The following is a 230,686-nucleotide window of genomic DNA, read 5'->3' as shown; positions in this document are numbered from 1 at the left end:
TTTTGTCTTTTACTTTTTGTTTGGCTATTTCTTTACCAATGAGTTTTTTTAGTTTTTCCTTCTCTTTTTTCGCCAACTTTTTCAGCTTACTTTTTTCCTCCTTCTTTTCATTCTCGTTGTCTTCCGGAACTGGTTTTTTCTCTGTAGTTGCCTCTTTGATGGCTTTAGGAGCGGCATCAGCAGTTGGTTTATCAACTGTTGGCTTTCTAGATTTAACAGGGACCACCTTTTTATTGTCGGCCGAAGCTGCTGGAGTTTTTACCTCTACTTTTTTCTCATCCATGATAGTGTATTCGGTTTAGTTTTAATAATAGGAGTTTTTTTATTGTGCTGTAAATGAATTGATAAACAGGTTATTAGTAAATGTAGTGAATAAAGAAACACGATAATGTTAAGCTTTTGCCTATAGATTTGGTTAATGATATAATCAAAATTGGTAAATATTGATAGGTCTTAAAACTTAAAAAGCCCCTTCAGGGGGCTTTTGTTATTTGTATTTATCATTCAAACCTATATTTTCTAAAATCATAGGTTTGATTTTTTCAATTCTCGAAAGCTTGGTTGGTTCTCTTTTTGCTTCTTCAATGTATTCGTGAAACTCTCGTTGCTTAGCAAGTGAGAATTTTTGAAAGGCTTCCGACAAAGTAACATTACTGTCTAATTCCTGTTGAAATTCTGATGAGGTAACCGTTTTTTTGGTTGTTGGTTTAATCACTTTGCCCGCTTTCTCATTTTCTATTGCTTCTAGAATATAAGCGAATACTTCTTTCTCGTTGATTTCTTCAATAGCATTAAAACGCCATTGCCGCAAAGATTTAGTTACTCCTTCTTGCGCATTGACTAATACTTTTTTTTCATCTTTAAGAAAAACGCCGTTGTAAAACCAAATCCCAAAATAACTTTTAAATCCTCCGATACCAATCACATTTTTACCGTTTAAAACATAAACTGGGCCTCCCCATTTTGTCGTTTCTACCAATTCGGTTTGGGCAATAATTTCTTTTAGGAGATTCAACTCTTCTGTCCAATTATTATTTTTGTCCCAAGTATGCTTTTTAGGTTCGGAAGTGTTCAATTATTTTTTCTTTTTTGATTTACTTTCCTCTAATCCAAAGTTAGGCATTGCAGTCAGTTCCGCTATTTTTACAATAACGTTAACTGCCTTTTGCATGCTTTCAACAGGAACGTATTCGTATTTTCCATGAAAATTATGTCCACCAGCAAAAATATTCGGACAAGGTAATCCCATATATGATAATTGACAGCCATCAGTACCCCCACGAATGGGTTTAATTAATGGTTTAATGTCTAATTCCTTCATCGCTTTTTCGGCAATGTCAACAATATATTTTACAGGAACGACCTTTTCTTTCATATTGTAATACTGATCATTGATCTCAGCTATTGCAATATCTTCACCAAATTGTTTCGCAAATTTCTTATTGATTTTGCGGACAATCTTTTCTACTTTCTCTTTTCGTTTTTCGAATTTAATCTTGTTGTGGTCTCTGATTATTAATTCTACAACAGTTTCTTCGATACTTCCGGTTAGGTGGTGCACATGATAAAAACCTTCATATCCTTTTGTTGTCTCAGGTGTTTCGTCAGAAGGCAATGCCGTAATAAAATCATTGGCAATTAACATAGAGTTAATCATCTTTCCTTTGGCATAACCAGGATGTACACTTTTACCTTTGAAAGTGATTTTAGCTCCAGCCGCATTGAAATTCTCATATTCTAATTCTCCTACTTGACTTCCGTCCATGGTGTAAGCCCAATCAGCGCCAAATTTGGCTACATCAAAATGATGCGCTCCACGACCTATTTCTTCGTCAGGTGTGAAACCAACTCTGATTTTTCCATGTTTGATTTCTGGATTGTTAATTAGGAATTCCATTGCCGTAACAATCTCCGTAATTCCGGCCTTATCATCAGCACCTAATAGAGTAGTTCCGTCAGTAGTTATTAAAGTTTGCCCTTTGTATTGTAATAAATCTTTAAAATAGCTTGGAGATAAAACGATATTTTGTTCCGCATTTAAAACGATGTCTTTACCGTCATAATTTGGGATGATTTGAGGCTTTACATTAGCACCTGTAAAATCAGGAGTAGTGTCAAAATGCGATACAAATCCAATTGTTGGAACTTCGTGATCTACATTGCTTGGTAATGTCGCCATGATATAAGATTTGTCATCTATAGTCACGTCTTGCATTCCTATTTTTTTTAGTTCTTCAACCAATTGATTGGCTAAGACCCATTGTTTTGCTGTACTTGGAGTTGTTTCTGAGTTGGGATCCGATTCCGTATCAACAGTAACGTAACTGATAAAACGGTCTATAATATGTTGCATAAAGTATTTTTATAATGAGGTACAAATATAAGGTTTATTTAGAAAGATGGGTTTAAAAGTCCCATTTAGAGTTAGAATGCCACTAACAATAAGCAATTGTTTTAATGCATCATTTGTGCTGCTTCCGTATTAGAATTCGCTTGGCCGTAATGCATCACTTTTACTTTTATTTTTCCGTTGTTGCGAATAGTAACCAGGAAAAGATAGTCGTACTCTTGGTCTTCGATAGTGGGTATTGGTCTTTTGGCTCCTAAGGCTTCAATCGTTTCTAAGATTGTATTAGAATGGCCTACGACTAAGGCGCATTTCCCTTTGTTTTCCTTGAGGATCATGGCAGCTACAGCTGTTACAATTTTGGCGTCGTATAGTTTAATCTCCTTTTTTTGATTTTCGGCTGTAGGTCTTGCGGTAGACTCAGTGCGCTTGTAGTTTGTACTATAAATTGCGCTTAATGGTTTGTTTTCTAATTTCTCCGCAAGTGCAATGGCTCTTTTATTTCCACTTGCGGTCAGCAACGGATTGTTGTCTTTTGGATCGCTTGTAACTTTTTCGGCATGGCGAACTAAATAAATTCGGGTTGGTTTTTCTGCTTGCGCAAAAAGGCCAACGGTCAGAAATAATAGTAAAAAGCTGCAGTAATTTTTCATGTGTCTGGATGTTAATTTCATTGGCTAATTTAGAAATAAATTAAGGATTCTTTGTTTTGTGCTACTGTTTTCTTGTAAATCAATATTGTTTTCGGGATAGTGAAATTAAATTTTAAGGCTAAAGATTTATTTATCGGCTAGATAGTTCTATTTTTGCAGCACACAACAAAAAAGCTATGTACAAACTACTTATTCGTCCATTATTTTTTCTTTTTGATCCCGAAAAGATACATTATTTCACCTTCTCGTTAGTTCGTTTTACTTCTAGAATACCAGGGTTTTCGGCTATTTATCGTTCTTTATATTTGGTAGAAGACAAGCGACTAGAAACCGAAGTGTTTGGGTTGAAATTCAAGAACCCAGTAGGACTTGCCGCTGGTTTTGATAAAGACGCTAAGTTGTATAAAGAATTGTCTAATTTTGGTTTTGGGTTTATAGAGATAGGGACGCTTACGCCTAAAGGACAGGAAGGAAATCCAAAAAAACGTTTGTTTCGGCTGAAAGCGGATTCAGCGATTATTAACCGAATGGGTTTTAATAATGGAGGCGTTTTAGAAGCTGTAGAACGACTTAAAGAAAATACCGGGGTTTTAATTGGAGGGAATATTGGGAAAAATAAACTAACGCCAAACGAAGATGCCACGTTGGATTATGAAATTTGTTTTGACGCCTTGTTTGATTATGTTGATTATTTTGTGGTGAATGTGAGTTCGCCTAATACACCTAATCTTCGTGCATTGCAAGACAAAGAGCCCTTGACTCAATTGTTGCAAACTCTACAAAATAAGAATTTGGCAAAGCCAAAACAGAAACCCATATTACTTAAAATTGCTCCAGATTTGACTGATGAGCAATTATTGGACATTATAGATATCGTGAAGGAAACTAAAATTGCAGGTGTTATAGCTACTAATACTACTATTTCGCGTGAAGGTTTACAGTCTGAAAATAAAACAGAAATGGGTGGATTGTCAGGAAAGCCATTGACAAGTCGTTCCACTGAAGTGATTCGTTTCCTATCTCAAAAAAGCAACAAAGCCTTTCCTATTATCGGAGTAGGAGGGATTCATTCTGCAGATGATGCAATAGAAAAACTCGAAGCGGGAGCCAGTTTAATACAATTGTACACTGGTTTTATTTATGAAGGACCAGCTTTGGTGAAAGCCATAAATCAAAAAATACTAAGTCGGATGTAGAAGTGATTGGTTTGCAGTATTATCAAAATGCGTAATTCTTCATTGAGAATTACGCATTTTTATTTCCTTTAAAATTTTATATTCATAGTCTTTGCTACTTTCTAAGTTTTCTTATCTTTGAAAACCTATGGAGCCAATAAAAATTATAGAATGTCCTCGTGATGCCATGCAAGGTATTAAGCCATTCATCCCGACCGAAAGAAAAGTCGCATACATTCAATCTTTATTGAGAGTAGGCTTTGATTCGATTGATTTTGGGAGTTTTGTCTCGCCAAAAGCGATTCCACAAATGGTAGATACCACTGCTGTATTGGCACAATTGGATTTGTCGCAAACAACAAGCAAATTACTGGCTATTATAGCTAATACTAGAGGAGCAGAAATGGCTTCTGAGCATGCTGAAATTCAATATTTAGGGTATCCTTTTTCGATATCCGAGAATTTTCAGATGCGTAATACACACAAAACCATTGCAGAATCCCTAGTTACCTTAGAGGAAATTCTGGAAATTGCCGATAAAACCAATAAAGAAGTAGTTGCCTATTTGTCTATGGGTTTTGGAAATCCGTATGGAGATCCTTGGAATGTAGAAATTGTTGGGGATTGGACGGAGAAATTATCCAATATGGGAGTAAAGATCTTGTCGCTTTCAGATACTGTAGGAAGTTCTACCCCAGACGTAATCAGTTATTTGTTTTCTAATTTGATTACCAAATACCCCGAAATTGAGTTTGGAGCCCATTTACATACCACGCCAGATAAATGGTTCGAAAAAATAGATGCAGCTTATCATGCGGGTTGCCGAAGATATGATGGCGCGATTCAAGGTTTTGGAGGCTGTCCAATGGCGAAAGACGATTTAACAGGTAATATGCCGACAGAGAAGTTATTGTCCTACTTTACGGCTAATAAGGAAATTACAAATTTAAACCCATTAAGCTTTGAAAGTGCTTACAATGAGGCTTCTAAGTTGTTTGGCGAGTTTCACTGAAAAATACTAAAGGATGAGATTGTGGTAATAGTATATGAATGTAATAATAAGTTAATAACAACATCGTTATTATTACTATCAATACTTTATTTTTGTTGCTTACACTTTTAGTATGAATCAATACCACTCTGTTAAAACTATAGGATTATTGCTACTTGTGTTGCTCTCTTTTTCATGCAGTAGTAATTTAGATTTTGATCAAGTAAACGATTTTAAATTAGAACCTGTTTTTATTGCAAATCTGACCTATTTTGAAATTCCTGCCAATCAATTTATAGAGAATGGAATGGAGCAGAATATTGCTTTTGATGCGCAAGAATTTGATATGTTCCGGGATTCTTTTTTTCGAAAAAATTTAAGACGAGCCGACTTCTTTTTTGAAATCAACAATACGATTAATAGGTCTTACACCATCGACATTATATTATTAGACGAAAATGACCAACCACTTTATAGGGTTCGTTTTGATGTTCCGGCTTATTCAGGCACTCAAAAATTAGTAACCCGAACAGAAATTTTTGAAAATGCTACCCTCGATTTATTAAAAAGAGCCAAGAGAATGGGGTTTGTTATAATGATGGGTGCCGGTCCTGCTTTAAATGCCAATAGTCCAGGAAGTTTAAAATTGCGTTCAAGTGCAACTGCTTATCTCGTGGTAGAATGAGAAAAGTATTTCTGTTATTCATGGTATTAGTATCTGTTTGTTGTTTGTCTCAAAATAAACAAATTTTATATAATTTTACGGCAGTGCCTCAGTCCTTAATGACCAATCCAGGTGCTGATGTTAGTTATAAATTTTATTTTGGTGTTCCATTACTATCGGGTATTTCTGTGAATGCCGGATCGACTAGCTTTTCGGCCTATGATTTATTTGCTGATAATGGAGTGAATTATAACACAAAACTGCGCGATGTAGTACATCGTTCTTCCCGAAACGACAAGTTGGCTTTCAATGAGCAAATAGAATTATTTAGTGGAGGTTTTAAATTAGGAGATTGGCTTGAAAACAAAGGATATGTTTCGTTTGGAATGTACCAGGAATTTGACTTTATGATGTTTATACCAAAAGATATAGCTATACTTGCTTTAGAAGGAAACAGGGATTATCTGGGTAAATCATTTAATTTAGGGGATTTGAGTTTAAGAACGGAGATGCTTTCAGTGCTGCATGTGGGTTTTCATAAAAATGTAACTGAGAATCTTATTCTTGGGGGAAGGGCCAAAATTTATTCGAGTGCTTTTAATGCGTCTTCTACTAAAAACTCAGGATATGTCTATACTATCCCGGCTACAAATACAGTATATGAGCAAGTTATTTATTCCAATTTGCAAGTGAACACCTCAGGAATTTCAGAGTATATTGCCGAGGGTTATGAAGGTGATGCAGCGGGAGATATTAGGAAAAAGGCACTGTTTGGCGGAGACCTAGGACTAGGGTTTGATTTAGGACTGACGTATTATCCTAAAAAGAACATTCAGTTTACAGCCAGTATTCTTGATGTTGGATTTATAAAACACAGCAAAGATGTGGAAACGTTCACCTATAAGGGTTATTATAAATATGAAGGCATAAATCCGAATTTTAACAGCACGAACGACCCAGCGAATGTTTATCAACAGTTTAATGATGCAATTTCGTTAGACACGATTTACAATGCTTACAAGACTTGGCGGCCTATAAAAATTAACAGTTCATATCAGTATTCATTCAATGATTCGAGAGGAGGAACAGACTGTAATTGCAGTGTATCAGAATCGGAATATAGAAATTCAGTAGGAGCGCAGCTGTTTGTAATGAGTACTCCTAGAGCCCCGATGATGGCATTAACAGGGTATTATAGAAGAAATATTCTCGATAAACTACAAATGAAAGCAACCTATACAGTAGATTCCTATTCGTATAAAAATATAGGATTAGGAATGTCAAGTAAGTTGGGTGCATTCAATGTCTATCTCATGGCTGATAATCTTTTAGAATACAAGGATTTGGCGAAAGCCAATAGTTTGTCCTTTCAATTTGGATTTAATTTTATTTTCAAAGACAGTGATTCGCCGGACTAATCTTTTTTTCAACTGATTGGGATTATTTTAAGTTATTAAAAATTACTTTTAAGGAAGGGTATTGCACAGTAGCGGAATCATTTTCTAATAGTAGTATTGGTTTTTAAATCCGTGTTTTTTTTACTTTTTTAAATCAAAATAATTTGCTATATTTGCACGCAATTCAACTACAAATTGCAACATGATAGCACATAACTCCAAGATTATCGGCGAAGGTTTAACATACGACGATGTATTATTAGTTCCTAACTACTCTAATGTGCTTCCTCGAGAGGTAAGTATCCAAACAAAATTTTCAAGAAATATAACGCTTAATGTTCCTATTGTATCTGCAGCTATGGATACCGTTACTGAAAGTGCTATGGCAATTGCTATGGCTCAAGAAGGTGGAATAGGTGTTTTGCACAAAAATATGACAATCGAGCAACAAGCTGCCAAAGTACGTAAAGTAAAACGTGCGGAGTCAGGTATGATTATTGATCCTGTTACTTTACCGCTTACTTCTACGGTAGCGGATGCTAAAAATGCGATGAAAGAATACGGAATAGGTGGTATTCCAATTATCGATGAAGATCAAAGATTAAAAGGAATTGTAACCAATAGAGATTTGCGTTTTGAGAAAAACAATGCAAGAGCTATTATTGAGGTAATGACAAGTGAAAATTTGGTTACCGTTGCCGAAGGAACTTCATTAGAACAAGCCGAAGTAGTTTTACAAGGTCATAAAATTGAGAAACTTCCTGTTATCAATAAAGAAGGTAAATTAGTGGGATTAATCACTTTTAGAGATATCACTAAATTAACTCAAAAACCAATTGCTAACAAAGATGTTTACGGGCGTTTGCGTGTAGCAGCTGCTATTGGTGTTACTGGTGATGCAGTAGAAAGAGCGTCGGCTTTAGTACATGCAGGTGTTGATGCCATCATCATTGATACGGCTCACGGGCATACTCAAGGTGTAGTAAATACATTAAAAGAAGTAAAAGCGAAGTTCCCTCAAATAGATGTTATTGTAGGTAATATTGCTACTCCAGAAGCAGCAAAATTCCTAGTTGAAAATGGTGCAGACGGTGTGAAGGTTGGGATTGGACCTGGTTCAATATGTACAACACGTATCGTGGCTGGTGTTGGTTTTCCTCAATTTTCTGCAGTTCTTGAAGTTGCAGCAGCATTAAAAGGAACTGGTGTTCCAGTTATCGCTGACGGAGGAATTCGTTACACAGGAGATATTCCTAAAGCAATTGCTGCAGGTGCTGACTGTGTGATGCTAGGATCACTTCTGGCAGGTACTAAAGAATCTCCTGGAGAAACTATTATTTTTGAAGGAAGAAAATTCAAGTCATACCGCGGTATGGGATCTGTGGAAGCGATGGAAGGTGGTTCTAAAGACCGTTATTTCCAAGATGTAGAAGATGATGTTAAGAAATTGGTTCCTGAAGGAATTGTTGGACGTGTGCCTTACAAAGGAGAATTAAACGAAAGTATGCTTCAGTTCATTGGAGGTCTTCGTGCAGGAATGGGATACTGTGGTTCTAAAGATATTCCTACTTTACAGGAAACAGGACGTTTTGTTCGTATCACGGCAAGTGGTATCAACGAAAGTCACCCGCATAATGTAACCATTACAAAAGAGTCTCCTAATTACTCGAGATAATATAAAACTTAAAATATAAAAAAGCTGTCTAAGGTGTTGTAACCTTAGGTAGCTTTTTTTTTTGATATCGCCGGTTTTGAGCTATTCGCTTTTATTTGGTTTCGATTATATTTTTTGTTTTTCCATCATTGTCAATAACTTCAATTTTTCCAGTTCCGTTTTTATCAACATAGATTTTTAATTTAGGTTTACCATTTTCATCATATAAAAATAATCCTGAACTATTCTCTTTATTTCGTCCTACAAAAAGCCTTCTTTTCGAACCTTCTTTATTCCAAAGCGCATCCATTTTTTCGTCACGCTCTTTTTGATTTTCAATTTTTTCGAGTTCGTTAAACTTATTATTCCGTTCTACTATATTAGAGCCAACGGGAAATTCATTTATAATTAAACCTCTTTGAATGGATCCTTTGCCGTTTTCGTAACTTTCATCATTTAGGATTTGAATTACTTGATCATCATGGTAATTGTCCATTGTAAATGACATTCCTGAACTGGTTTTATTGTCTTTAGTTTTTCCTGCAAAAATTAAGCCTCCACATTCATCGCCTTCTTCATTGAAAAAAATCATACCAGCTGGTCTTTTTCTTTTAGGAAAGTCTATTCCATTCATTCTTCCAGAATGCTGTCTCGTTTCATTACTTAAAACCATTCTTAAACTGCCGTCTTCTCCTATTAAGTTAATTTTTTTTGTTGTGATCTCATCAAAAGTCTCTTTTTTATCTTCTTTTCCAAAAGAAGATAATAGTATTACACTAAAAATTAAACTGCTAGCTATTGCATAAACCGTTAAAAAATCGACTCTTTTTTCTAATTTTGATTTCATGTTTTTTGTTAAATTTATAATTTATTGAATTCTCTTTAGACGTTTAAAGTGCGCCACAATCGTACATATTTTCAAATATATGCAACCTTTTTAGTTTAGGGTAGTTAATTAGAAACTTATTCTTGTTAATTTTAGAAACAGTTTTCATGGCCGTTTATAGTTCTCAGCTTGAATTATTAAATAGAAACCGCTACTTTAGTTTTACTGTTTTATAATAGACAAACAAATAGCTTTATAGTTTATAGGTATTGAAACGGTGTTGTCCCAGCTGCGCGTTTTCTTCTAATAGATTCTCGTTTTTACACATGAAACATTTTTTATTTTTAGTGGCTTGCCTACTTTTTTAAGTAAGCCTGTATCTAAATTTCTTCTGAAAACAACAACGTTTTGGCTGATGACATTCGTGACAATTATAAATTTACCGGTTTCGTCAATTGCAAATGTTCGGGGATGTTTTCCTAATGTTGATTGGTAACCAATAAGTTTTATAAATCCATTTGGCGCTATTGTATAAATGGCAATATTATTTTCCTTTCCTCTATTTGAAGCGTACAAAAATTTGCCGTCTGGAGAAATATGAATATCAGAACTTTCAAAACCCTCTTTTAGATTTTCAGAATGAGTTTCGATTCTCTGTATTTTTTTAAGTTCATTTTCTGCGTAACTAAATGTACAAATAGTTCCTGAAATTTCTTCGATGCAATACGCGAATTGTCCATTTGGACTAAAAGTAAAATGTCTTGGTCCACTTCCTAAGTCTGTTTTTATAAAACTCGATTTTTCTGTTTTTAGCGGTTCTTTTTGTAAATTTTCAAAAGGATACACTCTTATTTTGTCTGCACCTAAATCTGTCAGAAAAACACAATCAAATTTTGGAGAGAAAACAGCGGAATGAATATGTGATTTTTCTTGTCTTTTAGGATTTATGCTACCTTCTGTAAATTTAATATTTTGCGCTATTGTATCAATTGTACCATTTTCTAAAATTGGATAGACAGAAACACTTCCATCGGTATAATTCGCGTTTACTAACCATTTCCCTTTTTCGTGTACATTTAAGTAAACGGGGTTTTCTCCACCACTTTTTTGGTTGTTTAGGAAAGTTAGTGCTATTTTTTCTGAATCAAATTTATAGGCAGAAACACTTCCCGCATTTGGAGTTTTACTTTCTGTACAGGCATAAATGTAGTTTCCGTTTGGAGAGATAGTTAGGTACGAAGGGTTTAAAACGTCTTTTACAGAAGTTATTTTCGTGAGTTTTCCATTTATGGTGTCTAATTGATACACATAAATTCCTTCGGTTGTTTTGTCCCAATTATACGAGCCAAAAAACACATACTCTTTTTGAGAGTAAAGATTGATACAAAACAGTAAGCTAACTATTAAACTGAATTTATCTAATTTCATTTATATTTTTTTCTGTGATATCCACAACTAAAGCTTATGCGTTTAATCGCAGAAATGTAATAGAAATTGATCAAACCCAAATTCTACTCTTTAAAAAATTGATTCAACCTTTTTTTATCACCCACTACCCATAAAACATCGTCTTTCTCTAATATTAAGTTAGATTCTGGATTCAGCAAACGTTTTCCACCGCGCTCGATACCCACGACCATGCCGTTTGTTCTTTCTCTTATTTTAGACTGACTGATGCTTTTTCCAACAAATTCCTCTCTTTTTAACTCGAGTTGTTGCAATACAATTTCAGCTTTCTTAACATTTTTAGGTGGGTCAAATTCGTGTTGGTGCAAGTAGTTATCAAATTCTTTTACCTGCGCATCAGAACCGATGACGCAAATTTCATCACCCGGAAAAAGGCGCTCATTCTTAGTAGGGATTTTTACTATAATTTCCCCTCTTTTGATAAAAGCGATATTAATCCCCATTTCTTCTCTAATGCGCAATTCTTCTAGAGTTTTACCGGCAATGTTGGATTCCTTGGCTATTTCAAATGTAGTCATGTGGCCATCCCAAGGCGTCAAACTAGCGTAGCGTCTCTTTATTTTTACTTCGTCTCTCGTATTAAGATTTTTCAAGAAATGACTTTCAATTTTGTGATATTGAAGATGCAATTGCTTCGGAAAAATAAAGTAGATGGTTACCGCCGTTACCAAAGCAAAAACGGCAATTATTGGTGAGAAGAAGATATTCAATAAAAATCCAATATAGAATAAAGCTAATCCCATCCTGAAAAAGATCATCATCATTATTGGCCCCCTGTACTTTCGTTCCTTAAATAATATTTCGACTTCTTTTACGGCAACACGTCTAAGTGCTAATGCCCATAAGAAAGGAGCGATAATTATAATCGTTATTAACGCAGCAATTGGATTCCCAAATCTATAGTTCTCTACCAACGGCAAAACAAATTTAGAGGACAGTAATATGATTGCGGTTATAATTATGGTATGAATTATAATTTGTAACATATAAGCCCTTAGCACGATTTGCCACGTACTTACAGATCGAATTGCCTGTGCGTTTGCACTGTATCGCGCTATTCTTTTTACCCATTTTCGAGGTAGTTTTTTTTCTAAATATTCTGACACAGGTACCGCCATTTTTACCATAAATGGAGTGGTAAAAGTGGTCACTGCAGAAACGGCAACTACAATGGGATATAAGAAATCACTAGTAACATTTAGTGACATTCCCAATGTGGCGATGATAAAGGAAAATTCTCCAATTTGTGCCAATGTCATTCCTATTTGGATCGATTGCTTTAAGGGTTGCCCCGAAATTAAGGCTCCTATAATAGAACTGATAGATTGACCAAAAATAACAACCAAAGTAAGTATCGCAACCGGCCAGGCATGAGTGTACAAAGTATTAGGATCGATAAGCATACCAACCGACACGAAAAATACCGCTGCAAATAGATCTTTTACTGGTTTTACCAGGTGTTCGATATGTTCTGCCTGCGTAGTTTCAGCAATGATAGAACCCATAATAAAGGCCCCTAATGCTGGAGAAAAACCAACATTTGCAGCCAAAATTACCATCATTAAGCATAGTGCCAACGAGATAATTAACATCATTTCATCCGTCAATAAATGTTTAGCTTTTTTTAATAGTGTAGGAATGAAGAAAATACCACCCACAAACCATGCAGTTAGGAAGAAAACTAATTTCAATACAGATTGCAGTAATTCCATTCCAGAAAATTGCTGACTTGCCGCAACAGTCGATAGTAAAACCATCATTAAAATGGCTACAATGTCTTGAACGATAAGCGACCCAATAACGATTCCAGCAAATTTTTGTGATTTAACGCCTAGTTCGTCGAAGGTCTTCAGAATAATTGTGGTGGATGATATAGAGAGGATTACACCAAGAAAAATACTGTCCATTTGGCGCCAACCCATCCATCGTCCTACCAAATAACCAACGATGACCATCGTAATAATTTGGGTCATCGCATTTATAGAGGCGGTTCCACCCACTTTCATCAATTTCTTAAAACTGAATTCGAGTCCCAAACTGAATAGTAAAAAAATCACCCCAATTTCTGCCCAGACTTCAACACTCTTAACATCTGTTACAGATGGAAAGAAATCAAAATGGGTTCCTGCGAGAAAACCGGCTATTAAATACCCCAGAACTAAGGGTTGTTTTAATTTTTTAAATATCAATACCGCAATTCCAGCAGTCATTAGGATTAATCCTAAGTCACTTATTAAAGGTTCTAAATGGTGTGATGCCTCAGCAACTGTTGCTACAGTACTCATATATTATTTTTTTTAGGAGCTGTTTCCAGCCTTCCATTTCAAGCTTTTGTCTAAAAATCTTTTTTATTAGGCATTTGAAGGAGCTTCCGTTGGTCGCTCTACAATTTGCCATAAAAATAGTTTTTATCCTGCAAGGCTTTCCATTGCAGTCTGGGCTATGCTTTTGCCGTTTCTCTTGTCAATCCATTTCAATAAGAGGATTAGCAAAAAAAAAGCTATCGTTTAAAGATAGCTTTTTTTGGAGTTATTTTATTTAAAATAGTAGCTGCTCGATTTATTTTTATGAAATTCAAAAAAATATAAAGTAACAATTTACTATTCTCTTCTATTGCTATTAGATTCCTACGAAATTACTCGGTGTGATTTGCATTAGTTCCGCTCTTACTTCTTCAGTCACATCTAATGTGGCGATAAAACCATGAATCGCTTTTTTATCAATTGCTTCATTTGTTCTAGTCAACCCTTTTAGTGCTTCATAAGGATTAGGGTAGGCCTCACGACGTAAAATGGTTTGAATTGCCTCAGCAACTACAGCCCAGTTTTTCTCTAAATCTTCGTGGAATTTTGGTTCGTTTAACAACAATTTATTCAACCCTTTCAACGTAGCCTCAAATGCAATGATAGTATGACCTATTGGCACACCTACATTTCTTAACACCGTACTGTCAGTTAAATCACGTTGTAATCTAGACAACGGTAATTTAGCCGAAAGGTGTTCAAAAATAGCGTTGGCTATTCCTAAATTCCCTTCAGAGTTTTCAAAGTCAATCGGGTTTACCTTGTGTGGCATCGCCGATGATCCAATTTCTCCCGCTTTAATTTTTTGTTTGAAATATTCCATAGATACATATGTCCAGATATCTCTGTCTAAATCGATGATAATAGTATTGATTCTTTTTAAAGCATCAAAAAATGCAGCAAAATGATCGTAATGTTCGATTTGTGTTGTAGGGAAAGAGTGGTGTAAACCTAAAATGTCCTCTACAAATTTACCTCCAAATTTTCTCCAATCAATTTGTGGATAAGCCACATGATGTGCATTGTAATTTCCTGTTGCACCACCAAATTTAGCAGCGAATGGGATATTAAACAATAAACGCATTTGCTCTTCTAAACGTTCTACAAAAACACCAATTTCTTTACCCAAACGAGTAGGAGAGGCTGGTTGTCCATGTGTACGAGCTAGCATAGGAATGTCCTTCCATTCGACACTTAAATCTTTTAATTTAGAAGTCAAAGTAATTAGCGAAGGCATGTATACTTTTTCGAAAGCCTCTTTGGTAGAAAGAGGAATTGCTGTATTATTAATATCTTGGGAAGTCAATCCAAAATGGATGAACTCTTTGTATTGAGACAAACCTAATTTTTCAAAAGCGTCTTTGATAAAGTACTCTACCGCTTTTACATCGTGGTTGGTTACTTTTTCTGTTTCTTTGATCCAAAGCGCGTCTTCAGTAGAGAAGTTTTTATAGATATTTCTTAAGGTATCAAAAAGATCAGGATTTACACCTGAAAGTTGTGGCAAAGGCACTTCGCACAAAGCAATGAAATATTCAATTTCAACTAATACGCGGTATTTTATTAATGCTTCTTCCGAGAAAAAAGGAGCCAAAGAAAGAGTCTTGTTTCTATATCTTCCGTCAATTGGAGAAATAGCATTCAATTCGTTTAAAGTAGTCATTGTTTTGTTGTTTGTTCGAAAGCCACAAATATAAACCTTTAAAGGCAATTTCGAAAATGATTGTTTTTTTAAATAAGGGCAATAAGAGCCTTTTTTAATAATTTCATTCCTTCAGAAGCGACTTCGGGAATTACTTGGAGTGGATTTCTCAAATTCGGAATTTTTATCGGTTTTGGATCAATGTAGTAAATAGGAATTTTAGAATTTGTAAAATCGATTAATCCCGCTGCTGGATAGACTTGTAAAGAAGTACCAATAACAGCAAAATAATCAGCAGTTTCAGTAATTAAAATCGCTTCTTCAAGAGCAGGAACTTCTTCGCCAAACCAAACAATATGTGGACGCAATTGATTGTTGTTATTATCTAAATCATCAAAATTCAAGTCTTCTGTCCAATCTAAAATGTAATTTGGATTTGCGGTGCTTCGCACTTTTAGTAATTCGCCATGAAGATGCAATACATTTTTACTTCCTGCGCGTTCGTGTAGATCATCTACATTTTGTGTAATTATAAAAACGTCAAAATGAGCTTCTAATTCAGCCAAAATCTGATGCCCTAAATTGGGTTGGACTTCTTTGAGTTGTTTTCGCCTTTGATTATAAAAATCAAGAACCAAAGCTGGATTTTTGTTCCATCCTTCTGGTGTGGCGACATCTTGAACATTATGTCCTTCCCAAAGGCCATCGCTGTCGCGAAAAGTTTTTATACCACTTTCGGCACTGATTCCCGCTCCAGTTAAAACCACTAATTTCTTTTTTATCATTATCATGTTGTTTTGTCACTAATCCACAAATTTACTATAAATCCGTTTTCAAACTGCCGTTAAGTGAATTTGTAAAAATATAATGGACGCAGATGACGCGGATGTAAACGGATTGTCGCAGATTTTTAATCCTATAAAAAAATAAATCTGTGAATCTGTGGCTATTCTTCTTCAACTAATAAATTTGTGAATTTGTGGTTGTTTTCTTTTTACTATTTTTGCCAAAAAAACTTCACAATGATTGATGTCGATTACCTTAATTTCCTTGAAAATATTCTAACAGACAACCGTAAAGAGAAATTCCTCAAAGTATTAAAAAACAGAACCAATCATTTTACCATTGCTGTCGAAGATATTTTCCAGATGCACAATACGAGTGCGGTAATGCGCAGTTGTGAGGTTTTTGGAATTCAGGAATTGAACGTAATAGAACAGCGTTACGGTAAAAGTATTGATAAGGAAATTGCAATGGGTGCCCAGAAATGGGTTGATATTAATACTTTTGACAGTATTACGGATTGTTTGGATACAGTGAAGAACAAAGGTTACCAAATCATTGCGACTACGCCACACGATAATGACTGTTTACTAGAAGATTTTGACATTTCGAAACCGAGTGCCTTATTTTTTGGAACTGAGCGTGATGGATTGTCGGAGGAAATTTTAAAGCGTGCCGATGGATTCCTTAAAATTCCAATGGTAGGTTTTACCGAGAGTTTGAATATCTCTGTTTCGGCAGCAATAATCATTCAAGATTTGACAAATCGACTACGAAAATCAGATATTGACTGGCATTTGTCTGAAGACGAAATTCTAGTAAAACGTTTAGCTTGGGCAAAGAACTCCATTAAAGATATCAAAAGAATTGAAGCGCGTTATTTGGAGGATAATCCAAGATAGTGTAAATGTATTGTAGACTAGTTTTAACTATTAACAGAGTCAGTGCGAGGAACGACACGTTGGCCGCGGAGAAATCAATCTCATGCAGTACTTCAACAAGGGGGGGGAAAGATGTGGATTAAAGAAACCGCGTTAAAAACGCTACGATTTGTTTTCTAATTAAAGAAGGTACTCGTCACAGACGAGCACCAGAGGGGATGTAGAATTAGTGCTTTTGCGTATTATTTTGTTTTAATTTTCAAATCATAACAAGCAATTCTTTTTCCATCGTCATAATCATAGCCTAAATTTGGAACATCTGGCGACCACCAAATTTCTTTTAATCCTAAAGTTCCAACTTTAAGCACATAAGTTGTGGCGACTAATCCTTTTTCCTCATACATTCCGTGAAAAGGATAAGTTATATTTATTCGCCTGCCATTCAATACAGAACTTTGAGTTACAGTTTTTTTATTAAAATCAAATGTATGAAAAGTTAATTCGTCTTTTGTTATAATACTACCATTAGGCATTTCAATATCGTAATTGTCACTACTGTAAGTAAATTTTTTTTGACCTGCGTATTTACTGCTGCTTTCTGACGTGCTATTGTCAGTTTCAAACTCATTCAGATCGGGCGGTTTTTGTTTGTTTTCAGGTTGATTTTCTAAATTTAGATATTTTTTTTGTTCTGTTTCAATCGAAAAATAATTTTTGGTTCCGTAAAAACCTAAAATTAGAAATATAATACCGGCTATAATTAGATGGTTTTTATTCACGACTTTTTTTTGTATTAATGACAACATTTTGCAGTTACTCCTAGTTGCGGAAGAGCGAATTGCGATTTCTCCTCTAAAATAGTTTTTTTTTCGTAGAGTAAATGTTTCGGCTAATAAAATCATGCATTTAGACTATACCGTTGTTATATGCTTGTTCTTTTGGTTGCTTTTTCGTGCAAAGGAGTAGTGTAAATGCTTTATAGACTAGTTTTAACTTAGCGGAGTGATTGACAGGAACGAAATGTTCGCCGCGGCGAAAGCAATCTCATGCAGTATTTTGACAAAGTAAGACATAGCTATTCTCATAATCTTGTCTTTCCGACGAAGGAGGAATCTCACCCAATATTTCAGCTATTTTAAGAAAAAAACTTACTGTTTAGGAAACACTCTAAGCAACTCGCAGAATTTTTGCCATCTTTCGACCTTTGGCTAATTCATCTACTAATTTATCTAACAACCGAACTTGTTGCGTTAACTTATTTTCGATTTCCTCTATCCTATAGCCACAGATTACACCAGTAATTAGATGCGCATTAGGATTTAATGTAGCATCATGAAAGAATTGTTCAAAGGTTACTTTTTCTTCAATGAGTTCTTGCAGTTTTTTTTCATCATAACCAGTTAACCACTCTATTACTTGATGCAACTCTTCTTTGGTTCTGTTTTTCTTCTCCACTTTTGTTACATAATGAGGATATACTGAACCGAATGTCATTTTTGCAATTCGTTCATCGTGATGGCTTGTACTATTCATGCTATGTGTTTCTTTAAATCTAAGTTACAAAAAAATGGCGTAAGCTCATCGCGATGCGCGACGCAATCCCATCAAATATTTCGGCAAAGTAAGGGGAAGATAATGATTTAATAAACTGCGTTAAAAACGCTGCGATTTGTTTTCTTATTAAAGTAGGTACTCGTCGCAGACGATCACTAGAAGGGGTTTGCGCAGCAGCTATACTTTGCGGAGCGGGGTTTTGTTATTTGTGCTACGCAAGCAACGTAATCCTAGCTGTTTGCAATAGATTTTTTTAATTGATTATTCAATTCTTGGATAAATTCTTTTCGTTCAATTAATTCGTTTAATTCGCTTTCGAATGTCCTTATATTACTGATTTTCGGAAAAGATATTTTTCTTTTTGCAATAGAATTAGATATTACAATATTTACATAATTATATGTCAGAATTAGTTTTTGAATGTAATCAGTCTTAATAATCTTTAATCCTAATTTATTAGCTGTTCTTTCATTCAGAATATATGAAGTCCCTTTTATTTTGACAGATGTATTATTGTTCTTTTCACAGGTTTCCATTAAATTCAATATTCCTTCTAAATATTTTTGAAGTATAAATTTAGTTCGCTGTGTACCATTTAAATTTTTATTTATCACAAAAACGTAGTCGAATAGTGAACCTCCATGAATTATTATTTTTCCGTTTTTTTCTTTTTCTGCAATAAAAAGGGTTGAATAATATATCAATTTTCCGTTTTTTTTAAGTTTAGGAGTATCTAAGAAAGGTGCAATTATAGAAAGTGTGATTGTTATTGATATAAGTAGCAGTAAATGCAAACCACTAAGTATTGATAATGCTAACACTATTAGATTAAAAAATAAAGCAACCACTCCAATTTTTATTTGAATTTGGTTTTGTTCTTTCCTCGATTTTAAGTAGTAGTTATGCTGCATTTTATATAATTACAAATTAGTATATACTGCTGATTTTATCAGACATACCACCACAAAATTGGGTAGATATGTCTTATAACGTCAGACTTTATTGATTTCAAATATATAAATTAATCGGTGATAATATTGATGATAGTATATCGATTCAAAATAATTTCATTTTAAACGTTGTCCTTACGGGGAACTGCAATCATGTTCTTTGTATTACAAAATACTTAGTCCCGACAGTATAGTAAATCCTTGTGGGGCTTTCGTTTTTCCCCATAAGATTGTAACGTTTGGCTGGATTAGCTCCTGAAAAAAACAACAAAAAAATCCCCAACTACTTTCGTAATTGGGGATTGTATTATTTATGGCTGTTTTTCAAAACCTGAAAACAGTAACAGAAAAGGAGTTACTATTTTACAACAACCCATTGACCAGTAGCGATTAAGCTTTCGGCTTTTTTGTATTTCATTTCTTGTGTTTGACCGTTAGCCACATTTTGAATAGTAACGGTATCGTTACGATTAATTTTCGGCATTTCTCTTACTATAGTTTCAGTAACTTGTCGTTGTTGCGTTTCACCGGCTTCACGATTTGCACTTTCACTATTTGGAATTTCATCTTTGCTTAATTGCAAATTTTCTTTTGGACGAACTTCTTCTCTAGCTTCTTGAATTTCTGGAGCACTTTGTTGCGGTAAATCCCCTTTGAATAAGAATGAAATTACTTCTTTATTTACACCGTTCAACATAGCGTTGAAAAGGTTAAATGCTTCAAATTTATAGATAAGCAAAGGATCTTTTTGTTCGTGAACGGCAAGCTGAACGGATTGTTTCAACTCATCCATTTTACGCAAGTGCTTTTTCCAAGCTTCATCAACGATCGATAAAGTGATGTTTTTCTCGAAATCAGCAATAAGTTGTTTTCCTTCCGTCTCGTATGCTTTTTTCAAATCAGTAACCACGCTCAATGATTTCACACCGTCAGTAAATGGTACTACGATACGTTCAAACTGGTTGTTTTTATCTTCGTATACATTCTTGATAATAGGAAACGCTTCTCTTGCGCTACGTTCTGTTTTCTCTTGGTAGTATTTTAATGCTTCTTTATATACTTTTCCTGTCAATTCGATGTCAGTCATTTTCATGAAATCAGGCTCACTAACTGGAGATGTGATTGAGAAGTAACGAATCACGTCAAATTCAAAGTTTTTGAAGTTATTCGTTGCTTTTGCGTTTTGGATAATTAGCTCGCAAGTATCGTATAACATGTTAGCGATATCTAGTTTCAAACGCTCTCCAAATAAAGCATGACGACGACGTTTGTAAACTACTTCACGTTGTGCATTCATCACATCATCGTATTCCAACAAACGTTTACGAACACCAAAGTTGTTTTCTTCTACTTTTTTCTGTGCACGTTCGATAGATTTGGTCATCATAGAATGCTGAATCACTTCGCCTTCTTCAAGTCCCATTCTATCCATTACTTTGGCTACTTTTTCAGAACCAAATAAACGCATCAAGTTATCTTCAAGAGACACATAGAATTGTGAACTTCCTGGATCTCCTTGACGACCAGCACGACCTCTTAACTGTCTGTCAACACGACGTGAATCGTGACGTTCTGTACCTACAATCGCAAGTCCACCAGCTGCTTTTACTTCGGCAGATAATTTAATATCGGTTCCACGACCAGCCATATTAGTTGCGATAGTAACCACTCCGGCTTTACCTGCTTCTTCTACGATTTGCGCTTCTTGTTTGTGCATTTTTGCATTCAAGACATTGTGTGCAACACCTCTCATTTTAAGCATACGACTTAGTAATTCAGAAATCTCAACAGAAGTAGTACCAATAAGAACTGGCCTTCCTGCATTTGATAATTGTGTTACATCTTCAATAACCGCATTAAACTTTTCACGAGTCGTTTTATAAATAAAATCCTCTTTGTCTTGTCTTGCCATTGGTCTGTTAGTAGGAATTTCTACTACATCCAATTTGTATATTGTCCATAACTCACCTGCTTCAGTTACAGCAGTACCAGTCATACCGGCAAGTTTGTTGTACATTCTAAAGTAATTCTGTAATGTAACCGTAGCAAAAGTTTGAGTTGCAGCTTCGATTTTTACATTTTCCTTAGCTTCAATCGCTTGGTGTAATCCGTCAGAATAACGACGACCATCCATGATACGACCTGTTTGCTCATCAACAATCATGATTTTGTTGTCCATGATTACATACTCTACATCTTTTTCAAAAAGACTGTATGCTTTTAAAAGTTGAGTCAAAGTGTGAATACGTTCACTTTTTATTCCGAAATCTTGGAATAGTCTTTCTTTTTCCTCTGCTTCAGCATCTTTGTCTAATTTTTTCTTTTCGATAGCGGCAATTTCAGTTCCAATATCTGGAAGAACGAAAAAGTCAGAATCAGTATCTCCTGAAAGGAATTTAATTCCGTTATCAGTTAATTCAACCTGATTGTTTTTTTCTTCAATTACAAAATACAATGCTTCATCAATCTTGTGCATTTCGCGATTGTTGTCTTGCATGTAAGAGTTCTCCGTTTTTTGAAGCAATTGTCTGATTCCTTCTTCACTTAAAAACTTAATTAAAGCTTTGTTTTTAGGTAAACTTCTGTATGCTCTTAAAAGCAAGAATCCACCTTCTTTAGTGTTTCCGTCTTTAAGTAATTTTTTAGCTTCTGATAAAAAACCATTTGCTAATTGACGTTGTAAACTAACTAAGTTTTCAATTTTTGGTTTCAATTCGTTGAATTCATGACGATCTCCTTGTGGTACTGGACCAGATATAATAAGCGGAGTTCTAGCATCATCAATCAATACAGAATCGACCTCATCGACAATCGCATAATTGTGTTTTCTTTGTACCAAGTCATCAGGCGAATGCGTCATGTTATCTCTAAGATAATCAAAACCAAATTCGTTATTTGTACCGTATGTAATATCAGAATTGTATGCTTTTTTTCTTCCTTCAGAACTTGGTTGGTGGTTGTCAATACAATCAACAGTCATACCGTGAAATTCGAATAAAGGCGCTTTCCACGTGCTATCACGTTTAGCCAAATAGTCATTCACTGTTACTAAATGCACTCCGTTTCCAGTTAATGCATTTAAGTATATTGGTAAAGTTGCTACTAATGTTTTTCCTTCACCCGTTTGCATCTCTGCTACTTTTCCTTCGTGAAGTACCATTCCTCCAATTAATTGAACATCATAATGAATCATGTCCCAAGTAATTTCTTTTCCGGCAGCGTTCCATTTGTTTTGCCAGATTGCTTTGTCCCCTTCAAGGCTAACGTAAGCTTTATTTCCAGAAAACTCTCTGTCCATAGCAGTTGCTGTTACAGCAATTTCTGAGTTGTCTTTGAAACGTCTTGCTGTTTCCTTTACCACTGCAAAGGCTTCAGGAAGAATTTCCATTAAGGTTTTCTCAGATAATTCGTAAGCTTCTTTTTCTAAGGCATCGATTTCAAGATAGATGTCTTCTCTTTTATCAATATCTTCAACCGCTTCAACATCAGCTTTAAGCGCTGCTATTTTAGCATCGATTCCAGCACGGTTTAGTTTGATTTTTTCCTTAAAAAAGTAAGTGCGCTCTCTTAACTCGTCATGTGAAAGGGCAATAAGACTAATTTCAAAAGACTTGATTTTGTCAAGATAAGGTTGCAAAGCTTTAACATCTTTCTCGGACTTATCTCCAACAAAGGCTTTAATAATGCTATTTATGAAACTCATAATATGTTTGTATTTCTAATTTATTTAAAGTGTAAATTTAACCAAAAAAAAAGCCTCTTTTGAGACTTTTTCTTTGATTATTTTTTAATATTCATCCTCATTCCAAAGATAATCTTCGTCTGTAGGGTAATCCGGCCAAATTTCTTCCATCGACTCATATATCTCACCTTCGTCTTCAATAGACTGTAGGTTTTCTACCACTTCTAACGGAGCTCCTGCACGTATAGCGTAATCAATAAGTTCGTCTTTGTTAGCAGGCCACGGTGCATCACTTAAATAAGATGCTAATTCTAATGTCCAATACATTTTTTGTCGGTTTAGTTTTGTGCAAAAATAAAAATTTTACCGAAAAAGGCAAGTAAAAATCTATTTATTTTTAAAAAAAGTTAAGAACGTTTTTGTTTTAGTGTTCAGTATTGGGTTTTTTAGTTTTCAGTTTGCAACTGATTACTATTTTTCTGCTAACTGATTACTTACGCGGAATCCATTTAACTTCCTCAGCGTGCAAGTCATGAGACAATTTTCGTGCCAATACAAAAAGGTAGTCAGAAAGTCGGTTCAGGTACTTAATCGCGATTTCAGCGACTGGTTCATTATGGCTTAAATGCACGGCAAGGCGCTCTGCGCGTCGGCATACGCATCGTGCGATATGACAATATGACACAGTAGTATGTCCGCCAGGTAAGACAAAATGAGTCATTTGTGGAAGTGCGTCTTCCATAGTGTCGATTTCATTTTCTAATAACTCGGTATCAGTTTCAGTGATTCCAAGATTTTTAAGACGTAACTCGCCATTTTTCATTACCTCTTTTTCAGGAGGAGTGGCTAGAATAGCACCTACGGTAAACAAGCGATCTTGAATTTCAATTAGAATCGTTTTGTAGTGTGCATCCATATCTTGATCACGAATTAATCCAATATGTGAATTTAATTCGTCTACAGTTCCATAACTTTCAATTCTAATATGGTCTTTAGGAACTCGTGTCCCTCCAAAAAGTGACGTTGTTCCTTTATCACCAGTTTTAGTATATACTTTCATATGCTGTTTATTTGTTTATTCGTGGATTTGCTTGTTTTTTCAAGGAACACCAAATTTACTTTATTAATTCCACTATGGCGTTAACAAATCGTTCTAAGGAACCTTCACTTAGGTTAAAATACAAATCAGGTTCAATGCATTCCACTTCCATGAGATGCAATTCATTGTCTATTACAATTCCGTCGACTCTGGCATATAACAATTTTCCAGTAAATGTATCGACAATTTTTTGCGCTTTGGCTATAAGTTCGGCATCAGGATGTCTTAGTCTGTATGTACCTCCAAACTGTACTTGAATCCTAAAATCACCTGGGACAGGTTTCTTATTGACTGCGTGGGAGAATTTTTTATTAAAGAATACAAAGGATGTTTCGCCTACGGTTTGAATTTCAGGCATAAACTGCTGTATTAGCAATTCTTTTTCGGAAGCGATGCTTTTATATTGGGTATTTATTTTTTCAGATTCGGCTGTTTCAAATACTTCAGTTAGATAAGATCCTGCAGAAAAGGCAGGTTTTATAACCGCTTTTTTCCAATGGGACGGTATAAGTGCTTTTAGATTTAGGTCAGTGGTTTTATCTATAAATAGGGTAGGGAGTATTTTGATTCCTAGCTGTTCCATTTCACGCAAATAAAACTTGTGTTTATTCTGTTTTATGATGGCAATAGGATTGAGTGTTTTAATTCCTGATTTTTCTATTTGGTCAAGCCAAAGGTTGAATTCGGTTTCTTTTTCAAAATAATCCCAGGTATTTCGAAAAACCAAATAGTCAAAATCACTCCAGTTTATACTTGCATCATCCCAAATTACGGCGGTTGCAGTAATATTGTGTTTGGCGAGTTCTGGAATTAAAAGTTGGTCTTGTGGCGTTAATTCAGGTAGCTTTTCGCAGGTTAGTAAGGCTATTTTCATTTTCTAATAGGGTAATGGGTTAGTGGATTCTATTTTGGAAACGATTCACCTAGCCCGGATAGAAGTGAAAATCCGTTTTTATCCTGACTCAGTTCAGGATAAAAAAGATTGTAGCGGATAGCCGGAAAAAGCTCCTAATAAAACTATTTTGTAGTGTCACTTTCAATCATACCATCACGCAAACGGATTATTCTATGGGCGTATGCGGCAACTTCCTCTTCGTGAGTCACTAAAATAACGGTATTACCTTCGGCATGAATGTCATTAAAAAGTTTCATAATCTCTTCGGAGGTTTTACTGTCTAAGTTTCCTGTAGGTTCATCAGCAAGAATGATAGACGGTTTATTTACTAAGGCTCTGGCAATGGCCACACGCTGGCGCTGCCCACCCGATAATTGATTGGGTTGGTGATCCATTCTGTCGCCAAGATTAACTTGTTCTAATACTTCGGAAGCGCGAGCGGTTCGTTCTGATTTAGAATATCCGGCGTAAATCATAGGTAAAGCGACATTGGCCAGTGCCGTGGTACGGGGTAGCAGGTTGAAAGTTTGAAAAACAAAACCAATCTCTTTATTTCTGATTTCGGCTAGTTCATCGTCTTTTTGCTTGCTTACATCTTGCCCGTTAAGAATATATGTTCCAGATGTAGGCGTGTCCAAACAACCTAAAAGATTCATCAAGGTAGACTTTCCAGAACCAGAAGGTCCCATCAGCGCTACATATTCGCCTTTATTAATTTCTAAATCAATACCTTTCAGTACATAAATAATCTCGTTACCAAGGACAAAATCTCTTTTGATATTGGTTATTTTTATTAATGGATTTGACATTGTTATTTGCAATTGATGAATTATGGTTTTTGAATTTTAAAAGTACAAAACACTTTTGAATTATAAGTAAGTTGCTTAAAATACATTTTTGTTACAAAAAAATAGAGGATAGCGTTTTTTATCTTTTAAGCAGTGCCTTTCTATTTATAGAGGGAATTAATGGCATTACTTGGCCCGCTGCTGTGAGATACTACACTATAATATAGAGCGCCTTGACTACTCGCTGTAATAGTAGCCGTTTTATGGACGAATAGTTGGAAAATAGGTGAATGTTATGCTGCTTCGTTGCTCTGGATCTGGTGTTAATTCCAATTTATTTCACAATTTTAGGAATTGTTTATATAATTAACATGTTTATATTGAATGCAATACAATCCGCTGTACATTCGCTTTATAATATTTAATAAATATAAAATCAAACATTATGAAAAGTACAAATTTAGTATTAGGAATGGCAGTTATAGCCTTAGGATTTACATCTTGTAAAGACGAAAAAACAGAAGCAGCAAACAAAACAGTTGAATCTTATGTTGTTTATGTTGACTCATTAGAAAATGTAGCTCCAGAAGATGCTAAAGCAAACTGGTCTGCAATCGAAGCTACTTATGAAGTAAGAAGCAGCCAAGCGGAAACAGCACTTTCAGATTTAAAAGAAAGCGAAGAAGCAAAAGCAAAAATCGAAGCAAGTAGAGCAAAATATGCTGCATTGCAAGCTAGAATGAAAGCAGAGATGGAAGCTTCAGCTCCAAATTCTAAACAACAAATGAGAAATTCATTGTTTGGTGAAGGAAAAATTGGTGACGATATGAATTTTGACTGGGTAAATAAGGATAACATCCTTAGTGTATACAGACAATTTATTCATACTGCTGAAGATAATAAAGACAACTATTCTCGTGAAGACTGGGATGAAGTTAAATTGATGTATGAAGCATTAGATAGTAGAAAAAATACTGTTGAAAAAGAAGGTCTTTCTTCTTCTGATAACAAAGAAATTGCAGGTTTAAAATTCAAATTTGGTCCACTGTTAAAAGTTAACAGAATGGGTGCTAAATCTGAAGAAATGAAAGAAGCTAAGCAATAAGGCTTTACTAATTCATGTTGAAAAAAAGACGGTCAGGGATGGCTGTCTTTTTTTATGGATTAAACTCTTATGGTAAAATGTTCCTTTGGTTGTTCATACCTAAAACAAACAAACCCCCATTGAAACGTATCAATAGTTACTGTAACTTTTGGGTGTTTTTTTATCGTTTCCCAAGCTTCCTCCATTCCTGGAGACCAGTGTATATCATCAAAAACCCATACCGTATCATTAGTTATTGTGGGCAATAAAAGTTCAAAGTAGTCTAATGTTGCCTGCTTCTGATGGTTGCCGTCGAAATAGATTAAGGAAAAGTGCTGCGTTGAAGTATTCGCTTTTTCTAAATAACTACGAAACTCACTTACTACAAATTCTACATTGGTTAAACCAAATTTTTCTAATTGCTCTTGGGCAATTTTTGATGTTTCTGGACAACCTTCAAGTGTCGTTATTTGTGCTTTCGGGTTTCCCAAAGAAATTACAGATGTTGCTAATCCTAATGAAGTGCCTATTTCTAAAACAGCGTCTACTTGAAAATAATTACTAACTCGAAACAATAATTCCCCTCGTTTCTGTGTTATTCCGGCTGTTTTAGCAATCTTGGCGATTTCTCTTTTATTGGATTTAAAGATTTTAGAACCAGCGCCAAAATCAGTAACCTCAATTGTGTTTTTATTTTCTAAAAGTGCCTTTCGATAGTCTTTTAAAAGCTGGTATTCCGGTTTTGGCTTAATGTCGTAAAAACATTTTGTAATCAAAGTGAATACAAAAGGGGAGTGTACGGCATGCTCATTCTTAGAGTGCCAAAGGAATTTTAGATAAGATTTGATTTGGAATAGCATGCTTTAATTAGATATCAGTCAAAAAAAGAAGATTTTTTAAGAGAGTATAAAGGTGTAAATATAGGAGAATTTCTGGGCTAAAAAAAACGGATTTTTTGTACCTCTCATTACTAATTTCGTATGGATAAATTTAAAGGACGCAGAAAATAAGAAACGAACCAAAGAGTATCGAAAAAGGAGAAGTCAGCCTGATCAGGTTTGGCTTTAAAAACGCAGCACAATAGACTGCATAGGCATGATGTATTTTTCTTGGGACAAGGTATAGGACAAGTGAAGTAGTGATTATAAACCAACCTAGTACTGAGAACACTTCTGGATATTTTGAAAAATCTGCATATATTATCAATGCTGCAGCCGGAATCATCCGAATTGTAATTTCGGCGTAATTGATGAAATTTGTACTACCAGCTTTACCTATAATTGCTCTTGCCTTTGATGGGTAAAAAAGCATAAGGAAACCAGCGCTAATTAAAAAACATCCAAACAGGATTACTATCCATTTTGAAAGTAGTACCATAATCGTTTTTGCTTAATTGGGTTACAATGTACTTTCTTTTATTTCTTTTTCCAAAAGTGATAAAAGAAGCTCTTGATTTCTCTGCGAATTTGTATTTAATGCTTCTTGTCTTTTAAATCGAGAAAGTTTGTCTCTGTTTACGGTCGTAGCTTGCATTAGTGCGTATATGAGTAGCGTGAGTAATATTTCTGGGAGGTTGGGTTTTTATATAAAAAAACAAACCCCAACATTTCTAGCATTACTGCTAAAAGTGTTGGGGTTGTACATAATACAAAAGAAGGGCTTTTTTATCCCTCAATCTTTGCGCTCAGTTCAAACCAGCGTTCTTCTCTATCTTCAATTTTATTGTTGATATTTTCGAGTTCTTTTGCTTTTTTTGATATGTCGTTATCTGGTACTTTTCCGTCCGTGAATAATTGCTCGATTGCAATTTTTTGAACTTCTAAATCCTTAATTTCTTTTTCTATTTTCTGATATTCTTTTTGCTCGTTGAAAGTCAAATTCCCTGTAGGGTTGTTTTGTTTCCAGTCTTTCTTCTCCGCTTTGTTTTCCTCTTTTTGAGCCACATCTGTACTGTCTTCGTAGGCTCTAAAATCAGAATAGTTTCCAGGGAAATCTTCGACCACACCATCACCTCTAAAGATAAATAAGTGATCTACAATTTTATCCATGAAATACCTATCGTGAGAAACCACTAGTAAACATCCAGGATAGTCAAGCAAGAAACTTTCTAATACATTTAACGTAACAATGTCCAAATCGTTTGTTGGCTCATCGAGAATCAAGAAGTTAGGATTCTGAATCAAAACAGTACACAAGTACAAACGTTTCAATTCCCCACCGCTCAATCGATCTACAAAATCATATTGTTTTTTGGCATCAAAAAGAAAACGTTCTAATAATTGTGAGGCCGAAATCATTCTTCCCTTCATCAACGGAATAAATTCTCCGTATTCCTTGATCACATCAATTACACGTTGTCCCGGTTTTGGGTTAATCCCGCTTTGAGTATAATAACCTACTTTTATGGTTTCACCAATCACCACTTTTCCACCATCAAGCGGAAGTGATCCGGTCAATAAGTTCAAAAAAGTTGATTTTCCTGTTCCGTTTTTTCCGATGATTCCAATACGCTCTCCCGGTTGAAAGTCGTAACTAAAATTATCCATGATCACATGATCCTTGAATTTTTTGGAGATTTTGTGAAGCTCGATAATCTTGCTTCCCATACGCTCCATGTTGATTTCAAGTTCCACCTTGTTTTCCTTACGGCGACTTTGTGCTTTTTCTTTAATGTCATAGAAGTCATCCTGACGCGATTTAGATTTAGTCGTTCTCGCTTTTGGCTGACGTCGCATCCACTCTAATTCTTTTACGAAAAGGTTTTGAGCCTTGTCCACACTTGAATTTTCGGAAGCAATGCGTTCTTCTTTTTTCTCTAAGTAGTAAGAGTAGTTTCCTTTGTATGAATATAATTTTCCATTATCTAGTTCGATGATTTCGTTACAAACACGCTCTAAAAAGAAACGGTCGTGCGTTACCATAAACAAGGTGATATTTTCTTTGGCAAAATAAGCTTCTAACCATTCGATCATCTCTAAATCCAAGTGATTCGTAGGTTCGTCCAGAATTAATAAGTCAGGACGGTTGATCAAAATAATAGCTAGAGACAAACGTTTTTGCTGTCCACCCGAAAGGTTTTTCACCTTTAGTTTGAAGTCTTCCAACTTTAGTTTGAACAAAATTTGCTTGTATTGGGTTTCAAAATCCCATGCATTGTGTTGATCCATTCCGTCAAAAGCTTTTTGGTAGGCTTCTTCGTCTTCTGGGTTTTCCAATGCTTTTTCGTAGGCTTCAATTACTTTTAACGTTTCATTATCTGAGGCGAAAATACTTTCCTCAATGGTTAGTTCGTCCTGTAGATTGTTGTTTTGAGACAAGAAAGCCATTTTGATTCCTTTTCTCAAAACCACCTGTCCAGTATCTGATTCGTCCAAGCCATTAATGATACTCATTATGGTGGTTTTTCCCGAACCGTTTTTGGCTATAAAGGCAATTTTCTGGTCTTTACTAATCCCAAAAGAGATGTTTTCAAAAAGAGTTCTCTCTCCGTAGGATTTCGAGATATTTTCAACTGATAAGTAATTCATGCGTGTAACTAGATGTATTTGTTATGATTAGGGCTTTTTTTGCTGTATAAAGGCTACTTAAATTGCTAATTATTAGACGCCAAAAAAAAACCACCGTGCAAAGGTAGTTTATTATTTTTAGGTTAAAATTATTTGGAAAGAAGAACTTTCTCTAATTCAGCCACTTTAAGGAGATTCGATCAATCTTGCGAGTCAACGGTCATCGTTTGTGTGATGTTTTTGCCTCTAACTTAAAGCAATTTCAATAAAGCAAGTACAATACCAACTAAACCACCCACAACAGCACCATTCAAGCGAATGTATTGCAAATCATTGCCGACTTTATCTTCAATTTGCTCAACCAATTCTTTATTGTTGAGCTTCATCATGCTGGAGCGAACCATATTTCCTATTTCACTATGGAATTTTACCAACATTTCTGAAATGGTTTGACGTATCCAAATGTTTATTTTTTTCTGAGCCGCTGCATCTTCTTGCAAATCGGCTAACATGCTATTTAGTTTAGAAATCAAAAATTGCATTAGTGGTGTGTCATTATTTTCTAGCTGGGCTGAAAGAGTTTCTTTGGAGCGACGCAATAACGTATGTATTAGTTTTTCCTCTTCCACATGTTGCATAACGCGTTCTTTTAGATTCTGGATTATGGAAGTTGATTTCTCATCGCCCGAAGTTAGTTCTTTAGCAAATTCAAGAATCCAGTTGTCAAATTTGGTTCGAATGGGATGATTCGCATCCGATTTTGCTTCTGAGATTAACTCTTTTGCTTTATCAAGAAGTTCATCTGCGATTAGATTTAAATCAATTCCGCCGCTTTTCTCAGCTATAAATAAGGTGGCTTTTTTGAAAAATCCTTTATCCGAATATTCTTCTGCTGCAGTTTTAAGCTTAGAGAGCAGTAGTTTTTTTGTCTCGGGATTAGTTATAGATTTAGAACTTTCGTCAATAATTAACTCCCAAATTTGATGGTGATCGCCGTTTTTAATGGATTTTTCTAACCAAGTTCCCAGCGGGGAAGCTAGGTCTATACCGCTAATCTGCTCTCTTAGTATTTTTTGTAAGGCATCTGCAAATTTTGGGTTGTCTAATTCATTTGTGAATTTTAATACTATGTTTTGAATTAGACTAATCGCATTTTGTTGGTTTTTGGGTTGTTGGATGAAGTCCAAAATAGTTTTAGCTAAGTCCACTTCGTTTAATTTCTCGGCAATAACGGCCGGGGAAAGCCATTTATTAGTCACTAGATCGACTATTCCTTCGGTTAATTTTTCTCGGTTTTTAGCGATAATGTTCGTGTGCTTGCGGACAAAAGGAATTGGAATTTCATGAAACAAAGCGCTTACTGCAAACCAATCAGCAAATCCACCAATAGTCGCCGCCTCAAAACCTGCCGTGACAATTTTCCATCCCTGATGAGTTAGAATGTCTAAACGTAGCAGCGCTTCAAAAAGCACCAGGCCTCCAAAGGCTACAAGTAAAGAGATCGATCCGAGGTTATTTTTCATGGGGTTTTGTTAGTTTGAAAAAAGTTTTAACAAGTAGAAATGTAAGTAATTATTGTGGAATATTGTTCGCAGAAGCGATTTTTTTTAGATAAAAAAGGGGAGTGATAACTTTGATCTGTAAAAAAACTTTTTATTGTAACAAGAGATTTTTGTTTGTAAAAATGAAAGAGTCGTACTTGGATTATCGGCCTAGATACTCAGACAGATAGGGGCTTAGGTCTAATTGATGCAATTGTTGTGGTATAGCTATAAATGGTTTTCTTGTGAAATTTTCATTGGTTAGATAATATTGCAAACCATTTGGGGTAGTAATACCTTCGATTTGATGAAACGGAAGGGCTATTTTAATTTTTCTTTTATTACCGGAAAAGAAATCTGAATGGTCATAATCATAAAACAAATAGATGAATGGAGACAGTGATTTACTATATCCGCTAAGGACAAGCAGTTTTTTTTCTGTTACAATTGTAGCCGAAGTAATCAGCCCTTTTAGGTTAAAACTGTCTTTCAGTTGGGCACGGTAATTACCAGGAGTTTTAGGGATAGTATATACTGATGTTCTTTTTTGCTTCCATTGTTTTGTAAAAAAATAGATGTTGTCATCTACGACGACAAAGGCTTCACAATCAAAATTAGTCGTGTTTGATTTTAGTTTCGTGAAATCAGTCTGATTGGAATACGAGAATGAAATGGTATCAATTTTTTGAATATTTCCTTCAACCGTGTTCTTTTCAATTCTTAAAATATGCAGGTCTTTTCTGTTTCCCGAGACATTATTTCCAAAGTCGCCAATATAAAAATAGTTGCTGTCTTGCGTAATCTCTTCCCAATCCTTGTTAGATACTTTTTTAAGGGCTATTTTCTTTTGAATCAAACCGCTCGTATCTACACCATAGATGGTAGTGTCAGTATCATCATTAGTCGTCCACAGGATATTATCACTTAATGCTAAACCAGATGTTTCGCGGAGAACAGCTGGCAATTTGACGGAGTACTTCGGTTTTACTTTTGTCGAACGATAGCTGCAGCTTCCATCATTTATAGTCGCTGACGGATTGAAGTTTTTAGACATCGGGTCAGTGCAGCCCGAAATTTGGGCATGTATTTGACTAATCAAAAATAGGGATACTAATAAAAATGCTTTTTTCAATGACTTGGAATAGATTTGTTGCGGTCTTTTGTTTTTCAAAAGTAATTTATTCGCGGGATTAAAATTAGAATTGGGATTGAATCATTAGGTTTTATTTAGACAATTGCTGCTGTATTCTACTTTACCGTTGTGATTTTACATCTTAAAATATATCTTTGAGACATGCAATTGTCAGTAATCATCCTCAACTATAACGTCCGCTATTTCTTAGAATTATGCGTTTTAAGTGTACAAAGTGCTTTAGAGCATATTGAGGGCGAAATAATCGTCGTCGATAACAACTCGGAAGATGATAGTTGCGAAATGATGAAGCAGCGTTTTCCAAATGTAAAACTCATAGAAAACAAAGACAATTTCGGTTTCCCAAAAGGGAATAATATAGGTGTTGCCGCCGCTCAGGGTAAATATATTTGCATCTTGAACCCCGATACCATGGTTGCGGGGGATACTTTTACAAAAGTGTTAGCTTTCGCCGAAAGGCAAGACAACATAGGAATCGTGGGCGTAAAGCTTATCGACGGCGCAGGGAATTTCCTGCCGGAAAGTAAAAGAGGGGTTCCTACGCCTTTTGTCGCCTTTACAAAAATGATGGGGCTGTACAAGCTGTTTCCAAAAGTAAAAGTGCTTGGAAAATACTATGCGCAGCAGCTATCGCAAAATGAAACTGGGAAAGTTGATATTCTGGTGGGCGCTTTTATGCTGATGAAGCGAGATTTGTATCTGGAAATTGGAGGATTTGATGAGAACTGTTTCATGTATTCAGACGACATAGATTTGTCCTATAGAATGCTGTTGAAAGGAAAATCTAATTATTATTATCACGAATCAACAGTGATACACTATAAGGGCGAAAGCACTGTTAAGGATGGGGTTTATGTGAAACGGTTTCAGGAAGCTATGGAGTTTTTCTATAAAAAGCATTTCAAAGTTTCTAAGGTCTTTTCATTTTTTATGCAAGCAGGAATTCTATTTTTTTCTTTAATTAAAATGTTTCAAGGTCAAGCCAAAGAAAAAAAGACAGTAGAGTCTTATATCTTTTATTCTTCTAGTGATGAGTTAATTAACAAAATAGCGCCAAAACTGCAAAAAAAAGTGGTTTTTCACGATTTGAAAACAGAAAAAATGGTAATTTCGTCAAAGATTTCGTTGGGAACTAAGACAGAAATGTTGTTAGATAACAATTGCATTTCTTTTAAAGAGATTATAAATTTTATAGAATCGTTAAAAAACAAGGGGTTATCCTTTAAAGTGTTACCAAAAAACACTGCTTTTTTTATCGGCAGTGATAATTCTAATGAAAGAGGAGCGATTATAAAATTAGAGTGATAAATTACATTAAATGTAATTTATGTTTAAAATATTTAGTAATTTCGCAAACTGAAAACAAAAACGCCTTCTTAGGTTAACAATATGGCAAAATTTGAATTAAAACTTCCTAAAATGGGAGAAAGTGTCGCAGAAGCAACTATTACAAACTGGTTAAAAGAAGTAGGCGACAAAATTGAAGCGGATGAAGCGGTACTTGAAATTGCAACTGATAAGGTTGACAGTGAGGTGCCGAGTGAAGTTTCAGGTATTTTGGTAGAGCAATTATTTGGTAAAGATGATTTAGTTCAAGTGGGTCAAACCATAGCTATTATTGAAACCGAAGGAGGAGAGATGGTTTCAGTTGTTAAAGCAGCTGCCACTTCTGAGGCTGTTGCCGAAGTAACAAAGACTGTTGATGCCGCTAAAGATAGCGTTGCAACACCAGCTGATTTTTCTGATTCTGATAAGTTCTTTTCTCCATTGGTGAAAAACATTGCTTCAGCAGAAGGTGTTTCTGTGGATGAGTTGGAACAGATTAATGGAACAGGAAAAGACGGGAGAGTTACTAAAAATGATATTTTAGAATACATTAAAAATAAAGGAAGCCAAGCGGTTGTTGCTCCAGCAAAAACGGTTGAAGCTCCAAAAGTTGTGCAAGCAGCAGTTCCAGTAGCACAGAAAGCGGCACCTATTTCGGTAAACGGTGGTGATGAGGTTGTTGAAATGGACAGAATGCGTAAGCTTATTGCGGGTTATATGGTCGCTTCAGTACAAACTTCAGCACACGTTCAGTCTTTTATCGAAGTGGATGTGACTAATATTGTGAAGTGGAGAGAAAAACATAAAAATTCTTTCGAAAAGAGAGAAGGGGAGAAGTTGACTTATACTCCAATATTCATGGAAGCGGTGGCTAAAGCATTGAAAGATTTTCCAGGTTTGAATATTTCTGTAGATGGTGATTACATCATCAAAAAGAAAAACATCAATTTGGGTATGGCTGCATCATTGCCTAACGGTAATTTAATTGTTCCTGTGATTAAAAATGCAGACCAATTGAACTTGGTGGGTATGGCGAAAGCGGTAAATGATCTTGGTGGACGTGCTAAAGCAGGAAAATTGAAACCAGACGACACACAAGGTGGAACTTATACGGTTACTAATGTAGGGACATTCGGGAGTGTTTTTGGTACGCCTATTTTGAATCAACCGCAAGTTGGTATATTAGCTCTTGGAGCGATTAGAAAAGTACCGGCAGTTATAGAAACACCAGAAGGTGATTTTATTGGAATTCGTCAAAAAATGTTCCTTTCTCACAGTTACGACCATCGTGTTGTAGATGGAGCGCTAGGAGGTGGTTTTGTAAAACGAGTGGCTGAATACTTAGAAACATTTGATATAAACAGAGATTTGTAATATTGAAATAAATACATAAAAGAGCCCAACAGATTTTTGAAATTTGTTGGGTTTTGTTTTTTAAGAAGAGATTGCCGCATTAAAAAGCTTTGTTTTTTTTGGACGAAATTAATGCTTGATAATTGGTGAAACTCAGCTTTAAAATTTACATTTGTATGATAATAAAAACAAAAAATGGAACTTAAACTTAATAAACCAATTTGCTTTTTTGACCTTGAAACCACTGGAATTGATGTTGGGAAAGACAGAATTGTAGAAATATCAATATTCAAAGTTTTTCCTAACGGAAATAAAGAAAGTAAAACATGGTTAGTGAATCCTACTATTCCTATTCCGGCGCAAACAACGGCTGTCCATGGAATCACGGATGAAAAAGTGGCGAATGAGCCTACTTTTAAGGAGTTGGCTTCACAAGTTCATATCATGATAAAAGACTGTGATTTGGCTGGATTTAATTCTGATCGTTTTGATATTCCTTTGCTGGCAGAAGAATTACTTCGTGCAGGAGTTGATTTTGACATGAAAAATAGTGTCTCTGTTGATGTTCAAACAATTTTTCATAAAAAAGAAGAGCGAACGTTAAGTGCGGCGTTAAAATTTTATTGTGGGCAAAGTTTAGAAAATGCGCATTCAGCGGAAGCGGATACGATGGCGACTTATGAAATATTAAAAGCCCAGTTAGAGCGTTATCCGGATTTACAAAATGACATGAAAGCGTTATCGGAGTTTTCGACAAGAAAGAAAATTGCTGATTTTGCTGGAATGATTGCATTTGATAAAGACGATGAAGAAATTTTTGCTTTTGGAAAACACAAAGGAGTAAAAGTGGATAAAATTTTAGAAACAGAACCAGGCTATTTTAGTTGGATACAAAATGCAGATTTTCCTTTGTATACAAAAAAGGTTTTGACGGCAATTAAACTTAGAAAACTGAATACTAAAAACTAAGTAAATTGATTGGTGAATAGTGAAATAGGCTATTTACTAATTACTAATCACTATAAAGAGATGAAGATAATCTGTATTGGTAGAAATTATGCTAACCACATAGAAGAATTGCAAAATGAACGGCCTACGGAGCCAGTTATTTTTATGAAGCCCGATTCGGCGATTTTATTAAAGCAACATCCTTTTGTCATTCCTGAATTTTCGGAAGATATTCATCATGAAATTGAAATTATTGTTAAAATAAATAAGGTTGGGAAATACATAGAACCAAAGTTTGCTCATAAGTATTATGAGGAGATTAGTGTAGGGATTGATTTTACCGCTAGAGACTTACAAGCTAAGCTAAAAGCGAAAGGATTGCCTTGGGAAAAAGCCAAAGCATTTGACGGTTCTGCTGTAATTGGAGATTTTTTACAAAAAGAGCAATTTAGTTCGTTAGAAAATCTTACTTTTGAGTTAACCAATAACGGTAAAACAGTTCAAATCAGTAATTCTAGCTATATGTTGTGGAAAATTGATGAGCTTATTTCGTATGTTTCTCAGTTTTTTACATTAAAAATAGGAGATATTATTTTTACGGGAACACCTGAAGGGGTTGCTGCTGTAAAATCAGACGACGTTTTGGAGGGATTTTTAGAGGGACAGAAACTATTTAGAATACAAGTAAAATAATGGCTTTAAACTACAACCTTGCAAAAGTGTACGCACTTTCAGATAATGACCCGGAATTTGTAAATGAAATTCTAACGTTGTTCGTTACTGAAGTTCCAGAGGATTTATCTCAAATCAAAGAAGGAATTAAAAAGAAAGATCATAAGCATGCCTATGCTTATGCGCATAAAATTAAACCAACTCTAGACTTACTGGGGTTAAATGTTGCCTTTGAAGAAATTCTTCAAGTGGAAGCGTGGACGAAAATTGAAGGAAAAAGAAAAGATATAGATCATACTTTTAAGAGCATAAAGTCTCAGGTTAAAGATGCAATCAAAGAAATAAAAAAGGATTTTGATCTGTAAAGCACCATCAATCCTTATTTTTTAAACGCTAAAATTCAACATTCAAATTATTTGGATGTTGAATTTTAGGTATAAAGCAAATCCTAAATCCAGATCAAAAAAATGAAAGCAACCATAGTTACTATAGGCGATGAAATTTTAATTGGGCAAATTGTTGATACGAATTCGGCTTTTATAGCCAAATCATTAGATAAAATTGGAGTCGAAATCAGCGAAATGATATCGATTAGCGACGATAAACAGCATATTCTGGATACGTTTTCAACCCTTCAAAACACGGTAGATTTAGTGATTATTACCGGAGGTCTGGGGCCTACAAAAGATGATGTTACTAAAAAGACCTTTTGTGATTATTTTGAAGATGAATTAGTTGTGAATCAATCTGTTTTGGTACATGTTACTGAGATGATCGAAGGTTTCTATAAGCGAACGATTACTCAAATCAACAAAGATCAGGCGCTTGTCCCTTCAAAATGTACTGTTTTGCACAATGCTGTGGGAACTGCTCCAGGAATGTGGATGAAAAAAGAGAACACTGTATTTATTTCGCTGCCTGGAGTTCCTTATGAAATGAAATATCTGGTAGAAAGCGAAATAATTCCTAAGGTGGTGCGAGAGTACAGTCGTCCCTATATTATACATAAAACAATTCTTACTTACGGGCAAGGAGAGAGTCTAGTTTCGGAACGAATTGAAGATTGGGAAAACAGTCTTCCGGAGTTTTTGAGGCTGGCCTATTTACCGAGCCCTGGAAAAGTTCGTTTGCGTCTTTCCGCGCGAGGTACGAACAAAGTACTATTAGAAAATGCATTGGAGCAATATGTTAGTTCTTTAGATGCGATTATAAATGATATAATAGTTGGTTTTGAGGAGGAGGAAACAATCGAGTTCTTAGTGGGAAAGATGTTGAAACAACAACAAAAAACACTGGCTACTGCTGAAAGTTGCACCGGAGGTGCGATTGCATCGATATTAACTTCAATAGCGGGTGCTTCTGCGTATTTCAAGGGTAGTGTCGTTTCGTATGCTACGGAGGCTAAAACAGACGTGCTAGGGATTCCTGAGAGCTTGATAAAAGAGTTTTCTGTAGTAAGCAAAGAAGTTGCTTCGGCGATGGCTTTACGGGTAAAAGAAATTATGAATACTGATTATGCGATTGCGACAACTGGAAACGCTGGTCCGACAAAAGGGGATGAAAATGCCGAAATTGGCACTGTCTTTATCGCTTTGGCAACGCCAAATGAAGTTATTGTCGAAGAATATAATTTTGGCCAACCCCGTGAGAAAGTGATAGATAGAGCGGTGATTAAAAGTTTAGAGTTATTGAAGAAAGAAATTTTTAAAAATGTCCTATAATTTTGTTGGTTTATAGGTTTATTTTTCTTTTCTTTGCACCCTGATTTTGAATAACGATAAAAGATAAGCATAATGTCAAGAGTTTGTGACCTTACAGGTAAAAGAGCGATGGTAGGAAATAACGTTTCTCACGCTATGAATAAAACTAAGAGAAAATTTTCTGTTAACTTAGTGAAAAAGCGTTTTTATCTTCCAGAAGAAGATAGATGGATTACTCTTAGAGTAGCAGCATCTACGGTAAAAACAATTAATAAAAATGGAATTGCTGCAGTTTTGAAAAAAGCTCAAGCACAAGGATTTATTAAATAATCTTTAAATTCTAAAAAAAAAATAGCAAGATGGCAAAGAAAGGTAATAGAATCCAGGTAATTTTAGAATGTACTGAGCACAAAACAAGTGGTGTGGCAGGAACTTCAAGATACATAACAACGAAGAACAAAAAAAATACACCTGATAGATTAGAGATTAAGAAATTTAATCCAGTTTTGAAACGTGTAACTGTTCACAAAGAAATTAAATAATAATTAGAGATTTTAATAAAAGTCTCAAATGGTAACATTTGAAGATTATATTTAAATTTAAATAACATTTGAATCATGGCAAAGAAAACCGTAGCATCGTTACAAACATCTTCTAAGAGATTATCAAAAGCCATCAAAATGGTGAAATCTCCAAAAACTGGCGCTTATACATTCGTAGAATCTATAATGGCACCTGAACTAGTTGATGAATTCTTGAAAAAGAAGTAATTAATAAAAGCATTATATAGAAAAGCTACTTTCATTCGGAAGTAGCTTTTTTATTTTATATCTTTACCGTGCTGAAGAGGGTATTAGTTCATTGTGTCTAATGCTTCATTCCTAACACTGTTAATACAATGAGTTTTTTCAAAAGAATATTTTCATCGGAAAAAAAAGAGACTTTAGATAAAGGTCTTGAAAAATCAAAAACAACTTTCTTTTCTAAGTTAAGTAAAGCTGTTGCAGGAAAGTCTAAAGTTGACGATGCTGTGTTGGATAATTTAGAGGAAATTCTTGTTTCCTCTGATGTAGGAGTTGATACTACTCTTAAAATCATTACCCGTATTGAAAGTCGTGTTGCGGCTGACAAATATCTAGGTATTGAAGAACTCAATAAAATTCTACAAGAAGAAATTTCAGGTCTGCTTTCTGAAACCAATACAGGTGAAGCAACAGAATTTGTAATTCCAAAAGATAAAAAACCATACGTTTTAATGGTAGTAGGTGTAAATGGTGTTGGTAAAACAACCACCATCGGAAAACTTGCGTTCCAATTTAAAAAAGCGGGTTATAAAGTAGTTTTAGGCGCTGGAGATACGTTTCGTGCCGCTGCAATAGATCAATTACAAATTTGGGCTGATAGAGTAGGAGTTCCTATTGTTAGGCAAAACATGGGTTCTGATCCCGCTTCTGTGGCATTTGATACCTTACAGTCAGCGGTGGCTCAAGATGCCGATATTGTAATAATTGATACGGCAGGACGTTTACATAACAAAGTCAACCTCATGAATGAATTGACTAAAGTAAAACGTGTAATGCAAAAAGTCGTTTCTGATGCACCTCACGACGTTTTATTAGTTTTGGATGGCTCAACCGGTCAAAACGCTTTTGAGCAAGCTAAACAATTTACAGCAGCTACAGAGGTAACTTCTCTTGCTGTAACTAAATTAGACGGTACTGCAAAAGGCGGTGTCGTTATTGGTATTTCAGATCAATTTAAAATTCCCGTAAAATATATTGGTGTTGGTGAAGGAATTGAAGACCTGCAAGTATTCAACAAACATGAATTTGTAGATAGTTTTTTTAAATAGAAGAAATGAAAAAGATTAGTCCAATATATCTTTACTTTATAAGTCTAGTTTCTTTTGTTTTAGCAAACATACTTAGAGAAAAAAATGATTTTGCATATGGTGCTTTCCTAGGGATTGGTTTAGTTACTCTTTTATTTGCAATTTATAAAAAATTTGGCACTAGGTAGTTACTGATATAGCGCACTGATTTTTTGCCACAATACATTGTCAAAATCGGATAATGCCAGATTTACATTATCGGCGCCGTCTCCCATTCTTATTACTACCATATTCTTGCTTGGAATAACATAAATTTTCTGGTCGTTTTTTCCTAAAGCCATATACATGTCATTTGGTGCAGACGGAATGATACTTCCCGAGAATTGCAATTGTGATTGCGGTAAGTGGTAGCTGCTTTTTCCATTTAGCCACCATAAATAGCCGTAACTTAGGTTGATGTTTTGTGATGTTGTAGTGGAGGCAATGCAATAGTTCTCATTGAGTATTATCGTGTTTTCCCATTTCCCTTTATTAAGCATTAGTAATCCAAAGCGAGCCATGCTTCTGGTTGTGCTGGCATAAACGGAACTATTACCAGAATCAAACCAAGCGCCATCCATGCCAATCTTATCCCTTAGTTTAGTGTTGAAATAGTTGCTCCAAGTTTGTTTTGTTGCTTTAGCCACAACATCTTGAAGTTTTACATATACATTATGATACGCCCAACGTGTTCCTGCATCTGCTTTATACTGTAAGCTTGCTGGAGTGACATCGTCTCCATTTGCAACATCCTCAATACCGGAAGTCATGGTCAACAAATGTTTATTAGTAATCAAGTTTTCTTTGGTCAAGGGTACGCTAGTCCATCCGGTTCCAATATAGTCTGAAACTTTAGAATTGATGTTTAAATACCCTTCTTGCTCTGCAATTCCCGTTACCGTACTCGTAAGTGTTTTGCCCGCACTTGCCCAATACCAATTAGCGGTTACTGAATGCCCATTAAAGTAGTTTTCCATTACAATTTTACCATCAACAAGAATTAGGAAAGACTTACTGTGTTTGAGTTCTACATAATCTAATAAAGGTTGAACAGCGCCTTGATTCCAATTTAAGCTTGTAATAGATTGTGTTTTCCACTGGGTTCCTGTTAAAGGAGGGAAGTAGTTGGTTACAGAAGGTGCAGGTTTCGTTTCTGTATCTTCTTTGGTGCATCCAAGGCAAAATAGCAGGATTAGTAGACATTGTATCGATTTTGGCATCTTGTACTAATTAGTTATTCTTTGATCAAAAATAATCAAAATAGTTTAATGTGTTTTGCTATTTTTGTTTTCTTTGAATTTAATAAGCTTAGCTTTGTGGCATAATATAACGGATTTACTTATCCAAAAGCCCTAGCCCTGATTGAAGCGGAAATCCTTTTTATTTTTTTTAAAAAAATAAGAAGATTATAGTGGAAAGCAGGATTTAGCTCCTAAAAAAAAATAGATAATTTATATGAAAAATATACTTAGAATTTTAGTGCTCTCTTTGTTTTTTGTGGGTTGTCAACAAAAGATTGAACCTACAGACATCGCCAAGTTAAATGGCTATTGGGAAATAGAAAAAGTTGTTTTTGACGAAGGGGAAGACAAGGATTATAAAATGAATGAAAGTTATGATTATTTTGAGATTACCAATAACAATGAGGGAATCCGAAAAAAAGTAATGCCGCAATTAGACGGTAGTTTTTTAGTGAATGATGCTTATGAGAATGTGGTGGTACGATTTAAAGAAGGTAAAGCATTCTTAGATTATTCTACTCCTTATGCAAAATGGAGTGAAGAATTAATTGCTGTCTCCGATAAGGAGTTAGTGGTGCGAAATGAAGAGAAGAAGGAATATCATTATAAGAAAACAGGACCAATAAATTTGACAAGCGATGGCGAAAAGACTAAATAATCAAAGTACGGTTGGGGATGTTTTAAAGCAAATTATCCAAGTTAACAAATTGCAACCGGGAATGGACCAGATAGACGTTAAGGATGCCTGGAAAAATCTAATGGGGAACGGTGTGAACAGTTATACTAAAAATGTGGTATTGAAAGGAAGTACGCTGTATGTTGAGTTGAGTTCGTCTGTACTTCGTGAAGAGTTGAGTCACGGGAAAAGTAAAATTGTCAAGATGATAAACGAAGAACTGCGTCGTGATGTAGTGAGAGATGTGGTGTTGAGATAAGAATCTTAGATTTCAGATGGTTGTATAAAAAAATCCCGTCTCGCTTTCAGCGGACGGGATTTTTATTTGGATGATTTTTAAATCTTAATTCAAAAATCTGCAATCTTCAACCGAAAATTAAAACTGCTCTCTTCCTGCAAAATGAAAAGCACCTTCGATAGCTGCGTTTTCATCACTGTCAGAACCGTGAACTGCATTTTCTCCAATAGAAGTAGCATATGCTTTACGGATTGTACCTTCAGCAGCATCAGCTGGGTTAGTAGCACCGATTAATGTTCTAAAATCTTCAACAGCGTTGTCTTTTTCTAAAATAGCAGCAACAATAGCTCCTCTTGACATAAATTCTACTAATTCACCGTAGAAAGGTCTTGCAGCGTGTACTGAGTAAAATGCTTGAGCATCTGCTACAGTAAGTTGAGTTAATTTCAAAGAAACAATTTTGAAACCTGCATTTGTAATCATTGCAAGTATGTTTCCGATGTGTCCGTTAGCAACAGCATCAGGCTTAATCATTGTAAATGTTCTATTTGTAGCCATTTTGTTTTGTATTTTTTAGATTTTGTGCAAAAGTAGACTTTTTTTTGAATTGAAATTAGGAAATCAGCAGTTTAGGCTTTTTTATTTGCTAATTAGACTGTTTTTTTACCTTACACTTTGAAAATTAAGTTGTTTTTGTAAAACAGCCACAAAATGAAACTCCATATACAGGAGTAAATTAAAGCGCCGGCTAAGGATGCCGACATGGGATTGTTGAAAGATGGGAGAATCCAAAAACTATAGAGATATTGCTGCAGGTTTATCTGTTCCGATGGAATTTGTGTGTTTTGAAATTGAATCATTCTTAACCCTTGCGGTATGATTTGGGAAAATGAAAAAACAATCATTGGATTTACACCCCAAATCAAGAATAATTTGAATCCATTCCTGATGTTTAAAGTGTCAATTATATAGTAGAAAAAGGTAAAAACGAGTATGCCCAGACCGGCAGTTAATAAAACATATGAACTGGTCCACAGCGATTTGTTTATTGGGAAAATGCTATTCCAAAGCAATCCAAGTAGGAGCAGTACGCTTCCTGTGATTATCATTTTTTTTATAACCTCAAGTTTACTGATGTTGCTATTCAGCAATTGTCCAATTAAAAGCCCAATTATTCCGGTGGCAATTGCGGGTAAGGTGCTTAGAACTCCTTCTGGATCCCATGTTTTTGAATACACCCACAGATGGTCTTTTAACAAGGCATTGTCGATCCAGGCTGCTAAATTAGTGCCTTTTTCAAGGTTTGCTTCGCCAATTTCAGGAACTGGTATTAGTGTCATCAACGCCCAATAGCCTAACAATAACGTTATGACCGTTATGATTTGTGTTTTTTGATTTGTTTTGAGGTACAGTAGAGATATGAAAAAATAAACAATCCCTATGCGTTGCAGTACACCAGGAAGTCTAACTTCCTTATAGGCTTCAATACCACCGAAAGCTAAAAAGAGATATACCGCCAGAATGGTAAGTGCGAGGTACAATTTCATTGTAGAATTGAAATTACCCAAAAGGGCATAGCCTACACCAAATGTTATTGCCAACCTTGCCAGTAATAATGGGATTCCCTCTAATTCGAAAAGTTGGATTTTACCGAAAAAATTAAAAAAGATACCTAAGCAAATTATCCGAAGCGAGCGCGCTAATATTTTAGTAAAAGTGGCAACATCAAAAGTTTTTGATGGTAGAGCAAATGGAATTGCTACCCCCATTATCAAAATGAAAAAAGGAAAAACCAGGTCAGTTGGAGTCCAGCCATTCCAATCCGCATGTTCTAACGGTGGATATATGGCGGACCAATCACCTGGATTATTGACTATGGTCATCATTAAAACCGTAAGTCCTCTAAATACATCCAATGAAATTAAGCGTTCTTTTACCATTGCTTTTCGTTTGATTATAATTAAAAGTACGTACTATTTTTTTTAATGCTTGTATTCTTTTATGAAAGTGTAATTATATTAAAATCTTGTTCTAAAGGTTTCAAGGTATCGATTACTCTGGGAATTAAATTAGCACCCGATTCCAAATAGAATTCTGAAAAATTTGCCTGACGTTCTTGTAAACTTTTATTAGGAAACAATTCGTTTTGTAAATCGGTGATCCGTTCTAAAATACTGCTCAACTTTCTTTTCTGTGCTTTTAACAAACGTTTTTCTAGATTGTCTAGACCTTTTGTTTGTTTTACTTCCTGCGCTTTTATAGCTCCTACGAAGGACTTATCAGTAAGTTTAGTAATCTCATACAATGCTTTGAATTGTTCTTGCAGCTGTTTTTTTAAAGTGGACATATCGATTGGGAATTCCGATAATTGTATTGTTTTAGTATTTACTAAATCGGCTTGTTTAGAAAACAAGTCGTTCCAAGTTAATTCTAATTTGTCTGCCTTTTTAATTTGCTTTTCGGTAGCTAAAAGAACAGAATTACGAACTAATAGCATTGGGAAAGTAACCTTTACCGCGTCAAAAAATGATTTTAATTCCAACCAATAGGCAATTTCTCCGCCTCCGCCAATGTAACACAGATTTGGTAAAATTACTTCCTGATATAGTGGACGCATAATCACGTTAGGGCTGAACATTTCTGGGTTGGTATCTAGTAATGTCAAGATTTCTTCTGGCGAAAATTCAATTTTGGTATTGTTTATTTTGTATTTCCCGTCTTCCAGGATAATGCGTTCCCGCATTTTATCTTCGATATAAAACAAATTGATTTCCCGTGGATTTACCTGTATGTTGTACTTATTTAATTTTTCAGTTGTTTCAAGTACTGCTTTATGGGAAGTTTGGTTTAGCAATTCTTCTTTCGCAAAAGGAATAAAACTACGCTTTAGATCGGTATCATCGGCATCAAGAATTACGAGACCTTGTGCTCCAAAAAGTGAATTCGCTAAATGACGTGTGGCATCCGCTAAATTGTCGTGATTTAGATAGGCATCTTTAAATAAGTTCTTCAAGGTTTCAGCATTCGTACTTGAACCTAATTCCTGGGAATATAGTTCAAAAACATCTGATAAGCCTTGGGTAGACAACCTTCCCACGGGTCCAGTGCTTTCCTTGTTCCACCTGAATTTTTTTCCTTTGAAATTAAAATAATTAATTTCTTCAAAATCATGATCTTCAGTCGCCATCCAATAAATAGGGACAAAGTTATATGCAGGATATTTTGCTTTTAATTCCTGGGTAAGATTAATCGTGGAGATAATTTTATAAAGGAAATATAGAGGGCCAGTAAATAGATTCAATTGATGTCCGGTTGTTACTGTAAAAGTGTTGTTCACTTTCAAAGCTTCAATATTTTGAAGTGTTAAATGAGAGGTTTCAATACCAGCATATTGTTTTTGCAGAACAGAAACTAAAGTGACTCTATTTGAATTGTCGAAATTGGACTGCTTTTCGAGGATTTGTCCCTCAAAGTTTTCAAGTGTAGGGAAGCGATTATATAAAGAGTGTAGATTGTTTTTTTGATCTAAATAATCATTCATCAACGGGGAGAAATACCCTGAGTTTTGATAGCTGATACAGTCGGTAGGCATAGTTTAGTAATTTGTGTAAATGTACTAAATTCAAATTTAATTTTGTCATTAGAAATAATATTTAGATATTTGTCTAAATATATAAATACAAAAAAATGAATGCCATTTTTAAAGCATTAAATGATGTGACCCGGAGGGAGATATTAGAGCTTTTGAAAGTCAAGGATTTATCGGCAGGTGAAATAGCGGATCATTTTAATATTTCAAAACCGAGTATTTCACATCATTTGAACATTTTGAAGCGTGCGGATTTGATCACATTCGAAAAAAGCGGTCAATTCATCATTTATTCTATTAACACAACGGTAATGGAGGATGTATTGCAATGGATATTAACTTTTAAAAAATAAAAATAATGAAACTTACCTTTAAAAAAGAATTGCCTTTAATTGGAATTGTATTGGCACCTTTCATCTATTTGGCTATTATTTGGAATACATTACCAGAGAAAGTACCAACGCATTGGAATTACAAAGGAGAAGTTGATAAATGGGGAGATAAATATTCATTGATAGCCCTATTGTTTTTATTGCCTGTTTTGACTTATGTATTAATGATAGTTGTCCCAAAAATTGACCCGAAAAAGAAAATAGAGCAAATGGGAGGGAAGTACTATCAATTGAAATTTATATTGGTTTTATTTATGTCGATGCTGGCTTTTATTATTTTACATCTAACTCAAAACCCATCTGTTTCAAGTCCGAATTTGATTGCCATTCCGCTAGGAATACTGTTTATTGCGTTAGGGAATTATTTTAAAGTAATCCAACCCAATTATTTTATTGGAATACGAACTCCATGGACATTAGAGAGTAAAGAAGTTTGGAAATTAACTCATATAATGGCAGGTAAATTATGGATTGTTGGCGGCTTATTGATTGTCTTAGGGAGTTTGACTTTAGAAAAAAGCATTTTTATTTATATTCTTATTACAATTATTGCTGTAATCGCGATAGTGCCGGTAGTTTATTCGTATCTGAAATTTAACGAATTAAAGAATTAGCTTTTCATAATATAAAAGAAGGCTGCCTTTGTAGGCAACCTTCTAGAGTCTGTGATTATTTTTTTTTTTTGAAAAGAGTCATTTATTGACATAAGTTACTTGATTCGTTTCTAGCGGTGTATATCACTTTGGAAGCAGCGATTCTAAAGCTGTTTTGTTACTATATGGTCATTTTGGTTTTAATCAGTTTGTTGGTTCCGAGACCAAAAGTAATTCTTTTAGATACTCTCCCCATATTTTTGGATTTGAATGGGTGCCGTGGCCGGTCGTTTTGTCGGTTATGGGCAATAATACATATTTTCCGTTTTTAACTTTCGTGATTTCTTTCTCCATCAACCCGAGTTCAGGAGGGTTCACTTGGTCGTCGGCAGAATTTATTGCTACTAAAGGCGCTTTGATTTTTGACAAGAAAGGCTGTGGATTATAATCTCTCGATGAATCGAAGGCGTAAATTAAATCATTAGCATCTAATCCTGCAGAATACCTTTTTAAAAGGCTTTCCATCATGAGTTCTGCTTGGTCTCTAGTTGGGGCGGCTATTTGCCATTGTAACGGGCTGCTAACCATAAACATCAAAGACAGGATAGCGCCGGACATGCCTAATTTTGGCTGTTGCGTATAATTACCATCTTTCCACTCGGGATCCAATTCCACTAATTTAATCGCCATTTTCCTTTGAATGCGGTTTCTGCCGGCGATTTCTACTGGCAAGCTTGCCAAAGGCATGAGTGCATCCATAAAGTCAGGGTACGTGTAGCCCCACATCCAGGTGTGCATTCCACCCATCGAAGTTCCCATAACCAAACGTAGATGGTCTACTTTTAAATGTTCATTTAATAACTTATAGTTCGCTAAAACCATATCGTCATAGTTGTATTTAGGGAATTTCATCCTTAATCCATCGCTTGGTTTACTCGACTTTCCGTGGCCAATATCGTCTGTTAAAATAATAAAATACTTGGTGGCGTCTAGCAATTGGCCTTTTCCGAATAGATTGCCCCCGAACTGTTTGCTTAGAAAAGCACTTCCGCTTCCAGTGGTGCCATGCATGATTAAAACGGCATTGTTGATTTGGCCTTTCTTATCTTTTGTTGGGTTTCCTACGGTTGTGTAATGTAGCTTCAATTGCTTCAAATGTTCTCCACTTTTAAAAGCAAAGTCACTTATTACATAATCGCCCTCGACAGCTTCTGGAAAGTCTGCCTGGGCATAAGTAGTCTCGGAGGATAAGATTAAAAAAACAAAAAAGGCAAATATATTTTTGATTATCATAGAATTAAAATTTATTGTATTTTCGATTAAGCTTGAGCTCAAGCTCAAGTTTTAGTATTTGTTCCCTATCCAGAGAAGTTAGCGGAATGCGAATACAGTCTGTTTGTAAAGTTTTGCAAGGACAATCAGCTAATACCCTGCTGCCGCACCGTCTTTTCTGCTTTCGGAGGCTCCGAAATATACCTTCCTTACTGCGTCGTACATAATCGCTTGATAACCGCCGTAATAACCGCCGAAACCAACCTTATGTCCCATCTGCATCAGTTTTCTTATTTCTTCAATATCAAAACCGCTTTCAAGGAGTATTTCTCCTTTTCCCAATGAAAGTTCGCCGGTAAAATCAGTTGAGCCAACATGTTCAAACCTTGGGGCGTCACCGGCTTCTTGCAAATTCATTCCAAAATCAATCATATTCATCAATACTTGAACATGACCCTGTGGCTGAAAATCGCCTCCCATAACACCAAAACTCATAAATGGTTGTCCTTTTTTAGTTACAAAACCTGGAATGATAGTATGAAAAGGTCTTTTTCCGGGGGCATATGAGTTTGCGGTTCCTTCTGCAAGGTTGAAACATTCACCCCTGTCCTGAAGCATAAAGCCCAATTGCGGTGGAACCATTCCAGATCCCATACCTCTATAATTGCTTTGAATCAAAGAAACCATATTGCCATCTTTATCAGCGACAGTTAAATAGACCGTACCGCTATTGCTTTCTTTGCCCGCTTGAAACTCGCCTGCACGGTTCGGATCAATTAAAGCCCTTCTTTTAGCAGCATAGTCTTTCGATAATAATTCGCTCACCTGAATTTTCATGTGATCTGAGTCAGCATAGTATTTAGCCCTGTCTTCAAAAACAAGTTTTTTGACTTCGTTTACGATATGCAAATGTTGAGCACTACCAAAAGGTATTTTGCTAAAGTCGTATGCTTCTATGATATTAAGCATTTGTAAAGTGGCGATTCCCTGGCCATTCGGCGGCAGTTCCCAGACGTCATAACCTCGGTAATTTGTTGATACGGGTTGAATCCAGTCTGAACGGTGCGTTGCGAAATCTTCATAAGCTAAAAATCCGCCTTGTTCTTGAATGAATTTAGCTGTTTCTCTGGCAATATCCCCTTTGTAAAAGGCGTCTCTACCTCCTTTGGCAATCTTTTTATAGGTATTGGCTAGAAATTGGTTCCTAATAATATCGCCTTTTTGTGGTAATTTACCATCTACAGTATAGGTTTCCTTTACATTAGGAAACTGTTTCATGTATTTACTTATGCTCATTTGCAGATAATAAGCAATTAATTCGGTGGTAGGAAAACCTTCTTCAGCATATTTTATACTTGGCTGCAGGATGTCCTGCATCGGTAGTTTACCAAACTTGCTATGCAATTCAAACCAACCATCGACGCAACCAGGAACCGATACCGGTAGAGGGCCGCTGGATGGAATTTTGGTGTAATTATTTTTAGTGAAATAATCTAGAGTCAGTGCCTTTGGAGATCGTCCGCTGGCATTCAAACCATAAAGTTTTTGAGTTTTTACATCCCAAACCATAGCAAATAGATCACCTCCAACACCGCTCCCTGTCGGTTCCATTAGACCCAGTGCAGCATTGACCGCAATTGCGGCGTCAACTGCCGTACCTCCTTTTTTTAAAATATCGATACCAACTTGCGTTGCTAATGGTTGGCTTGATGCCACCATTCCATGTTGACTAATAATCTCAGATCTACTGGCAAAGTTCCTACCAGTCAACCTGTCCTGAGCTTGCGTTAATGTGGTAAATAGCAATACTAGAGTAAAAAATAAGTTTTTCATTTGTATTTGTTTTTTTAATTAAAATACATCCCAAAATAATTTGGTTTCACTGATGTCACCACCGATTTTTGCGGAGGCATTACTGTAATTTGTTCCATTAAGTTGTTGTTCACTTGAAGGGTATTTTAATCTGTTGGGGTAGCCTGAAATAGGGTTGGCGGGTAATGTTAGCTTCGGGGAGTCTAATCTGCGAACTTCCAACCATCCTTCGAATGGTCGATTGTATAATGCGATCCATTTCTGGAAACCAATTTTTTGTTTCCAACCGCCTGTAGCTAAAGTATAAGCAACGTCATTTCTAAGTAAATAAGCATCTGCTTCTGCACTAGTACCACCCCAATAAATTATTGAAGCTTTTACCGCATTATTATAATGTGATTCAGCAGTTCCAGTTACTGTATAACCTCTTTCTTTTGCTTCAGCTCTATAAAATTCCATTTCAACATAGTCGATTAACATATTTGGTGCGCTAGGTGAGGCTACACGTGCACTTGGCTTAGACATTTTAGGATAATCATTTGGAGTACCCATTATTCCTCCAACATACTGACCAGTGCTATTAACACCGAAAAACCCTGGTTTTCGTGGATCTGATAAGTTATTTAATACATCCATTAAATCTTTTGCGGCTATGTAATCTGTACGATTTGCTAGAATTAATTGATCATATAATGGATTGTTATTTGGGACAGCGCTATAATATTTAATAAAAGCGTCGTTAGCTATAGAATTAATGGCAAACGGGTTCGCTTTTTCAAAAGCGGCTTTAGCATCTTGGTTGTCTACATCAGCTATCGTCATCGCCATTCGTACTTGAAGCGCGTTGGCAAAAGAAATCCACTTAGCTACAGAACCTTGAAAAAGAATGTCTTCTGAAGCTGTAAAGCCAGGGGCACTAGTACTCAATTTGGTTATATCGACCGCCAGTCTTCGCATCAAGTCCTCATTTATAGTTTTAGCGTCGTCATAGATGGGAAATAATAATTGGCTATCTAAGGACTGAGTATAAGGAATATTACCAAAAGTAGTCACTAAAATATTAAAAGTGTACACCTGCATGATGTCAATCATGGCCAATTGATTTGCTTTCTGAAGTGGGTTTAAAGTGGCGTCATTTGATATTATTCGAGCGCTTTCTTTTAAATCACTTAATACATCACGATACATTCTGGTCCACCAATTATCATTTATTACTCTTGTGATATAGTCAAAATTGGCCTCCTCTTGAATAACTGCCTGAGCCCAATGATTCACAAAATGACGAAAGACATTAACATTAACGCTCGCCGAGGCTAAACCATCTGATAATGTTTTTACTGAATTCGAGAATAAACTTCCAGGAGGAACTACACTTGCACGTTTAGTCTCTTCGTTAAAACTAGAAATGTCGCTTGTACAGGCACTGATTAATAATATGCCTAGTAATAATATTGGAATAATTATTTTTTTCATGATTCTTAGTTTATAATTTTACTTTGATATTTAGGCCAATAGTTCGAACTGTTGGATAGGAGCCACTTTGATATCCTTGAACATTACCTGATGACAAGTTCTCTTCAGGATCAGCATAGGGTACATTTTTATGGATTAGCCACAAATTTCTACCTGTCAATGAAAATTCAATATCATCTACAGATTTGATTTTCGTAATTATTTTTTTAGGTAGTGAATAGGAAACAGCTAATTCTCTTAGCTTAACAAAACTGCCATCATAAACAAAGTCAGATTGCGCCTGGTATGCACTGGTACCTGAAACAATAGTTACTCTTTTAGTATTTGGTTGTCCGTCTGCAGTTACCCCGGCTAAAATTACCCCTCCGCCATTAGCAACTGGATCACGTTTTGGATTCCCAAGATCATTTAGTCCAACGGTCTCGGGTAAAATACCTGACATTGTTCCATAATACATATCTAAAGAAAATAATTGACCTCCTTTTTTCACATCAATCAAGAAGCTTAAAGTCAAGTTTTTGTACCTAAAGCTGTTACTCAAGCCGCCGATCCAATCAGGATTTACATTTCCTATTACATTTGACGTAGTTGAGGTAAATTGATATAATCCGTTTGGTTTAATTAATCTTTCCCCATTTAGCATTTCATATGTTACCGACTGTAGCTCTCCGTAAGGTTTTCCTAGTGAAGCATTTAAAGTTACTCCTCCCTGGAAACTGCCCAATTGCAAGTTCTTGCTGTCATTATAAAGTGATAATACTTTATTCCTGTTTCTAGTAAAATTTACATTTACGTTCCATGAAAAATCGTTGGTTTTCACAGGAGTGGCATATAGTGAAATCTCAACACCTTTATTTTCAATGTCACCAGCATTGATGTATTTACTGGTATAACCGATTGCTGAACTGACGGCCACCGGAATAATTTGGTCTACAGTGTTGGTGTGGTAATAAGAGGCGTCAAAACCAAGCCTGTTGTTGAAAAATGACATTTCTAGACCAATTTCCTTACTGATGGTGTTCTCAGGTTTTAATTCGTTATTGTTTTTAGTGTTGGGTAACGAGAAGAGTAAGGTACTATCAAATGGATTTGGTTTGTCATAAACATCTTGCAGACTTCCCCAGGTGGCATCATTACCAACTGTAGCATAATTAACCCTAACTTTCCCCGACGATAACCACGGTAAGTTTTGCAAATGATGGAAAAACACGTAGCTTCCTGAAACAGCATAATAATTATATGCGTTTGCGTTTTGGGGTAAAGTCGAGGATTTATCTCTACGCAAGGTTCCGTCTAATAAAAGGTAATCTTTATAGCTGACTGTAACTCCACCAAATATTCCGTCAACTGCTTTCGGTTGATAGGATTCAATTGGAGCAGGAATAATACCTTTTGAATTAGAAATAGCATAAAGTTTAGGTACAACTAGTCCTCCTGAGGTTTGAGAAAAGACCGAGGATATCGTGTTTCTTCTCATATTCACACCTGCCAATCCGCTCAACGTAAAATCCTCATTTATTTTTTTGTTTGCTGTGGCTAGTAAATCATAGTTTGTCTCTTTATAATTTCTGTCGAAACGGGAATAAGATGATATCCTGGCGCTTCCAACTGCTATACGTTCCTCTTGGGCTTCAGTATATGTGTCTAAAGAGACTCTAGCCAAAAGGTCAAGCCAGTCAGTCGCTTTGTAAGAAAGAGAAACGTTCCCGATTACTCTGTTTCTAGTATCATTTTGGGAGTTTTCATAAACTACCCAGTAAGGGTTGTCGGTAAAACCGGGTGCCAAGTTTATCAGTTTAGTTGGATCAGCCCAATTCCAAGTTATATTTTTTCTATTTCTGAAGTAAGCTTCTTTCTGTTCTAAAACATCTACATTAGTCTGGTTAAAGTGACGGAAAGTACTGTTCACGTTCCTTCCGCTATCATATCCGGTTCCATATCTCCCTTTTCCATCAACTTGAGAATAATTTACTAAGCCGCCAACTACTAATTTACTGGTTAAGTTATAAGTGGCGCCCAGGTTTACAATATTTTTCAATACGCTACTATTTGGGAGGACCCCTCTTTCATCATTTCTTGTATATCCTATTTTAAAAGAACCCTTATCGGCCACCAATCCATCAATCATTATGTTATGATTAGTAGAAATAGCTGTTTCATAAAAATTTTCTGGTCCGTTTTTAGGAGCAATCCAAGGTTTTGCTTTTTGATAATTAGGGGATGCCGGATCAAATGACTCCCAGTCATATACCATTAAATTCGGGTCGTAACGTGGACCCCAGGAACGAGGAGCAAAAGTTGGAACAACTAGATCTTTAATCCCATCTGCATTGGCATCAAAAAATAAAAAGCCATCCTTATCTTGAGCGATTGAGCGGCCCGCACCGTATTCCTGTTGGTACTTTACGAATGTAGATTTGTCGATAGTTCCTACGGTGACCCCGCTATTTATTGAAACAGAAGTTCCTTTTGTGGGCCTTTTAGTTGTTATCATGATCACTCCATTAGCGGCTCGTGACCCGTAAAGCGCCGAGGCGGCTGCTCCTTTTAAGACATTAATAGACAGGATGTCATCTGGATTAATGTCGGCGGCTGCATTACCATAATCGTATCCACCTGCTCCAGATCTTTGCGATGCTGAATTTGTATTTGAATTATCTACAGGAACACCATCCACTACAAATAGTGCCTGATTGTTACCAGTTAAAGACTTGTTCCCTCTCACAACTACATTTACAGAACCCCCAACAGAATTACCCTGTGTGATTTGTAAACCAGATATTTTTCCAGAAAGTCCAGAAGCTATATTTCCCACGCGAGTTTTGTTGACATCATCGCCCGCTATTTGTTGGGCAGCATAGGGTAATGTGTTTTTTTTACGTTTAATTCCGAAAGCGGTAACTACTACATTATCAAGAGATTGTCCTTCTCCTTTCAAAACAATAGTAAGAAAATTGTTTCGTGCAACCACCTCTTTAGTTACCATGCCGATGTAAGAAATTACTAAAATGGATGAATTGTTTGGTACTTTGATTTCGAAACTACCGTCAATGCCAGTCTGTACTGATACCGAAGTTCCTTTAACGTAGATATTAGCACCTGGTAGCGTAAGTCCGTCTTCGCCCACTACCTTACCTTTGACTGTGATATCAGCCAATGGATTGGAGTTGGATTTAGTCGAATTTTCCAGTGGGATGCCAGAAAATATTTTCATTTCCATTTGAAGTACAATCTGGTTATTTACTTCAACATATTTAATATTAAGTGGATTCAAAATAGTCGAAAGCACACTTGACAACATTTCATCATGAGCGTTATAGCTTACTTTTTGATTCAGCTGACTTATTCTTGAATTGTACGAAAATTTCACATTCGCGGTCTTCTCCAGGATAGTCAAAGCATTATATAAACTCAAGTTTTCAATGCTGAAAGTAACTTTAGTGTCTAATTTCTTTTGACCTTTAACACTATTTGCCATAGTTACAGAGGAAAACACAAAGGCCAGCAGAAATTGAAACAGTGTTATTTTCATGATTCGGTGGAGTAATCGTTGTTTAACAACAGGTTTTTTCATAATTTTGGTTCGTTTTTGATTAGTACTTTTTATCAGGTATTATAGGGACAACACAGATTGCTTTTTACAGAAGGCAATTTGATTTCATTTAAGCGTCGAATGTGTTACAGCACATTTGGCGTTTTTTTATTTTTAAGTTATTATATAGGCATGTTAATTATTAATTGCAACCATCAGAGGTTATGATGATTTGGTTTCCATTCATTTCATAACTGGTATTATTTCCAAGACTTTTACAAATAATTTTTAATTTTTGAGGTAAGGGTTGGTCGTTTAATGACGTAGTTAGGTGGCAATTTTTTAATTTGCTTTCGGGGAAGTCTATGTCAACTAAATAAGCTTGTTCAATTGTTTTAAAGATTTGAGATACAGGGATGTCCGTGAAATCAAAACTCAGCTGTTCAATATTGTTTGTCGCATTAATTAGAGCTTCGTCCTTTGTAATATCAGTAATTTTATTAAAAGTTGAATTTTTACGAACAAATCGTAATGCTTGATTGGGTAACAAGACAATTTCTTCTTTCTTTGAGTTGGGAATTGATTTGTTAGATTGTATTTTTACTTTACCTGTACGAACGAGAACTTCAATGTTAGGCTGATTAACATAGGCTCTTATTCTAAAACTTGTACCTACTACTTTAGTTACAATTTCATTAGCAAAGACAAAAAAAGGTTTTTTCCGATTCTTACTGATTTCGAAAAAGGCTTCTCCAGAAAGATAAACTTTTCGTTCATTTCCAATAAAAATTTTAGGATAGCTCAACTTGCTATCAGGTTGTAATAAAACAGAACTACCATCAGATAAAGTTATTATTTGAGGGTTGTTAGAATTATTTGTTTGCTCTACTAGACCTTCATCATTTACAAGTTCATTGTAAATTTCTGTAGAATTATTGGGAATAAATAAATGGCTATAAGTCCATGAAGCGAGTAAACCAAAAACCAAAACTGCCGCAACAGACCTTAGCCAATTATTATTCCAAAGTTTAATTTCTTTCTTTTGAGTATTTTCATTCTTTTCAATTTTATTCCAAGTTGCTACTAGAGCCGTTTGCAATGCTGAAGAGGATAAATTATTTTCAGGAACCTTCATAGCAAAAATCCAAAGTCTGGCTTCTTCAACCAATTTGGCACGTATTGGATTTTCTAATGTCCATTCTTCCCAGTTCTCTAAATCTACATTTGTGCGTACCCAAGACTGGAATGATTCGTCAGTTAAAAAATCTTCTATTTCTGTATAATTGTTACGTTTTTGCATCTAAAAATAAGGTTACAAATACATAAAGGACAGTTTTAGTATTGTATACTCATTAAATTAAGATTTTTTTTAAATTTATTTAAGATAAATTTATAATATGTCATGTGAGAGCAGTACCAGTAAGGGAATCGTAGTATTCCACTCCTTGCGTAAGTTGAGTAATGCACGGTGCAATAAATTATTGGCCGATTGGTAATTTACATCGAGCATATCTGCAATTTGTTCAACGCTAAGACCTTGGTGATATCTTAGGTATAATGCTTCTTTTTGCCTCGATGGTAACAGATTAATGTATTTATTAAGTTGCTGCACTTTATCGGCAGTATTTTCGTCAATGATTAATTGATGTTCGATTGAGAAGTCAAATAAAAATTGAATAGAATCTGTAGATGTTGTATTTCTAAAAATATGGTCGCGTTCCTGAAGTCTAGCGATACGATTTCTCACACTTGATAATAGGTACGCTTTAACATTAGCATTTTCATTTAAAGAATTTTTATATAACCAGAGATCTGCAAATACATCTTGAATACAATCTTGCACTTTTTCAGCATGAGGTGAAAATGAATTACCGTAACGAATCAAATGTTCGTAATACTTTTCAAAAAGTACTGAAAAAGCTTTTTCATCACCTTTTTTTAGATTACTCCAAAGTGTTGAATCGTCGGTTGTACGGCAGTATGTAGAATTAATTTTCAATATTTACTATGGTTATAGGGTATTAAATTAATGTTAATATCATGTAATTTTACGGAGTTTAATATAGAAAAACAAGCAAAAGTTTTAAAATTATCTTAATTATTTTTTTTTGCTATTTTAAGATGGCTTTAATTATTTTAAAAATAATTTTAGTAGTAAAAGTTATTAATTGTTTTATTCTGGAGAAAAATAGTTTTTGATTGAAAGATTACTTACTTGAGAATCGGGAGTTAAATGTGTGATAACATGAAATTTGTAAAATTCATTAAGAAATCGGTTTTATAAATCACCTTTGTTTTCTAATAAAAGGATTCCTTTTATTAGTACTCCTTTTAGCCAGCGGAATGGTGATGTCAGATCAATGCAAAAATGAACTACAGTTACCGTTAAGTTAGTTCAAGACGATTTAGCAATTGAACTCATTTAAGATTTTATTATGTCTAAATATTTAGGCGCTATTGTACTAGAATTTAAACGTGTATTTACATCTTATTATATTTGCTGCTTCCAAAAATTTGCGTCAATTTTACAGAAATATTTTACCTTCCCTATGAAAGAGAGTTCAAATCCGAAAAAAGAAAATTCACTAAAACATGTTCTTTTTGGTAGTTTAATTGGAACAACAATTGAGTTTTTTGATTTCTATATTTATGCTAATGCGGCAGTGTTGGTATTTCCTCAATTATTTTTTCCTTCTTCAGATAGTACCAATTCCGTTTTGTTATCCTTAGCTACTTTTTCAATAGCCTTTTTATCAAGGCCGTTAGGCTCGGCGGTATTTGGTCATTACGGTGATAAGGTGGGGCGTAAAACGACCTTGGTAATTGCTTTGTTGACCATGGGGATTTCAACGGTAAGTATTGGGTTTTTACCTAGTTATGCGAGCATCGGAATTGCAGCTCCTCTATTATTAATGCTGTGCCGCTTTGGTCAGGGTGTTGGTTTGGGGGGCGAATGGGGTGGAGCTGTATTATTGGCCATCGAGAATGCTCCGCCTAATAAACGTGCCTGGTACGGAATGTTTCCGCAATTGGGAGCGCCAATAGGGTTATTACTTTCAGGTGGAACTTTCTTGATTTTAACAGATACGATGAGCGCAGAAGCTTTTCTTGATTATGGATGGAGAATTCCTTTTATAGCGAGTTCCTTATTAGTAGTAGTTGGTTTTTATATTCGATTAAAAATTACTGAAACTCCCGCTTTTGAAAATGCAAAAATAGAAAAGGAAGAAGTAAAAGTTCCTTTTTTTACTTTATTGAAATTTTATAAAAATCAGTTAATTTTCGGAACATTTGCAGCCATTACGACTTTCTTAGTTTTCTATCTAATGACGGTTTTTACGCTGAGTTGGGCAACATCAGATTTGGGATATTCCAAAAGAGATTTTTTATTAATGCAGTTATTTTCGGTCTTGTTTTTTGCGTTTTTTATTCCAGTTTCAGCTATACTTGCTGATCGCATAGGGCGGAGAAAAATGCTTATCTATGCTACAATTGCTATAGCTATTTTTGGTTTTGTATTTTCTTTCTTCCTAAATTCAGGAAGTTCTTTTCTAGTAACGTTTTTTTTATGCTTGGGAATGACTTTAATGGGTTTTACCTATGGCCCATTAGGAACTTTTCTGTCAGAATTATTTCCAACCAATGTTCGCTATTCGGGGACTTCATTAGCATTTAACATGGCAGGAATTATCGGAGCAGCATTTGCGCCTATGATTGCTATTTGGCTGGCGACACATTACAGTTTGACTTATGTTGGTTTTTATTTAAGTGCAGCTGCTTGCATCTCTTTGTTTTCGCTATTGATGATTAGTAAAGAGGAGCATAAGTTTTAATGAGCTATCGCTGATTATCGTTTCAACGTAAAATGTCCTTTATATATTTTTCCGTCTGCTCTAGTTACAGTAAACCAATAATCTGTTGAAGGAAGTTCATGACCGTTAAAAGTTCCATCCCAAGTCTGATTTTTATTTAATACGGTAATTAATTTGCCATAACGATCAAATAGTTTCACGGATAATCCAACTTCAGTATCTGAAAAATGAATGCTCCAAGTATCATTGTATCCATCACCGTTTGGTGTAAAGAATTTAGGATACATAAGGAGGTAGACTTTATCGGTTACGATTCCGCAGCCGTTTTTATCTTTGACATACGCCGTATAAGCACCGCTAATTAGATTTTGAAATTGATTATTGCTTTGGTAATGTATTCCGTCAATGGAATATTCATAATCGCCAGCACCGCTTACATATATGGTAATCATGTTATTTTTATCTGTCCAATCTAGAGTTTCAATCGAAGTGATCGTTGCAATAGTGGATTTTTTCACGCTAAATTTTTTCGAACTTAAGCAGGATATAGGACCGTAGTTTCTAGTTACTGTTACAGCGTATTCACCTGGGTTTACTATAGAGATTGAAGGAGTTGTCGCTCCTGTTGACCACAAAAAAGAATCTGTAGGTGCACCTGCGTTTATTGAAATAGTATTGTTTGCACAAATGGGTACAATATCTGCAATGGGAATAATTGGTTTAGCAACGACAGTCAGTTTTAATGTGGTAATCGCATAACAAGGCGTATTTGAATTGATGCGAACATAAATTATGTTGGCTCCTAAATTTAATCTGTAGCTCGAAGTGTTTGTAATTTTATTTGCTGATAATTCGTTTTCAGCACTAGCTATAGTGGAATAGTAAGATAACGTATAAGTAGGATTGCTCGAAATTATATTCGATTCATAGTTGTTTAAATTCACAGTTTCGGTGCCATCATTTAAATCGTCACAAAGTAATTCTTCATAATTGCTCGCAGGTAGAGTATTGATCAGTTCAATTGTTACTGCTAAGCGAGTAGTGCTTTCACAGCCATTTTCTGTTTGGGAAGCGTAATAAGTAATTCCATTTTGCAGAGGAGTAGTGGTTGGTAAAAGCAATCCATTAGTTGCGTTATCGTACCACCGTATAGCTGTTCCGGAAAGGATAATAGTAGCTAGGGTAGGGTTTTGACTACTGCAAAATGTTTGCGGACTATTGCCAGTTGGTGATGCGGTATTGACAATGTTAATTAAAACAGGAACGCTTTCGCTTTCACAGCTATTGATTGTTTGGGAAGCGTAATAGGTGGTGCCGTTTTGTAGAATTGTTGTATTTAATAAAAGAGTCCCGTTTGTTTGAGAATCATACCATTTTATGTTTTGTCCCGAAATAATAACAGCGGATAATGTTGCATTTTGTTGAATGCAGAAGGTTTGTGGGGAAGTAGCTATTGGTGAAGGTTGACTAGTAATAGTAACAGTTTGGTTTTGATTAATCGAATTTCCATTTCCATCATCATATTTCCAAACAACGGTGTACGTTCCAGGTAGATTATATGAAAGCGGACTTGTGGTCGTTGCTATAATTGTTCCGGCGCAGGTATCAGTTGCTGTTGGGAATGTTGTAATTGTGGTGTTGCAATCTCCACTTATTACAGGAAGAGTTGCAAGGTTAGGAATAGGAGCTTCAATATCACCAATGATTACATCAACTTTTTTTGTGTCATCACAACCTCCAGTTCCGGTAATACTACAGCTGTATTGACCGCTATTTAAAGCCGTTGCATTGGGGATTGTTGGATTTTGTAATGTAGAGGTGAATCCATTTGGACCAGTCCATAAATAATTTGTTCCACCTGAAGCAATCAATTTTAATTCGTTGCCGATGCAGATTGGGGAATTGCTTTCTACAGTTGGTATATCATAAATACTAGGTTCAAGAAATTTCATTAAGAAATAATTTTCAATTCCAAGAACATTAGATTGATAAGAATCTAAATCAGCAATGCCGTTATTAACTGAAGAAATCCCACTAGCAAAAATACCTTTATTATTGTCTAGTGCTATTTTCATCGGACTGTATGAGCTCCCTCCACCTATATATGTTCCCCAAATAAGGTCTGCTTCTTTGGTGAATTTTGCTATGTATCGTTCAAAATGTTTATTGTATCTATAAGAGCATAAATTGGTTAATTTTGGATAATCAAACCCAAAGTTTGTACCGCTAATAAATATTGAATTATTTTTATAAATGATGGAATAAACATGAGCTTGACCTAAAAAAGTTCCCCAAAGTCTATGTCCATTCTTATTTAATTTTGCAAAAAAACCTTTGTACGAAAATGAATTTGTACTTTCAAAACTTCCTACCGTTGTCATATTAAAATTGCTTGCTGTTTGTCCTCCAAGATAAATGTTATCTTCATCATCAACTTGAACAGCATATATTTCATCAATTTGTTCTCCTCCATAATAAGTAGCCCATATTCTTTCTCCATTTAGTGAAAATTTGTAAATAACTCCATCTGGATGGGTAATTGTATTGTGAAATTCCTGAAAGACTCCAGGTGTAGAAATATTGCTAAAACTACGTGTAGTACCTCCAATTATTAAGTAATTATTTTTGACCACTATGTCATTTAGGTCATCACGATTTTCACCTCCAACATAGGTACTCCAAATTAAATTACCTGAATCTCCAAATTTGGCTAGGTAACCATCTATAGTATTTGAACCAGATGGATCAATGTTCAAATTTGTTTGGAAGTTACTGTTAATAGCAATGCCAGTTGTACTTGTAGTTAGGCCAATAAGGAAGATGTTGTCGTTGTCATCAATATCAATATCATGACCTAAATCTTGGTATTCGCCTCCAAAATAAGTTGCCCAAATTCTAACACCTGCACTATTAAATTTAGCTAAAAATGCATCTGAGGAACCTGATAAATTAGGTTTATAGGATCCTGCAGTACTTATAGAAAATGGACTTTCGGTTGTTCCAGTTATTATGACATTATTCTGGGAATCTATTTTTACACCTTTTATGTCAGTATAATTTTGACCACCGTAATAAGTTCCCCATAATCGATTTCCATCGGGACTAAATTTCTCAATTATCCCATTTAAATAAGCAGAGGAAGGAGAGGATTGGTGAGCTCCTGCTGTAGCATAAGATGGGTTTAAGGAGCTACTGCTTCCAGATACGTATGCATTACCGAATGTGTCAGTACTTATGTCAGAAGGTTTAAGGGTAAAATATATATTTCTTTGGTCACCATAAAAAGTTCCCCAAAGTCTAATGGGAACGGGATCAATAATTAATTTTTTATCTGAGAACTCTTCGTTTGACTCAAAACCATAAACATTGTTCTTAATTTTTTTGTATCCAATAGCAATGTCTTTTTTACCTGTTTTATCTTCTGTCCAGCTCGCTGGTAAGGTTTCATCCATCTCGCCAAAACGAACACTCATTCGGATTTTATTGTCAATTAATTCTGTTTTGGCGCCATTAAATTTGAGCTGGATATCTGATATTTTTCCTTTTGGATGCACTATGAAATTGTATTCAACAGTTTTTAAAGAGTCAGATGGGATGGTGAAAACTACGTCAATATTAGGATAAATATTTTTGTATGTGATTTGTTTGAAGCTATGAACCCCTAGTATTCCTTTGGGATTGTTTGGAATGTTATAATAATTATCAAAATCTTTTGATTCTTGTTCTTTAATGAATTCAACATTAGAATTTGAATTTACAAAATCGATGTCAACTCGATGAAATACATACTCAAAATTATATTCGGGTTCTTTTTTTTCTTTTTCAGGAATCCGATATGTTGTTTTTTTGGAAGTTTGTAAAGGTAGTGCAGTCGTTTTTTTTACTTCATAAATATCATAGGAGAAGCCATTTTTTCTTAATTGTACATTTAATCCATTCGAATTCAACAGGAACTTTACTGCTGGGTTTGGCTTTCCCTTTTGGTCAATAATCTGGCCTTTGTTTTCAATAAAACCAGCTGATTTATTTTTGTATTGCGCAGATGAAGGAACAATAATTAATAAAAAAAGGAAGACTAATATGTGTTTCATTAGATTAATTTGACAATTGTAAATGTAATTAAATATCTACAAATCCTACAAACATTTAATTTAGATAGAGATTCGTTTTTGTAGTCAAATGTGGAATTCGAATTGTGAAGCATCTTTTCGTGGAAAGAACACAAATAACCCTTATTTTTGCAGAAAACTTATTTCTTTTGAAAACCAAATTATTTCTCATCACGCCTCCTTTTACACAATTGAACACACCTTATCCAGCAACTGCTTACATAAAGGGGTTTCTGAATACTAAAGACATTGATTCCGTTCAGGCGGATTTGGGGATTGAAGTGATTTTGAAATTGTTTTCGAAAGTGGGATTGTCGAATTTATTTAAAATTGCAACTTTAGATGAGGCTGTTTCAGATAATTCAAAACGAATTTATGTATTACAAGACGAGTATATCAAAACGATTGATGCGGTAATCCGTTTTCTGCAAGGGAAAAATCCAACCTTGGCGCTTCAAATCTGTCAGGAAGATTATTTGCCTGAAGCTTCCCGTTTTGCACAATTGGAAGAATTAGATTGGGCTTTTGGAAGTATGGGAACACAGGATAAAGCCAAGCATTTGGCTACCTTATATCTTGAAGATATCTCTGATTTTATCGTGGAATGCGTGGATGATAACTTTGGTTTCAGCCGGTATGCAGAGCGATTAGGACGAAGTGCTAATTCTTTTGATGAATTGTATGACGCTTTGCAGCAAGAACTAACTTATATTGATGAGGTATTACTTTCTATTCTAAAAGAACGAATAGAAGCTATTCAACCTACATTATTCTTGATTTCTATTCCCTTTCCGGGGAATTTATACAGTGCTTTTAGATCAGCTCAATGGGTTAAAAAACACCATCCCGAAATTAAAATTTCAGCGGGAGGTGGTTTCCCTAATACAGAACTTCGTTCGCTTTCGGATGCTCGAGTTTTTGAGTTTTTCGATTACATCACATTAGATGATGGCGAAGTGCCTATTGAGGAATTAATAGTCAATATTGAAAACCCGAATCACAACTCCTTCAAAAGAACTTTTCTTTTAGAAGATGGCAAAGTAGTTTACAAAAATAATTCCCTAAAACCAGATTACAAGCAAGCGCAAGTAGGTACACCAGATTATTCTGATTTGCCGTTGGATAAATACATTTCGGTTATCGAGATTGTAAACCCTATGCACCGCATGTGGAGCGACGGACGCTGGAATAAACTCACCATGGCGCATGGATGCTATTGGGGGAAATGTACTTTTTGTGATATTTCTCTGGATTACATTAAAATTTACGAGCCAGTTGCGGCTAGTTTACTTTGCGATCGCATGGAGCAAATGATGGAGCAAACCGGTGAAAATGGATTTCACTATGTGGATGAAGCAGCACCTCCAGCATTGATGAGGGCATTGGCACTGGAAATACTTCGAAGAAAATTATCAGTGACTTGGTGGACAAACATTCGATTCGAAAAAAGTTTCTCTAGAGATTTGTGTTTACTGTTAAAAGCTTCCGGCTGTATTGCCGTTTCTGGCGGACTCGAAGTAGCTTCAGATCGTTTGTTGAAATTGATAGACAAAGGGGTAACGGTGGAGCAAGTAGCCAAAGTTACTCGCAATTTTACCGAAGCAGGGATTATGGTGCATTCTTATCTAATGTATGGTTATCCAACACAAACAGTTCAGGAAACGATAGACAGTCTTGAAATGGTGCGTCAATTGTTTGAAGCAGGAGTATTGCAGTCTGGTTTTTGGCATCAATTTGCCATGACAGCACACAGTCCTGTAGGAATGCATCCAGAGAAATTTGGCGTTGTCAAAGAAACTGAAGTCATCGGAACTTTTGCTAATAACGACATCAACTATATTGATTCAACAGGAATCGACCATGACAAGTTTAGTTTTGGACTCAAAAAATCATTATTCAATTTCATGCATGGAATCTGTTTCGACTATGAATTGCAGGACTGGTTTGAATTTAAAATTCCGAAGACTAAAATTCCGGAAGACTATATTTTTAATGCTTTAGAAGTTGCAGAAGATTTTAAAATTAAATCCACAGCCAAAATTGTTTGGTTGGGAGGGAAGCCTTCTGTTGATCATTTTACCAAATCCAAAAAAGGAAATTCCTGGGAGATGATGACACTGACTTTTCACGATAAGAAAGAAAGTTTCACCATTCAGACGAATAAACAAGAAGGAGAATGGCTTGTGGCAATGTTATTGAAAGTTACTGTTTCAAACACCAAGACCTATTCATTTCTGGAAGTTAAAGCTGATTTTGAAACTAATCTAGAGGACTTTGAACTGTTTTGGTACTCAAAACCAATTAACACTTTAAGGGAGTTTGGGTTGTTGGTTCTTTAGTGGCTATACTAACTTTTTTTATAAAAGAGTTTTGATATAATTCGAAAAATTAAAAGAATGAGTCAAATTTATATTTTTAAAATATAGTCGTGTAACTATATCTTTTTAGCATAAATCTATCTTTTTATCTTACGAAAACGTTTTCTTTTACTTATTTTTACGACCATAAAAATTGCATTAATGAGTGATAGCTATAAAGTAAAAGTAAATGATTCTTTTCAATTTGATTTTGATAAGGAACAAGTTTCACGGCTTGACGCTGTAGATATGGATGTTAAAACGTTTCATGTATTACACGAAAACAAGCCCTACAAAGCGGAGATTCTCTCGGCTGATTTCAATCATAAAACCTATACCGTCAAAGTAAATAACAATAGTTATACTGTTGCTATTTCCAATGATTTAGATCAGCTTATCCATGAACTGGGATTTGAGGTAGGATTGACCAAGCAGGTCAATGCGATCAAAGCACCTATGCCGGGATTGATTTTAGAAATTAGTGTGGTAGTGGGTCAAACAGTAAAGGAAAACGACAGTTTGTTAATTCTGGAAGCCATGAAAATGGAAAATAGTTTTCTTTCTCCACGCGACGGAATTATCAAATCGATATCGGTAGGATTGGGAGATGCTGTGGATAAAGGGCAGTTATTAATTGAATTTGAATAAGCGTATGAAAAAGATATTAGTTGCCAATAGGGGAGAAATTGCCATTAGAGTAATGAAGACTGCCCAGAAAATGGGTATTAAAACAGTGGCTGTTTATTCAACAGTCGATAGAAATGCACCTCATGTCAAATTTGCTGATGAAGCTGTTTGGATTGGGGAATCACCTTCAAACCAGTCTTACTTATTAGGGGATAAAATTATTGAAGTAGCCAAGTCATTGGGCGTGGATGCTATTCATCCAGGATATGGGTTTTTGAGTGAAAATGCTGAATTTGCCGAAAAGGCCGAAAAAAACAATATCATTTTTATTGGGCCTAAATCAAAAGCCATTCATATAATGGGTAATAAGTTGGCCGCAAAAGAAGCTGTGAAAGTCTACAATATTCCAATGGTTCCTGGTCTTGACGAGGCAATTACAGATATTGAAAAAGCCAAGGAAGTTGCTAGTAAAATAGGGTTTCCTATTCTGATAAAAGCTGCCGCTGGAGGTGGAGGTAAAGGAATGCGAGTTGTTGAGAATGCGGAGGAATTTGAATCTCAAATGAAAAGAGCGATTAGCGAGGCTATAAATGCTTTTGGTGATGGTTCCGTTTTTATAGAAAAATATGTTGCTTCTCCTCGTCATATCGAAATACAAATCATGGCTGATAGTTATGGTAATATTTTATATTTATTCGAAAGAGAATGTAGTATTCAGCGTCGCCATCAAAAAGTAGTCGAAGAAGCTCCTTCTTCGGTTTTAACACCTGAGTTACGTAAAGAAATGGGTGAAGCTGCCGTTATGGTGGCTAAATCTTGTGATTATCTGGGAGCTGGAACTGTGGAATTTTTATTGGATGAAAACAATAATTTCTACTTCCTTGAAATGAATACTCGTTTGCAAGTGGAGCATCCAGTAACGGAGTTGATTACAGGTACTGATTTAGTTGAAATGCAAATAAAAGTGGCTCGTGGAGAGGCTTTAACGATAAAACAGGAAGACTTAGTGATTAAAGGTCATGCATTAGAACTACGTGTCTATGCTGAAGATCCTATGAATGATTTTCTTCCAAGTGTTGGACATTTAGATGTCTACCAATTGCCTGTTGGCGAAGGAATTCGCGTTGATAACGGTTTTGAGCAAGGAATGGATATTCCAATCTATTACGACCCGATGCTTGCCAAGCTGATTACGTATGGCGAAACCCGCGAAGAGGCAATCCAACTTATGATCAAAGCAATTGATGGATATTTGGTTGAAGGAGTACAAACTACTTTGCCTTTCGGGAAATTTGTTTGTGAACATGAGGCATTCCGTTCTGGTAATTTTGACACGCACTTTGTGAAAAAATATTATAGTGCAGACATGTTGAAAAACCAATTGGCACAAGAAGCTGAAATTGCCGCTATGATCGCTTTGAAACAATATTTTGAAGATCAAAAAATAGTACGATTACCAAATCAATAAATTATGGAGTCTAAAATAAAAGAATTAAACGATAAAATTGCTCAAGCCCATTTGGGTGGAGGTAAAAACAGAATTGCAAAACAACACCAAAAAAAGAAATTAACAGCAAGAGAGCGTGTTAACTATTTGATGGATGAAGGTTCTTTTGAAGAAATTGGAATATTGGTGACACACCGTACCACTGATTTTGGAATGGAGAAAGAAAAATATTATGGAGACGGTGTGATAACTGGATACGGAACCATTAACGGAAGATTAGTCTACGTTTTTGCTCAAGATTTCACCGTTTTTGGTGGCGCTTTGTCTGAAACACATGCCGAAAAAATCTGTAAAGTGATGGATATGGCAGTGAAAATGGGTGCGCCCATGATCGGACTAAACGATTCAGGTGGTGCTCGTATTCAAGAAGGTGTTCGTTCTTTGGGTGGCTATGCTGATATTTTTTATAGAAACGTACAAGCAAGTGGTGTTATTCCGCAAATATCTGCTATTATGGGCCCCTGCGCCGGTGGAGCGGTATATTCTCCTGCTATGACTGACTTTACCATGATGGTAGAAGATACCAGTTATATGTTTGTGACTGGGCCTAACGTAGTTAAAACGGTTACTAATGAAACCGTAACGTCTGAGGAACTGGGAGGAGCAAGTACACATTCCACTAAGTCTGGTGTGGCACATATTACTTCTGCAAATGATGTAGAATGTCTGGAAGATCTAAAACAATTGTTGAGCTATTTACCGCAAAGTAATAAAGAGACGACTGCAAAGCTGCCTTATGAACTAAATGATGAGGTACGCGAACAACTGGCAAGTATTATTCCTGATAATCCAAACAAGCCTTATGACATGCATAACGTTATTGCTGGGATTATTGATGAGGATTCTTTCTTCGAAGTTCATAAAAATTATGCCGAAAATATTATTGTAGGTTTTGCCAGATTAGGTGGAAGAAGCATTGGTATCGTGGCAAATCAGCCATTGTATTTAGCCGGAGTTTTGGATGTAAATAGTTCGATTAAAGCGGCACGATTTACTCGTTTTTGCGATTGTTTCAATATCCCTTTGTTAGTTTTGGTTGATGTACCTGGTTTCTTACCTGGAACAGATCAAGAGTGGCACGGAATTATTGTTCACGGTGCTAAATTACTTTATGCTTTAAGCGAAGCAACCGTACCTAGAATTACCGTTATTACGCGTAAAGCTTATGGTGGTGCTTATGATGTGATGAACTCGAAACACATTGGTGCCGACATGAATTATGCATGGCCAACTGCTGAAATTGCGGTGATGGGAGCAAAAGGTGCCTCAGAAATTATCTTTAAAAAAGAAATTAACGAAGCGGCAGATCCTGCAGCTAAATTATTAGAAAAAGAAGCAGAATATGCAAAGCTTTTTGCTAATCCATATACTGCAGCGCAAAGAGGTTTTGTGGATGAGGTTATCTTACCCCAAGATACACGCAGAAAATTAATTAAAGCATACAGTATGCTTGAGAATAAAGTTAGTGTTACTCCCAATAGAAAACACGGAAATATTCCGTTATAGTTTTTAATATATATCAGAAAAGCGATTGTTGAATAGAGGAAACTCTATTTAACAATCGCTTTTTTACTTGTAAGAATATATTATGAGTGCTATCGAAAGCACGAAAAAAAAACTAATAAAGCCAGTTTTTTCGACTATGCTATGTCTTTTATAAAATCATCATATTCAGAATAGAAAAGCTCTAAAGCAGTCATTTTCTCATTATAAAAAGCAAATATTTCGTCCCAGTAGTTTCTGTTACTAACACTTACTCCTAGTTTTTCAACCCAAATGCGACTGATTGTTTTTCCGTTTTCAAGAACGTAGTCTCTTTCAAATACTAAATCGGCTATGAATTCTTCAGCCAATATATTTTTTAAAGCTTCCAGCTTATCAAAATAAGCATTTCGGGTTTCATTATTTCGATGCTCAATATCAATTAAAACTTGGGCTTTTTTATTATCTACATAAAATTTAAAAGAGAAGTCTTTGATTTTGGTGTCATATAATACCCATTTTCGGGGAAATTTTTCTGCGAATGTGACCCAGAACTCTCTCTTTAATTTTTGAGTTTCTTCTTTGCTATACATTTTGATTGTTTGATTATTAGAAAATTTGCGCACTATTATTTTCTAGAGTACATTTACTTTAATATGCAAAAATAGACTTTGATTATGGATTTTCAACATTTTTTAGAATATGTTCCTCATTTCGCTCAAGCGAAACTTCCGGCGATGGAGGCGCATCTTAAAATGGCTCCATTTGAAAGAATGGAAAGCTTGAAAAATGCATTCAGCGAAAATAAAGACCCAAGAATGGCTGCTGTTATGATGTTGTTTTACCCAAAGAATGGGATGACGCATTTAGTTTTAATTGTTCGGAATGCCTATGAGGGTGTTCATTCTGGACAAATAGCATTCCCCGGAGGGAAGTGGGAAACAGAAGATGAAGATTTTTCTGCAACCGCATTACGGGAAACGCATGAAGAGGTTGGGATACGCCCTAGTCAAATGGAAATTATTAAGTTATTTACGCCTACCTATATTCCTCCAAGTAACTTTATGGTCTATCCTTATTTAGGAATTTGTAAAGAGGAAGTTTGTTTTGTGCTAGATCCAACTGAAGTTTCTCGTATCATTGAATTGCCCTTATCTGTTTTTCTAAGCGATAAAATTATCATTGAGGCAAAACTGACTACTTCTTATGCCAAAAACATAAGTGTTCCTGCCTTCGATATTGATGGTCATGTTGTTTGGGGCGCTACGGCAATGATGCTTAGCGAGTTAAAAGATGTTTTGAAGTCGGTTTTGGAGGTAGAAAAAAAGTTAGGATAAATTTCGAGCAATCAAGGTTGTTATTTCAGTGGGGCATATACGGATAACATTAGAGTACAAAAAATAATTTCGTAAGTTTGTAAAGCAAATTTAGAAGATAAACATACAATTATATGGGGTTATTTAAGAGAAATCCTTTTGGTCACATCCTTTTCGTAAAGAGATGGTTGATTCGAATTTTCGGAGGGTTTACCCATAGGCGTTATAGAGGCTTCAACGAATTACAGATTGAAGGCTCAGAGATTATTAGAAATTTACCAGACACTAACGTGCTATTTATATCGAATCATCAAACTTACTTTGCTGATGTCGTAGCCATGTTTCATGTATTTAACGCTAGTTTAAAAGGGAGAGAGAACAATATAAAAGATGTATTGTACTTATGGAATCCCAAATTGAATATCTATTATGTGGCCGCCAAAGAAACGATGCAAGCTGGTTTGCTGCCAAGGATAATGGCGTATGCAGGTGCAATTAGCGTAGAGCGAACCTGGCGTGCAAAAGGCAAGGACGTTAGCGATAAAAAAGACGTAAATCCTAATGATACCGAAAATATTAAAATTGCACTTAAAGATGGTTGGGTGATTACATTTCCGCAAGGAACAACTAAATCATTCAAGCCTGTTCGTAAAGGGACAGCGCATATAATTAAAGAACACCGTCCTATAGTGGTTCCTATTGTTATCGATGGTTTCCGTCGTTCATTTGATAAAAAAGGTTTGCGTATGAAAAAGAAGGGAATTTTACAATCCTTTATTATTAAAGAGCCTCTTGAGATTGACTATGACAATGATTCTATTGATGATATCGTGGAAAAAGTAGAATACGCAATCGAGCAACATTCTTCTTTTCTAAAAGTAATTCCAGTCGAAGAAGTCGACGAGCAAGAGAAATTAAATAAGCTTCGTAAATGGGAATATTAATAGGTAAGAAATACCATTTTTTACATAAAATAAAAAGCCAGCAATTATTTAAAATTGCTGGCTTTTTTGTTTGAAAAAAATAAATACCACTACTACAAGTCTATCTTCTTCAGTTCTTTATAATTGGCATGCAACCTTCTCAGTAAAATACCATATAGCAGTCTGTAGAATAACCAAAACAATCCAAATAGCACGATGGTAACTAAGGCCAATATACCAATAGTGATCGCCATTATTTTTGGGTCATGTTCAATTTTTTCTCTCAAAACAGCAGTTTCAGGATTATAAAATAAAGCAATTATAAATCCAACAATTAAACCAAACACAATCATTGCCAGATTGTACCAAACATAGTATTGTACCGTTTTACGGGTTTTCAAAATATCTTTCATCAATTGTTTTGTGGAAGCTATTGTTGAAATTCGAATGTAATTCTTATAAAACAAATAAATAAAGATGACGATTACTCCATAACTTAAATAGGTAAATATCCTTAAATACGAAATGAATCCTTTGTTATTTATCTTTTCAAGATAGTCATCTGCATTAAAAATTAAGCTGAGACAGGTCCATAGCATTACCTCCAAAATACTGATGATTAAAATCCACTTCACAATGGAAGACGATTTTTTATGAATCATTTTGTAAATTTCTATTTCTGATATCTGATCAAAAGAATCCTTGTTCTTTTGCCAGTCTTTTTTTAATAAATCCAGCTCTTTCATATTCCTTAAGGATTTAATATTTTTTTTAGTTTTCCCTTTATTCTATTCATTTTCACTCTAGCATTCACTTCGCTAATCCCTAAAGTTTCCGCTATCTCGCGGTAATCCTTATCCTCGAGGTACATAAAAACCAAAGCTTTCTCAATGTCGTTTAATTGATATACAGCCTTGTACATAAGCTTAATTTGCTCCTCTTCCTCATAATTATACTCTACGTCCTTAATAAAGTGCTGACGGCCCTCATATTCAACGGTAGATAATGATCGTTTGTTTTTTCTGTATAATGTGATTGCCGTGTTCAGCGCTACACGATAGGCCCAAGTAGAAAATTTGCTGTCGCCTCTAAATTTTGGAAATGCTTTCCATAATTGAATCGTCACTTCTTGAAATAAGTCTTTATGTGAATCTTCACAATCAGTATATAACCGACAAATTTTGTGGATTATATTCTGATTTTCCTTCAATTGCGTAACAAAAGAATGTTCTAGATTTTCACTCATAACTCATTAGTGTACTTCAAGTCAATTTTGTTACAAAGTAATACAATTTTTAGGAGCACAACCATTTACTTTAACATTTACGCCTTGTCCCGCTGTACATTCTAATCTCCCTAAAAGGCAAATCGGGAGGATTACCATTTCCATCGGGGCTATTTAAGTATTTCTATTTTTCACAATGACATTTTCTCTCAAATGTTTTAAGGAAGTAATAAGGCAAAATGGAAACATGATATAATTGAGGAGTTGTAAGTACTCCAATTGAAGTATAGAACTAATCATAAAAAAAGCCCTCTATGAAATTTCATAAAGGGCTTTAGATTGGGTGTTTTGTTGACTATTTGTTGCAGTCTGAATAATCTACATTAAAAGTATATTTTTTATCACTTACTTTTTGAATAGCAGGATTGTTTTTGTGGTCTGGCTTGTAAGAAGCACCAGTACCTAAATCAACTCCAATTCCTATTAAGCCCCATGAAATTACAGATAAAATGAAATTACCGGTTCTGAAAGCATTATTAAATGTTTGTGTTTTTGTATCACAACCATCCTCTTTCATTTCTACGTTTAATGCTTTATTTCTAGGAAATAAACCAGTCACTTGACCGTTACCCATTTTTTGACCGTCAACATAGATTTGGGCATTTGGATGATCTTTAGCAACGATTGTTCCTTCGTAACGGCTTCCACCAAACATAACGCCACAGCTATTTAAAAAAAGTAGCATAGATAGTGACAAGGCGATAACTGTAAATCTTTTTTTCATGAATTTGTTTGTTAAATAATTAATATGGAATGCGAAAATAGTAATATAAATAGTACAAACAATAATTTATTATGGATTATTTTAGTACTAAATTGCTGACGCTTTTATTTTCGTGAATTATATTTATAATTTTTAATATGAGCCATTTCTCAAATCTTCCTTAACTTTGTTTTTACATAATACTAGATACAAACATGAATATCCCTAATTCAAATTTGCCGAGAATCGTAATTATTGGTGGTGGTTTTGCAGGAATTGCTCTAGCCAAAGAACTAAAGAATCAAAAAGTACAAGTAGTTCTTTTAGACAAGCATAATTACCACACTTTTCAGCCGCTATTATATCAAGTGGCTACAGGAGGTCTTGAGGCTGGTTCTATTGCCTACCCCATCCGTAAGGTTATTCAGGAATATGATGATTGTTATTTCCGACTCACTTCTGTTCAGGAAATAGATACTAAGAATAAAAAGATCATTGCCGAAATTGGAGAATTAAGCTATGATTATCTTGTTATTGCTACAGGGTCGAAAACCAATTATTTTGGTAATAAAGACATTAAACGATATAGTATGGCGATGAAAACCATACCGCAATCACTAAACATCAGAAGCCTTATCCTAGAGAATTTTGAGCAAGCAGTTTTAACTACTGATGTTGCTGAAAAGAATAGTTTAATCAATTTTGTACTTGTAGGTGGTGGCCCCACGGGAGTAGAGTTGGCTGGTGCTCTCGCCGAGATGAAAAAGGCAATTCTACAAAAGGATTATCCCGATTTAGATATAGCAAAAATGGAAATTAACCTCATTCAGAGCGGCGATAGGATTCTTAATACCATGACGGAAAAGTCATCAATGGCCGCCGAAAAATTCTTAGTCGAACTTGGTGTAAAGATTTGGAAGAATGTTCGTGTGACTAATTATGATGGCCGTACCATAACTACTAATTCTGATTTGGCTTTTGATACGGCCACTGTAATATGGACTGCGGGAGTTCAGGGAGCTTTAGTAGCGGGTCTTGATGCTAATTCTTTAGTGGAAAGAGTAGAACGCATCCGTGTCAATCAGTTCAGCCAAGTGAAAGGTTATGATGATATTTTTGCTGTCGGAGATATCGCTTCTATGGAAACAGAGGAGTATCCAGAAGGACATCCTATGATGGCTCAACCTGCTTTGCAGCAAGGAAAACTACTGGGGGAAAATATTGTGAAATTAATTCAAAATAAAGCCATGGAACCATTCGAATACAATGATAAGGGATCGATGGCAACTATAGGTCGCAATAAAGCTGTAGTAGATTTACCTAATTACCATTTCAGCGGTGTTTTTGCTTGGTTTGTTTGGATGTTTGTTCATTTATTCTCGCTAATAGGATTCAAAAATAAAGCCGTGGTTTTCTTAAACTGGGTTTATAATTATATTCGTTTTGATCGTGAAGGCCGTTTGATCATCAGGCCCTACAAAAAGAAAAGCTTTACTGCTTTTACTAGTGATGAGGTTTGATTATAGTAGGAGTTATTGATAGTTTATAAAGGACAGAGTTGCCCTAATGTATTTACTTAAATACTTGGAAAACAATTTGGAACTAAGAGATGATTCTTAAAAAAACGGATGTGTTAAAGGCTGTAATATCATTCTTACGAGTCTGATAATCAGCGTATATTGACATGTGATATCATTCTTACAATGTACTGATTAACAGTAATTTAACTTATTTTTAGTATTTATAACTTGTTGAAAATGAGATACTTACATTTGAATTATTTCCTACATTTTTGCGCCCTATTTTTTTAAACAGTTTTAAATTAATTTAGACTTTTAAACCAAGTCCTAAAATTAATGAAAAGCATTATTATTTCCAATTTCAAACCCATTCTTGTGGGAAAATTATTCGACCAACAAAAACTTAATCAATACACCAAGTTTCTTTACCACCATTTTCAAAATCTAGCGGTAACGAATGAAGTTGTAGATGATGAGATTCAAATGGTACCGAGTAGTTTTGATGAGATATCAAATCAAGTCGACAAATATTCTATTCCTTCGGAAAGTATTAATAAACGACAAGTTCTTATTTTTGAAGAGGTGGAAGATTTTATTGAAAATAAAATTAATACGACTTCGCCTTCAGATTATCACTTCCCTTCAAGCTTAGCCACAAAAACAGGAGATACATTTGGACCCAAAATAGGAGTTCGAATGGAATGGTTCAAAAATAAGATGGGGTATGTTTTTGACGAGTTTTATTCAGATATTGATAAAGCTCCTGAAAACTTAGTTCACGTGACTTGTTCCGGTTACTCTTCTCCTAGTGTTGCCCAACAGGCCGCAATAAGTAGAGAATGGGAAACGACCCAAGTTACACATTCCTATCAAATGGGTTGTTACGGGGCTTTTCCGGCCATTCGTACGGCGAGTAGCCTCATAAGTGGTAGTACAACTAATGGAAGAGCTGATGTGGTTCATACCGAGTTGCTTTCAGCGCATTTAAATTTAACTGAATTTTCTATAGCAAATACGATGATTTGCTCTCTTTTTGCTGATGGCTTTATTGGGTATTCTTTGTATGAAGAAGATTCTTTCATGAACGATGAGACGATATTAGAGAAAAAAGGTTTGCGAATCTTGGCTTCACATGAAGTTATTATTCCAGATTCATTGGAGGATATGTCTTGGGAAATAGGCGAGTACAATTTTTTAATGACCCTTTCAAAGAGAGTTCCTGTTTTTATCCGTAAAAATATCAAGGGTTTTCTATCGACACTTTGCGCTAAAGTAGGCGTTGATCTTGAAGAGGAAAAATCTAAAATGCATTTCGCCATACATCCAGGTGGACCCAAAATTATTGATTATGTAGTAGATGCAATTGGAATAACTAAAGAACAAGCCAGCTGGTCCTATGATATATTGTATCGTCATGGAAACATGTCGTCAGCCACGGTACCTCATATTTTTAATGAAATCGTCAACGATTCAAATATACCAGCAGGAACTAAAATTGTTGCAATGGCATTTGGACCCGGTCTTACCGCCACAGGATTGCTACTGGAAAAAATATAAGTATCGTCTAGAATACAAACTAATAAACAATTATTCTTCTAGAGATAATTTAGAATGATAAGACTGTGATGAGTTATAAAAAGTAAGCTAGACAATGATATCTCCGGAATTGTTTTTATAACTCATTATTTTTTTTACTGTAATAATTCACCATCAAATTCACAAACTTACTGTAACTCTGGATACCATCTTGCTGTTGATTCAATTTTAAGAATTGATCATAAAATAGATAAAAACCAGTTTCGACAGGTGTTTTATGTTCCTTTCTAAAATTGATGCTTTCCTGGTAGTTTTTTAATATTCCAGGATGAACCGTTTTTAGTAAGTGGTCAAATGATTCCTCGTTGCTATATTCCAAAATTCCTAAGCAGTACCTCAAAGCGTAACTGTAGCCTGAATATTTAATATACAAATTGTCATTTTTTACCGAAGCAAGGAAACCAATAAAATTGCATTCACTTTCGCTGGCAAATCCCATCTGGTGCGCCATTTCATGATTGGCTGTCATCGAGAAGCTATACATCGGGCCTAAATAGTTTACGTTGGCCTCATTCGAAAAAGGATTTAAATAACCACTAAATCCCATGTAAGTTAAGGGTACGCTAAATAATGATTTTTTAGTGCTTAAATTTAGAAAATGAAAGTTTTGATGTTGCTTCGATAAGTTATTGTAACCATTTAAGTTCATTGTAAAAGCCTGCTCTTGAGAATACGGAAAATCCACTTTTACGCTATCTGATTTTGTGATTTGTAGTTGAATTTGGTTCGTTTTTTCAATCAAGTTTTTAGTAAAACGCAACAAGTCAGCATTCGTATACTCTTTTTTAATTTCCATTTTTTCAAAAAGTGGTTTTCGGTAGTAGTTTAATGCCCAAAGCATATGAAACAAAAAATAAAAAACAGAGATAAAACTGAGTAACTGCAGGCTATTGTCTTTCCAATTTAGTTTCCAGGATTTTCTTTTGTTCCAGAACCATTTTGCAGCAACTAAAATTATAACGAAATAAAGACAATCCCCTAACGAAAAAGGAATGCTGCCTAATACTGCTCTTGAAAATTGAGATAGGATCAAATAGATGCCATTACTATAATAACGCTCCACGCTTTCGGGGAAAAACGAAATGATCTGCAGAAGAATTATTTGGACAATAAGGAGAAAAGGAAGAATGAATTTTTGTTTCACTAAGCGAAATTTTATTATGCATTGCTGCTTTTGTGTGAATGGTAAATATAGTAACTTTTTGTTTCATTGAGAGACACTAAGTTTTTTTACCATATAAGTCATATACGTTTTCTTTCACGGCCATTCTTAGACAGAGGGCCGCCATTTGCGAAGTTTTTTAAACAGATAAGTCATATAAGTTTTTGTTTCACAGAGAACCACAAAGTAAACCTAAAGAACCAGTAAATTGCAAATACAAAATCCAAAAAACGGGTCATTGTGAGGAGCGAAGCAATCACATTTGCTGAAATACATTATAGGTATACTTTTCTAGCTTCACTTTGTGATTTTTTTTATCTGATGCCTCGCTATGAATAAGATTGCTAATTTTCTCTCTTGAACATTATCTATTTGCAGTTGCTCGCGTGAAGGGGAGGAGCTAACTACCAAAGTAGTGCGTATCACCTGACAGCACTATAGAAAGGGGCGTATTTAGCCCAAAAATAAGTAAGCGCCTTTTTAGAGTGGTGGCACGCCCCAAAAAAAATAGTAGTTGTTTTTAGATGAGAAATTGGCGCGTAACACTGAAAACGATTTTAAACTTTGTAACTTTGAGCTTTAAAAATGTTAAACTTCAAACAACAATAAATGAGTCAAGAGATAAGAAATTTAGAACCAAAGGCACTTTGGAATAAGTTTGCCGATTTGAATGCCGTTCCTCGTCCTTCAAAAAAAGAAGAAAGAGTGATTGAGTTCATGAAAAACTTTGGTGAAAGCCTAGGTTTAGAGACTTTTGAAGATGATATTCGTAATGTTATTATTCGCAAGCCAGCGACTCCAGGAATGGAAAACCGTAAAGCGATAGTAATGCAGGGGCACTTGGATATGGTGCACCAAAAAAATTCGGATACTGTTTTTGATTTCGATACTCAAGGAATCGATATGTATGTAGACGAAGACTGGGTACGTGCTAGAGGAACTACGCTTGGAGCAGATAATGGATTAGGTGTTGCCGCAATTATGGCAATTTTAGAAAGCACTGATATTGCGCATCCTGCTATTGAAGCTTTGTTTACTATTGACGAAGAGACTGGAATGACGGGTGCTTTGAATCTAAAAGGCGGAATTCTGCAAGGACAAATTCTTTTGAATTTAGATACAGAAGAGGATGACGAAATCGACATTGGCTGTGCTGGTGGAATTGACGTTACTGCTACTGCTGAGTACGATGAAGAGGAAACTCCTGAAGGTTCTGTAGGGTATTCAATTACTGTAAAAGGATTAAATGGTGGGCATTCAGGAATGGATATTCACAAAGGACTGGGGAATGCTAATAAAATTATGAACCGCTTGTTATTTGATGGTTTTGATAATTTTGGATTGCAAATTGCTGAAATTAAAGGAGGAAGCCTTCGTAATGCTATTCCACGTGAAAGTGTGGCGCAAGTAATTATTGCTTCGGTATTTGATGAAGCATTTGTGTTTGATATGCAGCAAGTGGTTAATGATATAAAAGCAGAATTAAAAACGACTGAACCTAACTTAGAGGTGGTTTTTGAGAAACTGGATACTACACCGGCAAAAGTAATGCCTTCTATTGCTCAGTATTATTTTGTGAGAGCGATGTATACTGCTCACAACGGCGTGTATAGAATGAGCGCTGACTTTGCTGATTTAGTAGAAACGTCTAATAATATAGCCAAAGTTGTTTTAGGAGAAGGAAAGCTGTCTGTACAGTGTTTAACGCGTTCGTCTGTAGAGACGGCTAAGTTTGATTTAGCGAATGCTTTGACATCCGCTTTTGAATTAATGGGATGTGAAGTGGAGCTTGCAGGATCGTATCCTGGTTGGACACCAAATGCTGAATCTGAAATTCTAGATGTGTTAGTGCCTATTTATGAGAAACAAACGGGTGAAAAACCAAGCGTTGTTGCCTGTCATGCAGGTTTAGAATGTGGAATTCTGGGAACAAATTATCCAGAGATGGATATGATTTCTTTTGGGCCAACTATTCGTGGAGCGCATTCACCTGATGAAAGAGCGAGTATTTCATCATCTCAAAAATTCTGGAAATTTTTGGTGGAAATTTTAGCAAATATTCCTGTAAAATAACAATTGGATTCAATTATAAAAATTAACCCTCGTTTAGTAATAAACGAGGGTTTGTTATTTAAAAGAATTACTCTCTTTTGGGAGCGTTTTTTTTCTCTCTTTTTTCTTCTTTCTTTTCTTTAGCCGTTTTAAGAGGCTCTTTCTTGGCGGTTTTCTTCGCGTCTTGACTTTTTGCCATGATATCAGTATTTGGATTTTCTTGTTTAATGTAAGTAAATGTATGTAATATTTTGGTTTCTTCTAAATATTATTTTAAAAAACCCCCTATCACGTTAGTAATTGGGGATATATAGTTTTTATGTAAGTGATTCATTAAAATTGAGAATGTAGCTTAATTACCTTTTTTTCAAGATTTTATATTCTTCATAACAGCCGCTAATAGCATCCATTATTTGTAGGTCATTTGCAGTTTTAATAAAGGATTCAGAGTAATTACAGCGCTGCAATATTTCGGGTATTTCTTTTTTATCAATCCCTAGAAGTACCGCAAGGGTCTCTCTATCAAATTTAGATTCTAAAAGATTACGCACTGTATCGTCCTTCCTCATTTCTTTTAATTTTTTTAATTCTTTTGGGTTTTTACCAAAGAAATTATAAAGCATATCTGTGGGGTTGAAAATGGAGCCGAGAACTCTTCCAAATGCATTTGGAGAGTATTCACCAGCTTCATATCCATGTGTTAAGCCAGAAATACTATATCGGTAATTTTCGCTTGTAGGAATTGTTTTTGAATCTACTTCTAGATATCCTGTTAAGTTGAATGGTCTAATTACTACTTCTTCAAGCGCAATAGCACTCTCAGTCAGGAAGATTTTAGCTACTTTGTTTTTGATCCAGTCATTTGTCACTTTAACTCGCAGTGATTGAAATCCTAAAAGGGAAATGTGTAAAGTATCGGTTGGTTGGACATCAATTTCAAAATAACCATTAGAGTCGGTTCGAGCTCCTCTAACTTTATTGATATTGATAATATTTGCATTAATCAATGCCGACTTAGTGTTGTCGTTATAGATAAAACCGGATACTTTTTGGGAGTGAACTATCTCTTGTGCAGTTGCGGTTAAGGATAGTGCTAAAAAAAAGAGAACTATAAAATATTTCATAAACTGATTTAAAACTTTAAAAGTAGTAAAACAGGATTAAATATTTTATAGTTCTCTTATAATTATAAGAAAATTAACAATAGATGTTAGTCTCTTCTTGGTCTTCTTGGTCTAGGTGCGTCACCAAAACTTTCAGAACGTCTAGGAGCTCTGTCTGAAGAACCTTCGCTTCTTGGAGCTGAGCTTCTTCCGCCAAAACCACCTTCTCTTGGAGCTGAGCTTCTTCCGCCGAAACCACCTTCTCTTGGAGCAGAGTTTCTATCGCTTCTAAAACCACCACCACCAGAACCTTCTCTTCTTGGTGCAAAACTACCTTCTCTTCTTGGAGCAGAACTTCTTCCGCCACCAAAACCACCACCAGAACTTCTTCCGTTGTGGTCACGTCTTCCGCCACCATCATTTTTAGAAATTTCAACATTGATACGACGTCCTTCTAATTGTACGTTATTCAATACTTCCATAACTTTATCTGTATGCTCAGGATCTGTGTTAAAGAAAGAGAAACCTTCTTTTACGTCTACTTTGAAAACGTCATCACGACCTAAGTCTAATGTCTCTTTCAAGTAATCTTTTAATGACATCCAATCGAAGTTATCTCTAGAACCTATGTTCACAAAATATCTTGTTGCGCCACCATTATTATCTCTTGGAGCACCATCTCTGTCATCACGTCTTTCAGAACCTGAAGCTTGATTAGAGATGTCTCTAGTTTTCTTGTAATAGTTGATGAAACGGTTGAATTCAACAGAAACCATTTTCTTGATTAACTCTTCTTTCGATAAGTCTTCAAGTACGTTATTAATTGCAGGAAGATAGTTGTCAATTTCATGATCAACTTCTACATCTTTAATCTTATTAGCTAAGTGCAATAATTGGATTTCGCAGATTTCGATTCCTGAAGGAACTGTTTTTTCCTCGAATTTTTGTTTGATGATTCTTTCGATAGAAGAAATCTTACGTAATTCGCTTTTAGTTACAATTACAATAGAAGTACCTAATTTACCAGCACGACCAGTACGACCTGAACGGTGATTGTAAGTTTCTATTTCGTCAGGTAGTTGATAGTTTACTACGTGAGTAATGTTATCAACGTCAATTCCACGTGCTGCAACATCAGTAGCTACAAGCATTTGGATTTGTCTTCCTCTAAAAGATTTCATTACACCATCACGTTGCGCTTGAGATAAATCTCCGTGCAATGCAGCAGCGCTGTATCCATCTTCTACTAATTTCTCAGCAACAGCTTGTGTATCACGTTTTGTTCTACAGAAAACTACAGAAAAGATATCTGGATTAGCATCAGCTAAACGTTTCAAAGCTTCATAACGGTCACGTGCGTTTACAAGGTAAAACTCATGTGAAACCGTAGCAGAACCTGAATTCTTAGCTCCTACAGTAATTTCAATTGGGTCACGCATGAATTGTTTTCCAATTCTAGCAACTTCTGCTGGCATTGTAGCCGAGAATAACCATGTGTTTTTTTCGTCTGGCGTAGTTGATAAGATGTTTACGATATCTTCGTAGAAACCCATGTTCAACATTTCGTCAGCTTCGTCAAGAATACAATAATTAATTTGAGAAATGTTTACCAATCCTCTGTTAATCATATCTTGCATTCTTCCTGGAGTTGCCACAATAATTTGTGCGCCTCTCTTAATTTCTCTTGCTTGGTCTGTTATGCTAGCTCCACCGTAAACTGCTACCACATTAATACCTTTTTCGTATTTAGAGTAGTTTTTAATTTCGTTGGTAATCTGCAAACAAAGTTCGCGTGTTGGAGATAAAATTAATGCTTGTGTATTTCTGTTGTCGGCATCAATTTTCTGAATAACTGGAAATCCAAATGCTGCCGTTTTCCCTGTCCCTGTTTGAGCCAACGCAACCATATCTGTGTCTTTTTCCAATAATAGGGGAATCGCTTTCTCCTGTACTTCGGTCGGATTCTCAAATCCTAGATCTAAAATCGCCTTCAGTAACGATTCACTCAATCCTAATTGTTCAAATTTATTCATATGTGTTTTTAAAATAGGGTGCAAAAGTACTGTTAATATTTGAGATAAACTAATGCTATTTCAAGTTTTGGCGTTTTATTATTATTTGATTATCAGAAAGTTAGATTTTTATTTTTAGATTTAGCGCTCTGAATTTGGATTTGAATAAAGAAATAAGAGTGCGAACAGCAAATTTCCGAATTAAAATCGTTGGATTTTAACACTTATTTTTCATTTTTCAAAAAGCTGATTAGTAGTTGCGTTGCCTTTCCTCTGTGACTGATCTGATTTTTTAATGCAGACGATAGTTCCGCGAAAGTTTCCTTATACCCTACAGGTTGAAAGATAGGATCATAACCGAAACCTTCACTTCCGGCTCTGGCTAAGGATATTTGGCCTTTGGCTATACCTGTAAAGTGATATTGGTTTCCCTTTATATTTAGCGTAATTACCGTTTTGAAATGCGCGTTCCTATTGGATTTATCAGATAAGGCTTCCAGTAGTCTATCCATATTGTCTTCAGAACTGCGTTGTTCACCCGCATACCTGGCAGAGTATACCCCGGGAGCTCCGTTCAGGGCTTCCACTTCGAGTCCTGTGTCATCAGCAAAACAATCGTAGCCATACTTTTCAGTTACATAATTAGCTTTTAATATGGCATTCCCTTCTATAGTGTCAGCAGTTTCTGGAATCTCCTCATGACAACCGATATCTTCCAAGCTTACTATTTCTATACTTGATGGAAGTAGTTGTTGAATTTCCTTTATTTTGTTTTTGTTGTTTGAAGCGAAGACGAGTTTCATTTGTTTTTATTTTGGATGTATCAAAGGTAAGTGTTTTTTGAAATAGGTCTCAGTTATATTGGTTTGCTTAATTGTATGGGATTTCTTTATTTTTTTTAAAGGCGTTAAATCAAAGTTAAAATACTATTTTTCAATGTATTAAGGTGGTGTGTGTCGTATCTTTGAGTATGACTTCGGTTTGTTATTGATTATGGCCATCTGCAAGGAGTAGCGTATTTGATAATCAGTTATATCGAAAGGTATAAGTTGATGATGATAAACCAAAGTCTAAATATTGGAGGTCTGTAAAAAGACCTCCTTTTTTATTGGAGTTAATCGTGAGAATAGGATTCCTCATTAATCTGGTATTTACATAGTAATTTGATATTAGTATAAAAAGAACTCAATTGATGACTATAAATAAATGAATTGTCGACATAATTGACAATTGTGTAAAGCCGTACTGAATTAAAGTTAATTATCGGTTAAGGTGTTGATTTACAATGGTTTTGTTGGAATTATTTGTATCTTTGATATGTGGTTTTGATTAATTACTTGTGTATTTCAATCTTCACATGAGAATGATAACGCAATATTCAGCTATACTATATTATAGGTATGAGTTGATAATGGTAAATCAGAACTAACAATTGGAGGGCTTTAATAGCCCTCCTTTTTTTTAAACATCTAAGTTTGCCTTAGTACTTCGTAACGCTTCCCAAGTTGTCTAGGAAATACAAATCAGAGAGATATGTGAATTCATCCCCATGCATAAAGATACTACCGTCAACCTCTTCATAACTTGATTTCCCTACTGCTGCAAGTAGTTCATTTGCTAGATGTAAGGTGTTTTTGTGGAAACGAAAAATGCGTTCTGACTTATCTGTTACAACCAAGCCTTTCATTAACATTTTATCTTGTGTAGCAACTCCCCGTAGGACAGGTATTGTTATTGATCTCAATGACTGAATGCAGCATAATAAAAACATAAAATCTCTGGCGCTGTTGTGCATATCAGCTCCCATTGCGATTGCTCTAACTATGGAGTAACCTCAGATTATTTTGCCACTGCATATTACGCGTATTTTATCTCGAATATTTAGGCTGATTAATGTTTTGTCAACAAAGGTTAGTGCAGGTTCAAATGGCATTCCTACAGCGTCTGAAAATAGGAGTGGTGCAGCACCTGTTCCACTCTCAGCACTATCAACCGTTATAAAGTCTGGAAAACAATTCTGCAGTATAATTTCTTGGCAAATTAATTCAAATTCGTTTGTCTGACCGAAGTATAGTTTAAAGCCAGTAGGTTTTCCATCAGTATTTCGTTAAATAAAATACTGTTGTATCTATGGCGCAATAGTTTCAAGGGAATATCTAAAATAACCTATAATAGAGAAATTTCTAAGAATGACATGTTTGGTCTGGTTGTTATTTAAAAGCCCAATAAATAATAGTACTAATAAATAGGTAGGAGTAGCCATTGTTAAAGTAGAAATGCGCTGCACTACTAATAACAAAGGCGGCAATTCCATAAACGAAAAATTCCATTCTCATAGCAACGATTTTTGTAAACCTCTAATTTAGTATGAATATAAGTTCTTTCGTATATTTAATTATTATAAAAAATATTCTATAATTGCATAAACGGAAATGAATTAGTAAAACTTAAAATGCAGTTTCTACGTAAATACGATTAATATAAAGAATTAAATACAAGAATGAAAAAATATACCACCGCGAGTAATGCTTTTATGATTTTCTTTTTTATGCTCATTTTTAGCAATACATATTCGCAATATGTATTTCAGGCTGATACATTGCCTGAGGAAATATCTTTACATAAGTATGCGACTATTGCCGATGTGGGGCAGAAAGAATTAAATATTCAATATATAATGAGTCATTATGATGCATTGAATCCTAGAGCATTAAAAACGGCAAACGATGATTTAGGATTTACCCAAAATAATTTTTGGGCAAATTTGACACTTCAAAATCCAACTGATTCAGACTTACATTATTATTTAGAAACTGCATTGCCGATAACGGATCTAGTGGAGTTATATACGATTGACGAAGTTTCTGGTAAAATTTCAAAGGCAGTAAGTGGAGATGTCTTAGCTTTTTCAAAAAGAGCATATGATAATCGCAGGACCATTTTTAAAATTGACATCCAGTCTAAGTCAAACTTAAAATTATTTCTGCATTTAAAAAGTGATGGAGAAGTGCTTAAGATACCGTTGATTTTGCGCACGGCCGATAACTTTATGCAGAAGATTTCTTTTGAACAATTAGTTTTCGGATTTTTTTATGGCATTTTGGCAATTGTGGCTGTAATTTACTTTTTTTTCTTTTATGCTTTGGGGAATTTTACCTTTTTGTATTATAGTTTATATGTTGTTTTTGTAGGTCTCTTGCAATTTGCATTAGATGGTTTTTTCTATGAATTTGTAACTCCTTTTGGCGGGTGGTTTTCAAACCATTCCATACTTTTTATTGCGATAATTGCCGTTTTTTTATCGGGAAAATATAGCGAAGTATTTTTGAAAATAAAAAAGTACAGTAGAACGATTTACATTTTGTTTAATGTTGCTTATGTGTTACTCTTTACATTATTAGCTTGTGTGATTTTATTTCCTTCACTCTTGTTGCTTTGCTATATTTTAGTAAATGTACTTACACTAGTATTCCTGGTCTTGATCGTATATTCTATAATTTACCTGTATTACAAGAGAAAACCGGTAGACTCTTTTTTCTCGGCCGGTATTTTGTTTTTGATTGTTGGATTTAGCGTATTTATATTGCATAATTTCGGACTACTTCCTAGTAGTTTTCTGACTCAAAATAGTTCTAAGTTGGGAACTGGCATGGAAGTTATTTTCCTTTCACTTTCGATGTCTAATTTAATAAGAAGTTTAAAAAACGAAAAAAATGAGCTGAATCGAATTGCTTTGGTTCGCTCAGAGGAGATGAATGATCTAAAAACTTATTTTTTATCCAATATTAGCCACGAGTTGCGAACCCCATTAAATGCAATCATGAATTTAATAGATTCTGTGTCGAATGAAGTAGAAGATGAAAAAATCAGAAAGAATTGCCAAGTCATAAAATATTCGTCCCATAGCTTACTGAGTTCCGTTAATGATATTTTAGATTTTTCTAAAATTGAAAAAAAAGAAATGAAATTAGAGAAAATCACCTTTAGCCCAGGGAAAATTCTAGAGGGTTTAAAAAACAATGCAGAAATACGAGCGAAAGACAAAGGGCTAGACTTTCAATTTTCGATCTCAAATGATATGCCTGCGGTTATTAAAGGAGATGAAACTAGATTAGTACAGGTTGTAAATAACGTGCTTAGTAATGCCATTAAATTTACGTCTGAGGGCTTTGTGAATTTTAATGTGAGTGTTCTGATGAAAGAGGATAATAAGGTACGTTTAATATTGAAGGTTTCTGACTCAGGAGTGGGAATACCAAAAGAAAAAATGGATAGTATTTTTGATTCGTTTTCTCAAAATAATATCGATAATAAAAGAAAATTCGGAGGACTTGGTCTCGGGTTGTTCATTGTTAAAACGTTAGTCGATATGCAAGATGGGACAATCAAAATGGAAAGTAGAGTGGGCGATGGTACAAGTTGTGAAATTTCAATTGATTATGATATTATCGAGTCAAAAAGAATTGAAGTAGTTTCTTCTGAACCGGCTGTTTATGATTTGGGAGGAAAAACTATTCTAGTGGTAGAGGACAATGCGATGAATCAGATGGTCATTAAGATGATCACAAAGAAATGGTTGAACACCACTGTTCTTTATGCTAATAATGGTCAGGAAGGGTTAGATGTATTGAAGGTAAATAAAATTGATATTGTTTTAATGGATCTCCAAATGCCGGTTATGGATGGTTATGAAGCAACAATTGCGATAAGAAATGGTGAAGTAGGAGTAGAAAATGCAAACATTCCTATTATCGCGGTAACTGCTGACGTCATGGAAAGCACAAAATCACGTGTCGCAGAAATAGGAATGAACCATTATTTATCTAAGCCAATTAAAAAAGAAGCTTTATATGATATCGTTAAGGAATTAGCCTAGCTAAAACGCAATCGTACGTAAACATGTTTGATCCCTTTTTTTTCTGAATCTCTTTCGTCAATTTCTAGGATATCGGTCAGGGATTTTAACATCGGAGTTAGCTTTGCGAAACCATAATTACGTGGGTCAAATTCGGGTTTTCTTTTTACTATAAAGTTCCCGACATCACCAAGAAAAGCCCAACCGTCATCATCACAAATGTCTTCTATAGTACTTTCAATAAGTTCTATGGTTTGTGTGTCTATTTTATTAAGTGATGATTTCTCGATAGGTTTTTCAATCGTTTTTTCAACGGGTTTCCCAACTGGTTTTTTAGTATCTGCAGAACGTTTTTTAGCTTTTTTCTGAATAGCACCATCCAAAACTTCGATGTAAATAAATCGGTCACAAGCTACTATAAAAGAATTAGGGGTTTTTTTCTCTCCAATTCCAATAACTTTCATTCCAGATTCTCTTAATCGAATCGCTAATCGCGTAAAGTCAGAATCACTGGAAACGATACAAAATCCATCGACTTTATCAGAATACAATAAGTCCATAGCGTCAATAATCATGGCAGAATCTGAAGAATTTTTCCCTACGGTGTAGCTATATTGTTGAATAGGTGTTATGGCATGTTCTAGTAAAACACCTTTCCATCCATTTGCATTGGGTTTTGTCCAATCGGCATAAATGCGTTTTGTAGTTGGTGTTCCGTATTTGGCAATTTCTTCCATCATTCCTTTTACATTGCTATAGGGAACATTGTCTGCGTCAATTAGAACAGCCAATTTTAATTCTTTTGTATCTTGTGCCATAAATTAAGTCGAATTGAAATATTTATTCAAAGGTACAAAGTTTATTACTGAAAACTAATTTTTGCGGTTCTCAGCATGGCATATAGGGCGTTTTTGCGGCTGAAAAGTTAAGCGCGCGGGACGGGTACTAAAAAAAAATGACATAAAATCCTTTTTTAAGGTTTAAATAATTATTTTTGCAACTTCTTAAAATTAAAATTATTACTTAAATATATTATGGTAAAGGATTTATTCGAAAGAATTCAAAACAATAAAGGACCGTTAGGAAAATGGGCTTCACAAGCTGAAGGATATTTTGTTTTTCCAAAACTAGAAGGAGAATTAGGACCGAGAATGAAATTTCAAGGTAAAGAGGTTTTGAACTGGAGTTTGAACGACTATTTAGGTTTGGCAAATCACCCAGAAGTTCGAAAAGCGGATGCTGATGCTGCGTTAGAATTTGGTGCAGCTGCCCCAATGGGAGCTCGTATGATGAGTGGTCACACTAAATACCATGAGCAATTAGAGAATGAATTGGCTGCTTTTGTAATGAAAGAATCAGCTTATTTATTGAATTTTGGTTACCAAGGAATGGTGTCTATTATTGATGCTTTGGTTACTAGAAATGACGTAATTGTATATGATGTTGATGGACATGCTTGTATTATTGACGGAGTTCGCTTACACAGTGGAAAACGTTTTACATACAAACACAATGACATTGAAAGCATGGAGAAAAACCTGCAACGGGCTACTAAAATAGCTGAAGCTACTGGAGGAGGAATCCTTTTTATTACTGAGGGTGTTTTTGGAATGCGCGGTCAACAAGGTAAATTGAAAGAAATTGTTGCTATGAAGCAAAAATACAATTTCCGTTTATTAGTTGATGATGCACATGGTTTCGGTACTCTTGGTGAAACAGGTGCTGGAGCAGGTGAGGAGCAAGGAGTTCAAGATGATATTGATGTTTACTTCTCTACTTTTGCAAAATCGATGGCTAACATTGGTGCATTTGTAGCAGCTGATAAAGATATTATTGACTATTTGAAATATAATTTACGTTCTCAAATGTTTGCAAAAGCATTGCCTATGATTCAAACTGTAGGTTCATTGAAACGATTAGAGTTATTGCGTAACCACCCAGAATTGAAAAACAAGCTTTGGGAAAATGTTAATGCATTACAAAGCGGTTTAAGAGAAAAAGGATTTAATATTGGAGACACAAATACTTGTGTAACCCCAGTATATCTTGAAGGAAGTGTACCTGAAGCTATGGTGATGGTAAATGACTTGAGAGAAAATTACGGAATTTTCTTGTCGATTGTAATTTATCCAGTTATTCCAAAAGGGATGATTTTATTACGTGTGATTCCTACTGCTCCTCATACATTGTCTGACATTGATGAGACATTAGTTGCTTTTGAAGCAATTCGTGAGAAGTTAGAAAACGGTACTTATAAAGAAATTGCATCAACAACTAAGGTTGATTTAGACGCTTAATACGCTATTTTCATATATTCTCTTCATGGGAATGTTCTAATAAAAACCATTCATATTATGAATGGTTTTTTTTGTTTTTAGGTAATTTTACCAATGTAGTAACCATAAATAAAAAGAATCATGAAAAATGTATATTTATTTTCTACCGTTATAGTATTGGCTCTATCAACCTCTTGTATGGATAATAAAAGAAAGGATGTGAGTGTTCCTCAATTAGAAGTTGAAGCACCAGTGGAAACAGCAGCCAAAGAATGTTATCAAGCTATAATTGAAAAGGATACCATCACACTAACTGTTGATGTTAATAATGTAAATCAATTTGAAGGAGAATTAGATTATTCTTATTATCAAAAAGACAAAAGCTTTGGAACACTTTTGGGAAATGTAAAAGGCGATACTATTTTTGCGGATTATACCTTTCAGTCCGAAGGAAAAACGTCAGTAAGAGAGTTGGTTTTTCTAAAAAAAGACGCGAATACTTTTGTCGAAGGTTATGGTGAAGTTTTAGAAACTAACGGGAAAATGGTATTTAAAGATATAAGTAAAATCAAATTTGACGGAAATATAGTTTTCAAAAAAATTAATTGTAAAGAATAAGTTTTAAGTAAATATAAAATAAAAAAATATCCATTAGTTTACGCTAATGGATATTTTTGTTCTTGTCATAAATTTTAAAACTGATTTCTAAAAACGGAACACTTTTTTTAAAGTTCTTTTCTAAAAGTTTTTCTTCTGCAATGAACTTCTGGATGAAAGTGTTTCCATAGATTATGAACAGCAGTATTGTCAGCAAGTTCCGGAGTACGGAAACAGTTTACCACTCCTTTTTCTTTGAAAGTAAGATAGTATTCATTGAAAATGATTGCCGTTACCGCTTTGTTTTGATAATCTGGATGAACTCCAATCAAATAGAAAATCATGTCCTTACTTTGTTTTTTAGCTTTTAGTAAATGAATAAAACCAAAAGGGAATAATTTTCCTTTTGCCTTTTGTAAAGCTTTAGAAAACGAAGGCATAACAATACTAAAAGCAACAATATTATGGTCTTTGTCTTCTACAAATTTAATATACTCCGGATTGATTAAGCTGATGTATTTTTTCTTGAAGTATTCTTTTTGTATGTCAGTTATGGCTACAAAAGAGGATAAGTTAGCATAGGATTCATTGAATAAATCAAACATTTTATCCACATGAGGCATTACTTCTTTGGTAGTTTTAAAATTAAGTGGACTTAATTGGTATCTTCTTTTTACTAAATCATTGGCCTTTTCGAAAAATTCAGGTTTTACGTTTTCGAAAGGGAATTTACTTTCAATATATTCTTTTTCAGTAACATAACCCAGCTGTTCAAAATGGGTAGCGTAGTAGGGGTGGTTGTACCAGGTAATCATGGTTCCTAATTGGTCAAACCCTTCGGTAAGCACGCCTACTTTATCTAGATTTGAAAAACCCATAGGTCCTTCTACATACTCAAGACCATTATTTCTGCCTAATTCATATACTTTTTCTAAAAGAGCCTTTGTAACTTCAATATCATCAATTACGTCAAACCAGCCAAAACGGACTTTCTTTTTTTGTTGATCATTTACTTCGCTCCAATTGACAATTGCCGAAATTCGTCCAACAACTTCATTGTTTTTATAGGCAAGAAAAAAATAAGCTTCAGCATTCTCGAAAGCCGGATTTTTCGTTTTATCAAAAGATTCTAATTCGTCTGCAATAATAGGAGGAACCCAGAACTCGTTGTCTTTATATAAGGAGAAAGGAAATTTGACATATGCCGCTAATTCACTTTTTGTAATCGCTTCTTTTATAGTAATCATTATCGTTTTTTATTGTGTAGACTCAATTTGGTCTTTACGTTTTTTATTCTTCTTTTCTGCTTTCTTTTCCGCTTTTGATTTGGAGTTATCACCGCTGTCAATGCTCATTCGCACTTCTTTATAATTTGCATCGTAGCGCCAAGAAAATCCTACTCCTCCATAAAGGACTGTTGGAGTATCTTTAAAATTGGTACTTATTGAGGCGTCAATTTGCATGTCTTTGTTTAGAAGGTAGGCTGCACCACCTCTAAGGATAGCGTCGCTGTAAAAATCACTTTTGAATCCTTGGTTTTCAATAAATCCTGACCACTGATCATTAAACCCTTTTGTCAATGTCAATACGTAGCCGTAACTTGGGTAATCAGTTGTGATATAGTCAGCAATGATGTTTGTTACAAAAACCCATGTTCCGTCACCCAAATGATTTTGAGTAATAAGCATGGCCTTTGGGGAAATATCTCCTTTAGGATTAAAATAATATGGATTATCAGAAAAAGATAAATTAGCTCCAGCAAATACAGAAACCGCTGGGATTAATTGATGCCAATTGAAAGAATGGTTGGCTTTCCAACTGTAAATATTAATATTCTTTTCGTAATTTTTAAACGGATCGTAAACTAGATATTTAGCACCGAAAACAGTTTGCTTCAGCGCTGACTTTTTAACACTGCTAAATGGTGTGGTAAAATTTGCGTTTTGGTACTGCAAGTCGGCTATTAATTCTAGTCTTTCTAATAATGCACCGTATCGCAATGTAAGGTCTAATCCGAATCCTTTAGCATCATATTCTAATAAACGGTGGTTTTCTTGGATTCCGTAGATGCCAGTTTCTACTTGAATAACTGATTTTCCAACGGCAAAGGCTGACATAGTTTCGCCGGGTCTGTTTGAATTAATTTGATCCGTATGCTGCCCATACTGAATTATCGGCAACATAAAAATTAAAGCAGCAAGTACTATTTTAAGTTTTGACATATTGTTTTTGGGTTTAAAAGTAATAACGCTGTTCAAATGTACTATATTTTATCATTTATTTAAGAATGATATTTTAATTTTGTCCCGAAATTTCGGGATGGATTTATTAATTTTGCTAAAAAATATTTGATTATGCAAACTGCCTCCTTTACAGGTTTTATAAGAATACTGTTTTACATTCTGGCTTCCTATTACATTTTTAAGTTTTTGGCAAAATTATTTTTGCCTTTATTAGTTAAAAAAGTAGTGCAAAAAGCGGGAGAGAATTTTCAGGAACAACAAAACAAGACTCAAGATACTTCATGGAAGAAAGCACAATCAAGCGATGAGGTAATCTATAATGCCAAAAACGCTACAAAACCACGGGAGACCAAAAAGGTAGGAGATTATGTCGATTACGAAGAAATAGATTAGATTTGCTCTAGTTAAGAGTCTCATATTTTAAAAATAAATCTGCAAATTTGAAAATTATAAATAAGTTTTACCCGCACGCTTTAGCCATTCTTGGCTTTGTCCTTGTCTCTTTAATCTATTTTTATCCTGTTTTGCAAGGAAAACAAATCTACCAGTCTGATATTGCTCAATACACGGGTATGGCCAAAGAGCAAAATGACTTTAGAGCTGCTGAACATGTAGAGCCCTATTGGACAAATAGTGCTTTTGGAGGAATGCCTACGTATCAATTAGGGGCTAAATATCCCTACGATTTTATTGGTGCAATAGACGACGCCTTGCGATTTTTACCACGTCCAGCAGATTATTTGTTTTTATACTTCTTGGGATTTTATGGCTTATTATTAGTTTTAAAAACAGACCCACTAAAAGCCTTTTTTGGTGCTTTAGCTTTTGGGTTCTCTACTTATTTGATTATTATACTTGGTGTAGGACATAATGCTAAAGCGCATGCAATCGCTTATATGCCACTTGTGATCGCTGGTTTTATAATGGTATACCGAAAAAAATATATTGTGGGTGGTTTGCTTACTATGTTTGCGACAGCATTAGAGATCAATGCCAATCACTTTCAAATGACATATTATTTATTGATTTTCTTGCTGATCCTTTCGGGTTATTTTATCTATTTAGATATTAAGGAGAAATCATATAAACCACTTTTAAATTCTCTTGGCGTTCTTGCAATTGCAGGTATATTTGCCATTGGTGCCAATGCTACAAACTTATTGGCAACTTCAGAATATGCTACTTTTAGTACCAGAGGTAAAAGCGAATTAAGCTTTAATCCTGATGGTTCAAAAAGCACTTCTTCAAGCGCTATGACTAGGGATTATATTACTGAATATAGTTATGGTCTGGCAGAAAGTTTCAATTTGATTGCGCCACGACTTTTTGGTGGATCAAACCACGAAGCACTAGGTAAAGACAGTAAAATGTATGAGTTCATGCTTGGGCAAGGAGTTCCTGAAGGACAAGCAGCTGATTACGTAAAGGGAATGCCGACCTATTGGGGAGATCAGCCTATAGTAGCAGCACCAGCTTATATTGGGGTTGTAGTTTTCTTCTTAGGAATTATAGCTTTATTTATTGATGAACGAAAAATTAAGTATGTTTTTCTCTCTGGAGCAATTACGGCGTTATTACTTTCTTGGGGAAAAAATTTCCCAGTACTGACCGATTTCTTTATTGATTATGTGCCTATGTACAATAAGTTTAGAGCCGTCTCTTCGATACAGGTAATTTTAGAATTATGTTTCCCAGTTTTAGCGATTATGGGATTACAGTCGTTTTTTAAATTAGATAAAGAAATGCAATGGAAGGCACTATGGCGTTCAGGAGCCGTAGCTTTAGGTCTCATTGTGGCTTTAGTTTTAAGCAAAAGTATGTTTAGCTTTTCAGGAGCTAATGATGGATATTATCGAGAAAGTTACGGACCGGAATTTGTGGATGCGCTTAAAGGCGATAGAATGAGTTTGTATAGTGCTGATTTGTTGCGTTCTGGTTTTTTTATCCTGCTAGCGGCTGGAGTTCTTTGGCTATTTATAAAGAATAAAATAGCTCAGAATACTGCAATAATCCTTGTGGGATTATTTATGGTTTCCGATTTGTTTTTTGTTGATAAAAATTATGTTTCATCAAAAGATTTTGTCAGTGGAAGAGAAGTTGAAGTTCCTTTTCAGGAAACTCCTTCTGATGCCATGATATTAAAAGATACTAGTCATTACCGCGTTTTTGAAGTAAGTGGTAATTTTTCGAGTGCGCGAGCCTCTTATTTCCATAAATCTATTGGGGGGTATCATGCCGCAAAACCGAGAAAAGTACAGCAGTTGTTTGATTATCAAATCGCTAAAAACAACATGGAAATTTTAAACATGCTGAATGTTAAATACATTATCCAGACCAATAAAGAAGGCAAAGAATTTCCAACTGTAAATCCTAATGCTAATGGAAATGCATGGTTTGTCAATGATGTCAAATTAGTTAATAAAGCTAATGATGAAATGAAATTGCTAAATGAGTTGGACACTAAACGTGCGGCTATTTTTAATATTCATTTGTACGGAGATAAATTTAAGAATGCCCGTTTAAAAAGAAATTTAGATACCTCAGGAACAATCAAAATAGATATATATAAGCCCAACTATATAAAATACACTTCCAACAATAAAAATGAAGGGTTAGCGGTTTTTTCTGAAATCTATTATGAAAATGGATGGAATGCCTACATTGACGGTGTGAAAACGGAGCATTTTCCTGTTGATTATGTATTGAGAGCTTTGATTGTACCTGGAGGGGAACATACTATTGAATTCAAATTTGAACCACAAGTTATAAAAACAGGAAGTACGATTACCTTAATAAGTGCGGTAGGAATGTTATTGCTTTTACTGGGTGGGATTTATTATGAAAGAAAGAATAGATTTAAGAATGTTGATTAACGATTTTTGATTTAAGAAATTTAGAAGCAGTAGTCGTTAGTCTTATAATTCAACATTCATAGATAGTGGAAAACAAAAAAATTTTAATCATAACCTATTATTGGCCACCGGCAGGAGGGCCAGGGGTGCAGCGCTGGCTTAAATTTGTAAAATATTTGCCCGATTTTGGAATTCAACCTATAGTGTATGTTCCGGAGAATCCTACATATCCCATCGTTGATGAAAATTTGATAAAAGAAGTTTCTGATAAGGCAATTGTCTTGAAAAAGGAAATTTTTGAACCCTACCAATTAGCTTCTTTTTTTTCGAAAAATAAAACAAAAAAAATAAGTTCCGGAATTATCCCAAATCAGAAAAAGCAATCCTTTATGGATAAACTTTTTCTTTTAATACGGGGAAATTTGTTTATTCCCGACGCCCGGTTCTTATGGGTTAAACCCTCTGTTTCTTATTTAGAAAAATACATTGTAGAAAATAATATTGACACCATTATTACTTCAGGACCGCCACATAGTTTACACCTTATAGGGTCGCAGTTAAAACAGAAGTTAGATTTAAAATGGTTTGCTGATTTTAGAGATCCTTGGACAACTATTGGCTATCATAAATCGTTGCGATTATCAAATTATGCCACTGAAAAGCATAAGAGGTTAGAGCATAAAGTATTGAATACAGCAGATACTATTATTGTCACGAGCAAGACTACAAAAACCGAATTTCAAGCCATTACGAGTAAGCCTATTGCGGTCATAACAAATGGATATGATGTCGAGAATGTGGAAACACAGGTGTTGGATACAAAATTCAGTTTAGCGCACATTGGTTCTTTTCTTTCTGAGCGGAATCCAATGATTTTATGGGAGAGTTTAGTGGAGTTGATTAATGAGGTCCCAGATTTTAAATCGTATTTGGAGATTAAATTGATAGGCGCCGTAAGTCAGGAAGTTTTAGAGACTATTTCGCAATTTGGATTGGATTCTTATTTAAATAATCTGGGATATGTTTCGCATGGAGAAGCTATTGCTCATCAGCGTAAATCACAAGTATTGTTGTTGATCGAAATTGATTCTCAAGATACTAAGAGCATTATACCGGGTAAATTATTTGAATATATGGTTTCCAATAGACCAATTGTCGCTATAGGGCCTAAGAATTCTGATTTTGCGGAAATAATAACAACTACTAATACAGGGGTGTTTTTTAACTATTCAGAGAAAATGAAGCTAAAAAGTGTAATTTTGGACTTTTACAATGAATTTTTGCAAGGTAAATTACAGGCAAATGGAGTAGGACTGCAACAGTATTCAAGAAAAAATCTAACTAAGGAATTAGCTTATTTAATAAAGTAAGTTTTTAAAATCTAACATATAACTTCTAATCTCCGAATGGGAATAGTATTAAATCAGTCGTTAAAAAACACAATAATAACATATATCGGTTTCGGTATTGGGGCTATAAATACAATTTATTTATATCCCTTTTTTCTTGGTGCAACGTATTATGCATTAACTAATTATGTGCTTTCAGCATCCAGTATCATTATGCCGTTATTGGCTTTTGGAATGCAAAACACCTTGGTTAAGTTCTATTCTCAATGTAAAACAGAGCAGGAGCAATCACAGTTTTTGTCTTTTACCGTACTACTTCCTCTATTGCTAAGTATTCCATTAATTTCAATAGGCATTTTCTTTTATAGCGCTATTTCTGATTTTCTATCTAAGGAAAACCCAATAGTGAAGGATTACTTATGGTTAATACCATTTACTGGTTTATGCATGGCCTATTTCGAAATTTTTTATGCTTGGGCTAGAGTACATATGCACTCTGTCTTTGGGAATTTTATTAAAGAAGTTGGTTTGCGTTCCTTTTCTCTTCTTGCACTGATTGCCGTATATTATAATTGGATTACAGTTATACAATTTGTTTATGTTACTGCAGGGATTTACTTCATTGCCTTCATCGTTACGATGTTGTATGCTTTTTATCTTAAAAAACCGGAGTTTCAGTTTTCAGTTCCTCATAATGTGAAGGATATAATGGTGTATACTTTTTTCATAATTTTGTCAGGTAGTGTAGCCACTTTGCTTTTAGATATTGATAAATTAATGCTGAATCAGTACATTAAAATTGAAAATATAGCCTATTATTCGGTGGCAACTTACATTGCTTTGGTTATTTCAGTTCCCAGTAGGGCGATGCACCAAATAGTGTATCCGATAACCGCAAAATTAATGCATGAGGATAAATTTGAGGATCTAAATGTGTTATATAAGAAGACCTCTATTAATCTTCAAGTTGTGGGTGGTTTTGTTATGTTGTGCATTTTTGTTAACATCAAGCAGTTGTATGAGATGGTTCCTGCGGAGTATGGTGGAGGAATTTTAGTTGTTTTTATGATTGGATTATCAAAGTATTTTGATTTGATATTAGGGAATAATAATGCAATAATTTTCAATACTAAATATTATCGTGCGGTTTTATTTCTCGGAGTGATTTTGGTTTTCCTAACTGTTGGTTTGAATATGATTTTCATCCCAATTTATGGCATTTTAGGTTCTGCGTTTGCGACTTTATTATCAATAACCTTATATAGTTTAGCTAAATTAATGTTTGTGGTTAAAAGACTGCATTTGTATCCTTTTACAAAGCAAACCTTGTATTCGATGGCACTTACGCTCGTTTTATTTTTAATGTTTTATTTTTGGCAATTCCCCTTTACCCCTATCATTGCCATAGCATTGAAATCAATTCTCGTAACTCTTGCCTATGTCTATGTCAACTATAAGTTTGTTATTTCAATTGAGATAAATGAAGTTATTGATAGTGTATTCAAGAAATTGAACATTAAATTGTAATGTCTACACATTAAGGGGGTTACTAATATAATTATTAAAGCTTCTTTAATTTGTTAGTTTATTAGATGATACCAAATCTTTATAACCTAATAGTTAATTGTGTTTTTTACCAATATTAAATCACTTTATGCTTTGTCAGTTTTTTTTGCGCTAAAATTTATTGGTTTCCCTTTCTTGTTATTTAGTTTTATATTATTTATTTTTTTAGTAGTACTATTTTATAGTTGTTGCTGTAAGACAGTAAATTTTACAAACTAATTGAATTATTGTGTAAGAATTATATTGGCTTTAAAAAATACATTTGTAGACGTATACTGAAAATCAGAATTATAGAGGAATATTAGGTCTTAAATATCACTAAAAGTGGGTATTGTGGTAGCCATTCTAAGTTCTTAATTTTGGGTTGTCGTTATTGTTCGAGTAAAAACAATGTTGAAATTAAATCATATGATTATTATGAAGAACCAAGCATTAACTTTGGATGAGAATAAAATTAAGTTCTCAAAAATTATAACCGAAAAAATTAGTAAGGGTTTTGTAATAGAAGAGAGAAATGATAAATTACCTTTTGCTGTTTTATCAAAAAAAGGAATCAAAGTAAACCACAATATTAATTTTGTCTTTTCATGTGCTACATTGGGTCTGTGGTCAATTCCTTGGATGTACAAAAGTTTTATTTCTTCTCGCGAGAAAAGAATATTAGTTGCCATTGATGAAGATGGAAATGCATTTGAAGATAAATGTTTTTAATATATTTGTGTACGATTTAAATCAAAGATAATTTTATACAGCTTTTTTATGAAAAAAATTTTACTTTCTCTAACAGTAATTTTATTCAATTTTTTTATTGCTTCTGCGCAAACAAGTACAACAACATCAATTGATTCTTTATCAATAAATAACGAATTGATTTTACCTAAAAAAAACAATGTTAAAGTCAGTTTAACGAGCCTTGTTTTTAAGAATTTTCAATTTCAATATGAAAGAAGTCTTAGTAAACGTATAGGTTTTGTATTAGGATATAGTTTTATACCAAAAGGAAGTGTTCCTTTTAAAAGTCAAATAAATGATTTAACATCAAGTGATCCTGATACCAAAGATATATTTACCAATGCTGAATTAGGATATACAGCTATTACACCTGAAGTTCGATTTTATTTGGGGAAAGGATATGGGAAAGGATTTTATATAGCCCCTTTTTATAGACATTTACAATACGATATTACCGGGGTGAATTTTACTTATACAACTGATTTAGGCGGTCAAGCTGATATCGATATGGGAGGTAAACTCTCGGCAAATACGTTTGGATTACAATTTGGAGCACAATTCAATTTAGGTAAAAATCTTATTTTAGATTGGTGGATCATCGGACCTCATTATGGTACTTCGAATGGGGATTTTGTAGGTGTGACTGATAGAACATTATCTGCTTTTGAGCAAGCAGAACTTCAAAAAGAGTTAGATAAAATAGAGCTTCCTTTATCTGATGTTAATGCTAAAGCGAATGCAAATGGAGCCACATTAAATATTAGTGGGCCGTGGGGAGGAATTCGTAGCGGTTTAAGTTTAGGATATAGATTCTAGAGAATATAAAAAATAAAGCAGAAAAATCAGTTACGATTTTTCTGCTTTATTTTTTATACTTTTAACGCTGTTTTTAAGTAAGTTCCAGTAATGGATTTTTTGTTTTTTACAATTTCCTCGGGTGTTCCTACAGCCAGTAATTGTCCTCCATTTTCTCCGCCTTCAGGTCCTAAATCAATAATCCAATCTGCACACTTTATAAGGTCTAAATTGTGTTCTATTACCATTATAGAATGTCCTTTTTCGATCAGCGCATCAAAAGAGGCTAAAAGTTTCTTTATATCGTGAAAATGTAATCCAGTCGTAGGTTCGTCAAATACAAACAATGCTTTTTCTTTTGTCGCTCCTTTTACCAGAAAAGAAGCCAGTTTTATTCTTTGGGCTTCACCACCGGAAAGTGTAGAAGAGGATTGTCCTAATTGAACATACCCCAATCCTACATCTTGCAATGGTTTTAATTTCTGTGTGATTTTATGTTGCTGGTTATTTTCAAAAAAAGCAACTGCATCATCAATAGTCATGGTCAGAATATCATTGATGTTTTTTCCAGCAAAGGCAACTTCGAGTACTTCCTTCTTAAATCGTTTGCCGTTGCAGGTTTCGCAAGGTAACTGAACATCGGCCATAAAAACCATTTCTACATTGATGGAACCTTCTCCTTTACAGGTTTCGCATCGACCACCATCTACATTGAAAGAAAAATGTTTTGGGAGATATCCTCTTATTTTTGATAATTTCTCCTTTGCATACAATTCTCTAATGTCATCATAAGCCTTGATGTAGGTTACCGGATTAGAACGGGAGCTTCTCCCTATCGGATTTTGATCTACATACTCAATGTGCTTTATTTGTGAAAAAGAGCCTGATATCTCACTAAACTGACCTGCTTTTTCGCCTGCGTTATCTAGTTTCTTTTGCATCGCAGGAAACAGTATCTTCTTGATTAGCGTACTTTTTCCACTTCCGGATACACCTGTAATTACAGTTAATACGTCTAATGGAAAGGTAACATCAATATTTTGTAGGTTATTTTCTCTCGCTCCTTTTATTTCAATGAAATTTTTGAATTTTCTACGTTTTTTAGGAATTGAAATTTCTAACTCTCCGTTGAGATATTTGGCAGTTAGTGAAGTTGATTTTAAAATTTCGTCAAAGGTACCTTGAGCTACTAATTCTCCACCGAATGAACCTGCTTCAGGACCAATATCGATGATCATGTCGGCAGCTTTCATAATATCTTCATCGTGTTCAACAACGATTACCGTATTGCCTAAATCACGCAATGATATCAAGACTTTTATTAATCGTTCCGTATCTTTTGGGTGTAACCCAATACTCGGCTCGTCCAAAATATACATCGATCCTACTAGACTACTTCCTAGTGAAGTAGCCAAGTTAATACGTTGCGACTCTCCACCTGAAAGTGTAGCGGAATTTCTATTTAAGGTTAAATAATCTAAACCTACTTCAGTTAAAAAAGACAATCTGTTATTAATTTCTAATAGCAAACGTCTTGCAATCTGTTTTTCATAGACATCCAATTCGATTCCTTCGAAAAAAGTCACTAAATGCTTAATTGGCAAATCGACTAAGTCAGAAACGGTTTTTGAATTGATTTTAACATAAGAAGCTTCAATGCGCAAACGCTTTCCTTTGCAGGAATGGCATTTGGTTTTACCGCGGTAACGACTAAGCATGACGCGATTTTGTATTTTATAATTTTTTTCTTCTAGTTCTTTAAAAAACTCATTTAGACCTTGAAAGTACTGGTTTCCTTGCCATATCAACTCTTTTTGCTCGTTAGTTAGCTGATAGAAAGGTTTGTGAATTGGGAAATCAAACTTGTAAGCGTTGTTTACCAGTTCATCACGGAACCAACTCATACTTTCTCCTCGCCAAGGGAAGATTGCATTCTCATATACAGATAAAGAGGTGTTTGGTGTAACAAGTTCAGCATCGATACCTATTATGTTTCCATATCCTTCACATATGGGACAAGCACCGTAAGGATTATTGAAACTAAACAAGTGTACATTTGGCTCAAGAAAAGTAATTCCGTCGAGTTCAAAATTATTAGAATATGAAAACCTTTTATCAGAGTTTAATTCTTGTAAATGACAGATACCTTTTCCTTCGTAGAAAGCGGTTTGTACTGCGTCTGCAAGACGATTATAGAATTCCTCTTCGTCTTTTACTACAATTCGGTCAATGATTAGCAATATATCTTTATTGTCAAGTGTATGCTGATCGATTTCGTCTAAACGAATCATTTGATTGTCGACTAAAATTCGTGCAAACCCTTGGTGTAGTAATGCTTTTAGTTTATCCTCTAGTTTGCGCCCTTCTTCCAGATGAATTGGTGCAAGGAGTAGCCATTTACTCTCTAAGTCAAATTTTTTGACATCAGCAACAACATCGGTAACCGTATTCTTTTTTACTTCTTGACCTGAAATTGGTGAAAAGGTTCTCCCAATTCGGGCAAATAACAATTTCATATAATCATAGATCTCAGTAGAAGTTCCCACTGTAGAACGGGCGTTTGTAGTGTTTACTTTTTGCTCAATTGCGATAGCCGGTGCTATACCTTTGATATATTCTACTTTAGGTTTGTCTAACCTTCCTAGAAATTGCCTGGCATAAGATGATAAACTTTCTACATAACGGCGTTGCCCCTCAGCATATAAAGTATCAAAGGCCAAACTGGATTTTCCGGAACCGGAAAGACCTGTAATAACGACTAATTTGTTGCGTGGAATCACAACATCCACATTCTTTAAATTGTGTACTTGCGCCCCTTTTATAATTATGTTTTTCTTTGGATCTATTTTGGAAAAGTCAACTTGCATAAAAAATAATGTATTTTCACAAAAGTAATCAATTTTGAACAGAGAAAAGGGATTGAACAAATCACAAATTTTAGCTAATTCTATTTTTTTAAATTAGTTTTGGATATCGAATCCTAATTTTTCTTGCAGTGTCGTTTAAAAAATATCTTTCTGACGGTAATTTCCGTTTTTAGTTTTATTTTTGGAATGTAATAAAAACCCCATCCGTTGAAAACAAAATTATATATCCTTTTCTTTTTAGTTGCTTCTTTTGCTTATTCACAGGAGTTGCCTCCAATTGTGAAATACACACCGAATTACTATGGTGCAGGAAATCAAAATTGGATGATTTCTCAGGATCAAAATCATTATATATTCTTCGCAAATAATGAAGGACTTTTGGAATATAATGGTTCTAATTGGAAGCTTTACCCATCTCCTAATGAAACGATAATTCGTTCTGTAAAAGTAATAGACAATAAAATTTATACAGGGAGTTACATGGAGTTTGGTTTTTGGACAAGAAAATCAGATGGACAACTTAAGTACACTTCTTTAAGTCAAGGCATAAAAAATCAAATTCTCGACGACGAACAATTTTGGAATATATTAAATTTAGATCAATGGGTAATATTTCAGTCGTTGAATAGAATATATATCTATGATTCGAAGGCTGGTAATTTTAAAATCATTTCACCTAAGACAGGGGTAAATAAATCGTTTAAAACAAATAATTCTATTTATTTTCAAACGATTGGTGGTAAACTTTTTGAAATTGAAAGCGGTAAAGGACGATTAGTTTCTGAAGAGGCTATTTTGATAAAGAATAGAATAATCAATATTTTCTCTATCAATGAGGGACTTTTAATCCAGACCCAATTAAATGGATTTTATACGCTAATAGGAAGCGATTTGTCTAAATTTTCAACCGAAGCAGATGTGCAGTTGTCAGCAAGCAGTGTTTATAGTAGTCAATTGCTTTCGGATGGTACAATTGCAATTGGTACAGTGTCGAATGGAATTTTTATTATCAATAGTGTCGGTAAAATAATATATCATATAACCCAAAGTCAAGGACTGAGTAATAATACCGCATTATGCTTGTTTGAAGATGCAGATAAAAATCTTTGGGCTGGTCTAGACAATGGTATAAACTGTATTAACCTTCAGTCACCTATTCATAATTTTGTTGATAATACAGGTGTACTGGGAACAGTTTATTGTTCTAAATTGTATAATGGAAAATTATATATTGGAACAAATCAAGGGTTATTCTACAAAAACTATCACAGTAGTGATTCTTTTAAATTAATTTCTGGGACTAAAGGTCAGGTGTGGTCTTTATTTGAATACGACGGAACTTTATTTTGCGGTCATGACTCAGGAACATTTGTTGTAGCAGACGGTACTGCAAAAAACATCTTTCCTTTTTCTGGAACGTGGAAGTTTGAAGCTGTTCCACATAAAAAAGAGTTATTGCTTCAAGGAAATTACTATGGTATTTCAGTACTGGAGAAAATCAATAACCAATGGACTTTTAGAAACAAAATAGCAGGTTTTGACTACTCGTCAAAGTATTTTGAAATTTTAAACACAAATGAAATATATATTAGTCATGAATATAAAGGTGTTTTTAGATTACAATTAGACAATAAATTTTCGAAAGTAAGTTCTTTTACTTCTTATGAAACTCCAAAAAAAGGAAAAAATGCCAGTTTATTAAAATTTAATAATAAAATCTATTATGCTTACAAAGAAGGTGTTTTCAAGTTAAATGATAAAACCAAGCTATTTGAAAAAGATAAATTATTAAGTGCTGTTTTTGAAAAAGACGAATATACATCGGGGAAATTGATTGTAGATGATTCGAATAAAATCTGGTTGTTTTCAAAGAATTATATTCATTATTTTTCTTTGAGTAAAATTAATAACCAGCTAAAGCAAAATGTTATCTCTATTCCTTCGTCGTTGACTAATTCAATGTTGGGGTATGAAAACATAGCGCAGTTGTCAAAGTCCGAATACCTTATAGGAACAACTGATGGTTACTATATCATGAATATTAATGATCTTAGTTTTAAAAACTATACTATTTCAATAGCTAACATAGCTATAAATAAACTGAATGAAACCATTGTTAGTCAGTCTATCAAAGAAAATGGGGAGTTTAAGTACGATGACAATAATATTAGTTTTAGTTATACTGTGCCAGAGTATAATAAATATATTAATGTTGAGTACCAGTTTTTATTAAAAGGATTTCAAGACCAGTGGAGTGAATGGAGTGCCAAGTCTTCGGTAAATTTTAAAAACTTACCGCCGGGTGATTATTCCTTTCAAGTTAAAGCAAAATTTGCGAATGCAACCTTAGATAATACCGCCATATACTCGTTTACGATTCTTAAACCTTGGTATCGAACTAACATTGCGATTTTCATATATCTCGTTTTCATCCTTGTGATGGGGTATTATATTCACAAAGCATATAGAAATTATTATCATAAACAGAAGGAAAAGCTGATTGAAGAAAACAATCTTTTATTAGAGATAAAAGAATTAGAGAATGAACAGCAGATGATGCGAATAAGAAACGAACAGCTTTCTCAGGATGTGGATTCTAAAAGTAGAGAATTAGCAGTATCAACGATGAGTTTAAATAGTAAAAATGAATTGTTAGCTTTTATCAAAGAAGATTTGAAGAAAACAAATGAAAATGAAAGTAGAAGCATAAAATCAGTCATTTCAACGATTAATAAAAATATTTCCAAGGACGATACTTGGAATGTCTTTAAAGAAGCTTTTGACAGTGCAGACAAAGATTTCTTAAAAAAAATAAAACTGGCACATCCTTCTTTAACACCAAATGATCTTAGACTTTGTGCCTATCTAAGATTAAACCTTTCTTCTAAGGAAGTTGCTCCATTATTGAATATTTCTGTACGCAGTGTCGAAATTAAAAGATACCGTTTGAGAAAAAAAATGGAGTTGACTCATGAACAAGGTCTTGTAGAGTATATTTTAGCTGTATAGTTTTACTTATATATAGCTAAAACAATTATACCTTACCAAGACATTCACGTTATAGTTGCTATTAACTTCTCTTTTAATTGAAATGCTTTATTGGTGATTCCTTATTGATTGTGTATGTTTTTCTATCTTATTTTTAGAATTCACAAAAAACATGAATTATGAAATCAAACTACCTATTTCTTTTTAAGTTAATGGTCCTTTTTGGGTTTTCTAAGCGTATAGTATTAGTAATTAAGTAATTGATGCCGCATCTGATTTTATCTATGGTGGTATATATAGCAAGCATATATTAAGTCAAATAGTCATGAAATAACAATAGGTAGTGTTACTTAAGACAACCAATATGATACTATAGATAAACAACTGATTTATTATGTAATTCCCGTTAATAATGGAGATGTGAAAGGGCAACGATTCCAATACAAGTGACGATTTATGCCTAAGCTATTCCTAAAATAGTGGATGGGGTTATATGTCTTAATTCTTTAATCGTTTCTTCTCAGTATTATACTCTTGATGCAAAACTGGATCCAAGTAATTCTTTGCTAGGTATGTAAATCGGTTTTGGTTTAATCAATATTTGTTTGCGTGTAATTGGATCATCTGCTTCACCAAGACGATAAATTCGATAGGTAGAAAATGATTTTACCCTAATATTTCAATTATTATTTTAATATATAATCATTTGATGATTCATTCTGAAATGATGGTTAAAATGTAAAAAGAACCATTTTTATTAGGGCCGTATTGATATTCAAAGCTCATTTTAAACTGTTAATATTTTTTGGTTTTGTGGTGTTTTGGTCGATAGTTCATCGAATAGATTATTTTTTCATTACTGGAATTGTATAGTTGCTAATAAAAAGGGATAATAAAACTATACATTACCACAACATTCACGTTGTAGTAGCTATTTTCCTTTATATCATGTGAGAATGTCTCATTCATAAATCCTTAGTAAACTCGTATGTTTTTATCAAAATGGATAAAAATCTATGTTTTTTTTGCGATGTATGTTTTTTGTAAAGGTAATTTTTAACAGATTATTTTGTTTCTGTCTTATTTTTATAATTCACAAAAAACATAAATTATGAAGTCGAATTATCTATTAATTATTTTTCTATTCCTCTCTACTTTTGGTTTCGCCCAAAGTTTTGATATTGGAGGAACTGTAAAAGAAAACAGTTCTGGTTTATCAATACCAGGAGTAAATGTTCAAATTAAAAACACCAATAAAGGGGTCTCAACTGATTTTGATGGTAAATTTTCTTTAAAAGGAATTCCATCAGGTTCTGTTGTCGTTTTTACTTTTATTGGATATAAATCATTTGAATATAAAGTAACGGCTAGTAATAATAATATGAGTGTCCTTATGCAAGACGATGCTAAAACTTTAGATGAAGTTGTTGTTATTGGTTATGGTAGTCAAAAAAGAAGAGAAATTACCGGTGCTGTATCTGTTGTAGACAGTAAGACACTAGAAATTTTAAAGCCTGTTAAAATTGAACAAGCCTTACAAGGAACAGTTTCGGGTGTGAATGTTACGACACAATCAGGTTCCCCAGGTGCTGCGTTAGATATTAGAATCCGTGGTATCGCTACAAATGGTGAAAATCGTCCGACGACTATTATTGATGGTTATGTTGGAGAATTAGGATTGTTGAATCCTAATGATATTGAGTCAATCACAGTTCTTAAAGATGCTCAAGCCGCAATATACGGTACTATCGGTGCCAATGGAGTTATTTTAATAACGACCAAAACTGGAAAAAAGAATTCGAAATCTAGAATCTCTTATAATACCTATACTGGTTTTCAAGAAACTTCTCGAAAATTAAATTTATTAAATGCTACTGAATATGCTTTGTTACTTAATGAAAGCTACGCAAATGGTGGTAAAGTATTACCTTATAGTAATGTAAGCGGTTTAGGGAAAGGTACTAATTGGCAAAATGAAGTTATCAGTAAAGGTGTTCCTATCATCAATCACGATTTATCTATTTCTGGTGGTTCTGATAAAGTTACGTATGCAGTAAGTGGTTCTCATTTAGACCAAGAAGGAATCGTAGGTCAAAGTAAATCTGGTTTTTTAAGAAATACTGCTAGAGTCTCTTTAAATGCCGATGTAAGTGATAAATTAAAACTGAAAACCAATGTAATTTACACTTATTTTAACCGTAAAACGTTAAGTGAAAATGGATTAGGTTCTGTTTTGTTTAATGCATTAAATATTCCTTCTACATTGAGTCCTTATAATGCGAATGGTGATTTTACAGTAGTACCAAACACAACAGGATTAGGAAATGAAATTATCAATCCATTGGCGCAAGTTGCCAATACGAATAACGATTACAATTTCAAAAAATTAAACGGAAACTTTGGATTAGAATACAAACTAGTAGATGGTTTGGTATTGTCTAGTTCTATGGGATTTAATAGTTCAAATAGTAAATCAAGAGATTTTGCAAAACAAATCAGTTACGGAGGAAAAGTATTTGATGTTGTTAGAAGTTCTGTTAATCAAGGAGCAGTAAATGATAACAATTATTCATTTGATGCTTTTGCTACCTATACTAAGAAAATTGCTGACCACAATTTTGTAACCACAATTGGTAACACTATTTTTAAAGAATGGGGTAGCGGTTTGTATGCTACAGGATATGATGTTCCTAATAATTCATGGGATTATGCTGATATTTCGTTAACCACAGGAATATTAGATGCTAAAACAAATAGCGCTTACTCATACGATGAAAGACGTCTTTCTTATTTTGGAAGAATGCAATACGATTTCAAAGGGAAATACCTTTTGTCAGGGATGATAAGACGTGATGCTTCTACAAAATTTGGTACAGGTAATAAAGTAGGTTACTTTCCTTCTTTTACAGCGGGTTGGGTAATTTCAGATGAAGGCTTTTTTGGTGAAGACAAGAAAATCAATTTCATGAAATTGAGAGCTAGTTATGGTACATTAGGAAATGACCAAATACCAAATAATGGTTATGTTAGTTTATTATCTGGAGAAGCGACCTATGTTTTTGACGGTTCTTTGGTTAATGGTACTGCAACAGGTCAAATTGCAAATCCTGATTTGAAATGGGAAGAGGCAAGAAAATTTGATGTTGGATTGGACTTAAAACTATTCAATGATAAAGTTTCTATTGTAACGGATTATTTTATTGATACTCGTAAGGATCTATTAATTCCTAATATTCCTGTTTCAGGAATTACAGGAAATTATGCTCCAGGAGCTTCTGCGCCTACAGTTAATGCAGGTACAGTTCGTAATTCTGGGCTTGAATTCTCTGTAGATTATAAAAATGAATTTTCGAAAAACTTTAATATGAGTGTAGGGTACAATGTTACTTTCTTGAAAAATGAAGTTTTGGAAGTGAACAACGGTACTGGATTTATTGAAGGTGGCTCTTTTGGAGTTGGACAACCCTCTCCGTCTAGAATGCAAGTAGGATTACCAATTGGGTATTTCTATGGATATAAAACTGATGGTGTTTTTCAAAATCAAGCAGAAATTAATGCGCATCCTTCACAAGTAGCTTTAGGTGCTAACGCTGCTCCTGGTGATATTCGTTTTGTGGATGTAAATAATGATGGTGTTATTAATTCTAGTGATAGAACGAATATTGGAAATCCAATACCAACGGCAACAATGGGATTCAATTTGCAAATGAATTATAAAAATCTTGATTTTGCTGCTTATACTTTCGCTTCTATAGGGAATGATATGGTAAGAAACTATGAAAGAACATTATCTGATGCAAATCGTCTAAATTATGTTTTGGACAGATGGACAGGAGAAGGTACTAGCAATTCTGTTCCAAGAGTAACTACTGGAGCGACTGCTAACAATGTTTTCTCTGATTATTTTGTAGAGGATGCATCGTACTTGAGAATCCAAAACATTCAATTAGGATATACTTTAAATCCTGAAGTATCTGAAATCGTCAAAATAACAAAATTACGTTTATATGCTGGAGTAAATAATTTGTACACCTTCACTAAATACAAAGGTTTTGACCCAGGAGCTTCAAATGGTAACCCAATAGGTGGTGGAATCGATTACGGTTTTTATCCTGTTCCTAGAACCTTTTTGTTAGGTCTAAATATTAATTTCTAATTCAACTTAAGATGAAAAAGTACATATATATATCAATTACAGCAGTAGCACTCTTTTCGTTGCTAACTGTTTCATGTAGCGATGATTTTGTTAATCGCGACCCAGTTTACTCTATTGATTCTGAAAATTATTTCAATTCAAAAACAGATTATGAAAATGCTTTAGTAGCTGCTTATGATCCGCTTCAATCATCGTATGTAAACGTAATGTTAGGGGAGATAGCTTCTGATAATACTTTAGCAGGTGGAGAAAGTCAAACAGATGTTATCGGTTTTCAACAAATTGATGACATGATTCATACCCCAGTAAATAGCAATTTGAGAGATATCTGGAATTGGATGTTTTCAGGTGTAAGCAGAGCCAATTATATTTTAGAATTTCAAAATAAAACGACATTCGAGGGTAAAACACAAATCATTGCTGAAGCTCGTTTTTTAAGAGCTTACTATCAATTCGAATTGGTAAAATGGTTTGGTGGAATTCCATTAAAAGGAGATGCTCGTTTCAAAATTGGAGATGAGAAAACTATTGCCCGCTCTTCAGTGGCAGATGTTTATGCGGCAATTGAAGCTGATTTAGTTTTCGCTTCGGCTAATTTAAATGCCACTGCTTCACAAAAAGGAAGAGCAACTAAAGGAGCTGCACTAGCTTTATTAGGAAAAGCGTATTTATATCAAGATAAATTTGCAAAAGCGGCTACCACTTTTGATAGCGCTATTGGATTACAAAAATACTCTTTAGTAGCAGACTATAATTCAATATTTGAATCTGAAGGTGAAAACGGTCTTGAATCAGTTTTTGAAGTACAATACACAGATGTGGAAGGTGCTGGATTTGGTTGTCTTCAATGTAGTGAAGGAAATGTAGCAGTTGGTTTTAACGGACCTAGAAATTACAGTGGAACTTTATTTACTTCAGGATTTAGTTTTAATGTACCTACATCTAAAATTGTTAATGCTTTTGAAGTAGGTGACAGGCGTAAGGATGTTGCCATTTTAGACATGAAAGATTGGGGATTAAAAACTGGTGCAACTTACGGGAAAGGGTATGAAGACACAGGTTATTTTAATAGAAAATACATTCCAAGAAAAAGAAGTGCCTCAGCAGCAGGAGATTTGAATTTGACTAATCCTAATAATTACAGAGCCATTCGTTATGCTGATGTGTTATTAATGGCGGCTGAAGCTTATAATCGTGGTAAACTTGATGATGCAAAAGCAAGAGGATACTTAAATCAAGTAAGAAGAAGAGCTTTTGGAGATTTAAATCATGATATTTCTTCTTCAGGGGATGCTTTAACTGATTTTATTTTGGCAGAAAGAAGAGTGGAATTAGTAGGTGAAGGACACCGTTTCTTTGATTTAGTTCGTACTGGTAAAGCGGCTAAAGAAATACCTGGATTTACTGCTGGTAAAAACGAATTGTTTCCAATACCAATTGAAGAAATTCAATTTTCTAGTGGAAACTGGAAACAAAATCCTAACTATTAAAAATCAATATCATGAAAAATATAAAATATATAACAAGTCTTGTCGTGGCTGCGCTAGTTTTTAGTTGCTCAACAGAGAATGATCTGATTGATTTAGATACTCTTGGAGCGCCAACTAATATCTCAGCATTGACCACAGTGACTCAGGATAATACCGGAAAAGTAACTTTTTTACCTCGTGGGGAAGGTGTTACACAATATGAAATCTATTTTGGAGATGGAACTACGACTCTAGCTTCTGTAAGTGCGGGAGGAACCGTAGATCATACTTATAAAGAAGGGATTTATGATGCCAAAATTATAGGAACTACTCTAAACGGTAAAAGAACAGAAGTAGTTCAAAGAGTGGTTGTTTCTTTTAAAGCGCCAGAAAAATTAGTTGTCACTATTGAAAATGATTTGTCAGTTTCTAAAAAAGTAAATGTAAAAGCAACGGCGGATTATGCTTTGTTTTACGATGTTTATTTTGGTGAAGCTGGGAAACCAGAGCCAGTAACAGCTAATAATGGAGAGTCACTTTCTTATACTTACCAAAATGCTGGGGTTTATACCATCAGAGTGGTTTCTAAAAGTGCTGCCGTTAAAACTACCGAATTTACTAAGGTGTTTACAGTAACTGTAGTGAATAAGCCTTTCACTTCTGCAGCGACTCCTCCTAATAGACAAGCATCAGATGTGATTTCTATTTACAGTTCAAAATATACAGATGTTGCTGGAACGGATTACTTCCCAGATTGGGGACAAGCGGGTCAAGGTAGTAGCTGGGCAGAATTTGATTTGAACGGTGATAAAATGCTTAATTATATTAAGTTGAGTTACCAAGGAATAGCTTTGGCTGATGGTAAAACTGTTAATGTAACAGGAATGGACTTCATCCACATGGATGTTTGGACTGCAGATTTACAAAAGCTAGAAACGTCTTTGATTAGCAAAACTAATGGGGAAAAACCAGTAGTAAAAAACTTAGTTGCTAATCAATGGAATAGTATTGATATTCCAATTTCAGCCTTTACAAGTCAAGGGTTAACTGTTGCTGATATTTTTCAATTGAAATTTGTAGGTACACCATGGGCAGCAGGAAGTGTGTTTATTGACAATATCTATTTCTATAAAACTCCTACTGCATTAATTGAAATGCCAATTGATTTTGAATCGACTACTTTGACCTATCCATGGGCTGGTTTTGGCGCTGCTGATTTTAGTGGTATCCCAGTTTCTGTAGTGGTAAATCCTGATAAAACAGGAAATAATGTTTCGAATAAAGTGGTTAAAATAGAAAAAACTGCAGGAGCTCAAGTTTGGGCAGGAGCAAGTTTGAATTTAGATTCAAAAGTTGATTTTTCTAAAGGAACTAAAGTAAACGTAAATGTTTGGTCACCTAAAGCAGGAGCAAAAATATTATTGAAAATGGAAGTGTCAACATCTCCAAAAGATGGAAATGGAAATCCAACTGTTTTTGTAGAGGTTGAAGCCACTGCTACTGTTGCTAATTCTTGGCAAGTACTAACCTTTGATCTTACTAGTTTTGCAGCATTTAAAACGACAAATGCCTATGACAGAGTAATATTGTTTCCTGACTTTAATGTAAGTGGTACTGGAACAAGCTATTATTTTGACGACATTAAACAATCCAACTAAAAATATAAAAGATGAAAAAGATATTAATAAATACAATTACCATTTTTACATTGCTATTGATGGTCAATTGTTCCAAAGATGATTATTCTTTTGGGGAATTAACTTCCCCTACTAATTTAACTGTTACCTATGAGTTGATTGGAAAAACAACAGCAATGCCAGATGGTGATGGAACAGGAAAAGTAAAGTTTACCGTAAAAGCAGATGATGCTATTTCTTATAAATTTGTTTTTAGCGACGGTACTACTGAAAATGCACCTAGCGGTGTATTTGAAAAACGATTTACAAAAACAGGTGTTAATACTTATACGGTTATCGTAATTGCTTCAGGAAAAGCTGGAGTAACATCTAATACAACTGTTGATGTTAAGGTGTTAAGTACTTTTAGTGATAATGAAGCAGTTACTTTGTTAACAGGAGGTACCTCAAAAAAATGGTATTTTTCTGCTTCCGAAGTAGGACATTTAGGGGTAGGACCAAACAGTTCAGATGCAACGCAAAACTATTATGGTTTTTGGTACCAAGCAGCCGCTTTTGAAAAAGCAGGAGCAGCAAGTAGTAGTTGTTTGTATGATAATGTATTGACTTTCTCATTAGTTGGAGGTCAATTGAAATTTAACTTAGACAATGGAGGAAAAACTTTCTTTAATGCATCGTACTTAAGTGTAGGTGGTGGATCAGGAAGTGAAGATTCTTGTTTGAATTACACAGTTTCTGGAACTAAATCAGTTTCACTAAGCCCATCTGAGTCGGTTATCTTAAAAAACCCAAATGCGGCTACTCAAACAAGAGGTACATTAATGACTATTGCTGATTCTGGTTTTATGGGGTATTATATTGGACAAAGCACGTATGAAATTTTGTCGATTACTGAAAACAGAATGGTGGTTAGAGGCCTCATGGGTGGAGACGCAGGAGTTGCATGGTATCACACTTTTACAACAACTAAACCAACACAAACAGTTACTGATTATACAAAATTAGTTTGGTTTGATGAGTTTAATACAGATGGAGCGCCTGACGCTACAAAATGGGCTTATGACTTAGGTGCTGGCGGTTGGGGAAATAGCGAATTGCAAACCTATACTAGTAGTGCAGATAATGTTATTGTTTCTGGTGGGAATTTAAAAATCACTGCGAAAAAAGTAGGAAGTGGATATACTTCAACGCGATTAAAATCAGAAGGTAAATACAAGTTCACCTATGGTAAGGTAGAAGTAAGAGCCAAATTGCCTGCAGGTGCAGGAACATGGCCAGCAATCTGGATGTTAGGTTCAGATTACGCTACTAATACTTGGCCAGGTTGTGGAGAAATAGATATTATGGAACACAAAGGAAGTGAGCCTAATGTTATTCATGGAACATTACATTACCCTAATAATTCTGGTGGTAACGGAAATGGAAGTACTAAAACAATTGCTAACGCCTCTACTGAATTTCATGTTTACAAAACTATCTGGAGTCCAGCATCAGTAAAATTATATGTTGATGACGTATTGTTTCACACTGTAGCAAATAGTAGCAGTTTGCCATTCAATAAAGATTTTTTCATGATAATGAACGTAGCCATGGGAGGAACTTTTGGAGGAGCAGTTGACTCTGCCTTTACTCAATCTTCAATGGAGATAGATTACGTAAGAGTGTATCAATAATTAGGTATATATTTATCAGATTGAAAGGCCGGATTTTACCGGCCTTTTAATTTTGATATAAAAAAAAAGGAACCCATGAAAAATAATTTAAAACTTATGTTAACAATCATTACTGCCAGCCTTACGGTTGTTGCTTGTAGTGATAAAATCATGAAACCATCCGTTTCTTATATGAAAGATAATCCTTTAGAAACTAGGGTAGATTCGATTTTAAAGTTGATGACTTTAGAAGAAAAAATAGGACAACTCAACCAGTACAATGGTTTTTGGGAAATTACAGGACCAACTCCAAAAGAAGGGCAAGCCGCCAAAAAATATGCCGACTTGAAAAATGGTTTGGTAGGTTCGATGTTGAATGTCAAAGGAGTAAAAGACGTTAGAGCGTTACAAAAAATTGCGGTGGAAGAAACCCGTTTAGGTATTCCATTAATTTTTGGATTTGATGTGATTCATGGTTACAAAACGATTAGTCCTATTCCATTAGCTGAAGCAGCAAGTTGGGACTTAGTGGAGATTAAAAAATCGGCAGCAGTCGCGGCCGAAGAAGCAGCTTCTGTTGGATTAAACTGGACATTTGCACCCATGGTGGATATTGCTCGTGATGCCCGTTGGGGACGTGTGATGGAAGGAGCAGGAGAAGATCCTTATCTAGGAAGTCAAATCGCAATTGCTCGTGTACAAGGCTTTCAAGGAGACGATCTAAAAGCTAAGAATACAATTTTGGCTTGCGCCAAGCATTTTGCAGGTTACGCTTTCGCCGAATCAGGTCGTGATTACAATACTGTTGATATAGGAGAATCTACTTTGCAAAACATTGTTTTTCCTCCTTTCAAAGCGGCTCTTGATGCAGGAGTGCGAACGTTTATGAATTCGTTTAACGAATTGAATGGAATTCCTGCTACCGGAAATAAATACCTACAAAGACAAATCTTAAAAGACGATTGGAAGTTTGATGGTTTTGTGGTGTCTGACTGGGGCTCTATTAACGAAATGATTGCACACGGTTATGCAAAAGACAGCAAACAAGCTGCAGAGATAGCCATTAATGCAGGTTCTGATATGGATATGGAATCTAGTGCTTATGTAGAACATTTAGCGGAATTAGTAAAAGAAGGAAAAGTAAAAGAAAGTACAATTGATGATGCAGCTCGAAGAATTCTAAAAGTGAAATTTGAGTTGGGTTTATTTGATAATCCGTATTTGTATTGCGACGAGAACTATGAAAAAGAAACAGTAGGGAAACCTGCTTTTCAAGATGCAGTTCTCGAAATGGCGAAAAAGTCAATTGTTCTCTTAAAAAACGAAAAAGAACTTTTACCACTTAAACAATCAGGTCAAAAAATAGTGGTTATAGGAGCATTGGCAAATGATAAAACTAGCCCATTAGGAAGTTGGAGAATAGCTGCCGATGATAATTCTGCGGTTTCATTGTTAGAAGGATTAAAAAAGTATAAAAGTAACAGCTTATCTTATGTAAAAGGAGCTGATGTTGCTGTAGGTCGAACTCAATTTGTTTGGGAAACTAAAATCAACATGACTGATAAAAGCGGACTTGTAGAAGCAATTAATGCTGCTAAAGGTGCAGATGTAGTTATTATGTCTTTAGGAGAACACGGTTTGCAATCTGGAGAAGGCAGAAGTAGAACTGATCTTGGTTTGCCTGGAGTACAACAAGAATTGTTGGAAGAAGTGTATAAAGTGAATCCTAATATTGTTTTGGTTTTAAACAATGGGCGACCATTGGCCATTCCTTGGGCAGATGAGCATATTCCGGCTATTGTTGAGGCTTGGCAACTAGGAACGCAAAGTGGGAATGCTATCGCACAAGTATTGTACGGGGATTACAATCCAAGTGGAAAATTGCCTATGACTTTTCCTAGAAATGTTGGACAAGTACCTATTTATTACAATTATAAAAATACAGGTCGACCTGTGATGAATGAGCCAGAAAGTGTTTTTTGGTCACATTATATAGATGAGAAAAATACGCCTTTGTATCCATTTGGTTATGGTTTGAGTTATTCTAAATTTGAATACTCTAATTTAGAATTAAGTCAAAAATCATTTTCAGACAATGGTCAAATGGAAGTATCTGTAACATTAAAGAATACGGGGAAATACGCAGGAAAAGAAGTAGTTCAGTTATATATCCGTGATTTATTTGCTTCGGTAACACGTCCAGTAAAAGAATTAAAAGGATTTGAAATGATTGAATTACAACCTAATGAATCCAAAAAAGTGTCTTTTATAATGAATAAAAAAACAATTGAGTTCTTTACGGCTAATTCAAAATGGGAAGCTGAAGCAGGTGATTTTAAAGTGTTTGTAGGAGGAAGTTCTGTGGAAACATTAGAAGGGGATTTTCAATATTTAAATAACTAGTAAATGAATAAATTCTTAATATTACTAATGGTATGTTCGATTTCGTTCGCCCAGCCAAAAGGTAAAAAATTAGTTTGGGAAGAAAACTTCAATGGCAAAAACTTAAACAAGGAAATTTGGAACGTAGAACTGGGAGATGGTTGCCCTAATTGTGGTTGGGGGAATAGTGAAAGACAGCTTTACACTAATGAAAATCATAAATTCGTAAAGGGAAACCTTGTAATCACTGCTAAAAAAGAAGAGGGTAAATATACCTCTACTCGAATCACGACCAAAGGGAAAAAAGAATTTCAATATGGTTATTTTGAAGCAAAAGCAAAGCTACCCGTTGGGAATGGCATATGGCCAGCTTTCTGGATGTTAGGATCTAATATTGATAAAGTAGGTTGGCCAAAATGTGGAGAGATTGATATTTTAGAGTATGTAGGGAGAGAGCCCGATATGGTTTTTACTTCTTTACACACACAGGACAGTCACGGAAATACGATCAATACAAAAAAAACAAAGTTTGAAGATATTGAGGACGGTTATCATATTTACGCAATGGATTGGTCTAAAGATAAAATAGATTTTTTTGTCGATGGTAAATTAGTATACACTTTTAATCCAGAGCATAAAACGGAAGCTATCTGGCCTTACAATCAACCTTTTTATTTTATTGTTAATGTAGCAATTGGTGGAAATTTTGGAGGACCGGCTGTGGATGATTCTATTTTTCCGCAAGATTTTTCTGTAGATTATATCAAAGTTTACCAATAAATAAAGGAGACACCGTAAGAAAAGTAGCAAGTAAATTTAAACTTGCTACTTTTTTTGTTTTTAGCGTGTTTTCATCTTTTTGATATTAAATTGTCAGTCTTTAATATATGAAAATTACGGGCAGCAATGGTCTTCAAGTTTTTTCAGCATCCTGCAAAACTGTTTAAATGGAATCTTTAACTCCTTGTTTTTAACACTTTAAAGCTTAGGCTGTTAAATTTTCTTAATTTTATTTGTTTGTTAGCGTAAATATTTGTTAAATTTGAGTATTGAATTAACATTAAACAAAAATTAGCCTATACCATAAAACTACTTTTAGAAAAAATTACTCCAAATTTTAAACAAAAACTAAAAGGTATAACTATGGCTAATATACAACCCCCAGACGCTTTATTGGTACAAAATTATGTAGCAGGTAATGAAGAAGCCCTTTCCATATTAATTAAAAGGCATGAATCAAGAATCTACGGATTTATCTATTCTAAAATTTCCGATAGAGATATTTCAAATGATATTTTTCAAGACACTTTTATTAAAGTAATCAAAACGTTAAAATCTAATTCATATAACGAGGAGGGTAAGTTTTTACCTTGGGTTATGCGAATCTCACACAATCTTATTATTGACCATTTTAGAAAAAATAAGAAAATGCCTTTATTCAGAGAAACAGAGGAGTTTTCCATTTTTTCGATCATGTCAGATGATTCCCCTACAATTGAAAATAAAATCATTTCTGATCAAGTAGAAAGAGACATAAAAAAACTAATTGAAGAGTTGCCTCTTGACCAAAAGGAAGTTTTAGTGATGCGTATGTATCAGGATATGAGTTTTAAAGAAATTTCTGAAATCACAGGGGTTAGTATTAATACGTCCTTAGGTAGAATGCGTTACGCTTTAATGAACTTAAGGAAAGTTATTGACAAACATCAAATAGTTTTAACTAATTAACAATATATAGATATATGCTGCGTTATTAATGAAAACAAATTAATCACAGCATGGCAAAAATCTACTCTAAAAAATCATTAGTCACTAAGACAATGAAACCACGAAAAGAAGTCGTTTCTTTTTTGTTAAATTATTCAAAGGCATTAAGCATGATAGAAATTGATAATCATAGTTTTGAAATTATTTCGAACTAGGACAACAGTTAGTTTCAGTGCTTAAAAATGAAGTTCTATTGAGGAACTTGAATTGATAAATTTCACTAATTTGTATTCCAAATTAGTGAAATTTATTTTTTATAGTACCCATCTAAAACCGTTTTTCTTCCTACCGTTTTAGTGATGATGTCTTTTTCTAAGTCCCAACCTCTTGCAGGAGAATATTGTCTTCCGTACCATATGATTTGCAAGTGCAAATCGTTCCATATTGCCTCTGGAAAAATTCGCTTCGCATCTTTTTCAGTTTGAATCACATTTTTACCATTAGTCAAATTCCACCTATACATTAAGCGGTGAATATGCGTGTCTACCGGGAAAGCCGGAACACCAAAAGCCTGAGACATCACCACACTCGCGGTTTTATGTCCTACCGCAGGCAATTCTTCCAGAAACTCGAAACTTTGAGGCACTTCACCTCCGTGTTTATCAATTAAAATATGGGATAAGCCATGAATTCCTTTCGACTTCATTGGCGAAAGCCCACAAGGGCGTATAATCGCTTTTATCTCCTCTACAGACATTTTTATCATGTCGTACGGATTATCTGCTTTCGCAAAAAGTAATGGCGTAATTTGGTTAACTCGTACGTCTGTGCATTGCGCAGAGAGCAGCACCGCGATCAACAAAGTATATGGGTCCTTATGATCTAAAGGGATGGGAATGGTTGGGTATAATTCTTTTAACGTATTTATAACAAATGTTACCCGTTCTTGCTTAGTCATTTTTGTATTTTTATATCTTGTAAAAATAATATAAATTTTAGGATGTGCCTAATCCAGCTGTTCATTACAAGTCCTCCTTTAAAAATCCTTTTTTCTAAGTCGATAAAGTAGCTTCCTGCCGGTCGCGCTTTATAATCAAGAAAAAACAGTTTTTCAGTCCGGGCTTTCCATTACTATCTGGGGCATTTCATAGAGTATAAACAAAAAAATATGACAACATTAAAAAAAGGAGATAAAGCACCTGATTTTTCAGGATTAGACCAAGACGGTAATTCTCATAAATTAGGAGATTATAAAGGAAAAAAATTAGTTGTTTTCTTTTATCCAAAAGCAAGTACACCAGGTTGCACGGCCGAAGCCTGTGATCTTAGAGATAATTTTGAACGTTTTAAAGCGAATAACTATGAGCTTCTAGGAGTTAGTGCCGATGCACAAGCGCAACAAGCTAAATTCAAAGAAAAATATGATTTCCCGTTTCCGCTATTGGCAGATGAGGATAAATCAGTAATTGAAGCTTTCGGTGTATGGGGGCCTAAAAAGTTTATGGGAAAAGAATACGATGGAATTCACAGAACCACTTTTGTAATTGACGAAAATGGAGTTATCGATGAAGTAATCGAAAAAGTGAAAACTAAAGCTCATGCTGACCAGATTCTAAAGGAGATTTAGAAGTAATCATTTTTACTAAATAAAAAAGCCAAGAAAGTAAAATTTACTTTCTTGGCTTTTTTATTTTATAGACCAAATTGTTTGTCTTAGCAATCGGTATTCAAATTATTTTCGTTCAAAATTTTCGTCGGATTGTATCCAAAAAGGCTATGCTCTTTAATTATTTCAGCAATACCGGAAGGAAGCATTGGTTCCCAGCCTGGTTTTCCGTCGCTAATCATTTTTAAAACCTCTCTTGAGAACACCTCCAAAATTGCAGGATCATAATCATCAATATCAACTACTTTTCCATTGAATTTGAAGAATTTGTACAATTCTTTCATTCTAGGATGTACTTTTAGATTTTCTGAAGTAATGATATCCCCATTCTCATCAAGCATTGGATATAAAAACACCTTCATATCGCGGAAGAATAATTTACCGAAAGCCTCCAAGATTCCTCCACTTAAATGGCGATAGTATTTTTCATCAAAAATATCAACCAGGTTATTTACTCCCATGGCTAATCCCATTCTTGCTTTGGTATAGTTGGCAAAATACTCAACCACTTTATAATATTCTTGGAAATTTGAAATCATTACCGTTTGTCCCAGTGAACAAAGCAATTCAGCTCGGTCCATGAAATCGCGTTCGTCAATTTCACCGTCGGAACGTAAATTTGATAATGTAATTTCAAAAACAACTAGTGTATTTTCTTTCTCAACTTTATTTTCTTCAAGAAACATCTTCAATGATTTCTCATACATGTCCATGTTTACTTTCGTAACAGGACGGAAACTACCTCTTAGTGCAAGAATGTTCTTTTTATACAATATTGCTGCAGGAAGTATGTTTCGGCCTTGAGGATCAAACATAACGGCATCAGTCATTCCGTTTTTTACTAATTGTAAACTCATCAAACGATTGTCTACATCTGCAAAACGAGGACCTGAGAAATTTATGGTATCTATTTCTAGTTGGTCTTTGTCTAAATGATCATATAAATAACGCAATAGTCGTTTAGGGTCATTGTATTTATAGTAAGCACCATAAATTAAGTTCACCCCAAGGATACCAAGTGTTTCTTGTTGTAATCGAGCATCAGTCTCTTTAAAACGAATATGAAGTATAATTTCGTTATAGTCTTCATCAGGCTCAATTTGGTAACGGATACCTACCCATCCGTGGCCTTTAAATTGTTTGGCGAAATCAATTGTAGCAACAGTATTGGCATAACTAAAAAACATTTTATTAGGGTGTTTTTCTCTGCTCAATCGCTTTTCAATTAGCTCACCTTCCATGGTAATCATTCTCTTGAGTCGGTTTTCTGTTACATACCGACCATCTTTTTCTATACCATATATAGAATCACTAAAATCTTTGTCATAGGCTGACATTGCTTTTGCGATAGTTCCGGATGAACCTCCAGATCTAAAAAAATGTCTTACAGTTTCTTGTCCAGCACCAATCTCGGCAAAGGTTCCATATATATTTTCGTTCAAATTTATACGTAGAGCTTTATCTTTTATTGAGGGTATTTGTGCGATGACTTTGTCACCTTTTAGTTTTATTTCTGTATCCATTATATTTTAAATATGGCTAATATGATACAAAGTTAGTTAAATAGGTTTCTAATGAAAGAGAATTAATCCTATTTTTGTAAAAAAATTAAAGAGCAATTGAAAGTATATTTTTTAGGCACCGGGACATCACAAGGAATTCCTGTCATTGGGAGTAATCATCCTGTATGCAAAAGCATTGATTTTAAGGATAAAAGGCTGCGTGTTTCGGTTTGGATTAGTTGGGATGATCATTCCTACGTTATCGATTGCGGTCCTGATTTTAGACAGCAAATGTTGGCGTCTAATTGTCAAAAAGTAGATGGAATTCTATTTACTCATGAACATGCAGACCATACTTCCGGTTTAGATGATATTCGTCCGTTTAATTTTAAACAAGGAGAGATTCCTATTTATGCCCATCATCGGGTGATTAATAACCTTAAGGAACGTTTTGATTATATTTTTAGAACAGAAAATAGATATCCGGGTGCACCTTCGGTAAAAACCATTGCTGTTGTCAATAATGAACCATTTCAAATAGGAAGCAAAGTTGCGATTCCTGTAAATGTAATGCATGGTGATTTACAAGTTTTTGGCTATAGAATTGATGATTTTGCTTATCTTACTGACGTGAAAACAATTGATGAAAGTGAAATTCATAAACTTAAAGGTTTAAAAGTGTTAGTAATAAATGTACTAAGGGAAGAACAGCACTTCTCCCATTTAAACTTAGAAGAAGCCTTGGATTTAATTGCGCTACTAAAACCTGAAAAAACATATTTGACACATATTAGTCATGTCTTTGGTTTTCATGAAGAGGTACAAAAAAAGTTGCCTGAAAATGTTTTCCTTGCTTATGATAATTTAGAAATTACACTATAATAAATAATTAAAATGAAAAAATCGTTTCTGCTCTATGCCTTTATAATACTGGTTCTTATGAATGTTTTTACCTACAGCTTTTATAGTAGTGAGGTCGCTTTTGAACAAAACAGATATGAAAAAACAACTAAAAAATTAAAAGATAGTTTGACTTCAGTTACTGCTAAATTGACTGATGCTAATTATTTTTCTTTAGAAAAAAATGAGAACGCTCAAAATTATTTTGACTCCGATGATGCGGAAAAAATGATTAAGTATGAAGAATTAATTCCTTATGTAACGGAGAAATTATTGGATTATAATTCAAATCCAAAAGGGAATCCTTATGTAGGCCAAGATCAAATAGGGGCTAACAAATTTATCATCAATAAAGTAAAAATTCTAAATCACAGATGGATTATCGCTGATTATAGTGATGGAGAAATTTGGGGTGAAGTGCTTCTCAAATATTTTGTGAATAGTGATGAAAGCATCTCATTTGAAGTAAATCAAACCTTATTGTATCAGAAATAAAAAAAAGGTTCCAAAATTTGGAACCTTTTTTTTATTTGTATTATAACCAATTTTTGAAATCAGCAAAAATCTGTGGCGATATTCCATGACCAATAGGATATTCTTTATAGACTGATTTTATTTCTAATGCATCTAAAAATGGTGTTGTTTTGCGAGCCCAGTTTACTGGGATTACTTGATCAACGACACCATGGGAAGCAAATATACTTAGTTTTGATAGATCATTATTTTTGTAATTATCTTCAAAAATCTCATCATTTATATAGCCGCTCAAAGCAATTACTTTATTGATCTTTTCTGGATGTGATAAGGCAATTGCGTAACTCAATATCGCTCCTTGGCTGAAGCCAAGCAAGGAAACTGCTTTCGGATCAATCGGATAATTAAGAATTAACTCATCGATGAAACCAGCAATTAAATCTCTAGAAGATTTTGCTTGTTCATTATCTGAAAATTTATTTTGGTCTGCATCAAAATTGATGGCATACCAGGCGTAACTACCGTACTGTAAGTCATAAGGTGCTTGTGCAGATATTACATAATACTCAGCAGGAAGTTCATTTGCAAATGAAAATAAATCTTCGGCATTGCTGCCGTATCCGTGAAGTAGAAGTAAAAGTGGGTTTTTGTCTAATTTTATTTTTGGTTCTCTAATGAGATATTGTAAAGATGAATTCATTTTGTTTATGGTTTTAAAAAACTATGTCAAAGTTTTAAACTATGGCATAGTTGAGGAATTTTTAAAATTAATATTTAGGAGATACTTGAAAACCATTTTTGGAATAATGCACCCAATAAAGGCATCGGTTTTGTTTCTCCTTTTATGGCGCTGAAGATACCATATGACCACAGTACTGAAACGAAAATCCACATTGGAGCGGAAATAAGCAGGCTGTCAAAATTACTAATAATTAAGCCTAGTGAGATAAAAGTAAGCGTTATTCCCAGTCCTTGACGGATATGAAATGAAGCAAATGTATTTTTATCTTCTGAGTTCATGGACATGGCAATAAAAACGCCTATACCTAAAATATAGCTGGTAATAGCTGCTGTTTTTCCTTTTTCAATGGTATTATTCATATTGTATGATTATGCTAATATTAATTTTCCTTGGTTTACGATTCCGTACACTTTTCCTTTTGTTTCCGTTCCCAGAAATGCTGAGTTTTTAGATTTTGATAAGATGGCAGCTTTGGAGAAAATACCTTTTCCTTCTGGTGTGAATAAACTCATGTTTGCTTTAGCTCCTTCTGCAATAGGATGACTTTCGATACTAAAAACTGTTTTTCCTGAAGTCAATTTTTCTATTACTTTTTCTAGTGGTAAAACAGTCATCAAAGCACCATAAGCACTTTCCAGTCCGATAGTTCCATTTTTAGCCATATCAAACTCCATTTTCTTATGTTCAATATCCATAGGATTATGGTCTGATGTGATCATATCGATGGTATTGTCTAATACTCCTTTGAGCAATGCTTTTCGGTCTTTCTCGGTACGCAATGGAGGCGAAACTTTAAATCGGGTATCAAAACCTTCCAGTTTTTCATCCGTCATTACTAAATGATGTACGGCGGCGCTACAGCTAACCTGCAGTCCTTTTGATTTGGCATCTTTAATTAATTGAACTGATTTTGCAGTAGAAACAGTTGGGATGTGCAACTTACCTCCAGTATATTCTAATAAAAATAAATTTCTGGCAATTTGTAGTTCTTCAGCTAGATTTGGAATTCCTTTTAACCCTAACCGAGTTGAAACAATACCTTCATTAACCACGCCTTGTCCTTTTATTTTTTCGTCTTGAGGAAATACTATCACTAAGCCATCAAAATCCTGAACATATTGCAACGCTATTTTGAGCAAATTAGCATTGTCTTGACTTTTATTATAATCACCAAAGGCAACCGCTCCGCAGTTAGTCATATCAAATAGTTCCGCCATATCTTTTCCTTCACTTCCTTTTGTCAAAGCACCAATTGGGAAAAGCTGTGTAGCGCTTCCAATTGCTTTATTCTGAACAAAGTTAACTTGGGATTGATTGTCTATAATAGGGAAGGAGTTGGGTTGTAAAGCGATAGCGGTAAAACCACTTTTTGCGGCAACACTTAATCCATTTGCAATGGTTTCTCTATCTTCATAACCCGGTTCTCCCAGTGAAACGCTACTGTCAAACCATCCTTGTGATACGTGGAGATTATCGAGTTTTACTTCTTCGGCTTTATCTGTATTGGGAAGGGAAGTAGCTATTTTTTTTATAATACCATCTACAACTAAAATATCTACTGTCTGATTGTGAAAAGGACTGTTTGAATCGATAATTTTTGCTTCTCGGAGGATAAATTTCATATATAGAGACTGTTTTTTTTAATTCTAGATTCTAAAAACAAATAATTTATTTCATGAATCGTATGATTGCCATTTCAGTGACTAGAAAGAGCAGTGCAAAGATAACAAACCATTTCCAAATTTGATTGTCCAAACGGTTGGTTTGTAAAGTATCAAATGCATTTGCCACGGAATCAATTATTTTATACTCAGAAAGTACGTTTTCATTGACTGCGCTAAGATCACTTTCTGTTCTGTCGTAGTTAAAACTAATGTTTTCTAAAAGTTCTTTTTGGTTGTAGATTCCGTAATTACCCGCTTCTTCTGGATAATCATTAAAAGTTAATTTCACCTTGTCATTTATGATTCGTTGAATCGGTATAAAACTTTCCGCTGAATTGGTAACGGTTAAAACCGCATCTTTCGATAGTGCAACATCAACAAGAAAAGGATTTGTGTTTCCAATCGTAAATGCATTTATACCTTTTGGCTGGTTGTTCATTGCCATTTTATAAAAAGTGGGAACGATAAGAGGAGACTGTTGGAAATTTGAATTTGCAGTATTTATTGGAGCCGAAAAAACATACACGGTAGAAAGTGCATTTGGTAATGCAGTTAAGAAAGTACTTTGATCGTCATTATATAGCGCTGCCGGATTTGTATTGGATATTGTAAAGGAACCGTTTGTTTTCGGATATTGGAAATTAGTAATTCTGTTTTCAAAAACAGCTTTAAACAACGGATGATTGAAATTGATTTTAGTGATCAATTTCTCTACATTTTCAAAAGGTTTAAATTGGATGGCTCCAAAATTTCCGAGAAACTGGTTTAAGTTTACTGATGTATCTTTATCTGAAGGAATAACGACAAGACTACCGCCCTTTTCTACAAAAGATCGTAAAGTAGTTTGTAACGCTTGCGGAATATCATCGAGTTCATTTAATATAATTACATCTTGTTTTTCAATGTTATTGTAATCTAATATGCGAATAGTCGAATTGACAAAATTGAACTCATTATCCGTATAAATCCGACTTAGGAAGTTGCTTTTTTCGGGTTCTCCAATGCTAATAATATTGGTTTTTTTTATTTTGGAAATCGTGAAATATAAAGTATTGTCGTAGGCAAGACCATTATCTGTGATAGAGACATAACCGTGAAATGGTTGTTTTGGAATAGTAAAATTGATGCTCTTCCTTTTAGTTTCAAAGTTAACAGCCGTTTTTGCGACTAGTTTGGTTTGATTGTAAACCGCTATTGGAACCCCTTTGAAATCAGTGCCGTAATGCGACAATTCAACTGTTATATCATAGAAGTCATCAGATATTTCATTAATGTACACACTATCGATTGAAGTGTTATTTTTTTGTTCTGCTCTTGGGATTATAAAATAAGTGACATCATTTTTATCCCTGTTTTTAAGTTGTTTTTCAGTAAGGCCTACTGCATCTGTAATAATAATGATGTCTTTTTTAAATGCGGATTTATGTGCTTTAATTTTTGCCATAATGTGATCCAACTGAAATGGCGAGGCACTGTATTTCAGATTTTGGAGGGAGCTACGAATTGATTTGATATCAGTGTCCCAAAAATTTTCAGAATTAGTCAGTAACGAAAAAGTACTGTTTTCCGGAGTGTCTTCAAGTAATTCCTGAACGGCCCGTTTTAATAATTCTCCTTTTTTTCCCTTGGCCTGCATACTAAATGAATTGTCTAAAATAATATACATCTCATTTGTTGCATTCTCTTTGTCTTTTGCTTCAAAAAAAGGTTGGGCAAAAGCGACTACTATACAAGAAATCAATAATAATCGGCAGCTAAGAAGCAGCCATTTTTTTATTTTAGAACTTTTTCTGGTTTGCACTGATAGCGCTGATAGGAATCGAACATTAGTGAAGTATTCTTTTTTAAAACGGCGAAATTGAAATAAATGAACCAAAATTGGTACGATCAAAAGGAAGAGAAAGTATAAAATTTCAGGATGTTTAAAATGCATTCTTACGTCGAGTTTACTGCATTGGATTAAATTCTCAATGAAGTTGCAACCAAAAATACAAATTTGTTAACAGTTGCAAGACGCTAATGTTTAAATTTTTTATTGCAGACTCAATTTTCTTTTTTATTTATAACAAATCAAATTTTAATGAACTTTATATTTTTTCACAGCTGTAAACAGACTGCGATATATTATGTATTTTAGCTTTTAAATATAATTTACGAAAATGAAAAAACAAATTACTACACTTCTGTTAGCTTTAATGTGCTGCAGTATTCAAGCACAAGACAATAAATTCAATTTGGTTATAGGTACTTATACAAAGGGATGTGAAAGCAAAGGGATTTATGTTTATGATTTTGATGTAAAAACGGGTGATTTCAACTTTAAAAATGCTTCTGAAAACACTGTAAACCCAAGTTATTTAACTGTTTCTGCAGATAGTAAGTTTGTATATTCTGTAAATGAGAATGGTAATGAAAGTAAAGTAAGCTCTTTTGCTTATGCGCCAAGTAGTGGTAAATTAGATTTTATAAATTCACAGAAGTCTATGGGGGCAGATCCTTGTTATATTATTAATGATGATAAAAATGTAATTGTAGCTAATTATTCTGGCGGAAACATTGGAGTTTTTGGTAAAAGTCGCGACGGAAGTATTGGCGAAGCAAAACAAGTAGTTCAACACTACGGTAAAGGAAGTAACGCTAGTAGACAAGAAGGACCGCACGTTCATATGGTTCAATTTTCTCCAGACAAAAAGTTTGTTTTATCGAATGATTTAGGGAATGACAAGGTGTATTCGTATGAGTACAATCCAAATGCAAGTGCAGCAGCGTTAAAAGTAAAAGATAGCTTTGTTGTAGAATCAGGAAGTGGTCCAAGACATTTAACTTTTAGTAAAAATGGGAAGTATGTCTATCTATTACAAGAACTTACTGGAGGTTTGACGGTCTTTTGTTACTCGAAAGGAAACTTGAAAAAAGTGGGTCAAACTACTATTTTAGCCAAAGATTTTAAAGGAAGTTTCACTGGAGCCGACATACATATTTCTCCTGATGGTAAATTTTTATATGCTTCAAACCGTGGGGAAGCGAATACTATTTCAATTTTTAAGATCTTAAAAAACGGAAAATTAGAATCGAAAGGACAGGTTAGTTCGCTGGGTAAAGGGCCAAGAAATTTTGCAATTGATCCAACTGGAAAATTTCTTTTAGTAGCACATCAATATACGAATGACATTGTCATATTTAAAAGAGATAGTACTACTGGCGCACTAACTAACACTGGAAAAAAAATAGAGTTGTGTGCTCCGGTATGTTTGGTTTTTACTGAAAATAATTAGTATTCAATTTTCATAAAAATTTGTGTAAATTTGTGTTTGCTCATAAGAAAAAGGCTAGAAATGAAAATCATTTCTAGCCTTTTTTTGTTTTTAGTCTTTCGACTTATGGATTTTTAAAAGTCCTATTTATTCTTATCTTTCCTTTTCTTGTCTCTCGTTTTTAACATATTACGATTGACAGATCCATGCGTTTTTTTCTTGGTGACACCTGGTCCTCCCAAATTGACTTTCTTATTCTTTTTACTTTTTTCTTGAAAAGCTCCATCGCCATCAAGCGTTTTCTTTTTCATTAAGAACTTAACGACTTGTCTTTCTTTTTCTGGTTCAATTAACTTTGCTGAAACCTCCACCTCTTCAGGGAATGCTTCAATAGGTAATTCCATATTCATTAAGACCTCAATTTCCACTTTTGCTTCTTCTTCTCTAGGAGCAATAAAACTAATTGCTTTTCCAGATTTATCAGCACGCCCAGTTCTACCTATACGGTGCATGTATAATTCTGGCATCGCTGGCATTTCGAAGTTGATAACATGGGTAATATTAGAAATATCTAATCCCCTAGCCATAATATCTGTAGTAATAAGTCCGCGTAGATTTCCTTCTTGGAAAGAAGCCATCGTACTCAAACGGTAATTTTGTGATTTATTAGAGTGAATTACTCCAAATTGATCTGCAAAATCTTCATCGATACGAACATGAAGCATATCTGAAATTTTCTTGTTATTTACGAAAATTAAAACACGACTCATGTCTTCATTTTCTTGTAACAAGTGTTTCAATAGATTTACTTTAGTATTAAAATTAGGTGCATTGTAAGCGACTTGCTGAATGTTTTCTAATGGTGTTCCAGAAGCCGAAAGAGTGACCTCTTGCGGATAATCAAAATAGTCATTTAAAATTGCATCTACTTCATCTGTCATAGTTGCAGAAAACAATATGTTTTGACGTTTTTTAGGCATCATGGCCAAAATCGCTGTCAACTGAGTACGAAACCCTAAATTCAACATTTCGTCAAACTCATCGATAACTAGTTTTTGCATTTCTTCAAAACGGATCACATTGTCTAATGTTAAATCCATTATTCTTCCAGGTGTTCCTACAAGAATGTCGCAACCTTGGTATATCGTTGTTTTTTGGGTATTGATATTAACACCACCAAAAATACCAACGGTACGAACCGACATATATTTGGTCAATTTTTCCACTTCCTCTACTACTTGAACTACAAGTTCACGCGTAGGGACAAGGATTACTATTTTTGGAGTATGTCCAGGAAGAAATTTGTATAATTTTAATAAGGGCAATAAATAGGCAAATGTTTTACCAGTTCCTGTTTGGGCAATTCCCATCATATCACGACCTGACATTATCACAGAAAAAGTTTTTTCCTGAATAGGAGTAGGGGTAGTAAATCCTAGATCGTCTATTGCTTTTTGGACTGATTTTGGAAGATTGAATTGCTCGAAAGTGGTCATAAAACGTATATTTTGTGCAAAGATACAATTTTTGAAAGTAAAGATGCTAATTGGGAGGTAATCTCCTATAATTACACTTTAGCTGCTTCTGTTTTTAATAGCTAAAAATGTTTTTTTTTATTTAAATCGGAGATCCCAAGTCAAAGTAATATTGTAAATCCAAAAGTAATTGCCTTGATCAAAAGTGATCTCTTGATGAGTTACACCAAACTGTGCTCCCCAAGCATTTACTTTATTATTAGATGTAAAATAATACCCCACATTTATTTTTTGAGATTTCAAATCTACAACTGCACCTTCATTTCCGCTGAAATTGAATTGGTTAATTTCAGGGGAAAAACCCATACCAAAAATAGCACCAAAATAATTGTCAGCATCACTCCTGTATTTTCTATACGTAAATGTTCCAGAAGTACTAGTTCCATTATCTCCCGGAGTAATATAGGGGCGAAAAGATAGGTAGCTGTTTCCGGTGTACCAACCTATCGAACCGGTATATATGTTAGTGGTTGTACTGTATTTTAAAGAACGGAATCCCAGTGAGGCTTCTAAACTATGCGGTAATGATTTGTACAATTCCGCACCGTATCTTAAATCGGGAAAAAGAAAAGTGTTGGCAAAACCAATGTTTAAATAAGCATATAGTCCGTTTGCTATTTTAGGGTACAAATCAAATTCGATTTGTGTTCCATTTTCATTAAACCGTCGATTATAATTAAATTTACTAATAATAGTACCGTATTTTGTTTGTCGGCTATAGTTTAGCGTATAGTATTGCATGGGGTCAAAAACTTCAGAGTACAAGTCTACAGCCGCAGTTATACCAATAGTATTTTTTCTAAGCGTTTGGTTTAAATTTGCTTTGAAGCTTAGTGCATTTTCATCCTCTGGATTTTTATCCAATATTGATTCAATACTATTTAAGGCCTCAAGTGGGTTATTCGTACTTTTTTCGGCGGATGCTTTCAAATAAAGAAGTTCAGAATCTTCTGGGAAAAATTTCAATGCTTTTTTTGACATTTCTAAAGCAACAAATGGCGACTCACTCCAAGATTCATTTTTTATAGCAGCAACCCAGTTTGCTTTATTCTTAGGGTCTTTATCTATAACATAGGCAAACTCAGTCCTTGCTTTTTTATAGTCTCCGTCCCAAGAATAGGTAGTAGCCAGGAAAGTTCTGATGTCGTGATAGTCAGGGTATTTTGTTATAATATGCCTAAGTGTATCTTGCGCCTGTTTCCGTTCTTGATTAAAAGCTAGATTTCGAGCAGTTTCAAAAGAGGTATCTGGGTTACCATTATATATTTTCTCTTGTGCTTGCATATGTATTGCAAAACAAAAAGAAAGTATAAAAGACAGTTTGGTCGTTATTTTTGAAATCATTCTTTAAAGGATTTTTTGATTTTAAGGTATTCCGTGTTTTTAGGATATTTTTTTATAATGCTATCCATGATTTTTTCAGCCTTAGGAATTGCATTTGTTCTTTGGTATGCCTGAGCGAGTTTAACACTCAGTTCTGGACTTTTTACTTCATTTTTCAAAGCTAGTTTTGCAATTGTAATCGCTTTACTATTTTGGTCGGACCACCAGTAAACGTCCATTAAGGCTAGGTAGCTATCCTCATAGTATGGAGTTCTTTTTATCACATTCAACAACTCTGTTTCCGCTTTAGGATAATCGCCGTCCCATGCTAATGTTCGCGCTTTTAAAGTACGTACGTCACCATAATTAGGAAGTTCGTTTAGAATGTAATTACACAATAATCGAGCTTTCTTATGCTCTTTGTTAAAGGCAAAATCACGGGCAAGGAAAAAGATTTCATCGTAGCTTAATCCTTTGGTAAGTTTTTTTATTGTAACCATTTCTTGCTCAGAAAACTGGAAAGCAGGCTGAGTATAGATGTTGAGGACATTGGATATAATTTTATTCTTTTTAGTCAGGTATGCATTTAATTTTTTAGCTTCATTTAAAGAGTCTCCAATCGTTTTTAATAGCGCTGCATCATTTATTTTTTCAATGTCGAAATTGGCGTTGATTTTAAACAATTCTCCATCAGAATATAGGTAGTCTTTATAGATATAGTCATTTATACTTCCTTTGTAACGCATTAAAGGAATTTGGTGAATGTTTCTAAATTTTTTGACAGTATCTAGACCTTGGCTCATCCATGTAGTTTTTTCCATTTTGTTTAATTTATAATTATTCATTAAAAATGAAATTAAACTAGGAGTTACATCCCAATGAGAAGAAATAGATTTAAAGCTTTCTGCTTTTTTTAGCATCGGACTGTAGATGTACAAAGGCACATGGAAGCGACATAATTTGTCTTTTTGATTGATAGGAATTAACCTGTGATCTCCCGTAATTATGAATATGGTGTTTTTGTATTCAGGTCTTTTGGCATACGATTGCATAAAGTTCTTGATAGAATTATCAGTATACAAAAGACAGGCAAAAATATCTTTGTACGCTTTAATCTCTCCTTTGTTTATTCCTAAATTAGGATTAGCATTTGCAATGCTATCGACCTTTTTTAGATATACATTTTTTGAAGGGAAATCAAATGGCTCATGATTCGATAAGGTCATGATTATATCTAGGCGCGGCTCTTTTTTGCCATTTAAATCAGAAAGTGTTTTTTTAAATATCTCTGCATCGGGATATCCCCAAGAGAATCCACCTGAATTTTCTTTTGTTTTGGTAAAGCCAGAACCAAATTTATTTACATCAATCACATTATCAATTCCGTTGTATTCTAAGAAATTAATCTTTCGGTCAAAACTGGATTCATCTCCACTATAATAAGAAGTGGTGTATTGGTTTGCTTTTAGAATACTAATCAAAGAAGTGTGGGATGGTAATGGATTAAGCTCTAGAAATCCTTTTTCGCCGTAAGGCAAAGAACCTAACAATGAGGGAACAACTCCAAAAGTTCTTCCGGCATTACTAATGAAATTTTCCCAATAAAGTGATTTTGGAATCATAGAATCTAAGAAAGGTGTAAATCCTCTATAGGTGTTTTGTCCAATGAATTCGCTCCCTAAACCTTCTACGATGATCATTACGATATTTGGTTTTTCTTCGTGAATATCAAAAAACGGACCTAAAACATCTGGTGTAGAACTAAAAGGCTGTACTAAGGGATATTCCTTTTTGTAGAATAAATTATCAGTGTCTGTTAAGCTTTTGTCATTTTGAAAGCGGATAATATCGCTTGTAAAAAAGTACATTTTGTTTTGATAATTCGAAGCCGAAACATCAGGTATAAATAGCTTTAAACCTCCCAAAATTAAAACAAGTACAGCTGCAGTAATGTAAATCCCCTTTTTAGTGGTAAACCTAACGAAGGCACTATTGATACCTAAATAAACCATTGGAAGAAGAACAAAAGGCAAGAAGTAGAGGTAAGATAAAGACTCTGAAGCCGTTACAGTAGTGTACATGTCGTCCATCGAGTAGCCTAAAATGTCAGCTCCCAAGTTGATAAGTGTAGTCAGGCTGTACTTTACTAATGCAAATTGGCCAATTATAATCAAACAAAACAGTACTTTTATCAGTATTTCATCTATAGGCTTCTTAACGAATACAAAAGCAAGGTATAAGGGTAAGAATAACAAACCAATTATTAATCCTGTCCAGAAATCATTTAATAATTTAAATGATAACGTAGTTGTAAGGTCTTGTATTTGAATTCCGCTTGCAGTTTTAGAGTAGATTTCAAATATTGTGATTAGCCAAAAAGTAAATATTAAAGAGAGTGTTAGATAAATATATCTAAAGCCATTTTTAAAAGAAAATGCATTCTTTTTTTTCTCTGTGTTCTCCATATTTTTTAGACTAATTTTTTGTTTGTGTGTTGCTCATTCCTTTTCTTGTCATTGCTCCCCATTTCTTTTTTTTATTGAAATAGTAATCGATATTCCCCATTACTGCGGAATATAGTATAAAAGGATGAATGATAAAAGGCTCTGTGAAAGAAATTATAACCAGTTTTAAACCTGTTCCCTTTTTTTTGTATTGATGATAGGTAAGCTCTTCAGAAATGATGGCTATTATCGAAAATAATACGGTGAATAAATAGGCTACAAGAATGAAAGCAATAGTGTAATCCCATCTGACTTTACCAAAAAAAACAAGAAGGCCAAAATACAACAGACCGAGGATTTCTACTATAGGTGCCAGTCTTTCGAATAAAAACCAATAAGGATAGCTTAGGAGTCCCATAGCGCCGTATTTCCTATTTAAACCAATTTTTCTATGTTTTCTAAGTGTTTCTATAGTACCGCGAGTCCAGCGGTTTCTTTGGGAGATAAATGTTTTATAATTGTCAGGGGCCTCAGTCCAACAAAGAGGATCGGGGATATAGGCAACTTTATATTTCGGTTTGTTTTCCAATTCTTCCATATATCGCCTCATACGAACAATGATTTCCATGTCTTCCCCTACAGTATGAATGTCATAACCTCCCACTTCAATTGCTATCTTTTTATCAAATAATCCAAAAGCACCTGAAATAACGAGCAAGCCATTTAACCTGCTCCACGCCATTCTTCCTAATAAAAATGCTCGCAAATATTCCAGAATTTGTCCTTGTACCATCATGTTTTTAGGAAGGTTAACGTCGATTAACTTTCCTTGTTTAATAATACATGAATTTGCAATTCTGATTACACCGCCTGCGGCGATAACCTTCGTGTCCGTCGTTTCTAAAAAAGGTTTGATTAATTTAAGTAGCGCATCTTCGATTAACAAGCAATCTACATCTATACAAGCAACATATTTGTTCGTGCTGATATTCAAACCCATATTTAACGCATCAGCCTTTCCTCCATTTTCCTTGTCAACAACTATCAACTTTTCAAATGCCGGATTAGTTGATTTGTATATTCCATCCCTTATTGGTTGGGTAGGTATTTGTTCATTAATGAGGAAGTCCACTTTAACCAGGTTATAGGCTTCAATAAGTTTCTCGAGGCTATCATCTTTACTACCGTCATTTACGATAATTACATCGTAATTAGCGTAGTGGCAGGAGAGTAGTGATCTTACATTCTCAATAATATTTAAACTCTCATTATATGCTGGGGCAATAATGGAAATAGAGGGAGAAATGTTAGAGGATAATATTTTGTTATAGTTAACAAAGCTGTTCTTTTTCATGTACTCGATACTCTCTATTACAGATATAATTCCCAGGACAATATAAGAGCCTATAAGCATAAAACCGTATAGAAAAAATAGAAAACGAATAACAAGGATTGTATTTTGCATTTAAAAAAACAATTAATTTGATTCGACAAAATTAATAATTTTTATAAACTGAGGGTCTAAAGACAAATCTTTAAAACTATTAAATTCATCCTGACTTAATTCTTTTAAGATTTTAAGTGCAGAGTATTTAATTTCGAAATTTGGATTTAGGATATTATCCAGTATAAATGGCTTGTCGGCCAATTCGTATGTCTCTTCTATCATTGCGAAAAAAGCGATTTGTTCTTCTAAATCGAGTGTGTTAAAATTAGTTTTTAACTCTATTTTTGCTTCTATAATATCGAGGTGGCTTATAATGTGGATTGCTTCAACTCTTACGTTAACATTTGGATGCTGTAAAAGAGCAATAAGTTCCTCTTTTACGCCGTATTGGTTGTAGATTTTAGCAAGTTTCAATGAAAAGAAAACTACAGATTCATTTGATGACTTTAACCAAGACGAAATATCTGAGATTTCCTGAGTTTTATATAACTGAAGCACTTCCAGTAATTGAATTTGATCCCATTCTGATATTGGAGTTTTTATTTCGTTTAAAAAATCCAGACCTTTAAAATGAAATAAATTAACGAGGTACAATTGCATTTCACTACGCACTTCACTTTTAGGGTGATTTAAATGCTCTTTAACTAAATGTTGGACTTCTTTTACTTCAAAAAGGGTAAGCTCCCTAATTCCCTCAGCAATTAAATTCCATTTTTTATTTTTTAATTTGGATAGGCTGTACTCTTTTAAACCGGTTTGAATGTAGAGCTTATCAATAGACTCAGCCATTTCTCCAGAAATTTCATAGCCTAGTTTCAACATTGTTGCAATTAAGATATCTTTCCTATACGGTTTGCTTGTTCCTTTTTTTAGTTGTTCAATGATTAATTGTTGATCTGAACTAATTTCTTTACTATCATCATCACCGGCATACAAATAGGTGATTATGGCGGTTTCAAATTCTTTTTCTAATTTATTTTTTGACTTTTCATTTCTGCGTAAAGTACTTCTTAAATATTTCAGGTAGATTATGATTGCAATAACTAAGAACAATAGCATAGCAATAAGAAACCAGACAAATTCAATGATTAAATCAGATTTTTCAAAAAGTTCAATTAAATAATTAAAAGCAACCATATTGTTTAACGTAAAATTCGCTGTACACGATTCATTAATTCATTAGGGCTAAACGGTTTACTCATAAAGTCATTAGCGCCTAGTTTGAAGGCTTTAAGTACAACTTCTTCCTGACCAGATGCTGAAAAAACGATTATGGGAGTTTTAGCAAATAATGTATTACGAACGTGACTAATTACTTCTAATCCACTGATAAATGGCATCATAATGTCAGTTAGAATTAATTCAGGACTGTGCTCTTCAATCAATGCGATCGATTCTTTTCCGTTTTCTGCAATCAAAAGCTCGTATCCCTCTTTCTCTAATCGGAACTTAAGTAGTAACGAAAGCATCGAATTATCTTCGGCTAGTAAAATTTTTTTCATGTTAATTTTTGTATAATAAATTCAGGGTAAAATTGATTAACTATTCTACTAATGTATACGTAATGCTTTCGGTTTAGGTTTTTGTTTTTTTTTACAATTATCGATCTCGTTTGTTAAAGTATTCAATTATAATAGTTTAATAATAAAAAACAAAAACAAATTTCAGCATTTGTACAATGCTAAAATAGTGTAATTTGTTTTACGCCAAACGATAAAGTGCCAAATATATCGATTAAACGCATTTAATTGTTATTTATGTAGGAATAAATCTGTTAAAAACAAGGCGAATGATTTCTGATTTTGGTCTTTTTTAAAGAAAAGGCACTTAAAAAACAAAATTAATGTAATAGGGATACGTGTGATTTTTTAACTAAAATCCTTCAAAAACGCCCAAGCCAAAGAGTGCAAAGTCATATTTAACAGGATCGGTAGGGTCAAGTTTTCGCAGTTTAGCGTCTAATTCGGCAACTGCTTTGCCATCATTTTGTTTCCGTGTTAAGAGTCCTAATTTTCGGGCGACATTACCGGAATGCACATCCAAAGGACAGGACAGAATTGCAGGGGGAATACTCTTCCATATTCCCAAGTCAACTCCTTTGTTGTCTTGGCGGCACATCCATCTCAAATACATGTTAATGCGCTTTGCGGCGGAGCCTTTCATAGGGTCTGATACGTGTTTTTGTGTGCGGTACTGATGTGGGATTTCAAAAAAAGTTTTCTTAAACTCAGAGATGCTTTTTTGAATTGATGCTGGCTCTTGATGTTTAGAGAAAACAGCTTCAAGGCCATTGTGGTTGAGATAAATATTCTGAAGACTTTTTATAAAACTGCTAAAATCTTGTCCGTTAAAAGTGCGATGTACAAAAGTCTCTAGTCTTTGTAAATCATCGTCAGAATGAGACATCACGAAGTCAAAAGGGGCATTACCCATCAAATCAATCATGCGATGAGAATTTTTGATAATCATGGTACGATTCCCCCAGGCAATTGTAGCGCTTAGAAAGCCTGCAATTTCGATATCTTCTTTTCGAGTAAAGAGATGAGGTATTTGTACTGGATCACTTTCTATGAAATCGAGTGTGTTGTATTGAAGTACTTTTTCGTCGAGAAAATCTTTAAGTTCTGATTTGTTCATTTTGGGAACTGGATAACGTGGATTAAAACAGATTTACACAAATTGTGGAAAAATTATTAATGATAGCAAATAAGCTTAGCCCAGATAGAAGTGAAAATCCTTTTTATCTCGTTTTTAGGACGAGGTAAAAAGATTGTAGCGGATAGCTGGAAATAGCTCCTAATTACTAATTTGGCCATCAACCATCACGAGTTTTCTGTCGGCCATATTAGCTAGTTCTTCATTGTGGGTTACAATCACAAAAGTTTGACCAAATTCATCACGTAATTTGAAAAATAATTGGTGCAGGTTTTCTGCTGATGCGGTGTCAAGATTACCAGACGGCTCATCTGCAAATATTATAGCGGGTTTGTTTATCAATGCTCGGGCCACTGCTACTCGTTGTTGTTCCCCTCCAGATAGCTCATTAGGTTTGTGGTTAAGCCTATGCGATAACCCAAGAAAATCTAACAATTTTTTTGCTTCAGTTTCAGTTTCTTGTTTGGGTTTATTAGCAATGAATGCGGGAATGCACACGTTTTCTAACGCTGTAAACTCAGGTAGTAATTGATGAAATTGGAATATAAAACCGAGGTTCAAATTTCTAAATTTGGATAAGCTTTTATCATTCATCGTTAGAATATCTTCATTATTGATGCGAAGTTCAATTTCTTTTTCTACTGAAGGCTTGTCCAGCGTCCCAAGGATTTGCAAAAGAGTTGTTTTTCCGGCTCCGGAAGCGCCTACAATAGAAACAATTTCTCCTTTTTTAATATGTAAATCCACTCCTTTTAAAACATGGAGTTGGTCGTAATATTTGTGCAAATTTTTGGCATATATCATAAGAAGCAATTTCTGCAAAGAAACAAAGATTTAAATGAATATTAAATGGCAGACAAAATAATTTTCATGAGACAAACTATAAAATTTAGTTAATAAGAAATAGGGGAGTCTTTTTAATAGCCTAAATTTGAATTATAATGTGTTATTGGGAAAAGGTATATTAGAATTAAGCTGAAAGTAATATCAATTTCACATCAGTCGAAATAAAAATGAGGTTGTTTTACCTTAAATTAAAGAAACTAATACAATGAATATACAAGAAGGAATAGAAGTAGCTACGTTTGCAGGAGGTTGTTTTTGGTGTACAGAAGCTGTATTCTTAGAATTAGAAGGTGTAAACAGCGTTATTTCAGGTTACATTGGCGGAAAGACGATTGATCCAACTTACAAAGAAATATGTGGAGGCGAAACAGGGCATGCAGAAGCAATTGAGATCACTTTTGATCCTGAAAAAATTTCATTTGGAGAACTTTTGGAAATATTTTTTGCCACTCACGATCCTACGACAATAAATCGTCAGGGAAATGATGTAGGCACGCAGTATCGAAGTGAAATTTTTTATCACAGCGAGGAGCAGAAAAAGACAGCTGAAGACTATATTGATTTAATGACAAAAGAGGATACTTTTGGGAAGCGTATTGTAACCAGGATTTCGTCAGCGTCAAAATTTTATGAAGCGGAAGATTATCATCAGAATTATTATAATGATAATAAAACTCAAGGCTACTGTTCGTATATCATTACTCCCAAAATAGAAAAGTTAAAAAAAGTTTATAAAGATAAACTTAAAAAGTAATGGAGAAAGAAGTGATAGAGGTTAATAGAAATACTAAAAATAAAAATCTAGGTTTAGGTATTTTGTTTGATGCAATTGGAATGCTGTCCTTTACGGTACCTATGGTTGGTGAGTTTTCGGATGTTATTTGGGCACCAATAGCAGCTTATTTGATGACGAGAATGTATAAAGGAACGGCAGGGAAAGTAGGGGGAGTTGTAACATTTCTTGAAGAAATATTTCCTTTTACAGATTTTATTCCCTCTTTTACGCTAATGTGGGTATACAATTATATTATAAAAAAAGAGAGCGGGAGTTAGGTTCGTTTATTGCTTAAAAAGGAAACCCAACCCCATTCTTTTAAGCATTTTCTTTTCAAAATCCCAAAAGAATTTAAATTGCCCCAAAAGTGATCCGATTAAGACCAAAAGGACTTGATATAAAGGAAAAATTATAAGCAGCCGAACGGGTGTGTACCAAAATCCAAAATCTTCTTTCATAATTCCCAACCAAAAACAAGCGGGTTTTGATAACCAGGCCGAAGTAGAACCGGTTATCGCAAAGACGATAAATATAATGGCAAGTTGAAAATTGGATTCAATTTTCCAACGTTTTTTTAATTCCTTCATTTTTATTTATAATGATTACAAATATAGTAACATTATCTTGGAGGAACATAGCCAAAAAGTTTTTGTTTAAAGGTATTTTGAAAATAGACCATATAGTTGTAAATTAAATAATTCACCTCATATCCATAATCAACATTTTGATCATAGTTAATGGTCATTTCATAGAGGTTTCGATTGTAACTGAATGGTTGTAGTACTCTTCTGTTCCATTCGCCAACCCACAATATGTTTTTGTTCTCTAAATAAGATTGGGAGTGATAGTTGCGTGGGAAAGATCTTGACGCAAGCCAAGTGCTAAATCCTGCGTCAATTATAATTACTTCATATTCTAGTGCATCATTAGCTATTCGTACTGTATCGTTTGTCATCGAAGAATTTAACTTGTCATATTTCGCGTCAGTATTTTTGACAGAGTTACAACTTAGTACCGTAACCAAAAGAATAAGCAAGACGTAGGATATGTTTTTCATAATGGATAGATTGAATCTTAAAATTACAAAATTAAATTACTGTAAGTTAATTATTTAACATAAAAAAAGCCAGTAATCTCTGAAAACTGGCTTTTTGAAAATATAACTTTTATTACTTCCCAAATAAACTTCCCAGGCTATCACCAAAGCCGCCACCATTCTTTTTAAGTGCTTCCATGGCATCATTCATATCTACTTTGCCATCTGCATTTTGGTCTAAGCCAAATTGGCCTCCATATTTAGAAATGGCTTCCATAATTCCAGCACTATCACCTTTACCAGAGATGGCTGCAATAATATCTGAAATTTCAAAACTAGAGTCATTAGGATCTTTAGCTTTTCCTACAAGTGAGTTCAAAATTTGTGGGATTAAACTAGCCGCTACCCCTGAAGCCGCCGCGCTATTCAATCCAAATTTTTCTCCCAAGTTACCCGTAAGTTGTTCTGTAAGCTTTTGTACTACTGGATTAGATTTATCCTGAGCATTATTTCCTTGGAATAACTCTGCTAATTGGCTTACGTTGCCTTCTGAAACTATTTTTTGTAATCCAGCAACTATTGAAGAGCTGGCTTCATTTATTACTGCTTCATTTTGCTCATTTGGGATAGCATCATTTTTTACTACTGCATCTATTCCAAACTGTTGTGCTAATTGTGTTAATTGATCGAACATTTTTAGATTTTATTAGATTTAACTACAATTTACAAAAAAAAGGGGATTATTAAATAAAATTAATAATCCCCTTTTTGTATTTACTTGAAATAATTACTTCAATAAACTGATAATTTGTGAAGCAAGTTCAGTTCCAATTCTATCTTGAGCTTCTCCAGTTGCAGCTCCAATGTGTGGAGTCAATGAGATTTTAGAATTCATTAGTATAGTCATTTCAGGAGTTGGTTCGTTTTCAAAAACATCCAATCCAGCAAATAAAACTTTTCCGCTGTCTAATGCTTTTACTAATGCTACTTCGTCAATAACACCACCACGAGCACAGTTTACAATACCTACACCATCTTTCATGATAGCTAGTTCTTTTTCTCCAATGATGTAACCATCTTGAGCAGGAACGTGTAAAGTAATGAAGTCAGCGTCTTTAAATAAAGATTCTAATGATTGAGAAACGATTGTTGTTGTGATAGATTGTCCGTCAAAGAATGCTACTTTTACGTCTACTTGCGGGATAAAACTATCTGCAGCAATAACTTTCATACCTAATCCAAGAGCCATTTTTGCAGTAGCTTGACCAATACGACCAATACCTACAATACCAAGAGTCTTTCCTCTTAATTCAACTCCATTAGCGTATGCTTTTTTCAAACCATCAAAGTTTGAATCTCCTTCAAGAGGCATATTTCTATTAGAATCGTGCAAGAAACGTACACCTGAAAATAAATGAGCAAAAACCAATTCAGCTACTGATTCTGATGAAGATGCTGGAGTATTGATCACGTGAATTCCTTTGCTTTTAGCATAATCCACATCAATATTGTCCATTCCTACACCACCACGACCAATGATTTTTAATCCTGGGCAAGCATCAATAATATCTTTACGAACTTTAGTTGCACTTCTTACAAGAACTACGTCAACGTTATTTTCGTTTACGAAGTTAGCTACTTGTTCTTGCGCTACCTTTGTTGTTATTACTTCAAATCCACCTTTTTCTAAAGCTAGAATTCCACTTTTTGAAATTCCGTCATTTGCTAATACTTTCATTTTATTTATATTTTAAGATTGGAAAATTTAAAGATTTAAAGATTCAATCTATTATTTAATGTAGTGAATGATTATAAATTGACAATTCAAATCCTTAAATCATTCAATATTTTAATTTTTAAATTGCTTTTTCTAAAGCTTTCATTACATCAACTAAAACTTGAACGCTTTCTATTGGTAATGCATTATACATAGACGCTCTGTAACCACCTACTGAACGGTGTCCTGGAAGTCCAGATATTCCTGCTGCTTTCCACATAGCATCAAAAGCTTCAGTATGGGCAGTATCATTTAATAAGAAAGTTGCATTCATGTTAGAACGGTCTTCGACAGCTGCAGCTCCTTTAAATAATGGGTTTCTATCTATTTCACCATATAACAATGCCGCTTTAGCGTTGTTTAATTTTTCAACAGCAGCAACTCCTCCAAGGTTTTTCAACCATTGTAAAGTTAATAATGAAGCGTAAACAGGAAAAACAGCTGGTGTATTGTACATACTCTCTGCTTTAATATGTTTTTCATAATCTAATATACTTGGAATTGTTCTACCTGATTTACCTAGAATTTCTTCTTTTACGATCACTAAAGTAGTTCCAGCTGGACCCATATTCTTTTGAGCTCCGGCGTAGATAATGTCAAATTTTGTAAAGTCTAATACTCTAGAAAAAATATCAGAACTCATATCGCATACTATTGGCATGTCTAATGATGGAAATTCTTTTATTTGAGTTCCGAAGATTGTGTTATTACTAGTACAGTGAAAATAATCTGCATCAGCAGGTACGGTGTATCCTTTTGGAATGTGATTGTAATTTTCTTCTTTTGAAGAAGCAACAACAACAGTTTCTCCAAAGAATTTAGCTTCTTTTATCGCTCCGCTAGCCCATGTTCCTGAATCAAGGTAAGCCGCTTTACCGCCTTCTTTCATCAAGTTGTAAGGAACCATTAAAAATTCTAGACTTGCTCCTCCTGCTAGGAAAAGTGCTTGATATCCTTTGCCTTCTAATCCTAATAATTCTAGTGCAAGAGATCTGGCTTCATCCATTACTGCAACAAAATCTTTACTTCTGTGCGATATCTCTAAAATTGATAAACCAGAATCGTTAAAATTCAATATTGCTTGTGCTGATTTTTCAAAAACTTCTTGCGGTAAAATGCATGGTCCTGCGCTGTAGTTGTGTTTTTTCATGGTGTAGTTTATGTCCGAAAAATTAAAACGCAAATTTCGGGAATAGGACTTTAAAAAGCGTTAATTATTTCGGAATTATTAAACATATTTCCACTATGTTGTTAACAAAAACGAAATAGTATCGACGTTATCTGCATAATTCCATAATTTAGGATGTTGTGTTTGTCCAAAATCGATACTGTTTTCAATTAATTTGTCGCTTACTATACATTGGATTTGCTCACTTTCTGATTCTAACCGCGTTTGTAATTCATTGATATCGTCATAGAATTCATAAAACACACTCGAAATAGGAGAGGCGGGGCTTTTATCTTCTTTTAAAGTCAAAAAACCATTATCTAGCAGTTTGAAATTACTCATTAGAAAAACAGCCTTGTTATAATCGTAATTATTTGCATACTTCTCATAATGAATGACATCCTGATATTCGAAAATAGCTTCAAAAAAGGCGTCAAAGGTATATCCTTTTGGCACAAAAAGTTTAGACACATTGCGGCATCCTAAACCAAAATAACGGAAGATATCTTCCCCTAAAGCAACTAGTTGCTCTTTAGTTTCTTTTCCATTTAAAACAGCAACTGAGTTTCTACTTTTTCTAATTATAGAAGGTTTATCTTTAAAATAATATTCAAAATAACGGGCCGTATTGTTACTTCCAGTGGCTATTACAGCATCAAAATTTTCTAATTTACCTTCGACAAAAGTAATTTTATCAGTAAATTTTGGTTCAATCGCTATGATGTATTTAGCCAAAAAAGGAAGAAGATGTTGGTCGTTAGAGGATGTTTTGATCAAAACGTTATGCCCAGAAATTAAAACGGAAAGGAAGTCATGAAAGCCCACTAAAGGGATGTTTCCAGCTAAAATTAAAGCTACATTTTTAGATTCGGTCGTGTCAATACTATAAGCGGAAAGCCATTGATTCAAATTTTCTTCGGTAAGCGCTTTAGCCCAGGATTGAATTGAAAAATATACGTGTTCTGGGGTGTACCAGCCATTATGAGATTGTGATAATTTTATCAGATCAATAAAGGCATCAAAAAACTGATCGTTGTTTAAAACCTCAGGTTTTTTAATCGTATTATCTTCAGAAAATTGGCTTAAGAATTTCCCTAATTCAACAAAAACACTTTTTTTTGTTTCTAATGTCATAATGTTTGCTTATGAATTGTTTTGATTGTAATTTTGCACAAAAATAAGCTTTAATAAGTCGAAAGTCAAAAGTCTTAAAGTCAAATGTGACTTACCAAGGTTTTTTTTAGCTTGAATAACAAATACTATAGTAAAATGGCAATAATAATAACTGACGAATGTATCAATTGTGGGGCCTGTGAACCAGAGTGCCCAAATACAGCAATATATGAAGGTGCAGATGATTGGAGATATAAAGATGGAACTAAATTATCGGGAAAAGTAATTTTGCCGGATGGTACTGAGGTCGATTCTGATGACGCACAAACGCCAATATCTGATGAAGTGTATTACATTGTCCCAGGAAAATGTACAGAATGTAAAGGATTTCATGATGAGCCGCAATGTGCCGCTGTATGTCCTGTAGATTGTTGTATTCCTGATGATAATCATGTTGAAACAGAAGAGACATTATTGAGTAGACAAGCATTTTTGCATAACGAATAGACTCTCTAATTGTAAGAATAGAATAAAAGCAAAAAATCCTGTTCGCCATGGCGAACAGGATTTTTTGCTTTTAGGACTATACCTTGAACGAGTATTTAATTATTTTGTTATAATATAAGTCGTGATGGTTACCGTATCTGTAGCTTCATCATAATTTTCTAAAACTAGATTTCCATCTGCGGTAAAATAGCCATAAGATGTTTTGTCTTTTGCTTTATAGATGTAATTATTATTTGAAGTTTTTCTTAAAACTGCTGCTTTAGTACCATTAGGGGAGAACATTGTGTATCCGCTATTGTCGCTTGCGACTTGATATTTCTTTCCGTCTAATTCATAATAGGCAGATCTATCGACAGAAATTAATTTAGTTACTCCGTTTTCTGTAATTTTTGTGGTAGCAGTTACCTGTACTGGACTTTCTTTTATATCCTTGTTTAAAACTTTGGAGTTCGCATCTTTTAGTTGAATTGTTTGAACTTCTTCTACTTCCTTAGTTTGGATTACTTTTTTATCTCCATCAGAATCTTTTACTGTAGTGATATTAGTTGTAACTTCAGTCTTCACATTTTTTTTCTGCGCCTGGATATTTATAGAAAATAAAAAAGCAGCCATTCCTAACATTATAATTTTCATGATATTTGTTTTTAATGATTTGTATATTACAAATTTAAAAGTATCTGACTTTAAAACTGTTACATAATTTCTACAAAAGATTATATTATTCACTCCGAAATAAAAAATGATAAGGCACTATTGAATTGTTTAGTTTCTCTTTTTTGCTACAATGACATAAGTGTCATAAGCATAGGTTTTTCTATCTATCGTTTTTATGATTTCAAACTTATTTAGATACAAGAACAACTGTATTTCATTTAACGTAAACACACGCACTGTCGAGAAATCAGTGGCAATTAATTCTTTTTCCTGTTCTTGAATTATATAATATTTAGCAGTCCAATCCAACATGAAATTTTCCTGTGAAGTGGTTTCCCAAGTGCTTTCTCTTAGATAGCTAATTCCTTCATGTACTGCTTTATGAATGATAAGAGGGTTTTCATTTGCGTAGGGAATAAATCGATTGGCATCTATGAAATCAAAGATAATGACGCCTTCATTTGTAATGTTATTATGAAGCGAAGCAAAAGTTTCGTTCACATCTTCGTTAGAAATAAGATAACTAGTAGAACGTCCTGTTATAATTATAGAATCTACTTTTTGTTCGAGATGAAAATTCCGCATGTCGCCGAGGATAAAATGACAATCTTGATTTCTTTCTTCTGCGATAGCAATCATACTTTTGCTATAATCTAATCCAATGTAATTTTGATTGTTTTCTTGAAATCGTTTCGCTAAATTTCCAGTACCACTTCCTATTTCCAGTACAGTTTTACAATTGTATTCTTGAATTAATGTGTTGTAGAAGTTATATTCTTCATCATAGTCTACAAAAGTCTGATACATGGCGTCATATATAGTGGCCATTTTTCCATCGTATAAGGTAGCCATATGCTTCTAATTTGAGTTGATTAGTACTAAGAGCGATGTTGTTATAATGAGTTAACTGTTGCTGTTCAGGTTAATAACCTTTAAATTTAGGTAAAATTATGATATAAAAAAAGGGCTATCCAATGGATAGCCCTTTTAAAAATTATTATAAATAATTAGAATTTATAGTTCAATGATAAATTGAACATAGTTCCTAATTGGCTAAAGTGATACCCATCATACGTCATTTGAGAATAACGTTGGTTAAAAGTAATCAAGTTAGATTGATTTTTAACTTGTGCTGGATCATTTAAGAGTGCAGTACCAGCAGCGTTTTCAGCTTTGAATTCCCATTCTGGTAAAACGTTTAACAAGTTATTTACATTTAATGATAGTGTAAGTTTCTCAGTAGCAGAAAATGTAACTCCTAAATCAGTAACGATTTTAGGAATAAATTCTGTTCTTAAGTCAGAGCTTAGACCAGCTTGGTTAAATGTAGTTTTTCCAAAGTAAGTATTGTTAAGAGAAAAACCGAATTTTCCAACTTCATAGTTAGATCCTAAAATCCATTTAGTAACAGGTCTTGAAGTAAACATTAAAGACTCAAGTGTTTGACCGAAGTTATCACTTCTTACTGGAGAAATTCTTTCGTTTTGAAACGTTACGTTTCCAGATAAATTGAATCCTAATTTTCCTTCACCTAATTCGATGTTATTGTAATTTGCAACTACATCTAATCCAGATGTTCTAGAATCGAATGAGTTTTCAAACCAAGCTACATCACCAAATGGAGTGCTTTTAATGTCTCCTAAGATGATTCTGTCTTCTACCTTGATGTTGTAATAATCTACAGTGAAGTTAAAGTTTCTAGATGGTTTAACACCTATTCCAACAGTAACGTTTGTTGATTTTTCAGCATCCAATTTTGGAACACCTATTAATCGAGCTTGAGGAGAAACATTATTAATAATACCACTTACTTGAATCCCTTGTCCAGCAACAAAAGAGTATTGTGATTTTTGAGTATAAATTTGGTGTAACGTTGGTGCTCTGAATCCAGTAGAAACAGATCCTCTAAGTGTTACTTTATCTTCTGCAAATTTATATCTAGAGCTTAACTTCCAAACAGTTGCACCACCAAAATCGCTATAATCTTCATAACGAACTGTACCGTTGATTAAGAAATCTTCAGTTACGTCAAAAGCAAGATCAAAATATCCACCTAAGTTGTAACGGTTCCATTTTCCTGAATTTTCAGGTCTGTTTCCAGCAAATGAATCAGCTCCAATACCTTCCCATGAAGCTTGTTCACCTTCTATAACTTCAAAAGTTTCTGTTCTGATCTCTGAACCAAAACCAATACTTATTTTATCAGATAAAATTTTAGAGATATCTAAGTTACCTACAACATGATTGAAAGATGTTCCTCCAGGTTTGAAAAAGATAGGGCTATTTTCTTGATACACATTAGCTCCGTTTGCGTCTTTGATAGCTGATCTATTGTGCGAGTTATCTACATTATATGTTTGAGTGTTACCACCAACAGTAATACTTGCATCAGTGTTCCAGCCGTTTTGAACCGCTTTGTAACCTAAAGTAGCATTATAGTCATTCAAGTCACCTGTAAAAGTAGGTACATACCCGTTGTAAGATGCTGCTGTTCCGTCTCCAAAGAAATCTTTTAAATAAGGAAAGTCAGACAGTGTTCTCCAGTATGGAGTTCTGTAGTTAGCAAATGAGTTTACTTTTTTGTAAACATAAGCTGCGTTATAATACATTTGAGTATTTTCTGATAAATCAAAACCTCCATTTACCAAGAATTTGGCAGCAGCAGTTTCAGGAGAACCATTAATATTTCCTGCATCTGGCATTTTTGCTAGAAATGATTGTACATCAGCGATATTAGCGCCAAAATCTGCAGCTTCTCCGGCAGCATCAACTGTACCAGGTCTGTTTGCTAAGCTTACTTTAGAGAAATCTAAAGTGTAGTTTATAAACCCTTTGTCTCCAACAGTTGATCCGTTGTTTAAACTAACTCCTAACATTTCACCGTCACCTTCAGAAGTTACTCCACTTCTTAGTGTAACTGATCCACCGTTAGTACTCTTTTTTAAGATGATATTCATTACCCCAGCAATGGCATCAGAACCGTATTGTGCAGATGCACCATCGCGAAGAATCTCTACTCTTTCGATAGCGTCAGTAGGTATAGCTGAGATGTCAGCACCTGTTTCACCACGTCCTGGAGACGTTTGCACATAAAGTAAAGAACTTAAGTTTTTACGTTTTCCGTTGATAAGGATTAAAGTTCTACTCGGTCCCATGTTTCTAATTTCATAAGGATCTAATAAAGAAGTCGCATCATTTACTGGTGTTTGTACCGTGTTAAAAGATGGAATCTTGTATTGTAAAGCTTTGTCAAATGATGCTTGTCCAGTTGAAGCTAAGTCTTTAGCAGAAATTACATCAATAGGAAGTGCAGTAGTTGTGTTACTCCTTTGAGCAGTTCTTGTCCCTGTTACAACGATCTCTTGTAATGCTTGTCCACCTTCTTCAGATAAAACAACATCAATTTTAGAACCAGTAGCAGCTCTTTCTACTTTGGCAAAACCAATGTAGCTAAAAACGATTGTAGCTCCTTCTTTTACTTTTATTTTGTAAGCACCGTCAATATCGGTAGAAACACCGTTATTAGTTCCTTTTTCGACGATGTTAACTCCTGGAAGCGCTGCTCCCGAATTGTCTTTTACTACTCCAGAAATTTCTTTTTGTGCAAAAAGAAAACTGACGTTTAGCAGTAAAAATAATAGTGTGATTTTTTTCATAAATAATTTAATTTGGTTTTTGTTTGGTTTAATTTCGGTTGCAAGATAGTGAATTTTTAACATATATTTAAGGAATCATTAGGATTTGCTATAAAATATGTGTTATTCTTTTTATATTAATAATAATTTATGGCACTGATAATTTGTTGTACACTTTATTGGTAGATGTGTAAAAGTCTAAAATAAATTTTGCAATTACATTAATCTGTGGATTATGCTGTCTACGATTTATTATATATTATATTTGCACACTTTTTAAAATTAAATATTAAACTTGTAGCGATTAAACGTTATATGCAAAAGATACTATCATGAAAGCAGGAATTGTAGGATTACCGAACGTTGGGAAATCAACATTATTTAATTGTTTGTCAAATGCAAAAGCGCAAAGCGCAAATTTTCCTTTTTGTACTATTGAGCCTAATATAGGTGTCGTTAATGTACCAGATACTAGAATTGAGAAACTGGAAGAACTAGTTAAACCGGAACGCGTACAAATGGCAACAGTTGATATTGTTGACATTGCAGGTTTGGTAAAAGGAGCTAGTAAAGGCGAAGGTTTAGGGAATCAATTTCTAGGTAACATTAGAGAGTGTAATGCTATTATCCACGTACTTCGTTGTTTTGATAATGATAATATTGTTCACGTTGACGGGAATGTTAACCCAATTAGGGATAAAGAAACTATTGACATTGAGTTGCAATTGAAAGATCTTGAGAATGTTGAAAAACGTCTAGAGAAAGTAAATCGTGCTGCCAAAACTGGAAATAAAGAAGCGCAAACTGAAAAAGCACTTTTAGACCGAATCAGAGAGACGTTGCTTCAAGCAAAATCAGCAAGAACGGTAACGCCTCAAAACAATGATGAAGAAGTTTTAATGGAAGGTTTTCAATTGATTACGGCAAAACCAGTTTTGTATGTTTGTAATGTAGATGAAAATTCAGCAGTTAGCGGAAATAAATATGTGGATCAAGTTCGCGAGTTGGTAAAAGACGAGGATGCAGAGGTTATTATTCTTTCTGTAGGAGCAGAGGCTGATATTACAGAATTGGAAAGTTATGAAGAGCGTCAAGTTTTTCTTGAAGATATGGGATTAACTGAGCCAGGTGCTTCAGTTTTGATTAGAGCTGCTTATAAATTATTAAAGCAACAGACTTATTTTACAGCAGGTATAAAAGAGGTTAGAGCTTGGACGATAGATGTTGGGTCAACTGCGCCACAGGCAGCAGGAGTGATTCATACTGATTTCGAAAAAGGATTTATTCGTGCCGAAGTAATTTCATATGAGGACTTCGTTCATTACGGTTCAGAAGCAAAATGTAAAGAAGCAGGAAAATTTAAAGTAGAAGGAAAAGAATATATCGTTAAGGATGGAGATGTAATGCATTTTAGATTTAACGTATAGGGAATATACTTATGAATAATGACAAGCTGCTGAAGAAATTCAGCAGCTTTTTTTATTTCTCAAAGTTTTGAATTGAGTAACCTTATGATTTAAGGTTCGATGTTGAATAGGTAGCCTTGTTTTTTAAATTTTGTGGTCCGATTTTTAATTGTAGCGAATTCCTAGAAACTTTTCGTCTTTTAAATAATTAGCTATTAGAAGTTTATTTGAAGGTTGCTTTTTAAAACTTACAATTTTATTCTATTTAGGTATTTATCAAAACTATTTGACTGCTCAAACATTAACAGCCCGTTTCAATATCAATAGCCCAATTACAGCGGATAACGCAGAGGCTATAAGAATACTTAATTTAGCTCCGTTTAATACTTCACCATCAAAAGCTGCACCTGCAACAACAATTGACATAGTAAAACCAACACCAGCTAAACATGCCGCTCCAGTCAATTGCAGCCAACTAATTTCATTTGATAAAGTGGCTAATTTAAATTTAGATGCTAACCAACAGAAGCCTATGACCCCAAGAGGTTTTCCAATACACAAACCTATTATGATACCAAAATTAACTGGGGTAAGCACATTAAAGTATACTCCGACTAATACTATTCCAGTATTGAAAAAAGCAAATAAGGGTAATATCATATAATTAACCCCTTCTTCTAAAGTATGTTCTAATTGTTCTCCAGGTCCAGTCAACCTATTAATAGCTTTAGATATCGATTGTAAAGAACTGTGTCGAATACTTTCTTGACTATTGTCTGAATCTTTGATATTTACTATTTCTTGTTTAAAAATCACGGTAGCTTGAGTTGCAATACCAACTAAGTTTCCTTTTCTCCTAGATGGAATTAATATCGCAGTAATAACACCAGCAAGGGTTGCATGTAGTCCACTTTGATAAATGAAGAACCAAAGAAAAACACCCAAAACGATGTAAATGGTTTTAGAATAAACTTTAGAATAGTTAAGCAATGCCATTATTGCAACAATAACAAGTGCGACAATAAATGCATTGATGTGAAAGCCGTGGCCATAAAACAATGCAATTACAAGAATAGCACCTAAGTCATCAGAAACTGCCAATGCAGAGATAAAAGCCTTTAACGCCCCTGGCACTTTACTTCCTAGCAAAGCCATCAATCCCAATACGAAGGCAATATCAGTGGCCATTGGAACTCCCCAGCCATGAGCGCCATCTTCTTTATAATTGATAAAAAAATACAATAATGCTGGAATTATCATACCTCCAATGGCTCCAATAACTGGCATAGTCGCCTTTTTTCTAGTCGACAATTCTCCAAAAATTATTTCTCTTTTGATTTCTAATCCAATTAACAAAAAGAAAATTGCCATCAATCCATCATTAATCCACGTTTCTAGTGGCAAAAGGAAATTTGAGTCACCTGCCGAAAGACCTAAGTTGAAATGACGCAAATATTCGTATTCTTCACTAAAACCTACATTAGCAAAAATTAGAGCGGCTATCGCAGCAATTAATAGCATTAGCGCAGCAGATGCTCCCCATTTTACAAAACTTTCCATGGCTTGTACAACAGGTCTGTTTTTGATGTATTCAATATATTCTATTAGCGCTTGTTCATCCCAGGCTCCATTGTATAAGGTACCGTTAACAGTAATTGCTGGTACTAACTTTATTTCATTCTGTTTAGCTAGATTTATATTGTTTTTTAATTCTCTAGTTATTTCACGCGAATTATAATCTTCTTTGAATTTTTTAATATCAATACCTAGACTTTCAGCCATATTATATATAGCATCTGGGGTATAATGACCTTCATGATCCAATAATAATTGGTCCATTTCGTGAAGTTTACCATATGATTTAGCAGTCAACGCTGCCTTTGTTGTTAGCTGAAATTCGGGGTTATCAACGTTATTAGAAAAATATTCAAATTTTACTTTAATAGTATCGCCGTAATGCTTGACAACATTGTTTAGGATATGGCGACCATTGCGAGCAATTTTCTTTGTGTAGTCTATAAAGACAACTAGTTCTATTTTGATTTCTTTGTTCATCAATGATTTTTTAAAAGAATTAAGTTATCATAGTATAATATTGATTATTGAGACGTTTGTATGAAGGTATTGGAGATGAAATGTGTTAAGTAGCTAATGTTATGTTATCCGTTTTTGTAACTAATTTACTATTCAGTTCTTGTATTATTTCTGTGCTTTGTAAAAAATTAACCATTAAAACAACCCTAATCTATAGCCTTTTAAATACTTCAAATGATTATTTTAAAAAAGCTCTTTTAGATATTTTAAATCCGATTTAGCAGTATCAATGATTTCTGCAGTTTTACCATTCAACATCATTTTACCCATTGATTGTGCAAACCCTTTTACTTGGTCAAAATTTAGAGAAGGGGGCATAGCCAAGGCATTAGGATCAGTAAAAATGTTGATAATCGCTGGGCCTTTATGATTCAATCCATTAATAAGTGCTAATTCTACATCCTTGGATTCCTTAGCTTCCCATGCTTTGATGTTCATTGCTTCCGCTAATTTTACAAAATCAGGATTAACCATATCAGTTTGCCAATCGATATAACCTTCCACCCGCATTTCAAGCTTTACCATGCCTAAAGAGCGATTGTTAAAAATAATAATTTTAACAGGAATTTGATATTGTTTAATAGTCATCAAATCGCCCAAAAGCATCGAAATTCCACCATCCCCACAAAAAGCAATCACTTGTCGGTCGGGATGCGAGAGTCCCGCTCCTATAGCCATTGGCATAGCATTAGCCATAGATCCATGATTGAACGATCCTGTCAAATAGCGATTTCTACCTGCTTTTAGATAACGCGCAGCCCAAACAGCACTCATTCCAGTATCAACAGTAAATATAGCATCGTCATTGGCTAATTTATCTATTAAATATGCTACATATTCTGGGTGAATGTTTTTTTCAGCTCCCTTTTCGTTCACATAACTATCATATATCACTTCAATATCTTGATGTAATGAACGCATTTTGTCCAGAAAATCAGTGGAAGTTTTTATTTCAACCAGTGGCATCAACTCTTTCAATGTTGATTTTATGTCGCCACAATAGCCTAAATCTACTTTAGCTCGACGCCCTAATCTTTCGGGTTTGATATCTATTTGAATAATTTTGCATTTTTCGGGAAGGAATTCACTATAAGGGAAATCGGTTCCCAACATCAAAAGGACATCGGCTTGATGCATAGCTTCAAAACCCGATTTGTTGCCCAAAAGTCCATTTAATCCCACAGCATAGGGATTTTCTTTACGTTCGAAAAATATTTTCCCTCTAAAACTATAGCCTAAAGGTGATTTAAGTATTTCTGCGAGTTGCATTACTTCCTCTACTGCATAACGACATCCATGTCCGCAAAACAAAACTACCTTTTCATTTTCATTGATAACGTTTGCCAATTCCAAAAGATGTTTCTTATTGGGAGTTATTCTTGGTTGGGTATAAAAATTATGATTAGCTGTAGGTACTGATTCTAGTTCGGCTGAAGCCACATCTCCTGGAAGTCCAAGAACAGCAACCCCCTTCATGCTTATGGCGTGCTGAATAGCGGTTTGCAAACCATTGATGGCTTGTTTGGGAGTACTCGCTTGAAATACATATTTAGAACAATCTTGAAATAAGGATTCGGGTCTTGTTTCTTGAAAGTTGTCTAGTCCCATTTTGTGTGTGTGAATCGTTGAGGCTATAGCAATAACAGGGTTTCCGGCTTTGTTAGCATCATATAGTCCATTGATCAAATGAATGTGTCCTGGACCACTGCTTCCCATGCAACACCCAATGCCGTTTAACTCGGCTTCCATTGAGGCGGCATAAGCTCCAGCTTCTTCATGTCTTACATGAATCCATTGGAGTCTGCCATCTCTTCGTACGGCATCATTTACAGGATTAAGACTGTCTCCAGTTACAGCATAAACTCTTTTTACACCAGCTTCTACTAGCATTTCTACAATTTGATCTGATACATTTTTTGACATAAGTCGATTGGTTTTGAAATTAGATTTATTGTTATTAAAAATGGGTTACAAGAATAAGGCATAGTGACAATTCCTCCTAAATCCTATCTGTTTTATCTAAAATAGAAAATGCAAACACCCTGTTTTTAAATAGTGATAGCAGTACCATTTCTAATGTTTGAAAGCTGATAATAAAAGGCAACATCGAAACTATTCCTCTTCTGTAAGTAGTCTTTACCAACAATTGGGTTACAGCTTCGGAAGAACTCGGATTTCGCCCCGTAATTAATAGGACGTCTTGTTTTGCATTAAATTCCCAATCTGCTCCTTTAGAGTAATGTGCTCCCTGTTTGGTGAGTTCACCTTCTAATAAAAAAAGGAGCACCTTTGTTAATTGCACAACTTCTTCTTCAGTATTTGAAAAGCCCGTCAAGTGCTTTCCTTTTACTAAAGGTTCGCCATTTATTGCTTTTACATTGACTAAGGCTGCAGGCGCATGGAATACAAAAAAAAATAGTTTTTGATGATTATAAAATGTTTCTATTAATTGAATGGAGTCTTTACCCGTAGCCAAACCCCATAATGGACCATGACCACCAAGATAAAAAACAGCCTCATAATCGGTTTCTTTTATATTGCTAATTTTCTGCCAATGTGCTACCATATCAATTAAGATATTGTCTTTGTAAAATCGTTTTTTTTCTACTTTTTTGGTCCTCATTCAACTATTCTATTCTTAAAAGATGAAAAAAAAATATTTCTTCATCTTTTTTCAAAAAAATAATAATTAAAATGGATTTATTATTTTTTATTTTGATTCACTAGTTTAACAATTAACCAAATAATAAACCCGAGAACAACAAGGCTGATAATCCAACCATAACCATATCCCATGCCCCAACCATTATTCATACCATTATTCATACCGTCCATCATAATATAAGTCTTTAAATTAATAAATTAAATCTTTAGAATTCTTGCTACAAAGAGGCAATAGCGCGTTCGAGTTTTTCTTTAATTTCAGTTGCTATCTCGACCAAACCCTGGTTTTCTATAGCCATCATCGAAGCAATCGGATCGACTGCCGCAACTTCAATTTCATCGTTTTCCAATTCCTGAACGATAACGCTACAAGGAAGCATAGTTCCAATTTTATCTTCCTGCTGTATTGCTTTGTAGGCATAAGCAGGATTGCAGGCACCAAGTACTTTGTATTTCCGGAAATCGACATCCAGTTTTTCTTTCAGTTTCTCCTGAAGGTTAATTTCGGTGAGTATTCCAAACCCTTCTTTTTTTAAAGATTCAGTTACAAGATGAACAGCCTGCTCAAAATTGGTGTTGATTTTTTTACTGATGTAATATTTCATAATTTTCTATTTAGTTTTATAATTCGATTCGTTCCTGTTATTCATATTCTTCACAGCTGTATGTATATTATGTTTGTGTAACTAATCTTTCAACCCATACAGGAAATCATTGGGAGTCGTTTTTTAACGTGTCTATCATACTAATCATCTGTTCGGGTTTGGCATGATGTCAATAAAGTAACCAGCGGAAAAAGCAAGCTCATTTGGTGAAATTTATTTATGATTTGAATTTTTAATAATGAATATTTCAATTATCATTTATGATTTATTTCTGTTAATTATTAAGTACCTAAAGAAAGATTAAATATTACCTTGGATCCATCAGGTGCAATCGCAAAGATTTGTATAATTCCTCTTTGAGCAGACAAAAAGGCTAGATCAATATCTTTAGAACTATTGATAGGTTTACCATTTATGTAGGCAATAATAGTTCCGATGGGAATTCCATTATGGTCAAAAAAACCACCTTTGCGAACATTTGTTACTACTACTCCTGAATTAATATTGAAATATTGTTTCTGCTGATCGGTAAGGGGAGCAAAACTGACACCAAGCTTATCATAAATTTGACCAAGTGATTCATTACTACTAGATATTGTCTTTAATGGTGCTTCCTTTTTTAAAGTTGCAGAAACAGTCTTGCTTTTTCCGTTACGCAAATAGGTTAATTTAATTACATCTTCAGGTCGATGTCTAGCAATCCTTTCCGAAAACTCTGTAGATGAAGCTAGTTGTGTTCCATCTATACTTTGTATAATATCGCCTTCTTTAAGACCGGCTTCAGCTGCTGCGCTTTTGTTCATTACATTGGTTATATAGACACCATTTACTGTTCCAAGGGCAATACCCTGTTGCTTAAAATAGCGTTCTTCAACTGAAGGTGAAGGAAATGCAACTCCCAATACTCCTCGATTTACAGAACCATATTGTTTAAGATCATCCAGAATTTTCTTGGCCAAGTTTACAGGTATGGCAAATGCATATCCAGCATAGCTACCCGTTTGAGAAGCAATCGCGCTATTAATACCTATCAGTTCTCCATTTGTATTTATAAGTGCACCTCCACTATTTCCGGGATTAATTGCAGCATCAGTTTGAATAAAAGATTCAATTGCCGTATTCCCAGTCGTACCTGGATTACCTTGAGAATTTTTACTCCCAGAACGGTTAATTATTCCGATGCTTCTTGCCTTAGCACTTATAATCCCCGCAGTAACGGTTGTATTTAGCGAGAAAGGATAACCAATAGCCAGTACCCATTCACCAATTTGTACATTATCTGAATTTCCTAATTTTACGGTTGGAAGTCCTTCTGCTTTTATTTTTAAAAGCGCTAGATCGGTATTCGGGTCACGACCTATTAATTCAGCCGAAAATTCACGCTTATCAGGTAATATGATTTTAATTTCTGAAGCATTTTCTATAACATGATTGTTTGTTGCTATATATCCGTCTTGGGAAAGTATTACACCTGAACCTGAAGCCATTGCAGGAATATTGCTTCTGGATTGCGTGCCATAGGGTTGTCTAAAATTAGAATTATCTGTTGCCGATTCTAAGAGGGTTTTAATATGAACCACTGCAGGCATTGCTGCTTTTGATGCGGCTACAAAATCTCCAATTCCGTTTGATTTATTCCCCATTTTGGTATTGCCAGCTGAATATGTTGTCACAATACCATCACTAGAAACAAAATCAGGTGATTTTTTCTTCTCTGAACAACTGGTGCTAAAGATTTGAATGATTGAAAACAGAACTATAATTATTAATTTATTTTTCATAAAGTAATTTTTAATATTAATCTTATTAATGCAAAACGCCATGACTTTAAAAAAACACCACCTTTTCATGTGTATTGATGTTATTTTCCAATTCTAGAAAATGTTCTTGACGGGGTATTATTCTTGGTTATGTATAGCAATTTTTATTAAGTGACTGTACTGTTTCTATTCCGGTACTAGCTACTTACCTTGGAAGTGCTAAAGCAGCGACACCTTTTTTCACAATAGGATGTTGAATAGCAATTTATATTCATTTTAGGACTTGACTATTAATGCCTTACGTGAATACATTGTGATCTACGATCCATAACTATAGAAACATTTACAGGGTTTAAACTATTACCAGCAATTTCGTAAATGCGTTTCAAACCTGCTTCTACTAATATTTTCACTAACTAATCTGACACGTTTTTCGACATTATTTTTCTAATTTTTGAATTATATTATAATTTGTACACTAATAACTAGAGTACTCAAAGTAATTTATTTTGGCTCATATTTTTCTATTACAGGTTTGCCGGAAATATAATCTTTGCCATAAAACAGAACATATTCGAAACCTAAATTGATGCCGAAAATTCCATTTTTAAGTTGTAGGAACATCTTGTCTAGATACATTTTATGCTTATTTACGGTAACATAAATTCTAGCTCCTTCACTTTGATCATAATTGAGATAAAAAAATATTTTTTTTCCAGAAGCAAGTCGTAATTTGAATAAGTTAGGTTTTGAATCTAATAAAATCATTCCATAGGCTAATTTTTTTTGTAACCTTGACAAGGGCCTTTTTATACCGTTTTTAGTATAAACTATTCGGTATGCACTAATAGGTTGAGACGAATCAATAATTCCTGCTTTTATATTTGCATCATAGACGTAAGTATTATGGTTATCACTATGTTGAATGTAAAATAAACGGGTTGGTGTTTTGGCTGGTTCTGGGTAGTCGTTTTGTGAATATCCTGAAAAGAGGCAAATAAACATCAGTAAAAAAGAAATAATAATTTTCATATTGATTGTTGTTTTATTTCTTGTAAATAGTGGCCTATTTTAAGATGTTGCTGCATTTTTACGCCAATTAACTTTTTTATACTATTCTACAAATCAGTTGCTAGTGACTCTAGTTTTAGCGATCTTTTTTGACCTTAACTCTGTTAAAAAATGCTAGTTTAAAGTTACTATTAGGTCATATCAAGTAGGGGAGTTACAGCGTCCATTATCAAGCTAGTACTAGTATATATGTCGACCTATTAGTATCTAATATGAATTCATTTTAATCTATCATCCCGTCGTAAATCATCATTTATAGGATTTAAACAATCGCTAGTAATTGGTTAAATACGTTTTTGGACAGGATCTTTTATTTATTGTTGTTATTCTAATTGACTACAAGCTCCCGCCTATGAAAATTGCATCTCACAGGACATTGTAAATTAAAGGTTTGCGTAGTTTTTCACTATTTGATCAATTCCCTTTGCCAATTGGAAATCCTTTTTTGTGATTCCATCAGCATCATGAGTGTTAAGATCAATAGTAACTTTGTTATATACATTTTTCCAATTTGGATGATGATCACTCTTTTCAGCTATAATTGCAACGGCTGTCATAAAAGAAAATGCTTCAACAAAATCCTTAAAAATAATTTCTCTATGAATGAATTTGCCTTCTACAACCCACAAAACATCAATTTCTTTCATTCTATCCTGAATCTCTTGTTTACTTAAATTTGTCATTTTTGTTATATTTTTATTTTTAAACTATTATTATTACTTGTACTCAGTCGCAAATTCATCTTTTGTGTTGCGGACTTTTTTCATATCTACTAAGTGACAAGTTTATTTTTGCTGTTTTCTAACCATAGCAGTAAGCTTTTAATTTTCAGATTCTTTTAATAAACTAATAATGATTTTTCTCGTGGTACCGTTTGTAACGGCTACTACTTTTTTTTTGTTAGTGATATTTTCTTTGTTTATAAAAAAAAACAGTAATCTGGTCCATCGTGTTAAATAGTTTAAGACATGTTTATAATTACTTTCCCTTTGGCTCTGCCAGTAGCCAGATATAAATAAGCATCGATTCCATCTTCGAAGGCATAAATCAAATCGACTATAGGCTTAATATCCCCATCTTCAACCATTCTGCTGATAGTATTTAACTGCTTAGCATCAGGCTGCATCCAGGTTAGTTTATAAACAGCAGATTTTTTTTCAATCAGTGTTGCTAATTTTTCGGTCAACTTATAATCTTTCATTCCCATTTGCTTTGCTGTTTCTTCGTCAGGTGGACCTACTATCGTAGTCACTTTTCCACCTTCTTTAATGATTTCAAAAGCATCAAAGGTGTAGTCATTCCCTAAAGTGTCAAAAACAATATCCAAATTATTTGCAACCTCTTTATAATCTTCAGTTTTATAATCAATTACTCGGTCAGCACCCAAAGCTTTGACCCAGTCTACATTTTTGCTGCTGGTAGTCGTATATACGATAGCTCCTTTAGCTTTGGCATACTGAATTGCAAAGCTACCTACACCACCAGACCCTGCATGAATAAGAATTCTATCGTTCTCTTTAATGCCAACACCCTCCAAGGCTTGTATTGCTGTAAGTCCTGTTAATGGCAATCCGGCTGCTTCTTCGAAAGAACTATTTTTGGGTTTTTTAGCAACTAGATCACTATTGATACTTACAAATTCTGCTACTGTACCCATTTGTTCTTGTGGCACTCTGGAATATACTTCATCTCCTATTTCGAAATTGTTTACATCTGCACCTTTCTCAACCACCACACCGCTTACGTCAAAACCTATTGTACTCGGTAAGTTTAAAGAAATCATATCTTTCAGTTTACTTTCCACCATTTTGTAATCAATGGGATTTAACGAAGCTGCTTTAACTTCAACTAAAATATCATTTGGTTTTAAAGAAGGTTTTTCGATCTCATTGATGGATATACTGTCTTTAATTTCACCATATTTTACTATTTGTAGTGCTTTCATATCAATTATATTTTATTGTTAATTATCTTTTATTATCTAGCTTTTTAGTTTTCTAAAAAACTATCGATTAGCTAACTTAGCATCTTTATTTAGCTAGGTATTGACACCATTTTCCGAAATATAAACGGTACTGTTTATCTAATCTTTATCTTTTCAATTACATCTAATAATGTTTTTTTTTATTTTGTGGAATCTGGCTATGATTGCTAGGCGTCTGATGACAAGGGATCCAAGCTATGAGAACCGGTTGAAAGAAAAACCTGATTAATCGTGCCTTATTGGAATCTGAAGTACCAAAAGCATCTTTTCTATCGAGATATTAACCAATATTTTCAGAAAAAAATAAAACAAAAAATAGCGCCAGTAGGAGACGAAATATGTTTTGAATTACTGTCGTTTTTATGTTTTTTTCGTGATTTATTGCTATCGGATGCGTTTGTATCCTGCACAATATAAATTTAAAGAATTTTTTTATAACGTTAAATTCGAGAAAAGAACAAGCAAATCGTTAAAGCAGTTTGAACAAATTTTACAGATTATTTCTCAAAAACTACTGTATCACTTTTCGCTCCTAATTGGGTAAGTGCTTCTGAAATGGCTGTTACAAATTGTGGTGGACCACAAACATAGAAGTGCTGTTTAAAGTTGTCTATTTTTTCTTTTAGAAAAGTATAGTCAATCCTACCATTTTCGTACCCCTCTTTTTTTTCATCGGTGAGCGTGTTGATGAAATTCTTACCGAGCATTTCATTAAATTCTTTTTTCAAAATTATATCTTTTTCGGTTTTATTGGTAAAAATTAGTTTGTTGTTAGCTATTTTGTTATCCGCTTGTAACTGCCGCAGAATTGCAATGAATGGTGTAACACCTGCACCACCAGCAATGAATACTCCTTCCCCTTTATATTCAATTGCGCCCCAAACATCACGGATGATAAGTTCGTCACCGTGCTTTAATTTCCCTAATTCTTTTGTAACTCCGTTGTGACTATCATAAATTTTAATTGTAAATTCTAGATGCTTATTATCATTTAAACTTGTAAATGTAAAAGGTCGCTTTTCATTTTTAAGTGCAGGAGTATTTATGGACACTTCAGTTGCCTGTCCCGGTATGAATTTGAAACCTTCTGGCTTTTGAATTGTAAATCGCTTGACATCATGCGTTACTGGTTCCACTGAAATTATTTTTACAATATGATTTTCCATGGCGTTTGTTTATTAGGGATTAGTAGTATACTCAAGATTTAGGTCTTCCTTTCAATCGAATATCTATTCTTTTTTTCTTAATGGTTAGTCGCTTCATTACATCCATTAAGGTTGCTTCTTTTGTCTTCTTATAAATTTTGTTGATTGCTAATACAAGTCGTTTTGCTTCTCTTGAAGCTGTCACTCTGTCACTATTAGACATATTACTCATTTTGGCTTTTTCAAATACTTCTGCTTCTTGTAAAATTTCCATAATTATTATTTTAATTTTCGTAGTAGTCATTGAGCGAATGCTCATAGGAATCATTTATCGGTTGCGAAGAATCATATTCGGGACTATTTTTTACTTCTTCCTTTGAGTGATTAATAGTAACTGTCTGTTCCTGCCATTTCACATTTTTAATCCAACGTGGGGATATAATCACTTTTTTTCCCGAAAACCAGTTGCCGGTTTCCACAATAAGAAAATGGATTTTCCAGCTTACATCATCAATTATAAAATCTTCGACTTCGCCTATGTCGCCGTCCGTTGCATTAATATCATACCCAGTAACTTCTTGTGTACTTCGTAGATGCGGTTTGTCATTAGAATGCTTTTCCGTTTTCCTTTGTGTCATTTCCTTTTCTGTTTCTCTTACTTCAACTAAAGGATACCCCCACATGCCTAAGCCCATGTGTCCATACATTCTGTTTCCGTAATAGCCGGGCCAAGAGTAGTATCCACGAATCAAATCTTCCTGTTGTTCTGAAACAGGTTTGTCTGTTTCAATATAGGGACTGTTTTTTATTTTTTCCTGCGTAAGATTTACAGATAGTGTTTTTGATTCGCAATCCAGTTTTTGAAATGCTTCGGGCGAAATCAAAACTTTTTTTTCGGAAAGCCATCCTCCCGTTTTTACCACTATATACCGTATTGTTGAGGTCTGATCATCAAAATAGAACTCTTCTACTTTTCCAATTTCACCATCAGTTCCTTTAATGGTGTAGCCTAATAAACTGTTTATACTTCGTTTCATATTATTATTTTATATTGCTTTAATTATTTGGTTCATTACTACGATTAAGCAGGTTTTGTCCGAATATTAATTCAAATTATTAATAAAAAACCCATGACTTTAACTAATCCTATAGCCTGTTTCTTAGGGATTAGTTGTGGTAGCATCTTGAGCCAAACTTATTTCACCTGATCTTTTTTCTAAATCTTTATCTAATAGGTATAGTGCATCACCGTTTGCTTTTTCACCGCCTACAATTTTAATTTTATCCAGTAAAAGGCTTGCAAGGTTTTCTTCTTCAATTTGTTCTTTCACGAACCATTGTAAGAAATTCCATGTAGCCCAATCTTCTTCATCGAGTGCCATTTTTACCACTTTATAAATGGATTTTGTATTATCCACTTCATGCTCAAATACTTTTTCAAAACAATTATTTACACTGACGGGATCGGTTGTAGGTGCAGGAATAGCAGTAACTATGGCTTTTGCACCTCTGTTTAATATGTATTCCAGTATTTTCATCATATGGTTTCGTTCCTCTGCTGCATGACGGAAAAGAAAATTTGAGATGCCGCTGAATCCATTATTATCTGCCCATGCACCATATGATAGGTATATTTGGGAGGCATGTGCTTCTTTAGTCATTTGCTCATTTAATGCGGTTGTAATCTTATCTGAAAGTCTATTCGTTTTCATATTAATTTTTTTAATAATTTGGTTTTTCTAAGTAATACTTAGGAGAACTGAAATATTCTTCAATTTTTAATCGATTTCTAGTTTCTATTCATTTTCTTATTAAGATTTTTTTGAACCTTTATTGTACTGAGTTTCTCATTCTCTGATTTTTGTATTATTTATTATAATTAGTATCATATTATTAAAATAAATCGATAGTAATTATTATGAATGCTATGAAGCAAACAACTATTACAGTTGCAAGAATATAGACGGTTTTTTTTGTCAATTTATCTTTTTTTAAAATATAGTTTCGCGTTTTATCCTTCTCTTCTTTTACAAATTTAAAATCTTCTTCTCCTTGTTTCATTGGTTCGTGTTTTTAATTAGTATAATTTGACTTTTTAGTTTAAAGTTGTAAGCTTATTTTGAAAAAAACTTCTAATAATTTGTTACCTATTTTTCAAAAAGGGGTCACTTGATTCTATGACAAATAACTATTTTACTGAATTGTCACTTTGTACAAATAAGCAAAGGTCTCTGAGTTTGTATTTGTCTTCATCCAAAACGTTTTCAGCGGTATCTCTATGGCCTGTAGCGATTAAAGAGGGCTTTATGGCTTGTAACAGCTAATGGTTGCATCCCTTTTAGGCGCGCTTCTAGTACACTTCTTCTATCGTTTTTACTATATTGATAGCTGCTTTTACCTCTGAATTTTAATCTAGTTATATGTTCGCTGAACCTATTGAAAGCATCTTTTATTACAGCTTTCAAAGTTTCTCTCATTTCTTCACTTCCTGATATATTATAATCTGTATTTAGTAAGATTTTCATTTCTAGTATTTTTTAGTTGTTTGAAATATCATTATTTGCTTGATTTTTAATAACGAAACAGACCAGCAACCCCTGTTTTCGTAGGCATTTTTTCATGTGGAATAATCATCACTTTCCCGCCCATTTTTGTTACCAGTTCGCCCAAGTCATCCAGTAAATCATCCACTTCAGGATTAGTTAAATCGCCTTTTTCAATACTACCTGCGTCGTTTATTATCATGCCCGGAATTTGGAGTTCGGCTTCAATCAATAGGGTATCTACTTTGCCTGCTGCTGCTGCCGTAGCTACTTCACTTATATTATCACTTCCTGTACCTTGTGATTTTGCTTGGTGGTAGTCATCACAAATTTTGTTAATGATGTTATTATAATAGGGCTCCATAACTCCCCAGGCATCTTTCACCAACTCATCGAGTTGTATAGACTTTGGATTTACATTTATTCCGTTTGGAAGTAATGAAAGATTGTTGCTTACCTTATGAAATAGATGCTGATGCTCTGGTAATGCAGCCAGTATAAGTGGCAAACCGGAAGTACTGGAATAGTTATCATTAATCGTTTTTGCGACAAAGCGAAAAAACTTTTCGGTATCGATATCCGCTTCATCTGATTTTCCACCTTGGCCGTGATGCATGTCGCTGGTTTGATTCCCTACACCACCATAAGACGCAACAGTGGTATGCTTATCGGTTAAATCATAACCCAATGCTTCATTTATATTTTTTGGAATGTCTGAGAGAAGCTCCAGTTCTGTGAGCGAATGCCTATTTCCTTCATAAATTTGATAATCATGTAGGTTTAAACCTAACACATTGTAACGCTCCACCGACTGTAAATATCTGCGTAGCGGTTTTGTATGAAAGCTATTAGCAACAACGGTTAATTCTTCTATTGATACCGGTAAGCTTATGGTTTTGAACGTATCAACTGTACCAAGTACAGCCAATCCCTCTAACGTATGTCTCCAAAATTCTTTATTATTTTCAAGCGCTACAAATGGCTCCAGCAGTGTTGTAACTTCTGACTCTGAATGTTTTTGGAGTAGGGATTGTTTTAGCTTTTTTAAAAGGTTTTTAAATAGTATCGGATCCCCAAGATTATCAGGGTGAGTACGGTGCGTTGGCATATATAGTGATATGCAGGTTTCTTCATTGACACTTAATAATTCTGGCATCATGTCTTTAGTAAGTAAATTCATATATTTTTGATTTATTAGTTGTTAAATAATTATTTACATTGTTTTATTTTCATGAGGTTAATTTATTTTCTTTGAGGATAGAGAGAAAAATATACAAACTATCTAAATTATAGTTACAACCTATTTAGCAGCAATGGAGTTGCATTTTTAATATTAGGTTACTAAATTGAATGCTGCTCTCGTATGACTATTGACTATAACTTGTTAGTAAGTCTGATATATTGGGACCGTTCCAGACGGATAGTAGTAGATGGGTCTGACAAATGGCATTTTATTATCCTTATCAAATACAACGATTATTCTAATTGGTAATATGCTGATTTTGTGAAGTTAGTAATGTATCAAAAACAGATTTTAATGTGCTCTATATTAGCTTTTTTTAAAATGGATCATTTAATCCACTTACACGAATCAGTTTTTTATTTACAAACTCCTGAATTCCTAATTCTGATAGTTCCCGACCGAAGCCTGAATTCTTTGTTCCGCCAAAAGGAAGATCTGCTTGTGTCCAAGTGGGGTGATTGATGAAGACCATTCCAGTATCAATTTGATTGGCAATTCTTCTTCCGCGTTCAATGTCCTGTGTAAACACAGAACCTCCAAGGCCATAATCGGAATCATTGGCCAAATCAATGGCAGCTTGTTCGTCTTTCACCACATAGAAGGAGGCTACGGGTCCAAATAATTCCTCATGATAAGCAGCAATACCAGGCTTCAAATCGGTAAGTATGGTGGGTTCCATAAAGGCACCTTCACGATCTGCACGTTTACCACCCAGTAAGACTTTTGCACCTTCATCAATGGCACGTTTTACCTGATCGGCTAAATGAACTGCTGCTGCTTCACTACTTAAAGGGCCTAAGTTGGTAGCGGGATCCATTGGATCACCCACTTTCATTTTTGATAACTTATCCTTAAACTTTTGAATAAATTCGTCGGCTATTGCTTCCACTGCAATGAACCGTTTGGAGGCTACACAACATTGACCGTTGTTATTCATCCTGCCTACAACAGCCCACTCAACTGTTTTTTCCATGTCGGCATCTTCCAGTATTATGAACACATCATTACCACCTAACTCCAGTACCACCTTTTTCAAATGTTTTCCGGCTTCCATGGCAATACTTGCACCAGCTTCTTCACTACCTGTTAAGGAAACCCCTTTTATTCTTTTATCAGAAACCAATGCTGATGCATTTTTGCCAGAAATAAATAAATTGGTATACAATCCTTCAGGAGCTTTTGCTTCTTCGAATAGTTTTTCAATAGCTGCAGCACATTGAGGAACTATGGAGGCATGCTTAAGCAGTATAGTATTTCCCACCATAATGTTGGGAGCTGCAAAGCGAGCTACTTGATAATAAGGGAAATTCCAAGGCATCACACCTAGCAATACACCAATTGGGCTATTTCGAATTATTGCTTCTCCATATTCAGGGTCAAGCACTTTATCTGCAAGAAAACCTTCTGCGTTATCGGCATAGTAATCTAATATATCAGCACTCAAGTCTATTTCTCCTTCTGCTTCGGACAGGAGTTTACCCATTTCTAAGGTGATAGTTTTGGCAAGCTCCGGTTTCTTGCTTCGCATGAGTTTAGCGACCTTATGTAGCAAATCAGCCCGTTGCTGGTAGCTCGTTTCTTTCCAGTTGGCATAAGCTAGATGGGCTTTCGCCACTTTAGCATCAACTGTTTTCTCTGTCATTTCTTCGAATGACTTCACTGTCTTGTTTGTGTTTGGATTAACTGTTTGTATGGACATATTGACTCGTATTTAATTACATAGTCTGCGGAAATACTCCACAACCGTTTTGAAATCATTTCCAAAAGAATACATCAATTTGATTGCTCTAAATGGATACGCTACAATTTTCATGTATGACTTTCATGCGATTTTAGTGAAGGTACAACATTAACCTGGTAATGCTGTAACACAATGAGGATGAATAGTTACATAATTCCCACAAAGAGAAAATTGGGGGTGGAAATAATTATTACGACCTAGGGTTATTTGTGAAAATGGTTTATGCTTTTTATATTTCTAGCAATCTGTTTGTGAGTGGAGATTCTCTTCACTTGATGCGAAAGTTTGGTATTTACAAGTTTATTTTCTAATCCAGTTTCAATAATAAAAAAATAGTAGCAAATAGAGTCAAATTGTATTCCATTAACTTTCTTGCTATTCCTTGTCTAAAAAAAACAGGTCTACAGACCTACTATATACAAGATTTTCTTAGAAGCTGTTGCAAGATGAGGACCTTTTGGATGTAAAATGGATAGTAATAAAATGGTAAATTATATAGCCAATAGAACTTAGTTAGGAATAGATTTGAGTAATTTTACAAAAAAGGGATAGAACAATACCCCTTATCAAATCAATTTTATGCAAACTAAGAATTCAGATATACAAATTAAGCAAGAACTCGTAAACAGTATCGTACATGGTTTTGGAATTATTTTTGGTATTGTAAGTATTCCTATCCTAATAGCATTTGCCATTAAAAGTGATAACACTTCTGGTATTATTGGTGCCGCTATATATGGCTTTTGTTTTTTACAACTTTTTACTTTTTCTACACTTTACCACGGAATCCAGCATGCTCAGGCAAAACGCACACTTGAAATTCTTGATCACATCAGTATTTATTTCTTGATAGCGGGTACTTACACTCCGTTTTTACTTATGTATATGCCTAATTCTTTTGGTATAACGTTGCTATCGGTTTTGTGGGGTCTTACAGCATTGGGAATCATTTATAAGATTTTTTTTATAGGAAAATGGGAGATTTTTTCTACGATAATTTACATAGGAATGGGTTTGATTATGGTTGTTGGTGGACGTACTTTCTTTGAAAGTATTCCCTCCAATATCCTCACAATGATTCTAATTGGAGCCGCACTTTACCTTATGGGTGTTGTTTTTTACTTATGGAAGAAATATCGTTACAACCATGCTGTCTGGCATTTCTTTGTGCTCGCAGCTGCTGTTTGTCATTACGTAGCTATTTTATTGGCAGTAGCGTCCAATTGATTAAAAAATGAATTGGGTTTGTCAGAAAGCAAAAGAGGAACCTTAATGGAGGCAATGAAGAGGTTAACTGTAAAGAAAAAACAATTGATATTCGATTAAAAGGAAGTTCGAACTCCCGGAATAGGATAAACCAAATAATAGAAAGTCTCCGTTTAAGTAATAACTACTTAATAATTAATACGTTTTTTTTTGATCTTTATGTATTTCAATTTTTCAAATAGGAGGAACGCTGAATATATTGAAGACAACAAAAAATAAGATATTGATAAGTACTAAATTCAGTTTTTGAGTAAGTGCTGTAGTAGTACTGAAAATCACGGTGGGAGTTATTGACTAAAACCCAATAAAATTGCTACTGGTCCTCTACAATAGCCGAACGATAACGTTCCGTTGCCTTTTGCAGGTTTTCTGAAAGGGATTTTAACCAGCTCATGTGATTGGCAAGCAAATAAGCTTCCTGGAGACCATGAAGGGTTTCGGTATCTAATTCGGTGTGGCCTAATCTGATATTTTTATCTCGCAAATTTGATAATTGCTGGTATTTACCCAACAACTTTTCCTCTGCATCTTCAGCAGTTTCTTTAGCGACTTTTTTCTTTACTTGAGTATCGTCCAAACTATCGAATGATATCTGTAGGGTATTGGAGATTTTTTTTATGAGTACATTAAATTCTATAGAAGCAGGAGTGGTTTGATGATTACTGATAAAATTACCGATGGATGCGATGGCAGAAACCATTGTCTGGTTAAGCGTCACAATTTCATAAATCAGTTCAAATTCTTTCTGTTTCGATTTTGGGTCTTGGGTCAATCGCTGGAAGGCAGCATTTAAATTACTGATAGCAAGAAAGGCTTCTTTCCTTGCCAAACTATAGGAGAGTTTGTGTTTAGAAGGATGTTGATACAACTCTTGTGTTGCTAAAAGATATTCTTTGTTCATTTTTAAAGCGTTCAGAAGTACCTGTTTTAGATTATTGGCTTCCCAACTTGGCAAAAGTATATAATTGGCAACGACAGCGATAGTGGCTCCAATGATAGTGTCGATGACGCGGTATTGAATCACTTCAAAGGCATCAGGATTGATTAAGGAATACACAAAGATGATACTAATGGTGATCAATGCGGCGGCAAACTTATAATTCTGCTGAATCAATGCAAATGCGAATACCAATGAAACAAATGCCAATACCGCATAAACTACTACATTTTGAGTAAGCAGCACAATACCAACAGCAATAGCCGCACCAATGAGTGTGCCGATGATACGATCTTTCGACCGCTCTTTGGTTAGACCATAGCTAGGTCGCATAATAACAATGACGGTCAGCAAAATCCAATAGGTGTTTTGGATGTCAAAAAGAAAGCCTAATAGATAGGCAAATACTATCGCAATGGCAAGGCGCAATGAATGTCTAAACATGGTGGAATCCAAACTGAAATTTTGAACAAGGACATTCAGTCTGTATTCCTGGAGCGTTAAAAATTGACTCGAATCTTGTCTTTTTAAGGATACTTTGGAAGCCTCTTTGACATTGGCCATTACACGTCTGATAACTCTGATTTCTTGTAGCAGTTGCTCTTGGTAATCGTATAGATTTTTCAATACTAAAGCACCTTCACGCGCTTCAGGTAATTTGACGGTATCGACGTAATTCTTGATAGATTCGTTGGCTTCTGCTAATGCACTTAATAAAATATCTTTATTTGGTATTTTATCATTTTGAATCAATAATTCAGACAAACGGATGAGGTGGTTGCCCATGATTTTACTCAGGTTTTTCGAAGCTTTTAGAAATTCTTTATGCTCGCCAAAAATGGCGTCGATCATTTTATAATCCAAATGTTTCGCTTCTATCAATTCGAAGATATTAATAGAAGAGAGTAAGATTAATAGTTGCTTTTCTTCATAATGCGAACGTCCGGAACGTTTACGTGCGGTAAGCAGTGTTTCTCGGAGTGTTTCCTGCTTTTCGTTGATTTGATGTTGCAGGACGAAGCTTTGTTTAAGGTGTTCGTCGCGCTTTGTTTTCTTTGTTAATAATTTGGCTCGTATTTTTAGGTATTCACCAATAAGGAGAAGTGTATCTGACAATAGCTGATTCTGATCTTTTATAGGCGCAAGTTTTTGAAAAATATAGGATACGACTAAATACCAAAGACCTCCAACTCCCATTAAGGCAACTTGAACTAAAATATCATACGCTGTTTCTTTTTGAATGGCAGTTGCTATTACCATTGCCAACAAGCCAGAAAAGGACACTAAAGACGCTCTAAAACCATATACAGAAAGCAGCGACACAGCAAACGTAATAATTGCAAGTGCCACCAATAAAAGGGGTAGGAAAGGTTTTGAAAATAGGATTATAGCTGTAATAACCATTGTTAATCCAATACTGACTAAAATGGCATTAACCTTACGTTTGATACTTCCCGGAATGTCGCCTGGCGCATTTAAAAAAGCACCGATAACAACAGCTGGAGCATATTCAAAATACCCTAAAAGATAAAGCACTGCAAGGGGTACAGCAATCCCAAATCCAATACGAATTCCTCGGTCAAAGCTGGAGCTCTTTAAAAATAATTCTAATTGTTTGAGTTTTTCTTTCAAGCGGGTTTATAATTTAATTCTAAAGGTAGAATAATTGAGCTCAAGTATTGTCTCGTTAGCTCATTTTAGTTGGTACATTTAAAAGAATCGCATAATGTGAAATAGTTGTATAAAGCCTTTTGGAAGTAGACTGATTTCCCACATTATTGCCAATTTCCAGCTGGGCTCGGTCCTCTCTTTTGACGGAGTTCGCTTGGCTCGTTGTAATTATCTTTAAGCACTTTAATTAAACCTATCATCCATCAAACAATAAAAAAAAGCTAAATAGGAATCTTTATATTTTTGCTAACATAATGGGGCTTGTTTTTCTTTAATACTACTTATAATTCCTCATCAAGGCTACTCTTGATCTTCTGGTAAAGGTGAAATCATAATGTGCGCTTTATGTGTTCCGGAATTCATAATCCAAGGATGATTTGAAGCCATTGGGACTTCTGGTAAACCAGTAGATTTTGATGTAGCCCAAGGCATATATACCACATAGCGAAGTCGCGCACCTTCAACTTTTGAGGCTGCAGCGTCATACACTGTCTTTGCCCCGTAGTAGATTTGTAAAGTCAAACCAGGAGTTATTTTAAGTTTACCTGATTTCATCTCTGCTTCACGGATAGCAAAGACTTCTTGTTCTGTCTTTCCTTCTGCCCTTAAGGCTCTTCCTCTCGCCATAAAGGGTTCGAGGTCTTTATGATAACATGCGGCACTAAATCCAGCCTGATTGGGATTATCTGCAAGAATAATAAATTCATTATCTCCTTCTTTAAGAGTCACAAATTCACCTGCCATATTATATCCAATAACTTTACATTTGGATCTGTTTTCTTTGGGAGCAGCCATTAATGCTGTTGCAATTAAAGCTTCATCAGTATCAATATTCTTTAATTGTTTATTGATATCATTTGATGTACTTTTTGTTCCAGATTCCATCGCAGAGGATTCCTGTGTTGCCGTTTTTGTTTTGTCTGATGAATTACAAGAAATCAAAATTCCTGCAAAAACAAATGCTGTAATAATATGTTTCATGATTTATTAATTTTTGCGTGTTTTAATAATGAAGTACAACCGTAGGTATATTTTTTGCTACGCGTTTAAGCAACTAATTTAGTAAATAAATTACAGATGGTAAATTCTAGCGTCGCGACACTTCAGTATTCGCAAGTAGCTGAGGACTAGCAATAAATTATATACTGTGTTAGCTTTAGTTTCATAGGTATTTAATTGTCATACTTTATGGTTCTTATTGCTTTTTTAGATAAATTGATAAAAGGCTATTTAGATTTCCTAAATAGCCTTTTACTTCTTTTTTATTTACTCCTTTTTCCATTGTGGATAGGAAGTTATTCGTTATTTCGGTCATCTCCTGGTCTTGGTGATTTGAATACGTCCATTCCTTCTTTTCTATGCTCCACCACTTGTTCCTTGATAAATTGACGGAACTCACTGTTGCTCTGACCATCCTGTTTCGAGAATTCAGCTACTGTTGTGGTTAATCCTCTTGACTTGGTATTCAAATATGTTGTACTCATATGTAAGTGTTTTAATTATTAATCTGCAGTTTACAACTTAAATACGGGGACTTTATTAATACTGTCTTAAAGTCAATAGATTAACTTTAACACTTTCATGCCTTGTTAAGGTTTTTCTTAAAAAAAACCACTGCTTCAAAGGGATTAAAGATGGCAAAATAGATACCTATAACATTAATATTGTTGTTATAAATACTTCTCTTAGGTAAAATCTTTTTTTATTAAGGTTTTGGCTGAGTTTATGGTTGTCTTTGGATGTTATGGTTGTGGGAATCACAAAGTTTATAAAAGACAGCGTTTTTAGGGTGTTAAAATTCCAATTTTAGCGGTTCCTGTAGTCCCATTATTAAAACGAGTTGAGCGTTCTCATCTTCGGTTGGCAAAATTTTCTATACCAATGGCACTACTAAAATTGAAGTCACTACTTAAGCCTAAAGTTAGTGGCGTATTTATCAGTATTAGACTCGGCTGAAATTTTTAATTTTAAGGGTTTGCTGTAACATTTAATTACTTTGTCGTTTTAATATATAACTGTTTAGAATTTATACAGGATTGGCGAATAATACAGTTAGCGGTTGTCGGATTAGCGTGGTGTGTGCATTGCAATCGCAAGTTTTTTGTATGAATGATGACGGGATACAAAAGGGTTATTTAGATGTCTAATGGTATTTCTTTTATCACCTATTTTTTTCAATAAATTTATATAGGACTATTAGAATCCATAGAAGTAATCCTTTGCATCTTATAAAAGAGGCATAGGATAGTAGTGGTAATCGTTGTGATTCATTCAGTTATTATTCTTTTAACTACGAATTTAAAGTGCAGGCCATTTTTCCGTTTTTTTTATAAGTAATTTTATGAAATTACTCGAATACCTATATGAGGGAACTGATTCACAAACGATTTTATGTGTTCAAGCAAAATATTGAGGATGCTCTTATGATTTACAAACAGCACTTTGATAAATCCTTTACTGTCATTTTAGGTAGGATGGCATAAACTTAAACAAGCACTAAAAATTACTAGTGCATAATGATCAATAAGGAGGATACGTTTAGCAACATTGTCTATTGCTAAATTGTATTTCAAAGAATTTATGCTAATCCTAGCACTATGAGTCTTAAATGTTCATAGTGCATTTTTTCTTTTTATATAAATTAAAGTTTTTACCTAGTAAAACTCTCGCTAGAAAGTTTGCTAATTCTTTTCAATCGAGTGCTCTATTTCCTATATGTGTTCACCTTATTTTATCTTTCATGATTTTGTATCCTTCCAAGAATGGTCTCTAGGGATGTTTTTACTTTATCTATGGCACCTGACACAGCATTTTTGGCAGTATCGGCGTCACAGCTAACCGCTATTGGATCTCTGCCTTCTATTCTAGCTTCCAGTATACATTGTATATCATTAGGTCCTTCTTTTTTTCCATTTTCGTCTGATAAATGCACTTCTATTCGGGTAATATGCGATTGGAATCGGTTTAGCTTTTCGGCGATCAAGGACGTAAAATAGTCTTCTTGATTTTCGTCACCAGAGATTGTTTTGTCTGTGTTGAATTGAATTTTCATAATTGTTTTATTTTATATGTTATTCTTTGTATTAGTCTAAATCATTATGGTTGTCTCCGCCGATACTGTAATAATTGTTTTCTTCGTCTTCGCTTCCCACATTTTCTTGCTGGTCGTCTAGCTCTGATCCCGGAACATCTAAATCAGCACCCGTTTTCACAGATTTAAAGTCCTTTTCGTTCCAAGTTCCTTCCTTTTCGTTTGGCGCTTTCTTTTTTGTAATATCTTCTGGATTCAAATCCTTTTCTTCCTTTAATTGCTGATAAATATCTTCAGAAGGCGGATAGATTTGTAAGTCTGCATATTCAGGTGTTTTAGGAATTTCTTTGATCTCCGTTTCACTATGCGTTTTTGCATATTTATTGAGAAGATCTTCTAAAGAATTATAGTACTCTTCAAGGCTTTTGATGGTTACTTCCTCACTCTCCGAATTGTTCTCGGGCATTTCAATAATAAATTTTGATAATTCTGGATATTCTTGTTTAATTGTAGTAGTAATCTTTATGATGTTTTGTTCTAATTGCATTTTAGTTTTCATTTTCATTTTCTTTTATGATTATACTCATACAAGCTACGTAAATTTAGAATGTTTTAAAGCTCTGCTTTACTTCAAGCAAGCGGTCGATAAATTTCTTTACTTGTTATAGACTATGGTTCTTTACCATTATTTTAAAGGTACAAAACTTTGGATAGAGAATGTTATACAATTATTTTTAATATTATATAATTCTCGGTTTATGATATCCTTTTTGAGTCGGCTTGGGCTTCTTTAAGCAGTTTTGGTAGAAAGAAAGAATTCCAAACTGCTATGATTACTATTTTGCATACTTGGGGCCAAGATATGATCCTGTATCGGTGCATTGCACTTTACCTGGCCGTGGCGTATCTGCCTGCAAGGAAGGGACAAGAATGGCAATTGGACAAACTGATGCCCGCCAATATAAAGGCGGCCTAAATATAAATTCGGAATCATATGATATACTATAAATGGAGTAGGACTGATTTGAAAGGCCTTATTTCACCTATTATAGACATCTTCACATCTACTCACTAATAAAGATAGCACTTACTACGGTGCTGTTATATTCTCAGCTAGGAAAGCTCTTAAACTAAACCTTTTTCAAGAGCTAGTAGGTAGTTTTACAACAAGTTTAAGTTGGCACTAGTGGTTTTTCGCCTTAAAATTTGCTTTTTAAGTAGTCAAATGAAAATGATACTCGATTTTCTTAGATGATAATTAATTCTATGTAAAATTATTAGTGCTGCAGCGAAACGATGCTAAAAGAAGATTTCACGATGTCTTACAGCAACGATTTCTATAATGCGTCTCACCATGTCTCTTTTTTAATTTAGTAGCAAATATCAACTAATATGGGTCTATTGGTGTTATTGATTGCTTTCTGCAGTTCTATAATAATTATGTGAACTAAATGTGGGGTAGAAGTAAAAACAAAAAACCCTAAATAACTGTTTAACAGTCATTAGGGTTTTTATTCCGCGGAGAAAGAGGGATTTGTATTCCTCTTTTTATGCTAGTGTTTACGATGTCTCGCAAACTATTTTAAAACAAGGGTCTCGATTTTACTCCTACGATTTATAGGTAAAAAATCATGTAAACTTATCACTGTAAATGTATTGATAATTAAAGGTTTATCAAAGTAAAAAAAGTCCTTTCATTGTTTAAACTTTGAACTAATTGAGTACTATTATTGAACTCGAATCGGTTCAAAATTTAGTTGCCTAAAACATAAAATCTATCCAATTATTAAAGGTTCAACCTGTTCAATTTTAAGGCTCGTAAATTGGCAAAATTCTTCAATAGAGACAAGCTCATCTTCTAGTTTATTTAACCTTATCCTCATTTTTTGAAGTAGTCTTATGCTTTGACGATAACTCTTACCAGTTATACGTTGTATGTCCTTAGGGTAGATACATAATCTATTGTTTTTGGCTCTCATACTCTATCTATGACTTTGATTGGGCTTTGCCTAATCTGGAACCTCTGTGGTTCAAGTTCTGGCACGCCATAAAAATAGTAAATAATTCCTTTGGTTCAGAAGCGGAAATCTATTCCTGGTATCGTTGGTTGTAAATAGGTTTTTAAGTCATTTTCTGCCATTTGTGTCACAAAGTGACATATGGGATATGGGAGTCTTTTTTATGTGATTTAATTGACTAAAATTTGTTTCATAATCAATCGAAAAGTGTTGCAACAGGAAGATGATTGTGAGAATTTGAAACATTTATTAATTTAAAATTTTAGGAATTATGGCAAGACAGAACGGCATAATTAAATTGAAAGGTACTATCGGGGATATTACTTTTTACAAAACCAAAGACGGGCATTTGGCACGTGAAAAAGGAGGCATCGATGCGAAAAGAATTGCAACTGATCCTGCGTTCCAGCGAACCCGTGAAAATGGAGCTGAGTTTGGGAGAGCTGGTAAAGCCGGTAAAACGCTAAGAACAGCTTTGAGAACTTTGCTTATTAATTCTGCTGATAGTAGAATGGTGAGCCGATTAACCCAGTCTATGGTCAAAGTGATTCAAGCGGATTTAGTGAACGACAGAGGGTTGCGTAATGTAATTGATGGAGAAGCGGAATTGCTTGTGGGTTTTGATTTCAACATCACGGGGAAATTAGGGACGACTTTGTTTGTTCCTTTTGTAGGAACTATTGATCGAGCTGCAGGTGAAATTTCGGTGGCCGTGGATCATTTTGTTCCTGCAAATATGATTGCTGCTCCAGGTGGGACTACTCATTATAAAATCATTTCTGCGGGAGCCGAAATTAATTTTGAGGAGGAAACTTTTGTTGTTTCCAGTTCTGAAACGGCCATCCAGTCATGGGATTCTACTCCAGTAGTTGCAATCAATCAGTTGAATATGGTGACACCAAACAGTGTAAGCCCTTTATTTTTGGCTTTGGGAGTGGAGTTTTATCAGGAAGTAAATGGTAGAATGTATCCATTGAAAAATGGGGCTTACAATCCATTGGCATTGGTAAAAGTAAGCGGTCTGTAAGATGGTTTTGGTATTAAATAGAACCTATTTTCCCGAGGGAACACAAGGAGCTTTAGAATGGAACGGCACTTTAGTTTGTTATGCCATCGAGTTGCCCTGGTTGCAAAACCAAAGGCGCATTTCTTGTATTCCCGAAGGAGAATACGTTTTACAGAAGCGGTTTAGCCCAAAATTCAAATGGCATATTCATTTAAAAAATGTTCCAGGACGAGATTTTATATTAATCCATCCTGCCAATGACGCCAAAAAAGAACTGTTGGGCTGTATCGCTCCCGTAACCAAACATACTGGAAAAGGGAAGGGCAGTGCCTCCCGAATAGCATTACAAAAGCTTACGACATTGGTTTATGCTGCTATGGGACACAATGAAGTAGTGAAAATAAAGATCCAATCTAATCCTTCGACTCCGCTCAGGAGACAAGGCTGAAATAAAAGAGATAAATTATGAATGTAGTAGAAAGAACAAAATTGCCCACTCCGAAGTTTTTCAGAGTATTGCGAAGTATTGGTTTGGCATTGTTGGGCCTAAGTGGAAGTGTGATTGCGGCACCAGTAGTTTTGCCAACAGTTGTAGTTAGTGTTGCGGGATATTTGGCAGTTGCTGGAGGAGTTCTTTCTGCAGTGAGTCAAATGACAGTTGATGATGATGCGAAAGCAGAGAATGAACTCATAAATAGAATGAGAAAAGACAATCAAAATTCACCACGTGATGGAATCAAATAACACCCTGCAAATTGGAACAGCATCTGGAACTTTGTTGAGTGTTGTACCCAATATTGTTTCTGAGGATATTGTAAAAACAGTTATCTTGGCAATTGTAGGAGCTATTATTAGTTTTATCGTTTCGCTCCTTTTAAAAGGATTGACAAAATCAAAAAAGAAGTAATTCGGTTTTGGCTTGGTAACCTTTTCGGGATTATTTAAAGCCTGATCTCAAGATCAGGCTTTTTTATTTTAAGTGACAATTTGCCTTTGTCTCTAAAATTATGGTAAAAAATAAATCTTATTTTTTTTTAAAACTAGAAAGAAAATCCGACCCTGTCACTTCTTTAAAAAGCAGCCCGCTTATTTCAACATCCAGATATGCGTTGCTCTGTACATTAATCAACATTTGCTTGAAAGGAATCGACTATTAATATTTTGGTTTTTCGGAAGTCATTTTTTATATCATACTGTTTTTAATAAAATAATTACAAAATCAATAACAATTTCAAAGGCTTAAATTAATGTATACTTGCTAACTTACAAAACGTAAATTAATAAGTGACCGTCATAGTGAAAAACTGGTCTTTTAATTAGTTTTTGAGCAGAAGGTAAAAAAACTGAAAAGGCTTAAGTGGTTCTGTTTTATATGATGTCATTACTCAAAATTGATGTTACTGGTGCATTCTTGATATAGAAAAATTCTAAAATTTTAAAGACTAGCCCAGATCTTTAAAATTTTAGAATTAAATGGAGGAAACGGGTCTTTAGTCAACATTAATACGAGCAAGAAACTCTTTATTGATGGGTTTTACCTGAAAGGAAACGACGTTTTTATCTCTCCGGGCACGGGCGATGTCATTATCATCGATAGTTGATGAAATAATGTATACCTTGCAATAGTCTTTTAAAGTAAGTGGCAGTTTATCGTAGGCTTCCAAAAATTCAAAACCCGACATAAGCGGCATGTATATATCTATAAAAATGATCTGTGGTAAAACAGAAATATTTTCCTGATTGTCCTGCAAATATTTCAGCGCTTCTTTTGCATCTGAATACTCCAAGACTTTTTTTCCAAAATAGTTTTTAGAAATCAAGCGGGAGGTGATGTACAGATCTACGGTATTGTCATCAATGATCATTACGGTTTCAAATTTCGGTTGTTGGTCTGTTATCATGGTTTTAAATTTTTTAGTGTAATAATAAAAGAGGTTCCAGTTCCTTCCTCTGACTGGATTTCAATGGAACCCTGCAATATTTCAACGGTATCCTTTACGATATATAAGCCAATACCGGAACCATCTGTTTTACCCGACAGGCGAAAAAACATCTCAAATATTTTTTGGTGGTACGCTGGTGCAATACCAATTCCGTTATCGGATATGGTCAGTACCAATTTTTCGGGATCTGACTGACCGGTTATTTTTATATACCCCCCGGATTCTTCTTTCTTATGGTATTTTATTGCATTAGAAATCAGATTAACCAATATAGTATTAAAACGCAGGCTGTCGGAATAAAAAGGGTTATGTTCCCTGATATCAATTTCAAAATGAATTTCTTTCGCTTCTTTCATACTGTGAAGTGAGTCCACAATATCAATAATAGTTTTTTGTAATGGAATTTTGTCTACTTCCAGACCGGTACGATTGTTTCGAGAATAGCTTAGAATATTTTTAATGAATTCATCCAGTCGGTTTATGCTGATCCGAATCATCGTTACATGTTCAAGTGTGTCCGTTTCCTTGCTTTCTTCTTCAATAAAAGAAATTAGCCCGAGAATGGAGGTAAGTGGGGAACGTAAATCGTGCGATACGCTATAGACGAAACGATCGAGTTCGGTATTTGTTTTAATAAGTTCTATATTTCGTTTTTCAAGATTCAGCTCTGCTTTTTTGCTGGCGGTAATGTCAAATCGGGAGGCAAGGTATTGAAAAGGATTTCCATGTTCATCTAGAAAGGGTGTAATGGTAGTATCTACCCAATAAAATGTTCCGTCTTTTGCCTTGTTTTTAAGTTCGCCTTTCCAGATTTTTCCGCTAGATATGGTTTCCCAGAGCTTGCGGATATAGGCGGCAGAATGATATCCTGAACTGATGATGCGGTGGTCCTGACCTATTAGTTCATCCTTACTGTATTTTGAGATTTTACAAAAGTTGTCGTTTGCATGAAGGATTCTTCCTTTTCGATCTGTAATCCCAATGATGGATGTTTCATCCAAAGCATATTTATAATCGGCTAATTCTTTGTTCCGTTTTTTAAGATTCAGTTCTGTCTTCCTGCGATCTGTGATGTCGTTTGAAAGGATAAAGCGTGCCGGAACTCCTTCATAGATGATTTCATGTGCAATGATTTCAACTGGAATGACGGTTCCGTTTTTCTTTTTATGATTCCATATTCCTCTATTAAAATTTGATGCGTTAATTCCTGAAAGATCACTTAATTTTTTAAAATCATCTTTATCTTTTTCTGGCCTTATGTCCAAAGCAGTCATCGAAAGGAATTCTTCGCGACTGAACCCATATTGCAGGATTGTCATTTTATTTACATCTAGGAATTTAAAAGTAACTATATCAATAACCCACATAGGCATGGGGTTATTGTCAAAGAGATACCTGTATTTTTTTTCCTTTTCCTTGAGGGTTTGTTGTGCTTTTTTAATTTCTGTAATATCAGTAACCATAGCCAGGCTTCCTTTATAAATACCAGTTTCATCAAACAGCGGATTGGCAACAACATTAGTCCAGATTTCCTTTCCGGACTTGGAAATATATTTAAAATGTCTTTGATCTGGCTGACCTTCTTTTTTCCTCTTCATTAATTTAGTCGCAATCTTCTTCCCCTCTTGATCCATAAAAGAATAAATATCCTTTCCCATCATTTCTTCCTGCGCATACTCAAGAATTTCACACATTTTATTATTAACAAAGGTGGTTTGGTGATTCTGATCTATCAGCCATATCCCTTCCTGAGCGGTTTCTACGATTTGACGGTATTTCTTTTCACTTTCCACAACTGCTTGCTGTGCTTTTTTCTGTTCGCTGATATCACGTATAAAGATGAGAAAAGTGCCGTCGTTCAGCATTTTTGCGGATAAGTCCACTTCAATTAAACTACCATTTTTTCTTTTAATTCTTCTTTCACCCCTGAGGGTCTTCCCCTCTTTTAATAAATAAATTTTTAAAGGGTTTGCCTTAAGGTCTTCTTCTAAAAAAAAGTCATCTAGAGAAAGCTGTAGAATTTCTGTTTTCGAATACCCTAATTTCTCGCATGCGTAGCGATTTACTTCAATAATATTCATTGACGAATCAATGAAACAAATGGCATCTCCTGCTTGTTCTATTAGGGAAGTATAACGCAACACGCTTTCCTCAATTTTTTGTCGAGAGAGTACTTGTTCCGTGACATCATTGGCAAAGAAAAGAATGCCATCAATATCACCATCATCGTCTCTATGCGCCTGATAGATAAAATTAAGATAGGTGTCTACCAGTTTTCCATTGCCATGAAAATCAAATTTTACCAGCATTTCATTGGCTGAAAAAGTTTCGCCAGTTTTATACACGGTGTCTAAAAATTTAAAAATTCCCTGTGCTTCGAGTTCTGGCAATATTTCTTTTACGGTTTTGCCAATGATATCCTTTTTTTTGTCAATCAGTTGTAAATATAAATCATTGGCCAATTCATAGACATGGTTGGGTCCCTTTAAAATACCCATACAGGAAGGAGCCTGGGTATACAAATCATAAAACCGCTTTCTTTCGAACTCAAAAGCTTTTTCTAATTTCTTTTTCTCGGTTGCATTCTTGGCTAAACTATAAAATAATTGGTCCTTCTCATCCCATTTGGAGGACCATAGCACGGGTACTATACTACCGTCTTTATGTACATATCGGTTTTCAAATATGGTAACAGGCTCACCACTTCTGATGATGGCAGCGGCATTTATAGTTTTTTCAGCATCTTCATGAAACACAAAATCCATATATTTTTTGCCAATCAGTTCATGGGATTTATATCCCCAAATGTATTCTGAAGCAGCGTTTACACTAACAAATCGTCCTTCTTCATCAAAGCAACAAATCACGTCCAATGACGAATCCAATATATTGTTGAGATCATTCAATGTCCGCTGTAACGCATTAGTTGTTATAGAAAGTTTTTGTTCCGCCATTTTGCGTTCAGATATATCATGATGTTCAATCAATACCATAGTTTCAAAGCTTTCAAACTTATTTACCTTCATGTAAAACCATCTTTCTGTTTCGGGAGAAGGACAAGGGTATTCTAAATAAAATTCATTTGTGAAGCCGTTAAGTACGTCTTTTATTCCTTTCAATGCTTTAAATGAAACGTCTTCTGTATTCTTACTATCACATACATCAAAATAGTTCGCTCCTTCACCAAATTTATCGGTAGAATTCCCGCCATTATTTTGCGCAAATGTATTCCATGACTTGTTTACTTTAAGAATGGTTCCTTCTGAATTTATAACAGCGATGTGAGAAGCTAATGAATCAAGGATTCCTCTGCTGAATGCTTCACTTGCTTTCAAAGACTGCTCTGCCTGTTTCTGTTCCGTTAAATCTTTAATTGTCATAGAAGTTTTTTCTTGTCCATAAGGATCTGTATACACTATAGAGGTGACTTCTCCGGGAAACTTACTGCCGTCTTTCCTTTTTAAGGTAAGTTCTCCCTTTGCCCGTCCCGTGTGATCACGCTCATCTAATAGTATTTGTAATCGTGGGTCTTTACCATCTACAATATCTAGTCTTGTTGAGCTACAAATTTCATCCTGTGTCATTTTAAAAATTTCACAGGCCGCTGCATTGGCCATAAGAATCTGTCCGTCAGTTACTGTCAGAAGAATAGCGTCCATACTACTCTCGATTAAAGACTTATAGTTCGATTCATTTTGGGCTAATTCTTCTGTCCTTTTTACTTCAGATTGTTTCAGTAATTTATTTAATTTTGCCAGCTCAGCTTCATGAAGTGTCCGTTTCATTTTATCTATTAAAGAGAATAATCGTTTTTTGAGTATAAAAGTGGTTAGTCCGTTTTTCATAAAAGCATCGGTGTTTTCTTTGTCAATGGATTCAGAAATAAAAATAAAGGGTATTTCTGGTACTAGATTTTCTCTTATTTTTAAAGCGGTAAGACCATCAAAAGTAGGGAAAGTATAATTAAAGAGTATGATGTCAGGCTGGAATATAGGAAGCGCTTTTTCATACTCTTTTTTAGTTCCCACCGTATGTGCAGTATAATTAACATCACCTTTTTTCAACTCGTTTTGAATCAATTCTATATCGTTGGTATCATGTTCAATAATTAATATTTTAGTTTTCATCAGTGTCATCAGTCTTTATATTAATTTGATGGAGATAGCATATAAGGCATTTTTAAGGTGCGATTTTTAATTTTCTACTCTTTAAGTTTTATAAATTTGTTAAAATTCTCTTGTCTTCTTTTGGCTACAGTTAAAGTAATTCCATTTGAAAGTTCACAAAAATAGCCGTCTTTTTTAGAAATTTTTGAAATATGGCGGATGTTTATAATGTACGAATGATGGATTCTGAAAAAATAATTAGGATCCAGTAACGCACTGTATTCTCCTAAATTTTTACTGGACATGATTTTTTTACCATTTATAAGGAGAAAATTAGTGTATTTCCCATCGGCCTGACAAAAAACAATTTCCGACATAGGGATCAAAACAATTTTATCTAATGAGGAAATTGCCAAGAATTCATTGGGTCGATTAAAAGAATTCAAAGTGTTAATGTCATTAATTTTTTGATTTTGATAAGAACGCTCCATTTCCCTTATTTTGATTACTTTGTAAACAGCTAAGATGATGGCATTAAAATCTATTGGTTTTAATATAAAATCAATAGCATTGTGTTTGAATGCTTTGACGGCATAATTCTCATTTGCAGAGATAAATACCAGTTTTGGGAAACTAAATTCTAATTGTTCGAGCATTTCAAAAAAAGTATCCTCTTTAAATATAATATCTAAGAAAATGACATCTGGTTTTGTCAACTTTATTATGTCAATTCCGTCAATTCCGGATATTGCGTCACCAATTATTTTTATAATCATAAAGTTTTCTTCTTCAAATTTTTTTAAAATCGTTAAAGTATCTTTTTCTTCGGTTATGATTATCGCATTAATAGGCGTCATAGGCTGTAATTTGTTGTTAAAGGTTCTAATGTTAAATTAAAAACATAAATGAAATAATTTATATTATTATTCAATGGTTTATGTAAATGAAAGTGAGAAATTTTAATCTTTTAAGGTAAGATATTGATTTACCATTGACTATTTATATTAGTATTGTTTAGAACAAAAGTAATAGTCGTACTGTATTTAAGAATAAGTGATCTGAAAACTATTATCGTTGTATTGATATTGAACTCAAATCGGCGGAAAATTTTCGATAATTGCTACTTCATTTATAAACTGATTCTATTGTTGAGATAGGCTAGTAGGCGATCATTAATTATTGATTGGGCATGACTTTTTGAAATTTATCAGATAGAATCCGTTTTTATAAATGGAAAGATGAGGCTCCATGACATTTGTATCGCTTTTAATACTCGTTATTTTGGATTTGTGTTATATCTTTAATTTTTTTTGGTTTTCTTTATTTTCTTATACTCTGTCAAGTATTGTGCCATTTACTTTGGATCAGTTACATTAATGTGATTGATTGTTAGTCTTATGAGTGTTTTTGGTAAAGTGTTTGCCTTTTTAAAAATGAAACCAAATGCTGTATCACTGTGTTTAACAGTGAGATTTTATTTAAATTTATTTAGTATTTGTTATTTTTTGTCGAAGTATAAATTTCAATAGCATTGCCGCCTCTTCGTACGCCTCATTATCAAGACTGAATTTTAAGAAAGCGTTATCCGAAACCATCTGTAATTTATCTAATTGAATCTGGTCCAGTGATGCGCTGTAATTTCCTTTACGTAAGCCTAGAAAACTAAAGCGGCCGTTGGGTTTACTAAGTAGGGCGGTAATAAATTGATCATTTTCATCATAAATGTTTATCGTAATTCCACCAAGTTCATAAAACGTACCATTCATCCCCAGGTAAACCGCGCCAGTGGTTTCCTGCATATTTATTCGCTTCCCATTATAGAAAGAGACAATATAAGTATCTTTGAACCCGAGATTTTGGAGTTCTTTTTTTATTTTTCGAATGCCATCGAGACTTTTTGATTCTCCCCAAGTGTATTTGTATAGCCCTTCATGTTGATACCTTTGGATTCCTTTCATAGCTTTAAACAATGTATTGGATAAAGACAATCTCGATTGCGAAGCGATCAACTGCACCTTGAAAACCAGTCCTTTTTGCGAAGAGCCTTCATTTTGGTCGGTTTTCTGAGGCTGTTGGTCCTTTGCTTCAAGTATAAATTTTAAATGGGCATCAACAGCTTCATAATCCCTGGCAATACTGAATTTTTGGGCTTTTGTCGTTAAGATCATTTGTGCTTTATCTAATTGGCCTGCATCTAATTTAGCGGTGTAAGCCCCGGGTTTTAAGCCCAAAAAGATAAACGTTCCATCGGCCTCCGAGAGGGTGGAGGTAATCAAGGTTTCATCGACATCATAAATACGGATGCTTATGCCGGCCATACCGAGCGATTTTTTACTTTTATACAATACTACGCCGCTGATTTTACCGGAGTTTATTCTTTCATCATTATAAAAAGGCACTACAAAAGCAGTTGAAAATCCCTGGGAACGCAGCGTGTTTTTAATATAGTTTGCAGCTGATATCGATCTGCTGGCGCCCATTGTATATTTATACAATCCCTTATGTTGGTACTCGTGAACGTCTTTTAAACCTTTGAAAATCGGATCAGTTAATGCCACTTTCTTTTTTGAAGCCAGAAGTTGGTTTTTGAATATTAATCCTTCTTCCTGACTGTCTCCATACTGTTCCTGCGTATTTAAATCAAAAGCGGAAGTATCTGCGTTGGATTGATCCGACTGTAATTTTTGAAAAGCAGCTTCCAACAAATCAGCTGCATTCTTTTTATTGATTGCTTCTGCTTCTTGATTACTTGTCCTCTTATTGTGATAGAAAGGAACCACAAAAGTCCCGTAGAATCCTTGTGAACGTAGTTTGTTTTTAATTTCGTTCGCTTTCTTCAGCGATTTACTAATACTCATAGTGTATTTATACCATTTTTTATGAATGTATTCTTTAATGCCTTTCACACCTTTAAATATTGGATCAGTTAAAGCCAATTTTTTTTTTGAAGCCAAAATCTGGGTCTTGAATATTAATCCTTCCTCTGAGGTATTTGTATTCTGTTTTGCCACAGTTGCCTTTGTAAGAGGAACGTCAGGGACGGTAATTTCGGCTTGTAATTCTTTAGTAATTGTTGCTAGGGGAATGGCCTTGTTTTTTTTACGAATTCCTTCGGCTTCTTTGTTACCTATCCTTTTATTGTCATTAAAAGGGACTACAAATGCATCCGATAATCCTAGGGAACGCATCTTATTTTTATTTTTGTTTGCTTCTTCTATCGATTTACTAATCCCCACAATATATTTATACAATCCATTATGCATGTATTCTTTAACGTTCTTCAAACCTTTGAAAAACGAATCAGATAAAGCCACTTTCTTTTTTGAAGCCAAAATCTGAGTCGTAAAAATTAGCCCATCTTCGGGACTGCTTTCATATTGTTCTTCTGTAATTGCATCGGCAAGGGCAGTGTCGGAATTGGAGGTCTCCAGATGTGATTTTTGAGAAGCGGCTGCCAATTGAATAGCGGCATTCTTTTTATCAATTGCTACAGCTTCTTGGCTGCTTATCCTTTTGTCATGATAAAAAGTCACTACAAAAGCATCGTGATACCCTTCCGAACGCAACTTGTTTTTAATTTTGTTGGCTTCAGTGCGTGAGCTACTAGAGCCCCAAGTATATTTGTAATCACCATGATGTTTATATTCAACTATTTCTTTTTTGTTTTTGAACCAAGGATGGTTTAACGGGAGTTGTATTGGAGATGACAGTAGTTGCACTCTATAAACAACTTGTTCACTATGCTCTATTTGATCAGTTGTTATTGCAGAAGTGTCAATAATTGCTGCTTTACTTGGATTATTCAACGGAATCGTTTCAGTATCTGATTTTCCAAGTTTTCCTTTTTGCAGCACAAATTCAATATTGTCCACAATTGCTCCATCAGTTCCGTTGTCGATTTCAAAAGGTGTGCTAGCGGGTTCTGCCGTCATTTGTAAATTTTGTAATTGCAGCGAATCTATTTTTGCTAAATAGCTGCCCGATTTTAAACCCAGGAAACTAAAATACCCATCAGGTTCTGAAAGTATGGTTTTGGTCAGTACATGGTTAGTATCATATATATTGATTTTTAAACCACCTGTTCCAGTGAATTTCCCGTTTTCATTTCTGTTTACCGTTCCACCTACTTCTCCTACTACAACGACAGGGATTTCAATTATTTTTAATTGATTGGGGTTTAGTGTGATATTTAAGGTTTTGTCGTTGACGCGCCAGGCAATATTATTGATATTGTTGGTGTTGAGTTCCACATGATTTTTTATATATGGCTCTAATTCTGTAATTATTGTGGTTCCGTCTTTGGAGTTAATCTGTTTTCCGCCATTTAATGTAATCCGGAGACCTATTACTGGAGGTTCGGTGGGATCTCGTTTTTCATTGCCGTTGGTGTCCAAAAAAGGAATGAATTTCATGCTTGCCCTTCCTACACTGGTCTTATTGTTAAAATCGATAAAATCTGCTTTGGGCTCATAAATCAGGCTGCCGCTGGCCGACTGTGAAAATGATGCCTGAATTTTGGTGAAACTGCTCGAAAAACTGCTGCTTAAATGATCGAAATCATATCGGAAACCCATTTGCAGATAACTGCTGCCGGTCTTGAAATTACGATCAAAAGAAGCCTGAACTGAGCCTTTCTGGAACACTTGTTTTTTTAGTTCGGCTCTCAATGAAGTGATGCCGTCCTCATTGTAATCGTATCGTAGCTGAGGGATTAAAACGAATCCTTTTGGGAGGCGGAGCGAAGTGGACAGGTTGCTGTAAATAAACGGTTTGCCGGTAGCGGAATAAAATAAATTGGTAGTAAAATTAAAGTTCAGTCCATAGCCCGTTCCTGATAATAAAGATTCGGCAGTAGTATATTTACTGGTGTTATACACATTTTGCTGCAAGGAGAATCGGGAATTACCTGAAAAATGTGCGGTATGTATGGGAAAGGATAGAGTCGCCTTGCGCATTTCTGAATAATTGAAACGGATGGCATCTTGGTCCTTGTTATACTTTATGTAATCTAACTCCAATCGGAGGTTATTAAGAGCTGTGTAGTTCAATATACCGTTATACATAACCTTATGATAGTAGGCTCCCGAAATAAACAATTGGGGCGATATACGCACGGACGAATTGAAAAAAGGGATGATTTTTTGGTTTACTAAAGATGAAACGTATTCAACACCGCCTCCAATGGTGATACGGTCAGAAAGTCCATAGTTTACTTTTGCATTCGCAAAAAGACTGTTTTTGCCGTTTTCGATTAGTCCGGAACTCAGGACGTATTCCATTTTTTTTGCAGGAAGAAATTGAAAAGGAATCACAAATTGTTTACCGGAAATCTGTTCTTCACCCCAAGGACCGTAGTACCGCAGCGAAATTTCAGTGCGCCCGTACATCAGCGGAACATTAAAGGAGAAAAAACCGTTAGCATCGGCTTTGATATAATCGACCAACACATTGTTGATGTAGAGCTCCACCATCCAGTCCGGTTGGGTGTGATCGCTTAAGGCATAGGTGCCGAAAGATTTTCTGATTTGGGTGGGTGCATTGGTGATTTGTCCGCCGACAACCGGATACAAAATAGTAGACGTTGACGACGCGGCTATTTTTCCCAATGTGATTTGGCTTATGTATTTATTGTTTTCATTGACATACCGCCATTGGTAATATTGGTTTTTTAATGCAAAAGGCTGATTGCTAAAGTAGTTAAGCGCGCTTGTCAGTTCCCCTCCGGCAAGCATGCCTCCCAAATTTAAAAGCAGTCTTTCAGAGTGGGTGCCATTGGTTTGCTGGTTTGCATTCACGGCCCAATTTGCGGTTCCAAAGTGAAACAGGGGTTTGTCCCTGACTAGGGTTGTATCGGCGGTAAATTCGTTTTTTATTTTGTTAATATTGGCGCGAAGCTGTGCGATTCGTGCTTCACTGACTGCAGGAAGTTCCAGTTTAGATGACATCGAAACGGACAAGCTACTAAAAACAAAGTTGTTATCGAGCTCAAAAATCTGTTTAAAATACGAAGCCTTCAGGAATAAATTGGTATTGGTGCGGATCAAATCGCCAGTGTTCAGCGGAACTACCCGTTCTTTATAGGTAATCTGGTTGGTACTTTCATCAATTTTGAAAGTGTTGTTTTTTTTGATAAAAAAACCTTCCATGGTGCTGTAAGTGGTATTCGTGGTATTTTTAATCTTTAAATAATCAAAAACATTGGGAAGCGAAAGATACACTTCACTACCACAAATTATCGAGGGTAGCTCGGTACTCCCCATGTATTTCACATTAAGCGTCAGCAATACTTCATCACAGTCGAGTTCTTGTGCACTGACAGAAGAATGTACACATGTTAATAGGATAATAAATAAATATAGAAGAGTGTCGGACTTGTGTGTAAACAATCCGTAGAAAGGAATCCATTTATTGGGTAGAGTATGTTTTTTTTGATACACTTATGCATTATATTTTCTAATGTGTAACAGACCGTCTTCATTAAGACAGGCGGCGGTAATTAAGGGATTTACTCTAAGAAAAGCTACTGTGGTGGACGCAGTAAAACAAATAAACCTAACTTAGAGGAATACGTTAGTTTTGTATTTTAAGATGTTATAAACGTAAGGAGGCTTCAGCATATTTTATTCCTTTGTCTTGTGTGGAATAAATGACCTGAAGCTGGCCTTTGGTGTAATCTATGTTTGAGGTGGCAATGAGTTTTATTTTGGTTCTGCGTAAATTTCCAGGAGCATACACGGCAAAGCCTTTTAAAGTGGCTGCGCTGGTGGTAATTCCAGTAGCAGAAATATGATTGACCTGTATGTCGCCGTAGCATGAGCTGCTGCCACTACGATTAAAGTCTAAGGAAAGGATAATTTCCTCTTCGGAGTGTTGGATTTCCAAATTCGAAAGTGTCACAGCTACGGAGGTTTCTCCGATAGTAATGATATTGGCAATCGAAATTCCAAAAACCGGCTTTATACTAATATTTAAGCCATCTGGTTTATGGGTGGTTTCTTCATTGCCTAAAACCTTGTTTTTGGGAACGGCACGGAAATAAAGATGGGAACGGTATTCCCCTTGTTGCAGTTCATTGGTTTTAATCAACTGTATTTTTACTGTTTGCGACCCATTGGGAGCAAGAGTAATGGTGCGAGGGTAAAATCGAAGATAGGAAGATGCAAAGCGCTGGTTGGGTTCCGGTTCTTCGATAGAAATAAAATTGCCGTCTTCATCCATTTTTATTTGGTTGTACGACATTTTATAGGTGGCGGTATCTTTCCCGACATTAGACAGGTTGATAATCTGCATCCTGTTTTGGATACCATCAAAGGCGATGCGTTTTGGAAAAATCATCAAATTCCCTTGCGCCATTACTGGACAATTAAACGATATAAACGATAGTAACAGCAGTAAAATTTTCTCTTTCATGGGGAATCATTCATTATTTTAGCTTTCAATTTTATTATTGGCAGCAGCGGTTTAGAGGATTAAAAAGCAATGTGCAAAAGGCTAACAGACTTCTCGTATTACTAGTTATAATTTACAATTACATCGAAACCTGTGGCATTGGTATATGAACCTGCAACTTGTGAGGCTCCGGCATTTAACGTTGCTCCAATAAGAACAGTTTCTGTACCGGCTGTCAAAGAACCAGTGGCAGAAGGTATACTGGTAAAAGAATTAACAATCATGGATTCAGGACCAACTCCAGATTCGTAAAGTGTGAAAGCTGCAGGTAACGTAATTGCATAAGTGTAATTAGGCTCACCAGACACTGTAAATTGAGCCGCAGTAACAGTTCCTGTAAAGGATGGTAGGAATACCCCGCCTGTAGCGGTCCTTGAGCCGAAAGTGGACAAAATAACTGTACCAGTAGAGGTTGAAATAGCTATAGTACCAAAATTCATGTCCGTATTTTTCATAATGGAGATTGGAACTTGCGCCATTAAGAGGCCGGAAAAGGGTAAAATAAATAGTGACAACAGTAAAATTTTCCTTTTCATGGAGGGAGTTTCAGTTTCATAAGTTACTCTTTTTTACTATGTACAGTAGCAGTAAAAAATGATTAAAAGGGTACTGCAAAAACTAGCAGTACCCTTTTTAACAGTCTTAGTTATAGTTTACTGTCACAGGAAAGCCTGCGGCATTGGCATATATACCAGCAACTTGTGATGCGCCAACGTTTAAAGTTGCACCGACAAGAACGGTTGCTGCACCAGTTACTAAAGCACCAGTTCCAGAAGGCGTGCTGGTGAAAGCATTAACAATCATCGTTTCTAAAGTTGTAGCTTTAGTAATAGTAAAGTCCGTTGTAGGCAACGTAATAATAAAAGTGTAATTAGAGTCACCGCCTATTGTAAATGAAGCAGCAGTCACAGTACCTGTTGTTGCCGGTAACGTAACTCCACCTGTTTTGGTACGAGTACTAGCAGGAGCTAAAACTGCAGTACCAAGAGTAGACGAAACAGCTACGTTTCCAAAACTCATGTCTGTTGCTTTTACAATTGAAATTGGAGCAACAACAGTCGCAGTAGTAGGTGCTGAAGCTGTTACTTGTGCTGAAGCTGTTGATGAAAAACCAACACATAGTGTAATCATCGAAATAATAAATGTAATTTTTTTCATAATAGAAAATGATTTGGGGTTTAATTATTGGGCAAAGGAAAAGGAAAGCTTTTTAAATACAACACAAGAAGTAATAACTGCAAGACAACAGGAATAACCGGTAGCTGCATTAATTTAATGAAAATATAGACTATGCATGCAAGGAGTTAAAAAAATGTGTTTTAATCGATGTAAGGCTTTGAAATCGAAATACTCGTTATTTTATTGTTAACTTAAGCTAATTATTTAATAAAGTAAAAAATATCGATTTAACCATAGTGAAAGAGTGAGTGTGACAGTTATGCGTCATTATTAGAAGGGATTTAAGAGAGTAACAAAGTTTTAGACTTTATTTACCGTAGAGGAGGAAAAAGAATATTTATCATGAATTGCAACTGTTTTTTGTACTCACATAAGGTAATTTATATAACTTTAATCACTTGGTATGTGTGCTACTATTTTTAAAAATTAGGTATCTAGATTACATATGAAGTAAAGTGCCGAAAGGATTTTTATTTATGGCAATAGCTATTCAATATCACTCTTCTCATTTCATTAATGAGTACAATGTTCTTCTGGCATCGATCTTCTTTTTGTTCCAATAACCTCAATGCCTGGATTTGTTTTTTATGCAGCTCGTGTTCTTGTAGCATTTCGTTAACTTTTGATATAAAATCCTTTTTGAAATCAGTAATTCTTAAAAATGGAATTACGGACCCCAATAATGATTGGTGCCAGAATTTTGCTTTCCATAAACTATAAGCTAACCAATACACTGTTTCGGCATCGTCATTGTTTTGAAATAGGATTACAAAGCTATTGGTAAATGGTTCTTTTTGAGGCTTGCCACTGTTCATTCCTTTGTTCAGAATAAAGATTTGGTTTCCTTTATAAATAGCATTTTTTTGGTGTGTTTTGATGATAAAATTCGGCATAGCGCTTTGGTGTTAAAGATTCGACCTTAATTTTTTTCGCTGATTTTATATTCTTTTGGATGCGAAGAATTATCATTTCGGAAAAGGAAAAAGAGAAAAAAAGAAAGCCGTTATAACAGCAGAAATGACGAACGAAAATGGAGGGAAGAATGACCGACTGGAAGTGAGGAATGAATGCTATTCTTGCTGGATTTTTTTCTTTTTCTTTTCAGAAAAATGCACTATCGTACTTGTTGTAGTTTCTCAGGGGAGTTCTTATGGAAACGGCAATTAACACCCCCAAGCACCGCAAGGAGCAAAAAAAGTGGTGCCCGTTTTTAGGGCAAGGAACTTTTTTTTGCGGATGAGGAGCGCCGTGGCGGGGTTGCGGCAATCGAACAGTCACCATAGATGCGAGAGTTGAGCGAAGGTACGAAGCGAAATGTAGCGGCTATGAGCGTGAAACGGCGGGTAAGAAATAAAAAACAACCGCCTTATGGCGGTGTACCTTGATTTAGGGCAAAGTGACCGAACCAACTGATAATTGATAGTGGATAACTGATAATTGAAAATGGATGCTTCTAAGATAACGTAAGTGAGGTAAGCGGAGCCAAGCCCGATGGCTGTGCGAAGGAGCAACCGCTGAAAAAACGGAGGGTTGCAGACACAATATGGCTGGAATGCAGTGAAACGTAGCCTGCGGAGTGTAACGAAATGAAGCGGTATTGAGGATGCATAAGCCCGACCGAACGCAGGAAGAGAGCGTGTGAAGATGAGGAACGAAACAGTGCAAAAAAAACAGCTGCTTATTTTCAAGCTGCTGTTTTTTTAGTGCTGTGAAGTGTCTGTAGAACGGAGGATAACCTATGCCATTGATTAAGTACAAAGAGTTTATAGTAAAACAAAAATATTCTTATGAAAATATACGGTTGACCGACTGGAACAGCCGAACGGAACAAAGGGAACGACCGAAGAGAGACCGCTTGATTGCCCGTGATGTTGAACGAAAATGTAGTCTTGTAATTTATTTATTCTTTTGAAAAGATACTGATACGGAATAGGCTTCAAAAAAACTCAAAGTGTTGGTAAAGGAGTGGCATTTTAATTATATAACATTTTCGGGGCAACTGAAAGGGGTAAAATATTTTTGTATTTACTTCATGCTTTTTTTTTTTTTTAAAACTAATAGAAACCTGCTTTTATTTCGTCTTTGAGTCCATTTATAAATGTGTTTTTTCTTTATTGCAGTAATTTTTGAGCTTGTTTTTGTGGTTTTTGCTAATAAACCGAAAGTATTTCTTTGAGTCATAAGAAAAAATATTCTTGCATATGAACTTGACAAAATAATTTTGAGCTAAAATATTTTCATTCATACATAAAACCCATGCCCATTAATCTTATTCTATTGATAATTTTTTTTGTACATTTGGTTACATAACATTTACTTCGATATAGTGTTTTTTTTTTGCCTGAGTTATATACCCTCAAAATCATCGGGATACCATATACATCTACAAACAACAAAATAAAAATAATTTATGAGATGGTATCTATAATGGTATTGTTGATTTCAGAAAATCCAAAAAACATTTATTAAATTGAAAATTAAAATTTTATTTATTAGTTTTATTTTTATAGGATTTATTGCTTGCAAGAATAAAGAAAAAACTACACCAGCTAATGCACTAACTCCTCTTCAAGAAGCAGCAAGACCAGAAAGGCATAACGATAATCTTAAACCGCTTTTAGATTCATCCAAGACTTTAGATTTAAAATATTCTTTGGAGCAATTAGATAATACTAAAGGATTATCTAACAGTTCCGTTAATTCTATTTTTCAGGATTCCGAAAATTTACTTTGGATTGGTACATGGGATGGTCTAAATCGGTATGACGGAAATAATTTTAAAATTTTCAGACCTGAATTGGATAATGAAAACAGCCTGAGCAATCAGGTAATCCTTAAAATAGGCGAAGATAATACAGGTCGAATATGGATACTAACAATACATGGAATTAATCGATATGATAAAAAAACGGATACTTTTCAGCGTTATTTCTTTTCCAGAGAGAATAAACCTCCATTATCAGAATCAGAATTTAACATGGCTCTTGATGCTTCAAAAAATGTGTTTTGCGCGGTAAAAGACTTTGGAATTGGATATTATGACGGTACTGCTTTTCAATTATTAAAATCCAAGAATCTTCCAAGAAAGGCTGTCAAAAAAATGGAGTTCAGCTCCAAAGGTGATTTATTGGTCTTGTTTGAAGATGACCAGCTTTATTCTTTGTCTATTGACAATACAAATAAAACCGAAAAAAAAATTTCAAAAATAGAGTTGATTTCAAAAAATATCCGAACATTTGAAACAATCACAAGTCAAAAGATTTGCATTATCCCAACTTCGGGAAACGCCAGTTTATATTCCTTAATAGATAAAAAAAGACAAGTCCTTTCAGAAAAAAGTATTGATAATTTCGTAGGTCACATCCCTGGTGGGCTTGTTATTTCTGGTAAATCAGGCTATAGCATCATTGATAGCATAGGAACGAACATCACTAAATCGTGGTTAAAATATCTGAAAAATCAAAAAATTACCACACTAATTCAAGGAAGTGAAAATGTGATTTGGACTGGTACTGATGGAGATGGAATCTTTAAAATGTTTCCCCTTAAAAAGTCCTTCAATTTAATTTCACAAACACAAATCCCGGAGTTAGACGGTGGTATTATTAGGGCATTTCTGAAACTCGAAGGGAATTCTTTCTGGGTTGGAACAAAGGGAAAAGGGCTTTTTAAATTCCCTCCTAATTTTTATCAAAGCGAAGAACCTTTAAAGTATGCGAATTTCAATGAAAATAATAGCGTCATTAATAATGCCGTGTTTTCATTATGCAAAGGACAAAACGGCTTGTTATTTATAGGGACAGACGGAAAAGGCATCACTGTTTATGACGTAGAAAAATCTAAACTCATCAGTTGGTCCGAAATTTTAGGAAACGAAAAGTGCGACTATTTTAAGTCAATTTATTCCATCTATCAGGATGAAAAAGGATTTGTTTGGCTTGGAACTAATGGTTACGGAATGATCCGATTCAAAATAGAACGTTCAGGGGACAAACTTAAGCTATCGCAATACAGGAAATACATTGCGGATAATGAGGACGGAAAATCCTTGAGTAGTAATATTATTTTCTCCATAGTCCCGAAGAATCAAAACCAACTTTGGATAGGTACTCGTTTGGGTGGTCTTAATCTTTTTAACAAAGAATCGGGCTTGTTCCGCACATATAAAAACATAAAGGATGATTCTCAAAGTCTATCGAATAATGATATATTGTGTCTGAAAAATGACGACAAAAAGAGGCTTTGGATAGGCACTAGTTTTGGATTGAATTTGCTGGAAGATCTAAGAAGTGATGGAAGCGCCATCTTTAAAAGCTACACCGTGAAAGAGGGATTTCCCAATAACACCATTCACGGAATTGTCTCCGACAAAAAATCTAATCTATGGATCAGCACAAATTTCGGATTATCTAATTTTATCGTTGAAGAATCAAAATTCATTAATTACACTAAAAACGAAGGCCTGCAAAACAATGAATTTGCTGACGGGGCTTTTTACCAGGATCCGAAATCAGGTTTCGTTTTCATGGGAGGAATAAAAGGATTCAATTATTTTCTCCCTCAACAAATAAAGGAATCAGCGGTAGTTCCTGACCTGTTGATTGATAAAATTAGTGGCCGAAACCAAGCCGTTCCCTATTATCAGGGATTGGTCATTTCGCCGGATTTCAATACGCCACCTGCCATTGTATTGGATCACGACCAGAACTTTTTTGACATTGAATTATCAGCATTAACCTATATTAACAGTGAAAAATGCCAATATGCTTATCAGTTAGAAAATTTTGATAAAGACTGGAATAACATCAATAATAGACGAAGTATTTCATTTACCAATGTACCAAGAGGTAATTATTCCTTGTGGGTAAAATGGACAAACAGTGACGGCGTGTGGAGCAAACCGGTGCACGCCATTGACATCAGGGTAAAACCTATTATTTGGCAATCTAACCTAGCCGTTTTTATTTACTCCATATTGTTTTTCTTCTTCATATTATTTGTTGTTAGCTATTATAAAAAACGTCAGTCATTAAGTCAAAATATTCTTTTCCGTCAAAGAGAAGAAGAGCTTCATGAGAACAGACTTTCGTTTTTTACTAATATTGCACATGAATTTTTGACACCTCTGACATTGATTGTTGGCCCAATTCAAAAACTAGCAGAAACAACGAATCTTAGCGAAAAAAACCAGAAGTTCATTCAAATGATTGAGCGAAACTCTTCAAGATTGCTTTTCCTAACGCAACAATTACTTGAATTCAGAAAAGCAGAGTTTGATTACTTAGAAGTTGTGGTGAAAAAATTTGACTTGGTAAACGTAGTCGAACAAATTGCTGAATTGTTTGATGAATGGGCATTGGATAAAAATATAGAATACAAGCTTGAAATTCCCTCGAAATTAAATGGATGGTTTGACAAGGATAAGATTGAAAAAATCATTTTCAATTTAATGTCAAATGCTTTTAAATACACACCCGAAAATGGTAAAATTGATCTGAAAATTTCTATCGACAAAACCAATTCCAAAAAATTAAACATTACGGTTGTAAATACTGGTAAAGGTATTCCACAAGAAAAACTAGACTCCCTGTTTGATAAATTTTTATTAACGGATACTAATTCCAGTACTGACAATGATTTGTTTAGAACTGGTATTGGTTTGGCTTTTATAAAAAAACTGGTTACTGTTCTTAAAGGCGAAGTGAAAGTTTCGAGTATAGCGAACGAAACGACCAGCTTTATAATCCTTATCCCTTGCGGCAAGAAAGCCTTTGTTGAAAAAGAATTTGAAATCGATATTGATTCTGATACTAGACAAGTTTTTATTTCTCAACACCTCAAAAGTATCTTGGAGGAAATACCAAATACCACTGATACGGTCCCTGAAAAAATTTCGACACTTGATGCTGTGATTGATCATCGAAAAACAATATTAATTGTTGAAGACGAAAAAGAAATCCATTCCTTTTTAAATGAATTATTATCCGAAAAGTATAAACTCAGTATTGCCTACAATGGTATTGAAGCCTTAGAGAATATTAAAAGTGAAATTCCTGATATTATTATCAGTGATGTAATGATGCCTTTAATGGATGGAATCGAATTATGCGAAAAAATAAAAAAGGACATCCAAACTTGTCATATCCCTTTTATTATGCTTACCGCAAAAGAATCTGTACTGCATCGGATAGAAGGTATCGAGAGTGGTGCCAATTCCTATATCCCGAAACCATTTCATCCTGACCATCTATTAATAAGAATTCAAAAGTTACTCGAAGAAAAGGAATTGATACTGAAACATTTTGGACAAGACAACCTTGTCGAAAACTTGGCTACACTTCCAATAGAAAATGAAGAAAAGGAATTTATTAAAAAGGTTATTGATTTAATACGTAAGAATATAGATAACGAGAATCTACAAAGTCTTTTTATTGAAAAAGAATTGGGCATCAGCAATTCCCAATTGTATCGAAAAACCAAACAAATTTTTAGTTTGACTCCAGGCGATTTGATACGCACCATCAGATTAAAACATGCCGCTGAACTATTGCGAAAAAATGTTTTAACCGTATCAGAGATTTGCTATCTATCTGGTTTTAATAACCGATCTTATTTTTATCGCGAGTTTAAAAAGATGTACGACATCACTCCAAAAAATTATCAGGTTAAGTACAAACCCAAGTATTAAATCCCTAAAAATAAAACATATACAGCCTTGTATACACCTTTGATGAAATAGTGTACACTATTTCTTGTGCCCTATAAGTAATTTTATGGACTGATTATTAAATCTAATTAAAACTCAAAACAAATTAATTTAAATCATCTAAACTATTTAAAACCATGAAAACAATTAACCAAATTATTAATCAATCTAACACTTCCTTATGATGAAGAAAAGTATTATTTATAAATTGTTCTTACTAGGAACAATACTATCAGCAAGTGTTATAAATGCACAAACCATTACAGGTATTGTTACTGATAAAAGTGGTCCAGTACCACAAGTAAATGTTATTGTTAAGGGAACAAATACAGGTACAATAACTGATTTTGATGGAAAATATACATTAAAGAATGTAAGCCCTAAAGCTGTTTTAGTTTTTAGCTATATTGGTTATATGAAAAAAGAGATTGCTGTAAACGGAATGAGTACTGTTAATGTTTCTTTAGCCCAAGATTCACAGCTACTGGATGAAGTTATCCTTATAGGGTATTCATCAGCAAAAAAGTCTTCCCTTAGCAGTGCTGTAACAACTGTTAATGTAGATGATTTAGCAAAAACAAAAGTAGCAGATGTAGCACAAGCCCTCCAAGGACAAGTAGCTGGTGTTTTTGTTGCCGCTAATACCGGAGCCCCTGGTGACGGGATCAAAATTCGTATCAGAGGAGAAGGCTCTCTTGGAAACAATGATGTATTGTATGTCGTTGACGGTATTTCAACACGCGATATTTCTTTCCTTAACCAATCTGACATCAAGTCTTTGACCGTATTGAAAGATGCTGCTGCCGGTGCAATATATGGGGCAAGAGCTGCTGGAGGGGTTGTATTAATAACAACCAAAAGCGGAAAAACAGGAAAAGCGACTATTACAACAGACTATTTTACCGGGTTCCATATGGCTACAAACCTTCCTGAAATGTTGAATTCTGACCAATATTTGACCGTGCAAGATGAAGCATGGCATAATACAGCTGGGAATTCAGCGACTGCGATTAGCCCATATGCGGCGGATAGAAGCAGAACTGATTTGGCCGATACAAACTGGCAAGATGAATTGTTCACAACGGGGATTTCTAAAAACTTCCAAACTGCAGTAAGTGGTGGTTCAGAAGATGTTCAATATTTAATCTCTGCAGGTTATTACGGCATCGATGGAATTGTGGCTGAAGACCACGATCAATACCAACGTATTAATTTTAGAACAAACATCAACGCTAAAGTTTCAGATCGCTTCAAAGTAGGAACAAATCTTCAGATCAGCTACGCAAAACAAGACAAATTATCTTCAAGCGGTGATGCTCCAGGAATTATACGTCATGCCTTAATACGTCCGCCGGTTTTGAGCGTATACAAGGACGTAAATGACCCTACCTATTCAGCCAGTAATCCGTACACCGATTTACCTTTCTATACTGGACCTAATGATGGATGGAGTAAAAACTATGAGTATAGTTCAAACCCGATTGCTATCGTTCATTTTACCGATGACAAACGCAATACTTACCAAACATTTGGGAATCTATTTGGTGAATATGCTTTCCTTGGAGATAAATCTTTAAAATTCAGAAGCAATATTGGTGTTGATATTCAATTTTCACATAATAAGAATTTTGCCGAAAACTTCGGAGATGCCAACATCAGTGATATGGGAAACCAGTATTATGGTATGGGAAGAAACAACAGACCGAATGGGCTGGATGAAAACAGAGGTCAAAACATGACTTTTACTTTTAGTAACACCTTGAGCTACGCTAAAACAATCAACGAAAATCATAGTGTCGATTTTTTACTTGGAATGGAAAATATCAACAGTAAATCGGCAGCTATAGGTGGTAGCAGACAAAATTTCGACAATACCTCTAACTCTTTCAGATATCTGGATTACGGTAATACAACAAATGCCTATAGTTCCGGTTCTGCAAATAACTGGGCACTGCAATCTTTCTTTGGATCAGGTACTTATGGCTACGCCAATAAATATTTTGTCACAGCCACAGTAAGAGCCGATGCGTCCTCTCGTTTCGGACCAAATAATAAATGGGGTTATTTCCCTTCTGTTTCTGCAGGTTGGCTGGTTTCCAGAGAAAACTTCTTGCAAAACGCAGACTGGCTATCTAACTTAAAATTAAGAGCAAGTTGGGGACAATCCGGTAACCAAGAAATACCGAATAATGCCTATGAAACTTTGGTTTCCACATCAGGTGGTGTGGTAAACATAATTCGTTACGGAAATCCAGATTTAAAATGGGAAACTACAACACAAACTAACTTTGGTGTGGATTTGAGTACATTCAACAATAAACTTTCATTTACGGCAGATTACTTTGTTAAGAACACAACTGATATTTTATTGGGCGTGACCCTGCCGGCTGTTTCTGTAGGAGTTATCAGCCAGACTATTGTAAACGCTGGGGAAGTAAGTAATAAAGGATTTGAATTTGGTCTTAATTTGCAAAATAATGATCATGTATTCAAATACAGTGTAAATGCAAACGTAGCTACACTAACCAACAGAGTTGATAAACTTCAAACTTATGTGAAAAGCATTATTGATGACGGTACGCATACAAAAACTGAAGTTGGACAGCCAATCAGTTCTTATTATGGGCTTGTATTCGATGGTATTTACCAAAATGCCGGAGAGGTAAGCACTCAATTATTTGCAAACTCGAATAATGCACAACCTGGAGACATTCGATTTAAAGATATAAATGGAGATGGGCAAATTAATGCCGATGACAGAGCGATTATTGGAAGTCCTATCCCCAAATTAACCTATGGTTTCTCCTTTACCGGGGAATACAAAAGTTTTGATTTTTCCTTCTTATTACAAGGGGTTAACGGAGTTGATCGTTATAACGACTCGAAACAAATATTAAACTACGATAGCCGTCCTTTTAATTCCACGACTGCGGTATTGGATAGCTGGAATGGCGAAGGATCTACAAACACTACACCAAGACTTACTTTTAATAATAATGGAGGTGGAAATGTATCCAGCGTATTTGTTGAAGATGCTTCTTATTTGAGATTGAAAAACATTGAAATAGGATATACTTTTAATGCAAAAACAATTGGTGTTAAGAACCTACGTATTTATGCTTCTGGTCAAAACCTTTTTACCATAACTGATTACACCGGACTGGACCCAGAATCTACCTCATTGATTGACAAAGGAACTTATCCGCAATCAAAAGCATATTTATTGGGAATCCAAATCAAACTTTAATTAAACATCTAAAATATTTAGTTATGAAAAACATATTAAAATCGATGCTGTTAATGGGCATACTGTTTTTAACAAGTTGCCAGGATGAGCTTACTTCTGATCCAATAGGCGCAACAACTTTGGAGCAGGCAAACACTACTCCAACCCTAAATTCAGTAGAACTTTCAGTTAATTCATCTTACCAATTATTATCTAACCGATTGAACCTTTTAGCCGAATGGGATTGGAACGGAGGGCTTGTGTTTCAAAATGATTATGTTATGCAAGACATCGCTTCAGACGACATGGAGAAAAAATGGAGTCCTGATGGAGATCAAGTTTGGATGGATGATATCAATAATTTTACCTTTACTTCAACTAATGGAGGTCCAAACGGTCTGTGGAAATACGATTATGAAGGAATTAAAAGAACCAATATCGCCATTGGATTCCTAACGAAACCAGACATTGAGACCATCACAGGAATCAGTGCAGCAAGAAAAAACCAATTGTTAGGGGAAGCTTATTTCTTAAGAGCACATTATTACTTTTCACTAGTTACTAATTTTGGCGATGTACCATTAATTTTGGGTTCTGTTCAAACCTATCAAGAAGCCTTTGATTTTGCCGTACGAGCGAAAAAAAGTTTAGTTTGGGATAGTATAAAGTCAGATTTAGCTTTAGCAAAAGGCTTATTACCAAATTCAAAATATTCTTCGACAACTGAAAAATGGAGAGTCTCTAAAGGAGCTGCAATTGCACTTCAGGCAAAATCAGCTTTATACACTGAAAAATGGTCAGAAGTAATCACTTTAGTTGATGAGTTAGCTCCACTAGGGTATAGCTTAAACGCGAATTATTTTGACAATTTCAGCACTGCAAAAGAATATACAGATAATGAAGTTATTTTTTCTTACGATCATCAATCCAATACCACTCCAAGAAGTGGAAATGGTATATGTGCGCCTTTAGGTTGGGGATTTTTTGCTCCGAGCACCAATTTCCTAAATTCATTTGAACCAAATGATCCAAGAAAATCATACACTGTTGATGCTCCCAATCAAAATGTAAATAAAATGTTAGGAACACTTGATGGCGGTAACAAAGGGAATGATGATGCTCCAACAAATAAAGTGTATATGCGTTATGCTGACGCCTTGCTTTGGAAAGCGGAAGCGCTTAATGAAACTGGAGATTATACTGGAGCAATTGCAATTATCAATAAAATAAGAGCTAGAGCAAGAACTACGGTAACTGCTTTAGGAACAATTCCACCTGTTGGGACTTTACTAGACAGAGTTTCTTCTACAGATAAAGCAACTGTCAAAGGCTGGTTAATATCTGAAAGAAGAGCAGAACTTGGTTTTGAAAACCAACGGATGCTAGACTTGAAAAGATGGGGAATTGCAAAGGCTGTTATGACAGCACATGGAAAGAACTTCCAGGACAAGCATATGTTGTATCCAATACCACAGTCAGAAATTGATGCTTCAGCTGGTCTTTTAGTACAAAATGCAGGATATTAATATATAAAATAAGTTTGTTTAATTTGGTTAATACCATTGAGAAGTAGTTAATTGGTAATTGCTACTTCTCTTTTTTTAAACTCTTTCCTAAATACATTTACGGTTTTTGATTTATCAAATAAAAAAAACACATATGACAGATATTGCTAATCGATATAAGAACAATCCCATATTGTCACCCAAAGATTTAGAAGCAAGTGACGAGAACATGATTATCGAATGCTTACTTAATCCTGGGGCATTTGAATTCAATGGAAAAACAGGGTTACTTGTAAGAGTAGCCGAAAGAACAGTCCAAAAAGAAGGTCTATTATCTGTTCCAATTTACAATAATAGCGGAAGGGTTGAAATTTTAGATTTTAAGCTTGACGATCCAAAATTGAATGCTTCAGACTCTAGAGTGATCCAATACGATGGGGTAGATTACCTCACAACCATATCTCACTTACGATTGGTTTGGAGTGATAATGGAGTTGATTTTAAGGAAAACCCTGGCTATACTTCTCTTTTTGGAGAAGGAGAATACGAATCATATGGTATAGAAGACTGCCGTGTATCTAAAATTGAAGATACCTATCATCTTACTTACACCATGGTTTCTTCAAATGGTGTTGGTGTTGGGCTTAGAACCACAACCGACTGGAAAACTTTTGAGAAAAAAGGAATGATTTTTAGTCCGCACAATAAAGATTGTGCCATTTTTGAAGAAAAATTCAATGATAAATTTTATGCCTTACACCGTCCAAGCAGTCCTGAACTGGGTGGTAATTATATTTGGTTGGCAGAATCTCCTGATGGCGTGCATTGGGGAAACCATAAATGTATTGCGAAAACTCGTGAAGGAAAATTTGACAGCAAACGTTTAGGAGCAGGAGCTGCCCCAATAAAAACGGAGAAAGGCTGGTTAGAAATTTATCATGGGGCCACCAAAGAAAACAGGTATTGTTTAGGAGCTCTTTTATTAGACCTGAAAGACCCTTCTATTGTTATAGCCCGCTCAGAAGAGCCCATTATGGTGCCAACGGAAACTTATGAAAGGACGGGGTTTTTTGGTGAAGTGATTTTTACCAATGGACATATCGTTGATGGAGATGAAATACAAATGTATTATGGTGCGGCCGATGAATTTGTTGGCTTAGCCACGTTCTCCATTGCAGAAATCTTAAAAACACTAAACGTATAATGGAAAAACTAGCAAAAATAGGACTCAAGGATTTTTCCAGGAGCACCAAGATTTTAATCTTAACCAACTTAATTTACGCGTTTGTTTTACCAGTAATTGACATTTTTGTAGCTTCTTACATCATGCGAAACTCTAATGATCCATCTAAAGTAATGATGTATCAATTAGCTATTTATACAGGTATCCCAATTACCTTTTTTATAAATGGTTTTTTATTGAATACCGTTAATATCAAAAAGCTATTCTCCATTGGGATGCTATTGAGCGGCGTTTCTATGGTATATATGATGTCTTTAGAGGAAATCAGTTATACTGGATTAATTTCAGCAGGATTGATAATGGGAATGTCTTTTGGTTTGTATTGGGCTAATAGGGATTATCTCGTGCTTGCTACGACAACTGATAAAACGCGAAATTTCTATTACGGACTAGACACCTTTTTCTATACTTTAACCGCCGTTATCGTACCCGTAATTATTGGCTGGTACCTGATGAACGGTAGTGATTCAACCTCAAATGAAAGCGTGAATTCAGGATATAGAGTCGTTACCGGAGTGGTTTTTATATTCACTATTCTTGCTTCCATTGTATTTCATTTTGGTGATTATGAAAAACCTAGGAATGAGAAATTCCTCTATTTCAAGTTTCATAAACTTTGGACAAAAATGCTTCAAATGGCTGTTTTAAAAGGACTAGCGCAAGGATTTATCGTAACAGCTCCAGCCATGCTTATGATGAAATTTTTTGCTTCTGAAGGGGCATTGGGAACTGCACAATCTGTAGGAGCCATTATCGCTGCAGTGATTATGTTGATTCTTGGTAAACTATCGTCACCTAAACATCGATTGGTGATTTTTAGTATAGGGCTTATCTTTTTCTTTTTAGCCTCCTTTTTCAATACATTGATGTTTAACTCAACAGGAGTAATTATCTTTATATTCCTATTGTTAATAGCAAGGCCTATTCTTGATATTGCGTATTTTCCTATTCAATTGAAAGTCATTGATATATTGTCTGTAATTGAAAATAGAAATGAATTTTCATATATCTTAAATCATGAATTCGGATTATATGTGGGACGTCTTTTAGGTGCTGGTACTTTCTTAGGTATTGCCTATTTCGGAAATGCAGATGACGCCTTGAGATATGCCTTATTAATCATCGCCGTAATTCAATTACTCTCAATCTTAATCGCCAAACAACTTTTGGATCAACAATCTAAACTAGAAAATAAAGATGTATAAAACAATTCATTTAATAGTTCTCTTTCTCTGTATTAGCTTAAGTTCTTGTAATACAACTCAATCTACGATTGCAGTGATTCCTGCTGTAAAACAGCAATCAATACAGCGCATTTCAGATATGCCCAATTTTCCAAAACCGTTTAAAATACTTGATTTTAACCAATTGGCAAAAGACTACGATGCTAAAGTGTATGACGTCAGTCAAACTGGTAAATATTGGCCACTAATCTGGAAAGATGACTCTCGCAAGAACTTTGATCAGGAAACCTTTGGAATTTACACTGCTATGGGAGATGTAAGACAAGGTGTTGAACATCACAAAGGGATTTTCCATGAATCACTAGCCAGTATTGGGTCTGTGATGGGCGCTAGTCTAGTGGGAATAGACAAGTCCAACCAAAACGGAAAGGACTACGTTGGGATGCTGAAAAATTATTACAACAGCGATACCAAGTGGAATATTATCATGAATAATACTTCCCCGGAAGTGGCACTTCTTGGAGGCGGTTACGCAAGGGACTGGTGGTATGACGTATATCCCAATTTGATGTTCTATGCCGTTGCTGATTTCTATCCAAATGAAAAAGACTATTCAGATATTCAACGTTCCGTTGCAGATAAATTCTATAAAGCCGATTCTACAATGGCAGGGAATTACCAGCATTCGTTTTTTGATTATTCAACACTAGAACCTAAAGACAATTGGATTTGCAAACAAGAAGATGTTGCTGCGGGTCATGCTTATGTGCTGTATTCAGCTTATCAAAAGTTCAACGACCCTAAATATTTAAAAGGTGCTGAATCTTCCTTACAAGCATTATTAAACCAAAAAGATAATCGCTATTATGAAATATTGATGCCTTTTGGAGCCTATGTAGCCGCTCGTTTAAATGCAGAAGAAGGTAGAAATTATGAGTACTCAAAAATTCTGGATTGGACTTTCAACGGCACGCCAGAATGTAGAGAAGGGTGGGGAATGTTACTCGATAACTGGAACGGATACGATGTTTCTGGCTTAATGGGAAGTACGGTAGATCATGGAGGTTTTGCCTTTTTGATGAATACCTATGATTCTATGTGGCCATTAGTACCTATGGTTCGTTACGATCCACGATATGCCAATGTAGTTGGAAAATGGATGCTGAATGCCAGTAATGCCATCAAATTCTTTTATCCTTATGAGATAGCCGATGAACACCAAACGATACCTGAAGAAAAACAACATACCAAAGGAGTGATTGCTTATGAAGGTTTGATCAAAAAATCACACCTTAAAAAATATGAAAACTTGCAAGCTCCTGTTGCTATTGGTGACGGTCCAAACTGGATTGAAGGAAACCCTGATGTTTCCCAATTTAGTGTATACGGAAGTGGACATGTAGGAATAGCAGGTGCCATCATTGAAAAAACAGATGTTCCTGAAATTTTAAAGCTAAACTGTCTGGCTACTGACTTTTACCGTGACGAAGCCTACCCTACTTTTCTAATGTACAATCCTTTTGATGGAGAAAAAACGGTGACTTACCACACTAAAACGACTACAAACGTAGATTTATATGATGCTATATCGCATAAAGTCCTATTGAAAAACGTTTCTAAAGTGGAGAAAATAAATATACCAGCGCTTTCTTCAAGGTTAATTATTGAAATCCCTTCCCGTTCTAAGATTGTCTTAAAGGATGGAAAATATTACGCTAATAATATTGTGGTTTCCTATTTGTAAAGTATTCTTTCAATAGAAAATAAAATTACTGAAAGCGGCAATCTGTTTCATTAATTACTATCAGAAATGGACGATGACTGCAGTAAGTTACTCGTCCATTTTCTATATTACATACAATTTTAAGAAAGCTATAATATTCGAAATAAAAAAAACTTGTAAGAATACAGACCCTTAAAAAGGTATAAACTCAAATCGAAACTATGAAACAAACGATACTACTTTCACTTCTTTTTCTACTGTTTTCCTGCAATAAAGAGAAAAAAACTCCTTCGGATAAAGTGTGGTGGAAAGAAACGGTATTCTACGAAATCTATATGCCCAGCTATAAAGACTCCAATGGAGATGGTTTTAGCGATTTTAAAGGATTGGTCTCAAAGTTAGACTACATTCAGAGTCTGGGCGTAAAAGGAATTTGGCTGACTCCTTTTTTAGAATCTCCCAAAGTCGACAATGGTTATGATGTTTCCAATTATTACAAGGTGGACCCCACTTATGGCACACTTGATGACTTTAAAACATTCTTGAAGGAGGCTCACAAAAAGGATATAAAAATAATCATGGATTTAGTGGTGAACCATACTTCAACCGATTCCAAATGGTTCAGGGAGTCTCGAAAATCAAAAGACAATCCGTATCGAAATTATTACATCTGGAAAGATCAACCCAACAATTGGGAATCTTTTTTTGGAGGTTCCGCCTGGGAATTGGACAAAACGACAAACCAATATTACTACCATCAATTTGACAAAAAAATGGCCGATCTCAATTGGGGAAACCCTAAGGTGGTTGCCGAAATTCAAAACGTGTTACGATTTTGGCTGGATATGGGTGTCGATGGCTTCCGCTTGGACGTGATCAATTTTCTCACCACAGATGGAATCGCAAAAGACAACCCCATAAAAGACGGAATACAGGAGCATCTTAACGACATTAATCAAAAAGGGGTAAAGACTGCTATGAAATCAATAAAATCGGTTGTTAACGAGTATGACGATCGCTTTATTGTGGGAGAAATAGGAAGCGATAAAATAGAAATTTTAAAGCAATATCAATCCCCTGAACTATTGGATGTTGTATTTAATTTTAACTTTGGAAGCATTAACGAATTCTCGACACAAAAAATATATGATGAATTGCAAAGTATGGAAAAAAACATGCAAAACTACCCTACGTTGTTTTTTGGGAGTCATGATATGCCTCGAATGATGGATAGACTTGCCGATGGTTCTCCAGAGAAGACAGTCGCTTTAGCGGCTTTAATTCTCACAGCAAAAGGAGTTCCTTTTATATATTATGGAGAAGAAATTGGAATGCATAATATCACGGCTGAAAGCATGGATGAAATGGTCGATATCCAAGGGAAAACCCACTATCAATTGGCATTGGATAAAGGCAAATATCCAGAAGAAGCACTGCTAGAAGGAAACAAAAACAATCGGGATAAATCACGCAGTCCAATGCAATGGAATGGTGATGCATTCGCGGGTTTTTCAAAAGGGAAACCTTGGATTAAGATTAATTCTGATTACAAGGAAATCAATGTTCAAAATATGGAAAAGGAACAGCATTCGATATTAAATAAATATAAAGAGTTGATAGTCTTAAGAAATAAGGAAAAAGCTTTGCAATACGGAATATATGATAAACTGGAATTAACCGATAACCAAATTTCATTTAGCCGTTTTTTTGAAGGAGATACCATTATGGTGAAAATAAACTTTGGTGCAGAAAAACGAATACAACTTCCTGCAGGAACTAAAATACTGATTGGAAACACCAAGCTTAAAACAAATGGGATTCTTATTTATAAAAACTAATGTAATTCTAATTCAACCTGCAGTCTAAAAATTATAGCGTTTAAGTTTTACAAGTGACTCAAGCATCTTTTATTTCTTGTAAAGAATGGAAGTATATTTTCGTTATTAACTGCTACGATATTGCTATATTTTAATATTAATTGTGGTAAAATTGAAGATAGCTAGTATATAGGTCTGACTAAAGTCTGACTTTATCTATAATCAAATATATAATAATTATCTTATAAATCATCTAGTGGACTATTTGCTTGCAGTAGGTTTTTTGTGATTAGTTGGGTGTAGATGGCAGTTGTTTTGCTACTGGAATGACCAAACAATTCGCAAATATATTGTCGATTAAAACCGCTAGCGCTGATTTGTAATCCGTGCCTATGTTGCTTATTAATTCTAATATACTTTCAACATACACTTTAGAACTGTTCACTTTGTAGATTTTTATCATTGATGCGCTAGAAAGTCAAAGAATACAATGCTGCACCAACTGTTTGCTGGTTGTAAATTAACGCACAATAATTTATTTAACCAATACCCACTGTTGGTGATATTGCTGTTTCATTTAGTGTGTCGTATTTATAAAAAGTCTTAGGTGCATAGCGTAGAGAGAACTAGGGTTATTGTTGTGATTAAAATTGCTCTTAATAATTTCTTCCCCAAGGTTTTTTTACCAAATAATTATCACAACTTGAGCAGTCGCGACCAAATTGCCATGTCAATGAAAGTTCATGTACGCCTTGGGTATTCCCTAGTTTTGAAGTGTTAATATCATAGGAGTAACCTAATACAAAACGATCTAACTGAATAGAGCCAAATAGATTTACAGACGTTAGAAAGTGACTATTATTGCTTTTCCCTTCTGGATTTGTTGCCGCAAGCACTCCTAAAATTAGTGGTTTGAATTCGAGTGCTGTACCGAAATCTAATCTGTTGTATTGTGCTTGTCGCATATAACTGGCAGTTAGTAACAAATTTGTTTGATCAGGAAAGAAATTTAAATGGGTATCATCCAAACTTATTGAATAACCGGAATGAACGCTTAAAAACATTTCCAACGGAACTGCGCCATCTGCTATAAAAGCAATGTTTGGTTTATTTAAATGTTTTAAGGAAGCACCAAACCAAGCTTGGTCACTGTAGAGTAATACACCTGAGGAGATGTCCAGAAGATCAATCTTCTCATTCGCGTTTAAAGCACCAGGATCAGCACTTCCACCGCTGGTAGTACCGTCATTGGTATTGATTTGATCTTCGAATAAAAGACTGCTAAAATTAAAGTTTTTGCGTCCATAACCTGCTTCCAATCCTAATCGAAGTCTCCAATCATCATTTAGATTAACATTGTAGGAATACACCCCATTGACCTGAACATAATTATAATTAGTAAATACTTCGCGTTGATTTAAAATAGATAGACCTAAGCCCATATTTCTTTCAGGACCAATTGGACCGTTAACGAATGCATATTCAGTATCGATTCGTCTGGTCTCATTTGGCCATTGAGATCGGTGAATAAGTCCAGCATATCCAGTTATTAAAGTTCCCGCAAATGCAGGGTTTAGTGTTTCAGGAACCAAAAAGTATTGGGTAAAAACGGGGTCCTGTGCTTTCACTTCTGTAATGGATAAAGAAGTTAACACGATAAATAAAATAAATTTTAATTTCATTCTAATTGGGGCTTATTTTATTAATACAAATGGGTGATTGACATTGACAATAGTTCCGTAAAAAGTTTCACCACTGACCTTACAGAAGTAATTACCGTTTTCCGCATTCTGTCCTTTTATTTTACCATCCCATCCTCGTAAAATTTCCCCTGTTTCTGAATATATCAGCGAACCCCAGGTGTCATAGATATCCAAGCGAACGTTTTTTAAAGCCTTAGTTACGGGTCTTAATGTGTCATTAATGTTATCATTGTTTGGAGTAAAAGCGTTCGGAACTACCAATAAATATCCTTTTTCAACGATAAAGGTGATTTTTTGCACATATATGCATCCGAAAGGGTAGGTTACCGTTTGGGTTACAACATAATCTTTTGGATTTATGAAGGTATGCACCGGGTTAGGTTCTGCAGAAACGCTGCCGTCTCCAAAATCCCAAGCCACGCTAATATAATCTCCTGTGGCAGTATTGGTGAACTGAATCGGATCATTTATGGAATAATTGCCATAAGAGGAATAGAAATATGAACTTGTATTGTAGGAAGGTGTACCAAGGGATTGCAACTTAACATTGAAGGAGTAATTTGCTTTACATCCAATAGCATCAGTTACGTAAAGTATCGCAGTTCCATTTTGACTGGTATTCATAATTTCGTTGTTCGCACCACTAACGGTTCCGCTTGACCACTCGAACAAGTAGGGAGGAACACCGCCAGAAACTTGGGCTACAAAATTTTGTTTGATGTATTTAGCAGCACAGTCAAATTCGGTTTTGGTGACCACCCCAATTACTATAGCTGGTGGCCTGTTGATACTGTATTGCGCCTGTTGTGAGCAACCATTAGCGTCTTTTACAGTAACCATATAGTTTCCTGCGGGGATATTGGCTAAATCTTCAGTTGTAGCACCGTTAGACCAGGCATAGCTAAATGGAGCTGTACCGCCAGCAACAAGGAGGTTTATCGCCCCGCTATTGGCATTGTCACAATCAAAGGCATTGGTGACATTGGCCGAAAGAACTAATAATTGAGGTTCCAATATGATAAAAGTTCTTTTGATCGTACAAGGCTTGCTGTCAACAATTGTTACTGTGTAAGAACCAGGCCCCAAATTATTTCTGACATTTCCAGCCGTGGCATTATCATCCCACACCAGTTTCACGGGAGCGATACCACCCACTAGATTTAGATTAATACTACCATTATTATTACCAAAACAACTGATGTTTTTAACAACCGGATTGATTGTGAAAATGGGCGCTTCGGGGATATTTACATTCAATGTTTTTACACAATTATTAGAATCTGTAACGGTAATCAAATAATCCCCAGCGGATAGATTGTCCTGGAAAGTACTACTTCCTAGATTACTCCATAATATTTGATAGGGTGCAAGACCGCCAGATACGGCAATTCTAATGGATGCATCGTTATCGCCATAACAGATAATGGGAGTTGTGGTCGCGGTAATAATAATTTCAGATGGTTGGCTTAAGGTAACACTTAATGTTTTTGAACAACCCGAATTATCGGTTACTACCAAATTATATGTTCCAGCTGCAATGGCGTCTAAGTCTTTATTGGAACTTGTAAAACCATTTGGTCCTGTCCAAGCATAGTTGTAGGGTGCTGTGCCACCAACAACATTTATAGCAATTGCTCCGGTTGGATGTCCTGAACACAATAAATCGGTTTTACTAGTTAGCGTTACATCCAAAATAGGAGGTTCAGTTATAGTAAAAGAGGCTGTTTTAGGACCGCAATTTTTAGCATCAGAAACTGAAAGGACATATATTCCAGGAGCTAAATTAGCTAAGTCTTCTGCGATTGAATAAGGGCTTCCGTTTTTCGTCCAAGCGTAAGAATAGTTCAAGGTACCGCCCGAGACTGTGATTGCAACTGAACCATCTGCCTTATTAAAACAACTAACATTTTTATGCAAATCAGTACCAATAATAATATCATTAGGTTCTGTGATCGTATAGGTTTTAGTAATAGGACAACCACCAGCATCTGAAATGGAAAGGTCATAATTCCCAGGAGCCAAATTTGAAATGTTAGACGCAGATGAGTTAAATCCGTTTGGTCCGGTCCAACTGTAGGTGTAAGATGGCCCTGTACTGAATGGTATTCCTCCAGTGCTACTAGTTTGAATTTCACCATTGTTGGCACCAAAACAAGTACTGTTTGTTAAAGTAACAGTAGATGAAATGGAAGGGTTTACGGTAACCATAATTGTAAATGTATTGCCTTTGCAAAGTCCGGAAATTGGTGTAACCGTATAGGAAACAGTAGCAGGATTTGAAGAGGAATTTACTAATGTTTGGCTTATTGTCGGTTGAGGCGTTGGTTGAGATACTGCGCCTGTAATTACACCAAATGGAGAAACAATAGGGGTTGTCCAACTGAATAAAGTGTTATTTGGAACGATATCCCCGGCAGAATTTTGCGGAGCGACTGTAAATGAATTTCCGCTACATATTAGTGTTGTTTTTGAGGATATAACAGGGTTTTGATTGATTACCACCTCAGCAATTGAAGATGTTAAATTAGAACAGCCGCCTGATGACAGTGTGATGACACAGTAATAGTAGGCAGTACCAACGACAGTATTGGGAGGACTAAAGTTAGCCGTTGTTGCAGTAGTAATTGCTGTACCTCCAGTCAAAGTGTTGGTAGTATTAGAGTACCATTGATAAGAGGCTGTTCCTACTCCATTGCTATAAGCTACCGATAGGGTTGGAGGAGTTCCGCCTAAACATGAAGTACTCGAATCTGGTTGCTTTGTAATTGTTGCTGTAGAATTTACAATAATTGCTGCGGTTGTACTTGTAACGCTGCAACCTAATGTGCTATTTTGGACGACTATACAATAATAATATTTTGTGCCAATGACATTGGTAGGTGGAGAAAAACTGCTGTTAGTAGCATCGGCAATTACTGTGCCGCCAGAATTTGAATTTGTTGTCTTGCTATACCATTGATAGGAAAATGCTCCATTACCGCCAGTTGCATTAACCTCTAAATTTGCCGGAGTGGCCCCTAGACATAAATTTTGTGAGGAGATTGGTTGCGATGAGATTATAGGGTCAGCATAGATAATAATTTCGGCTACATTGCTTGTTGCGGGTACACAGCCATTCCCGTTTAATGATACTACTGCATAGAAAAAATAGTTGCCAGGGGCTGTAAAAATAGGCATTGTATATGTGGAGCTTGTTGCTCCAGTGATTTCAGTTCCTGTTGTTGTATTATTAGTATTATTCGAATACCATTGGTAGGAAGAATTTCCCGTTCCTCCGGTATTGTTGATTGATAGAGGTGAGGGTATGGTAACGCCAACGCAAAGATTCTGAGTAGTTAAAGGTTGTGAAGTTATTGTAGCATTAGCCAGTATCGTTACCGCTGCAGTGTTAGACTTAATTTCTGAACATCCTCCAGAAGATAAGGTAATAACGCAATAGTAATATATTTTACCTGCAATGGTCGATGGAGGAGTGTAGTTTGAATTGGTTTCTCCAGTGATAACAGTACCACTACTTGTATTATTGTCTGTATTTGAATACCATTGATACATTGGAGTACTAGTAGCCCCACTAACAGTAACAGACAGAACATTGGGAGTTCCTCCTAGACAAATGGTACTAGAAAGCGGTTGAGTTATGGTAGGTGCCGAATTTACTGTAAACAATTCTGTAGTTTTACAATTACTAGAATTGGTATAAGTAATGGTTGTGGTTCCTCCCGAAATTCCTGTTACTAAGCCAGTCGAACTAATAGTTGCTACTGATGGATTGGAAGATGTCCAAGGACTAGTTGTAGCGGCAGTTGTCGAACCCGTTAATTGTGAAGTGAATCCAACACATGAAAATAGATTTCCTGTTATTGTAGGCGAAGGATTGATTGTAAAAGTTTTATTAGTTGCTGTCGTTGTTCCACATTCATTTGTAACTGACAATGAAACAGTGAAAGTTCCTGTGGTAGCATAACTAATAGTTTCAGGAATTGCAGAAGTTGAAGTTGTTGGTAAACCTCCTGGAAAACTCCAAGCATAGGTTAGGGCTTGGGTACCGCAATTAGTGGTACTTGCCGCAGGAGTAATAGATGTCGTTGGTTGCGATTGACAAAGAGAGGTAATTGGATTAATACTTACTGTTGGTGGTTTTTTTACCGTTACAACTTGTGTTGCTATTTGTGGAGTAGAACAGGCATTTCTTGCTGTAAGCTTAATGGTATAGGTTCCCGGTTCCGTGAAATTGAAAGAAGCATTTGTTGTAGTTTGATTTGGAATAGGTGTAATGTTGGTGCCACAATAGGCAGAAGCATAGGTTACACTCCAAACATAGGATGGAGGACTACAAGAATTTGTTGCTATGGTGGTGGTGTTCGTTGCTGTTGTTGTGAGAGCAGAGCAGCCAGAGTAGTTATTTAGAGTAAAAGAGGGGACAAGAGGCGGTTCTATGCAGATTGTCTTTACTTTTGTATCAAAACCACATCTGTTCGCTGTTTTTATCGTAATGGTATATGTTCCGGAATTAGAAAAATTAAGGCACAGGGTATTTGAACCTGCTACCCATAAGTTAGGGTCCGAAGAGTTAAAGTCATTACCCAAACTTCCGCTATTTATAGAATAACCTGTAGATGGAGAAATGGTCCAAGTTATTTTTGCGGAGGAATTGCAAGTACCACTGTTAATTTCATTTGCTCCAGTTGATATATTTGTCATACAAACTGTCGTACCAGTACATGCAGATGGTGGAAGTGTAAAGTCCGCAACTGGTGCTGTTGAGACATAAATAGGCACAACACCAACAGAGGATGTGTTACACGGATTTGTGGCGACGATATTTGCAGAGAAAGAATTTGGATACGAATTGCTTCCATCAGAACTAGTTATCCCACATGAAGATTTTAAAAAAGTGTGAGTTACACTAGACGGTGGTGGATGATTAAAAACTTCTGGCGGGGATCCATCATTAAATGTTACTGTATAAGTTGTTCCAGGAGGATTATTAGTTGTCCCAGTAATAGGGAAAGTAAGGGAACTTGAATTGCAAATATCTGTATTTCCAGGATTTCCTAAAGAGACGGCAGGATTTGAACCAACAAAAACAATATAATTTTTAACTGTATCACATCCATTACTTCCCTTAATAGTATAAACAAGTTTCCAAAGACCTATAGGATATGTGTGAGATACGGTTGACCATGAGGTTGAATTAAAATCAGTTGTCCCATCACCCCAATTTATCGAGTAATTGGTATTAAGAGTAGACGTTGATGTTGCGTTAGAAAAAGTAAATGTTGAAGTGGTATTACTACAGATTTTAAAAACAGGGAGTCCGGTAAATACGCTTCCAGATCCAGTCCCTCCCAAAGTTGCATCTGGAGAAGCTTTTACAGTGACAATCGCACTGTCAGAGCTAGGTTGTGTGGTAATAGGGATACTGGCGTCTTGAACACTAATTAAATTGTAATTTAGCGTTGTAACCGTTGCTGTTGAGATATTTAGCGTAACCGAATTAGTGGTTGCTGTTGTCACAATCGTTAAATTGCTACCGCCGTTAATTTTGTAAGTAAAAGTATAAGGAGCTGTTCCCCCTGAGCCTGTAAACGTTATTTGTGGTTGTGCTGCATTTTGACAAACAGTTGTTGTTCCTGAAATAGTTGCGGAAGGCACTGCTAAATTATTCAAAATACTTAAGGAAGCTCCGGTCTTTTTCGTTTTCTCAATGTATGTGTCACTATTTCTAGCACTTAAAACACATCCGTTATTTACTAGGATGAAAAAAAATATAATCTTGTAAAGGATTTTCATAAAGGTATTTTGCTGCTAGGGTAATTATATTTCAATCTTAAATATTAATGTTCAAACTTACGATTTATATGAACCCGTTTCTTACGGTTTCCCGTAATTGAATCGTTTTATTGCAAAAAGAACTACGAAGCATTTGCTATGAATTCTTATTTTAATTTTGATGCAAGGTTTTTGATAGCTTCACTAACCTTTTTTTGGACCACTTTTCCGTAACTTTCCTGAGTGATTGTCATGTTTGAATGACCTAGTAGTTCTGAAACGATTTCCATTGGTACATCATTGTATAGTAAAACTGTTGAAGCAAATGTTTTCCTGGCTGTGTGGTGTGTGATTCTTTTATCGATTTCTGTTATAGATGCAATCTCTTTTAAATAAGCATTGAATTTCTGATTACTTATAGCAGGGAATACGGAATTACTATCTATTAAATATTTATCGATAATCTCTTGTGCTTTTGGGAGTATTGGAATGGATATTTGGCGTTGTGTTTTTTCACGCTTCATCTGGATCCAATTCATGTTGTCAAAACCGATTTGGATATTTTTTATTTTAAGATGCGCCATTTCATTGTAAGCTAATCCTGTGTAGCAACAAAAAATGAATAAGTCCTGGATTATCCTCAATCTTTCTGGAGTAAATGTGGACCCTTCAATGTTTTGGAGTTCTTCTGTAGTAAGGAAAATAACATCTTTGTGGAACTTTTTAGATTTATATAGTATAAATGGGTCTCTATCTAAATAACCTTCTGAAATAGCTTGTTTGATAGGTGTTCTGAGCCTTTGAATGATTTTGTTGATAGTGATTTGCTTTATGCTTTTCTCTGTCTTTAAATAGTAGTCAAAATCATCGAGAAACCGCAAGCTTAATTCCTTTAAAGGATAATCTAATTTTTTAAATTGCCACTTTATGAATGCTTCTAAATGATTTCCAACATATACGAATTTTTGATAGGTATTTTGTTTTATTTCTATTCCAACTAGTTTCTGTATTCGTGAAACATATTTCCTGTAACAAGACAATATATATTCTTCCTTTCTAATTGGTATACCTTTGTACTCATTAAAGATATTATCTAGTTTACATGGAATTCCCTGAAGTTGAAATATCAAAATAATATTGTAAATCTTGACTTGGATACGCTCTAATTGCGCATTTATATATTGGTGGTTTGGCTCTAGTATTGTTACTTTTTGGAGTTTGCTTCCCCAATATTGTGGATTTACAAGAAGCCCAGTATTAAACTGTTTTCGTTCTTTGTTTAATGTTATTCTACAATATAATGGACATAAGCCTCTTTGATTGGTTCTGGCGGTACTTATTATAAACAGTATTGTGATTTTTTCGTTGTGCATGTTTCCAATGTTTTAAGTTAAAAATGAGGTATAACTACACAAATTTAAAGGCATTGGAAAACAATAGATTGGCTATTTAATGTATTGTGATAATCTATAATATAATTTGGCCTGTTGATTATGGTATTATCTCTGCTAAGAGGTATCCACTTTGAAGACGCCATAATTGGTTTTCATTGAAGACGAGCCGGAGGGAGGGGGATGTTGTTTTGAAACCCCTCTTTCTTTTGGGGATCATGTAAATAAGTGTTTAAATGATCACTTTATTCTGACACCTGTTGGAGCAGGGAAATCTTTGCCAAGATGATTAAATAACTGTCTTACTTTAGAACGCCAATTTAATCTAACTAATGGCCAGGGTTTACTGCTTTCTAATACTTCTATCCTATCGCTTAAGTGTGAAGGTCTGTTCTGTTTTGAAATTTTTACACTATCGAATTCTAAAAGTAATTCAGGTTTGTCTATTGGATTTATTTCGTTATCTAAATCAAAAATTGTCCTATGCTCCGATTGGTTGAATTTTTCTGATTTGATTCTGAATTGATCGAATAATTCTATTAAAGGCATTTCATCAGTTATATAGTCTAAATCGTAAATGTCTTTCTTAGCAAAACGATTTGAAGCACTCATTAATTTGAATAAACCAATGTCTGTTTTATGAATTACTCGAATACCATCAAATACTTCTGGAATAAATAAGCATTTCATATTTTGCAAAAACTCCACTTTTATAACTTGATCTTCTTTTGAAATAAACATTTTTTAAAATAGAAATTGTTCGTTAAGTTCTGTATTTAGGAGCATTGTATTTACTTGCTTCTTACCATAAAGGTTTTCAACTTCTTCTATAATTTGGTCAAAACCAATTCTTCCAATGATTAGCGGAGCGATAAAATCGATGTCAATTGATATGCGATGGTTGTATCTTAAAGCCAAATCTGTACCACCACCTAATGCAAATTGCGAGATGCTTGATAAATTTTGTAAGTCTAAGATAGTTTGTTTTAGAATGGGACCTACTGCACTCATACTTGTTTGAAACGTGCAAAAGTGGGTACATTGTATCTTTTTGCTACCATTGCACAAACTTCGTTGCTAATACGCTCTTTTGTAGTTTTGAGGTATTTAAGAATTAGTATTTTGGAATAATACTGTTCTAATTTAACAATATCTGTTGCAAAAGTTTCTTGGTTTGTGGCAAACAAAGCTCTTGGGATTATAATATCCTTGTCTCTGGAAAGACTAAGTTTACTATGATCCATATCCCAAAATAAATGTTTGGGAAAAATTGTCGCTATGTTTACTGATTGTTTCACGATACAAAATTAGTATTTTTTTTTAATAACATTCGTTAATAAATGTTTAAATAGCTCTTAAAAAGAGTATTAACCTATGTAATAACTCAAATTTGAAGGTCTGAAAGACATTGCTTGTTCGCTAACTTTAAAAAGTTTGGCAAGATGTTTAATTACATCATCAATATTTTCATGACAATTACTGATTTCACGTTTTTATTCCTATATAAATTAGTCTAAATTTATTGTTCGAATTTTGGGAGACAGTATAAAATTCAAAATCAATCTGTTTCAAATATTGTCATGTAGGTTGCTTTTTTTTAATTTAAAAGATTCCCTATTCTAGGAAATATCGTCTTTAAAAGGTAAAGTGTTTAAATCTAAAAGTAGGAAAAATATTGTTTATATAATTTTATCATGTATTTAGTCGGTTTTATTTGTAGTTTAAGGTGTAAAAAAGTAAATTAGCACTTCAATTAAAACTCATGACGCTTTTAAATAAGTTTCTAGAAATTACTTTAAACGTTTAGTTAAAAGAGTTGGGTATACTAGAAATATTCAGAGTATTTAATGTGTAGTAAAAAGAGACAGTTAAAAAAAGTGTATAAAAAATGGAAACAGACAATAAGCAAGACAAGATGTTCTTATTCATAGGTGTGTTTTTTGTTGCCGCTATGAGTTTATCGACAGTTATTTTAATAGTGTTTTTTTTATTAAATTTATGATTTTTCATAATAAGTCTGGTTATTCGTGGGTAAACTGGTTCTTCGTCAATTTTGGTAAAAAAGGCGCAAATTAGATAAAACCATTTTTCTTAATAATTAGAAGCTAGGCCTTCCATAAATCATTCTTTTGATATTCTTAAGACGATTAACCTGACCTTTCACTTGTCCGTTGCTACAAGTGCTAACTACTGCATAGTTAACAGCATCATAATCTTGGACAGTTTACCCTGGAATACCCATCTAAACTTATGTGTTTAGCAACAGTTTTTCTGCTTATTTTTAAAGCATCCGAAATGGCCCTTTTTTAAAACCCCAGTTGCTTTAACTCTTTGATTTTGTTAAAATTATAGGTTGTTACTGGATTGATTCTGGTACTCTTGTTATTATAATTAGGTGTAGTTTTGTTTACTTTCGTTTGTTTTGCCGACTCCTTCTGCAATAAGTACTGGTTTTATCTGTATATCCAGTTTAAAAATGGCAACGAATAAATTTTGTTTCTTAAGGTAAAAATTAACTTTTTTGGGAAAAAAGTTAAAAAGTCTAATGGCAGCTAATATTTATCATAAAACATTTTTTTTACTTATAATTTTAATAAATAAAAACTGAGATAAGGTAATTACTGTTTTTAATCTTCTTATAGAGCCCCGTTAGTTATTCTATTATTGATTCGTCGTAAAATTCAAAATAATCGATAAAATACGTATTTAATCGATAAACTTACGTTTTTTATGAATTTCGCAAGCTTTTACTGTCATAAAAAATAATTTAAACATTGTAGACTGAGTTTTATTGTATATTTTTGTTTTAATTATATTAATCTTTAATCTTTAATCTGAATTATGAAATTAAAAATTATTTTTTTTAGTTTGTTTTTTTTATTTGCAACAGCTTCCGTTTCTGCACAAGATAAAAAGTTGTCTACCAGTATTATCAGTTCTACGGCAGCGATAAAAAAGTATCACGAAATGAGAGAGCTGCAGGGAATGAAAAAAGGGGAGTTGATGGAATTATATATAGAACGTATAAATGTTCTTGTGAAGACATTACCTTATATTGCCTTAGTTACTAAACCAGGTATTACTTTGGCTGATTTAGGAATTCCTAATGATAATATAAAGGCCTTGACCCGACAAGCTGAAAGTACTAGCGAGTTCCTTGAAGTGACGGTGGAGTTTCAAAGGAGAATGGTTCCCTATGCAGACACAAATAATTTGATAGCGGCCATTTTGTTTTATGAAAACACAATGAAACTATTACATGAATTCAATGAAATGTAAAGATTATTAATTTAGTTGTCTTTTTAAATTTTGATAAGAGTAATGTAGGAATAATTGACACTCCTTATCGATGAATTTTGAAATCACTTAGAAGGTCGTAATTACTTTTTTCAGGAATACTCTAAAGATAAACTCCAACTATTTAACTTATAGTGCCAATGAAAAGCATATCACAAATTGTATATATGGTCTTTTTTATAGTTTTTAGCGTAAACGCGCAGCAAGAAAGAGGGATAATTGGGTCCGGCAATTGGTTAAACAATTGGACAGAATTCAAGCCCTATAAGCAAGATTATGGGGAAGCCAATCGGATTTTGGCGGGTAATATTTCTGTTAATACAAGATTAGAAAAGAAAAATATTTATTTATTGCAGGGAAGTGTTTATGTTATTAATAATGCGACTCTTACTATCGATCCGGGTACGGTGATCATTTGTGACTCTGGATCTAGGGCTTCTCTTATTATTACAAAAGGAGCTACTATAATTGCCGAAGGATTAGAAACAGACCCAATTGTTTTTACCTCTAACAAAAACCTTAAAAAAGCGGGAGATTGGGGCGGTATAATCGTATTAGGAGATGCGCCAACTAATAAATTAGGAGGTGTTTCATCTGTGAAATTTGATTTGAATTTGGCTTTAACCACTTTTGGGGGATTGAATACCAGTAGTAATTCTGGTATTTTAAAATTTGTAAGGATAGAGTTTGCAGGTGCAAAATTGAAAGGGACCGATAATTTTAACTCTTTGCTATTAGCTGGTGTAGGAAACAAAACCGTAATAGAAAATGTAATGGTGAGTTATTCAGGAGGTGATTCTTTTGAAATATTGGGAGGGGACCTTAAATTAATTAAGATGGTCTCATTTAAATCAAGTAGTGATGATTATAAATTTAATTACGGTACACAATGTAGTATTGATAATTCCTTAGCGATTCGTTCATCATTTTTGTCAAGTAATAAAGGTTCCCGATGCATTGATATTGCTTCTTATGATAAAAAAGAAGAAGTTGATTTTAATAAAAAACAAACATCGGTGATTGCAACTAATTTAACATTGGTTAACGATAGTGAAAATATAAGTGCCGATATTCAATCAGGTTTAATAAAAGAGGCGGTATATGTTGCTGAAAACGCTTCAATAGACTTTAAAAGGAGTGTGATTTCCGGATTTAACCCTGCTGTATTATTGGAAAATAAGATTGAAGTTAATGATGCAAATCTAAAGAGAATAAAATTTCAGGAAATGTATTTCAACTTTTGCAAAGGTAATATTTTTACGGAATTTAATTCTGACAACGAAGATTTAGAAAGCTGGTACGGGAATAGTATTTTTTCTAATGTTTATTCAAAAAGTGACAATAAGGAAACCTTTATTGACTTTTCGAATGATAAAAGACCTGATTTTAGATTAAAAATAGGAAAGATTGTGGCTTCAAATGTTGATAAATAGTTTCTAGGACAATTTTAGGTTTAAAAACGTATGAATGTAACATATAATAAATTACATTTTAGTTATAATTGTTAATTATGCTAAATAAAGATCAGTTTAAGAATGGCTACTATAATAAAAAAAAGATTTTTTTGTTTTTTGTTTTTTGCTCTTGCCGCAGCAACTGATGGCTTTGCTCAAATAACGATTGGTAAACCTACGCTTAGTTTTACTCAAATTTGTGCAGACGCTGATTATAATACTCAAGTGCCTATTTTGTCTAAGGTAACTTTTACTTTTAGTCCACAATCGGCTTTAAGTTCAACCAATCAATTTATTGTAGAATTATCGGATGCAACTGGAAGTTTTTCTAATCCTATAATTTTGGTTAGTTCTGATGTTGGAGCTGTTAGTGGTTCTCCAGCTACTTTAGGATTTCGGATTCCCACTAACATAGCAGGAGAAGCCTATAAAATAAGAATACGGAGTACCACTCCAGCATCTACCAGCCCAGATTCGAATACGTTTTCGGCCTATTATCAGATACAAAACGCGCCTTTTTCCATCAATAATTTTGTAGAAACTGCCACTTATTGCGCAGGAGGAAGTTATGTTTTAAGGATAGATAATCCTGGGACGGGCACTAATGATTCGCCATTAAAGTATCCTTCGTTGACCTATAATTGGTTTAGGGATAATGGTAATTCGGTTGCTCCTACATTATTAGTAAGTGCCAGTACGGGTAGTTATACAGTAACACAAGCCGGAAAATATTATGTAGAGACTAATTATGGTTCTTGTACTTCCAATTCTTATTCTAACAGGGTAACCGTTTCTGAGTCCGCCGCACAAGTTTCGAGCATAACTTCTAACAAAGGAAATCCCTTTTGTGCTTCTGAAGGTACAACAACACTCAGTACACAAGCCGCTAACAGCTATCAATGGTTTCTTGACGACCTAAAAATTGAAGGAGCAACTGCGAATACTTATGAAGCGAGTAAAGCGGGCTTATATGTTGTAAAAGTAGATTTTGGAGGATGTATTACTAATGCGTCGATTAATTTACAGAAAATACAATTTTTGAGCGCTATCAATTTGTCAGGAACAAATACAATAAAAGAAGGGGAAACAAAAACAGTAATCACAACAACAACCGCTGAAAATCCTGCTTACCAGTGGTTTTTAAACGATGTGTTAATTGATGGTGCTAATGGTGCCACTTTTGATGCAACAACGGCAGGGGATTATAAGGTTGTTATTACTCAAACGAGTAGTTGTAGAGCTTCTAATGAATTTCTTTTCACTATTGAATACCCTATTATTGATAGGGATGTCGTTTTGATTCCTAATTTTATAAGCCCTAATGGAGATGGGATAAATGATACTTGGGTGATCCCTCAGGAATATTTAAGCGGAACAAATACTGAAGTATTATTGATGAGTTCCACAGGCGAACAAATATTGAAGACAAATAATTATCAAAATAATTGGCCTGAGAATATGATGGATTTTAAAAATGTAAATCCGGTCTATTATTATATCATTAGTACGCAGGGTAAAAAAGTGAAGAAAGGTTCAATAACCGTAATAAAATAACATGAAAAAAAATTTACTTTTATTGACTTTATTTTATGGCCTTTTCACTGCACTTTATTCTCAGACAACACCAACTGAAGATGGAGTGGTTTCGTTTGCTTTAGCCGCTCGTAATTCGTTAAAATTCAACAGATACATTATCAATCCCACTTTTAGTTTTGTTAGGGAACAAAATACTTTTGTCAGTTTTTATAATAGAAAACAGTGGGTACAATTTGATAATGCGCCCCAAACTTATTTGTTTAGCTATGCTGGTAGGTTGAGTGAGACCCAAGGAATAGCCGTTGGATTGTTTCAGCAGGATTATGGTGTTTTTACCACCTTTGGCGGGGTTGTTAATTTTGCCCAAAACGTAGAATTGGCCCAAGACAGCAATCTTACTTTTGGATTTAATTTAGGTTTTTATAAAAGCGGTCTCAACAAGGGTAAAGTAATTACAAACTACCCAGATCCTTCTTTAGACAATATTCCTTCTAATTTTCTTTTTGCCGCAAATCCGGGAATCAATTATGGGACGGCCTTTCTTGATTTTGGAGTATCGCTAAAGAATTTGTTTTTATACAATTTGAAAACATCGCAACTGGTGCAGGATGATCCAGAGAGAAGCATTGAATTGCATGTGATGCATACGGGCTATCTAGACAGCTATGGTTTTTTTGATAAGAGTAAATTTTCGGGTTTGTTAAAAACAGAGCTCAAAAAAGAGAAAACTGTTGTTTCGGGCTTAATGATGTTTTCTATCCCTAGTGGTGTTTGGGTTCAAGGCGGTTATAATACTTTATATGGAGCTTCGGCTGGTTTAGGTTTGAATATAACGCCTAAAATTTCCGTTGAGTATAATTTTGAAAAGGCGACAGGTGATTTATCAAGTTTTGGATCTTCGCATGAAATTACACTTGCTTATAATATTACTAGCAAGAATAATTATTATGGGGATGAAGAAGAGGGAGGGGCATTATTTGTTCCAGATGTGAGTCCAAAACCGCTAAAGCCAAAAAACACAGCTCCTTATGTAGATGCTAAAACTAGGGCCGCTAATGCCCAAGCGAAGCTAGCAGCAGATGCTAAAGCAAAAGCAGATGCATTAACACAGGCTAGACTTGCTACCGATGCGAAACTAAAAGCAAATGCCCAAGCGAAGCTAGCAGCAGATGCTAAGGCGAAAGCGGATGCAGAGGCACAGGCTAAACTTGCTACCGATGCGAAACTAAAAGCAGATGTCCAAGGGAAAATTGCTGCCGAAGCTAAGGCAAAAGCTGCCACGTTGGCACAGGCTAAGCTGGCTGCTGCTGCGAAAGTAAAAGCGGATGCAGAAGTCCAAGCGAAATTAGCAGCAGAAGCTAAGGCAAAAGCCGACGCGTTGGCACAGACCAAATTGGCTGCAGATGCAAAACTAAAAGTGGATGCAGAAGCTCAAGCGAAATTAGCTGCCGAAGTCAAAGCGAAAGCCGATGCACTGGCACAGACCAAATTGGCTGCAGATGCAAAACTAAAAGCGGATGCAGAAGCCCAAGCGAAATTAGCTGCCGAAGCTAAGGCAAAAGCCGATGCATTGGCACAGGCTAAACAAGTTGCTGATGCGAAGCTAAAAACGGATGCAGAAGCCCAAGCAAAAAAAGCTGCCGAAGCCAAGGCGAGAGCAGATGCAGATGCACAGGCTAAATTGGCTGCGGATATTGAAGCCCATGGGAAAATTGCTGCTGAAGCTAAGGCGAAACACGTTGAAGAACCTAAGGATGCTATCGCCAGGGAAATGAAAAATTTAACCCAATTTATTGAGCAGTCTAAAAACACGCAAAAACAATTATTAGCCCAGCTAGATGCTACGGTTGCCAATAAAGCAAAAGAACTCAGAGATTTAAAAGAGGAAAATGATTTAAGCGAGAAAGGTATCTTCAAAGAACCAAAACCATTCAAAAGTATTTCTGCAGAGAACAATGCTATAGAATCTTTGAAAACAGAAATCGCTGAGGCAAATAAAAATCAGAATGATAAAATTAGAGAATTGGATAATTTATATAAAGAAAGGCTCAAAAAAGAGACTAACAGTAGTGAGGCTATCAATCAAAGCTATCTACATACGATTGAGCAATTAAAAGCGGAACAATTATTTGCAATGAAATCCAACATAGACTTACTTTCATCTTTAGAGAATATTAAGGTAGAGACCGAAATCGAGAAAAAAAGAAGAATAAAACGAGCGTCTTTTGTAGGTGATCATGGAAGATTTTTACAAGATTTAACAACTTTAAATCGTATAAAAGAAACGACAAGCTTAAGTGCAATTCCATTGAAAGCAGAAGATTTTGATTATGGAGCTGAGCAATCGAACATGCAGATTTTGAAAAACATTAAAAACACTGAAGTAGGTTATTATTTAATAATTGCCGTACACAGTGAAGTTGCAAAAAGAGATCTCTTTTTAATAAAAGTGGTGTCAGCGGGACAATCAGATATCAATTTCTTCTATGACGTGAATTCTAGTAACTATTTTATTTATTATGATAAATTTGATAATTTGCAACAAGCTCAAATGGCGTTAGGGTCAAAAGGAAACAAACCTTATAACGGTAAAATGGCAATAGTTAAAATAGAGTAAGAATAGCCCTTTTTTGATAATTAATGGGTTGGTAATAAAATAATAATGGAGCAAGGAGAACGATTTGTTTACCTCTCTTGATAATAAAAGAATCTTCAGACTTCGAAGTTTGAATTATAATAAATTAAGAACTCCTTTTTTTTTTAACAAAAGGAGTTAATGTCAATAAAACAGTACCATTTTATATTTGCTTTTTTTTCAATGCCCTTTGGATGGAAAGTAAATGGGATTGCCAAATATTAAATACCATGAAAAAACCTACTATTTCTAAAACAGCTCTTGTTGTTTTGATGACTTTACTGCATTTTAGTTCTTATGCCCAGAACCTTAAGCCTTTTACCATTAGGTATAATAAAGAGATGAAAGGAAGTATGCTTGTGATAGGGAATAGTACATTAGGTATCAATAATGTTCCATTCAATGGAGGTAGTAACAATGAGGTTATATCGATGAAATATATTGATATTGATGCTGATGATACAACTTTTAGTTCCAGCAGTGCCACTTTGGCAATTCCCGCAACTACGACTTGTTTTACAATTGCTTATGCCGGATTGTATTGGGGGGCTTTAATTAAAACCGCAGATAGCAGAACGAGTATTAAAAATGTAAAATTAAAATTACCGGGAAGTTCAGTGTATACTGATATTGTGGGTACAGCTATTTATGATAATCCTGGTACCCCTATAGCTCCTGATTCAAATAAGCCTTATGCCTGTTATGCGGATGTGACTTCTTTAGTATCTGGTTTGGGAAATGCCAAAGGAGTATACACGGTAGCCAATGTAAGTTCAAGTATAGGTGATAATGGGTCAACAGGATTATCCGCAGGTTGGACTCTTGTAGTGGTGTATGAAGACCCTACAACAACCACTAAATCCATTACTACTTTTGATGGTTTTAGTGCCATTTTTGATGGCAGTAGTCTAGACATACCTGTTTCAGGATTTATTACACCTCCTTCTCCAGCTGCTGTAAACATACAGTTTGGCTTTGCGACTTTAAACGGTGATAGAGTTTCAAAAACCATAGTTGAAGTTGGTAATGGTGGTTCAAATGGAGATCGGATTCCTGCCACCGCCGAAAGACCTAATCAAAATTTTTTTAACAGTTCTATAACGGACCCAAACGGGTATCTTGCTGGAAGGGTTCCTGATAGTAAAAATACTTTAGGTTATGATACAGGTACTGTAGATCATTTAAATGCAGCTAAAGTTGGAAATAATGCCACTAAGGCAGTAGTTAGTTTGCAAATACCTAAAGGTCAAGCAAATACTCTGTTTAGCTTTTTCAATTCTTTTTTGATAAATGTTGTTGCTCCTGATATAAGTCTGACTAAAATTGTCGAAGATGCCTCCGGTAATGATATAGGTAATACCACTATTAATTTAGGGCAAGATTTATACTATAAAATTGATTTTAAAAACATAGGGAATGACAATGTCACCAATTTCACCTTAGAAGACGTTCTTCCTAAAAACGTCATTTTTAATTATCCAGCTGATATTACATCGTTGCCTGTAGGTGTGACCCATACCTATAACGCGGCTACAAGAAGGTTAACGTTTACTATACCGGATGCTTTAGTAAAAATAGGCGACCCTTTGCATACCATACGGCTGCATGTTAAGGTAGTCTCTGATTACAATCTATTCAGTGATGCGTGTTCGAATGAAGTTAAGAATCAGGCTTTTGCTAATTATAGAGGAGTTGTTAATACTACTCCAGTTGTAGGAGAAGGTAGTTTTGCCTCGACAGTTTGTAACTTTGGCGCGCCCTCATCTACTAATTTTTTAGCTAATATTGACGGTTATACATTTACACGAAATCAAGTATTATGTGGTAGTAGTGTTGTGCTAAATGCTTCAAATGGTTATGATACGTATTCTTGGTCAACTAGCCCTACAGGTTCACCAGTAATTGGAACAAATCAAACATATACCGCAACAAGTACAGGAACCTATTATGTGAGTTCTGTATCTAATGGTTCCTGTAAATCAATTAAAGAAGAGATAACAGTTATACCTTACGGGAATACAATAACTAATCCTGTAATTCCATATGCAGAATCCCCTTATAAGGGAGAAGTGGTAACTTGCCCGAATAACGGAAAGAAATTACC

At 34.8% G+C, this 230,686-nt stretch carries 178 protein-coding genes and 1 pseudogene (2 of these 179 running past the window's edge); 74 read left to right on the top strand and 105 right to left on the bottom strand.

Features of this window, described 5'->3' with window-relative positions; genetic code table 11:
* The 4 genes from AAC069_RS07145 to AAC069_RS07130 all read right to left on the bottom strand — a co-directional run.
* A protein-coding gene (locus AAC069_RS07145; protein ID WP_339919791.1) for a hypothetical protein crosses the window boundary here: on the bottom strand, positions 1-283 show its 5' portion. Its footprint begins 125 nt before the window's first position; only the first 283 of its 408 coding nucleotides appear in the window; the start codon lies at positions 281-283; the stop codon falls past the left edge of the window.
* Positions 284-487: 204 nt separating this feature from the next.
* The gene (locus tag AAC069_RS07140) at positions 488-1,075 is read right to left on the bottom strand and encodes a DUF1801 domain-containing protein (RefSeq protein WP_339919790.1); all 588 of its coding nucleotides are present in this window, start codon (positions 1,073-1,075) and stop codon (positions 488-490) included.
* Positions 1,076-2,353, bottom strand: a complete 1,278-nt coding sequence (gene pepT / locus AAC069_RS07135; protein WP_339919789.1) for a peptidase T — start codon at positions 2,351-2,353, stop codon at positions 1,076-1,078. It lies immediately after the preceding gene.
* Positions 2,354-2,454: 101 nt separating this feature from the next.
* Complete coding sequence (locus AAC069_RS07130; RefSeq protein WP_339919788.1) at positions 2,455-3,000, bottom strand: histidine phosphatase family protein; 546 nt, start codon at positions 2,998-3,000, stop codon at positions 2,455-2,457.
* Positions 3,001-3,176: 176 nt separating this feature from the next.
* Between AAC069_RS07130 and AAC069_RS07125 the strand changes: the two genes are divergently transcribed.
* The 5 genes from AAC069_RS07125 to guaB all read left to right on the top strand — a co-directional run bounded on the left by AAC069_RS07125 (position 3,177) and on the right by guaB (position 8,902).
* A complete protein-coding gene (locus tag AAC069_RS07125) occupies positions 3,177-4,196 on the top strand; it encodes a quinone-dependent dihydroorotate dehydrogenase (RefSeq protein ID WP_339919787.1) in 1,020 nt (339 codons plus the stop codon).
* A gap of 127 nt (positions 4,197-4,323) precedes the next feature.
* Positions 4,324-5,187 carry a hydroxymethylglutaryl-CoA lyase gene (locus AAC069_RS07120; RefSeq protein WP_339919786.1) on the top strand — a complete coding sequence of 288 codons (864 nt, stop codon included), beginning with the start codon at positions 4,324-4,326 and terminating at the stop codon, positions 5,185-5,187.
* 112 nt (positions 5,188-5,299) lie between these two features.
* Entirely contained in the window at positions 5,300-5,851 is a 552-nt protein-coding gene (locus AAC069_RS07115) for a hypothetical protein (RefSeq protein WP_339919785.1), read from the top strand.
* Positions 5,848-7,248, top strand: coding sequence for a DUF5723 family protein (locus AAC069_RS07110; protein WP_339919784.1), 1,401 nt, complete (start codon positions 5,848-5,850; stop codon positions 7,246-7,248). Before AAC069_RS07115 ends, AAC069_RS07110 begins: the two co-directional genes overlap by 4 nt.
* Positions 7,249-7,429: 181 nt before the next feature.
* Positions 7,430-8,902 carry an IMP dehydrogenase gene (guaB, locus tag AAC069_RS07105; protein ID WP_339919783.1) on the top strand — a complete coding sequence of 491 codons (1,473 nt, stop codon included), beginning with the start codon at positions 7,430-7,432 and terminating at the stop codon, positions 8,900-8,902.
* 91 nt (positions 8,903-8,993) lie between these two features.
* On the opposite strand, the gene AAC069_RS07100 is transcribed toward guaB, so the two are convergent.
* The 5 genes from AAC069_RS07100 to AAC069_RS07080 all read right to left on the bottom strand — a co-directional run bounded on the left by AAC069_RS07100 (position 8,994) and on the right by AAC069_RS07080 (position 15,901).
* The gene (locus AAC069_RS07100; protein WP_339919782.1) at positions 8,994-9,728 is read right to left on the bottom strand and encodes a hypothetical protein; all 735 of its coding nucleotides are present in this window, start codon (positions 9,726-9,728) and stop codon (positions 8,994-8,996) included.
* Between the two features lie 282 nt (positions 9,729-10,010).
* Positions 10,011-11,135 carry a lactonase family protein gene (locus AAC069_RS07095; RefSeq protein WP_339919781.1) on the bottom strand — a complete coding sequence of 375 codons (1,125 nt, stop codon included), beginning with the start codon at positions 11,133-11,135 and terminating at the stop codon, positions 10,011-10,013.
* A gap of 83 nt (positions 11,136-11,218) precedes the next feature.
* Entirely contained in the window at positions 11,219-13,459 is a 2,241-nt protein-coding gene (locus tag AAC069_RS07090; protein WP_339919780.1) for a cation:proton antiporter, read from the bottom strand.
* Between the two features lie 334 nt (positions 13,460-13,793).
* The gene (purB, locus tag AAC069_RS07085) at positions 13,794-15,140 is read right to left on the bottom strand and encodes an adenylosuccinate lyase (protein ID WP_339919779.1); all 1,347 of its coding nucleotides are present in this window, start codon (positions 15,138-15,140) and stop codon (positions 13,794-13,796) included.
* Between the two features lie 68 nt (positions 15,141-15,208).
* Positions 15,209-15,901 carry an NAD-dependent deacylase gene (locus AAC069_RS07080; RefSeq protein ID WP_339919839.1) on the bottom strand — a complete coding sequence of 231 codons (693 nt, stop codon included), beginning with the start codon at positions 15,899-15,901 and terminating at the stop codon, positions 15,209-15,211.
* A gap of 240 nt (positions 15,902-16,141) precedes the next feature.
* On the opposite strand from AAC069_RS07080, the gene AAC069_RS07075 reads away from it, so the two are divergent.
* Positions 16,142-16,804, top strand: coding sequence for an RNA methyltransferase (locus AAC069_RS07075; protein WP_339919778.1), 663 nt, complete (start codon positions 16,142-16,144; stop codon positions 16,802-16,804).
* Between the two features lie 221 nt (positions 16,805-17,025).
* Here the strand turns inward: AAC069_RS07075 and AAC069_RS07070 are convergent, their stop codons facing one another.
* The 8 genes from AAC069_RS07070 to AAC069_RS07035 form a co-directional block, all read right to left on the bottom strand.
* On the bottom strand, positions 17,026-17,562 hold the full coding sequence (locus AAC069_RS07070; protein ID WP_339919777.1) for a hypothetical protein: 537 nt from the start codon (positions 17,560-17,562) through the stop codon (positions 17,026-17,028).
* A gap of 388 nt (positions 17,563-17,950) precedes the next feature.
* The gene (locus tag AAC069_RS07065) at positions 17,951-18,316 is read right to left on the bottom strand and encodes a DUF2200 domain-containing protein (RefSeq protein WP_339919776.1); all 366 of its coding nucleotides are present in this window, start codon (positions 18,314-18,316) and stop codon (positions 17,951-17,953) included.
* Positions 18,317-18,567: 251 nt separating this feature from the next.
* Complete coding sequence (locus AAC069_RS07060; protein ID WP_339919775.1) at positions 18,568-19,248, bottom strand: hypothetical protein; 681 nt, start codon at positions 19,246-19,248, stop codon at positions 18,568-18,570.
* A 397-nt stretch (positions 19,249-19,645) separates the two neighbouring features.
* Positions 19,646-22,990, bottom strand: coding sequence for a preprotein translocase subunit SecA (gene secA / locus AAC069_RS07055; protein WP_339919774.1), 3,345 nt, complete (start codon positions 22,988-22,990; stop codon positions 19,646-19,648).
* Between the two features lie 84 nt (positions 22,991-23,074).
* Positions 23,075-23,296 (bottom strand): DUF2795 domain-containing protein, encoded by a 222-nt coding sequence (locus tag AAC069_RS07050; RefSeq protein ID WP_007138072.1) that lies wholly within the window; start codon positions 23,294-23,296, stop codon positions 23,075-23,077.
* Between the two features lie 163 nt (positions 23,297-23,459).
* A complete protein-coding gene (locus AAC069_RS07045; protein WP_339919773.1) occupies positions 23,460-24,029 on the bottom strand; it encodes a cob(I)yrinic acid a,c-diamide adenosyltransferase in 570 nt (189 codons plus the stop codon).
* A gap of 55 nt (positions 24,030-24,084) precedes the next feature.
* Positions 24,085-24,942: a hypothetical protein gene (locus AAC069_RS07040; protein WP_339919772.1), complete on the bottom strand. Its 858-nt coding sequence runs from the start codon at positions 24,940-24,942 to the stop codon at positions 24,085-24,087.
* Between the two features lie 143 nt (positions 24,943-25,085).
* On the bottom strand, positions 25,086-25,772 hold the full coding sequence (locus AAC069_RS07035) for an ABC transporter ATP-binding protein (RefSeq protein ID WP_091090473.1): 687 nt from the start codon (positions 25,770-25,772) through the stop codon (positions 25,086-25,088).
* Positions 25,773-26,196: 424 nt separating this feature from the next.
* Here AAC069_RS07035 and AAC069_RS07030 point away from each other — a divergent pair, with 424 nt between their 5' ends.
* A complete protein-coding gene (locus AAC069_RS07030; protein ID WP_339919771.1) occupies positions 26,197-26,856 on the top strand; it encodes a hypothetical protein in 660 nt (219 codons plus the stop codon).
* 59 nt (positions 26,857-26,915) lie between these two features.
* On the opposite strand, the gene AAC069_RS07025 is transcribed toward AAC069_RS07030, so the two are convergent.
* The 5 genes from AAC069_RS07025 to AAC069_RS07005 form a co-directional block, all read right to left on the bottom strand.
* Positions 26,916-27,695, bottom strand: a complete 780-nt coding sequence (locus AAC069_RS07025; RefSeq protein WP_339919770.1) for a class I SAM-dependent methyltransferase — start codon at positions 27,693-27,695, stop codon at positions 26,916-26,918.
* A gap of 130 nt (positions 27,696-27,825) precedes the next feature.
* Entirely contained in the window at positions 27,826-28,212 is a 387-nt protein-coding gene (locus AAC069_RS07020; RefSeq protein WP_339919769.1) for a hypothetical protein, read from the bottom strand.
* 287 nt (positions 28,213-28,499) lie between these two features.
* On the bottom strand, positions 28,500-30,362 hold the full coding sequence (locus tag AAC069_RS07015) for an ABC-F family ATP-binding cassette domain-containing protein (RefSeq protein ID WP_339919768.1): 1,863 nt from the start codon (positions 30,360-30,362) through the stop codon (positions 28,500-28,502).
* A gap of 230 nt (positions 30,363-30,592) precedes the next feature.
* Positions 30,593-31,864 (bottom strand): DUF445 domain-containing protein, encoded by a 1,272-nt coding sequence (locus AAC069_RS07010; protein ID WP_339919767.1) that lies wholly within the window; start codon positions 31,862-31,864, stop codon positions 30,593-30,595.
* 181 nt (positions 31,865-32,045) lie between these two features.
* A complete protein-coding gene (locus tag AAC069_RS07005) occupies positions 32,046-33,053 on the bottom strand; it encodes a T9SS C-terminal target domain-containing protein (RefSeq protein ID WP_339919766.1) in 1,008 nt (335 codons plus the stop codon).
* Positions 33,054-33,176: 123 nt separating this feature from the next.
* Here AAC069_RS07005 and AAC069_RS07000 point away from each other — a divergent pair, with 123 nt between their 5' ends.
* The 10 genes from AAC069_RS07000 (at position 33,177) to ftsY (ending at position 40,886) form a co-directional block, all read left to right on the top strand.
* A complete protein-coding gene (locus AAC069_RS07000; RefSeq protein WP_339919765.1) occupies positions 33,177-34,340 on the top strand; it encodes a glycosyltransferase family 2 protein in 1,164 nt (387 codons plus the stop codon).
* Between the two features lie 84 nt (positions 34,341-34,424).
* A complete protein-coding gene (locus AAC069_RS06995; protein WP_339919764.1) occupies positions 34,425-35,735 on the top strand; it encodes a dihydrolipoamide acetyltransferase family protein in 1,311 nt (436 codons plus the stop codon).
* Between the two features lie 174 nt (positions 35,736-35,909).
* Positions 35,910-36,683: a 3'-5' exonuclease gene (locus AAC069_RS06990; protein ID WP_339919763.1), complete on the top strand. Its 774-nt coding sequence runs from the start codon at positions 35,910-35,912 to the stop codon at positions 36,681-36,683.
* 60 nt (positions 36,684-36,743) lie between these two features.
* Positions 36,744-37,355, top strand: coding sequence for a fumarylacetoacetate hydrolase family protein (locus tag AAC069_RS06985; RefSeq protein ID WP_339919838.1), 612 nt, complete (start codon positions 36,744-36,746; stop codon positions 37,353-37,355).
* Positions 37,355-37,699 carry an Hpt domain-containing protein gene (locus AAC069_RS06980; protein ID WP_091090440.1) on the top strand — a complete coding sequence of 115 codons (345 nt, stop codon included), beginning with the start codon at positions 37,355-37,357 and terminating at the stop codon, positions 37,697-37,699. The genes AAC069_RS06985 and AAC069_RS06980 overlap by 1 nt, the downstream gene beginning before the upstream one ends.
* A 102-nt stretch (positions 37,700-37,801) precedes the next feature.
* Complete coding sequence (locus AAC069_RS06975) at positions 37,802-39,055, top strand: CinA family nicotinamide mononucleotide deamidase-related protein (RefSeq protein ID WP_339919762.1); 1,254 nt, start codon at positions 37,802-37,804, stop codon at positions 39,053-39,055.
* A gap of 72 nt (positions 39,056-39,127) precedes the next feature.
* Positions 39,128-39,364 (top strand): 50S ribosomal protein L28, encoded by a 237-nt coding sequence (gene rpmB / locus AAC069_RS06970; protein ID WP_007138096.1) that lies wholly within the window; start codon positions 39,128-39,130, stop codon positions 39,362-39,364.
* Positions 39,365-39,393: 29 nt separating this feature from the next.
* Positions 39,394-39,576: a 50S ribosomal protein L33 gene (gene rpmG / locus AAC069_RS06965; protein WP_016988713.1), complete on the top strand. Its 183-nt coding sequence runs from the start codon at positions 39,394-39,396 to the stop codon at positions 39,574-39,576.
* A 75-nt stretch (positions 39,577-39,651) separates the two neighbouring features.
* Positions 39,652-39,804: a DUF4295 domain-containing protein gene (locus AAC069_RS06960; RefSeq protein WP_091090435.1), complete on the top strand. Its 153-nt coding sequence runs from the start codon at positions 39,652-39,654 to the stop codon at positions 39,802-39,804.
* Positions 39,805-39,932: 128 nt separating this feature from the next.
* Positions 39,933-40,886 (top strand): signal recognition particle-docking protein FtsY, encoded by a 954-nt coding sequence (ftsY, locus tag AAC069_RS06955; RefSeq protein WP_091090431.1) that lies wholly within the window; start codon positions 39,933-39,935, stop codon positions 40,884-40,886.
* A gap of 167 nt (positions 40,887-41,053) precedes the next feature.
* Here the strand turns inward: ftsY and AAC069_RS06950 are convergent, their stop codons facing one another.
* Positions 41,054-42,124, bottom strand: a complete 1,071-nt coding sequence (locus AAC069_RS06950; protein ID WP_339919761.1) for a serine hydrolase — start codon at positions 42,122-42,124, stop codon at positions 41,054-41,056.
* 235 nt (positions 42,125-42,359) lie between these two features.
* On the opposite strand from AAC069_RS06950, the gene AAC069_RS06945 reads away from it, so the two are divergent.
* A complete protein-coding gene (locus AAC069_RS06945; protein WP_339919760.1) occupies positions 42,360-42,803 on the top strand; it encodes a hypothetical protein in 444 nt (147 codons plus the stop codon).
* A complete protein-coding gene (locus tag AAC069_RS06940; protein ID WP_091090399.1) occupies positions 42,784-43,080 on the top strand; it encodes a DUF721 domain-containing protein in 297 nt (98 codons plus the stop codon). The genes AAC069_RS06945 and AAC069_RS06940 overlap by 20 nt, the downstream gene beginning before the upstream one ends.
* A gap of 117 nt (positions 43,081-43,197) precedes the next feature.
* On the opposite strand, the gene AAC069_RS06935 is transcribed toward AAC069_RS06940, so the two are convergent.
* From AAC069_RS06935 to bshC, 3 genes are all read right to left on the bottom strand, one after another.
* The gene (locus tag AAC069_RS06935) at positions 43,198-43,617 is read right to left on the bottom strand and encodes a nucleoside-diphosphate kinase (protein ID WP_091090396.1); all 420 of its coding nucleotides are present in this window, start codon (positions 43,615-43,617) and stop codon (positions 43,198-43,200) included.
* Positions 43,618-43,727: 110 nt separating this feature from the next.
* Positions 43,728-44,999 carry a DUF5009 domain-containing protein gene (locus tag AAC069_RS06930; RefSeq protein ID WP_339919759.1) on the bottom strand — a complete coding sequence of 424 codons (1,272 nt, stop codon included), beginning with the start codon at positions 44,997-44,999 and terminating at the stop codon, positions 43,728-43,730.
* Between the two features lie 59 nt (positions 45,000-45,058).
* Complete coding sequence (gene bshC / locus AAC069_RS06925; protein ID WP_339919758.1) at positions 45,059-46,651, bottom strand: bacillithiol biosynthesis cysteine-adding enzyme BshC; 1,593 nt, start codon at positions 46,649-46,651, stop codon at positions 45,059-45,061.
* A gap of 95 nt (positions 46,652-46,746) precedes the next feature.
* Between bshC and AAC069_RS06920 the strand changes: the two genes are divergently transcribed.
* On the top strand, positions 46,747-47,001 hold the full coding sequence (locus tag AAC069_RS06920) for an autorepressor SdpR family transcription factor (protein WP_339919757.1): 255 nt from the start codon (positions 46,747-46,749) through the stop codon (positions 46,999-47,001).
* A 5-nt stretch (positions 47,002-47,006) separates the two neighbouring features.
* Complete coding sequence (locus AAC069_RS06915) at positions 47,007-47,654, top strand: SdpI family protein (RefSeq protein WP_339919756.1); 648 nt, start codon at positions 47,007-47,009, stop codon at positions 47,652-47,654.
* A gap of 183 nt (positions 47,655-47,837) precedes the next feature.
* On the opposite strand, the gene AAC069_RS06910 is transcribed toward AAC069_RS06915, so the two are convergent.
* The 6 genes from AAC069_RS06910 to AAC069_RS06885 form a co-directional block, all read right to left on the bottom strand.
* Positions 47,838-48,926 (bottom strand): alpha/beta fold hydrolase, encoded by a 1,089-nt coding sequence (locus AAC069_RS06910; RefSeq protein ID WP_339919755.1) that lies wholly within the window; start codon positions 48,924-48,926, stop codon positions 47,838-47,840.
* Between the two features lie 129 nt (positions 48,927-49,055).
* Positions 49,056-50,675: a gamma-glutamyltransferase gene (ggt, locus tag AAC069_RS06905; protein WP_339919754.1), complete on the bottom strand. Its 1,620-nt coding sequence runs from the start codon at positions 50,673-50,675 to the stop codon at positions 49,056-49,058.
* 81 nt (positions 50,676-50,756) lie between these two features.
* Positions 50,757-52,190 (bottom strand): SusD/RagB family nutrient-binding outer membrane lipoprotein, encoded by a 1,434-nt coding sequence (locus tag AAC069_RS06900; protein WP_339919753.1) that lies wholly within the window; start codon positions 52,188-52,190, stop codon positions 50,757-50,759.
* 10 nt (positions 52,191-52,200) lie between these two features.
* Complete coding sequence (locus AAC069_RS06895) at positions 52,201-55,764, bottom strand: SusC/RagA family TonB-linked outer membrane protein (RefSeq protein ID WP_339919752.1); 3,564 nt, start codon at positions 55,762-55,764, stop codon at positions 52,201-52,203.
* A 160-nt stretch (positions 55,765-55,924) separates the two neighbouring features.
* A complete protein-coding gene (locus tag AAC069_RS06890) occupies positions 55,925-57,022 on the bottom strand; it encodes a FecR family protein (RefSeq protein ID WP_339919751.1) in 1,098 nt (365 codons plus the stop codon).
* A gap of 90 nt (positions 57,023-57,112) precedes the next feature.
* A complete protein-coding gene (locus AAC069_RS06885) occupies positions 57,113-57,721 on the bottom strand; it encodes a sigma-70 family RNA polymerase sigma factor (protein WP_339919750.1) in 609 nt (202 codons plus the stop codon).
* Positions 57,722-58,271: 550 nt separating this feature from the next.
* Between AAC069_RS06885 and AAC069_RS06880 the strand changes: the two genes are divergently transcribed.
* Positions 58,272-59,555: an MFS transporter gene (locus AAC069_RS06880; RefSeq protein ID WP_339919749.1), complete on the top strand. Its 1,284-nt coding sequence runs from the start codon at positions 58,272-58,274 to the stop codon at positions 59,553-59,555.
* A gap of 14 nt (positions 59,556-59,569) precedes the next feature.
* Here AAC069_RS06880 and AAC069_RS06875 read toward each other — a convergent pair whose 3' ends face one another.
* Entirely contained in the window at positions 59,570-63,625 is a 4,056-nt protein-coding gene (locus AAC069_RS06875; protein ID WP_339919748.1) for a T9SS type B sorting domain-containing protein, read from the bottom strand.
* A 167-nt stretch (positions 63,626-63,792) separates the two neighbouring features.
* Here AAC069_RS06875 and AAC069_RS06870 point away from each other — a divergent pair, with 167 nt between their 5' ends.
* The 4 genes from AAC069_RS06870 to AAC069_RS06855 all read left to right on the top strand — a co-directional run bounded on the left by AAC069_RS06870 (position 63,793) and on the right by AAC069_RS06855 (position 69,640).
* A complete protein-coding gene (locus tag AAC069_RS06870) occupies positions 63,793-65,982 on the top strand; it encodes a B12-binding domain-containing radical SAM protein (RefSeq protein WP_339919747.1) in 2,190 nt (729 codons plus the stop codon).
* Between the two features lie 180 nt (positions 65,983-66,162).
* A complete protein-coding gene (locus AAC069_RS06865) occupies positions 66,163-66,648 on the top strand; it encodes an acetyl-CoA carboxylase biotin carboxyl carrier protein subunit (RefSeq protein ID WP_339919746.1) in 486 nt (161 codons plus the stop codon).
* Positions 66,649-66,652: 4 nt separating this feature from the next.
* Complete coding sequence (gene accC, locus AAC069_RS06860; protein ID WP_339919744.1) at positions 66,653-68,095, top strand: acetyl-CoA carboxylase biotin carboxylase subunit; 1,443 nt, start codon at positions 66,653-66,655, stop codon at positions 68,093-68,095.
* A 3-nt stretch (positions 68,096-68,098) separates the two neighbouring features.
* The gene (locus tag AAC069_RS06855) at positions 68,099-69,640 is read left to right on the top strand and encodes an acyl-CoA carboxylase subunit beta (protein ID WP_339919743.1); all 1,542 of its coding nucleotides are present in this window, start codon (positions 68,099-68,101) and stop codon (positions 69,638-69,640) included.
* A gap of 134 nt (positions 69,641-69,774) precedes the next feature.
* Here the strand turns inward: AAC069_RS06855 and AAC069_RS06850 are convergent, their stop codons facing one another.
* Entirely contained in the window at positions 69,775-70,209 is a 435-nt protein-coding gene (locus AAC069_RS06850; protein ID WP_339919741.1) for a DUF4268 domain-containing protein, read from the bottom strand.
* An 84-nt stretch (positions 70,210-70,293) separates the two neighbouring features.
* On the opposite strand from AAC069_RS06850, the gene AAC069_RS06845 reads away from it, so the two are divergent.
* Both AAC069_RS06845 and AAC069_RS06840 read left to right on the top strand, forming a co-directional pair.
* The gene (locus AAC069_RS06845) at positions 70,294-70,953 is read left to right on the top strand and encodes a CoA pyrophosphatase (RefSeq protein WP_339919740.1); all 660 of its coding nucleotides are present in this window, start codon (positions 70,294-70,296) and stop codon (positions 70,951-70,953) included.
* Positions 70,954-71,066: 113 nt separating this feature from the next.
* Positions 71,067-71,876 (top strand): lysophospholipid acyltransferase family protein, encoded by an 810-nt coding sequence (locus tag AAC069_RS06840; RefSeq protein WP_339919738.1) that lies wholly within the window; start codon positions 71,067-71,069, stop codon positions 71,874-71,876.
* A gap of 92 nt (positions 71,877-71,968) precedes the next feature.
* Here the strand turns inward: AAC069_RS06840 and AAC069_RS06835 are convergent, their stop codons facing one another.
* The 3 genes from AAC069_RS06835 to AAC069_RS06825 all read right to left on the bottom strand — a co-directional run bounded on the left by AAC069_RS06835 (position 71,969) and on the right by AAC069_RS06825 (position 73,864).
* On the bottom strand, positions 71,969-72,601 hold the full coding sequence (locus AAC069_RS06835) for a hypothetical protein (protein WP_339919737.1): 633 nt from the start codon (positions 72,599-72,601) through the stop codon (positions 71,969-71,971).
* Positions 72,602-72,606: 5 nt separating this feature from the next.
* Entirely contained in the window at positions 72,607-73,101 is a 495-nt protein-coding gene (locus tag AAC069_RS06830) for a sigma-70 family RNA polymerase sigma factor (RefSeq protein WP_074723875.1), read from the bottom strand.
* Positions 73,102-73,435: 334 nt separating this feature from the next.
* Complete coding sequence (locus tag AAC069_RS06825; RefSeq protein WP_339919736.1) at positions 73,436-73,864, bottom strand: hypothetical protein; 429 nt, start codon at positions 73,862-73,864, stop codon at positions 73,436-73,438.
* A 194-nt stretch (positions 73,865-74,058) separates the two neighbouring features.
* Between AAC069_RS06825 and AAC069_RS06820 the strand changes: the two genes are divergently transcribed.
* The gene (locus AAC069_RS06820) at positions 74,059-75,363 is read left to right on the top strand and encodes an NAD(P)/FAD-dependent oxidoreductase (protein WP_339919735.1); all 1,305 of its coding nucleotides are present in this window, start codon (positions 74,059-74,061) and stop codon (positions 75,361-75,363) included.
* Positions 75,364-75,699: 336 nt separating this feature from the next.
* Positions 75,700-76,920: a 3-oxoacyl-[acyl-carrier-protein] synthase III C-terminal domain-containing protein gene (locus tag AAC069_RS06815; RefSeq protein ID WP_339919733.1), complete on the top strand. Its 1,221-nt coding sequence runs from the start codon at positions 75,700-75,702 to the stop codon at positions 76,918-76,920.
* Between the two features lie 115 nt (positions 76,921-77,035).
* Here AAC069_RS06815 and AAC069_RS06810 read toward each other — a convergent pair whose 3' ends face one another.
* The gene (locus tag AAC069_RS06810) at positions 77,036-78,103 is read right to left on the bottom strand and encodes a DUF3810 domain-containing protein (protein ID WP_339919732.1); all 1,068 of its coding nucleotides are present in this window, start codon (positions 78,101-78,103) and stop codon (positions 77,036-77,038) included.
* 627 nt (positions 78,104-78,730) lie between these two features.
* Between AAC069_RS06810 and AAC069_RS06805 the strand changes: the two genes are divergently transcribed.
* Complete coding sequence (locus AAC069_RS06805; RefSeq protein WP_339919731.1) at positions 78,731-80,194, top strand: aminoacyl-histidine dipeptidase; 1,464 nt, start codon at positions 78,731-78,733, stop codon at positions 80,192-80,194.
* A 335-nt stretch (positions 80,195-80,529) separates the two neighbouring features.
* On the opposite strand, the gene AAC069_RS06800 is transcribed toward AAC069_RS06805, so the two are convergent.
* The 4 genes and pseudogenes from AAC069_RS06800 to AAC069_RS06785 all read right to left on the bottom strand — a co-directional run bounded on the left by AAC069_RS06800 (position 80,530) and on the right by AAC069_RS06785 (position 85,287).
* Positions 80,530-81,297: a carboxypeptidase-like regulatory domain-containing protein gene (locus AAC069_RS06800; RefSeq protein ID WP_339919729.1), complete on the bottom strand. Its 768-nt coding sequence runs from the start codon at positions 81,295-81,297 to the stop codon at positions 80,530-80,532.
* An 86-nt stretch (positions 81,298-81,383) separates the two neighbouring features.
* The gene (locus AAC069_RS06795; RefSeq protein WP_091090303.1) at positions 81,384-83,309 is read right to left on the bottom strand and encodes a DEAD/DEAH box helicase; all 1,926 of its coding nucleotides are present in this window, start codon (positions 83,307-83,309) and stop codon (positions 81,384-81,386) included.
* A 203-nt stretch (positions 83,310-83,512) separates the two neighbouring features.
* Positions 83,513-84,091 (bottom strand): non-canonical purine NTP diphosphatase, encoded by a 579-nt coding sequence (locus AAC069_RS06790; protein WP_339919728.1) that lies wholly within the window; start codon positions 84,089-84,091, stop codon positions 83,513-83,515.
* 677 nt (positions 84,092-84,768) lie between these two features.
* Positions 84,769-85,287 (bottom strand): annotated as a pseudogene (locus AAC069_RS06785) (glutamate synthase-related protein).
* A gap of 501 nt (positions 85,288-85,788) precedes the next feature.
* Here AAC069_RS06785 and AAC069_RS06780 point away from each other — a divergent pair.
* Positions 85,789-88,164: a 7TM diverse intracellular signaling domain-containing protein gene (locus AAC069_RS06780; protein ID WP_339919727.1), complete on the top strand. Its 2,376-nt coding sequence runs from the start codon at positions 85,789-85,791 to the stop codon at positions 88,162-88,164.
* Here AAC069_RS06780 and AAC069_RS06775 read toward each other — a convergent pair.
* Positions 88,161-88,961: an NYN domain-containing protein gene (locus AAC069_RS06775; RefSeq protein ID WP_091090289.1), complete on the bottom strand. Its 801-nt coding sequence runs from the start codon at positions 88,959-88,961 to the stop codon at positions 88,161-88,163. The two genes, AAC069_RS06780 and AAC069_RS06775, sit on opposite strands and share 4 nt — an antisense overlap.
* Before the next feature lie 216 nt (positions 88,962-89,177).
* Here AAC069_RS06775 and AAC069_RS06770 point away from each other — a divergent pair, with 216 nt between their 5' ends.
* Positions 89,178-90,440 (top strand): aminotransferase class I/II-fold pyridoxal phosphate-dependent enzyme, encoded by a 1,263-nt coding sequence (locus AAC069_RS06770; protein WP_091090286.1) that lies wholly within the window; start codon positions 89,178-89,180, stop codon positions 90,438-90,440.
* 120 nt (positions 90,441-90,560) lie between these two features.
* On the top strand, positions 90,561-91,037 hold the full coding sequence (locus AAC069_RS06765) for a hypothetical protein (RefSeq protein WP_339919726.1): 477 nt from the start codon (positions 90,561-90,563) through the stop codon (positions 91,035-91,037).
* Between the two features lie 107 nt (positions 91,038-91,144).
* Here AAC069_RS06765 and AAC069_RS06760 read toward each other — a convergent pair whose 3' ends face one another.
* The gene (locus AAC069_RS06760) at positions 91,145-92,263 is read right to left on the bottom strand and encodes a GTP cyclohydrolase (RefSeq protein ID WP_339919725.1); all 1,119 of its coding nucleotides are present in this window, start codon (positions 92,261-92,263) and stop codon (positions 91,145-91,147) included.
* 9 nt (positions 92,264-92,272) lie between these two features.
* A complete protein-coding gene (locus tag AAC069_RS06755; protein WP_339919724.1) occupies positions 92,273-93,238 on the bottom strand; it encodes a transporter in 966 nt (321 codons plus the stop codon).
* A gap of 132 nt (positions 93,239-93,370) precedes the next feature.
* Here AAC069_RS06755 and AAC069_RS06750 point away from each other — a divergent pair, with 132 nt between their 5' ends.
* From AAC069_RS06750 to AAC069_RS06725, 6 genes are all read left to right on the top strand, one after another.
* Positions 93,371-93,652: a DUF4834 family protein gene (locus AAC069_RS06750; protein ID WP_339919723.1), complete on the top strand. Its 282-nt coding sequence runs from the start codon at positions 93,371-93,373 to the stop codon at positions 93,650-93,652.
* Between the two features lie 47 nt (positions 93,653-93,699).
* Positions 93,700-96,132: a YfhO family protein gene (locus tag AAC069_RS06745; RefSeq protein WP_339919721.1), complete on the top strand. Its 2,433-nt coding sequence runs from the start codon at positions 93,700-93,702 to the stop codon at positions 96,130-96,132.
* 65 nt (positions 96,133-96,197) lie between these two features.
* Complete coding sequence (locus AAC069_RS06740) at positions 96,198-97,481, top strand: glycosyltransferase family 4 protein (protein WP_339919720.1); 1,284 nt, start codon at positions 96,198-96,200, stop codon at positions 97,479-97,481.
* Between the two features lie 36 nt (positions 97,482-97,517).
* Positions 97,518-98,987, top strand: a complete 1,470-nt coding sequence (locus AAC069_RS06735; RefSeq protein WP_339919718.1) for an oligosaccharide flippase family protein — start codon at positions 97,518-97,520, stop codon at positions 98,985-98,987.
* A gap of 456 nt (positions 98,988-99,443) precedes the next feature.
* Complete coding sequence (locus AAC069_RS06730; RefSeq protein ID WP_339919717.1) at positions 99,444-99,737, top strand: hypothetical protein; 294 nt, start codon at positions 99,444-99,446, stop codon at positions 99,735-99,737.
* Positions 99,738-99,785: 48 nt separating this feature from the next.
* Entirely contained in the window at positions 99,786-100,574 is a 789-nt protein-coding gene (locus AAC069_RS06725; RefSeq protein WP_339919716.1) for a DUF3575 domain-containing protein, read from the top strand.
* Positions 100,575-100,627: 53 nt separating this feature from the next.
* Here the strand turns inward: AAC069_RS06725 and uvrA are convergent, their stop codons facing one another.
* Positions 100,628-103,420, bottom strand: coding sequence for an excinuclease ABC subunit UvrA (gene uvrA, locus AAC069_RS06720; protein WP_339919715.1), 2,793 nt, complete (start codon positions 103,418-103,420; stop codon positions 100,628-100,630).
* Between the two features lie 207 nt (positions 103,421-103,627).
* On the opposite strand from uvrA, the gene AAC069_RS06715 reads away from it, so the two are divergent.
* The 8 genes from AAC069_RS06715 (at position 103,628) to AAC069_RS06680 (ending at position 119,432) form a co-directional block, all read left to right on the top strand.
* Positions 103,628-106,429 (top strand): triple tyrosine motif-containing protein, encoded by a 2,802-nt coding sequence (locus tag AAC069_RS06715; RefSeq protein ID WP_339919714.1) that lies wholly within the window; start codon positions 103,628-103,630, stop codon positions 106,427-106,429.
* A 1,090-nt stretch (positions 106,430-107,519) separates the two neighbouring features.
* Entirely contained in the window at positions 107,520-110,564 is a 3,045-nt protein-coding gene (locus tag AAC069_RS06710; protein ID WP_339919713.1) for a TonB-dependent receptor, read from the top strand.
* An 11-nt stretch (positions 110,565-110,575) separates the two neighbouring features.
* Entirely contained in the window at positions 110,576-112,054 is a 1,479-nt protein-coding gene (locus tag AAC069_RS06705) for a RagB/SusD family nutrient uptake outer membrane protein (RefSeq protein ID WP_339919712.1), read from the top strand.
* 11 nt (positions 112,055-112,065) lie between these two features.
* On the top strand, positions 112,066-113,691 hold the full coding sequence (locus tag AAC069_RS06700) for a hypothetical protein (protein WP_339919711.1): 1,626 nt from the start codon (positions 112,066-112,068) through the stop codon (positions 113,689-113,691).
* Between the two features lie 11 nt (positions 113,692-113,702).
* A complete protein-coding gene (locus AAC069_RS06695; protein ID WP_339919710.1) occupies positions 113,703-115,343 on the top strand; it encodes a glycoside hydrolase family 16 protein in 1,641 nt (546 codons plus the stop codon).
* 75 nt (positions 115,344-115,418) lie between these two features.
* Positions 115,419-117,725 (top strand): beta-glucosidase BglX, encoded by a 2,307-nt coding sequence (gene bglX / locus AAC069_RS06690; RefSeq protein WP_339919709.1) that lies wholly within the window; start codon positions 115,419-115,421, stop codon positions 117,723-117,725.
* 3 nt (positions 117,726-117,728) lie between these two features.
* On the top strand, positions 117,729-118,484 hold the full coding sequence (locus AAC069_RS06685; protein ID WP_339919708.1) for a glycoside hydrolase family 16 protein: 756 nt from the start codon (positions 117,729-117,731) through the stop codon (positions 118,482-118,484).
* A 363-nt stretch (positions 118,485-118,847) separates the two neighbouring features.
* Positions 118,848-119,432 (top strand): sigma-70 family RNA polymerase sigma factor, encoded by a 585-nt coding sequence (locus AAC069_RS06680; RefSeq protein WP_339919707.1) that lies wholly within the window; start codon positions 118,848-118,850, stop codon positions 119,430-119,432.
* A gap of 286 nt (positions 119,433-119,718) precedes the next feature.
* Here the strand turns inward: AAC069_RS06680 and nth are convergent, their stop codons facing one another.
* Entirely contained in the window at positions 119,719-120,369 is a 651-nt protein-coding gene (nth, locus tag AAC069_RS06675) for an endonuclease III (RefSeq protein WP_339919706.1), read from the bottom strand.
* A gap of 210 nt (positions 120,370-120,579) precedes the next feature.
* On the opposite strand from nth, the gene bcp reads away from it, so the two are divergent.
* Positions 120,580-121,038 (top strand): thioredoxin-dependent thiol peroxidase, encoded by a 459-nt coding sequence (gene bcp / locus AAC069_RS06670; RefSeq protein WP_339919705.1) that lies wholly within the window; start codon positions 120,580-120,582, stop codon positions 121,036-121,038.
* Positions 121,039-121,124: 86 nt separating this feature from the next.
* On the opposite strand, the gene AAC069_RS06665 is transcribed toward bcp, so the two are convergent.
* Entirely contained in the window at positions 121,125-122,600 is a 1,476-nt protein-coding gene (locus AAC069_RS06665) for a TonB-dependent receptor (RefSeq protein ID WP_339919704.1), read from the bottom strand.
* Between the two features lie 96 nt (positions 122,601-122,696).
* Here AAC069_RS06665 and AAC069_RS06660 point away from each other — a divergent pair, with 96 nt between their 5' ends.
* Together AAC069_RS06660 and AAC069_RS06655 are read left to right on the top strand one after the other, a co-directional pair.
* Positions 122,697-123,461 carry an MBL fold metallo-hydrolase gene (locus AAC069_RS06660; RefSeq protein ID WP_339919703.1) on the top strand — a complete coding sequence of 255 codons (765 nt, stop codon included), beginning with the start codon at positions 122,697-122,699 and terminating at the stop codon, positions 123,459-123,461.
* Between the two features lie 12 nt (positions 123,462-123,473).
* Positions 123,474-123,974, top strand: coding sequence for a hypothetical protein (locus tag AAC069_RS06655; protein WP_091090218.1), 501 nt, complete (start codon positions 123,474-123,476; stop codon positions 123,972-123,974).
* 40 nt (positions 123,975-124,014) lie between these two features.
* Here AAC069_RS06655 and AAC069_RS06650 read toward each other — a convergent pair whose 3' ends face one another.
* The 4 genes from AAC069_RS06650 to AAC069_RS06635 all read right to left on the bottom strand — a co-directional run bounded on the left by AAC069_RS06650 (position 124,015) and on the right by AAC069_RS06635 (position 128,292).
* Positions 124,015-124,653, bottom strand: coding sequence for an alpha/beta hydrolase-fold protein (locus AAC069_RS06650; protein ID WP_339919700.1), 639 nt, complete (start codon positions 124,651-124,653; stop codon positions 124,015-124,017).
* Positions 124,654-124,727: 74 nt separating this feature from the next.
* Positions 124,728-125,054 (bottom strand): hypothetical protein, encoded by a 327-nt coding sequence (locus AAC069_RS06645; protein WP_074723179.1) that lies wholly within the window; start codon positions 125,052-125,054, stop codon positions 124,728-124,730.
* A 9-nt stretch (positions 125,055-125,063) separates the two neighbouring features.
* Positions 125,064-126,317: a dihydroorotase gene (locus tag AAC069_RS06640; protein WP_339919699.1), complete on the bottom strand. Its 1,254-nt coding sequence runs from the start codon at positions 126,315-126,317 to the stop codon at positions 125,064-125,066.
* A 46-nt stretch (positions 126,318-126,363) separates the two neighbouring features.
* Positions 126,364-128,292, bottom strand: a complete 1,929-nt coding sequence (locus AAC069_RS06635; RefSeq protein WP_339919698.1) for a BatA and WFA domain-containing protein — start codon at positions 128,290-128,292, stop codon at positions 126,364-126,366.
* A 226-nt stretch (positions 128,293-128,518) separates the two neighbouring features.
* On the opposite strand from AAC069_RS06635, the gene AAC069_RS06630 reads away from it, so the two are divergent.
* Positions 128,519-129,634 (top strand): lactonase family protein, encoded by a 1,116-nt coding sequence (locus AAC069_RS06630; protein WP_339919697.1) that lies wholly within the window; start codon positions 128,519-128,521, stop codon positions 129,632-129,634.
* Between the two features lie 122 nt (positions 129,635-129,756).
* On the opposite strand, the gene AAC069_RS06625 is transcribed toward AAC069_RS06630, so the two are convergent.
* The 8 genes from AAC069_RS06625 to AAC069_RS06590 all read right to left on the bottom strand — a co-directional run bounded on the left by AAC069_RS06625 (position 129,757) and on the right by AAC069_RS06590 (position 139,821).
* Positions 129,757-131,109, bottom strand: a complete 1,353-nt coding sequence (locus tag AAC069_RS06625) for a DEAD/DEAH box helicase (protein ID WP_339919696.1) — start codon at positions 131,107-131,109, stop codon at positions 129,757-129,759.
* Between the two features lie 117 nt (positions 131,110-131,226).
* Positions 131,227-132,492: a YaiO family outer membrane beta-barrel protein gene (locus AAC069_RS06620; protein WP_339919695.1), complete on the bottom strand. Its 1,266-nt coding sequence runs from the start codon at positions 132,490-132,492 to the stop codon at positions 131,227-131,229.
* Complete coding sequence (locus AAC069_RS06615; protein WP_339919694.1) at positions 132,489-134,936, bottom strand: sulfatase-like hydrolase/transferase; 2,448 nt, start codon at positions 134,934-134,936, stop codon at positions 132,489-132,491. Before AAC069_RS06615 ends, AAC069_RS06620 begins: the two co-directional genes overlap by 4 nt.
* Before the next feature lie 10 nt (positions 134,937-134,946).
* Complete coding sequence (locus AAC069_RS06610) at positions 134,947-136,380, bottom strand: glycosyltransferase (RefSeq protein ID WP_339919693.1); 1,434 nt, start codon at positions 136,378-136,380, stop codon at positions 134,947-134,949.
* Positions 136,381-136,392: 12 nt separating this feature from the next.
* Positions 136,393-137,499: a hypothetical protein gene (locus AAC069_RS06605; RefSeq protein ID WP_339919692.1), complete on the bottom strand. Its 1,107-nt coding sequence runs from the start codon at positions 137,497-137,499 to the stop codon at positions 136,393-136,395.
* Between the two features lie 5 nt (positions 137,500-137,504).
* Positions 137,505-137,864, bottom strand: a complete 360-nt coding sequence (locus AAC069_RS06600; RefSeq protein ID WP_339919691.1) for a response regulator transcription factor — start codon at positions 137,862-137,864, stop codon at positions 137,505-137,507.
* Between the two features lie 370 nt (positions 137,865-138,234).
* The gene (locus tag AAC069_RS06595; protein ID WP_339919690.1) at positions 138,235-138,999 is read right to left on the bottom strand and encodes a TIGR02757 family protein; all 765 of its coding nucleotides are present in this window, start codon (positions 138,997-138,999) and stop codon (positions 138,235-138,237) included.
* A 159-nt stretch (positions 139,000-139,158) separates the two neighbouring features.
* Positions 139,159-139,821 carry an ABC transporter ATP-binding protein gene (locus tag AAC069_RS06590; RefSeq protein WP_339919689.1) on the bottom strand — a complete coding sequence of 221 codons (663 nt, stop codon included), beginning with the start codon at positions 139,819-139,821 and terminating at the stop codon, positions 139,159-139,161.
* Between the two features lie 247 nt (positions 139,822-140,068).
* Between AAC069_RS06590 and msrA the strand changes: the two genes are divergently transcribed.
* Together msrA and AAC069_RS06580 are read left to right on the top strand one after the other, a co-directional pair.
* On the top strand, positions 140,069-140,617 hold the full coding sequence (gene msrA / locus AAC069_RS06585) for a peptide-methionine (S)-S-oxide reductase MsrA (protein WP_339919688.1): 549 nt from the start codon (positions 140,069-140,071) through the stop codon (positions 140,615-140,617).
* Positions 140,617-140,916 carry a hypothetical protein gene (locus tag AAC069_RS06580; RefSeq protein ID WP_339919687.1) on the top strand — a complete coding sequence of 100 codons (300 nt, stop codon included), beginning with the start codon at positions 140,617-140,619 and terminating at the stop codon, positions 140,914-140,916. The genes msrA and AAC069_RS06580 overlap by 1 nt, the downstream gene beginning before the upstream one ends.
* 6 nt (positions 140,917-140,922) lie before the next feature.
* Here AAC069_RS06580 and AAC069_RS06575 read toward each other — a convergent pair whose 3' ends face one another.
* The 6 genes from AAC069_RS06575 to AAC069_RS06550 form a co-directional block, all read right to left on the bottom strand.
* Positions 140,923-141,225, bottom strand: a complete 303-nt coding sequence (locus AAC069_RS06575) for a DUF6787 family protein (RefSeq protein ID WP_339919686.1) — start codon at positions 141,223-141,225, stop codon at positions 140,923-140,925.
* Between the two features lie 32 nt (positions 141,226-141,257).
* Positions 141,258-141,695, bottom strand: coding sequence for a DUF6146 family protein (locus AAC069_RS06570; protein WP_339919685.1), 438 nt, complete (start codon positions 141,693-141,695; stop codon positions 141,258-141,260).
* 112 nt (positions 141,696-141,807) lie between these two features.
* Complete coding sequence (locus AAC069_RS06565) at positions 141,808-142,368, bottom strand: hypothetical protein (protein WP_339919684.1); 561 nt, start codon at positions 142,366-142,368, stop codon at positions 141,808-141,810.
* A gap of 93 nt (positions 142,369-142,461) precedes the next feature.
* Positions 142,462-143,412, bottom strand: a complete 951-nt coding sequence (locus tag AAC069_RS06560; protein ID WP_339919682.1) for a D-2-hydroxyacid dehydrogenase — start codon at positions 143,410-143,412, stop codon at positions 142,462-142,464.
* A 118-nt stretch (positions 143,413-143,530) separates the two neighbouring features.
* Positions 143,531-144,601, bottom strand: coding sequence for a 3-phosphoserine/phosphohydroxythreonine transaminase (serC, locus tag AAC069_RS06555; RefSeq protein ID WP_339919681.1), 1,071 nt, complete (start codon positions 144,599-144,601; stop codon positions 143,531-143,533).
* Positions 144,602-144,694: 93 nt separating this feature from the next.
* The gene (locus tag AAC069_RS06550) at positions 144,695-145,753 is read right to left on the bottom strand and encodes an acyl-CoA reductase (protein WP_339919680.1); all 1,059 of its coding nucleotides are present in this window, start codon (positions 145,751-145,753) and stop codon (positions 144,695-144,697) included.
* 135 nt (positions 145,754-145,888) lie between these two features.
* On the opposite strand from AAC069_RS06550, the gene AAC069_RS06545 reads away from it, so the two are divergent.
* Positions 145,889-146,239 (top strand): 4Fe-4S dicluster domain-containing protein, encoded by a 351-nt coding sequence (locus AAC069_RS06545; protein ID WP_339919679.1) that lies wholly within the window; start codon positions 145,889-145,891, stop codon positions 146,237-146,239.
* A 99-nt stretch (positions 146,240-146,338) separates the two neighbouring features.
* On the opposite strand, the gene AAC069_RS06540 is transcribed toward AAC069_RS06545, so the two are convergent.
* The 3 genes from AAC069_RS06540 to AAC069_RS06530 form a co-directional block, all read right to left on the bottom strand.
* Positions 146,339-146,872, bottom strand: a complete 534-nt coding sequence (locus AAC069_RS06540) for a hypothetical protein (protein WP_339919678.1) — start codon at positions 146,870-146,872, stop codon at positions 146,339-146,341.
* A gap of 129 nt (positions 146,873-147,001) precedes the next feature.
* On the bottom strand, positions 147,002-147,745 hold the full coding sequence (locus AAC069_RS06535; protein WP_339919677.1) for a class I SAM-dependent methyltransferase: 744 nt from the start codon (positions 147,743-147,745) through the stop codon (positions 147,002-147,004).
* 155 nt (positions 147,746-147,900) lie between these two features.
* Positions 147,901-150,549 (bottom strand): TonB-dependent receptor, encoded by a 2,649-nt coding sequence (locus AAC069_RS06530; protein ID WP_339919676.1) that lies wholly within the window; start codon positions 150,547-150,549, stop codon positions 147,901-147,903.
* Positions 150,550-150,860: 311 nt separating this feature from the next.
* Between AAC069_RS06530 and ychF the strand changes: the two genes are divergently transcribed.
* Positions 150,861-151,955 (top strand): redox-regulated ATPase YchF, encoded by a 1,095-nt coding sequence (gene ychF, locus AAC069_RS06525; protein ID WP_339919675.1) that lies wholly within the window; start codon positions 150,861-150,863, stop codon positions 151,953-151,955.
* A 273-nt stretch (positions 151,956-152,228) separates the two neighbouring features.
* On the opposite strand, the gene nhaA is transcribed toward ychF, so the two are convergent.
* From nhaA to AAC069_RS06440, 17 genes are all read right to left on the bottom strand, one after another.
* Positions 152,229-153,989: a Na+/H+ antiporter NhaA gene (gene nhaA / locus AAC069_RS06520; protein WP_339919674.1), complete on the bottom strand. Its 1,761-nt coding sequence runs from the start codon at positions 153,987-153,989 to the stop codon at positions 152,229-152,231.
* Between the two features lie 222 nt (positions 153,990-154,211).
* Complete coding sequence (locus AAC069_RS06515; RefSeq protein WP_339919673.1) at positions 154,212-155,951, bottom strand: thiamine pyrophosphate-dependent enzyme; 1,740 nt, start codon at positions 155,949-155,951, stop codon at positions 154,212-154,214.
* 76 nt (positions 155,952-156,027) lie between these two features.
* On the bottom strand, positions 156,028-156,651 hold the full coding sequence (locus AAC069_RS06510; RefSeq protein WP_339919672.1) for a type 1 glutamine amidotransferase domain-containing protein: 624 nt from the start codon (positions 156,649-156,651) through the stop codon (positions 156,028-156,030).
* Positions 156,652-156,731: 80 nt separating this feature from the next.
* On the bottom strand, positions 156,732-156,866 hold the full coding sequence (locus AAC069_RS06505) for a hypothetical protein (protein WP_339919671.1): 135 nt from the start codon (positions 156,864-156,866) through the stop codon (positions 156,732-156,734).
* Between the two features lie 44 nt (positions 156,867-156,910).
* On the bottom strand, positions 156,911-157,297 hold the full coding sequence (locus AAC069_RS06500; RefSeq protein WP_339919670.1) for a DUF302 domain-containing protein: 387 nt from the start codon (positions 157,295-157,297) through the stop codon (positions 156,911-156,913).
* Between the two features lie 281 nt (positions 157,298-157,578).
* Positions 157,579-159,078 (bottom strand): trypsin-like peptidase domain-containing protein, encoded by a 1,500-nt coding sequence (locus AAC069_RS06495; RefSeq protein ID WP_339919669.1) that lies wholly within the window; start codon positions 159,076-159,078, stop codon positions 157,579-157,581.
* Positions 159,079-159,561: 483 nt separating this feature from the next.
* Positions 159,562-160,089 (bottom strand): DUF4833 domain-containing protein, encoded by a 528-nt coding sequence (locus tag AAC069_RS06490; RefSeq protein ID WP_339919668.1) that lies wholly within the window; start codon positions 160,087-160,089, stop codon positions 159,562-159,564.
* 422 nt (positions 160,090-160,511) lie between these two features.
* Complete coding sequence (locus AAC069_RS06485) at positions 160,512-160,811, bottom strand: 4a-hydroxytetrahydrobiopterin dehydratase (RefSeq protein WP_339919667.1); 300 nt, start codon at positions 160,809-160,811, stop codon at positions 160,512-160,514.
* Between the two features lie 278 nt (positions 160,812-161,089).
* Complete coding sequence (locus AAC069_RS06480) at positions 161,090-162,073, bottom strand: NADP-dependent oxidoreductase (RefSeq protein WP_339919666.1); 984 nt, start codon at positions 162,071-162,073, stop codon at positions 161,090-161,092.
* A gap of 536 nt (positions 162,074-162,609) precedes the next feature.
* Positions 162,610-163,278 carry an FAD-binding oxidoreductase gene (locus AAC069_RS06475; protein ID WP_339919665.1) on the bottom strand — a complete coding sequence of 223 codons (669 nt, stop codon included), beginning with the start codon at positions 163,276-163,278 and terminating at the stop codon, positions 162,610-162,612.
* Between the two features lie 31 nt (positions 163,279-163,309).
* A complete protein-coding gene (locus AAC069_RS06470; RefSeq protein WP_339919664.1) occupies positions 163,310-163,531 on the bottom strand; it encodes a hypothetical protein in 222 nt (73 codons plus the stop codon).
* A 10-nt stretch (positions 163,532-163,541) separates the two neighbouring features.
* A complete protein-coding gene (locus tag AAC069_RS06465) occupies positions 163,542-164,294 on the bottom strand; it encodes a PRC-barrel domain-containing protein (RefSeq protein ID WP_339919663.1) in 753 nt (250 codons plus the stop codon).
* A 123-nt stretch (positions 164,295-164,417) separates the two neighbouring features.
* Positions 164,418-164,969: a ferritin gene (locus AAC069_RS06460; RefSeq protein WP_339919662.1), complete on the bottom strand. Its 552-nt coding sequence runs from the start codon at positions 164,967-164,969 to the stop codon at positions 164,418-164,420.
* Positions 164,970-165,150: 181 nt separating this feature from the next.
* Positions 165,151-165,318, bottom strand: a complete 168-nt coding sequence (locus AAC069_RS06455; RefSeq protein WP_339919661.1) for a hypothetical protein — start codon at positions 165,316-165,318, stop codon at positions 165,151-165,153.
* Positions 165,319-165,533: 215 nt separating this feature from the next.
* Complete coding sequence (locus AAC069_RS06450) at positions 165,534-165,782, bottom strand: HPF/RaiA family ribosome-associated protein (protein ID WP_339919660.1); 249 nt, start codon at positions 165,780-165,782, stop codon at positions 165,534-165,536.
* A 46-nt stretch (positions 165,783-165,828) separates the two neighbouring features.
* The gene (locus AAC069_RS06445; RefSeq protein WP_339919659.1) at positions 165,829-166,980 is read right to left on the bottom strand and encodes a hypothetical protein; all 1,152 of its coding nucleotides are present in this window, start codon (positions 166,978-166,980) and stop codon (positions 165,829-165,831) included.
* 379 nt (positions 166,981-167,359) lie between these two features.
* On the bottom strand, positions 167,360-168,742 hold the full coding sequence (locus AAC069_RS06440) for an NAD-dependent succinate-semialdehyde dehydrogenase (protein ID WP_339919658.1): 1,383 nt from the start codon (positions 168,740-168,742) through the stop codon (positions 167,360-167,362).
* A 621-nt stretch (positions 168,743-169,363) separates the two neighbouring features.
* On the opposite strand from AAC069_RS06440, the gene AAC069_RS06435 reads away from it, so the two are divergent.
* The gene (locus tag AAC069_RS06435) at positions 169,364-170,011 is read left to right on the top strand and encodes a hemolysin III family protein (RefSeq protein WP_339919657.1); all 648 of its coding nucleotides are present in this window, start codon (positions 169,364-169,366) and stop codon (positions 170,009-170,011) included.
* A gap of 352 nt (positions 170,012-170,363) precedes the next feature.
* On the opposite strand, the gene AAC069_RS06430 is transcribed toward AAC069_RS06435, so the two are convergent.
* The 5 genes from AAC069_RS06430 to AAC069_RS06410 form a co-directional block, all read right to left on the bottom strand.
* On the bottom strand, positions 170,364-172,619 hold the full coding sequence (locus AAC069_RS06430; RefSeq protein ID WP_339919656.1) for an FUSC family membrane protein: 2,256 nt from the start codon (positions 172,617-172,619) through the stop codon (positions 170,364-170,366).
* A gap of 339 nt (positions 172,620-172,958) precedes the next feature.
* On the bottom strand, positions 172,959-173,639 hold the full coding sequence (locus AAC069_RS06425; protein ID WP_339919655.1) for a hypothetical protein: 681 nt from the start codon (positions 173,637-173,639) through the stop codon (positions 172,959-172,961).
* 314 nt (positions 173,640-173,953) lie between these two features.
* Complete coding sequence (locus AAC069_RS06420; RefSeq protein WP_339919654.1) at positions 173,954-174,142, bottom strand: hypothetical protein; 189 nt, start codon at positions 174,140-174,142, stop codon at positions 173,954-173,956.
* A gap of 1,247 nt (positions 174,143-175,389) precedes the next feature.
* Complete coding sequence (locus tag AAC069_RS06415) at positions 175,390-175,710, bottom strand: HPF/RaiA family ribosome-associated protein (RefSeq protein ID WP_339919653.1); 321 nt, start codon at positions 175,708-175,710, stop codon at positions 175,390-175,392.
* A gap of 31 nt (positions 175,711-175,741) precedes the next feature.
* Positions 175,742-176,248: a hypothetical protein gene (locus AAC069_RS06410; protein WP_339919652.1), complete on the bottom strand. Its 507-nt coding sequence runs from the start codon at positions 176,246-176,248 to the stop codon at positions 175,742-175,744.
* 1,730 nt (positions 176,249-177,978) lie between these two features.
* Between AAC069_RS06410 and AAC069_RS06405 the strand changes: the two genes are divergently transcribed.
* Genes AAC069_RS06405 through AAC069_RS06390 form a run of 4 tightly spaced genes read left to right on the top strand, consistent with a single transcriptional unit; the run spans position 177,979 to position 179,620 of the window.
* Entirely contained in the window at positions 177,979-178,734 is a 756-nt protein-coding gene (locus tag AAC069_RS06405) for a hypothetical protein (protein ID WP_339919651.1), read from the top strand.
* A gap of 1 nt (position 178,735) precedes the next feature.
* Positions 178,736-179,161 carry a DUF5675 family protein gene (locus AAC069_RS06400; protein WP_339919650.1) on the top strand — a complete coding sequence of 142 codons (426 nt, stop codon included), beginning with the start codon at positions 178,736-178,738 and terminating at the stop codon, positions 179,159-179,161.
* 17 nt (positions 179,162-179,178) lie between these two features.
* Complete coding sequence (locus tag AAC069_RS06395) at positions 179,179-179,457, top strand: hypothetical protein (protein ID WP_339919649.1); 279 nt, start codon at positions 179,179-179,181, stop codon at positions 179,455-179,457.
* Entirely contained in the window at positions 179,444-179,620 is a 177-nt protein-coding gene (locus AAC069_RS06390; RefSeq protein ID WP_339919648.1) for a hypothetical protein, read from the top strand. The genes AAC069_RS06395 and AAC069_RS06390 overlap by 14 nt, the downstream gene beginning before the upstream one ends.
* 583 nt (positions 179,621-180,203) lie before the next feature.
* Here the strand turns inward: AAC069_RS06390 and AAC069_RS06385 are convergent.
* From AAC069_RS06385 to AAC069_RS06350, 8 genes are all read right to left on the bottom strand, one after another.
* Entirely contained in the window at positions 180,204-180,614 is a 411-nt protein-coding gene (locus AAC069_RS06385; RefSeq protein WP_339919647.1) for a response regulator, read from the bottom strand.
* Entirely contained in the window at positions 180,611-184,783 is a 4,173-nt protein-coding gene (locus AAC069_RS06380) for a PAS domain S-box protein (RefSeq protein WP_339919646.1), read from the bottom strand. The genes AAC069_RS06385 and AAC069_RS06380 overlap by 4 nt, the downstream gene beginning before the upstream one ends.
* A gap of 74 nt (positions 184,784-184,857) precedes the next feature.
* Positions 184,858-185,619 (bottom strand): LytTR family DNA-binding domain-containing protein, encoded by a 762-nt coding sequence (locus AAC069_RS06375; protein ID WP_339919645.1) that lies wholly within the window; start codon positions 185,617-185,619, stop codon positions 184,858-184,860.
* A 627-nt stretch (positions 185,620-186,246) separates the two neighbouring features.
* Positions 186,247-191,199, bottom strand: a complete 4,953-nt coding sequence (locus AAC069_RS06370; protein WP_339919644.1) for a carboxypeptidase-like regulatory domain-containing protein — start codon at positions 191,197-191,199, stop codon at positions 186,247-186,249.
* A 154-nt stretch (positions 191,200-191,353) separates the two neighbouring features.
* Complete coding sequence (locus AAC069_RS06365) at positions 191,354-192,172, bottom strand: molecular chaperone (RefSeq protein WP_339919643.1); 819 nt, start codon at positions 192,170-192,172, stop codon at positions 191,354-191,356.
* A 101-nt stretch (positions 192,173-192,273) separates the two neighbouring features.
* Positions 192,274-192,747 carry a DUF4402 domain-containing protein gene (locus AAC069_RS06360; RefSeq protein WP_339919642.1) on the bottom strand — a complete coding sequence of 158 codons (474 nt, stop codon included), beginning with the start codon at positions 192,745-192,747 and terminating at the stop codon, positions 192,274-192,276.
* A 106-nt stretch (positions 192,748-192,853) separates the two neighbouring features.
* Positions 192,854-193,369 (bottom strand): DUF4402 domain-containing protein, encoded by a 516-nt coding sequence (locus AAC069_RS06355; protein ID WP_339919641.1) that lies wholly within the window; start codon positions 193,367-193,369, stop codon positions 192,854-192,856.
* A gap of 491 nt (positions 193,370-193,860) precedes the next feature.
* Positions 193,861-194,283, bottom strand: coding sequence for a hypothetical protein (locus AAC069_RS06350; RefSeq protein WP_339919640.1), 423 nt, complete (start codon positions 194,281-194,283; stop codon positions 193,861-193,863).
* Between the two features lie 55 nt (positions 194,284-194,338).
* Here AAC069_RS06350 and AAC069_RS06345 point away from each other — a divergent pair, with 55 nt between their 5' ends.
* From AAC069_RS06345 to AAC069_RS06310, 8 genes are all read left to right on the top strand, one after another.
* Entirely contained in the window at positions 194,339-194,557 is a 219-nt protein-coding gene (locus AAC069_RS06345; protein WP_339919639.1) for a hypothetical protein, read from the top strand.
* 1,303 nt (positions 194,558-195,860) lie between these two features.
* Positions 195,861-200,078, top strand: a complete 4,218-nt coding sequence (locus tag AAC069_RS06340; protein ID WP_339919638.1) for a two-component regulator propeller domain-containing protein — start codon at positions 195,861-195,863, stop codon at positions 200,076-200,078.
* Between the two features lie 199 nt (positions 200,079-200,277).
* Positions 200,278-203,343 carry a TonB-dependent receptor gene (locus AAC069_RS06335; protein WP_339919637.1) on the top strand — a complete coding sequence of 1,022 codons (3,066 nt, stop codon included), beginning with the start codon at positions 200,278-200,280 and terminating at the stop codon, positions 203,341-203,343.
* Between the two features lie 23 nt (positions 203,344-203,366).
* Positions 203,367-204,848 carry a RagB/SusD family nutrient uptake outer membrane protein gene (locus AAC069_RS06330; protein WP_339919636.1) on the top strand — a complete coding sequence of 494 codons (1,482 nt, stop codon included), beginning with the start codon at positions 203,367-203,369 and terminating at the stop codon, positions 204,846-204,848.
* A 133-nt stretch (positions 204,849-204,981) separates the two neighbouring features.
* A complete protein-coding gene (locus AAC069_RS06325; protein WP_339919635.1) occupies positions 204,982-206,031 on the top strand; it encodes a glycoside hydrolase family 130 protein in 1,050 nt (349 codons plus the stop codon).
* Complete coding sequence (locus AAC069_RS06320) at positions 206,031-207,275, top strand: MFS transporter (protein WP_339919633.1); 1,245 nt, start codon at positions 206,031-206,033, stop codon at positions 207,273-207,275. Before AAC069_RS06325 ends, AAC069_RS06320 begins: the two co-directional genes overlap by 1 nt.
* Positions 207,268-208,998, top strand: a complete 1,731-nt coding sequence (locus AAC069_RS06315; RefSeq protein WP_339919632.1) for a hypothetical protein — start codon at positions 207,268-207,270, stop codon at positions 208,996-208,998. The genes AAC069_RS06320 and AAC069_RS06315 overlap by 8 nt, the downstream gene beginning before the upstream one ends.
* 200 nt (positions 208,999-209,198) lie before the next feature.
* Positions 209,199-210,815, top strand: coding sequence for an alpha-glucosidase (locus tag AAC069_RS06310; protein WP_339919631.1), 1,617 nt, complete (start codon positions 209,199-209,201; stop codon positions 210,813-210,815).
* A gap of 635 nt (positions 210,816-211,450) precedes the next feature.
* Here the strand turns inward: AAC069_RS06310 and AAC069_RS06305 are convergent.
* The 6 genes from AAC069_RS06305 to AAC069_RS06280 all read right to left on the bottom strand — a co-directional run bounded on the left by AAC069_RS06305 (position 211,451) and on the right by AAC069_RS06280 (position 220,904).
* Positions 211,451-212,476 carry a PorP/SprF family type IX secretion system membrane protein gene (locus AAC069_RS06305; RefSeq protein WP_339919630.1) on the bottom strand — a complete coding sequence of 342 codons (1,026 nt, stop codon included), beginning with the start codon at positions 212,474-212,476 and terminating at the stop codon, positions 211,451-211,453.
* Positions 212,477-212,488: 12 nt separating this feature from the next.
* Complete coding sequence (locus AAC069_RS06300; protein WP_339919629.1) at positions 212,489-218,290, bottom strand: PKD domain-containing protein; 5,802 nt, start codon at positions 218,288-218,290, stop codon at positions 212,489-212,491.
* 146 nt (positions 218,291-218,436) lie between these two features.
* Positions 218,437-219,642 carry a site-specific integrase gene (locus AAC069_RS06295; RefSeq protein WP_339919628.1) on the bottom strand — a complete coding sequence of 402 codons (1,206 nt, stop codon included), beginning with the start codon at positions 219,640-219,642 and terminating at the stop codon, positions 218,437-218,439.
* A gap of 258 nt (positions 219,643-219,900) precedes the next feature.
* Entirely contained in the window at positions 219,901-220,350 is a 450-nt protein-coding gene (locus tag AAC069_RS06290) for a hypothetical protein (protein WP_339919625.1), read from the bottom strand.
* 54 nt (positions 220,351-220,404) lie between these two features.
* Positions 220,405-220,671 (bottom strand): nucleotidyl transferase AbiEii/AbiGii toxin family protein, encoded by a 267-nt coding sequence (locus AAC069_RS06285; RefSeq protein WP_339919624.1) that lies wholly within the window; start codon positions 220,669-220,671, stop codon positions 220,405-220,407.
* Positions 220,668-220,904 (bottom strand): hypothetical protein, encoded by a 237-nt coding sequence (locus AAC069_RS06280; protein ID WP_339919623.1) that lies wholly within the window; start codon positions 220,902-220,904, stop codon positions 220,668-220,670. The genes AAC069_RS06285 and AAC069_RS06280 overlap by 4 nt, the downstream gene beginning before the upstream one ends.
* Before the next feature lie 1,597 nt (positions 220,905-222,501).
* Here AAC069_RS06280 and AAC069_RS06275 point away from each other — a divergent pair.
* The 5 genes from AAC069_RS06275 to AAC069_RS06255 all read left to right on the top strand — a co-directional run.
* The gene (locus tag AAC069_RS06275) at positions 222,502-222,939 is read left to right on the top strand and encodes a hypothetical protein (protein WP_339919621.1); all 438 of its coding nucleotides are present in this window, start codon (positions 222,502-222,504) and stop codon (positions 222,937-222,939) included.
* A gap of 158 nt (positions 222,940-223,097) precedes the next feature.
* Entirely contained in the window at positions 223,098-224,390 is a 1,293-nt protein-coding gene (locus AAC069_RS06270) for a hypothetical protein (protein WP_339919620.1), read from the top strand.
* A gap of 102 nt (positions 224,391-224,492) precedes the next feature.
* Positions 224,493-225,965, top strand: a complete 1,473-nt coding sequence (locus AAC069_RS06265; RefSeq protein ID WP_339919619.1) for a gliding motility-associated C-terminal domain-containing protein — start codon at positions 224,493-224,495, stop codon at positions 225,963-225,965.
* 1 nt (position 225,966) lies between these two features.
* Positions 225,967-228,564, top strand: coding sequence for a PorP/SprF family type IX secretion system membrane protein (locus AAC069_RS06260; RefSeq protein ID WP_339919618.1), 2,598 nt, complete (start codon positions 225,967-225,969; stop codon positions 228,562-228,564).
* Between the two features lie 248 nt (positions 228,565-228,812).
* A protein-coding gene (locus AAC069_RS06255) for a T9SS type B sorting domain-containing protein (RefSeq protein ID WP_339919617.1) crosses the window boundary here: on the top strand, positions 228,813-230,686 show its 5' end (the start). It continues 11,584 nt past the right edge of the window; 1,874 of the gene's 13,458 nt are visible here — the first part of the coding sequence; it begins with the start codon at positions 228,813-228,815; its stop codon lies off the right edge, out of view.

The organism is uncultured Flavobacterium sp. (assembly GCF_963974175.1).
Taxonomy (GTDB): Bacteria; Bacteroidota; Bacteroidia; order Flavobacteriales; family Flavobacteriaceae; genus Flavobacterium.
The sequence above is the reverse complement of the archived record's forward strand: the minus strand, read 5'-3'. Positions and strand labels throughout refer to the sequence as shown.

Bases quoted from the DNA above. Each gene is read 5' to 3' on its own strand.
- AAC069_RS06260 (WP_339919618.1), top strand. From the start codon at position 225,967: ATGAAAAAAAATTTACTTTTATTGACTTTATTTTATGGCCTTTTCACT.
- AAC069_RS06275 (WP_339919621.1), top strand. From the start codon at position 222,502: ATGAAATTAAAAATTATTTTTTTTAGTTTGTTTTTTTTATTTGCAACA.
- AAC069_RS06545 (WP_339919679.1), top strand. From the start codon at position 145,889: ATGGCAATAATAATAACTGACGAATGTATCAATTGTGGGGCCTGTGAA.
- rpmB (WP_007138096.1), top strand. From the start codon at position 39,128: ATGTCAAGAGTTTGTGACCTTACAGGTAAAAGAGCGATGGTAGGAAAT.
- AAC069_RS06625 (WP_339919696.1), bottom strand. From the start codon at position 131,109: ATGACCACTTTCGAGCAATTCAATCTTCCAAAATCAGTCCAAAAAGCA.
- AAC069_RS06270 (WP_339919620.1), top strand. From the start codon at position 223,098: ATGAAAAGCATATCACAAATTGTATATATGGTCTTTTTTATAGTTTTT.
- AAC069_RS06930 (WP_339919759.1), bottom strand. From the start codon at position 44,999: ATGGTAAAAGAACGCTTAATTTCATTGGATGTATTTAGAGGACTTACG.
- AAC069_RS06850 (WP_339919741.1), bottom strand. From the start codon at position 70,209: ATGTATAGCAAAGAAGAAACTCAAAAATTAAAGAGAGAGTTCTGGGTC.
- AAC069_RS06575 (WP_339919686.1), bottom strand. From the start codon at position 141,225: ATGAAGGAATTAAAAAAACGTTGGAAAATTGAATCCAATTTTCAACTT.
- AAC069_RS06615 (WP_339919694.1), bottom strand. From the start codon at position 134,936: ATGGAGAACACAGAGAAAAAAAAGAATGCATTTTCTTTTAAAAATGGC.
- AAC069_RS06285 (WP_339919624.1), bottom strand. From the start codon at position 220,671: ATGAGTGCAGTAGGTCCCATTCTAAAACAAACTATCTTAGACTTACAA.
- AAC069_RS06665 (WP_339919704.1), bottom strand. From the start codon at position 122,600: ATGGATACAGAAATAAAACTAAAAGGTGACAAAGTCATCGCACAAATA.
- AAC069_RS07040 (WP_339919772.1), bottom strand. From the start codon at position 24,942: ATGAAAATAGCCTTACTAACCTGCGAAAAGCTACCTGAATTAACGCCA.
- AAC069_RS06425 (WP_339919655.1), bottom strand. From the start codon at position 173,639: ATGAAACATATTATTACAGCATTTGTTTTTGCAGGAATTTTGATTTCT.
- bcp (WP_339919705.1), top strand. From the start codon at position 120,580: ATGACAACATTAAAAAAAGGAGATAAAGCACCTGATTTTTCAGGATTA.
- AAC069_RS06865 (WP_339919746.1), top strand. From the start codon at position 66,163: ATGAGTGATAGCTATAAAGTAAAAGTAAATGATTCTTTTCAATTTGAT.
- AAC069_RS07095 (WP_339919781.1), bottom strand. From the start codon at position 11,135: ATGAAATTAGATAAATTCAGTTTAATAGTTAGCTTACTGTTTTGTATC.
- AAC069_RS06330 (WP_339919636.1), top strand. From the start codon at position 203,367: ATGAAAAACATATTAAAATCGATGCTGTTAATGGGCATACTGTTTTTA.
- AAC069_RS07075 (WP_339919778.1), top strand. From the start codon at position 16,142: ATGATTGATGTCGATTACCTTAATTTCCTTGAAAATATTCTAACAGAC.
- AAC069_RS06475 (WP_339919665.1), bottom strand. From the start codon at position 163,278: ATGGAAAATCATATTGTAAAAATAATTTCAGTGGAACCAGTAACGCAT.
- AAC069_RS06580 (WP_339919687.1), top strand. From the start codon at position 140,617: ATGGAGAAAGAAGTGATAGAGGTTAATAGAAATACTAAAAATAAAAAT.
- AAC069_RS06695 (WP_339919710.1), top strand. From the start codon at position 113,703: ATGAAAAAGATATTAATAAATACAATTACCATTTTTACATTGCTATTG.
- AAC069_RS06770 (WP_091090286.1), top strand. From the start codon at position 89,178: ATGGTAAAGGATTTATTCGAAAGAATTCAAAACAATAAAGGACCGTTA.
- nth (WP_339919706.1), bottom strand. From the start codon at position 120,369: ATGACTAAGCAAGAACGGGTAACATTTGTTATAAATACGTTAAAAGAA.
- AAC069_RS06560 (WP_339919682.1), bottom strand. From the start codon at position 143,412: ATGAAAGTATTAGCAAATGACGGAATTTCAAAAAGTGGAATTCTAGCT.
- AAC069_RS06500 (WP_339919670.1), bottom strand. From the start codon at position 157,297: ATGAAATATTACATCAGTAAAAAAATCAACACCAATTTTGAGCAGGCT.
- AAC069_RS06835 (WP_339919737.1), bottom strand. From the start codon at position 72,601: ATGAAAGAGCTGGATTTATTAAAAAAAGACTGGCAAAAGAACAAGGAT.
- AAC069_RS06435 (WP_339919657.1), top strand. From the start codon at position 169,364: ATGCAAACTAAGAATTCAGATATACAAATTAAGCAAGAACTCGTAAAC.
- AAC069_RS06400 (WP_339919650.1), top strand. From the start codon at position 178,736: ATGGTTTTGGTATTAAATAGAACCTATTTTCCCGAGGGAACACAAGGA.
- AAC069_RS06765 (WP_339919726.1), top strand. From the start codon at position 90,561: ATGAAAAATGTATATTTATTTTCTACCGTTATAGTATTGGCTCTATCA.
- AAC069_RS06550 (WP_339919680.1), bottom strand. From the start codon at position 145,753: ATGACATTAGAAACAAAAAAAAGTGTTTTTGTTGAATTAGGGAAATTC.
- AAC069_RS06565 (WP_339919684.1), bottom strand. From the start codon at position 142,368: ATGTTCGATCAATTAACACAATTAGCACAACAGTTTGGAATAGATGCA.
- AAC069_RS06960 (WP_091090435.1), top strand. From the start codon at position 39,652: ATGGCAAAGAAAACCGTAGCATCGTTACAAACATCTTCTAAGAGATTA.
- AAC069_RS06465 (WP_339919663.1), bottom strand. From the start codon at position 164,294: ATGAAACGAAGTATAAACAGTTTATTAGGCTACACCATTAAAGGAACT.
- AAC069_RS06985 (WP_339919838.1), top strand. From the start codon at position 36,744: ATGAAGATAATCTGTATTGGTAGAAATTATGCTAACCACATAGAAGAA.
- AAC069_RS07000 (WP_339919765.1), top strand. From the start codon at position 33,177: ATGCAATTGTCAGTAATCATCCTCAACTATAACGTCCGCTATTTCTTA.
- AAC069_RS06265 (WP_339919619.1), top strand. From the start codon at position 224,493: ATGGCTACTATAATAAAAAAAAGATTTTTTTGTTTTTTGTTTTTTGCT.
- AAC069_RS07020 (WP_339919769.1), bottom strand. From the start codon at position 28,212: ATGGTACTACTTTCAAAATGGATAGTAATCCTGTTTGGATGTTTTTTA.
- AAC069_RS06685 (WP_339919708.1), top strand. From the start codon at position 117,729: ATGAATAAATTCTTAATATTACTAATGGTATGTTCGATTTCGTTCGCC.
- AAC069_RS06315 (WP_339919632.1), top strand. From the start codon at position 207,268: ATGTATAAAACAATTCATTTAATAGTTCTCTTTCTCTGTATTAGCTTA.
- AAC069_RS06325 (WP_339919635.1), top strand. From the start codon at position 204,982: ATGACAGATATTGCTAATCGATATAAGAACAATCCCATATTGTCACCC.
- AAC069_RS06975 (WP_339919762.1), top strand. From the start codon at position 37,802: ATGAAAGCAACCATAGTTACTATAGGCGATGAAATTTTAATTGGGCAA.
- AAC069_RS06600 (WP_339919691.1), bottom strand. From the start codon at position 137,864: ATGAAAAAAATTTTACTAGCCGAAGATAATTCGATGCTTTCGTTACTA.
- AAC069_RS06805 (WP_339919731.1), top strand. From the start codon at position 78,731: ATGAGTCAAGAGATAAGAAATTTAGAACCAAAGGCACTTTGGAATAAG.
- AAC069_RS06900 (WP_339919753.1), bottom strand. From the start codon at position 52,190: ATGAAAAAAATAATTATTCCAATATTATTACTAGGCATATTATTAATC.
- AAC069_RS06280 (WP_339919623.1), bottom strand. From the start codon at position 220,904: ATGGATCATAGTAAACTTAGTCTTTCCAGAGACAAGGATATTATAATC.
- AAC069_RS06515 (WP_339919673.1), bottom strand. From the start codon at position 155,951: ATGTCAAAAAATGTATCAGATCAAATTGTAGAAATGCTAGTAGAAGCT.
- pepT (WP_339919789.1), bottom strand. From the start codon at position 2,353: ATGCAACATATTATAGACCGTTTTATCAGTTACGTTACTGTTGATACG.
- AAC069_RS06950 (WP_339919761.1), bottom strand. From the start codon at position 42,124: ATGCCAAAATCGATACAATGTCTACTAATCCTGCTATTTTGCCTTGGA.
- AAC069_RS06375 (WP_339919645.1), bottom strand. From the start codon at position 185,619: ATGACGCCTATTAATGCGATAATCATAACCGAAGAAAAAGATACTTTA.
- AAC069_RS06490 (WP_339919668.1), bottom strand. From the start codon at position 160,089: ATGAAAATTATTATTTCTTTTTTACTGATGTTTATTTGCCTCTTTTCA.
- AAC069_RS06945 (WP_339919760.1), top strand. From the start codon at position 42,360: ATGAAAAATATACTTAGAATTTTAGTGCTCTCTTTGTTTTTTGTGGGT.
- AAC069_RS06840 (WP_339919738.1), top strand. From the start codon at position 71,067: ATGGGGTTATTTAAGAGAAATCCTTTTGGTCACATCCTTTTCGTAAAG.
- AAC069_RS06590 (WP_339919689.1), bottom strand. From the start codon at position 139,821: ATGATATATGCCAAAAATTTGCACAAATATTACGACCAACTCCATGTT.
- ftsY (WP_091090431.1), top strand. From the start codon at position 39,933: ATGAGTTTTTTCAAAAGAATATTTTCATCGGAAAAAAAAGAGACTTTA.
- AAC069_RS07050 (WP_007138072.1), bottom strand. From the start codon at position 23,296: ATGTATTGGACATTAGAATTAGCATCTTATTTAAGTGATGCACCGTGG.
- AAC069_RS06645 (WP_074723179.1), bottom strand. From the start codon at position 125,054: ATGAATAATACCATTGAAAAAGGAAAAACAGCAGCTATTACCAGCTAT.
- AAC069_RS06650 (WP_339919700.1), bottom strand. From the start codon at position 124,653: ATGAATTCATCTTTACAATATCTCATTAGAGAACCAAAAATAAAATTA.
- AAC069_RS06725 (WP_339919716.1), top strand. From the start codon at position 99,786: ATGAAAAAAATTTTACTTTCTCTAACAGTAATTTTATTCAATTTTTTT.
- AAC069_RS06310 (WP_339919631.1), top strand. From the start codon at position 209,199: ATGAAACAAACGATACTACTTTCACTTCTTTTTCTACTGTTTTCCTGC.
- AAC069_RS07025 (WP_339919770.1), bottom strand. From the start codon at position 27,695: ATGCTATTCCAAATCAAATCTTATCTAAAATTCCTTTGGCACTCTAAG.
- AAC069_RS06895 (WP_339919752.1), bottom strand. From the start codon at position 55,764: ATGAAAAAACCTGTTGTTAAACAACGATTACTCCACCGAATCATGAAA.
- AAC069_RS06890 (WP_339919751.1), bottom strand. From the start codon at position 57,022: ATGCAAAAACGTAACAATTATACAGAAATAGAAGATTTTTTAACTGAC.
- AAC069_RS06940 (WP_091090399.1), top strand. From the start codon at position 42,784: ATGGCGAAAAGACTAAATAATCAAAGTACGGTTGGGGATGTTTTAAAG.
- AAC069_RS06795 (WP_091090303.1), bottom strand. From the start codon at position 83,309: ATGAATAAATTTGAACAATTAGGATTGAGTGAATCGTTACTGAAGGCG.
- AAC069_RS06915 (WP_339919756.1), top strand. From the start codon at position 47,007: ATGAAACTTACCTTTAAAAAAGAATTGCCTTTAATTGGAATTGTATTG.
- AAC069_RS06880 (WP_339919749.1), top strand. From the start codon at position 58,272: ATGAAAGAGAGTTCAAATCCGAAAAAAGAAAATTCACTAAAACATGTT.
- AAC069_RS06760 (WP_339919725.1), bottom strand. From the start codon at position 92,263: ATGATTACTATAAAAGAAGCGATTACAAAAAGTGAATTAGCGGCATAT.
- AAC069_RS06815 (WP_339919733.1), top strand. From the start codon at position 75,700: ATGAAAAGCATTATTATTTCCAATTTCAAACCCATTCTTGTGGGAAAA.
- AAC069_RS06505 (WP_339919671.1), bottom strand. From the start codon at position 156,866: ATGATGGACGGTATGAATAATGGTATGAATAATGGTTGGGGCATGGGA.
- nhaA (WP_339919674.1), bottom strand. From the start codon at position 153,989: ATGAACAAAGAAATCAAAATAGAACTAGTTGTCTTTATAGACTACACA.
- secA (WP_339919774.1), bottom strand. From the start codon at position 22,990: ATGAGTTTCATAAATAGCATTATTAAAGCCTTTGTTGGAGATAAGTCC.
- AAC069_RS06365 (WP_339919643.1), bottom strand. From the start codon at position 192,172: ATGAAAGAGAAAATTTTACTGCTGTTACTATCGTTTATATCGTTTAAT.
- AAC069_RS06390 (WP_339919648.1), top strand. From the start codon at position 179,444: ATGGAATCAAATAACACCCTGCAAATTGGAACAGCATCTGGAACTTTG.
- AAC069_RS06470 (WP_339919664.1), bottom strand. From the start codon at position 163,531: ATGGAAATTTTACAAGAAGCAGAAGTATTTGAAAAAGCCAAAATGAGT.
- AAC069_RS06825 (WP_339919736.1), bottom strand. From the start codon at position 73,864: ATGAAAAAAAGATTTACAGTTATCGCCTTGTCACTATCTATGCTACTT.
- AAC069_RS06920 (WP_339919757.1), top strand. From the start codon at position 46,747: ATGAATGCCATTTTTAAAGCATTAAATGATGTGACCCGGAGGGAGATA.
- AAC069_RS06750 (WP_339919723.1), top strand. From the start codon at position 93,371: ATGCAAACTGCCTCCTTTACAGGTTTTATAAGAATACTGTTTTACATT.
- AAC069_RS07125 (WP_339919787.1), top strand. From the start codon at position 3,177: ATGTACAAACTACTTATTCGTCCATTATTTTTTCTTTTTGATCCCGAA.
- AAC069_RS06700 (WP_339919711.1), top strand. From the start codon at position 112,066: ATGAAAAATATAAAATATATAACAAGTCTTGTCGTGGCTGCGCTAGTT.
- AAC069_RS06875 (WP_339919748.1), bottom strand. From the start codon at position 63,625: ATGAAACACATATTAGTCTTCCTTTTTTTATTAATTATTGTTCCTTCA.
- AAC069_RS06480 (WP_339919666.1), bottom strand. From the start codon at position 162,073: ATGAAAGCACTACAAATAGTAAAATATGGTGAAATTAAAGACAGTATA.
- AAC069_RS06800 (WP_339919729.1), bottom strand. From the start codon at position 81,297: ATGAAATATTTTATAGTTCTCTTTTTTTTAGCACTATCCTTAACCGCA.
- AAC069_RS07100 (WP_339919782.1), bottom strand. From the start codon at position 9,728: ATGAAATCAAAATTAGAAAAAAGAGTCGATTTTTTAACGGTTTATGCA.
- AAC069_RS06300 (WP_339919629.1), bottom strand. From the start codon at position 218,290: ATGAAAATCCTTTACAAGATTATATTTTTTTTCATCCTAGTAAATAAC.
- AAC069_RS06450 (WP_339919660.1), bottom strand. From the start codon at position 165,782: ATGAAAATCTTACTAAATACAGATTATAATATATCAGGAAGTGAAGAA.
- AAC069_RS06305 (WP_339919630.1), bottom strand. From the start codon at position 212,476: ATGAAATTAAAATTTATTTTATTTATCGTGTTAACTTCTTTATCCATT.
- AAC069_RS07065 (WP_339919776.1), bottom strand. From the start codon at position 18,316: ATGAATAGTACAAGCCATCACGATGAACGAATTGCAAAAATGACATTC.
- AAC069_RS06990 (WP_339919763.1), top strand. From the start codon at position 35,910: ATGGAACTTAAACTTAATAAACCAATTTGCTTTTTTGACCTTGAAACC.
- AAC069_RS07030 (WP_339919771.1), top strand. From the start codon at position 26,197: ATGAAAAGTACAAATTTAGTATTAGGAATGGCAGTTATAGCCTTAGGA.
- AAC069_RS06780 (WP_339919727.1), top strand. From the start codon at position 85,789: ATGAAAAAATATACCACCGCGAGTAATGCTTTTATGATTTTCTTTTTT.
- AAC069_RS06420 (WP_339919654.1), bottom strand. From the start codon at position 174,142: ATGAGTACAACATATTTGAATACCAAGTCAAGAGGATTAACCACAACA.
- AAC069_RS06635 (WP_339919698.1), bottom strand. From the start codon at position 128,292: ATGCATTTTAAACATCCTGAAATTTTATACTTTCTCTTCCTTTTGATC.
- AAC069_RS06335 (WP_339919637.1), top strand. From the start codon at position 200,278: ATGATGAAGAAAAGTATTATTTATAAATTGTTCTTACTAGGAACAATA.
- bshC (WP_339919758.1), bottom strand. From the start codon at position 46,651: ATGCCTACCGACTGTATCAGCTATCAAAACTCAGGGTATTTCTCCCCG.
- AAC069_RS06360 (WP_339919642.1), bottom strand. From the start codon at position 192,747: ATGAAAAGGAAAATTTTACTGTTGTCACTATTTATTTTACCCTTTTCC.
- AAC069_RS06460 (WP_339919662.1), bottom strand. From the start codon at position 164,969: ATGAAAACGAATAGACTTTCAGATAAGATTACAACCGCATTAAATGAG.
- AAC069_RS06655 (WP_091090218.1), top strand. From the start codon at position 123,474: ATGAAAAAATCGTTTCTGCTCTATGCCTTTATAATACTGGTTCTTATG.
- AAC069_RS06355 (WP_339919641.1), bottom strand. From the start codon at position 193,369: ATGAAAAAAATTACATTTATTATTTCGATGATTACACTATGTGTTGGT.
- AAC069_RS06595 (WP_339919690.1), bottom strand. From the start codon at position 138,999: ATGAACAAATCAGAACTTAAAGATTTTCTCGACGAAAAAGTACTTCAA.
- AAC069_RS06295 (WP_339919628.1), bottom strand. From the start codon at position 219,642: ATGCACAACGAAAAAATCACAATACTGTTTATAATAAGTACCGCCAGA.
- AAC069_RS06410 (WP_339919652.1), bottom strand. From the start codon at position 176,248: ATGAAAACTAAAATGCAATTAGAACAAAACATCATAAAGATTACTACT.
- AAC069_RS06405 (WP_339919651.1), top strand. From the start codon at position 177,979: ATGGCAAGACAGAACGGCATAATTAAATTGAAAGGTACTATCGGGGAT.
- AAC069_RS06320 (WP_339919633.1), top strand. From the start codon at position 206,031: ATGGAAAAACTAGCAAAAATAGGACTCAAGGATTTTTCCAGGAGCACC.
- AAC069_RS06710 (WP_339919713.1), top strand. From the start codon at position 107,520: ATGAAGTCGAATTATCTATTAATTATTTTTCTATTCCTCTCTACTTTT.
- AAC069_RS06705 (WP_339919712.1), top strand. From the start codon at position 110,576: ATGAAAAAGTACATATATATATCAATTACAGCAGTAGCACTCTTTTCG.
- AAC069_RS07045 (WP_339919773.1), bottom strand. From the start codon at position 24,029: ATGAAAGTATATACTAAAACTGGTGATAAAGGAACAACGTCACTTTTT.
- AAC069_RS06445 (WP_339919659.1), bottom strand. From the start codon at position 166,980: ATGAATTTACTTACTAAAGACATGATGCCAGAATTATTAAGTGTCAAT.
- AAC069_RS07060 (WP_339919775.1), bottom strand. From the start codon at position 19,248: ATGCAGCATAACTACTACTTAAAATCGAGGAAAGAACAAAACCAAATT.
- AAC069_RS06640 (WP_339919699.1), bottom strand. From the start codon at position 126,317: ATGAAATTTATCCTCCGAGAAGCAAAAATTATCGATTCAAACAGTCCT.
- AAC069_RS06630 (WP_339919697.1), top strand. From the start codon at position 128,519: ATGAAAAAACAAATTACTACACTTCTGTTAGCTTTAATGTGCTGCAGT.
- AAC069_RS06495 (WP_339919669.1), bottom strand. From the start codon at position 159,078: ATGAAAAATAAATTAATAATTATAGTTCTGTTTTCAATCATTCAAATC.
- AAC069_RS07130 (WP_339919788.1), bottom strand. From the start codon at position 3,000: ATGAAAAATTACTGCAGCTTTTTACTATTATTTCTGACCGTTGGCCTT.
- AAC069_RS06540 (WP_339919678.1), bottom strand. From the start codon at position 146,872: ATGAAAATTATAATGTTAGGAATGGCTGCTTTTTTATTTTCTATAAAT.
- AAC069_RS06530 (WP_339919676.1), bottom strand. From the start codon at position 150,549: ATGAAAAAAATCACACTATTATTTTTACTGCTAAACGTCAGTTTTCTT.
- AAC069_RS06290 (WP_339919625.1), bottom strand. From the start codon at position 220,350: ATGAAATGCTTATTTATTCCAGAAGTATTTGATGGTATTCGAGTAATT.
- AAC069_RS06510 (WP_339919672.1), bottom strand. From the start codon at position 156,651: ATGAGGACCAAAAAAGTAGAAAAAAAACGATTTTACAAAGACAATATC.
- AAC069_RS06395 (WP_339919649.1), top strand. From the start codon at position 179,179: ATGAATGTAGTAGAAAGAACAAAATTGCCCACTCCGAAGTTTTTCAGA.
- rpmG (WP_016988713.1), top strand. From the start codon at position 39,394: ATGGCAAAGAAAGGTAATAGAATCCAGGTAATTTTAGAATGTACTGAG.
- AAC069_RS06610 (WP_339919693.1), bottom strand. From the start codon at position 136,380: ATGCAAAATACAATCCTTGTTATTCGTTTTCTATTTTTTCTATACGGT.
- AAC069_RS06730 (WP_339919717.1), top strand. From the start codon at position 99,444: ATGAAGAACCAAGCATTAACTTTGGATGAGAATAAAATTAAGTTCTCA.
- AAC069_RS06485 (WP_339919667.1), bottom strand. From the start codon at position 160,811: ATGACAAATTTAAGTAAACAAGAGATTCAGGATAGAATGAAAGAAATT.
- AAC069_RS07090 (WP_339919780.1), bottom strand. From the start codon at position 13,459: ATGAGTACTGTAGCAACAGTTGCTGAGGCATCACACCATTTAGAACCT.
- serC (WP_339919681.1), bottom strand. From the start codon at position 144,601: ATGAAAAAACACAACTACAGCGCAGGACCATGCATTTTACCGCAAGAA.
- AAC069_RS06980 (WP_091090440.1), top strand. From the start codon at position 37,355: ATGGCTTTAAACTACAACCTTGCAAAAGTGTACGCACTTTCAGATAAT.
- AAC069_RS07115 (WP_339919785.1), top strand. From the start codon at position 5,300: ATGAATCAATACCACTCTGTTAAAACTATAGGATTATTGCTACTTGTG.
- AAC069_RS06820 (WP_339919735.1), top strand. From the start codon at position 74,059: ATGAATATCCCTAATTCAAATTTGCCGAGAATCGTAATTATTGGTGGT.
- AAC069_RS06440 (WP_339919658.1), bottom strand. From the start codon at position 168,742: ATGTCCATACAAACAGTTAATCCAAACACAAACAAGACAGTGAAGTCA.
- purB (WP_339919779.1), bottom strand. From the start codon at position 15,140: ATGACTACTTTAAACGAATTGAATGCTATTTCTCCAATTGACGGAAGA.
- AAC069_RS07015 (WP_339919768.1), bottom strand. From the start codon at position 30,362: ATGAATTACTTATCAGTTGAAAATATCTCGAAATCCTACGGAGAGAGA.
- AAC069_RS06755 (WP_339919724.1), bottom strand. From the start codon at position 93,238: ATGTCAAAACTTAAAATAGTACTTGCTGCTTTAATTTTTATGTTGCCG.
- bglX (WP_339919709.1), top strand. From the start codon at position 115,419: ATGAAAAATAATTTAAAACTTATGTTAACAATCATTACTGCCAGCCTT.
- accC (WP_339919744.1), top strand. From the start codon at position 66,653: ATGAAAAAGATATTAGTTGCCAATAGGGGAGAAATTGCCATTAGAGTA.
- AAC069_RS06455 (WP_339919661.1), bottom strand. From the start codon at position 165,318: ATGAAACAAGGAGAAGAAGATTTTAAATTTGTAAAAGAAGAGAAGGAT.
- AAC069_RS06935 (WP_091090396.1), bottom strand. From the start codon at position 43,617: ATGGCTACAAATAGAACATTTACAATGATTAAGCCTGATGCTGTTGCT.
- AAC069_RS06620 (WP_339919695.1), bottom strand. From the start codon at position 132,492: ATGATTTCAAAAATAACGACCAAACTGTCTTTTATACTTTCTTTTTGT.
- guaB (WP_339919783.1), top strand. From the start codon at position 7,430: ATGATAGCACATAACTCCAAGATTATCGGCGAAGGTTTAACATACGAC.
- AAC069_RS07035 (WP_091090473.1), bottom strand. From the start codon at position 25,772: ATGTCAAATCCATTAATAAAAATAACCAATATCAAAAGAGATTTTGTC.
- AAC069_RS07120 (WP_339919786.1), top strand. From the start codon at position 4,324: ATGGAGCCAATAAAAATTATAGAATGTCCTCGTGATGCCATGCAAGGT.
- AAC069_RS06350 (WP_339919640.1), bottom strand. From the start codon at position 194,283: ATGCCGAATTTTATCATCAAAACACACCAAAAAAATGCTATTTATAAA.
- AAC069_RS06855 (WP_339919743.1), top strand. From the start codon at position 68,099: ATGGAGTCTAAAATAAAAGAATTAAACGATAAAATTGCTCAAGCCCAT.
- uvrA (WP_339919715.1), bottom strand. From the start codon at position 103,420: ATGCAAGTTGACTTTTCCAAAATAGATCCAAAGAAAAACATAATTATA.
- AAC069_RS06570 (WP_339919685.1), bottom strand. From the start codon at position 141,695: ATGAAAAACATATCCTACGTCTTGCTTATTCTTTTGGTTACGGTACTA.
- AAC069_RS06790 (WP_339919728.1), bottom strand. From the start codon at position 84,091: ATGAAACTCGTCTTCGCTTCAAACAACAAAAACAAAATAAAGGAAATT.
- AAC069_RS06910 (WP_339919755.1), bottom strand. From the start codon at position 48,926: ATGATAATCAAAAATATATTTGCCTTTTTTGTTTTTTTAATCTTATCC.
- ychF (WP_339919675.1), top strand. From the start codon at position 150,861: ATGAAAGCAGGAATTGTAGGATTACCGAACGTTGGGAAATCAACATTA.
- AAC069_RS06680 (WP_339919707.1), top strand. From the start codon at position 118,848: ATGGCTAATATACAACCCCCAGACGCTTTATTGGTACAAAATTATGTA.
- AAC069_RS06845 (WP_339919740.1), top strand. From the start codon at position 70,294: ATGGATTTTCAACATTTTTTAGAATATGTTCCTCATTTCGCTCAAGCG.
- AAC069_RS06415 (WP_339919653.1), bottom strand. From the start codon at position 175,710: ATGAAAATTCAATTCAACACAGACAAAACAATCTCTGGTGACGAAAAT.
- AAC069_RS06830 (WP_074723875.1), bottom strand. From the start codon at position 73,101: ATGAGTGAAAATCTAGAACATTCTTTTGTTACGCAATTGAAGGAAAAT.
- AAC069_RS06385 (WP_339919647.1), bottom strand. From the start codon at position 180,614: ATGATAACAGACCAACAACCGAAATTTGAAACCGTAATGATCATTGAT.
- AAC069_RS06380 (WP_339919646.1), bottom strand. From the start codon at position 184,783: ATGAAAACTAAAATATTAATTATTGAACATGATACCAACGATATAGAA.
- AAC069_RS06995 (WP_339919764.1), top strand. From the start codon at position 34,425: ATGGCAAAATTTGAATTAAAACTTCCTAAAATGGGAGAAAGTGTCGCA.
- AAC069_RS07010 (WP_339919767.1), bottom strand. From the start codon at position 31,864: ATGAAAAATAACCTCGGATCGATCTCTTTACTTGTAGCCTTTGGAGGC.
- AAC069_RS06605 (WP_339919692.1), bottom strand. From the start codon at position 137,499: ATGGTTGCTTTTAATTATTTAATTGAACTTTTTGAAAAATCTGATTTA.
- AAC069_RS06535 (WP_339919677.1), bottom strand. From the start codon at position 147,745: ATGGCTACCTTATACGATGGAAAAATGGCCACTATATATGACGCCATG.
- AAC069_RS07110 (WP_339919784.1), top strand. From the start codon at position 5,848: ATGAGAAAAGTATTTCTGTTATTCATGGTATTAGTATCTGTTTGTTGT.
- msrA (WP_339919688.1), top strand. From the start codon at position 140,069: ATGAATATACAAGAAGGAATAGAAGTAGCTACGTTTGCAGGAGGTTGT.
- AAC069_RS06735 (WP_339919718.1), top strand. From the start codon at position 97,518: ATGGGAATAGTATTAAATCAGTCGTTAAAAAACACAATAATAACATAT.
- AAC069_RS06775 (WP_091090289.1), bottom strand. From the start codon at position 88,961: ATGGCACAAGATACAAAAGAATTAAAATTGGCTGTTCTAATTGACGCA.